Source organism: Actinoplanes sp. NPDC049548 (genome assembly GCF_040676695.1).
GTDB lineage: Bacteria > Actinomycetota > Actinomycetes > Mycobacteriales > Micromonosporaceae > Actinoplanes.
The window spans coordinates 1-226,874 of sequence record NZ_JBFAPM010000009.1; the positions used below are offsets into that span (position 1 = coordinate 1).

208 protein-coding genes (1 of these 208 running past the window's edge) are annotated in these 226,874 nt (G+C 71.5%); 117 read left to right on the forward strand and 91 right to left on the reverse strand.

Annotation, left to right across the window (positions count from 1 at the left end; translation table 11 throughout):
* Positions 1-142 precede the first annotated feature (142 nt).
* Positions 143-781 carry a helix-turn-helix domain-containing protein gene (locus AB0J80_RS19025; protein WP_364706325.1) on the reverse strand — a complete coding sequence of 213 codons (639 nt, stop codon included), beginning with the start codon at positions 779-781 and terminating at the stop codon, positions 143-145.
* Positions 782-835: 54 nt separating this feature from the next.
* Between AB0J80_RS19025 and AB0J80_RS19030 the strand changes: the two genes are divergently transcribed.
* Positions 836-1,927, forward strand: a complete 1,092-nt coding sequence (locus AB0J80_RS19030; RefSeq protein WP_364706328.1) for an SDR family oxidoreductase — start codon at positions 836-838, stop codon at positions 1,925-1,927.
* 30 nt (positions 1,928-1,957) lie between these two features.
* Here the strand turns inward: AB0J80_RS19030 and pgl are convergent, their stop codons facing one another.
* From pgl to tkt, 6 genes are all read right to left on the reverse strand, one after another.
* Positions 1,958-2,686 (reverse strand): 6-phosphogluconolactonase, encoded by a 729-nt coding sequence (gene pgl / locus AB0J80_RS19035; RefSeq protein ID WP_364706330.1) that lies wholly within the window; start codon positions 2,684-2,686, stop codon positions 1,958-1,960.
* 69 nt (positions 2,687-2,755) lie between these two features.
* Positions 2,756-3,772: a glucose-6-phosphate dehydrogenase assembly protein OpcA gene (locus AB0J80_RS19040; protein WP_364706333.1), complete on the reverse strand. Its 1,017-nt coding sequence runs from the start codon at positions 3,770-3,772 to the stop codon at positions 2,756-2,758.
* The gene (gene zwf / locus AB0J80_RS19045; protein WP_364706334.1) at positions 3,769-5,286 is read right to left on the reverse strand and encodes a glucose-6-phosphate dehydrogenase; all 1,518 of its coding nucleotides are present in this window, start codon (positions 5,284-5,286) and stop codon (positions 3,769-3,771) included. The genes AB0J80_RS19040 and zwf overlap by 4 nt, the downstream gene beginning before the upstream one ends.
* Positions 5,217-6,665, reverse strand: a complete 1,449-nt coding sequence (locus AB0J80_RS19050; protein WP_364706337.1) for a hypothetical protein — start codon at positions 6,663-6,665, stop codon at positions 5,217-5,219. The genes zwf and AB0J80_RS19050 overlap by 70 nt, the downstream gene beginning before the upstream one ends.
* Complete coding sequence (tal, locus tag AB0J80_RS19055; protein WP_364706340.1) at positions 6,662-7,804, reverse strand: transaldolase; 1,143 nt, start codon at positions 7,802-7,804, stop codon at positions 6,662-6,664. The genes AB0J80_RS19050 and tal overlap by 4 nt, the downstream gene beginning before the upstream one ends.
* Before the next feature lie 11 nt (positions 7,805-7,815).
* Entirely contained in the window at positions 7,816-10,032 is a 2,217-nt protein-coding gene (tkt, locus tag AB0J80_RS19060) for a transketolase (RefSeq protein ID WP_364706961.1), read from the reverse strand.
* 180 nt (positions 10,033-10,212) lie between these two features.
* Here tkt and AB0J80_RS19065 point away from each other — a divergent pair, with 180 nt between their 5' ends.
* From AB0J80_RS19065 to AB0J80_RS19075, 3 genes are all read left to right on the forward strand, one after another.
* Positions 10,213-11,166: a heme o synthase gene (locus AB0J80_RS19065; RefSeq protein ID WP_364706963.1), complete on the forward strand. Its 954-nt coding sequence runs from the start codon at positions 10,213-10,215 to the stop codon at positions 11,164-11,166.
* A gap of 248 nt (positions 11,167-11,414) precedes the next feature.
* Positions 11,415-11,711, forward strand: a complete 297-nt coding sequence (locus AB0J80_RS19070) for a hypothetical protein (protein WP_364706342.1) — start codon at positions 11,415-11,417, stop codon at positions 11,709-11,711.
* A 223-nt stretch (positions 11,712-11,934) separates the two neighbouring features.
* Positions 11,935-12,450, forward strand: coding sequence for a hypothetical protein (locus tag AB0J80_RS19075; protein ID WP_364706345.1), 516 nt, complete (start codon positions 11,935-11,937; stop codon positions 12,448-12,450).
* A gap of 12 nt (positions 12,451-12,462) precedes the next feature.
* Here AB0J80_RS19075 and AB0J80_RS19080 read toward each other — a convergent pair whose 3' ends face one another.
* Positions 12,463-13,407 carry a COX15/CtaA family protein gene (locus tag AB0J80_RS19080; protein ID WP_364706348.1) on the reverse strand — a complete coding sequence of 315 codons (945 nt, stop codon included), beginning with the start codon at positions 13,405-13,407 and terminating at the stop codon, positions 12,463-12,465.
* A 250-nt stretch (positions 13,408-13,657) separates the two neighbouring features.
* On the opposite strand from AB0J80_RS19080, the gene AB0J80_RS19085 reads away from it, so the two are divergent.
* The 9 genes from AB0J80_RS19085 (at position 13,658) to AB0J80_RS19125 (ending at position 21,107) form a co-directional block, all read left to right on the forward strand.
* The gene (locus tag AB0J80_RS19085; RefSeq protein ID WP_364706965.1) at positions 13,658-14,338 is read left to right on the forward strand and encodes a transcriptional regulator; all 681 of its coding nucleotides are present in this window, start codon (positions 13,658-13,660) and stop codon (positions 14,336-14,338) included.
* On the forward strand, positions 14,338-15,759 hold the full coding sequence (gene sufB, locus AB0J80_RS19090) for a Fe-S cluster assembly protein SufB (RefSeq protein WP_364706350.1): 1,422 nt from the start codon (positions 14,338-14,340) through the stop codon (positions 15,757-15,759). The genes AB0J80_RS19085 and sufB overlap by 1 nt, the downstream gene beginning before the upstream one ends.
* Before the next feature lie 47 nt (positions 15,760-15,806).
* On the forward strand, positions 15,807-16,940 hold the full coding sequence (sufD, locus tag AB0J80_RS19095; protein ID WP_364706353.1) for a Fe-S cluster assembly protein SufD: 1,134 nt from the start codon (positions 15,807-15,809) through the stop codon (positions 16,938-16,940).
* A 3-nt stretch (positions 16,941-16,943) separates the two neighbouring features.
* A complete protein-coding gene (locus AB0J80_RS19100; RefSeq protein ID WP_364706356.1) occupies positions 16,944-17,276 on the forward strand; it encodes a non-heme iron oxygenase ferredoxin subunit in 333 nt (110 codons plus the stop codon).
* Complete coding sequence (sufC, locus tag AB0J80_RS19105; protein ID WP_364706357.1) at positions 17,273-18,037, forward strand: Fe-S cluster assembly ATPase SufC; 765 nt, start codon at positions 17,273-17,275, stop codon at positions 18,035-18,037. The genes AB0J80_RS19100 and sufC overlap by 4 nt, the downstream gene beginning before the upstream one ends.
* Positions 18,038-18,053: 16 nt before the next feature.
* On the forward strand, positions 18,054-19,283 hold the full coding sequence (locus AB0J80_RS19110) for a cysteine desulfurase (RefSeq protein ID WP_364706358.1): 1,230 nt from the start codon (positions 18,054-18,056) through the stop codon (positions 19,281-19,283).
* Entirely contained in the window at positions 19,280-19,729 is a 450-nt protein-coding gene (gene sufU / locus AB0J80_RS19115; protein WP_364706968.1) for a Fe-S cluster assembly sulfur transfer protein SufU, read from the forward strand. Before AB0J80_RS19110 ends, sufU begins: the two co-directional genes overlap by 4 nt.
* Entirely contained in the window at positions 19,726-20,211 is a 486-nt protein-coding gene (locus AB0J80_RS19120) for a metal-sulfur cluster assembly factor (RefSeq protein WP_364706361.1), read from the forward strand. Before sufU ends, AB0J80_RS19120 begins: the two co-directional genes overlap by 4 nt.
* A gap of 89 nt (positions 20,212-20,300) precedes the next feature.
* Positions 20,301-21,107, forward strand: coding sequence for a maleylpyruvate isomerase family mycothiol-dependent enzyme (locus tag AB0J80_RS19125; RefSeq protein ID WP_364706363.1), 807 nt, complete (start codon positions 20,301-20,303; stop codon positions 21,105-21,107).
* Positions 21,108-21,110: 3 nt separating this feature from the next.
* Here AB0J80_RS19125 and AB0J80_RS19130 read toward each other — a convergent pair whose 3' ends face one another.
* Complete coding sequence (locus tag AB0J80_RS19130) at positions 21,111-21,794, reverse strand: DNA alkylation repair protein (RefSeq protein ID WP_364706364.1); 684 nt, start codon at positions 21,792-21,794, stop codon at positions 21,111-21,113.
* 182 nt (positions 21,795-21,976) lie between these two features.
* Between AB0J80_RS19130 and AB0J80_RS19135 the strand changes: the two genes are divergently transcribed.
* The 3 genes from AB0J80_RS19135 to AB0J80_RS19145 all read left to right on the forward strand — a co-directional run bounded on the left by AB0J80_RS19135 (position 21,977) and on the right by AB0J80_RS19145 (position 23,852).
* Complete coding sequence (locus AB0J80_RS19135; RefSeq protein WP_364706366.1) at positions 21,977-22,609, forward strand: acVLRF1 family peptidyl-tRNA hydrolase; 633 nt, start codon at positions 21,977-21,979, stop codon at positions 22,607-22,609.
* Positions 22,610-22,804: 195 nt separating this feature from the next.
* The gene (locus AB0J80_RS19140) at positions 22,805-23,494 is read left to right on the forward strand and encodes a histidine phosphatase family protein (RefSeq protein WP_364706369.1); all 690 of its coding nucleotides are present in this window, start codon (positions 22,805-22,807) and stop codon (positions 23,492-23,494) included.
* Between the two features lie 145 nt (positions 23,495-23,639).
* Positions 23,640-23,852 (forward strand): hypothetical protein, encoded by a 213-nt coding sequence (locus AB0J80_RS19145; protein ID WP_364706372.1) that lies wholly within the window; start codon positions 23,640-23,642, stop codon positions 23,850-23,852.
* A gap of 62 nt (positions 23,853-23,914) precedes the next feature.
* Here the strand turns inward: AB0J80_RS19145 and AB0J80_RS19150 are convergent, their stop codons facing one another.
* The gene (locus tag AB0J80_RS19150) at positions 23,915-24,508 is read right to left on the reverse strand and encodes a LysE family transporter (RefSeq protein WP_364706375.1); all 594 of its coding nucleotides are present in this window, start codon (positions 24,506-24,508) and stop codon (positions 23,915-23,917) included.
* A gap of 164 nt (positions 24,509-24,672) precedes the next feature.
* On the reverse strand, positions 24,673-25,590 hold the full coding sequence (locus AB0J80_RS19155; protein WP_364706376.1) for a neutral zinc metallopeptidase: 918 nt from the start codon (positions 25,588-25,590) through the stop codon (positions 24,673-24,675).
* 223 nt (positions 25,591-25,813) lie between these two features.
* Here AB0J80_RS19155 and AB0J80_RS19160 point away from each other — a divergent pair, with 223 nt between their 5' ends.
* From AB0J80_RS19160 to AB0J80_RS19190, 7 genes are all read left to right on the forward strand, one after another.
* Positions 25,814-27,418: an ABC-F family ATP-binding cassette domain-containing protein gene (locus tag AB0J80_RS19160; RefSeq protein WP_364706379.1), complete on the forward strand. Its 1,605-nt coding sequence runs from the start codon at positions 25,814-25,816 to the stop codon at positions 27,416-27,418.
* A 768-nt stretch (positions 27,419-28,186) separates the two neighbouring features.
* On the forward strand, positions 28,187-28,414 hold the full coding sequence (locus AB0J80_RS19165) for a helix-turn-helix domain-containing protein (protein ID WP_015620263.1): 228 nt from the start codon (positions 28,187-28,189) through the stop codon (positions 28,412-28,414).
* Positions 28,411-29,190 (forward strand): enoyl-CoA hydratase/isomerase family protein, encoded by a 780-nt coding sequence (locus tag AB0J80_RS19170; protein ID WP_364706382.1) that lies wholly within the window; start codon positions 28,411-28,413, stop codon positions 29,188-29,190. The genes AB0J80_RS19165 and AB0J80_RS19170 overlap by 4 nt, the downstream gene beginning before the upstream one ends.
* A 108-nt stretch (positions 29,191-29,298) precedes the next feature.
* The gene (locus tag AB0J80_RS19175) at positions 29,299-31,227 is read left to right on the forward strand and encodes an ABC transporter ATP-binding protein (protein WP_364706971.1); all 1,929 of its coding nucleotides are present in this window, start codon (positions 29,299-29,301) and stop codon (positions 31,225-31,227) included.
* A gap of 1,489 nt (positions 31,228-32,716) precedes the next feature.
* Positions 32,717-33,049: a MerR family transcriptional regulator gene (locus AB0J80_RS19180; RefSeq protein WP_364706384.1), complete on the forward strand. Its 333-nt coding sequence runs from the start codon at positions 32,717-32,719 to the stop codon at positions 33,047-33,049.
* A 47-nt stretch (positions 33,050-33,096) separates the two neighbouring features.
* Positions 33,097-33,495 carry a hypothetical protein gene (locus AB0J80_RS19185; protein ID WP_364706387.1) on the forward strand — a complete coding sequence of 133 codons (399 nt, stop codon included), beginning with the start codon at positions 33,097-33,099 and terminating at the stop codon, positions 33,493-33,495.
* A gap of 22 nt (positions 33,496-33,517) precedes the next feature.
* The gene (locus AB0J80_RS19190) at positions 33,518-33,805 is read left to right on the forward strand and encodes a DUF1905 domain-containing protein (RefSeq protein ID WP_364706389.1); all 288 of its coding nucleotides are present in this window, start codon (positions 33,518-33,520) and stop codon (positions 33,803-33,805) included.
* A 22-nt stretch (positions 33,806-33,827) separates the two neighbouring features.
* Here the strand turns inward: AB0J80_RS19190 and mug are convergent, their stop codons facing one another.
* Positions 33,828-34,469 (reverse strand): G/U mismatch-specific DNA glycosylase, encoded by a 642-nt coding sequence (gene mug, locus AB0J80_RS19195; protein WP_364706391.1) that lies wholly within the window; start codon positions 34,467-34,469, stop codon positions 33,828-33,830.
* Between the two features lie 234 nt (positions 34,470-34,703).
* Here mug and AB0J80_RS19200 point away from each other — a divergent pair, with 234 nt between their 5' ends.
* Together AB0J80_RS19200 and murF are read left to right on the forward strand one after the other, a co-directional pair.
* The gene (locus AB0J80_RS19200) at positions 34,704-35,345 is read left to right on the forward strand and encodes a M15 family metallopeptidase (protein WP_364706393.1); all 642 of its coding nucleotides are present in this window, start codon (positions 34,704-34,706) and stop codon (positions 35,343-35,345) included.
* Between the two features lie 5 nt (positions 35,346-35,350).
* Positions 35,351-36,733, forward strand: a complete 1,383-nt coding sequence (gene murF, locus AB0J80_RS19205; protein WP_364706973.1) for a UDP-N-acetylmuramoyl-tripeptide--D-alanyl-D-alanine ligase — start codon at positions 35,351-35,353, stop codon at positions 36,731-36,733.
* Here the strand turns inward: murF and AB0J80_RS19210 are convergent.
* Both AB0J80_RS19210 and AB0J80_RS19215 read right to left on the reverse strand, forming a co-directional pair.
* Positions 36,679-37,434 carry an SDR family oxidoreductase gene (locus AB0J80_RS19210; protein WP_364706396.1) on the reverse strand — a complete coding sequence of 252 codons (756 nt, stop codon included), beginning with the start codon at positions 37,432-37,434 and terminating at the stop codon, positions 36,679-36,681. The two genes, murF and AB0J80_RS19210, sit on opposite strands and share 55 nt — an antisense overlap.
* Positions 37,435-37,450: 16 nt before the next feature.
* Positions 37,451-38,209, reverse strand: coding sequence for a helix-turn-helix transcriptional regulator (locus AB0J80_RS19215; RefSeq protein WP_364706398.1), 759 nt, complete (start codon positions 38,207-38,209; stop codon positions 37,451-37,453).
* Positions 38,210-38,332: 123 nt separating this feature from the next.
* On the opposite strand from AB0J80_RS19215, the gene AB0J80_RS19220 reads away from it, so the two are divergent.
* Positions 38,333-38,695: a nuclear transport factor 2 family protein gene (locus AB0J80_RS19220; RefSeq protein WP_364706401.1), complete on the forward strand. Its 363-nt coding sequence runs from the start codon at positions 38,333-38,335 to the stop codon at positions 38,693-38,695.
* 18 nt (positions 38,696-38,713) lie between these two features.
* Positions 38,714-40,129 carry a HEAT repeat domain-containing protein gene (locus tag AB0J80_RS19225; RefSeq protein ID WP_364706403.1) on the forward strand — a complete coding sequence of 472 codons (1,416 nt, stop codon included), beginning with the start codon at positions 38,714-38,716 and terminating at the stop codon, positions 40,127-40,129.
* On the opposite strand, the gene AB0J80_RS19230 is transcribed toward AB0J80_RS19225, so the two are convergent.
* From AB0J80_RS19230 to AB0J80_RS19250, 5 genes are read right to left on the reverse strand one after another with little or no spacing between them, the layout of a single operon-like run.
* A complete protein-coding gene (locus AB0J80_RS19230; RefSeq protein WP_364706406.1) occupies positions 40,119-40,859 on the reverse strand; it encodes an SDR family oxidoreductase in 741 nt (246 codons plus the stop codon). The genes AB0J80_RS19225 and AB0J80_RS19230 overlap by 11 nt on opposite strands.
* 11 nt (positions 40,860-40,870) lie before the next feature.
* On the reverse strand, positions 40,871-41,305 hold the full coding sequence (locus AB0J80_RS19235; RefSeq protein ID WP_364706409.1) for a hypothetical protein: 435 nt from the start codon (positions 41,303-41,305) through the stop codon (positions 40,871-40,873).
* Complete coding sequence (locus AB0J80_RS19240) at positions 41,302-42,117, reverse strand: DUF692 domain-containing protein (RefSeq protein ID WP_364706411.1); 816 nt, start codon at positions 42,115-42,117, stop codon at positions 41,302-41,304. Before AB0J80_RS19240 ends, AB0J80_RS19235 begins: the two co-directional genes overlap by 4 nt.
* Positions 42,114-43,028 carry a TIGR04222 domain-containing membrane protein gene (locus AB0J80_RS19245; RefSeq protein WP_364706413.1) on the reverse strand — a complete coding sequence of 305 codons (915 nt, stop codon included), beginning with the start codon at positions 43,026-43,028 and terminating at the stop codon, positions 42,114-42,116. The genes AB0J80_RS19240 and AB0J80_RS19245 overlap by 4 nt, the downstream gene beginning before the upstream one ends.
* Positions 43,029-43,088: 60 nt before the next feature.
* Complete coding sequence (locus tag AB0J80_RS19250; RefSeq protein ID WP_364706416.1) at positions 43,089-43,664, reverse strand: helix-turn-helix domain-containing protein; 576 nt, start codon at positions 43,662-43,664, stop codon at positions 43,089-43,091.
* A gap of 162 nt (positions 43,665-43,826) precedes the next feature.
* On the opposite strand from AB0J80_RS19250, the gene AB0J80_RS19255 reads away from it, so the two are divergent.
* Both AB0J80_RS19255 and AB0J80_RS19260 read left to right on the forward strand, forming a co-directional pair.
* Positions 43,827-44,477, forward strand: a complete 651-nt coding sequence (locus AB0J80_RS19255) for an HAD family hydrolase (RefSeq protein ID WP_364706419.1) — start codon at positions 43,827-43,829, stop codon at positions 44,475-44,477.
* A gap of 183 nt (positions 44,478-44,660) precedes the next feature.
* Entirely contained in the window at positions 44,661-45,545 is an 885-nt protein-coding gene (locus tag AB0J80_RS19260; protein WP_364706976.1) for an RIO1 family regulatory kinase/ATPase, read from the forward strand.
* Between the two features lie 47 nt (positions 45,546-45,592).
* Here AB0J80_RS19260 and AB0J80_RS19265 read toward each other — a convergent pair whose 3' ends face one another.
* The 9 genes from AB0J80_RS19265 to acnA all read right to left on the reverse strand — a co-directional run bounded on the left by AB0J80_RS19265 (position 45,593) and on the right by acnA (position 54,093).
* Entirely contained in the window at positions 45,593-45,838 is a 246-nt protein-coding gene (locus AB0J80_RS19265) for a DUF2630 family protein (RefSeq protein ID WP_364706421.1), read from the reverse strand.
* A 303-nt stretch (positions 45,839-46,141) separates the two neighbouring features.
* Positions 46,142-46,930, reverse strand: coding sequence for an ABC-2 family transporter protein (locus AB0J80_RS19270; protein WP_364706424.1), 789 nt, complete (start codon positions 46,928-46,930; stop codon positions 46,142-46,144).
* A gap of 1 nt (position 46,931) precedes the next feature.
* Positions 46,932-47,717: an ABC-2 family transporter protein gene (locus tag AB0J80_RS19275; protein WP_364706427.1), complete on the reverse strand. Its 786-nt coding sequence runs from the start codon at positions 47,715-47,717 to the stop codon at positions 46,932-46,934.
* Positions 47,714-48,715 (reverse strand): ATP-binding cassette domain-containing protein, encoded by a 1,002-nt coding sequence (locus tag AB0J80_RS19280; protein WP_364706430.1) that lies wholly within the window; start codon positions 48,713-48,715, stop codon positions 47,714-47,716. The genes AB0J80_RS19275 and AB0J80_RS19280 overlap by 4 nt, the downstream gene beginning before the upstream one ends.
* A gap of 100 nt (positions 48,716-48,815) precedes the next feature.
* Positions 48,816-48,956, reverse strand: coding sequence for a hypothetical protein (locus AB0J80_RS19285; protein WP_364706432.1), 141 nt, complete (start codon positions 48,954-48,956; stop codon positions 48,816-48,818).
* A gap of 190 nt (positions 48,957-49,146) precedes the next feature.
* Positions 49,147-49,893: a hypothetical protein gene (locus AB0J80_RS19290; RefSeq protein WP_364706434.1), complete on the reverse strand. Its 747-nt coding sequence runs from the start codon at positions 49,891-49,893 to the stop codon at positions 49,147-49,149.
* Positions 49,894-49,905: 12 nt separating this feature from the next.
* Positions 49,906-50,634 carry a hypothetical protein gene (locus AB0J80_RS19295; protein ID WP_364706437.1) on the reverse strand — a complete coding sequence of 243 codons (729 nt, stop codon included), beginning with the start codon at positions 50,632-50,634 and terminating at the stop codon, positions 49,906-49,908.
* A gap of 130 nt (positions 50,635-50,764) precedes the next feature.
* A complete protein-coding gene (locus AB0J80_RS19300; protein WP_364706439.1) occupies positions 50,765-51,190 on the reverse strand; it encodes a hypothetical protein in 426 nt (141 codons plus the stop codon).
* A 131-nt stretch (positions 51,191-51,321) separates the two neighbouring features.
* Complete coding sequence (gene acnA / locus AB0J80_RS19305; RefSeq protein WP_364706441.1) at positions 51,322-54,093, reverse strand: aconitate hydratase AcnA; 2,772 nt, start codon at positions 54,091-54,093, stop codon at positions 51,322-51,324.
* 188 nt (positions 54,094-54,281) lie between these two features.
* Here acnA and AB0J80_RS19310 point away from each other — a divergent pair, with 188 nt between their 5' ends.
* From AB0J80_RS19310 to AB0J80_RS19320, 3 genes are all read left to right on the forward strand, one after another.
* On the forward strand, positions 54,282-54,671 hold the full coding sequence (locus AB0J80_RS19310) for a hypothetical protein (RefSeq protein WP_364706443.1): 390 nt from the start codon (positions 54,282-54,284) through the stop codon (positions 54,669-54,671).
* 33 nt (positions 54,672-54,704) lie between these two features.
* Positions 54,705-57,977: a pullulanase-type alpha-1,6-glucosidase gene (gene pulA / locus AB0J80_RS19315; protein WP_364706446.1), complete on the forward strand. Its 3,273-nt coding sequence runs from the start codon at positions 54,705-54,707 to the stop codon at positions 57,975-57,977.
* 87 nt (positions 57,978-58,064) lie between these two features.
* Positions 58,065-58,517, forward strand: a complete 453-nt coding sequence (locus tag AB0J80_RS19320; protein WP_364706448.1) for a hypothetical protein — start codon at positions 58,065-58,067, stop codon at positions 58,515-58,517.
* Between the two features lie 87 nt (positions 58,518-58,604).
* On the opposite strand, the gene AB0J80_RS19325 is transcribed toward AB0J80_RS19320, so the two are convergent.
* The 4 genes from AB0J80_RS19325 to AB0J80_RS19340 all read right to left on the reverse strand — a co-directional run bounded on the left by AB0J80_RS19325 (position 58,605) and on the right by AB0J80_RS19340 (position 63,654).
* The gene (locus tag AB0J80_RS19325; RefSeq protein ID WP_364706450.1) at positions 58,605-61,088 is read right to left on the reverse strand and encodes a S8 family serine peptidase; all 2,484 of its coding nucleotides are present in this window, start codon (positions 61,086-61,088) and stop codon (positions 58,605-58,607) included.
* Positions 61,089-61,235: 147 nt separating this feature from the next.
* Entirely contained in the window at positions 61,236-62,243 is a 1,008-nt protein-coding gene (gene gap / locus AB0J80_RS19330; protein ID WP_364706453.1) for a type I glyceraldehyde-3-phosphate dehydrogenase, read from the reverse strand.
* Between the two features lie 73 nt (positions 62,244-62,316).
* A complete protein-coding gene (locus AB0J80_RS19335; protein WP_364706455.1) occupies positions 62,317-63,273 on the reverse strand; it encodes a helix-turn-helix domain-containing protein in 957 nt (318 codons plus the stop codon).
* Positions 63,274-63,465: 192 nt separating this feature from the next.
* Complete coding sequence (locus tag AB0J80_RS19340; RefSeq protein ID WP_364706457.1) at positions 63,466-63,654, reverse strand: hypothetical protein; 189 nt, start codon at positions 63,652-63,654, stop codon at positions 63,466-63,468.
* Between the two features lie 635 nt (positions 63,655-64,289).
* Here AB0J80_RS19340 and AB0J80_RS19345 point away from each other — a divergent pair.
* Positions 64,290-66,407 carry an ATP-binding protein gene (locus AB0J80_RS19345; RefSeq protein WP_364706459.1) on the forward strand — a complete coding sequence of 706 codons (2,118 nt, stop codon included), beginning with the start codon at positions 64,290-64,292 and terminating at the stop codon, positions 66,405-66,407.
* 132 nt (positions 66,408-66,539) lie between these two features.
* Here the strand turns inward: AB0J80_RS19345 and AB0J80_RS19350 are convergent, their stop codons facing one another.
* The 4 genes from AB0J80_RS19350 to AB0J80_RS19365 form a co-directional block, all read right to left on the reverse strand.
* On the reverse strand, positions 66,540-67,235 hold the full coding sequence (locus AB0J80_RS19350; protein ID WP_364706462.1) for a hypothetical protein: 696 nt from the start codon (positions 67,233-67,235) through the stop codon (positions 66,540-66,542).
* Positions 67,236-67,339: 104 nt separating this feature from the next.
* Positions 67,340-68,830, reverse strand: a complete 1,491-nt coding sequence (locus AB0J80_RS19355; protein WP_364706465.1) for a GGDEF domain-containing protein — start codon at positions 68,828-68,830, stop codon at positions 67,340-67,342.
* Between the two features lie 205 nt (positions 68,831-69,035).
* On the reverse strand, positions 69,036-70,502 hold the full coding sequence (locus AB0J80_RS19360; protein ID WP_364706468.1) for an aminopeptidase P family protein: 1,467 nt from the start codon (positions 70,500-70,502) through the stop codon (positions 69,036-69,038).
* Between the two features lie 153 nt (positions 70,503-70,655).
* The gene (locus AB0J80_RS19365; protein WP_364706470.1) at positions 70,656-71,330 is read right to left on the reverse strand and encodes a superoxide dismutase; all 675 of its coding nucleotides are present in this window, start codon (positions 71,328-71,330) and stop codon (positions 70,656-70,658) included.
* A gap of 117 nt (positions 71,331-71,447) precedes the next feature.
* On the opposite strand from AB0J80_RS19365, the gene AB0J80_RS19370 reads away from it, so the two are divergent.
* A complete protein-coding gene (locus tag AB0J80_RS19370) occupies positions 71,448-72,386 on the forward strand; it encodes a carbohydrate kinase (RefSeq protein WP_364706472.1) in 939 nt (312 codons plus the stop codon).
* A 9-nt stretch (positions 72,387-72,395) separates the two neighbouring features.
* Here AB0J80_RS19370 and AB0J80_RS19375 read toward each other — a convergent pair whose 3' ends face one another.
* From AB0J80_RS19375 to AB0J80_RS19390, 4 genes are all read right to left on the reverse strand, one after another.
* Entirely contained in the window at positions 72,396-72,791 is a 396-nt protein-coding gene (locus tag AB0J80_RS19375; protein ID WP_364706475.1) for a hotdog domain-containing protein, read from the reverse strand.
* Between the two features lie 10 nt (positions 72,792-72,801).
* The gene (locus AB0J80_RS19380) at positions 72,802-74,100 is read right to left on the reverse strand and encodes a PH domain-containing protein (RefSeq protein ID WP_364706979.1); all 1,299 of its coding nucleotides are present in this window, start codon (positions 74,098-74,100) and stop codon (positions 72,802-72,804) included.
* A 95-nt stretch (positions 74,101-74,195) separates the two neighbouring features.
* Positions 74,196-74,675, reverse strand: coding sequence for a PH domain-containing protein (locus AB0J80_RS19385; RefSeq protein ID WP_364706981.1), 480 nt, complete (start codon positions 74,673-74,675; stop codon positions 74,196-74,198).
* A 97-nt stretch (positions 74,676-74,772) separates the two neighbouring features.
* On the reverse strand, positions 74,773-74,979 hold the full coding sequence (locus AB0J80_RS19390) for a hypothetical protein (RefSeq protein WP_364706478.1): 207 nt from the start codon (positions 74,977-74,979) through the stop codon (positions 74,773-74,775).
* A 311-nt stretch (positions 74,980-75,290) separates the two neighbouring features.
* On the opposite strand from AB0J80_RS19390, the gene AB0J80_RS19395 reads away from it, so the two are divergent.
* From AB0J80_RS19395 to nhaA, 4 genes are all read left to right on the forward strand, one after another.
* Positions 75,291-76,550 carry a MoxR family ATPase gene (locus AB0J80_RS19395; protein WP_364706481.1) on the forward strand — a complete coding sequence of 420 codons (1,260 nt, stop codon included), beginning with the start codon at positions 75,291-75,293 and terminating at the stop codon, positions 76,548-76,550.
* A gap of 10 nt (positions 76,551-76,560) precedes the next feature.
* A complete protein-coding gene (locus AB0J80_RS19400; RefSeq protein WP_364706483.1) occupies positions 76,561-77,577 on the forward strand; it encodes a DUF58 domain-containing protein in 1,017 nt (338 codons plus the stop codon).
* Complete coding sequence (locus tag AB0J80_RS19405) at positions 77,574-78,524, forward strand: VWA domain-containing protein (protein WP_364706486.1); 951 nt, start codon at positions 77,574-77,576, stop codon at positions 78,522-78,524. Before AB0J80_RS19400 ends, AB0J80_RS19405 begins: the two co-directional genes overlap by 4 nt.
* A gap of 65 nt (positions 78,525-78,589) precedes the next feature.
* Positions 78,590-79,888 carry a Na+/H+ antiporter NhaA gene (nhaA, locus tag AB0J80_RS19410; RefSeq protein WP_364706489.1) on the forward strand — a complete coding sequence of 433 codons (1,299 nt, stop codon included), beginning with the start codon at positions 78,590-78,592 and terminating at the stop codon, positions 79,886-79,888.
* 2 nt (positions 79,889-79,890) lie between these two features.
* Here nhaA and AB0J80_RS19415 read toward each other — a convergent pair whose 3' ends face one another.
* Positions 79,891-80,178: an STAS domain-containing protein gene (locus AB0J80_RS19415; protein ID WP_364706492.1), complete on the reverse strand. Its 288-nt coding sequence runs from the start codon at positions 80,176-80,178 to the stop codon at positions 79,891-79,893.
* A complete protein-coding gene (locus AB0J80_RS19420; RefSeq protein ID WP_364706495.1) occupies positions 80,175-80,603 on the reverse strand; it encodes an ATP-binding protein in 429 nt (142 codons plus the stop codon). Before AB0J80_RS19420 ends, AB0J80_RS19415 begins: the two co-directional genes overlap by 4 nt.
* Positions 80,604-80,802: 199 nt before the next feature.
* On the opposite strand from AB0J80_RS19420, the gene AB0J80_RS19425 reads away from it, so the two are divergent.
* From AB0J80_RS19425 to AB0J80_RS19450, 6 genes are all read left to right on the forward strand, one after another.
* The gene (locus tag AB0J80_RS19425) at positions 80,803-83,811 is read left to right on the forward strand and encodes a PAS domain S-box protein (protein ID WP_364706497.1); all 3,009 of its coding nucleotides are present in this window, start codon (positions 80,803-80,805) and stop codon (positions 83,809-83,811) included.
* Positions 83,812-83,967: 156 nt separating this feature from the next.
* A complete protein-coding gene (locus AB0J80_RS19430; protein WP_364706500.1) occupies positions 83,968-84,957 on the forward strand; it encodes a multicopper oxidase domain-containing protein in 990 nt (329 codons plus the stop codon).
* Positions 84,954-88,874 carry a ThuA domain-containing protein gene (locus tag AB0J80_RS19435; protein ID WP_364706502.1) on the forward strand — a complete coding sequence of 1,307 codons (3,921 nt, stop codon included), beginning with the start codon at positions 84,954-84,956 and terminating at the stop codon, positions 88,872-88,874. The genes AB0J80_RS19430 and AB0J80_RS19435 overlap by 4 nt, the downstream gene beginning before the upstream one ends.
* A 2-nt stretch (positions 88,875-88,876) precedes the next feature.
* On the forward strand, positions 88,877-90,406 hold the full coding sequence (locus tag AB0J80_RS19440; protein WP_364706505.1) for a copper-binding protein: 1,530 nt from the start codon (positions 88,877-88,879) through the stop codon (positions 90,404-90,406).
* Complete coding sequence (locus AB0J80_RS19445; protein WP_364706507.1) at positions 90,403-91,377, forward strand: hypothetical protein; 975 nt, start codon at positions 90,403-90,405, stop codon at positions 91,375-91,377. Before AB0J80_RS19440 ends, AB0J80_RS19445 begins: the two co-directional genes overlap by 4 nt.
* Positions 91,378-91,420: 43 nt before the next feature.
* Positions 91,421-92,731, forward strand: a complete 1,311-nt coding sequence (locus AB0J80_RS19450; protein ID WP_364706509.1) for a neutral zinc metallopeptidase — start codon at positions 91,421-91,423, stop codon at positions 92,729-92,731.
* A gap of 5 nt (positions 92,732-92,736) precedes the next feature.
* Here the strand turns inward: AB0J80_RS19450 and AB0J80_RS19455 are convergent, their stop codons facing one another.
* The gene (locus AB0J80_RS19455; protein ID WP_364706512.1) at positions 92,737-93,807 is read right to left on the reverse strand and encodes a neprosin family prolyl endopeptidase; all 1,071 of its coding nucleotides are present in this window, start codon (positions 93,805-93,807) and stop codon (positions 92,737-92,739) included.
* Positions 93,808-94,071: 264 nt separating this feature from the next.
* On the opposite strand from AB0J80_RS19455, the gene AB0J80_RS19460 reads away from it, so the two are divergent.
* The 3 genes from AB0J80_RS19460 (at position 94,072) to AB0J80_RS19470 (ending at position 97,674) form a co-directional block, all read left to right on the forward strand.
* Entirely contained in the window at positions 94,072-95,190 is a 1,119-nt protein-coding gene (locus tag AB0J80_RS19460) for a HAMP domain-containing sensor histidine kinase (RefSeq protein WP_364706515.1), read from the forward strand.
* Positions 95,187-95,510, forward strand: a complete 324-nt coding sequence (locus AB0J80_RS19465; RefSeq protein ID WP_364706517.1) for a hypothetical protein — start codon at positions 95,187-95,189, stop codon at positions 95,508-95,510. The genes AB0J80_RS19460 and AB0J80_RS19465 overlap by 4 nt, the downstream gene beginning before the upstream one ends.
* Positions 95,511-95,616: 106 nt before the next feature.
* Entirely contained in the window at positions 95,617-97,674 is a 2,058-nt protein-coding gene (locus AB0J80_RS19470; protein WP_364706520.1) for a GGDEF domain-containing protein, read from the forward strand.
* On the opposite strand, the gene AB0J80_RS19475 is transcribed toward AB0J80_RS19470, so the two are convergent.
* Complete coding sequence (locus AB0J80_RS19475) at positions 97,671-97,841, reverse strand: hypothetical protein (RefSeq protein WP_364706522.1); 171 nt, start codon at positions 97,839-97,841, stop codon at positions 97,671-97,673. The two genes, AB0J80_RS19470 and AB0J80_RS19475, sit on opposite strands and share 4 nt — an antisense overlap.
* A 229-nt stretch (positions 97,842-98,070) precedes the next feature.
* A complete protein-coding gene (locus AB0J80_RS19480) occupies positions 98,071-99,009 on the reverse strand; it encodes a LysR family transcriptional regulator (protein ID WP_364706525.1) in 939 nt (312 codons plus the stop codon).
* Between the two features lie 50 nt (positions 99,010-99,059).
* On the opposite strand from AB0J80_RS19480, the gene AB0J80_RS19485 reads away from it, so the two are divergent.
* Positions 99,060-99,728, forward strand: coding sequence for a type 1 glutamine amidotransferase domain-containing protein (locus tag AB0J80_RS19485; RefSeq protein ID WP_364706528.1), 669 nt, complete (start codon positions 99,060-99,062; stop codon positions 99,726-99,728).
* A gap of 6 nt (positions 99,729-99,734) precedes the next feature.
* Here AB0J80_RS19485 and AB0J80_RS19490 read toward each other — a convergent pair whose 3' ends face one another.
* The 3 genes from AB0J80_RS19490 to AB0J80_RS19500 form a co-directional block, all read right to left on the reverse strand.
* Complete coding sequence (locus tag AB0J80_RS19490; protein ID WP_364706530.1) at positions 99,735-100,064, reverse strand: STAS domain-containing protein; 330 nt, start codon at positions 100,062-100,064, stop codon at positions 99,735-99,737.
* A 117-nt stretch (positions 100,065-100,181) separates the two neighbouring features.
* Positions 100,182-101,528: a cytochrome P450 gene (locus tag AB0J80_RS19495; RefSeq protein ID WP_364706532.1), complete on the reverse strand. Its 1,347-nt coding sequence runs from the start codon at positions 101,526-101,528 to the stop codon at positions 100,182-100,184.
* Positions 101,529-101,601: 73 nt separating this feature from the next.
* Positions 101,602-102,954: an AI-2E family transporter gene (locus tag AB0J80_RS19500; protein WP_364706535.1), complete on the reverse strand. Its 1,353-nt coding sequence runs from the start codon at positions 102,952-102,954 to the stop codon at positions 101,602-101,604.
* A 98-nt stretch (positions 102,955-103,052) separates the two neighbouring features.
* Between AB0J80_RS19500 and AB0J80_RS19505 the strand changes: the two genes are divergently transcribed.
* From AB0J80_RS19505 to AB0J80_RS19550, 10 genes are all read left to right on the forward strand, one after another.
* Entirely contained in the window at positions 103,053-104,399 is a 1,347-nt protein-coding gene (locus AB0J80_RS19505) for a ferredoxin reductase family protein (RefSeq protein ID WP_364706536.1), read from the forward strand.
* Between the two features lie 14 nt (positions 104,400-104,413).
* Positions 104,414-104,914 (forward strand): FMN-binding protein, encoded by a 501-nt coding sequence (locus AB0J80_RS19510; protein ID WP_364706539.1) that lies wholly within the window; start codon positions 104,414-104,416, stop codon positions 104,912-104,914.
* A gap of 108 nt (positions 104,915-105,022) precedes the next feature.
* On the forward strand, positions 105,023-105,361 hold the full coding sequence (locus AB0J80_RS19515) for a hypothetical protein (RefSeq protein ID WP_364706542.1): 339 nt from the start codon (positions 105,023-105,025) through the stop codon (positions 105,359-105,361).
* A 490-nt stretch (positions 105,362-105,851) separates the two neighbouring features.
* Positions 105,852-109,148: a LamG-like jellyroll fold domain-containing protein gene (locus AB0J80_RS19520; RefSeq protein ID WP_364706545.1), complete on the forward strand. Its 3,297-nt coding sequence runs from the start codon at positions 105,852-105,854 to the stop codon at positions 109,146-109,148.
* Positions 109,145-116,140 carry a polymorphic toxin-type HINT domain-containing protein gene (locus tag AB0J80_RS19525; protein ID WP_364706548.1) on the forward strand — a complete coding sequence of 2,332 codons (6,996 nt, stop codon included), beginning with the start codon at positions 109,145-109,147 and terminating at the stop codon, positions 116,138-116,140. Before AB0J80_RS19520 ends, AB0J80_RS19525 begins: the two co-directional genes overlap by 4 nt.
* A complete protein-coding gene (locus tag AB0J80_RS19530) occupies positions 116,134-116,727 on the forward strand; it encodes a hypothetical protein (protein ID WP_364706550.1) in 594 nt (197 codons plus the stop codon). The genes AB0J80_RS19525 and AB0J80_RS19530 overlap by 7 nt, the downstream gene beginning before the upstream one ends.
* Positions 116,728-117,152: 425 nt before the next feature.
* Positions 117,153-117,416, forward strand: coding sequence for a hypothetical protein (locus AB0J80_RS19535; protein ID WP_364706552.1), 264 nt, complete (start codon positions 117,153-117,155; stop codon positions 117,414-117,416).
* A gap of 897 nt (positions 117,417-118,313) precedes the next feature.
* A complete protein-coding gene (locus tag AB0J80_RS19540) occupies positions 118,314-119,321 on the forward strand; it encodes a nitronate monooxygenase (RefSeq protein WP_364706555.1) in 1,008 nt (335 codons plus the stop codon).
* A gap of 38 nt (positions 119,322-119,359) precedes the next feature.
* Complete coding sequence (locus AB0J80_RS19545; RefSeq protein ID WP_364706557.1) at positions 119,360-120,148, forward strand: trypsin-like serine protease; 789 nt, start codon at positions 119,360-119,362, stop codon at positions 120,146-120,148.
* Positions 120,149-120,201: 53 nt separating this feature from the next.
* Positions 120,202-120,936 carry a VOC family protein gene (locus AB0J80_RS19550; RefSeq protein WP_364706559.1) on the forward strand — a complete coding sequence of 245 codons (735 nt, stop codon included), beginning with the start codon at positions 120,202-120,204 and terminating at the stop codon, positions 120,934-120,936.
* Between the two features lie 371 nt (positions 120,937-121,307).
* Here AB0J80_RS19550 and AB0J80_RS19555 read toward each other — a convergent pair whose 3' ends face one another.
* From AB0J80_RS19555 to AB0J80_RS19570, 4 genes are all read right to left on the reverse strand, one after another.
* Positions 121,308-122,384: an acyltransferase family protein gene (locus AB0J80_RS19555; RefSeq protein ID WP_364706561.1), complete on the reverse strand. Its 1,077-nt coding sequence runs from the start codon at positions 122,382-122,384 to the stop codon at positions 121,308-121,310.
* A complete protein-coding gene (locus AB0J80_RS19560) occupies positions 122,381-123,250 on the reverse strand; it encodes an alpha/beta hydrolase (protein WP_364706564.1) in 870 nt (289 codons plus the stop codon). Before AB0J80_RS19560 ends, AB0J80_RS19555 begins: the two co-directional genes overlap by 4 nt.
* Positions 123,251-123,324: 74 nt before the next feature.
* The gene (locus tag AB0J80_RS19565) at positions 123,325-123,984 is read right to left on the reverse strand and encodes a response regulator transcription factor (protein ID WP_364706566.1); all 660 of its coding nucleotides are present in this window, start codon (positions 123,982-123,984) and stop codon (positions 123,325-123,327) included.
* Complete coding sequence (locus tag AB0J80_RS19570; protein ID WP_364706569.1) at positions 123,981-125,201, reverse strand: histidine kinase; 1,221 nt, start codon at positions 125,199-125,201, stop codon at positions 123,981-123,983. Before AB0J80_RS19570 ends, AB0J80_RS19565 begins: the two co-directional genes overlap by 4 nt.
* Before the next feature lie 162 nt (positions 125,202-125,363).
* Between AB0J80_RS19570 and AB0J80_RS19575 the strand changes: the two genes are divergently transcribed.
* From AB0J80_RS19575 to AB0J80_RS19595, 5 genes are all read left to right on the forward strand, one after another.
* Positions 125,364-126,068, forward strand: a complete 705-nt coding sequence (locus AB0J80_RS19575) for a beta-ketoacyl-ACP reductase (protein WP_364706572.1) — start codon at positions 125,364-125,366, stop codon at positions 126,066-126,068.
* 44 nt (positions 126,069-126,112) lie between these two features.
* On the forward strand, positions 126,113-126,880 hold the full coding sequence (gene fabI, locus AB0J80_RS19580; protein WP_364706575.1) for an enoyl-ACP reductase FabI: 768 nt from the start codon (positions 126,113-126,115) through the stop codon (positions 126,878-126,880).
* 394 nt (positions 126,881-127,274) lie between these two features.
* On the forward strand, positions 127,275-128,318 hold the full coding sequence (locus AB0J80_RS19585) for an Ig-like domain-containing protein (protein ID WP_364706578.1): 1,044 nt from the start codon (positions 127,275-127,277) through the stop codon (positions 128,316-128,318).
* Positions 128,319-128,447: 129 nt separating this feature from the next.
* On the forward strand, positions 128,448-129,002 hold the full coding sequence (locus AB0J80_RS19590; protein WP_364706581.1) for a PadR family transcriptional regulator: 555 nt from the start codon (positions 128,448-128,450) through the stop codon (positions 129,000-129,002).
* Between the two features lie 14 nt (positions 129,003-129,016).
* Positions 129,017-130,729 carry an acyl-CoA dehydrogenase family protein gene (locus AB0J80_RS19595; RefSeq protein ID WP_364706584.1) on the forward strand — a complete coding sequence of 571 codons (1,713 nt, stop codon included), beginning with the start codon at positions 129,017-129,019 and terminating at the stop codon, positions 130,727-130,729.
* Here AB0J80_RS19595 and AB0J80_RS19600 read toward each other — a convergent pair.
* Positions 130,711-131,595 carry an aminoglycoside phosphotransferase family protein gene (locus AB0J80_RS19600; protein WP_364706587.1) on the reverse strand — a complete coding sequence of 295 codons (885 nt, stop codon included), beginning with the start codon at positions 131,593-131,595 and terminating at the stop codon, positions 130,711-130,713. The two genes, AB0J80_RS19595 and AB0J80_RS19600, sit on opposite strands and share 19 nt — an antisense overlap.
* 85 nt (positions 131,596-131,680) lie before the next feature.
* On the opposite strand from AB0J80_RS19600, the gene AB0J80_RS19605 reads away from it, so the two are divergent.
* Genes AB0J80_RS19605 through AB0J80_RS19615 form a run of 3 tightly spaced genes read left to right on the forward strand, consistent with a single transcriptional unit; the run spans position 131,681 to position 134,095 of the window.
* Positions 131,681-132,709: a ferrochelatase gene (locus tag AB0J80_RS19605; RefSeq protein ID WP_364706588.1), complete on the forward strand. Its 1,029-nt coding sequence runs from the start codon at positions 131,681-131,683 to the stop codon at positions 132,707-132,709.
* Positions 132,706-133,485, forward strand: a complete 780-nt coding sequence (locus AB0J80_RS19610; protein WP_364706591.1) for an HAD-IIA family hydrolase — start codon at positions 132,706-132,708, stop codon at positions 133,483-133,485. Before AB0J80_RS19605 ends, AB0J80_RS19610 begins: the two co-directional genes overlap by 4 nt.
* Before the next feature lies 1 nt (position 133,486).
* A complete protein-coding gene (locus tag AB0J80_RS19615; protein ID WP_364706594.1) occupies positions 133,487-134,095 on the forward strand; it encodes an SAM-dependent methyltransferase in 609 nt (202 codons plus the stop codon).
* Here the strand turns inward: AB0J80_RS19615 and AB0J80_RS19620 are convergent.
* Complete coding sequence (locus tag AB0J80_RS19620) at positions 134,092-134,652, reverse strand: hypothetical protein (protein WP_364706596.1); 561 nt, start codon at positions 134,650-134,652, stop codon at positions 134,092-134,094. The genes AB0J80_RS19615 and AB0J80_RS19620 overlap by 4 nt on opposite strands.
* Before the next feature lie 83 nt (positions 134,653-134,735).
* Here AB0J80_RS19620 and AB0J80_RS19625 point away from each other — a divergent pair, with 83 nt between their 5' ends.
* The gene (locus AB0J80_RS19625; protein WP_364706598.1) at positions 134,736-136,262 is read left to right on the forward strand and encodes a SpoIIE family protein phosphatase; all 1,527 of its coding nucleotides are present in this window, start codon (positions 134,736-134,738) and stop codon (positions 136,260-136,262) included.
* 10 nt (positions 136,263-136,272) lie between these two features.
* On the opposite strand, the gene AB0J80_RS19630 is transcribed toward AB0J80_RS19625, so the two are convergent.
* From AB0J80_RS19630 to AB0J80_RS19645, 4 genes are all read right to left on the reverse strand, one after another.
* Positions 136,273-136,659 carry an ATP-binding protein gene (locus AB0J80_RS19630; RefSeq protein ID WP_364706600.1) on the reverse strand — a complete coding sequence of 129 codons (387 nt, stop codon included), beginning with the start codon at positions 136,657-136,659 and terminating at the stop codon, positions 136,273-136,275.
* The gene (locus AB0J80_RS19635) at positions 136,652-136,981 is read right to left on the reverse strand and encodes an STAS domain-containing protein (RefSeq protein WP_364706603.1); all 330 of its coding nucleotides are present in this window, start codon (positions 136,979-136,981) and stop codon (positions 136,652-136,654) included. The genes AB0J80_RS19630 and AB0J80_RS19635 overlap by 8 nt, the downstream gene beginning before the upstream one ends.
* 90 nt (positions 136,982-137,071) lie before the next feature.
* Positions 137,072-137,752, reverse strand: coding sequence for a class F sortase (locus AB0J80_RS19640; RefSeq protein ID WP_364706606.1), 681 nt, complete (start codon positions 137,750-137,752; stop codon positions 137,072-137,074).
* Entirely contained in the window at positions 137,749-138,588 is an 840-nt protein-coding gene (locus AB0J80_RS19645; protein ID WP_364706608.1) for a DUF4397 domain-containing protein, read from the reverse strand. Before AB0J80_RS19645 ends, AB0J80_RS19640 begins: the two co-directional genes overlap by 4 nt.
* A gap of 160 nt (positions 138,589-138,748) precedes the next feature.
* Here AB0J80_RS19645 and AB0J80_RS19650 point away from each other — a divergent pair, with 160 nt between their 5' ends.
* From AB0J80_RS19650 to AB0J80_RS19670, 5 genes are all read left to right on the forward strand, one after another.
* Complete coding sequence (locus AB0J80_RS19650) at positions 138,749-139,327, forward strand: sigma-70 family RNA polymerase sigma factor (protein WP_364706611.1); 579 nt, start codon at positions 138,749-138,751, stop codon at positions 139,325-139,327.
* Positions 139,281-140,000, forward strand: coding sequence for an anti-sigma factor (locus AB0J80_RS19655; protein ID WP_364706614.1), 720 nt, complete (start codon positions 139,281-139,283; stop codon positions 139,998-140,000). The genes AB0J80_RS19650 and AB0J80_RS19655 overlap by 47 nt, the downstream gene beginning before the upstream one ends.
* Before the next feature lie 12 nt (positions 140,001-140,012).
* Positions 140,013-140,753: an alpha/beta hydrolase gene (locus AB0J80_RS19660; protein WP_364706617.1), complete on the forward strand. Its 741-nt coding sequence runs from the start codon at positions 140,013-140,015 to the stop codon at positions 140,751-140,753.
* A gap of 85 nt (positions 140,754-140,838) precedes the next feature.
* Positions 140,839-141,255: a MarR family transcriptional regulator gene (locus AB0J80_RS19665; protein ID WP_364706620.1), complete on the forward strand. Its 417-nt coding sequence runs from the start codon at positions 140,839-140,841 to the stop codon at positions 141,253-141,255.
* Between the two features lie 64 nt (positions 141,256-141,319).
* The gene (locus tag AB0J80_RS19670; RefSeq protein ID WP_364706623.1) at positions 141,320-142,504 is read left to right on the forward strand and encodes a methyl-accepting chemotaxis protein; all 1,185 of its coding nucleotides are present in this window, start codon (positions 141,320-141,322) and stop codon (positions 142,502-142,504) included.
* Positions 142,505-142,513: 9 nt separating this feature from the next.
* Here AB0J80_RS19670 and AB0J80_RS19675 read toward each other — a convergent pair whose 3' ends face one another.
* A complete protein-coding gene (locus AB0J80_RS19675; RefSeq protein WP_364706626.1) occupies positions 142,514-143,017 on the reverse strand; it encodes an NUDIX domain-containing protein in 504 nt (167 codons plus the stop codon).
* Positions 143,010-143,792 (reverse strand): hypothetical protein, encoded by a 783-nt coding sequence (locus tag AB0J80_RS19680; protein ID WP_364706629.1) that lies wholly within the window; start codon positions 143,790-143,792, stop codon positions 143,010-143,012. Before AB0J80_RS19680 ends, AB0J80_RS19675 begins: the two co-directional genes overlap by 8 nt.
* An 89-nt stretch (positions 143,793-143,881) precedes the next feature.
* Between AB0J80_RS19680 and AB0J80_RS19685 the strand changes: the two genes are divergently transcribed.
* Positions 143,882-144,688, forward strand: coding sequence for a DUF3097 domain-containing protein (locus AB0J80_RS19685; RefSeq protein ID WP_364706632.1), 807 nt, complete (start codon positions 143,882-143,884; stop codon positions 144,686-144,688).
* Here the strand turns inward: AB0J80_RS19685 and AB0J80_RS19690 are convergent.
* The gene (locus AB0J80_RS19690) at positions 144,685-145,998 is read right to left on the reverse strand and encodes a serine hydrolase domain-containing protein (RefSeq protein ID WP_364706634.1); all 1,314 of its coding nucleotides are present in this window, start codon (positions 145,996-145,998) and stop codon (positions 144,685-144,687) included. The two genes, AB0J80_RS19685 and AB0J80_RS19690, sit on opposite strands and share 4 nt — an antisense overlap.
* Positions 145,999-146,114: 116 nt before the next feature.
* Here AB0J80_RS19690 and AB0J80_RS19695 point away from each other — a divergent pair, with 116 nt between their 5' ends.
* The 3 genes from AB0J80_RS19695 to AB0J80_RS19705 all read left to right on the forward strand — a co-directional run bounded on the left by AB0J80_RS19695 (position 146,115) and on the right by AB0J80_RS19705 (position 148,611).
* Positions 146,115-146,564, forward strand: a complete 450-nt coding sequence (locus AB0J80_RS19695) for an NfeD family protein (protein ID WP_364706637.1) — start codon at positions 146,115-146,117, stop codon at positions 146,562-146,564.
* A gap of 10 nt (positions 146,565-146,574) precedes the next feature.
* Positions 146,575-147,693, forward strand: a complete 1,119-nt coding sequence (locus AB0J80_RS19700; RefSeq protein ID WP_364706640.1) for an SPFH domain-containing protein — start codon at positions 146,575-146,577, stop codon at positions 147,691-147,693.
* Between the two features lie 180 nt (positions 147,694-147,873).
* Positions 147,874-148,611, forward strand: a complete 738-nt coding sequence (locus tag AB0J80_RS19705) for a hypothetical protein (RefSeq protein ID WP_364706643.1) — start codon at positions 147,874-147,876, stop codon at positions 148,609-148,611.
* Between the two features lie 252 nt (positions 148,612-148,863).
* On the opposite strand, the gene AB0J80_RS19710 is transcribed toward AB0J80_RS19705, so the two are convergent.
* The 3 genes from AB0J80_RS19710 to AB0J80_RS19720 form a co-directional block, all read right to left on the reverse strand.
* The gene (locus tag AB0J80_RS19710; protein ID WP_364706646.1) at positions 148,864-149,409 is read right to left on the reverse strand and encodes a GNAT family N-acetyltransferase; all 546 of its coding nucleotides are present in this window, start codon (positions 149,407-149,409) and stop codon (positions 148,864-148,866) included.
* A gap of 278 nt (positions 149,410-149,687) precedes the next feature.
* Positions 149,688-150,494, reverse strand: a complete 807-nt coding sequence (locus AB0J80_RS19715) for an RNA methyltransferase (protein WP_364706648.1) — start codon at positions 150,492-150,494, stop codon at positions 149,688-149,690.
* A 2-nt stretch (positions 150,495-150,496) separates the two neighbouring features.
* Positions 150,497-151,084, reverse strand: a complete 588-nt coding sequence (locus tag AB0J80_RS19720; RefSeq protein ID WP_364706651.1) for a dihydrofolate reductase family protein — start codon at positions 151,082-151,084, stop codon at positions 150,497-150,499.
* A gap of 223 nt (positions 151,085-151,307) precedes the next feature.
* On the opposite strand from AB0J80_RS19720, the gene AB0J80_RS19725 reads away from it, so the two are divergent.
* The gene (locus AB0J80_RS19725) at positions 151,308-154,127 is read left to right on the forward strand and encodes an FAD-binding oxidoreductase (RefSeq protein WP_364706654.1); all 2,820 of its coding nucleotides are present in this window, start codon (positions 151,308-151,310) and stop codon (positions 154,125-154,127) included.
* Here the strand turns inward: AB0J80_RS19725 and AB0J80_RS19730 are convergent, their stop codons facing one another.
* A complete protein-coding gene (locus AB0J80_RS19730) occupies positions 154,128-155,429 on the reverse strand; it encodes a hypothetical protein (protein ID WP_364706984.1) in 1,302 nt (433 codons plus the stop codon).
* A gap of 78 nt (positions 155,430-155,507) precedes the next feature.
* On the opposite strand from AB0J80_RS19730, the gene murD reads away from it, so the two are divergent.
* The 8 genes from murD (at position 155,508) to AB0J80_RS19770 (ending at position 164,874) form a co-directional block, all read left to right on the forward strand.
* Positions 155,508-156,860, forward strand: a complete 1,353-nt coding sequence (murD, locus tag AB0J80_RS19735) for a UDP-N-acetylmuramoyl-L-alanine--D-glutamate ligase (protein WP_364706657.1) — start codon at positions 155,508-155,510, stop codon at positions 156,858-156,860.
* A 351-nt stretch (positions 156,861-157,211) separates the two neighbouring features.
* Positions 157,212-158,186, forward strand: coding sequence for a MurR/RpiR family transcriptional regulator (locus AB0J80_RS19740; protein ID WP_364706660.1), 975 nt, complete (start codon positions 157,212-157,214; stop codon positions 158,184-158,186).
* A gap of 61 nt (positions 158,187-158,247) precedes the next feature.
* On the forward strand, positions 158,248-159,555 hold the full coding sequence (locus tag AB0J80_RS19745) for an extracellular solute-binding protein (RefSeq protein WP_364706663.1): 1,308 nt from the start codon (positions 158,248-158,250) through the stop codon (positions 159,553-159,555).
* 55 nt (positions 159,556-159,610) lie between these two features.
* Entirely contained in the window at positions 159,611-160,591 is a 981-nt protein-coding gene (locus tag AB0J80_RS19750) for a sugar ABC transporter permease (RefSeq protein ID WP_364706666.1), read from the forward strand.
* A complete protein-coding gene (locus tag AB0J80_RS19755) occupies positions 160,591-161,490 on the forward strand; it encodes a carbohydrate ABC transporter permease (RefSeq protein WP_364706669.1) in 900 nt (299 codons plus the stop codon). Before AB0J80_RS19750 ends, AB0J80_RS19755 begins: the two co-directional genes overlap by 1 nt.
* Before the next feature lie 36 nt (positions 161,491-161,526).
* Positions 161,527-162,960 (forward strand): N-acetylglucosamine/diacetylchitobiose ABC transporter substrate-binding protein, encoded by a 1,434-nt coding sequence (ngcE, locus tag AB0J80_RS19760; protein WP_364706671.1) that lies wholly within the window; start codon positions 161,527-161,529, stop codon positions 162,958-162,960.
* A gap of 50 nt (positions 162,961-163,010) precedes the next feature.
* Entirely contained in the window at positions 163,011-163,922 is a 912-nt protein-coding gene (locus AB0J80_RS19765) for a sugar ABC transporter permease (RefSeq protein ID WP_364706674.1), read from the forward strand.
* Positions 163,923-163,941: 19 nt separating this feature from the next.
* Complete coding sequence (locus AB0J80_RS19770) at positions 163,942-164,874, forward strand: carbohydrate ABC transporter permease (RefSeq protein WP_364706677.1); 933 nt, start codon at positions 163,942-163,944, stop codon at positions 164,872-164,874.
* 7 nt (positions 164,875-164,881) lie between these two features.
* Here the strand turns inward: AB0J80_RS19770 and AB0J80_RS19775 are convergent, their stop codons facing one another.
* Together AB0J80_RS19775 and AB0J80_RS19780 are read right to left on the reverse strand one after the other, a co-directional pair.
* Positions 164,882-165,256: a response regulator gene (locus AB0J80_RS19775; RefSeq protein WP_364706680.1), complete on the reverse strand. Its 375-nt coding sequence runs from the start codon at positions 165,254-165,256 to the stop codon at positions 164,882-164,884.
* A 98-nt stretch (positions 165,257-165,354) separates the two neighbouring features.
* Positions 165,355-165,957: a hypothetical protein gene (locus AB0J80_RS19780; protein ID WP_364706682.1), complete on the reverse strand. Its 603-nt coding sequence runs from the start codon at positions 165,955-165,957 to the stop codon at positions 165,355-165,357.
* A gap of 58 nt (positions 165,958-166,015) precedes the next feature.
* Here AB0J80_RS19780 and AB0J80_RS19785 point away from each other — a divergent pair, with 58 nt between their 5' ends.
* From AB0J80_RS19785 to AB0J80_RS19800, 4 genes are all read left to right on the forward strand, one after another.
* Positions 166,016-167,710 carry a bifunctional 3'-5' exonuclease/DNA polymerase gene (locus AB0J80_RS19785; protein ID WP_364706685.1) on the forward strand — a complete coding sequence of 565 codons (1,695 nt, stop codon included), beginning with the start codon at positions 166,016-166,018 and terminating at the stop codon, positions 167,708-167,710.
* Between the two features lie 169 nt (positions 167,711-167,879).
* Positions 167,880-168,389, forward strand: a complete 510-nt coding sequence (locus tag AB0J80_RS19790) for a GtrA family protein (protein WP_364706688.1) — start codon at positions 167,880-167,882, stop codon at positions 168,387-168,389.
* 60 nt (positions 168,390-168,449) lie between these two features.
* Positions 168,450-170,363 (forward strand): amylo-alpha-1,6-glucosidase, encoded by a 1,914-nt coding sequence (locus tag AB0J80_RS19795; RefSeq protein WP_364706690.1) that lies wholly within the window; start codon positions 168,450-168,452, stop codon positions 170,361-170,363.
* A gap of 10 nt (positions 170,364-170,373) precedes the next feature.
* Complete coding sequence (locus tag AB0J80_RS19800) at positions 170,374-170,901, forward strand: NUDIX domain-containing protein (RefSeq protein WP_364706692.1); 528 nt, start codon at positions 170,374-170,376, stop codon at positions 170,899-170,901.
* Here the strand turns inward: AB0J80_RS19800 and AB0J80_RS19805 are convergent.
* Positions 170,862-171,548 carry a response regulator transcription factor gene (locus tag AB0J80_RS19805; protein WP_364706694.1) on the reverse strand — a complete coding sequence of 229 codons (687 nt, stop codon included), beginning with the start codon at positions 171,546-171,548 and terminating at the stop codon, positions 170,862-170,864. The genes AB0J80_RS19800 and AB0J80_RS19805 overlap by 40 nt on opposite strands.
* Complete coding sequence (locus AB0J80_RS19810; RefSeq protein WP_364706697.1) at positions 171,545-172,741, reverse strand: sensor histidine kinase; 1,197 nt, start codon at positions 172,739-172,741, stop codon at positions 171,545-171,547. The genes AB0J80_RS19805 and AB0J80_RS19810 overlap by 4 nt, the downstream gene beginning before the upstream one ends.
* Before the next feature lie 226 nt (positions 172,742-172,967).
* Between AB0J80_RS19810 and AB0J80_RS19815 the strand changes: the two genes are divergently transcribed.
* The 12 genes from AB0J80_RS19815 (at position 172,968) to AB0J80_RS19870 (ending at position 187,680) form a co-directional block, all read left to right on the forward strand.
* Positions 172,968-173,417, forward strand: a complete 450-nt coding sequence (locus AB0J80_RS19815) for a DUF1707 domain-containing protein (RefSeq protein WP_364706699.1) — start codon at positions 172,968-172,970, stop codon at positions 173,415-173,417.
* 92 nt (positions 173,418-173,509) lie between these two features.
* Positions 173,510-174,331, forward strand: coding sequence for a metal-dependent hydrolase (locus tag AB0J80_RS19820; protein WP_364706701.1), 822 nt, complete (start codon positions 173,510-173,512; stop codon positions 174,329-174,331).
* 87 nt (positions 174,332-174,418) lie between these two features.
* Positions 174,419-175,564: an acyltransferase gene (locus AB0J80_RS19825; protein ID WP_364706702.1), complete on the forward strand. Its 1,146-nt coding sequence runs from the start codon at positions 174,419-174,421 to the stop codon at positions 175,562-175,564.
* Between the two features lie 31 nt (positions 175,565-175,595).
* On the forward strand, positions 175,596-176,165 hold the full coding sequence (locus AB0J80_RS19830; protein ID WP_364706704.1) for a sigma-70 family RNA polymerase sigma factor: 570 nt from the start codon (positions 175,596-175,598) through the stop codon (positions 176,163-176,165).
* Positions 176,162-176,980: a hypothetical protein gene (locus tag AB0J80_RS19835; RefSeq protein ID WP_364706707.1), complete on the forward strand. Its 819-nt coding sequence runs from the start codon at positions 176,162-176,164 to the stop codon at positions 176,978-176,980. Before AB0J80_RS19830 ends, AB0J80_RS19835 begins: the two co-directional genes overlap by 4 nt.
* A gap of 136 nt (positions 176,981-177,116) precedes the next feature.
* Positions 177,117-179,747, forward strand: a complete 2,631-nt coding sequence (locus AB0J80_RS19840) for a glucosidase (RefSeq protein WP_364706709.1) — start codon at positions 177,117-177,119, stop codon at positions 179,745-179,747.
* A 106-nt stretch (positions 179,748-179,853) separates the two neighbouring features.
* On the forward strand, positions 179,854-181,233 hold the full coding sequence (gene leuC, locus AB0J80_RS19845; RefSeq protein ID WP_364706712.1) for a 3-isopropylmalate dehydratase large subunit: 1,380 nt from the start codon (positions 179,854-179,856) through the stop codon (positions 181,231-181,233).
* 8 nt (positions 181,234-181,241) lie between these two features.
* Complete coding sequence (gene leuD / locus AB0J80_RS19850) at positions 181,242-181,847, forward strand: 3-isopropylmalate dehydratase small subunit (RefSeq protein WP_364706715.1); 606 nt, start codon at positions 181,242-181,244, stop codon at positions 181,845-181,847.
* Positions 181,848-181,982: 135 nt separating this feature from the next.
* A complete protein-coding gene (locus AB0J80_RS19855; RefSeq protein WP_364706717.1) occupies positions 181,983-183,224 on the forward strand; it encodes a hypothetical protein in 1,242 nt (413 codons plus the stop codon).
* Positions 183,221-183,868 (forward strand): hypothetical protein, encoded by a 648-nt coding sequence (locus AB0J80_RS19860; protein ID WP_364706720.1) that lies wholly within the window; start codon positions 183,221-183,223, stop codon positions 183,866-183,868. Before AB0J80_RS19855 ends, AB0J80_RS19860 begins: the two co-directional genes overlap by 4 nt.
* A 161-nt stretch (positions 183,869-184,029) precedes the next feature.
* Positions 184,030-184,416, forward strand: coding sequence for a TIGR03668 family PPOX class F420-dependent oxidoreductase (locus AB0J80_RS19865; RefSeq protein WP_364706721.1), 387 nt, complete (start codon positions 184,030-184,032; stop codon positions 184,414-184,416).
* 57 nt (positions 184,417-184,473) lie between these two features.
* The gene (locus AB0J80_RS19870) at positions 184,474-187,680 is read left to right on the forward strand and encodes a hypothetical protein (protein ID WP_364706723.1); all 3,207 of its coding nucleotides are present in this window, start codon (positions 184,474-184,476) and stop codon (positions 187,678-187,680) included.
* A gap of 6 nt (positions 187,681-187,686) precedes the next feature.
* On the opposite strand, the gene AB0J80_RS19875 is transcribed toward AB0J80_RS19870, so the two are convergent.
* The 9 genes from AB0J80_RS19875 to AB0J80_RS19915 all read right to left on the reverse strand — a co-directional run bounded on the left by AB0J80_RS19875 (position 187,687) and on the right by AB0J80_RS19915 (position 197,681).
* Positions 187,687-188,982 (reverse strand): carbohydrate-binding protein, encoded by a 1,296-nt coding sequence (locus AB0J80_RS19875; protein ID WP_364706725.1) that lies wholly within the window; start codon positions 188,980-188,982, stop codon positions 187,687-187,689.
* 85 nt (positions 188,983-189,067) lie between these two features.
* Positions 189,068-191,431, reverse strand: a complete 2,364-nt coding sequence (locus AB0J80_RS19880; protein WP_364706728.1) for an excinuclease ABC subunit UvrA — start codon at positions 191,429-191,431, stop codon at positions 189,068-189,070.
* Positions 191,432-191,501: 70 nt separating this feature from the next.
* The gene (locus AB0J80_RS19885; RefSeq protein ID WP_364706730.1) at positions 191,502-191,771 is read right to left on the reverse strand and encodes a hypothetical protein; all 270 of its coding nucleotides are present in this window, start codon (positions 191,769-191,771) and stop codon (positions 191,502-191,504) included.
* 77 nt (positions 191,772-191,848) lie between these two features.
* Positions 191,849-192,427, reverse strand: coding sequence for a DsbA family protein (locus tag AB0J80_RS19890; protein WP_364706733.1), 579 nt, complete (start codon positions 192,425-192,427; stop codon positions 191,849-191,851).
* A 20-nt stretch (positions 192,428-192,447) separates the two neighbouring features.
* Positions 192,448-193,470: an aldo/keto reductase gene (locus AB0J80_RS19895; protein WP_364706734.1), complete on the reverse strand. Its 1,023-nt coding sequence runs from the start codon at positions 193,468-193,470 to the stop codon at positions 192,448-192,450.
* Complete coding sequence (locus AB0J80_RS19900; RefSeq protein ID WP_364706736.1) at positions 193,470-195,056, reverse strand: DHA2 family efflux MFS transporter permease subunit; 1,587 nt, start codon at positions 195,054-195,056, stop codon at positions 193,470-193,472. The genes AB0J80_RS19895 and AB0J80_RS19900 overlap by 1 nt, the downstream gene beginning before the upstream one ends.
* A 243-nt stretch (positions 195,057-195,299) precedes the next feature.
* Entirely contained in the window at positions 195,300-195,626 is a 327-nt protein-coding gene (locus tag AB0J80_RS19905) for a TraR/DksA C4-type zinc finger protein (protein ID WP_364706738.1), read from the reverse strand.
* 20 nt (positions 195,627-195,646) lie between these two features.
* Positions 195,647-196,387: a cell shape-determining protein MreB gene (locus tag AB0J80_RS19910; RefSeq protein WP_364706741.1), complete on the reverse strand. Its 741-nt coding sequence runs from the start codon at positions 196,385-196,387 to the stop codon at positions 195,647-195,649.
* 79 nt (positions 196,388-196,466) lie between these two features.
* Positions 196,467-197,681, reverse strand: a complete 1,215-nt coding sequence (locus AB0J80_RS19915; protein ID WP_364706744.1) for a helix-turn-helix domain-containing protein — start codon at positions 197,679-197,681, stop codon at positions 196,467-196,469.
* A 234-nt stretch (positions 197,682-197,915) separates the two neighbouring features.
* On the opposite strand from AB0J80_RS19915, the gene AB0J80_RS19920 reads away from it, so the two are divergent.
* A complete protein-coding gene (locus tag AB0J80_RS19920) occupies positions 197,916-198,470 on the forward strand; it encodes a Uma2 family endonuclease (RefSeq protein WP_364706747.1) in 555 nt (184 codons plus the stop codon).
* A gap of 8 nt (positions 198,471-198,478) precedes the next feature.
* Here the strand turns inward: AB0J80_RS19920 and AB0J80_RS19925 are convergent, their stop codons facing one another.
* The 4 genes from AB0J80_RS19925 to AB0J80_RS19940 all read right to left on the reverse strand — a co-directional run bounded on the left by AB0J80_RS19925 (position 198,479) and on the right by AB0J80_RS19940 (position 202,786).
* Positions 198,479-198,661 carry a hypothetical protein gene (locus tag AB0J80_RS19925; RefSeq protein ID WP_364706749.1) on the reverse strand — a complete coding sequence of 61 codons (183 nt, stop codon included), beginning with the start codon at positions 198,659-198,661 and terminating at the stop codon, positions 198,479-198,481.
* A 34-nt stretch (positions 198,662-198,695) separates the two neighbouring features.
* Complete coding sequence (locus AB0J80_RS19930) at positions 198,696-199,964, reverse strand: reverse transcriptase family protein (RefSeq protein WP_364706751.1); 1,269 nt, start codon at positions 199,962-199,964, stop codon at positions 198,696-198,698.
* A 244-nt stretch (positions 199,965-200,208) separates the two neighbouring features.
* Positions 200,209-202,014, reverse strand: a complete 1,806-nt coding sequence (locus tag AB0J80_RS19935) for an anthranilate synthase family protein (protein WP_364706754.1) — start codon at positions 202,012-202,014, stop codon at positions 200,209-200,211.
* Between the two features lie 157 nt (positions 202,015-202,171).
* On the reverse strand, positions 202,172-202,786 hold the full coding sequence (locus AB0J80_RS19940) for a hypothetical protein (RefSeq protein ID WP_364706756.1): 615 nt from the start codon (positions 202,784-202,786) through the stop codon (positions 202,172-202,174).
* A 225-nt stretch (positions 202,787-203,011) separates the two neighbouring features.
* Here AB0J80_RS19940 and yiaA point away from each other — a divergent pair, with 225 nt between their 5' ends.
* Positions 203,012-203,467, forward strand: coding sequence for an inner membrane protein YiaA (gene yiaA, locus AB0J80_RS19945; protein ID WP_364706758.1), 456 nt, complete (start codon positions 203,012-203,014; stop codon positions 203,465-203,467).
* A 5-nt stretch (positions 203,468-203,472) separates the two neighbouring features.
* Here yiaA and AB0J80_RS19950 read toward each other — a convergent pair whose 3' ends face one another.
* Entirely contained in the window at positions 203,473-203,712 is a 240-nt protein-coding gene (locus tag AB0J80_RS19950) for a hypothetical protein (RefSeq protein ID WP_364706760.1), read from the reverse strand.
* A gap of 170 nt (positions 203,713-203,882) precedes the next feature.
* Here AB0J80_RS19950 and AB0J80_RS19955 point away from each other — a divergent pair, with 170 nt between their 5' ends.
* The 5 genes from AB0J80_RS19955 to AB0J80_RS19975 all read left to right on the forward strand — a co-directional run bounded on the left by AB0J80_RS19955 (position 203,883) and on the right by AB0J80_RS19975 (position 209,517).
* A complete protein-coding gene (locus AB0J80_RS19955; RefSeq protein ID WP_364706986.1) occupies positions 203,883-204,257 on the forward strand; it encodes a response regulator in 375 nt (124 codons plus the stop codon).
* Between the two features lie 16 nt (positions 204,258-204,273).
* Positions 204,274-206,265, forward strand: a complete 1,992-nt coding sequence (locus AB0J80_RS19960) for an ATP-binding protein (RefSeq protein ID WP_364706762.1) — start codon at positions 204,274-204,276, stop codon at positions 206,263-206,265.
* A gap of 47 nt (positions 206,266-206,312) precedes the next feature.
* Positions 206,313-207,353 (forward strand): LacI family DNA-binding transcriptional regulator, encoded by a 1,041-nt coding sequence (locus AB0J80_RS19965; RefSeq protein ID WP_364706765.1) that lies wholly within the window; start codon positions 206,313-206,315, stop codon positions 207,351-207,353.
* A 30-nt stretch (positions 207,354-207,383) separates the two neighbouring features.
* Entirely contained in the window at positions 207,384-209,063 is a 1,680-nt protein-coding gene (locus AB0J80_RS19970) for a glycoside hydrolase family 13 protein (RefSeq protein WP_364706766.1), read from the forward strand.
* 181 nt (positions 209,064-209,244) lie between these two features.
* Positions 209,245-209,517, forward strand: a complete 273-nt coding sequence (locus AB0J80_RS19975) for a hypothetical protein (RefSeq protein WP_364706769.1) — start codon at positions 209,245-209,247, stop codon at positions 209,515-209,517.
* 2 nt (positions 209,518-209,519) lie between these two features.
* On the opposite strand, the gene AB0J80_RS19980 is transcribed toward AB0J80_RS19975, so the two are convergent.
* Complete coding sequence (locus AB0J80_RS19980; RefSeq protein WP_364706772.1) at positions 209,520-210,728, reverse strand: pyridoxal phosphate-dependent aminotransferase; 1,209 nt, start codon at positions 210,726-210,728, stop codon at positions 209,520-209,522.
* A 91-nt stretch (positions 210,729-210,819) separates the two neighbouring features.
* On the opposite strand from AB0J80_RS19980, the gene AB0J80_RS19985 reads away from it, so the two are divergent.
* Complete coding sequence (locus AB0J80_RS19985) at positions 210,820-212,526, forward strand: methyl-accepting chemotaxis protein (RefSeq protein ID WP_364706774.1); 1,707 nt, start codon at positions 210,820-210,822, stop codon at positions 212,524-212,526.
* Positions 212,527-212,608: 82 nt separating this feature from the next.
* Here the strand turns inward: AB0J80_RS19985 and AB0J80_RS19990 are convergent, their stop codons facing one another.
* Positions 212,609-214,294 carry an ATP-binding protein gene (locus AB0J80_RS19990; RefSeq protein ID WP_364706777.1) on the reverse strand — a complete coding sequence of 562 codons (1,686 nt, stop codon included), beginning with the start codon at positions 214,292-214,294 and terminating at the stop codon, positions 212,609-212,611.
* Between the two features lie 143 nt (positions 214,295-214,437).
* On the opposite strand from AB0J80_RS19990, the gene AB0J80_RS19995 reads away from it, so the two are divergent.
* Genes AB0J80_RS19995 through AB0J80_RS20005 form a run of 3 tightly spaced genes read left to right on the forward strand, consistent with a single transcriptional unit; the run spans position 214,438 to position 217,381 of the window.
* Positions 214,438-214,812: a response regulator gene (locus tag AB0J80_RS19995; protein WP_364706781.1), complete on the forward strand. Its 375-nt coding sequence runs from the start codon at positions 214,438-214,440 to the stop codon at positions 214,810-214,812.
* Entirely contained in the window at positions 214,812-215,927 is a 1,116-nt protein-coding gene (locus AB0J80_RS20000) for a HEAT repeat domain-containing protein (RefSeq protein WP_364706988.1), read from the forward strand. Before AB0J80_RS19995 ends, AB0J80_RS20000 begins: the two co-directional genes overlap by 1 nt.
* Positions 215,924-217,381 carry a glycosyltransferase gene (locus AB0J80_RS20005; protein ID WP_364706784.1) on the forward strand — a complete coding sequence of 486 codons (1,458 nt, stop codon included), beginning with the start codon at positions 215,924-215,926 and terminating at the stop codon, positions 217,379-217,381. Before AB0J80_RS20000 ends, AB0J80_RS20005 begins: the two co-directional genes overlap by 4 nt.
* Here the strand turns inward: AB0J80_RS20005 and AB0J80_RS20010 are convergent.
* Positions 217,349-218,014: a DUF3159 domain-containing protein gene (locus tag AB0J80_RS20010; RefSeq protein ID WP_364706786.1), complete on the reverse strand. Its 666-nt coding sequence runs from the start codon at positions 218,012-218,014 to the stop codon at positions 217,349-217,351. The genes AB0J80_RS20005 and AB0J80_RS20010 overlap by 33 nt on opposite strands.
* A 95-nt stretch (positions 218,015-218,109) precedes the next feature.
* Between AB0J80_RS20010 and AB0J80_RS20015 the strand changes: the two genes are divergently transcribed.
* Entirely contained in the window at positions 218,110-219,255 is a 1,146-nt protein-coding gene (locus AB0J80_RS20015; RefSeq protein ID WP_364706789.1) for a PP2C family protein-serine/threonine phosphatase, read from the forward strand.
* On the opposite strand, the gene AB0J80_RS20020 is transcribed toward AB0J80_RS20015, so the two are convergent.
* Positions 219,252-219,872 (reverse strand): hypothetical protein, encoded by a 621-nt coding sequence (locus AB0J80_RS20020; RefSeq protein ID WP_364706790.1) that lies wholly within the window; start codon positions 219,870-219,872, stop codon positions 219,252-219,254. The two genes, AB0J80_RS20015 and AB0J80_RS20020, sit on opposite strands and share 4 nt — an antisense overlap.
* 23 nt (positions 219,873-219,895) lie before the next feature.
* Between AB0J80_RS20020 and AB0J80_RS20025 the strand changes: the two genes are divergently transcribed.
* The 4 genes from AB0J80_RS20025 to AB0J80_RS20040 all read left to right on the forward strand — a co-directional run bounded on the left by AB0J80_RS20025 (position 219,896) and on the right by AB0J80_RS20040 (position 223,152).
* The gene (locus AB0J80_RS20025) at positions 219,896-220,654 is read left to right on the forward strand and encodes a prolipoprotein diacylglyceryl transferase family protein (RefSeq protein WP_364706793.1); all 759 of its coding nucleotides are present in this window, start codon (positions 219,896-219,898) and stop codon (positions 220,652-220,654) included.
* Positions 220,651-222,192 carry a radical SAM protein gene (locus AB0J80_RS20030; protein ID WP_364706795.1) on the forward strand — a complete coding sequence of 514 codons (1,542 nt, stop codon included), beginning with the start codon at positions 220,651-220,653 and terminating at the stop codon, positions 222,190-222,192. Before AB0J80_RS20025 ends, AB0J80_RS20030 begins: the two co-directional genes overlap by 4 nt.
* Entirely contained in the window at positions 222,189-222,428 is a 240-nt protein-coding gene (locus AB0J80_RS20035) for a hypothetical protein (RefSeq protein WP_364706798.1), read from the forward strand. The genes AB0J80_RS20030 and AB0J80_RS20035 overlap by 4 nt, the downstream gene beginning before the upstream one ends.
* Positions 222,429-222,840: 412 nt before the next feature.
* On the forward strand, positions 222,841-223,152 hold the full coding sequence (locus tag AB0J80_RS20040) for a hypothetical protein (protein ID WP_364706799.1): 312 nt from the start codon (positions 222,841-222,843) through the stop codon (positions 223,150-223,152).
* On the opposite strand, the gene AB0J80_RS20045 is transcribed toward AB0J80_RS20040, so the two are convergent.
* The 4 genes in view from AB0J80_RS20045 to AB0J80_RS20060 are tightly spaced (at most 34 nt apart) and all read right to left on the reverse strand, a layout consistent with a single transcriptional unit that may run on beyond the window.
* A complete protein-coding gene (locus AB0J80_RS20045) occupies positions 223,149-223,838 on the reverse strand; it encodes a phosphatase PAP2 family protein (RefSeq protein WP_364706802.1) in 690 nt (229 codons plus the stop codon). The two genes, AB0J80_RS20040 and AB0J80_RS20045, sit on opposite strands and share 4 nt — an antisense overlap.
* Positions 223,839-223,868: 30 nt before the next feature.
* Positions 223,869-224,582 carry a phosphatase PAP2 family protein gene (locus AB0J80_RS20050; RefSeq protein ID WP_364706804.1) on the reverse strand — a complete coding sequence of 238 codons (714 nt, stop codon included), beginning with the start codon at positions 224,580-224,582 and terminating at the stop codon, positions 223,869-223,871.
* Between the two features lie 34 nt (positions 224,583-224,616).
* Positions 224,617-226,860 (reverse strand): DUF3488 and transglutaminase-like domain-containing protein, encoded by a 2,244-nt coding sequence (locus tag AB0J80_RS20055; RefSeq protein WP_364706807.1) that lies wholly within the window; start codon positions 226,858-226,860, stop codon positions 224,617-224,619.
* Positions 226,854-226,874, reverse strand: partial view of a DUF58 domain-containing protein gene (locus AB0J80_RS20060; RefSeq protein ID WP_364706809.1) — the end only. 1,083 nt of this gene lie beyond the right edge of the window; 21 of the gene's 1,104 nt are visible here — the last part of the coding sequence; its start codon lies beyond the right edge, outside the window; its stop codon occupies positions 226,854-226,856. The genes AB0J80_RS20055 and AB0J80_RS20060 overlap by 7 nt, the downstream gene beginning before the upstream one ends.

A 226,874-nucleotide genomic window follows, 5' to 3' on the forward strand; every position in this document is an offset into this window, starting at 1 on the left:
TACACGACGCAGCTGTTCGAGAAGATCCCGACGCTGCTCGGCTGATCCCCGAAGCACCGGAGGCCGCCCCTTGCGAGGGGCGGCCTTTTTCGTGCCCTGAGAGCCGGACGGTCGCGGTCATGATCGTCAAGTCGGTCCAGGGTCAGCCGTTGGCGGTCGTGCATGCCTCGGTGGTGGGCCAGCGTCGCCTGGTGAAGGCGTGCGGGGTCGTACCCATGACGCGGTGGAACTCGGCGGTCATGTGTGACTGGTCGTAGTAGCCCGCCCCACCGGCCGCCTCGGGCAGCTTCTGCCGGATGCGGGCCAGCACCGCCCGGACGCGGTCGAGGCGTACGAACTGGCTGGGCGTCAGCCCGACTCCGTCGACGAACATCGTGCGAAGGTGCCGCTCGCTCACGTTCAGGCGCCGGGCGACGCGATGGACGGGTTCGCGTGCCGACCCGTCGCCGACGGACAGCAACCTCGTCGCCTCGGCGACAATGTGCCGGCGTAGAGCCGCGCGGTCGCTGTGCGCCGACGGGGCATCCGGCAACGCCGCGGCCAGCGAGCGCAGCCGGGCCGCGTGCGACTGCGAAGTGACCGGTGACCCGCCGGCGGCGATCGTCCGGACGAACGCTGTCATGGACGTGCTGTCCAGATCCCCGGCGGCGAAGGCCTGGTCGGCGAGCTCGCGCAGGGAGAGGCCCAGGAACTCCGCCGCCCGTTCCGGCCGGAAACGGAGGTGGAGGCAGTCTCGGCCGGGCCGTTCGACGTAGTACCTGGCTCGCGTTCGAGGACCCATGATCACGATGTCATGCGGGTCGCCGGAGCTCACTCGCCAGGTGAGTGTCACGGCATGGTCGGGCTGCTCCAGCACCGCTGGGGCGTCGTGAATGACAGGTCGCGCTCCTACGGTGACGCCGGAGAACCAGGGCCGAAGCAGGCCGGCCACCTCCGGAGTTGCCAGTTCTTCCCGCTGCACAGTTCAGCACCGTACTGCGTGGCGCAGGGCTACATCGGGCGCCCGCGTCGGACTGTGCCGATTGTTCCTAGGTTCGGCTGCGGCTGCCCTGCAACGGTGGTACTCATGATCCTCGTTACCGGTGCCTCCGGCACGATCGGAAGCCACGTCCTGCGGCTGCTCGCGCAGAGCGGGCACCCTGCCCGCGCCATGATGAGGAGCCGACCCGGCCGCACCGTCCCGCCGGACGTCGATGTGGTGCAGGCCGACTTCGAAGACCATGCTTCTCTGCACCGGGCGGTGGCCGGCGTACGTGCCGTGTTCCTGCTGACCGCTCCGGCCACACCGACGCCAGATCATGACTTGGCGTTGCTGGCGGTCGCCCGTACGGCGGGGGTCAGCTCGGTGGTGAAGCTCTCCGCGATCGGCACAGGCGAACGATTCGGCGCCGCAACCGTCGGCGCGTGGCACCAGACGGCCGAGGACGCGGTCCGCGCCAGTGGCCTGACCTGGACTATCCTGCGGCCGTCCAGCTTCGCCTCGAACTGCCTGCACTGGGCAGGCGCCATCCGAGCTGGAGAACCGGTGCACAACGTGACCGGCGACGGCGAGCAGGGCGTCATCGATCCCGGTGACATCGCCGCGGTCGCGGTTGCCGCCCTCACCGATCCCGCCCATGCCGGCAAGATCTACACCCTCACCGGTCCCGAACTGCTCAGCGTGCCCGACCAGGCGAGCCATCTCTCGGAGGTTGTCGGTCGCCCCGTCGTCACCGTAGACGTCCCCCCGGCGACCGCATCCCGGCAACTACTCGCCTCGGGGATGCCCCCAGCAGCCGTCAGAGCCACCGTCATCGGAACCGCCTGGGCGCGCGCCGGGCACAACCGCATCCTCACCGACGACGTCGCGAGGGTACTGGGACGACCCCCTGCCACCTTCCGGGACTGGGCACGGCGTCATCGGGAGGCCTTCGCCGGAGTCCCATGAAGACCCAGCCGGACGGCTGCGACCAGGGGCTCAGCGCTTGGCGGCGGCCGCCGTGTCCAGCAGCCAGACGGTCTTGCCGGTGCCGATCGCCCGGGCCGCCGGCAGCGACGTGTCGCCGCCGAGCGCAGCCCCGACCGACTCCGCCTTGTCCGGGCCCGCCGCGACCAGCCAGACCTCCGCCGCCGACCGGATCGCCGACATCGTGAGCGAGATGCGGGTGGGCGGGGGCTTCGGGCTGTCGTGCACGGCGGTGGCCGTACCCTCGGCGGTGGCGTCCGGGTGTCCCGGGAAGAGGGAGGCCACGTGCCCGTCCTCGCCGACGCCCAGCATGAGCACGTCGAAGTGGGGGAGCGTCTCGCCGCCGGCGGCCAGCTCGTCGCGGTAGCGGGCCGCCGCCGCAGCGGCATCGTCGCCGTCCGGGCCGTCCGACGCGGGCATCGGGTGGACGTGGGCCGCGTCGAGGTTCAGTGCGTCCAGCAGAGCCTCGCGGGCCTGCGTCTCGTTGCGGTCCGGGTCGCCGGCCGGCAGGAAGCGTTCGTCGCCCCACCACAGGTCGACCCGGGACCAGTCGACGGCGGCCGTGGCCGGGAGGTCCTTGACCGCGCGCAGGACCTTCGCGGCGACCCGGCCGCCGGTGAGGACCACGTCCGCGCGGCCGCGGACGGCCTGGGCCTCGATGATCGTGGTGACCAGCCGGGCCGCCACGGCCGACGCCAGGATGTCGGCGTCCGGCACCACCACCACAACGGTCTCGCTCATCGGACTCCTTGCGTCGTCAGGAAAGGGGCCGTCCGCCGACTGGCGAAGCGGCCCCATGATCCTAGTGATTCAGGCGGCGGACCCGCCCGGGCCCGCCATGGCGCCGGACGCGTCGCCGGCGCGGGCGGCCAGGGCCGGGTCCTTCCACACGTGGACGCGCATCGGCGGCTTGGCGTCGAGGTCCGGGATGCCGGCCATCGCGCCCAGCGCCTCGCCGTAGATCTGGTCCGGGTCGAGCCGGCGGAGCTCCTCGGCCAGCTCGTCGCCGACCGGGCGCTTGGGCAGCGGCATGTAGCGCGGCTCCTGGCCCGTACGGCTGAACAGCGCCGTGCCCTCCTCGCGGGTGACCGAGACGCAGTCGCCGTTGGCGCACTCGAGCTGCACGGAGTGCATGCGCGGCGCGCGGTCGGTGATCTCCCACCTCGGCTCGATGCCCAGGCGGGACTTGAGCCAGCCGCACATCAGCGCGGCCGTCGGGTCCTTGTCCGGCGCGGTGACGGTCGCGCCGGTGACGCGCTCCTCCGTCGTGTCGAACGCACCCGCCACGAGCGTGCGCCACAGGGTGATCCGGGTCCAGGTCAGGTCGGTGTCGCCGGGGGCGTAGTCGATGGCCCGCTGCTTGAGGGCGGCGACCGGGTCCGGCGCGAGCTTGCTGTCGGTGATGCGCCGGTCGGCGACGACGCCGAGGAAGTCGTTGGCGATGACGTCCGGCGGCTCGCCGTGCCACCAGGTGACGACGGGTACGTCCGGGGCGAGCAGCGGCATGACCACCGACTCGGCGTGCAGCGCGAGGCGGCCGTACATGCGCATGACGACGGCCTCGGCCGGGCCCAGCCGGCCGCCCACGACGATCTCCGCGTCGAGGCGGCTGCGGCCCTCGAGGTCGGAGCGGACGACGATGAGCAGGCGGCAGGGGTGGGCGGCCGCCGCGATGGTCGCTGCGGCCTCGGCCTCGCGGACCTTCTTCTCCTCCACGACGGCGACCAGTGTCAGGGCGAGGCCGGAGGCCACCCCGCCCGCGCTGCGCCGCTCGGCGGCGAGGGCCTTGACGACCTCGTTGCCGGTGGTGTCCCACAAGCCGATCATGCACGCCTCCAGGAACGGCCCTCGCGGGCCAGCATCTCGTCCGAGGCCCGCGGGCCCCATTCGCCGGCGCGGTACGGCTCCGGCTTGGTGCCCGCCCACGCCTCCTCGAGCGGGTCGATGACGCGCCAGCTCTGCTCCACCTCGGCGGCGTCGGGGAACAGCGTCCGGTCGCCGACGAGCACGTCGAGCACGAGCCGCTCGTACGCCTCGGGGCTGGACTCGGTGAACGCCTCGCCGTACTGGAAGTCCATGGCGATGTCGCGGACCTCCATGGTGGTGCCGGGCACCTTGGAACCGAACTTGAGCACCACGCCCTCGTCCGGCTGCACGCGGATGACGAGCTGGTTGTTGCCCAGCATCTCCACATCGGCCGGGTCGAAGGGCAGGTGCGGCGCGCGCTTGAACAGGATGGCGATCTCGGTCACCCGGCGCGGCATCCGCTTGCCCACCCGGACGAAGAACGGTACGCCCGCCCAGCGGCGGTTCTGGATCCCGAGGCGTACGGCCACATAGGTCTCCGTGCGGGAGTCCTCGGGCACGCCCTTCTCCTCGAGGTAGCCGACCGCGCGTTCGCCGGCCACCCAGCCCTGCAGGTACTGACCTCGGACCGAGCCGGCGGCGATGTCCTTGGGCAGGCTGATCGCCTTGAGCACCTTGAGCTTCTCGGCGCGGATCTCGTTGGGGTCGAAGCTGGTCGGCTCCTCCATGCCCACCAGGGCGAGCAGCTGGAGCAGGTGGTTCTGCAGGACGTCGCGGGCGGCGCCGGCGGAGTCGTAGAACGCGGCCCGGGTGCCGATGCCGACGTCCTCGGCCATCGTGATCTGCACCGAGTCGACGTACTTGGAATTCCACACCGGCTCGAAGAGGCTGTTGGCGAAGCGCAGCGCCAGGATGTTCTGGACCGTCTCCTTGCCGAGGTAGTGGTCGATGCGGAAGACGTCCTCGGGGGTGAAGACCTCGTCGACGAGCTGGTTGAGCGCCATGGCGGTCTTCAGGTCGTTGCCGAACGGCTTCTCGACCACGACCCGGCGCCAGCCGCCGGACTTGGCGTTGTCGGCCATCCCGGTGCGGTTGAGCTGGTTGAGCACCAGCGGGAACGCGGCCGGGGGGATGGAGAAGTAGAAGGCGGCGTTGCCCGCGATGCCGTTGCGCTCGCGCAGCTCGTCGAGGGTGCTCGCCAGGTGGTCGAAGGCGGCGTCGTCATCGAAGGAGCCGGGCACGAACTGGAACTGGCTGGCCAGCCGCTGCCAGACGTCCTCCCGCCACGGTGTCCGGGCGCCCTTCTTGGCCGCCTCGTAGGCCAGCGACTCGAAGTCCCCGTCGCCCCAGTCGCGGCGGGCGAAGCCGAGGACCACGAAGCCCGGCGGCAGCAGACCCCGGTTGGCGAGGTCGTAGACGGCCGGGATCAGTTTCTTCCGGGACAGGTCACCGGTGACGCCGAAGATCACCAGAGCGCACGGCTCCGGGATCCGGGGGAGCCGTCGGTCCTGTGCGGTGCGCAGCGGATTACCCACGTGACCCATCCTGCCAGCTTTTCGTCGTCCCGCAGGGTTACCAGGAGGGTCAGGCCTGCAACATGTGCACAGCGGCAAGCAGTTGTCGGATGCCCTGCTCCCGGTCGGTCAGGTGCAACCACAGCACCGGGCGTCCGGCCCGGATCAGGGCCTCCCGGGCGGCGGCGGCCCGGGCGGCCCGGGCACCGCCCACCGTGTACGGCCGGCCCGGCACCGCGACGTCCTCCGCGTCCGCGCCGGTGATCAGCAGAAACGAGCCGGAGCGCGGGCCGCCGACCTGGCGCGGATGCCGGCCCAGCGCGACCGGCCGGCCGGTGACGGCGGCGAGCGGCGAGCAGAGCCCGGCCGTCGCGGCGTCGTTCCGCGGGTCCAGAACGGCCACGATGGAGAGATGGTCGTGGATGCCGTCCGTGAACTCCCGGAGCGCGGAAAGGAGATTCCCCCCGGCCCCGCCAGTGGCGAAGATCTCCACCGAGCCGTCGACGGAGGATGAAGGAAGGTGCCCGGACGGGCAGCCGGGTGACGGTGTGCGGCGCAGGCGCCCGGCCACGGCGGCCGCCCACCACCAGGCGAGCAGCTGCGCGCCGAGTGGACCGTTGACGGCCACCCCGGGCGCCGGGGGGGGGGCGGCTGCCGCCGTACGAGATGGTCAGCACGCCCGGGCCCTCCACAGCGGCCGGCAGCACGCCGGCGCGGGAGAGCAGCGGCGCGGCCCAGTCGCCGAGCCCCTCGAAGGCCGAGCCGTCCGGGACCAGGGCGACGGCGTCGGCGCCGGCCAGGGCCAGCCCCAGAGCCAGCGCAGGGTTGTCGCCGTCGCCGGTGAGGGACGGCAGGAGGCGTCCGGCCTGATCGAGCAGCTCGCTGACGTCGATGCCGGCGAGCGCCGCCGCGGCCACCAGCTCCAGGCCCTCGCCGGCCGTCAGCGCGTCGTCGCCCGTGAACGTCAGGAAATGCCGGTCGGTCTCCGCCTCGGTGAGGCCGAAACCGAGGTACGCGCCGCGCAGCACCCGGCGCAGGTCGTCGGAGTCCGGGCCGAGGACCGTCACGCTGCGGCACAGCAGCCCGCGGTCGGCCAGCAGGGCGGCCAGCGGCGCCGGATCCGGATCGTCGAGGACCGTCAGCTGGCGGCCCAGCGTGCGGGCGACGGACTCGGCCACGCGCCCCGGGCCGGCGAGCACGACGTGGTCGAGGTCGCCGAGCTCCTCGTGCAGCTCGGCGAGCAGGGGAAGCAGCGCGCGGGCGCTGCGCAGCCACGCGGCTCCGTCGTCCAGGCCGGCGAGCCGCGCGGCGACCTGCCCGCGCCGGGAGGCCGTCGCCGGGGCGCCGTACACGGCGAGCCCGGCGGCGGTCTCCGCGGCCGCGAGCAGGTCGGCGGTCACTGCGCCGCGGCGTCGCTCGGGTTGTCGTGGCCCTTGGCGGCGGCGTCGAGGGACTTCTTCACGTCCTCGAGCAGCTCGGCCCAGCTGGCCTCGAACTTCTCGACGCCCTCGTCCTCGAGCACCTTGAAGACGTCCTGGAGGTCCACACCGACCGCCGCGACGTCGTCCATGACCTTCTGGGCGGCCGCGTACGAGCCGGTCACCGTGTCGCCCCGGGTCTCGCCGTGGTCCGCGTACGCCTTGATGACCGACTCCGGCATGGTGTTGACCGTGCCGGGCGCGACGAGCTCCTCGACGTAGATGGTGTCCTTGTAGTCGGGGTTCTTCGTGCCCGTGGACGCCCACAGCGGCCGCTGCGGCAGAGCGCCCGCGTCGGCCAGCGCCTTCCAGCGGTCCGAGGCGAAGACCTCCTCGTACGCCTGGTAGGCCAGCTGCGCGTTCGCGACGGCCGCCTTGCCCCGCAGCGCCTTGGCCTCGTCGCTGCCGATCTTGTCGAGCCGCTTGTCGATCTCGGTGTCCACCCGGGACACGAAGAACGAGGCGACCGAGCCGATCTTGCTCAGGTCGTGGCCGTTGGCCTTGGCCTGCTCCATGCCCGCCAGGAACGCGTCCATGACGGCCTTGTAGCGCTCGAGCGAGAAGATCAGCGTGACGTTGACGCTGATGCCCGCGGCCAGCGTCGAGGTGATCGCCGGCAGGCCCGCCTGGGTCGCCGGGATCTTGATGAAGAGGTTCGGGCGGTCGACGAGCCACCACAGCGTCTTCGCCTCGGACGCGGTCTTCTCGGTCTCGTGCGCGCTGCGCGGGTCGACCTCGATGGACACCCGGCCGTCGACGCCGTTCGACGCGTCGTACGCGGGCCGCATGACGTCACACGCCCAGCGCACGTCGTACGACGTCAGCAGCCGCACCGCCTCCTCGACGGTGACCTGCTGCGCGGCCAGGTCCTTGAGCTGCTCGTCGTACGCGTCGGCGTCGGCGAGCGCCTTGGCGAAGATGGTCGGGTTGGTGGTCACGCCGACCACGTGCTGCTCGGTGCGCATCTTGTCCAGCGAGCCGCTCTGCAGGCGTACCCGGGAGAGGTCGTCGAGCCACACCGCCACGCCCTGGGCGGACAGCTCTGCCAGTCTGTCGGTCATCGCGTACTCCCTCAGTTGCCGGTCGTGTGACCGGTGATTTCGCCGACCTTGGCGAGGGCGGCGTTGGCCTTGGCCACCACGTTGTCCGCGGTGAAGCCGAACTGCTCGAACAGGATCTTCGCCGGGGCGCTGGCGCCGTAGTGCTCGATGCTGACCGCCTCGCCCGCGTCGCCGATGAGCCGGTCCCAGCTCATCCGGATGCCGGCCTCGACGGCCACGCGCGCCTTCACGCCGCGCGGAAGCACCTGCTGCTGGTACGCGGTGTCCTGCTCGAAGAACCACTCCTGACACGGCATCGACACGACCCGGGTCGGGGTGCCCTCGGCCTCGAGGCGCTCCTGCGCGGTGAGGCAGTACTGCACCTCGGAGCCGGTGCCGATGAGGATCACCTTGGGCTCGCCGTTGGACGCCTCGGAGAGGATGTAGCCGCCCTTGAGGACGCCCTCGGCCGACGCGTACTTGCTGCGGTCGATCGTCGGCAGGTTCTGCCGCGACAGCGCCAGGGCGGTCGGGCGGTCGGTGTGCTCGAGCGCGCCGCGCCAGGCCCAGGCGGTCTCGTTGGCGTCGGCCGGGCGGACCACGTCGAGGCCCACGATGGCGCGCAGCGCGGACAGCGTCTCGATCGGCTGGTGCGTCGGGCCGTCCTCGCCGAGGCCGATCGAGTCGTGCGTCCACACGTAGATCACCGGGAGCTTCATCAGCGCCGACAGCCGGACCGCGCCGCGCATGTAGTCGCTGAAGACCAGGAACGTGCCGCCGTACGGGCGGGTGAAGCCGTGCGCGGTGATGCCGTTGAGGATCGAGCCCATGCCGTGCTCGCGGATGCCGAAGTGCAGCGTGCGGCCGTACTCGTGGCCGGGGAACGCCTTGGTCGCATACTCGCTCGGGATGAACGAGGGCTCGCCCTTCATCGTGGTGTTGTTGCTCTCGGCCAGGTCGGCCGAGCCGCCCCACAGCTCGGGCAGCACCGGCGCGAGGGCGTCGAGCACCTTGCCGGAGGCGGCGCGGGAGGCCAGGCCCTTGTCGTCGGCCGGGAACTCGGGCAGGGCGTTGGTCCAGCCCTCCGGCAGCGAGCGGGTGGCGAGGCGGTCGTACAGCTTCTTGCCCTCCTCGTTGCCGGCGGCCCAGGCCGCGAAGGCCTTGTCCCACTCGGCGTGCGCCTCCCGGCCGCGGGCCGCGACCTGGCGGGCGTGCTGCAGAACCTCGTCGGCGACGGCGAACGTCTCGTTCGGGTCGAAGCCGAGGACCTCCTTGGTGGCCGCGACCTCGTCGGCGCCCAGCGCGGAACCGTGGATCTTGCCGGTGTTCTGCTTGTTCGGCGCGGGCCAGCCGATGATCGTCCGGAGCACGATGAACGACGGCTTGTCGGTCACCTCCTTGGCGGCCTGAATCGCCGCCCACAGGGCCTCGACGTCCTCGTTGTAGTCGCCCTTGTCCGGGTCGCCCTTGCGCCAGTCGACGGTCTGGACGTGCCAGCCGTACGCCGCGTAGCGCGCGCCGACGTCCTCGTTCTTGGCGATCCGGGTGTCGTCCTCGATGGAGATCTCGTTGTCGTCGTAGATCAGCGTGAGGTTGCCGAGCTTCTGCACGGCCGCGACGGCGCTCGACTCGTGGCTGACGCCCTCCTCGATGTCCCCGTCGGAGCAGAGCGCGTACACGTGGTGGTCGAAGACCGAGGCGCCGTCGGCCGCGTCCGGGTCGAACAGGCCGCGCTCGCGGCGGGCCGCCATCGCCATACCGACCGCGTTGCCGATGCCCTGACCGAGCGGGCCGGTGGTGACCTCGACGCCCGGGGTGTGTCCGTACTCAGGGTGACCGGGAGTGAGGGAGCCCCACTGACGCAGCGAAGCCAGGTCGTCCAGTGCCAGCCCGTAACCGGAGAGGTAGAGCTGGATGTAAAGGGTGAGGCTGGAGTGGCCACAGGAGAGCACGAACCGGTCCCGGCCGGCCCAGAGCGGGTCCGTCGGGTCGTGCCGCATGACACGGTTGAACAGCAGGTAGGCGGCCGGCGCGAGGCTCATCGCCGTACCGGGGTGGCCGTTGCCGGATTTCTCGACCGCGTCCATGGCCAGCACCCGGACGGTGTCGACCGCCCGGCGGTCGAGGTCGGACCAGTTCAAATCGTCTTTGGCAGCCACGTCGGTCGTTCTCCTCGGGGCATGGTGTGGGAACCCTTGTGAGTTGACCCTATCCAGTCCCGGTAAACCCCCGCCCTGGGAACGCCGCAGGCCCATACGCTGAGAGCGGACACGGGGGACGTGGCCTGTGACGCCCTGCACCCCCGCCGGGTCGACCGAGCAGCGCCCCGGGCTGCGCGTAGGCTGTCCGAACGCGCCAGCCCGGGGTCCACTCCGGCGTTCGGCGCCGAACTCGCCCTCGCCGATGCCGGAAGGTGGCTGTCCGTGAGCATGATCACCGAGCGTCCCGCCCAGGGGCGGTCGCCGGGTCTTGAGGCGGCGCCGCGGACGGCGGCCGCTTCCGGTTCCCGTCGCGACGTCCGCGCCGTCCTGAGGGCGTACGTCTCGCTGACCAAGCCGCAGATCGTCGAGCTCCTCCTGGTGACCACCATCCCGGCGATGATGTTCGCCGCCGGAGGCTGGCCCGACCTGGGCCTGATGGCCGTCGTGCTGGTCGGGGGCTCGCTGGCGGCCGGCGCGGCCAGCGCCCTGAACTGCTACATCGACCGCGACATCGACCAGCTGATGCGCCGCACCAAGCGCCGCCCGCTGCCCTCGCACAGCCTCACCCCGCGCTCGGTGCTGGTGTTCGGGCTGAGCCTCGCGGTCGTCTCGCTCGTGCTGATGGCGGCGTTCACCAACTGGCTGGCGACCGCTCTGACCGCCGCCGCGATCGTCTACTACGACGTCGTCTACACGCTCTGGCTCAAGCGGCGAACCCCGCAGAACACGTTCTGGGGCGGCATCTGCGGGGCGGCCCCGGTGCTGATCGCCTGGGCGGCGGTCACCGGCACGGTGGCCCCCATCGGATGGGCGCTTTTTGCGGTTGTCTTCTTTTGGCAGATGCCGCACTTCTACCCGCTCGCCATCAAGTACAAGGACGACTACGCCCGCGCCGGCATCCCGATGCTGCCCGTGGTGCGCTCCGCCCGCCGGGTGAACAACGAGATCCTGATCTTCACCGCGCTGACCGTGGTGGCCTCGCTCGCGGCCTGGCCGCTCGGCATGGGCCCGGTCTACGGCGTCACGGCGGTCGTTGCGGGCGGGCTCTTCCTCGCCGAGGCGGTGCGTCTGGTGGGCCGGTCCCGCCGGGGAGAGCCGCTGAAGGCGATGCGGCTCTTCCACTGGTCCATCTCGTACCTGACGATTCTCTTCATCGCTGTGGCCATCGACGCACTCATCTGACGTACCGTGCGCACACAGAGTGCGATCGCATTGAGTGACGCCATTGTGTCTCGTCGCACACAATGCCCGTTTCCGGCGCCCCTTTAGTGACGCTCGGTCACTCGATCGATGGAATACGTAGCCGGGGATAAAACGGACGTTATCGGGTCGAAACGAGGCCGGTAACCGATAAACCTGCAGGTAATTGGCATCACAAAAACAGGCCGTAGTTACTTGCTCCCGGAGAAAGTCTGCCTAGGCTTCCCCCCATGGCAGAAGGTTCCGATACGACACTGACCGCGGACATCCGGTCCTTCGCCGTCGGTCACGGCGGCGCCAAGGCGGTCATCGAGTACGTCGGCAAGCGCGGCGCCCGCATCGTCCTGGTGGGCGAGGACGGTGAGTGGACGGACCAGTTCGCCGCCGCCGGCACGGACGTGGCCCGCAAGGCCTGCGAGACCGCGGGCGTCGAAGTGGAGAACGAGTGGGAGCGCGAGCTCATGGAGCAGATGCGGCCCAGCAACGACTTGTGGCGGTCCATGTCCCGCCGCAGCATGGCGCGATAACCCAGTCTTCGTAGGTGCGGCCCGGGCGATGTCCGGGCCGCCTTCTTGTGGTCTGCATCGAGGTCAAAGGCTTCATGTCGTGCCTGGGTGGGTGGTGCTGACCGTCACTCCCGTCGAGGCCGGGCCCGCGGCGCCAGTCGCCTGGCGGCTCCTGAACGGCCCCGCGGACCCTTCATTCTGCGTAAGTGGCTGAGCTTTCAACCTTGTCGGGCAGAATGCCTCCGTGGAGGCGGACCAAGTCGTGAAGCGCATGCGGCTGATCGCCGCGGATGACGCGGCGGGCCTCATGACCGGCTCGGACCGGCTCATCCGGCTCGGGCTCGACGCGCTTCTGGCCGGAGTCGACTCGCCCTCGCTCCCGCTGCTCGCCGGGTTGACCCGCGCGGAGGAACCCGAGGCGCAAGGCCTGTTCCACCAGGTCCTCGACGAACTGGGGATCGAGGTCCGGCTGCCGGACGATCCCGTGCAACGGCAGTGGGCGCTGGTGCGGTGCTGGGCCGGCATGGTCGTCGACGGCGTGCTGGAGCCCGCCGAGGGCGGCGGCCGCATCTGCTGGGCCGAGTGGTGGCACGGCTGGCCCGCGGTCGTGCGGCCTATCGTCGACGCCGTCGTCCGTTATGAGGACCTCGCGACCTGCCCCGACAGTGCGGAGCGGCAGCACGAGATCCGGGAGCTGGAGGACCGGCTCAGGAATGAGGCGCGGGCGTTGCTGGCTGTGGAGCCGTGGCCTCCGGTCTGACGAGTCGGTGGGTCAGGCGACGGAAGCAGGGACCGGCTCGTCGGCGGGCGGCGAGACAGCGGGAAGTTCCTCGCCGGGCGTGGCGGGTGAGGGCCGGTCGCGGAGGCGCCAGAGGACGTTCAGAGTCCCGACCCAGACCAGGCAGGCGCCGAGCATGTGGGCTGCCACCAGGGCCACCGGCAGGTGGGTGAAGTACTGGACGAAGCCGATCAGGCCCTGCGACAGCTCCACGGCGACGAAAAGGGCGGCCGCGCGGACCGCGGGAGCCGGAGCGCCGACCGCTCGTAACGCGAACCACAGCGCCACCGAGAGGCCGATCAGCAGGAAGACCAGGTCGGCGTGGGCCTGGGAGATGGTGGTGGGGTCGAGGCCGTTGCGCTTGGCGTTCTCGTCGCCCGCGTGCGGGCCGCTGCCCGTCACGATCACGCCCACGACGATCACCGCGGCGCTGGCTGCGGCGGTGAGGGCGGCCAGCTGGCGCAGGGGGGTGGTGACCAGCCGACGCACGGGTGCGTCGCCCTCCCGGGTGCGCTGCCAGAGGGCCCAGGTGGCGGTGATCAGGGCCATCGAGAGCAGGAAGTGCAGGCCGACCACCCACGGGTTGAGGCCGGTGCGCACGGTGATGCCGCCGAGCACGACCTGCCCGGGGATGCCGAGGCCGGCCGCCAGCGACAGCAGCACCAGGGAGCGGCGCCGGGGCTTCTGCAGCAGGGCCGCGATGAACGTGGCGAGGGCGATGAGAGCGAGCACGACGCCGAGCAGCCGGTTGCCGAACTCGATGACGCCGTGGACGCCCATCTCGCGCGTCGTCGTGTAGGACGCGTCGGTGCACTTGGGCCACGTCGGGCAACCGAGGCCCGAGCCGGTCAGCCGGACCGCCGCACCCGTCACGACCAGGCCGACGTTGGCGACCAGGGAGGCGAGGGCCAGCCGGCGCAGCAGGGTGCTCTTGCTCACCTCCGGGATCGTACGCCCGATTTCGAACCTCGAATCCGGCGCCGTGCACCCCGGTGTCCTGGATCACCGGACCGCCGGTTTGCAGGCGCGGAACGAAATACGTAACGTTGCCGTAGTGAAAAACGGAGTGCTGTCGCGGAGCAGTCAGGTGGCCGGTGCGGCCGCCGGTTCCCGCGCGTCCTCCGGACCCCGCAAGCCCCCCGCGGACGGCAAGGCCGCTGACGGGCGTACCCGTGACCGGGTTGCGCAGTTGCTCCTCGAACGAGGGGCCGCGACCGCGGCCGAGCTCGGTGCGCAGCTCGGCCTGAGCCCCGCCGCGATCCGCAAGCACCTCGACGCGATGCTCGCCGACAACCTGGTCGAGGCGCGCGAGACGCCGCAGCGCGGACCGCGCGGCCGGGGCCGTCCCGCGAAGGCCTTCGTGCTCACCGCCGAGGCCAGGGAGGGTTTCCCGCACTTCTACGACGGCATCGCCACCGCCGCCCTGCGCTGGATCGCCGAGCACGGCGGTCCGGAGGCGGTCGAGGCCTTCGCCAGCTCCCAGGTGACCGCGCTCGAGGAGCGCTGCCGGGCGGCGATGCTCGAGGCCGGCGACGACCCGATCGCCCGGGCGGAGGCGCTCGCCGAGGCGCTGACGGCCGAGGGCTACGCTGCCAACGCGACCACGATCGCGTCCGGCGGGCAGCTGTGCCAGCACCACTGCCCGGTGGCTCACGTGGCCGCCGAGTTCCCCCAGCTGTGCGACGCCGAGACCGCGGTCATCTCGCGGCTCATCGGCACCCACGTGCAGCGCCTCGCCACCATCGCGCACGGCGACGGGGTGTGCACCACGCACATCCCGGCACCGCAGTGTGTCCATCCGACCGCCCCGCCCGCCACCCACCACCGGACTGAAGACCTCGCAGTCGCAACCACGGTTAGGAACGGATAATGACCGACCAGATCGTCACTCAGGAAGAGCACCTGGCCGCTCTTGGCAAGTACGAGTACGGCTGGGCCGACGCCGACGTGGCGGGCGCTGCCGCGCAGCGAGGCCTGTCCGAGGCCGTGGTGCGCGACATCTCCGCGAAGAAGAACGAGCCGCAGTGGATGCTTGACCTGCGGCTCAAGGGCCTGCGCCTGTTCGACCGCAAGCCCATGCCGAACTGGGGCGCCGACCTCACCGGCATCGACTTCCAGAACATCAAGTACTTCGTGCGCTCCACCGAGAAGCAGGCCCAGAGCTGGGAGGACCTGCCCGAGGACATCAAGGCGACCTACGACAAGCTGGGCATTCCCGAGGCGGAGAAGCAGCGCCTCGTGGCCGGCGTCGCCGCGCAGTACGAGTCCGAGGTCGTCTACCACAAGATCCGTGAGGACCTCGAGGAGCAGGGTGTCGTCTTCCTCGACACCGACACGGCCCTCAAGGAGCACGAGGACATCTTCAAGGAGTACTTCGGCACGGTGATCCCGGTCGGCGACAACAAGTTCGCCGCGCTGAACACGTCCGTGTGGTCCGGCGGCTCGTTCATCTACGTGCCGAAGGGCGTGCACGTGGAGATCCCGCTGCAGGCGTACTTCCGGATCAACACCGAGAACATGGGCCAGTTCGAGCGGACGCTGATCATCGTCGACGAGGGTGCGTACGTGCACTACGTCGAGGGCTGCACCGCGCCGATCTACTCGTCCGACTCGCTGCACAGCGCAGTCGTCGAGATCATCGTCAAGAAGAACGCCCGCTGCCGGTACACGACCATCCAGAACTGGTCGAACAACGTCTACAACCTGGTCACCAAGCGCGCCACCTGCGAGGAGGGCGCGACCATGGAGTGGATCGACGGCAACATCGGCTCCAAGGTGACGATGAAGTACCCGGCCGTCTACATGACCGGCCCGCACGCCAAGGGCGAGGTCCTGAGCGTCGCGATGGCCGGCGAGGGCCAGCACCAGGACGCCGGCGCCAAGATGGTGCACGCCGCGCCGTACACGTCGTCGACGATCGTCAGCAAGTCGATCGCGCGCGGCGGCGGCCGCACCTCCTACCGCGGCCTGGTGCAGGTCATGGACGGTTCGCACCACAGCGCCAGCACGGTCAAGTGCGACGCGCTGCTGGTCGACACGATCTCGCGCTCGGACACGTACCCGTACGTCGACATCCGCGAGGACGACGTCAACATGGGCCACGAGGCGACCGTCTCCAAGGTCAGCGAGGACCAGCTCTTCTACCTGATGAGCCGGGGCCTGACCGAGGACGAGGCCATGGCGATGATCGTGCGCGGCTTCATCGAGCCGATCGCCAAGGAGCTCCCGATGGAGTACGCGCTCGAGCTCAACCGCCTCATCGAGCTCCAGATGGAGGGCGCGGTCGGCTGACCGCGGCCCTGCCCCCGACGTTTCCCGCTGCGAAGAACTAGGACGAGATGACTACCGAGGCCATGGCCCCGCCGAGCACCAAGTCGCAGGTGCTGCGCTCCTTCGACGTCACCGACTTCCCGGCCGTCAACGGCCTGGAGGAGGAGTGGCGCTTCACCCCGGTCAAGCGGCTGGGCTCGCTGATCACGGCGACCGCGCTCACCGGTGCGGCCCCCGGGTACGCCCCGGGCGACCTGCCGGCGGGCGTCTCGGTGACCCAGGTGGACGCCGGCAAGGTCGACGCCGTGCTCACCCCGTTCGACCGGATCAGCGCCCTGGCGTACGGCTCGGCCGCGGCGGTGACGCTGATCGACGTCGCGGCGGAGACCGTCACCGACACCCCGGCCGTCATCCGGGTCGTGGGGCAGGGCACCGAGGCCGCAGCCGCGCGGACGTACGTGAAGGTCGGCAACTTCGCCAAGGTCACGATCGTGCTGGAGCAGACCGGCACGGCGACCCTCGCGGACAACGTCGAGGTCGTGCTCGGCGACAGCGCCCAGCTCACCTTCGTCACGCTCGCCGAGTGGGAGGCCGGCTCGGTACAGGCCCAGCACGTCAAGTTCAAGGTCGGCAAGGACTCCCGGGTCCAGCACGTGCAGGTCGCCCTCGGCGGCGACCTGGTCCGGCAGTTCACCTCCGTCGAGTACGCGGGCCGCGGCGGCGACGCCGAGCTCTGGGGCCTGTACTTCGCCGACGCCGGCCAGCACCTCGAGCACCGTCAGCTCGTCGACCACAGCGTGCCGGACTGCCGCAGCTACGTCGGCTACCGCGGGGCGCTGCAGGGCGCGTCCGCGCACACCGTCTGGGTCGGCGACGTGCTCATCCGCGCCGCGGCGACCGGCACGGAGACGTACGAGATCAACCGCAACCTGGTGCTGACCGACGGCGCCCGGGCCGACTCGGTGCCCAACCTGGAGATCGAGACCGGCGAGGTCGCCGGGGCGGGCCACGCGAGCGCGACCGGCCGCTTCGACGACGAGCAGCTGTTCTACCTGATGGCGCGCGGCATCCCCGAGTTCGAGGCCCGCAAGCTGGTGGTCCGCGGCTTCTTCGCCGAGCTGGTCAACAAGATCCCGGTCGAGGAGCTCCGCGAGCGCCTGGGCGACGCCATCGAGGCCCGGCTGGCGAAGGCGGGGGCCTGAACCATGGCGTTCGAGCTTGTCGGTCCCGCCGCCGACGTGGCGAAGGGCACGGCCATCTCCGTCGAGGTGGACGGCGTCGACGTCGCGGTCGTGCATGCGGACGACGACAACTTCTACGCCGTACGCGACGAGTGCAGCCACGCCTCTGTGGCCCTGTCCGAGGGCGAGGTCGAGGGCTGCCTGCTCGAGTGCTGGCTGCACGGCTCGCGCTTCGACGTGCGTACCGGTGAACCCACCGGCCTGCCCGCCACCGAGCCGGTGGCGACCTTCCCCGTCGAGATCCGCGACGGCGACATCTACGTTTCGACGACACCGAGTAATGGAGTAATGCCGTGAGCACCCTGGAGATCCGCGACCTGCAGGTGTCGGTCAAGCTGCCCGAGGGCGAGCTGAAGCCGATCCTGGCCGGGGTCGACCTCACCGTCCGAGCGGGCGAGACCCACGCCATCATGGGCCCCAACGGCTCCGGCAAGTCCACCCTGGCGTACTCCATCGCGGGCCACCCCAAGTACGAGATCACCGGCGGCACGGTGACGCTCGACGGCGAGGACGTCCTGGCGATGAGCGTGGACGAGCGCGCGCGTGCCGGCCTCTTCCTGGCGATGCAGTACCCCGTCGAGGTGCCCGGCGTGTCGGTGGCGAACTTCCTGCGTACCGCCAAGACCGCGATCGACGGCGAGGCGCCGAAGCTGCGGACCTGGGCCGGCGAGCTGCGCGGCGCCATGGAGAAGCTGCAGATGGACCCGTCGTTCGCGCAGCGCAACGTCAACGAGGGCTTCTCCGGCGGCGAGAAGAAGCGCCACGAGATCATGCAGCTCGAGCTGCTCAAGCCGAAGGTCGCCATCCTCGACGAGACCGACTCCGGCCTCGACATCGACGCGCTGCGGATCGTCAGCGAGGGCGTCAACCGGGTGCGTGAGACCGGCGAGACCGGCCTGCTGCTGATCACCCACTACACCCGCATCCTGCGCTACATCAAGCCGGACTTCGTGCACGTCTTCGTCGCCGGCAAGATCGTTCAGGAGGGTGGCCCCGAGCTCGCCGAGCAGCTCGAAGCCGAGGGGTACGAGCGGTACGTGGCCGGCGCCCGCGCCTGATCCTCAGGAGAACGAGATGACCTTCGACGTGGCCCGGGTTCGAGCCGACTTCCCGATCCTGGGCCGGGAGATCAACGGGCACCCGTTGGTCTACCTGGACAGCGCCAACACCTCGCAGAAGCCGCGCCAGGTGATCGACGCCATGCGCGACCACCAGGAACGGCACAACGGCAACGTGTCGCGCTCGGTGCACACCCTGGGCACCGAGTCCACGACGGCGTACGAGGCGGCGCGCGCGAAGGTCGCCGCGTTCATCGGCGCACCCTCGCCGGACGAGGTGGTCTTCACCAAGAACTCCACCGAGGCGATCAACCTGGTCGCCTGGACGGCGGGGGACTTCCTCCAGCTGGGCCCCGGCGACGAGATCGTCGTCTCCGAGATGGAGCACCACTCCAACCTGGTCCCGTGGCAGCTGCTGTGTCAGCGCACGGGGGCCACGCTGCGCTGGTTCGGCGTCACCGACGAGGGCCGCCTCGACGAGTCTCAGCTCTCTTCTCTGGTGAACGAGCGGACGAAGCTCGTCTCGGTCGTCCACATGTCGAACATCCTGGGCACGATCAACGACCCGTCGCGGATCGTGGCCCGGGCGCACGAGGTCGGCGCCCTGGTCATGCTCGACTGCTCCCAGTCGGTGCCGCACTTCCCGGTGAACGTGACGGACCTCGGCGCCGACTTCATCGCGTTCACCGGCCACAAGATGCTCGGCCCGACCGGCATCGGCGTCCTCTGGGGCCGCATGTCGCTGCTCGAGTCGATGCCACCGTTCCTGGCCGGCGGTTCCACCATCGAGACGGTCACGCTGGGCGGCACGACGTTCGCCCCGCCGCCCGCGCGCTTCGAGGGTGGCACCCCGCCGATCACGGAGGCCATCGGGCTGGGCGCGGCCGTGGACTACCTGACCGCGCTCGGCATGGAGAACGTGCACCGCCACGAGCAGGAGATCACCGCGTACGCGTTGAAGGCGCTCGCGGACGTCCCCGGCGTGCGCATCTTCGGCCCCGCCACGCCGGAAGGCCGCGGTGGCACGGTGTCGTTCGAGGTCGACGGGGTACATCCGCACGACGTCGGGCAGATCCTCGACAGCCTCGGCGTCGAGGTGCGGGTGGGCCACCACTGCGCCCGCCCGGTGTGCACGCGGTTCGGGGTGCCGGCGATGACCCGCGCCTCGTTCTACCTGTACACGACGACGGACGAGATCGACGCCCTCGCGCGCGGTCTGGAGCAGGTGCGGAAGGTGTTCGCCTGATGATCGACCAGCTCTACCAGGACATCATCCTGGACCACTACAAGCACCCGCACGGGCGCGGCCTGCGTGACCCGTACCAGGGCGAGGCCCACCACGTGAACCCCACCTGCGGCGACGAGATCACCATCCGGGTCACCAGCGACCTCTCGGACATCTCGTACGACGGCATGGGGTGCTCGATCAGCCAGGCGTCGGCCTCGGTGCTGCACGAGCTGCTCAAGGGCCGCCCGGCGGCGGAGGCCTTCGCGGTGCACGAGGCGTTCCTCGAGTTGATGCACGGCCGCGGCCAGGTCGAGCCGGACGAGGACGTGCTCGGCGACGGCATCGCCTTCGCGGGCGTGGCCCAATACCCGGCCCGGGTGAAATGCGCACTACTGCCGTGGATGGCATTCAAGGACGCCGCGGCGCGCGCCGGCGTGGGCGTCAGCCCGGAGGTGAAGGCATGACGGATAGAACTGTGGAAGAGATCGCCTCGGACGCGGCGGAGACGGCGGGCCCGGACGACGCGACGTCGCCCGTGGTCGCGGCGGACACCGAGCCGGCTTCGCCCGGCGCGGACGCTGCGGCTTCGGCCGGTGGTGTTTCCGCCGGCGGGGCGGGTGCCAAGGCGAGCGTCGCCGACATCGAGGAGGCGATGAAGGACGTCGTCGACCCCGAGCTCGGGATCAACGTGGTCGACCTCGGCCTCGTCTACGACACCCACGTCGACGACGACAACGTGGCCACCCTCGACATGACCCTGACGTCGGCGGCCTGTCCGCTGACCGACGTGATCGAGGACCAGACCCGCCAGGCCCTCACCACGGGCCCGGGCGGCGGTCTCGTCAAGGACTTCCGCATCAACTGGGTGTGGCTCCCGCCGTGGGGACCGGACAAGATCACGGACGACGGCCGGGAGCAGCTCCGCGCGCTCGGCTTCAACGTCTGACCTCCTGCACACCGCACAGCCGCCAGGTTCACTCTGGCGGCTTCTGCGTATGCCCGAAAGTGTCAGTGGGCGGTGGTAGACCAGGGGGCATGACCCGAATGCCGCCGTACCAGGATCTGCTGACCCTGATCGAGGAGCGGGCGACCGCTTTCCGCGAGGCCGTCGCTGTCGCCGACCCGGTGGCTCGCATTCCCGGCTGCCCGGACTGGACGGTCCGCGACCTGGTCACCCACCTCGGCGGCGTGCACCGCTTCTGGGCGGCCACGGTGGCGGCAGGCCCGGCCGACGGCTCCCCTCCCGCCGAGGCGGTCGACGGCTCCCCACCCGCCGAGGCGGTCGGTGGAGCTCCTTCCGCCGAGGCGGTCGGCGGCGGGGACCCGCACGGCGACCTGCTCGAGTGGTCGGCCGAGTCCACCCGGCTCCTGCTGGACGCGCTGCGGGTAGCCCCGCCGGATCAGGGCTGCTGGACGTGGTGGGAGGCGTCCGGTGCGCCCATGACCGCGGGGGCGGTGGCGCGCCACCAGGTGCAGGAGGCGGCGGTTCACGCGTACGACGCGCAGGAGGCCGCCGGTAAGGCAGAGCCCGTGCCGGCCGCGATCGCCGTCGACGCGATAGCGGAGTTCCTCGAGGTCGGCCTCGGCAGCGTGGGTGCCTGGCCGCACCGGCCCGCCCGAATCGCCTTGTCCGCGGTGGAGGGTCCGACCTGGCTGCTCGACCTGACCCCGGCGGGAGCGAAGGCGAACCCCGCGCCGAGCGGGGAGCCGGTCGCCACCATTCGGGCCTCGGCCAGCGACCTGCTGCTGTTCCTCTACCGGCGGATCGGCGCCGAGGCGGTGACCGTCACCGGGGACCGCTCGGTGGTCGACGACCTGATCGCCTGGCCCCACTCGAGCTGACCCTCACAGATGCTTGGAAGCCTCGCGGACCGACAGAGGGGAGAGCACGTCACGGTGGCGGGACAGGTAGCCGCGCACCGCCTCGGGATCCGTCCGGGCATAGTGGCGCAGCGCCCACCCGATGGCCTTACGGACGAAGAAGTCCGGATGGCCCGCCTGCTGCGTGCAGTATCCGAACAGCCGCTCGACGTCCGTCTCCCGGCCGTAGTGCAGCTGGTGCAGGATCGCCGTACGGACGAGCCAGAGGTTCTCGTCCCGCGCCCAGGCGTCCATCTCGGTCCTGAGCCCGGGATGGCGGGTGACGAGCCCGCCGACGAACCGGGTCGCCAGCGCGTCCACCGTGTCCCACCACGACTTCGTGACGATCAGGGTGCGGGCCGTGGCGAGGAAGCCGGCCCCGGGGACCTTGACGTGCTTCCGCAGCCAGTCGCACGCGAAGTACTGGTACTCGCGCTCCTCGAGCTCCCAGCACCCGAGAACCACGGCCCGCAGGTCGTCCTCGGAGGGAGCGGGCAGTCCGGCGAGCACGGCCCGGCCGAGGGCTCGCTGGGTCGCGGTGGAGAAGCCGAGGAACGGGAACTGGTCCCGCATGTAGGCCGCCGCGTGCACAGCGCGCTCCGGTTCGCGGGCGGCGCTGTAGGTTCGCACCAGCCTCGCGAGGATCTCGTCGGCGAGCGGTCGGGTCATGAGGCGGATCATGCCACCGTTCGCAGGCACACCGTCCGCAACCGGCGGGCTGCCGTTCATCGTCGTGGCCGTCGTCTGCTTCGGCGGTCTGGCTGTCGTCCACTTGGGCGGTCTGGCTGTCGGCTGCTCCGGCGGCATCGGGCGGCTGGTCCGAGGCGGTATGGCGACGAAAGGGAGGCAGGATGAGCGCGCGACCGGCGGCGGGTGGCGGACGATGGGTCGACGTGCCGCCGGAGCGGCTCACCCGCTGGCTGGAGAACTTCGCGTCCCGGCACGGCGGCCACACGGTCCAGGGCCTGGTGCTGACGGGTACGGACGGCGCCACCGCCGAGCTGTTCCCGCCCCCGGGGCTCCCGCCGGTGACCGACCTCGCCGACCTCCACGAGCAGGCCGCCGCGCCGCGCCGGATCGGGCTGCTGCTGGCCCGCAAAGGCGCTGTGGCAGCCGGGGTGGCACACGGGCGGAAGCTGCTCTCCTCGAAGGTCGACACCCACTACGTCCAGGGCCGGACCGCGGCCGGCGGCTGGTCCCAGCAGCGTTTCGCCCGCCGCAGGGACAACCAGGCGAAGGCCGCCGCCGCCGACGCGGTCGGCATCGCGGCGCGGATCCTGCTGCCCGAAGCGCGCTCCCTGAGCGCTCTGGTCACGGGCGGCGACCGTACGGCGGTGGACACCGTCCTGGCCGCCCCGCAACTGGCCGCGCTCGCGGCACTGCGGCACGACCGCTTCCTCGACGTGCCCGAACCACGCCGGACGGTCCTGGAGGAAGCCGTGGACCAGGCCCGCGCCGTCCGGATCCTGGTCCGTGACCCGTGACCCGTGAGCTCCGGGTCTGCGCCCGGCGGTAGTGGGGAGGCGCGGATCACGCGCGCCGTGCGGATCCCGGTGCGTGACAGGTGAGCTTCGGGCATCTCGCCGGCGGTGGTGAAGGAGGCCGTGGGCCTGGCTCGCGCCGTCCGGTCCTGAGGCGTGACGCGTGGGCTCCGGGCGTACCGGATAGGGTTCTTGATCGTGGGTGTCGTCGCGGAGCTGATCCTGATCCGGCATGGGCAGAGCGCCTCCAACGTGGCGTTTCCCGAGGCGGATGCGGCGGGCCTGCTGGAGTCCGGGCTCACCGGCCGGGACGCCGACGTGCCGCTGACCGGCCTCGGGGCCGAGCAGGCGCGCGCCGTGGGACGCTGGCTGGCCGCGCGACCTGCGGACGAGGTGCCCGAGGTGGTCATCACGTCGCCGTATGTGCGGGCCAGGGAGACCTGGCGGATCGCCGCGGAGACCTCCGGCCTCGACCTGCCCGCCCCGGCCACCGACGACCGGCTCGTCGACCGGCTGCTCGGCGACCTGGAGATGCTGACCAGGGCCGCCATCGCGCAGCGGTTCCCCGACGAGCCGGGCCGCCTGGCGGAGGCGGGCGAATACCAGTACCGCCCGCCGAACGGTGAGGCCTTCGAGGACGTGGCGGCCCGGCTGTCGTCCTTCCTGGACGACCTGAACCGTGACCACGCCGGCGAACGCGTGCTCGTGGTCGCCCACGACTCCGTGGTGCTGATGACCCGGTCCGTGATCGAGGGCCTGGACTGGGCCGGCGTGGAGGCGGTGGCCGGCGCCGGGCAGGTCCGCAACGCGTCGATCACCCGGTTCGACGGGTCGAGCGGCAGGCTCGTCCTCGACGGCTACAACGCGGTGGAGCACCTCGGCGCCTAGGCATCCACGTGCCCTCAGCACCGGCCGCGCCGAAGGGGTTCAAGCACCTGGCGAGTTGCCGGCTCTCCCTGCCAAGACGCATGGGCGACGAAGCAGAAGGCCTGTGACCAGGCAATTCGCCTATGGTCTCGCCTAAGATTCGCTCATGACGTGGCTGTGGGCGCTACTCGGGATCATGGTTGTTCTCATCGTGGCATCGCTGACGTACGTGGGCATCCGTGACCGGCGTCGCACGAAGTCCGGAGACGCCGGCTCCGCAGCCCGCCAGGCGCTCTCCGAAGCGGAGCGCTACGCCGCCGAACGGCACGCCGCTCAGGGTCGCGACCCGAGAAGCTTCGGGTCCGGCGAGCACGGCTAGCCGGCGTGCGTCGGGTTCGGTGGTGGATGTGGCCGTCGCCGGTTCGAGACCCACCAGCGGCGTCAGATGACGAGGCCGACCGCCAGCACCGCGATCACGGCGCTGGACACCAGCGCGGTGATGATGCGGGCGCGGGCCCCGGTCAGGAACCGGCCCACCAGTGAGCCGCTGCCCGCGACGAGCAGCTGCCAGCTCGCCGAGGCGAGGAACGCCCCCACGACGAACCAGCCTCCGCCGCCCTCGCCGCCGCGGCCCAGCACCAGTGCCGCGAAGTAGACGACCGTGGCCGGGTTGAGCAGGGTCAGGCCGAGGATGCCCAGGTACGCCGCCGCCGGAGTGGTCCGGTCCGTCTCCCGGACGGCCGCCGGGCCGGCCAGCGCGGACCAGGCGGTGTGCGCGGCGAGCGTCAGCAGGACCGCCGCCGCGGCCCAGCGCAGGGGAGTGGCGATCGGGCTGATGGCTCCGGCCAGGGCCGCGCCGCCGAGGACGGCGACCAGGGCGTAGATGCCGTCGGCGGTGGCCGCTCCCAGGCCGGCGGCGGCACCGACGCGCAGGGACGTGCGGGCGCTCAGCCCGGCGATGAGGACGGCGATGGCCCCCACGGGCACGGCGACGCCGTAGCCGGCGATCACGCCGGCCAGGAACGCGCCCGTCATGACACGGGTACGGGGACCGCCGGGTCGCCGGGGACACGCTGCTGTCGCGCTACCCGGACGGGAGCGGCGGCAGCGGTCTTCTTCGGCAGGATCACAGCAGTCACCCGGCCATGGTGGGGCGGGTCACCATGGCCGGGCAACGGCTTTTCCGGTACGCCTGTGGCTCAGCTCACCGCGCCCGCGGCGAACGTGTCGCAGCTCTTCGGGGAGCCGCTGTCGTAGCCCACGCTGAACCAGTGCTGCCGCTGGGCGCTGGTGCCGTGGGTGAACTCCGCCGGGTTGATCGAGCCGCCGCTGCGCTGCTGGAGGGTGTCGTCGCCGATCTTGCTGGCGGTGTCGAGGCCCTCCTGGATGTCCTGCTGGGTGATGCTCTTGAAGATCTTCTGGCCGCCGGCGTCGTCGGTGCCGGTCGCATTCTTCGCCCACACGCCCGCGTAGCAGTCCGCCTGCAGCTCCAGCTTCACCGACAGCTTGTTCGCGTCGCCAGGGTTGCGCTCCTGCTCGCGCCGCATCGCTGCCTCGGTTCCGGAGAGGTCCTGGATGTGGTGGCCGTACTCGTGGGCCAGGACGTACGGCTGCGCGAACTCGCCCGGCGCGCCGAGCTGGTCGGCCAGGAGGCGGTAGAACGTGAGATCGATGTAGACGCGGTCGTCGGCCGGGCAGTAGAACGGGCCCGTGCCGGAGTCCGCCGCGCCACAGCCGGTCCGCACGCTCTTGGCGAAGAACACCGTCTTCGACGCCTTGTACGCCCCGTCGAAGTTCTGCGGGTAGGCGTCGACCCAGTAGTCCTGGATCGAGTTCACGAAGAGTGCGTTGCGGCAGTCGAGCTGCTTGACGGCGTCGGACTGCGAACATTCCTGCTGCAGAGAGGTGTTGTCGCCCGACTGTGGCGCGCCGCCGCCACCGCTCAGGCCGTTGATGCCGAAGTAACCGCCCACGAGGGCGATGAGCACGGTGACGACGATGCCCGTGAGGCCGCCTCCACCGATGGGCAGGCCGCCGATGCCGCCACCGCCGCCACCTGAGGAACGCTGGTCGTCGATCTGGCTCGTGTCGATCCTGGCGTTCTCGTTGAGTTCCATATCGTCCTCCCGGGCACGGGGCCCGCGCGCTCGGCACGTGTGCTGGGGCGTGTACCCGATGATCTTGCCGGTTAATCGGGTGGGAGCTCGCGCGGGGCGCCCGGTACACTTGCCCGGTGCTGCTCTGCGAAGGCTGACTGCCCCGCGCCGACCGCGTGACCCACCGGCCGGCGCTTCCGTGTGCCCTGAGCCAGCCTTTCCCTCGAGAGCGAGAAGCCTCCTCATGATTACCGCCACCGGACTCGAACTTCGCGCCGGCGCCCGGATCCTGCTGTCGCCGACCACCCTGCGCGTGCAGCCCGGCGACCGGATCGGCCTGGTCGGCCGCAACGGCGCGGGCAAGACCACGACGCTCAAGGTCCTGGCCGGCGAGGGCCAGCCGTACGCGGGTGAGGTGAGCCGTACCAGTGAAGTGGGTTATCTGCCTCAGGACCCGCGCACCGGCGACCTGAACGTCACCGCGCGCGACCGGGTGCTGTCGGCCCGCGGGCTGGACACGATCCTCGCCGAGATGCAGAAGCTCGAGGTCGAGCTCGAGGAGAGCACCGACGAGAAGCTGATCCGGCGCTACGGCCAGCTCGAGGACCAGTTCGCCAGCCTCGGCGGATATGCGGCTGAGGCCGAAGCCGCGCGGATCTGCGCCAACCTGGGCCTGCCCGACCGCGCCCTGGCCCAGACCATCGGTACGCTCTCCGGCGGCCAGCGCCGCCGCATCGAGCTCGCCCGCATCCTGTTCGCCAACTCCGGCCAGAACGGCAAGGGCATTCTGCTGCTCGACGAGCCGACCAACCACCTCGACGCCGACTCCATCACCTGGCTGCGCGGCTACATGGCCCAGCACAAGGGCGGCCTCGTCGTGATCAGCCACGACGTGTCGCTGCTCGAGGCGGCCGTGAACAAGGTCTGGTATCTCGACGCCAACCGGTCGGTCATCGACATCTACAACGTCGGCTGGAAGACGTACCTCGAGCAGCGCGAGACCGACGAGCGCCGCCGCCGTCGCGAGCGCGCCAACGCGGAGAAGAAGGCGGGCGCCCTGATGGCGCAGGCCGACAAGATGCGCGCCAAGGCGACCAAGACGGTCGCCGCGCAGAACATGGCCCGCCGCGCCGAGAAGCTGCTCAGCGGCCTCGAGGAGAGCCGCGTCGCCGACAAGGTCGCCAAGGTGCGGTTCCCCAGCCCGGCACCGTGCGGCAAGACGCCCCTGACGGCGGTGGGCCTGTCGAAGTCGTACGGGTCGCTGGAGATCTTCACCGACGTCAACGTGGCGGTCGACCGCGGCTCCCGGGTGGCGATCCTCGGCCTCAACGGCGCCGGCAAGACCACCCTGCTGCGCATCCTCGGCGGCCTGCTCGAGTCCGACACCGGCGAGGTACGCCCGGGACACGGCCTGCGGCTCGGCTACTACGCCCAGGAGCACGAGACCCTCGACGTGGACCGCACGATCCTCGAGCACATGCGCAGCGCCGCCGCCGAGCAGACCGACACGGAGCTGCGCAAGATCCTCGGCGCGTTCCTGTTCTCGGGCGACGACGTGGACAAGCCGGCGGGCGTCCTCTCCGGCGGCGAGAAGACCCGCCTGGCGCTGGCCACCCTGGTGTGCTCGGGCGCCAACGTGCTGCTGCTCGACGAGCCGACGAACAACCTCGACCCGGTCAGCCGCGAGCAGGTCCTGGACGCGATCGCGAACTACCCCGGCGCGATCGTGCTGGTGACGCATGATGCGGGTGCGGTGCAGGCGCTGAAGCCGGACCGGGCGATCCTGCTGCCGGACGGCGACGAGGACGCGTGGAGCGACGACCTGCTGGAGCTGGTCGAGCTGGCATGACGGCCGGGGTGCTGCCGGTCGCCTCGGCCCTTCCGGTCGCCTTAGTCTCGCCGGCCACCTCGGCGGCCTGCCCGGGTCGCTCCCTCGCGAGCCTCGAGGCCGATTCGGCCCTCGCGGTCCCCTACGCCGCAGTCACTGCGGTCGCCGGTCGCTGCAGTCGCCGATCGCCGGTCGCCGGTCGGCGGTCGCTGCAGCCGCCGGTCGGCGGTCGCCGGTCGCCGGTCGCTGCGGTCGCCGGTTACTCCGGTCGCCGGCTTCCTTGGCCGCCGTCGGCGCGGGCCGAGGCTCGCTTGATCGGGGATCATGGGCATCGTCAGTTGTCAACTGGTGCCCACACAGACAGTGCGACATATGCACGCACCCCGGGACTCCTCCCACCCTCCCGGAGCCTGCTGGACCGGTCCGCGATGCCCGTTCGGGCACGGGATCATGCCCCACGGTGAACGCTCGGTAGACGCTCAGTGACATCGTTGTCTGCCTTCCGGCCAGATGATGTTTATGCAGGTCAACTAGCCTTGATCGACGCGGAGGGCCGGTCGCCGGCGTGATGGCAGGGACCCGTGGAAAAGGCCGCCCGGGTCGTTCTGCGGCGCCCGATCGGGCCCGTACCCCATCTGTCTGACATTGATGGACGTAGGGACGGTCAAGTTCCTGACACTGATAAATGGGCACGCTCGCGGAGCTGAGATACCTAGCGCATGATCGTTGGAGGCGGTCTAATAGGTGGGACCGTATCGAACCGCACAGTCTGGGACGTGAGGATTCAACATGGCAGCCACGGGCACAGCCACCAGCACTGAGAAGGGTCGTCGAATCGTCGGAAGCGAGCGCCAGACGCTCGCCAAGGACCTGGTGAAGCGCTACACCTCGGGCGAGAGCATTCGCGCGCTCGCCGCATCCACCGGACGGTCGTACGGATTCGTGCACCGGGTGCTCACCGAGTCGGGCGTGCAGCTGCGCCAGCGGGGCGGCGCCCGTCGTCGCAAGAAGGCGTGACGACCAGCGAAGCCTCCGGATCTGAGGCCGGTGTTCGGTATGAGCAGGACGGGCCGGTCGCGACGGTGACGTTGGACCGGCCCGATGTGCTCAATGCGCAGACGCCGGCCATGTGGTCCGAGCTCGCCGACATTTCCCGGAAAATGCCGGGGGACGTGCGAGTCGTCATTGTCCGAGGAGCGGGACGCGCTTTTTCCGCCGGACTCGACTTGTCGGTGGCGCGCGGAGAGGGCGATTCTTCGTTGCCCGTCCTGGCCCGCTTGTCGCCCGAAGAGTGCGCGGATCGGATTGCCGGCTTCCAGGACGCCTTCACATGGTTACGGCGGCCGTCGCTGCTCACCATCGCGGCGGTCCAGGGCCACGCGATCGGTGCCGGATTCCAACTTGCGCTCAACTGCGACATGCGCGTACTCGCCGACGACGCCCGGTTCTCGATGGCCGAGGTGACTCTCGGGCTGGTCCCGGATCTCGGTGGCACGAAGCGGCTGACCGAGCTGGTCGGGCCGTCCCGGGCGCTGGAGATCTGCGTCACCGGTCGCCGGATAGCGGCTGACGAGGCCGAGCGCATCGGCCTGGCCACCGCCGTCGTGCCCCGCGATGACCTGGACGGAGCCGTCGCTGACCTTGCCGCGGCGGTCCTGGCCGCCGACCCCGGTGCGGTCGCCGAGATCAAGGCGCTGGTCTCCGGTGCGACCGGCCGGTCGTACGAGGAGCAGGACCGGGCCGAGCGTGAGGCGCAGACCCGCCGCATGCGTGACCTGGCGAAGCTGGAGTAAGCAGTAAGGACCGCACCGGAACAAGCCGGTTACCTCTCAAGTTGTCATACCCAGCGGGCACACTAGGCCCTGCTGAAGCGACGACCCGGGAGGTGGCGCGTGGGACCCATGTCCGGCGGATCGAGCTGGACGATGCTCCGCTCGATCCAGAACTCCGAGCGGGTCACCCAGCACCGGCTCAGCCGTGGCACCACCCGGCGCATCCTGCGGTTCGCCCGGCCCTACCGGGGGGACATCGCCGTCTTCCTGGTCACCGTCGTGCTCGCCGCCGGCATCGGCGTCGCCACGCCGGTGCTGGCCGGCCACGTCGTCAACGCGATCACGACCGGCGGGTCGGGGGCCGGCTCCGCGGTCATCCGGCTCGCCCTGACCATCGCCGCGCTGGCGGTGGTCGACGCGTTCCTGTCCCTGGCCCAGCGGTGGTATTCGGCGCGCATCGGCGAGGGCATCATCCTCGACCTGCGTACCCGGGTCTACGACCACGTGCAGCGGATGCCGCTGCAGTTCTTCACCCGCACGCAGACCGGCGCGCTGGTCAGCCGACTCAACAACGACGTCACAGGCGCGCAGCGCGCCTTCACCTCGACGCTCTCCGGCGTGGTGAGCAACGTGATCCAGCTTGTGCTGACCGCGGCCGTGATGTTCAGCCTGTCCTGGCAGATCACCGTGCTCTCGCTCGTGCTGCTGCCGCTCTTCATCATCCCGGCGCGACGCGTCGGCAAGCGCCTCGCCGAGATCACCCGCGAGTCGTACAACCTCGACGCCAAGATGAACGCGACGATGACCGAGCGCTTCAACGTCTCCGGCGCGCTGCTCGTCAAGCTCTTCGGCCGGCCCGAGGCCGAGGCCGCCCGCTTCGGCGAGCGCGCCCAGCGGGTTCGCGACATCGGCGTTCAGCAGGCCATGTATTCGCGCACCTTCTTCGTCGCCATGCTGCTGGTCGCATCCCTCGCCCAGGCTTTGACGTACGGGCTGGGCGGCTGGCTCGCGGTCACCGGCAGCGTGACCGCCGGCACCGTGGTGACGCTGGCACTGCTCCTGACCCGTCTCTACGGGCCGCTCACCGCCCTGAGCAACGTGCGGGTCGACGTGATGAGCGCCCTCGTCAGCTTCGACCGGGTCTTCGAGGTGCTCGACCTCAAGCCCGGCATCGAGGAGAAGCCCGACGCGGTCGCCATCCCGCCCGGCGCCGGCCGGCTCGAGTTCCGCGACGTCCACTTCCGTTACCCGAGCGCCGACGAGGTTTCGCTGGCCACCCTGGAAGACGTCTCAGCCCTCGACCGTACGGAGAACGCCCCCGTCCTGCGCGGCGTCGATTTCACGGTCGAGCCCGGACAGATGGTGGCGCTCGTCGGCCCGTCCGGAGCCGGCAAGTCGACAACGTCCATGCTGGTGTCCCGCGTCTACGACGCCACCGAAGGCTCGGTGCGCGTGGGTGACATCGACGTGCGCGACGCCACCCTCGACTCCTTGCGCGACACCATCGGCGTGGTCACCCAGGACTCCCACCTCTTCCACGAGACCATCGCCGAGAACCTGCGCTACGCCCGCCCCGGCGCCACCGAGGAGCAGATGTGGGAGGCGCTGCGCGGCGCCCAGGTCGCCGACCTCGTCCGCTCCCTGCCGGACGGCCTCGACACGGTGGTCGGCGAACGCGGCTACCGCTTCTCGGGCGGCGAGAAGCAGCGCATCGCGATCGCCCGCCTCCTCCTCAAACAACCGTCGATCGTCATCCTCGACGAGGCGACCGCCCACCTCGACAGCGAATCCGAGGCGGCCGTCCAGCGAGCCCTGTCGGCTGCCCTCACCGGCCGTACCGCCCTGGTCATCGCCCACCGCCTCTCCACCGTCCGCGACGCGGACCTCATCCTCGTCCTCGACGACGGCCGCGTCGTCGAACGCGGCCGCCACCAGGACCTGGTCGCGGCCGGAGGCCTGTACGCAGAGCTGTACAAGACCCAGTTCGCGGACAGCGCCCCCCTCACCCCCGACGTGGAACCCGTCATCATCCCGGTCCCGACGCCGATCGAACCCTGATCCCCGTCGCCGGTCCCGCGCTCGAGACCTGACCCAGGCGGTGCTCAGCTGCACCGGGGCGGGTCGGTAACCCGTCGCGATAGTGCGGTGCTGGGCTGCGCCGGGGCGGGTCGGTAACCCGCCGCGATAGTGCGGTGCTGGGCTGCGCCGGGGCGGGTCGGTAACCCGCCGCGATAGTGCGGTGCTGGGCTGCGCCGGGGCGGGTCGGCAACCCGCCGCGATACGGCGGCGCTGGGCTGCACCGGGGGCGGGTCGGTAACGCACCGCGATACGGCGGCGCTCAGCCGCATGTCGCGCTCTGATGACGCCGGCATCGGATGGCCGGCGTCCGCTTCGACGCAGGTCAGCCCGTAGCCGAACGTCTGAGCGCAAGCCTGCCTCCGCGATCCCGCGGTCAGCCCCGACGCTGCGGTGGTCGCCTCGCGCGCGGTGGGTAGGGGCCTTTCGTGTCGGCGTGGCTTCGGGTTGGGCCGTGCGGTGTGGGCGCCCCGCGCTCAGCGCGAGAACAGGGGGAGGCGGAGTCGATCGTGTTCGAGTGGCGCTGAGATGCGGCGTGTCTTCTTCGTGCGACGGCGGTGCGGCGTGGTGTTGGGGGTGCGGCGTGGTCGGTTCATGTGGGGAAGACGCGGCCAGGCGTGTTTCGGGGTGGCGCCGGGGCGCAGCGCATCGGGAAGGCGGTCGCTGGCGGGTGCTGTCACTCGCGCCTGGTTCTGGACGGGGATCGCCTTCCTGGCGTGTCGACGGCATCCCAGCACCGGCGGCATGTGCGCTTTCCAGGCCGATCGGAGTGCGGCCGGGCGAGAAGCCGATGGGCTTGCCGTTGCCGAAGCGGCCTCCGGTGATCCTGGGACCCCCGGGGGAGTGACGGATCCAAGAGCTCGGCGGGGCTCCGAAAAAATCTATGACGGAGGTACTAGACATTCTCGCCATGCCTGCCTAGCATTCTCGGTGTTGCAGAAAGATCAAGCGAAGACGCAGACGAGTCGGCCGAGCGTCAAGCAGGGCCCGAATCCCTTCGAGGCTCGCTCGGCCCAGCGGTGGCAGCGCTTGACACCGCACGCAGCAAGGTAAGGCACGTGGAAAGTAAGACCCTGACGTAACTCCAGGTCGGGGCAGGTCGGGTGGTTGTTCGGGCCCGACCGGCAAGGCAAGTCCGCCGCACGTGTGCGGGGCCATGAAGTTGCGTGGGGCTTCCACACCGGCGGGCAGCACGACAGCACCAAGGAATGAGAAGCAGAGGAAAGGGAGGGCTCAACACCGTTGGATCGCCCGCCTGCAGACGGAGTTCCAGATCTGAGGCGGCTACCGCAGTCTCCATCGAACGAGAGGTGGTCTTCGGTCACGCTTACGCGATCCTCGCACCCTGAGCCGCCGACGGCGGCTGGTGCGGAAACGACAATCCGGCGAACCTGCCGGTAGATGGTGTTCTGACCCGTAGTCCCGGGCCCCGGCGCTTCCGCGCCGGGGCCCTCGTCCTGGAGGAATGTGCATGGCCCAACCCGACGACATGTTCGGCGACGACGACTATCCCGCCTACACGATGGGCCGCGCCGCGGAGATCACCGGGGCTTCGCAGGACTTTCTTCGCCGGCTCGGTGAGGCGAAGCTGATCACCCCTTCCCGGTCTACCGGTGGGCACCGCCGGTACTCCCGCTACCAGTTGCGCCTTGCCGCTCGGGCTCGCGAGATGGTCGACCAGGGGACGCCGCTGGAGGCCGCCTGCCGGATCATCATCCTCGAGGACCAGCTCGAGGAGGCTCTCCGGTTGAACGAGCAGTACCAGCGTCAGCACCAGTCTCAGGTCTCGGACGTGGACAGTTGAGGTTGCGTACTCAGGGCTGTTGATGTCTGCCGCGACACGATGTCGGGGTGAAGATCTTCAAGCGGCGTGGTGCCGCCATCGCTGTCGCCCTCGGGCTTGTCGCGTTTCTGGTCGGGACCTCTCTGGTCATGCTCCGTGACGGAGGCTGGCCCTGGCACGCCAGCATCGGCGGTGATCTCAGCGCCGGGGTGATGACCGCCGAGGTCGTCGACGATGACGGTGCGGCGTACCGGTTCACCGGGGCGCCGGCTGACGCTCAGCGGTGGTTGGACGACAAGCAGGTCGAGCTGAAGGAAGCGCACGGCATCCCCGGGAAGATTGCCGTCGGGGAGGTCCTGCAACCTGCCGGTGTGGTGCTTGTTCTCATCGGGCTCGCAGGCCTGCTCTGGCGGTCGGTGACGTTCCGCCGGGCGCGGCGGGCCGGCGGACTGCCATGGACAACGTGAGCGCGGTTCCTATCCTGGCCCCATGCACCTGGAGTTCAACGGCGAGATGTGGTTCTGGAAGGGTCCCGCGCCCTGGCACTTCGTGACCGTTCCCCACGAGGCCTGCCGGGCGCTGCAGTCGACCTCGGCGGTCGTGAGCTACGGGTGGGGGATGATCCCCGTCGGTGCGCGGATCGGCGAAACCGGGTGGACGACGTCGCTGTGGCCGAAGGACGGGCGCTACATCGTGCCGGTGAAGGCGGGAGTGCGCCGGGCCGAGGGGCTCGAGGTCGGCGACATGGTGACGGTACGGCTGACCGTCGACGTCTGACACCGCGGCAGGCGGTCGGCGCTCACGCCGCGGCCTTCCGGAGCTGCGCGAAGGCTTCGCCCAGGGTTTCGACGGTGTAGTGGGCGTTCAGGCCGCTCGGGTTGGGCAGGACCCAGACCGGCACGCCGGCTATCCGGTCCGGCTGCGGGCCCATGGTGGCTTTGGGGCGGGCGAAGGCTGTCCGGTACGCCGTGACGCCCAGCACCGCCAGGTAGCGAGGCCGCCAGCGGTCGACCAGCGCAGTGAGGATCTCGCCTCCAGCCACGAGTTCCGCGGGCGAGAGCTCGTCGGCGCGGGCCGTCGCACGGGCCACCACGTTGGTGATGCCGAGCCCGGCGTGGGGTAGCTCCCACTGCTCCGACGGGTGCAGGAGCCGCGTGGTGAAGCCGGAGCGGTGCAGGGCCGGCCAGAAGCGGTTGCCCGGCCGGGCGAAGTGGTGGCCGGTCGCCGCGGAGTACAGGCTGGGGTTGATGCCGGAGAACAGGACTCGCAGATCCGGGCCCACCAGGTCGGGAATGGTACGGCCCGCCGCGGCCGCGACCTCCGCCCGCGACGGCCGGAACGGAGGGGGCGTCGTCCGGGAAGATCGGGCGCCGCTCGAGGGACCAACGGGCACATCGGCGTCGAGCTGCGGCCTGGCGGGCCGGCCGGGCCGGTTGGTCATCCGACGAGCTTATCCATCGAAAGTCGCACCGCTCTCCGAGCATGATCCGTCCCCGAGCCGACGCGGCCACTGGACACCCGCTGTGACACTCGATCTTCGAGCGAAGGACGCGGCCGGACCGGCGAGGAGGCAGGCTTTGAGGGACCCGTACGTGTGGTCCGAGGCGCGTACCCGGCGACAGGCCGTGGCAGCGGGGAAGCTGATCGGGCACCGCCTGGAGCTGGAGCCGCCGCGATGATCCTGCTGTCCGACCCGCGTGTCGCCGCCGTGCCCAGCCGGGACGACGGTGACCCCCTGCTGGATCTTCGCGACGTCGCCGAGCTGCGGCTCGACGGCCGTGCCGCCGATCCCGACGGTGCCTATGCGCGGTTGCGCGCCGAGGTCGTGTCGCGGTTGGTCGATGCGCAGCGCAAGCTGCCGGACGGGTTGCGGCTGCTGGTGGTCGAGGGTTACCGGCCGTACGCGGCGCAGCAGGCGATCTTCTCCCGCTATCAGGACGAGCTGCGGCGGCTGCACCCGTCCTGGTCGGCGCGGCGGTTGCTGGTGGAGACGAGCAAGTTCGTGTCGCCGGTCGAGGTGGCGCCGCACAGCACCGGTGGCGCGGTCGATTTGACACTGTGCACGGCTGACGGCGTCGAGGTGGACATGGGTACGCCCATCGACGCGACGCCCGTCGAGAGTGACGACGCCTGCTTCACGGGTGCTCGCAACATCCCGGCCGGGGCGGGCGAGAACAGGCGCCTGCTGATCGACGCGTTGAGCGCCGTGGGGCTGGTGAACTACCCGACCGAGTGGTGGCACTGGTCCTACGGGGACCGGTACTGGGCTCTGATGACGGGAGCCCCGCATGCACCGTACGGGCCGGTGTCGTCGTGATCGCGATGACGCTCGCCGACATTGCTGCGGTCGTACACGGGACTGTCTGTGACGGTGACCCGGCGACGACCGTGACCGCTCCCGTACGGTACGAGACCGCCCGGGTGGAGCCCGGCGGGATGTTCGCCGCCTTCGCCGGGGCGCGCCGCGACGGGCACGACTTCGCCGCACGCGTGGTCGCGGACGGTGCGGCCGCGGTGCTGGCCTCGCGGGCCGTCGGCGTTCCGGCCGTGGTGGTCGGTGATGTGCGGGCCGCCTTCCAGGCGCTGGCCGCCGAGCTCGTCACCCGCCTGCCGGACGTGCACCGCATCGGGGTGACGGGTTCGTCCGGGAAGACCTCGACCAAGGATCTGCTCGGGCAGGTGCTGGGCCGGCTGGGGCCGACCGTCGCGCCGCCCGGCAACCGCAACAACGAGCTCGGTGTGCCGGAGACGGTGCTGCTCACCACCGCGGACACCCGGTTCCTGGTCACCGAGCTGGGTGCGCGGCACGTCGGCGACATCGCCGCGCTGATGCCGGTCGTGCGGCCGCACACCGGCGTGGTGGTCGGGGTCGGGAGCGCCCACATCGGCGAGTTCGGCGGCCGGGAGGCGATCGCGCGGGCCAAGGCGGAGCTGGTCGAGGCCCTGCCGGCCGTGGGGCTGGCGGTGCTCAACGCGGACGATCCCGTGGTGGCGGCGATGGCCGGGCGTACGCAGGCGCGGGTGGTGACGTTCGGCCGGGATCCCTCGGCCCGGGTGCGCGCCGAACGGGTGGTGCTCGACGAGGCAGCGCGGGCCCGGTTCGAGCTGCGGACGCCGGCCGGCGCGGCCGAGGTGGCGCTGCGCCTGCACGGGGAGCACTTCGTGACGGTCGCGCTGGCCGCGGCGGCGGTCGCGCTGGATCACACCGATGACATCGGGCTCGTCGCCGAGGCGCTCAGCTCGGCGAGGCCGCGGTCGGCGGGGCGGATGCGGGTCACGGAGCGGCCGGACGGCGTGACCGTGGTCGACGACGCGTACAACGCCAACCCGGAGTCGATGGTCGCGGGGCTGCGCACGCTGGTGGGCATGGCGGCCGGGCGGCGGACGGTCGCCGTGCTGGGGCAGATGAACGAGCTGGGGGAGGGGTCAGCGGCAGCGCACGCCGAGGTCGGGCAGGCCGCCGTACGGCTCGGCGTGGATGTCGTGGTGGCGGTCGGCAACCGGGACGCGGCGGGCTACGGCGGCATGTACGTCCCCGACCGGGAGGGCGCCGCCGACCTCCTGCGCGAGCTGGTCCGGCCCGGCGACGTGGTGCTGGTCAAGGCGTCGAACGGCCTCGGCCTGTCGGACCTCGCCGAGCGGATGGCCGGTCAGAGCGTGCGCAGCGCCCCGCCGTCGACCGGCACCGAGATGCCCGTCAGGTAGCTCGCCGCCGGGGACAGCAGGAACGCCGCCACCCGGCCGAACTCCGCCGGTTCACCCAGCCGGCGCAGCGGGACGCTCGCCGCGGCGTCGGCCGCCGCCCGTTCCGGGTCGCCGGTGGCGGCGAACAGCTCCCGGTTGCGGTCGGTCATGACCCGGCCGGGCAGGAGGCTGAGCACGCGGACGCCGCGGGGACCGTACTCGTCGGCCATGTCCTTGGCGACGCCGGCCAGGCCCGGGCGCAGGCCGTTGGACAGGCCCAGCCCGGGAACCGGCGAGCGGGTGGAGGTGGACAGCACGAGGGCGATCGCGCCACCCTCGCCCAGCGCTGCGGCGAACGTGCGGGCCGCGCGTACCGAACCCAGGAAGACCGTCTCGAACGCCTGCCGCCACTGCTCGTCGGTCTGGGCCGCGGCCGTGCCGTGGCCCGGGCCGCCCACGGAGATCAGCGCGCCGTCGAAGCGGCCGAACCGCTCGGTCGCGGTCCGCAGCAGCAGCTCCGGCGTGCCCGGATCGGTCAGGTCGGCGGCCACGCCCGCCGCGTTCGCGCCCAGTGCGGCCGTGGCCTGGTCGACCCCCGACTGCGAGCGGGACGAGACGACCACCCGGGCGCCGTCGGCCACGAGAGCCTGCGCGGTGGCGAAGCCGAGGCCCCTGGAGGCTCCGGTGAGGACGTAGACGCGGTCGGCGAGGCCCAGATCCATGCCGTTGATCCTGCCACTACCGCGACTTCAGGAACCACGCCGTCTGCTCGTCGGCGGGCAGGAACGACTCCACCGCCAGCTCCGACAGCGTCACGTCGAGCGGTGTGCCGAGCACGGAGGTGACGCTGAAGAAGGCGAGCTCCCGGCCGCCGGCGTCGAAGCGCAGCGGCACCACCAGGCCGTCCGGCGTACCCGCGGCCAGGCCACCGGGCAGCCGCACCAGCTCGTCGTGCAGCTCGCGCAGGGCCGGATCGCCCGTCGCGAGGGCCTGGCGGTCGAGGCGGTGCAGGACGTGCGTACGCCACTGGGCGAGGTTGCGGATGCGCGGCGCCATGCCGTCGGGGTGCAGCGACAGCCGCAGCACGTTCACCGGCGGTTCCAGCAGCTCGGCGGCCGACCCCTCGGTGAGCAGCGCGACCGCGGCGTTGCCGTCCACCATCGTCCAATGCCGGTCGACCAGGACCGCCGGATACGGGTCGTGCCCGGCCAGTACGTCGCGCAGCGACGCCAGCACCGCGGCCAGGTCCGGGCCGCCGAGCTCATGCTCGGGAAAGGCCGGTGCGAAACCGCCGGCGAGCAGCAACGCATTCCGGGCGCGCAACGGTACGCCCAGCTCCTCCGCCAACCGCAGGATCATCTCCCGGGTCGGCCGGGCCCGTCCGGTCTCCACGAAGGACAAATGGCGCGCCGACACCCCCGCCCGGCCGGCGAGCTGGAGCTGGCTCAGCCGCCGGTTGCCGCGCCACTCGCGCAGGAGCACCCCCACGTCGCTCATGGCCCCGATCGTAGGGAGCGCCGGGAACGATCCCCATTACCTGCGAGGTAATCGACCGCCTTACCGGTGCCGGGGCACGGTGGACGCCGTCAGCAACTCCAACGACCCACGGAGGATCCCGCCATGAGCGACTTCGACACCCTCGTCACCCGCTACCTGCACGCGTGGAACCAGACCGACCCGGCGGAGCGCCGCGCGACGATCGACGAGGTCTTCGCCGCGGACGTCCGCTACGTCGACCCGCTGGCCGCGGTCGAGGGCCGCGAAGCCCTGGACGGGCTGATCGGGGCGGTGCAGCAGCAGTTCCCCGGCCTCACGTTCAGCCCGGGTGCGACGGCGGACGCGCACCACGACCAGGGGCGGTTCACCTGGCACCTGGGACCGGACGGCGCCGACCCGATCGTGGTCGGCTTCGACGTGGTGGAGCTCGACGCCGACGGAAGGATCCGCACGGTGCTGGGTTTCCTCGACAAGATCCCGGCGTAGCCCGGGTAGGGTGCCCCGGTGCTCGACGAACTGGACCGGGTGGACTGGGCGGCGCCCGGCCACGGCCACGGCCCCGCGGAGGACGTGTCCGAGCTGGTTCCGCTGCTCACCCACCCGGATGCCGACACGCGCGCGGCGGCTGCCCAGACGCTCGCCCGGTGCATCATCGACCCGGCGTTGCTCACCCGTCTGCTCGGCTCGTCGTCGGCGGACCTCCGGCGGGCGGCGGTACGGGCGCTGACCCTGCGCTGTCAGGCGTCGCGGTCTGCGCCGGCTGTGCTCGTACCGTTGCTCGGGCCGGCGTTGCACGATCCGGAGGTGCGCGACGAGGCCGTGTCCGCGCTGCGCCGCTGCGGCCGGGCCGCCGCCCGGCACGCCGACGTCCTCAGCGAGGTGGCCGCCGGTTACCCGGCCGGGGCCGCGCGCGAGGCCGTCGAGACGCTCATGCTCCTCGGCGATCCCCGGTGGGTCGGCCCGGTGGTGCAGGCCGCGCTCGACGGCGCTCCGCGGGCGCCGCGCACCCTCACGCCACCGCCGTGCCCACCGGCGGTGCTCGACGCGGTCCGCGCACAGCTCACCTGGCTCGCCGCCGCCCCTGGTGCCACGGCGGCGGTGGAGCTGCTCTGCGAGGTCGTCGCCCGGTGGGAGACAGGCGCCGCCGCGGCTGTACCGGAACTGCTTGCTGCTCTTCCGCAGGCGCCGGTAGCGGCGACGCGGGCCCTGCTCGCCGTCGGCCATGCCGCCGCGCCGATGATCCCGGGCCTGCGCGCGGCCGCCACCCGGCCCGGCGGGCTCCTCGCCGCCACGGCGCTGTTCCGGCTGACCGGCGACCCGGCGCCCGCCCTGCGCGCCCTGCTCACCGCCCGGCCGCCGGTCCCGCCGGGCGTCGTGGCGCTGCTCGGTCCGCTGGCCCAGCCGCTCGTGCCGGAGCTCGAGCTGCTCCTCACCGGCGCGGCCGCCGCCACCCAGCCGCAGTGCGCCGCCCAGGTGCTGGCCGCGCAGATCGTCATCGCGGCCACCGGCGACACGACCGCGGCCCTGCCGACCCTGTACGCCGTCCTGACCGCCGGTGGGCCGCGCGCGGCGCTGGCGACGACCGTCGTGACCGACCTCGCCGGGGGAACGGGTGGGTGGCGCGGCGAGATGCGCGTCTGGGAACCGGACCTGCGGGCACTGCTCGGCGACGCGTCAGCCGGTGTGGGCGCGGCGGGCGCGCTGTGGCGGCTCGGCGTGCCGGCTGGTGAGCTGGTCCCGGCCCTGGTGGGTGCGATCGAGCGGGGACGTCGTGTCGCCGCGGCGATCGAGCTGCTGCGCGAGATGGGGGCCGACGCCGAGCTGACGGACCTGGCCGGGCGGGACGTGCGCCTGGCCGGCGCGGGAGCGGACCTCGTCAGCACCGACGAGCTGCTGCGCGCCCGCATGCTCAGTCCATGACGTGGCCGCCGTTGACCGTGATGCGTTCCCCGGTGATGAAGCGGGCGGCGTCGGAGGCGAGGAAGGCGACCACGTCGGCGATCTCGGCGGGCGTACCCATCCGGCCCAGCGGCACCTCGCGGCGGTATGCCTCGACGTAGCGGGGGTCCATCGAGGCGTGCCGCTCCACCGGGATCCAGCCCGGTGCCACCACGTTCACGGTGATGTTCCACGGCCCGAGCTCCCGCGCCCACGTCCGGGTCAGGGAGAGCTGAGCGCCCTTGGCCGCGCTGTACGCCGACATCCCCGGCGCCGACCGCTCGAACAGGTCGGACCCGATCTGCACGATCCGGCCGCCGCCGCGTGAGCGCATCCCCGGCACCACCGCCTGCATGAGCAGCGTCGGGCTCTTCACGAAGAAGGTCAGCTGGTCGAGATGGTCCTGCCAGGTCACGTCGACCGCGTCGATGACCGGCTGCGGGCCGGTCGCGTTGGGCACGAGGACGTCGACGGGCCCCAGCTCGGCCTCCACGGCGGCGACCAGTGCCGTCACGTCGTCCTCGTCGGTGACGTCGGCGTGGAACGCTGCGGCGCGGCCACCGGCGCGCGTGATGTCGGCGACGACGCGTTCGGCGTCCTCGCGGTCGGGAAGATAGTTCACCGCCACGGGCCGCCCGTCCGCCGCCAGCCGCCGGGCGATGTGGGCGCCCAGGCCCCGGGAGGCGCCGGTGACCAGTGCAGCTCCGTCCATGGACGCCGACGTTACCGGCGCAGGACGCGTACCCGCCCGCCGGCCTGCACGGCGACGGCGCCGGCCGCGCGGCGCAGGGCCGGCAACCGTCGTGGCCGCGGCGCGGTCCGGCCGTCGTAGTGCATCGCCGCCTCCCGGACGGCCAGCTCCGCTCCGGCCCTGGGCGGCAGAGCGCCGCTCGCGGTGAGGTCGCGCGCCAGATCCCAGCCGTCGCGCAGGGAACCGTTGGTCGGCCGGGCCGCTGCCCATGCCGTCCACTCCGGCAGCCATCGCGGTCCCAGCGCGGCCGCCAGCTCCGGCCACTGCCGGGCGACCTCCCCGGCCCGCTTGCGCAGCAGCGCGACGCGGGCGGTCTCGACCAGCCGTGCGTCGAAACCCGGGGGTACGGGCGCGCCCGAGGTGAGCGCCGCCACCAGCGCCGCCTGCCGCTCGGCGAGCGACGTCACGTGATCACCGGGTATCCGGACGCGGCGGCGATCGCGTCCAGCTCCGCGGCGAGCTCGGCCGCGGGCGGGTACGCCCCGTCGCGTTCCAGCATGAGCGCGGGCGGCCGGTGCCGTCCGCACAGCTCGGTGACCAGCTCCAGCACCTCCCGCGGCACCGCGTCGGTGTGGGTGTCGTGGTAGACGCCGTCGTGCGCGGCGCCGCCGGCCACGTGACAGTACGCGATCCGCTCGAGCGGCAGCCGGTCGAACAGCGCCGCCGGATCGGTGCCGCGGTTGCGGGCGTTGGCGTACACGTTGGCCACGTCGAGCAGCAGGAGAGCGTCGGTCTGCTCGAGGATCTCGGTCAGGAAGGCGCCCTCGTCGAGCTCGTCGTCGGGCCAGTCGAAGAGAGCGGCGATGGGCTCGAGCGCCAGCGGGACGTCCAGCTCTGCTTGGGTACGGCGAACGTTGCCGACGACCGCGGCGACGGCCTCCCGGCTGCGCGGCACCGGCAGCAGGTGCCCCGCCTCCACCCCGCCCGCCCGGACGAACGCGATGTGCTCACTCACCAGGGGAGCGCCGAGGCGCTGCGCCACGGCCGCCAGGTGGGCGACGCGGGCCGACTCGACCGGCTCCGCGCCGCCGAGGGAGAGCTTCACGCCGTGCGGCACCACGGCGACGCCGCGATCGCGCAGGTCGGTGAGGCCGATGGGCAGGTCGCCGTGCGCGTGCACCGACTCCGCGACGACCTCGGCGAAGCGCAGGCCGGGAAGCTGCGCGACGAACCCGGCGATCTCGGGGCGCCAGCCGATGCCCACCCCGTACGCCGTCATCCGCCGCACCCACCGCCGCCGCAGCCCCCGCCACCTCCGCAGGAGCTGCCGCCGCCGCAGGAGCTGCCGCTGCTGCAGGAGCTGCCGCTGCTGCAGCTGGAGCCGCCTGCGCTGCTCGCGGCGCCGGCGGCGTTGATGCGCTGGATCTCGGCTTCCTCGGCGAAGGCCGGGTCCATCGTGTAGAGCGACGCCGCCCCGAACAGGGCCACGCCCATCGCCGCGCCGCCGGCGCCGTAGGTCGCGTACGAGGGGGACTGCCGGGGGGACAGGTAGTCGTGCCGCCGCCGCAGCTCCGTCATGCCCCTGAGGGCCGCGCCCGTCGCCCACCGCGTCGACTGCCACAGCTTGACGGTCACGATGATGGCGAACACGAGGGCGAAGACCAGGAAGAGGACCGGCTTGCCGTTAACCAACCCGGCCATCAGCCGCGCAATGCCGAGCAGCACCAGCGCGACGCCGGCGACCACCCACAGCCGGGCCGCCTGCAGCTGAGCCGCGGTGACCGCCAGGCCGTTCTGCTCCAGGCCGGCGCGGAGCTGGTCGAGCGCGGAACGCACCCACTGGTCGGCGAAGACCTCGCGAGCCCGGATGCGGCGCCCGGCCGCGTTGTACACGGCGGTGTCCAGCGGAGTGACGCCGCTGGGCAGCGGGCCGCTCTGCCACAGGGTCTTGTCGGGCGCGCTGCCGATGGCGTCCGCGCCGCGGAGCCCGCCGAGTGAGGCGTAGACCGCGAGCCGGTCGCCGCCGTTCAGGTAGGCGAGCTGCTGCGGTCCCAGCTTGTCGACGTGGGCGCCGCGCGTACCGGCGAACAGGGAGCGGCGGTGCACGGCGGCGAGCACGGCCACCGCCACGACGGCGGCGAGATACCAGAGGAGGAAGGTCGGACCGGATACGCCCCACGTGTCGTTCATGTGACCTCCCGTGTTCGCAGTGTCGCTGGCCTCATTGTGCAGGCCGATGCAACGGTGGAATCACGGTCGCCTGACAGCTTCCTCCACGACATCGAGCACTCGGCTGAGCTCGCCCGCCGGACGGCCGGTGGCGAGGTGCAGGACGAGCCCGTCGTACGCCAGCTCCAGGAACTGGGTCAGCACGTCGACCGGCACGTCCTCGCGCAGCACCCCGGCCTCGCGCTGGCGCTGGAGGCGGTCCCGGGTGGCCGTCGCGACCGCCGCCGACCGTTCGGTCCAGCGCTTGGCGAACTCCGGGTCGGTGCGCAGGCGCCGGGACACCTCCAGCTGGGTGCCGAGCCAGCCGGCGGTGTCACCGCTCCCGCCGGCCCGTTCCAGCAGGTCCCGCATCACCTGGACGAGGCCGTTGCGGGCCACCGTCTCGACCATCGCGGCGGCGTCGTCCTCGGCCACCGCGAGGAACAGCGAGTCCTTGTCGCGAAAATGGTGGAAAATCGCGCCCCGGGACAGGCCGGTGGCCTCCTCGAGGCGGCGCACGGTGGCGCCCTCGTAGCCGTACCGCGCGAAGCACCCGCGGGCCGCCGCGAGGATCTCGTGGCGGCGGGCTTCTAGCTGGTCCTGGCTTACCCTGGGCACGGAAGCGATGGTGTCACGCGGCCGTGGGCGCTTGCAATCCGTACGTACGGCTTGCCACCCTCGGCACCGGCTTCCTGATGATGCGAAAACAGCCGACCGGACGGCCCACAGTTAACACACTTGGGGTGTTCGCTCCCGTATTCACTCACGTAGAGTGCGCGGGTGCCTCTCGTCTTCCTCGCCTTGGACGACACCCTGCTCGACCGCAGCGGTGCCTTCAAGTTGTGGGCGAAGGGCTTTCTCGACGAGATCGGAGCACCACAGGAAGATCTCGACTGGTTACTCTCCGTGGATGCCGACGGGCTCACCTCGCGGTGGGACCTCGCCGACCTGGTCCGCGACCGCTACCAGCTCGACGTGCCCTCCATCGACCTGCTGGAGGAGCTGCACGAGGGGCCCCTGGCGTACGAGCGGCTGGATCCCCTGGTGGCCTGCGCGCTGCAGATCGCCGGCGACGCCGGCTGGGTGCCGGTCGTGGTCACCAACGGCCCGCACGAGCAGCAGGAATCGCGGATCCGCCGGACCGGGCTGGACCGCTACATCGCCGACTGGGTGATCTCCGAGCAGGCAGGGGTGAGCAAGCCCAACCCGCGGATCTTCGCGCTGGCCGCCCAGCGCGTCCGGATGCGGCTCAGCGGCGCCTGGATCGTGGGCGACAGCCCCGAGGCCGACATCGGCGGGGCGGCCGCCATGGGACTACCGAGCGTGTGGCTGCACCGGGGCCGGGAGTGGATCGACAACCGGTTCGCGCCGACCCGCGTCGTGGGCAACGTCATCCAGGGCCTGTCGGCCATCATGGCGACCGGAAAATAGGTTGCACGCCCGGGCGTCCCCCGGGAGAGTGCTCCCGTACGTGTTCCGCAGGAATTCTCGAGAGAAGGGGGTGGACCCCATGGCTGTCGTTGTCCTTCGCCGTGCCCAGGTTCAGAAACTTCCTTCTTCCTTCTCCGAGGAGACCATCCAGTGCGAGAGCACGACTCTTTCGGCCCGGCCACCATGCGCCGCGGCCGCCGCAAGTTCGACGACGACGAGCCCGACTTCGTAAAGCGCGGCCGCCTCGAGCCGCAGCTCACCGAGGACCCCGACCTTCCCGACACCGGTGACCGCTGGTCGACCTGGGACGGTGCGCTGCACGGCCCCGAGCCCCGCCCCGACTGGGTCCGCACCGAGTACGGCGCGGTCGACACCGAGCTGGGCATGCTCAAGACCGGCAAGGAAGCCGACGTCTACCTGGTCCGGCGGGGCATCCCGGACACCGACAAGACCAGCATGCTGGCCGCCAAGCGCTACCGCGACGGCGACCACCGCCTCTTCCACCGCGACGCCGGCTACCTCGAAGGCCGCCGTGTACGCCGCTCCCGCGAGATGCGCGCCATGACCAACCGCACGTCGTTCGGCAAGGAGCTCATCGCCGGACAGTGGGCGGCCGCCGAGTTCGGCGCGCTGTCCCGGCTCTGGCAGGTCGGCCAGGAGGGCGGCACGATCACGGTGCCGTACCCGGTCCAGCTGATCGGCACGGAACTCCTGCTCGAGTTCATCGGCGACTGGGAGACCGGCGAGGCGGCGCCCCGGCTCGCCCAGGTCCGCCCCGACCGCGACGGCCTCGAGGACCTGTGGCAGCAGATGGTGGAGGCGCTCAGCGTGCTCGCCCGGGCCCAGATCGCGCACGGGGACCTGTCGCCGTACAACACGCTCGTCCACCAGGGGCGGCTGGTGCTCATCGACCTGCCGCAGGTGGTCGACGTGATCGCCAACCCGCAGGGCGGCGAGTTCATGGCCCGGGACGTGCGCAACGTGGCGGCCTGGTTCAGCTCGCGCGGGCTCAAGGTGGACACCGAGGAGCTGATCGAACGGCTCTCGTACGAGGCCGGCCTGCTCTGACAACCGGGCCGCGGCCGCCGGTCACCCCGGCGGTCGCGGACCGCAGGTCACTGGAGGTAGTTCTCGACCTCGCCGGTGGTGTGCGCCTGCTCGGCGTCCGGGTCGTGTCCCGCGTCCCGGGCGGCCCGGCGCCGGCGGAGCAGATCCCAGCACTGGTCCAGCGCCTCCTCGAGCTCCGCGAGCCGGGCGCGCTCCTCGTCGCCGCTGATCTCGCCCCGGCGCAGCTGCTCGCGCAGCTTGTGCTCCTCGTCGACCAGGCCGTGGATCCGGCCCAGCACAGTCTTGTCATCCATGGGCCGAGCCTAGCCCTCCCGCTGCCGCAAGATCGGTGGTCAGGGCGGCATCGGCCGGCGTTCCTCGGGCGCGCTCGAGATGGAGCTGCGCAGCCCACCGACGGTGGCGCCGAGGTGACCCGGCTGCGAGTGGGTTCACCGGCCCTCGCCGGCCGCCCGGCCCCGAGCCCTCCGGACGAGGCCGGCTGCGCGGAGCGATCCGGGTATCGGTAGCGGGCGGCGGCTCGGCCGAGCCGGTGGTACCGGCATCCGGGTACCAAGGTATTCAATGTGACAGCGCCGGAATCGGCGTACGGAAATCCTTCAGTTGCCCGCGCTCTCGTAGCGGCGGAGGCCGCGCTTGAAGATGAAGGCCGCCGCGCCGGCGCAGTACGCGGCGACCAGCGGCGTCAGCAGTCCGAGCCATCGGGACTGGCCTGTGTCCAGCAGATACGCGGCCGGGAAGAAGCTGATGAACGCGAACGGCAGCACCGCGCCGAGCACCGCCTTCAGCGCCACCGGGTAGATGGACAACGGGAAACGGGCCAGGTCGCCGACCTGGTGCATGGCGAAGGCGAACAGCGGCGTGGGGCTGGACAGCCAGAACGACGCCGCGTTCGTGGCCAGGTTGATCGAGAGCTTGATGACGATCGAGCTGATCAGCAGCAGGATGCCGAGCAGCACCCGCCACGGCGTCCAGGTGACGTCCACGTGCGCGAGGCCGGTGCCGATCATGATGCCGCCCATGACGATGTTGCTCAGCCCGTTGATGCCGATCGCGGCGCTGCTCGACTGCAGGGCCACCGGGTACGGGCGGACGAGGAAGTAGTCGAGGTCGCCGCGGTTGATCTGCCAGGCCAGGCTCCACATGCCGTCGAAGAACAGGGAGCCGACGCCCTCGGCCAGGGCGACCGCGCCGAACATCATGAGGACCGACCAGAAGGTCCAGCCGTGGATCGCCGGGACCTTCGCGAACAGGGCCGACAGGAAGACGATGTTCACCACCTGCATCAGGACGGTGGCGACCGCCAGGATGAGGAAGTCGGCCTCGTACTCCAGCAGCGAGCGGAAGTGGGCGCCGAGCAGCCGCAGGTAGAGCCGTGCCGTACGCATGTCAGCCTCCGTTGACCGTGAGCCGGCGCAGGCCCGCCCGCCACACCAGGCGGGCGGCGAACCAGAGGACGACGACCCAGCCGAGCTGCACCGCCACCAGCTGCAGCCCGTGCCAGGTGTCGACCCGGCCCAGGAAGATCAGCGCCGGGGTGGAGGTGAGCCCGGCGAAGGGCGACCACTGGGCCGCCGTCGCCAGCCAGCCCGGCAGGTACGCCAGCGGGATGAGCGCACCGGAGAACAGGTTGATGACGGCGATGCGCGCCCACTGCACACCGATGAAGTTCTGCGTCCAGAAGCAGGTCAGCGTGCTCACATAGACGATCAGGAACTTCAACGGTACGAGCAGCAGCATGCTGGCCGTGAACAGGGCGAGTGCCGGCCCGGCCGGGGTGTCCACGCCGCCGGTCACGGCCAGCGTGGCGCCGACGACCACCCCGATCAGGACGATCTCGATCCAGAGGCCGCCGATCGCCTCGGCGAACCGGGCCATCTGGTAGTCCACCGGTTTGACCAGGTCCAGCGCGACGTCCCCGTCGAGGATGCGGAACGCCATCCGGAAGTCGCCCAGCACCGAGATCACCGTGCCGGCGGCGAACGCGACCAGCAGGTACGCCCGCATCTGCGGCCACGTGAACCCGTTCACCGGCGCCTGCTCGAGGATCACCCGCCACACCGCGAGCAACGCGACCAGCTGGACGAGCACGGCGCCGAGACCGAGCAGCAGGTTGAACCTGTACGCGAGCGCGGCCCGCGCGGTGGCCCGAATCAGGGCCCGGTAGCGCCTCATCCGAGCACCAGCTCGCCCGAGTACACCCGGCGGATGACGTCCTCGATGCTCGGCTCGTCCACCCGGAAGTCCACCAGCTCGGTGAGCCCCGCCAGCGCCGTCACCGCCTGCCCCGCCGTCATGTCGAAGCGGTCGAAGCGTACGGCGTACCGGACGGGACTGTCCTCGACCGTGACCTCCGCGCCGGGCAGCGACGCCCGCAGGCTCTCGAGCGGCGCGGGCCGCGCCGTCTCGATGTGCAGGATCCGCTCACGGGCGAACCGGTCCTTCACCGCCTCCAGGTCGCCGTCGAAGATGATCCGGCCCTCGTCGATGATGACCAGCCGGCGGCAGAAGCCCTCGATGTCGGCGAGGTCGTGGCTGGTGAGCATGACCGTGGTGCCCTCGTCGCGGATGCTGCGGAAGAACTCGCGGACCCGGTCCTTGACCGCCAGGTCCAGCCCGATGGTCGGCTCATCCAGGTAGACGACCTGCGGGTTGTGCAGCAGCGCCGCCGCGAGGTCCGCGCGCATCCGCTGGCCGAGAGACAGCTTGCGGCCCATGACGGGCAGGATCTCGCCGAGCTCCAGCACCTCGTCGAAGCGGGCCAGCCGCTTGCGGTAGGTGCCGTGGTCGATGCCGTACAGGTCGCGGAGGACGGCCAGCGACTCGGCGACCGGCAGGTCCCACCAGAGCTGCGTGCGCTGCCCGAACAGCACGCCGATGCGGTGCGCCACCGTCATCCGGTCGCGCTGCGGGTGCAGCCCGTCGATGCTCACGTCGCCCGCCGTCGGCACCAGGATGCCGCTGAGCAGCTTCACGGTGGTGGACTTGCCGGCGCCGTTGGGCCCGACGTACGCGACCGCCTCGCCGGCCTCGATGGACAGGTCGACGTGGTCGACCGCGACCTTCTCCTGGTAACGGCGGGCGAACAGATGCTTGACGGAGCCGGCCAGGCCGGGACCCTTGTCCGGGCGGCGGAACACTTTGGTCAGGGCTCTCGCCTCGACGATGGGCATGTGGCAGCAACCCCCGTATGGATGCCTTCATTGATCGCCACCACAGTACGGAACCGGTTTCGGGGCGCAAGTCAATTCCCGCGCCCCGCACCGGACGTCGTCACTGCTCGACCTCGCAGTAGCCGCCCTGCTCCTTCGTGCCGCCCTGGGTGGCTTTGAACTGGGTCAGCGTGCCGTTGAAGTCCTCCTCGGCCGTGGGCTGCTCCGCGGACGCGGGCACGACCCACAGCCACCGGCTCACGTCGCAGCTGCCCTGCCGCCGCGAAGGCCGCGCCGGTGACCAGCACGGCAACCGCGAGGGTGCCCATCAGACGTTTCGCCATGATCTCCCGTTCTCGCATCCACAATGGATCCTCGTGGTCGCCGACGGTTCGCGGCGGTGCCATCGGCCGGTCGGCCCCATCCGCAACCGCCCGCGACCAGGCGCAGGCTCAGGAGCCGGGCGACGGCACCCAGCGGTCACCGAGGGAACCGTGCAGGAAAAACAGCAGAATGCTGATCACGAGCGACGCCAGCATCCCGATACACAGGCCGAGAACGCCGCGGTCCCGCCGGTCCCGGTCGCCGGGCGGGTCGGCCGGTCTCGCCGAGCGTGTCCACGGGTGGTCCCGGAACAGCCAGAAGAGCAGGCCGAGCCCGAAGGGTGCGGTGGAGACCAGCCAGAACCAGTACCACCGGGTACCGAGGCGGGGAGCCGGCCCGGCGATGACGACGCCGAGGAAGACGAGGCCGAGAAGGGCGCCGGCCGCGACGAGCAGCGGACCGGGGGAGTCCACGTCGCGGTTCGAGCCTTCCCGCCCCGCGGCGCGAATGGTCTGCGCGAGACCGACGGCACCGGGCCCGGCATAGTCCGTAGCACTGACCGCGCCCGTCTCGTGGACCTCCTCGAAGTCGGAGGTGTCGGTCCAGTGCACCCGACCGTCAGCGGTCCGCCAGGCGAACAGCGGCCCCAGGGTGCCGGACGACTCCAGCGTGGCGCTGCCGAACCAGCGCCGGGACCGGTCGACGTCCCAGTGGTCCCCCCACTGGTACGCAGTCACCCGGCCCGCGGTCAGGTCCGCCTGGGCCTGCGCGTAGTCCTGCTGCCGCGGCGTCGTCCACCAGGTGACCGTTGCGGCGACCAGCCACACCAGGACGAGCGCTAGCCGCAGCACGCCCCACCATCGCCAGGTCCGCACGATCGGATTGTGTCAGCGAGGAGGCGTCACGGTCCCGGCCACTCCAGAATGCCGGGCGACGCTCGCCGCGAACGCCGCGTAGCCCGGGTGATCCGGTCCGATGATCCATCGCCCCTCGGGAGTCGGCTCAGCTGACAACTCGCGATACGCCTCCGCGGCCCGCGCCCCGCGGTCCCAGAGCACGCAGGGGCCGGGCACCCGGATCGAGAGCGCCCGGTCTCGCGCCGTGACGACGACGTGAAAGTCCTCCTCGACGTCGAGCAGGCACAGCGGCGCTCCGACCGACATCGCCAGATCGGCGAAGGTCCTCCGGATCGACGGCGAGCGGAGGAAGAGTTGCGACTGACCGGTGGTCGCCGGCGTGAAGTCGAAGATTGAATGCTCGGGCAGCAGCTCCGAGCCGTCGAAGACCATGAGATACGTGTACGCCACCGAGTAGCGAACCGTGCCGTCCGGCCAAGGGTGCGCGGTGCCGCCGTACATCGCGTCGAACTCGCGTAGCGGGGCGTCGGCGGGAAAGCATGGCGACAGGTCGAAGCTGGAAGCCGCGATGACGTCGGCCCACTCGACCGTCCGGCCTGCCTCGAAGCCGTAGGTGCCGGGCAGCAGCACCTCCGTTCCATCCGGCAGGAGCACCGTCGTCCCGGTTCCGTCGTTGCGGCTGAGCGCCGCGACGTTCCGGAGGAAGCGGCCCACGGCACGGTGCGGCACGTACACCTGATAGCTGTAGTCGACTCCCATGCCGCTCCCATGGTCGGTTGCGGCGGTGAGCGTAGCGGACCGGTCCGCCGGCGGGTCGCCCCCGCCGGCGCGGGCCGGCGGGGCACTCCGAGACCTGGCTTTCGGTCCGTCCGGAAATGGTCGGACGGGGTCAGGCGGCGGTGCGGGCCTGCCGGCAGGGGAACGGCGGGTGGAACTCCCAGGAGGCGGTGTAGCTCGGGCCGTCGCCCCAGGTGGTGGCGACGGCCAGGGTGGCGATCTGCCCGGTGGCGCCGGCCACCTGCTGGGTGGCGTGGATGGTGCTCAGGCCGTCGATGGTTCCCGGGAGCGGGGAGGCGGGACTGTCCTGCGGGGTCGAGGTGACCTGCACGATGGTCGCCGGGGCGGCCGAGAGGTTCTCGATCGACCAGTCGACGGCCCACTTGCCGGTCGTCTCGTCGCAATGGCTGTCGTTGTGGATCACCACGAGGTTGATGGGGGCGGCTGCCTGCGCGGCGCCGGGGGAGAGGCTGACGGCGCCGGCCAGAGCCGCCGCGGCGGACAGGGCGAGGATGGTCGGTTTCTGGATCTTCATCATGCTGCCGAGCGTAGAAGTCGAAAAAGAACGATCTACAAAGAAACAGAACAGATCGGCGCGAGCTGGGTCACACAACGCGGAACGCCCCGCCGTCCACAGGGGACGACGGGGCGTTTCTGCGTGCGTACGCGTCAGCTGGTGAGCATCTTGCGCAGGACGTACTGGAGGATGCCGCCGTGGCGGTAGTAGTCCGCCTCGCCGGGGGTGTCGATGCGCACGTCGGCGTCGAACTCCACGCCCGTGTCGGTGCGGACCTTCACCGTGGAGGGGATGCCGCCCTCGTTCAGCTCCGTCACGCCGGTGATGGTGAACGTCTCGGTGCCGGTCAGGCCGAGCGACTCCGCGTCGGTCTTGGGCGGGAACTGCAGCGGCAGGACGCCCATGCCGATGAGGTTGGAGCGGTGGATGCGCTCGTACGACTGGGCGATGACCGCGCGGACGCCCAGCAGCATCGTGCCCTTGGCCGCCCAGTCGCGCGACGAGCCCGAGCCGTACTCCTTGCCGGCGAGGATGACCAGCGGGACGCCGGCCTCCTTGTACGCCACCGAGGCGTCGTAGATGGTGGTCTGGTCGCCGGTCAGGTGGTTCACCGTGAAGCCGCCCTCGACGCCGGGCACCAGCTGGTTGCGGAGCCGGATGTTGGCGAACGTGCCGCGGATCATCACCTCGTGGTTGCCGCGTCGGGAACCGTACGAGTTGAACTCGTGCCGGGGGACGCCGTGCTCCGCGAGGTACCTGCCCGCGGGGGAGTCCGGCTTGATCGAGCTGGCCGGCGAGATGTGGTCGGTGGTGACCGAGTCGCCGAGCTTCGCCAGCACGCGCGCGCCGGTGATGTCGGTGACCGGCGCCGGCGTGGCTTCCATGCCCTCGAAGTACGGGGGCTTGCGCACGTAGGTCGACTCCTCGGCCCACTCGAAGGTCTTGCCCTCCGGCGTGGGCAGCGACTGCCACTGCTCGTCGCCGGCGAAGACGTCCGAGTAGGCCGCGCTGAAGCCCTCGGCGCCGATCGCGGAGGCGATGACGTCGTCGATCTCCTTGGAGCTCGGCCAGATGTCGGCCAGGAAGACCGGCTTGCCGTCCGAGCCGATGCCGAGCGGCTCCGTGGTGATGTCGATGTCCATGGAGCCGGCCAGCGCGTACGCGACGACCAGCGGCGGGGACGCCAGGTAGTTCATCTTGATGTCGGGGTTGATCCGGCCCTCGAAGTTGCGGTTGCCGGAGAGCACGCTCACCGCGGTGAGGTCGGCCTCGTTGACCGCCGCCGAGATGGCCTCGGGCAGCGGGCCGGAGTTGCCGATGCAGGTGGTGCAGCCGTAGCCGACCAGGTTGAAGCCGATCTTGTCCAGGTACGGCGTGAGGCCGGCCCGGTCGTAGTAGTCCATGACGACCTTGGAACCGGGCGCCAGGGTGGTCTTGACCCACGGCTTGCGGGTGAGGCCGCGCTCGACGGCGTTCTTGGCCAGCAGCGCCGCGCCGATCATGACCTGCGGGTTGGAGGTGTTGGTGCAGGACGTGATGGCCGCGATGCCGACGAAGCCGTGGTCCAGCTCGAACTCGGTGCCGTCCTCGCCGACCACCCGGGTGGGCTTCGACGGGCGTCCGTTCGCGCCGGCCGCCGCGCTGAAGATGTGCGGCTTGTCCGCCTCGTCGTCGACCGCGTTGGCCGGCGGGTCGCTGGCCGGGAACGACTCGGCGCTGGCCTCGTCGGCGTGGCCCTCGGCCTGCACGTAGTTGGTGAGCGCGTCGCGGAACATCGACTTGGCGGCGTTCAGCGGCACGCGGTCCTGCGGGCGCTTCGGGCCGGCCAGCGAGGGCACGATCGTCGACAGGTCGAGCTCGAGGCGCTCGGAGTAGTTCGGCTCGGCGTTCGGGTCGAGCCACAGGCCCTGGCGCTTCGCGTACGCCTCGACGAGCTTGACCTGCGCCTCGGAGCGGCCGGTGAGCTTGAGGTACTTGATGGTCTCGTCGTCGATCGGGAAGATCGCGACCGTGGAGCCGTACTCCGGCGACATGTTGCCGATGGTCGCGCGGTTGGCGAGCGGCACGGCGCTGACGCCGGGGCCGTAGAACTCGACGAACTTGCTGACCACGCCGTGCTCGCGGAGCATCTCGGTGATCGTGAGCACGAGGTCGGTCGCGGTGGTGCCGGCCGGCATCTCGCCGGAGAGCTTGAAGCCGACGACGCGCGGGATGAGCATGCTCACCGGCTGGCCGAGCATGGCCGCCTCGGCCTCGATGCCGCCGACGCCCCAGCCCAGCACGCCCAGGCCGTTGACCATGGTGGTGTGCGAGTCGGTGCCGACGACGGTGTCCGGGTACGCCTGGCCGTTGCGCTCCATGATCGTACGGGCCAGGTACTCGATGTTGACCTGGTGCACGATGCCGGTGCCGGGCGGGACGACCTTGAACTCGTTGAACGCCGTCTGGCCCCAGCGCAGGAACTGGTAGCGCTCGCGGTTGCGCTGGTACTCCAGCTCGACGTTGCGGGCGAACGCGTCCTCGCGGCCGAACAGGTCGGCGATGACCGAGTGGTCGATGACCAGCTCGGCGGGGGCCAGCGGGTTGACCTTGGTGGGGTCGCCGCCGAGGTCGTTGACGGCCTCGCGCATGGTGGCCAGGTCGACGACGCAGGGGACGCCGGTGAAGTCCTGCATGAGGACCCGCGCCGGGGTGAACTGGATCTCCACGCTCGGGTCGGCGGTGGGGTCCCAGCCGCCGAGGGCCCGGATGTGGTCGGCGGTGATGTTCGCGCCGTCCTCCGTGCGGAGCAGGTTCTCCAGCAGGATCTTCAGGGAGTAGGGCAGTCGCTCATGGCCCTCCACCTTGTCGATCGTGAAAATCTCGTAGCTCGCGTCATCGACGCGCAGCTCGCTCTTCGCACCAAAGGTGTCGAGGCTGGCCACGTCATCTCCTTCACACCCAGCGACCGTGAGTAGTCCTCATCAGTCTTCCGCACCGGTGACGGCCGCCCGCCGGTTAGGGCTACCTAACTGAGGGTTCACGTCTTCGGTAAACCGTACGTCCGTCTTGTTATTTGCTGCAACCCGCCCCCGAGGTTTACCACCGGTGATCATGGGGAACACGGAGTTCCGTGAAGGCGACCACGGACCTCGACGACCTCACCGAATTCTTCGACCGCTACGGCTCCGCGCTGACCCGGGGCGACGTCGCCGCGGTCGCCGGCTGCTACGCGCTGCCCGGGATGGTGGTGGCCGACTCGTACAGCTTCACCTTCACCTCCCCGGCGGCGGTGGCGCTGTCCTTCCTCGGCGCCGCCCCGGCGTACAGGGAACAGCAGATCGTTGCCGCCCACGCCCAGCTGCACGACGTCCAGTGGCTCAGCGAGGTGCTGGCGATGGTGGCGGTCGAGTGGGAATACCTGGACAGCCTGGGCAATGCGGTCCCGGGCGAGCGCTACCGCTACCTGCTGCGGGCCGACGTCGCCGGACCGCGAATCACCACAGTGATCGCAACGCACTGAAAAAGTGACGTACCCCGGTGCCATCATGGCCAGGTGACCACGATCGAGATGGCCCCGCCCGAGGCACTGACCGCACCTCACCGGCCGCAATGGCTGGTCGTGCACTATCGGCGCGACGACGCGGGCTACGGCGACTGGTCATTGCACGCGTGGGGTGACATCGACCCCGACGCGGTCACCGGATTCCCGGACGGTCACACCTTCGCCGGTGAGGACGCGTACGGGCGGTTCGCCTGGGTGCGGCTCACCGACGACGCCCGGCAGGTGGGGTTCCTGGTCGTCGACCGCTCGGGCGCCAAGGACGTCGCGGAGGACCGGCACGTCGATCCGGCGGCCACCCCCGAGATCTGGCTGCGGCCCGGCGACCTGGAGGTCTACCCGAGCGCCGAGGCGGCCGGCTTCACCCCGCCCCCGGCGCCCGACGACGGCCTCGCGGTCATCCACTACCGCCGTGCCGACGGTGACTATTCGGGGTGGGGCGTGCACGCCTGGGAGGGCACGCCTTCGAAACCGCGGTGGCACGAGCCGGTGACACCCTCGGCGTTCGACGGGTTCGGTGCCGTCTTCACGGTGCCCGTGCGCCACGATGCGGCGGGCCTGCGCTTCGTGATCCACCGCGGCGACCACAAGGACCTGCCCGACGACCAGCGCCTCGACTTCTCCCGGGGGCGTGAGGTGTGGCTGCTGTCGGGTGAGCCCGCGCCCGTACATCCTGATCTTCGGTCTCTGGGTCCGGAGCTGGACCCGGCACGGGCCCTGGCGGTCTTCGTCGACCGCACCACCATCGCCCTGCCCGCCCGGATCGCCGAGCTCGCCGAGGGCTTCACCCTGGTCGCCGCGACCACGGGCGCGCTGCGCCGCGACGGCGACGAGCTCTCCGGCGAGCGCACGATGCTGCCGCTGACGCCCCGGCCGGGCGGGCTGTTCCAGGCCCAGAGCCGCCGCTTCCCGCACCTGCGCGCCTACCGGGCGTTCGCCGTGCCCGAGCTGGGCGACGCCGCCCTCGGCCATCTGCTGCGCGGGCAGCTCCTCGTGGTCGGCCGCGACCACGGCGGCCACGTCGTCGCGACGACCGCGGTCCAGCTGCCCGGCGTCCTCGACGACCTCTACGCGGACGCCGCCGACGCCGAGCTCGGTGTGATCTTCGACGACGAGAAGCCGACGCTCGCGGTCTGGGCGCCGACCGCTCGCCACGTGTCCCTGGAGCTGTCGCGCACCCCCGAGGACGAGCCCAAGGTCCTGCCGATGGAGCGCGACGCGGTGACCGGCGTCTGGAGCATCACCGGCAAGCGCAAGTGGGTCGGCCGCTACTACCGCTACCGCGTGGAGGTCTGGCATCCCGCGGCGCAGCGGGTGGTCACCACCAGCGTCACCGATCCGTACGCGGTGTCGCTCTCGGCCGACTCGACCCACAGCCAGATCGTCGACCTGGACGACCCGGAGCTGAAGCCGTCCGGCTGGGACACGGCGCCCCGCCCGCCGGCCGTGCCGCCCGCCCGGATGCAGATCTCCGAGCTGCACGTCCGCGACTTCTCGATCTTCGACGACACGGTCCCGCCCGCCCACCGCGGCACCTATCTCGCCTTCACCGACGAGGAGAGCGCGGGCATGCGGCACCTGCGCATGCTCGCCGACGCCGGGCTGACCCACGTGCACCTGCTGCCGGCCTTCGACTTCGCCACCGTCCCCGACCGGCGCGCCGACCAGGCCGTGCCCGCCTGCGACCTGGCGTCCTTCCCGCCGGACTCGCCGGAGCAGCAGCGCGCGATCGCCGAGATCGCCGACCGGGACGGGTTCAACTGGGGGTACGACCCGCTGCACTACACCACGCCGGAGGGCAGCTACTCGACCGATCCCACCGGCAGCGCGCGCATCCTGGAGTTCCGGCGGATGGTGGCGGCCCTGCACGCGGCCGGGCTGCGGGTCGTCATGGACGTGGTCTACAACCACACGATGGCCGACGGGCTGGCGCCGTTCAGCGTCCTCGACCGCGTCGTGCCCGGCTACTACCACCGGCTGCTGGACGACGGCACGGTCGCCGAGTCCACCTGCTGCGCCAACACCGCGCCCGAGCACGCGATGATGGGCCGGCTCGTCATCGACTCCATCGTGACCTGGGCGCGGCACTACCACGTGGACGGCTTCCGCTTCGACCTCATGGGCCACCACCCGCGCGCCAACATCCTCGAGACCAGGGTCACCCTCGACCATCTCGAGGGCGGTCAGGACATCTATCTCTACGGCGAGGGCTGGAACTTCGGCGAGGTCGCGTACGACGCCCGGTTCGCCCAGGCCACCCAGGTCAACATGGCCGGGACCGGCATCGGCACCTTCAACGACCGGCTGCGCGACGCGGTCCGCGGCGGCGGCTCGTTCGGCGACGACCCGAGCGTGCGCGGCTTCGCCACCGGGCTCGGCTCGGCGACGCCGCTGGCCCTGCACGACCGGATCAAGGTGGGGCTGTCGGGGGCGCTGGCGACGTACAGGTTCGTCACCCACACCGGGGCGGAGCAGAGCGGCGCCCAGATCGACTACAACGGCTCGCCGAGCGGGTATGCGGCCACGCCGGGGGAGTGCGTCAACTACGTCGACGCCCACGACAACGAGATCCTCTACGACGCCATGGCGTTCAAGCTCCCCGCCGGCCTGCCCATGATCGACCGCAGCCGGATGCAGATCCTCGCCCTGTCCATCGTCGTGCTGGGGCAGGGCGTCGGCTTCGTGGCGCTGGGCACCGAACGGCTGCGGTCCAAGTCGCTCGACCGCAACTCCTACAACTCCGGCGACTGGTTCAACCAGATCCGCTGGAACGGCGCGGACGGCAACGGCTTCGGGCTGGGCCTGCCACCGGCCGAGGACAACGAGGACAAGTGGCCGTGGGCGCGCCCGCTGCTCGCCGACCCGTCGCTGGTCCCGTCCGCCGAGATCATGGACCTGACCGCGGCCCGGTACGCGGAGCTGCTGCGCATCCGCCGCTCGTCGCCGGTCTTCGGTCTGCCGACGGCCGAGGAGGTGGAACGCCGCCTGACGTTCCCGCTCGGCGGCCCGCACGAGACGCCGGGCGTGATCGTGATGTGCCTCGACGGCACCGGCCTCGACCCGCGGTGGAGCACCGTGGTGACGGTCTTCAACGCCACCGAGGCGCCGGCGGTCGAGCAGGTGCCGGAGCTGGCCGGGGTCGAGCTGGCGCTGCACCCGGAGCTGGTCGCGTCGGCGGACCCGGTGCTGCGCACGGCCTTCGCCGAGGGCGGGACGCTGACGGTCCCGGCCCGATCCGTCGCCGTCTTCGTCGCGGCCCTTCCCTGAACCGTCGTCCCCCGGGTTGAGCGGGCGCGGCGGTATCCGGAATCATGTGCTGCCGGCCGTTCCGCCGATCCAGGGAGAGTGTGCGAAGTGCGACCGTTGCCGCTGGTCGGCGTCCTCGTGGTGCTCGTGCTCGCCGGTGGCTGCACCTCGTCGCCGGACGAACCGGAGCCGCGTCCCGCCCCGTCGACCGCCGCGTCGCCGCCGGCATGGACCGAGCCCGCGTCGTACGGGTTCGTGCTCGAGCGCCGGTGCGAGGGCCGTCCGTCGCTCGGCGTCTACCGGGTCACCGTCGAGAACGGCAAGGTCGCCTCGGCCGCACGCGTGGACGGCCGCCCGATGACCGGAGAGGAGGAGATCGACGTGCCGACGCTGGGCGGCCTGCTGGAGCTGGCCCGCAGCGCGTCCGAGGACGGCGGCCACATGTCCACCAGCGCCGACCCGGCCGACGGACACCCGGTCGCGGTCTCCTTCGACGTCTCGGAGACGGGCGACAACGCCGAGAACACCTGCTTCCACATCTCCGAGTACACCCCGAGCTGACGCCGGGCACCCCGCCCCCTTCGCTTCGCCCGGGCCGGGCCGTACGGACCGGCCCGGGCTTGTTCCGAAGTGACTCGAGCGGTGGGGCTACGGGACGCTCGGCGGGCGGAACGTGACCCCGCCGCCGTCGGTCAGGGCGCTCGCCCCGAACGTGTACTGCAGGCCGTCCGTGCCGTCGACGTTCTCGATGCCGATGGTGGCGCTGCCTCCACTGGCGAGGGCCCCCTGCAGACCCCGGTAGTGCAGCGCGATCGTGCCGTCGCGGGAGATCTCCGCGCTGATCGAGAGGCGTTGCGACGCGTCGGCGTAGAACCGGATGTTGCGCCACTCGACGACGAAGCGGTCGCCCACCGTGGCGGTGTAGATGCCGGCCTCCTCGTCGACGTAGAGGTCGTCCCAGAACGCCGAGATCGCGTTGTTCGGCGGCAGCGGGTCCGGGATGGCGACGTTGTTGTAGGCGGTCTCCGGACCGCTGAACGTGATCTGCCCGTTGCTGGAGACCCACGCCTGCTGCTGGTACCGGCCGTAGAACCACACCGGGAACGGCAGCTGCAGCTCGGCGGACGCGTCGTCGCTGTTGGACAGCTCGACGCGGTCGGTGCCTTCGACGTAGCCGCCGGTGGTGCGGGCGCAGGAGTATCCGTACGCGTCCCAGCGGCGGGCCAGGCGGATGTTCAGCGTCGTGTCCTCGCTCAGGTCCACCGTGCGGGTCTGGACGGCGTCGCACCCGCCGGGCGGTGTGATCGTCAGCTCGTAGCGGCCCACCGGCGCGGTGAGCCGGAACCTGCCCTCGCTGTCCGTGCTGGTGGTGGCGGGGGTATTCGTCAGCGCCACGGTCGCGTCGGAGACCGGGCCCTGCGCATCTGTGATCGTGCCCGAGAGAGTCGCCGTGGGTGCCTGCTCGAGGGCGATGTCGAAGCGCTCGCTCTCGCCGGCCTTCACCTCGACGGTTCCGGTGGCGTTGCGGAAACCGTACTTGGTCGCGGTGATCTGGTAGGTGCCGGGAGGCAGCAGGGCCAGCCGGTACGCGCCGTCCGCGCCGGTGGTGCTCTGGCGGCTGACCGGGCCGGACACGGCGACCGTGACTCCCGCCGCCGGGGTGCCCTCCGCCGTCACGGTGCCGGCGAGGGTGCCTGACGGCTGCCGGGCCCCGGCCACCGCCGCGTACGCGTCGAGCCGGCCTTCGCCGTACACGTTGTTGTCGGCCGCCGTCCCGCCGCACGAGGTGTCGTCGACGTCCTCGGCGGTGACGTCCAGGACCTGGCGGGTGGTCGCGACGTCGCGGCGCAGTGCCGGGACCGCCGACCAGAGCAGCGCCACGGTGGCGGCGGTGTGCGGCGAGGCCATCGACGTACCGCTGAGGCTGGCATACCCGCCGCCGGGGACGCTGGACAGTACGTCGACACCCGGCGCGGCGATGTTCGGCTTGATGGTGCCGTCCTGCCCGGAGCCGCGGCTGGAGAAGGACGCCACGGTGCCGGCGGAGTCGTAGGCGCCGCTGGCGTACGCGGCGGTGTAGTTCCCGGGTGAGCCCGCGCTGGCGCAACCGGGGCCGGCGTTGCCGTTCGAGAACGCCGGGAAGATGCCGGCCGCCACCCAGGCGTCGACGATCTGCGAGTACCAGGGGTCGAAGCCCCAGCCACCCCACGAGTTGTTCACCACGTCCGGGGCCAGATCGGGCCGCGGGTTGTTGCCGGCCCGGTCGGTCGGGGCGACGATCCACTGCCCGGCGGCCAGCAGCGAGGCGGTGGAGCAGCCGTTGGTCTCGCAGCCCTTGGCCGCGATCCACTTCGCACCCGGCGCGACCCCGTACGCGTGGTCGCCGTCGAGGCCGACCATCGTGCCCATGGTGTGGGTGCCGTGGCCGGCGTTGTCGCACGGCACGCCGTCGGCGCAGAGGCCGGTCGGGTCGAACCACGAGTAGTCATGGTTCACCGTGCCGTCCGCCGCCCGGCCGCGGTAGCCGGCGGCGAGGGCCGGGTGGTCCCACTGAACCCCGGTGTCGACGTTGGCCACGACGATGCCCTCGCCGCGGTCGGCGAACTCGTCCCACACCCGGGGAGTGTGGATCTTGTCGAGGTTCCACTCGAGGGTCTGGGTGCCGTTGCGGACGGCCGGCAGGGCCGATGCCGGAATCGCCTTGGGCAGCGGCACCACCTTGTCGGCGAGCACCCGGCTCACCTCGGGACGCGCGGCGACGGCGGCAGCGAGGTCCGCGTCGCCGGTGACGCGGACGGTGTTGGCGATCCAGTAGGGCGTGAAGCTCGCCTTGCGGGCCTTGAGCATGGCACGCAGGCCGGCCTGGCTGCGCGCCGCGAGCTCGGTCTTGGCCCGGTAGACCCGGGCATTGCGCTCCTTGCCGGCGGCGCGCCGGGCCGGACCGAGGTCAGCCTTGTCGCGCAGCACGGCCCAGAACGTCGTCGTACGGCCGGACGTCAGCTGCGCGCGCAGATCGGGCGCCACTTTGCCGCCGGGGTCGGCGGGCGCCGCCTGGGCGGGCGCGGCGATGCTGAGCAGGGCCAGGGCGAGCGCCGCGGTGAGCGCACGCCCCGACCATCCGTGGACAGACACGATCTCCCCCATCTCTTCAGCCGAGGTTGCCTCGACCGCAGGGGAGTGTCGCGACGCAGCGTTAAGTGACGATTACCTATGCCGCAAAACTGTAAATTCTTCCACCTGGCGAAAGAACTTGCTCTTTGTGACCCGCGACCTTGACCGCTACCCGAGCGGAGCTGCGGCGAGCAGTTCCAGCGTGTCGATGACGCGGTTCGAGAAACCCCACTCGTTGTCGTACCAGGCGACCACCTTGACGTGCCGGCCGTCGACCCGCGTGAGAGCCGAGTCGAAGATGGACGAAGCCGGGTTGCCGACGATGTCGGCGGACACGAGGGCGTCGTCCGAGTACTCGAGGATGCCGGCGAGCGGACCGTCCGCGGCCACCCGGTACGCCGTCAGTACCTCGTCGCGCGTCACGTCACGGGCGACGGTCGTGTTGAGCTCGACGATCGAGCCCACCGGCACCGGCACCCGGATGGAGTCGCCGGACAGCTTGCCGTCGAGGCGCGGCAGCACCTTGCCGATCGCCTTGGCGGCGCCGGTCGTCGTCGGCACGATGTTGACCGCGGCGGCGCGAGCCCGGCGGGCGTCGCGGTGCGGGCCGTCCTGCAGATTCTGCTCCTGCGTGTACGCGTGCACGGTGGTCATGAAGCCGTGCTCGATGCCGGCGAGCCCGTCGAGCACCGCGGCCAGGGGTGCCAGCGCGTTGGTCGTGCACGAGGCGTTCGAGATGATCGTGTGCGCTGCCGGGTCGTACGCGTCGTTGTTGATGCCGGGAGCCAGGGTGACGTCGGCGCCGTCCGAGGGAGCACCCACCAGGACCTTCTTCGCCCCGGCGGCGAGATGGGCACGGGCGGCGGCGGCCGAGGTGAAACGACCGGTCGCCTCGAGCACGATGTCGACGCCGAGCTGCCCCCAGGGCAGCCGGGCCGGCTCCCGCTCGGCGAGCACCGTGATGCGGCGGCCGTCGACCACCAGGGCGTCTCCGTCGACGGTCACCGGGCGGCCGAGCCGTCCGGCCGTGCTGTCGAAGGCGAGCAGGCGGGCCAGCGCGGCCGGATCGGTGAGATCGTTGACGGCGACGACGTCGAGCTTGCTGTCGCGTTCCAGCAGGGCGCGCAGCACGTTGCGGCCGATACGGCCGAAACCGTTGATGGCGATGCGTGTCATGCCTCCAGGCTCGCGGGCGGCCACCGGCCGAACCAGCGGCGCCAGCGACACGGTCCGCAAGGATCGCGCCACGCTACTCGAGGCGCGCGAACGTGCGGCGGTAGTCGCTCGGGGTGGTGCCGAGAACGCGCTGGAAATGCAGCCGAAGGTTGGCGCCGGTGCCGAGCCCCACGTCGGCGGCGATCTGCTCGACGCTGCGCTGCGACCGTTCGAGCAGCTCGCGAGCCATGTCGATGCGCGCGCGCAGCACCCACTGCATCGGCGTATACCCGGTGTCCTCAACGAACCGCCGCGAGAACGTACGCGGTGACACCGCCGCGTGCCGCGCGAGAATCTCCAGGGTGAGCGGCTTGTCGAGCCGGCGCAGCGCCCACTCGCGGGTGGCGGCGAACCGTTCACCGAGCGGCTCGGGCACGCTGCGCGGCACGTACTGCGCCTGGCCGCCACTGCGGTACGGCGCCGCGACGAGCCGCCGGGCCGCGTGGTTCGACGCCGCCACCCCGAGATCGCCGCGCAGGATGTGCAGGCACAGGTCGATCCCCGAGGCGGCCCCCGCCGACGTCAGCACACTGCCCTCATCGACGAAGAGCACGTTCTCGTCGACCCGGACGCCCGGGTGCTTCTCGGCGAGCGCCCGCGTGTAGTGCCAGTGCGTAGTGGCCCGCCGGCCGTCGAGCAGGCCGGTCGCCGCCAGCGCGAAAGCACCGGTCGAGATGGCGGCCAGCCGCGCACCCCGCCGGTGGGCGGCGATCAACGCCTCGACGACGACCGGCGGCGGGTCGTCCCTGTCCGGGAACCGGTATCCGGGAATGAAGACGATGTCGGCCCACCCGAGCGCGTCAAGCCCGCCGGCAACGTGGTACGACAGGCCGTCGCCGCCCGTCACCAACCCGGGCGCCGCCCCGCACACCCGCACCTCGTACGGCATGCTCGCGCGGGTTGTGAACACCTGCGCCGGAATGCCGACATCGAGCGGCTTGGCACCCTCGAGCACCAGCACGGCGACGCGATGAAGACGACCGGCAGACACGGCCCACAGCGTAAACGGGGACGCGAACGAGCAGTCCTCAAGCCACGAACCGGAAGACCCGGCCGCCGGCGGCCGGGCGGCTGCGGGGCGAAGCGGTGAACACCGACGGTGAACAGCACGTCGTCGGGTGCGGTGAAGGCCTCCTCGGTGAACCCCGCGTCGGCGAACCACGTCCGCACCGCCGGTGTCAGATCAGGCGCCCGCCGCGTCCTGGTCCAGATGACCGAGGCACCTGCGGCGCAGAGATGAGGAAGCGCGAGGATGGTCGCGGGCGTCGGCGTCGCTGATGTTGCTCAGGACCCCGGCCATGATGACGAGGTCGGCCGGCACCGCGCCCCGATACGAGGCAAGGTCGCTTGCGTCGGCATGAATTACGGTCACCGAATCGAGGTTCCCGGCGAGCCCGGGCCGCGGTGATGTTGCGCGGGTCGTACGCGATGTGCGTCGCGCTGACTCGCCCCGCGTCCGGGCGGAAGCCGCAGCACAGTCAGCAAATCGAGACCCGACCGGCGCACATGCTGACAACCGACTACGGTTCGCGCGGTCTCCCGTCGAGCCACTCCGCGATGTAATGTGCCCCAGCCCTGGCCGGCGCGCCAACGGCGAGGCGGGATCGGCGTACGGGCTGTGCCAGAGCGTAAAAGGCTTTGCCGTCGCCCATAGAAGCCGAGCCTGCCATCTCACCCGGCACCGCCGGTTCGTGTCGAGTCTCGCCGCCAGTTTGGATACAGCGCCTACTTACAACGCTGGAACCTGCGTTCGTTTGACGCACAGTGACGACTGGAGGCGGAAAGCCGCAGCATAGAACGGCGCCCGCTATTGCGATGCACCCGTTGCAAGGCACTGGCTGATTCGATTCGTGAATTGCCCGTTCGTCTGATTGGCACTCGCCGAACGCCCTATGGCCAAGCGATGCGAGCCTTGCGTCGCAGAATTACTGGCCGCGGCCCTGCGCCATCTGAAATCTGGCGTGTCAAAGATGCTCGCGACCTGGGAATCTTCGGTAGCATCTGTCCATGCCGCCCAACCTGGACAGATTTCGCCAAGCCTTCTTCGGTCGGTTTCCCGAAGCTGCAAAGCTTGATAAGGCACTCAGAACCTCCAGCAACAGAACGCCTTTGTTCTTTTTCCACGAGTCCAAAGATCCTGACCTCAAGAAATGTTGGTTGGTCCTCGGCCGACTGGGGCAGGAGATGGAGGCTAGTTTTTCCATCAACGGGGAGGTCCTTCTGCTCTTCAGCCCTTATGACGATTTTCAAAGGCGCACGTTCAACAAACTCGTCACCGAGGCGCGACAAGAGGTGGAGGCGGCGCAGCGAGCAATCTATGGAACGGTGCGTTTCACGCCTGACTCCCATGTCGCTCTAATATCCTCCAAAGACTCCGCGCTCGACAAACATATCAAGGCATGGAACGCGGAACGATCTGCCTCGCTAGTTGCGAGCATTCCGGCTCTAGACAGCGAGAGTGAAATCGATACAATCGTGCCACTCCTGCGGAAGTCAATCGCAAGCGTTCTGGCTTCGCGCAATCTGTATGGCGGGAAAGACCCAGTCTCTGGGGGCGACTTCTTTGGCCGCATCGATACGATACAAGCGGTTTCAGCTGACCTCAGGAGCGGTCGTTCGGTTGGACTCTTCGGCCTTCGGCGATCGGGGAAGACGTCGTTGCTGCGAGAGCTCCAGTACAGGGAGGAGTCAGCAGGCCTGGCCCTCGTCCTCACAGACCTCGAGTCTGTCGATTCGATCGACGAAATTCCTAAGCAGATGTCGCGGGACTTGGTAGATGCTCTTCGCATATTTCGCAATTCGCGTCCAGATACCTGGATCGGTCCCGAAGGTGATCACGAGGTCTCTACTTTTGGTACACTATCCGCACGACTGACCCGAGTTGCCAAACGTAATCCTGACCTTCACTTCGTCGCGGCAATCGACGAAATTGAAAATCTCCGGCGCTTGGCGCGGGAGTCGCCCGACAAAGTACGACTTTTCCTGGGTGCTTTGCGGCGGGCGGCGCAGTCCACGGACAACATGTCGCTCTTCTTCACGGGCTTGACGACGGAGTTCTTTGACCACAGCATGATCAGCAACGACGTTGATAATCCTTTGTTCGGTTTCGTCGACTCCCACTTTCTTCCGCCCTTCACGAGTTCAGAGTCGGCCGAGCTAGTCAGAGATCTGGGTAACCTGATGATGCTGGACTGGTCTCTCGATGCGCTCGCCCTCGTTCATAGGTTCACCGGAGGTTTTCCATACTTCGTTCGAGATCTTTCGTCGGCGGTGCGTAAGCTTGTGCTCGACGAGCGTCCCCCGGATGCTGGTTTTGCTGAGCGTATCCCGATTTGCGAGGATCACGTCGAACGAGCTTTCTCCCTTTGGACGGATGAAGCCGGTAAGAAGTGGTCGGAAATTCTGCGGTCTCTTGCGTCTTATCACCCTGTCATGAATGAAATGCTTCGCGCCAAGACAGAACACCAGATGAACGAGTGGCGAAGTATCGGCGTGGAGGGGGACGCTGCAGCATCGGCGCTGACGCGTCTGGGTTTTGTATACGCTGACGATGAGAAGCGGCTCCACTGGTCTGATAGTCTAGTAGCGTTAAATTCCCTGGGGGCGAAGGAAGACGTCACTCTCGCAGAGGTGCAAGCCAAAATTAGCCTTCGCGAGCTATTGTCGCGGCCTGAAAGCGCTCATCTAGAATTTAAATCGACTTCGCGGTGGAATATCCGGAGCGGCAAGAAGGATAATGCGATAGAGGATGCAGTGCTCAAGACGGTCGCGGCGTTCCTGAACACGGAGGGAGGCACGCTTGCGATCGGTGTGGAGGATGATGGAACGGTTCGTGGGATCGCTGAAGATCTTCAACTGTGTCGTAACAGTGTGGATCAATATGAAAGATGGTTGATGGGCAATCTTCTTTCCGACCGTATAGGTGCCGACATAGTGTCACGGTGCGTGCGATTTAGGACCGCCAATCTGGACGACTGTCTCATCGTTGTGCTTGATGTAGCGAGGTCGGACGCCATTGTGTGGGTTTCTGTCGGAGATGACGATCTGCTTTACGTCAGGAATGGAAATGAAACGAGAAGGCTGACAGGCAAAAGCGTGGTGGAATTCGCCAAGTCGCGTCAATGATTCTCGCCCATTTGTTAAGATTTGATGACCGCGGCGCCGTACCTGCGGGCTCGTACACGTCACCGGATCAGGTGCGCGCCGGGCGGGCGGTTCGTATAGCGGGGTCCAGCGCTGACAGGGTGATCAGGTTACTCAAACAGCGAACTCGGCTGCGACGAGCACCGCCGTTAGCCCCACTGTTGCCACGACGGCGACTCGTTCTCGGCGACCTAACCAGCCGGCTGCAGCCAAACCCGCTCCCCACGGCAACGAGTACGTCAATGCGAACTGCCCGACCATGGTCACCGCTGTGTATCCGAAGCCGAGTGCCAGAGCGATCGGGAGACCCACTACCACGACCAGGCCCGCCACGACGTAGCCGGGCCTCTTCGGCCGGAGACTGCGCCAGCCGGAGACCGGCTCGCGCCACAGGACGGCGGTGCTGACGCAGGTGGCCACCGCCGCGCAGACTGCCACCACCGCGGCGAAGCCCACGACCAGGGCCAGCTGGCTCTGTCGCATGCCACCGCTGGCTCCGGCCGTGTTGAACCAGTCGCGTACCGCCACGATGCCGTGGCCGCAGATCTGTGCTGCCAGCAGCGCCGAGACGACTGCTGCGGGACGGCCCCATCGCGGCCGGGCTGCCAGCATGGCTCCGGCTACGGCCAGGCCGAGCACCAACGGCCAGAAGACCCAGAGGTAGTTCCACTCCAGCTGCAACCGGCCGCCGGCGCCGAACAACCAGCCCGGTACCGCCGCCACGGATCCCGCCACGAACGCGCATCCCGAGACCACCACGCCTGCGACGGCCGCCGTCACCGGTCGCGCCGTCAGCGCATCACCGCGCACTACCACTGCTACCCCCGCCATCGGACCGGCATCTGCCTGTCAAACGGCGGTTCCTCCGCGCGAGACTCGGGCCGTCGAGGTCACGAGACCGTGACAGAACCTGCTCAGGAGCCCACGGCGGCGAGGCTGACCCGGTTCTTGCCGCCTCGCTTGGCGGCGTACATGGCGGCGTCGGCGTCGATCATCAGGGCGTCGGCGTCGCGGTGGCCGTGCCAGACGGCGACTCCGATACTCGCTCCCACCTCGACGGTCAGGTCACCCAGATCGATCGGTGCGGAGATCACCCGGAGGATGCGGTCGGCGTACGTGGCCGGGTCCATGTCCGGCGCGACGTCCAGGACGATGGCGAACTCGTCGCCGCCGAGGCGTGCGGGCAGGTCGTCGGCACGTGCGCTCGCGTTCAACCGCTCGGCGACGGCCCTGAGCACCGCGTCGCCGGCCGCGTGCCCGTGCTGGTCGTTGATGGGCTTGAACCCGTCGAGGTCGATCATCACCAGCGCCGTCGCGGTGCCCTCGGTGCGAGCCCGGTCGACGGCGATCTCAGTCCGCTGGAGGAAGAGGTCCCGGTTGGCCAGCCCGGTCAGCGCGTCGTGGAACGCCCGGTGCTGCAGGTCCTCGGTCAGTTCGAGCGTCCGCAGCGCCAGTGCGCAGGTCGCGGCCAGGCTCTCGATCGGGTGCTGGATGTCTGCCGGCATCGGGCGGCGGGTGACGACGACGACCTTGCCGTAGGCGTCGCCGTGCCCGGCGATCGACGCCTCGAACGTGTGCTGCTTGCGGTCCGCGCGCGCCGAGCCGAGCAGGCGGCGTCCGTTCTGCTCGCTCGGGGCGTCCTGGCGTCGTTCGGGCCCGTCGTAGGCTGCCATGACGGCGTCGTCGATGCTGACCTCCACGAGCTCGTCCTTGCCGACCAGGTTCGCGACGGTCTCCAGGCACGCGACCCGGATCTCCTCCCGGCGCTTGGCGGTGGCCAGTCGCAGGGCGGCCGTGTTCAGCGCGGCCTCGCGGGCGACGACGATCTCGAAGCGACCGGCCGCATACGACACCCAGTGCATGAGGGCACCCAGCAGCCCGGCCGAGATCAGGCTGTTCGGCACCAACGGCAAGCTCGAGGCGGCCTCCGCGGGGTCTTGGAAGCCGACCTGCGGTGAGATCACCAGGCCGCCGAGAATCGCCACGCTCAGGCCGAGCCATACGCCGATCAAGTCATAGCTGCGGCCGTACATGCTGCGGAGCAGCAGCCAGGACACGCCGAGAGGGTTCACCAGCGGGTTCGCCCCACCAAAGCAGAAGACGACGCCGCACAGCACGATGCTTTCGAGCAGAATGCCGGCCGTCGGGAACTTCTGCCGGCGGTAACCTCGCACGCACCACCAAGCCAGGAAGGCCAGGCCGGCGGCGACGACGACGCGGCGTACGACGCCGTACTCGGGCGCCGTCAGGAACGAGGCCGCCACCATTGCGACGCAGAGCAGGTTCAGCACCAGCCCGACGTAGCGAATCCTCGACCGCAGGCCGTTCGGGAACCTCGTGAACCGCCGGATGCGACCGACGGGCCGCCCGCCCAGCTCGTCGGCCGTCACTGACGCAGTAGTCATGGTCGCCGTGCCTCCTCCTGCGCGCTGCCGCACCGCCGTCGCCGGAGCTGACAGCCGCACACCAGGTGATCGAATCGCTCGTGACCTGTGTTCCCATCGACACCCGGACCAGGGAACTGAGCAGCGCACTCAGCCGCGTAGGTAGCGAATGAGTTGTCGGAGCGACATCGAAACCGGCAGGCGAAAAGTCGGACTGGGCCGGCGGTCAGTCCGGGAGGCGGGGACCTGCCTCACGCTGCGAGGCGAGCCAGTCCTCGACCTCGGCGGAGGAGCGAGGGAGGCCGGCCGACAGGTTGCGGCAGCCGTCGGCGGTGACCAGGACGTCGTCCTCGATGCGGACGCCGACGCCGCGGAGCTCCTCGGGGACCAGGTCGTCTTCCGGCTGGAAGTAGAGACCCGGCTCGACGGTGAGCACGTAGCCCTCCTGCAACGGCCCGTCCCGGTAGCTCTCCTTGCGGGCCGCGGAGCAGTCGTGGACGTCGATGCCCAGCATGTGGCCGAAGCCGTGCAGGGTCCAGCGGCGGTACACCGTGGACTGCTCGGTCATGGCCTCGTCGACGCTCACCGGGAGCAGGCCCAGGTCGTGGAGACCTTCGGCGAGGACGCGCATGCAGGTCAGGTGGATGTCGTGGAACTTGACGCCGGGCTTGATCGCGTCCATTCCGGCCTGCTGGGAGGCATGGACGATGTCGTAGACCTGGCGCTGGAGCGGGGTGAATGCGCCCGAGACCGGGACCGTGCGGGTCACGTCGGCGGTGTAGAACGAGCGTGCCTCGACGCCCATGTCCATGAGCAGGAGCTCGCCGGGCCTGGTGACGCCGGTGTTGCGGACCCAGTGCAGGATCGTCGCGTGGGCGCCGGCGCCCACGATGCTGCCGTAGCCCACGTCGTTGCCGTCGGTGCGCGCGCGCAGGGCGAAGACGCCCTCGAGGAGCCTCTCCTTGACGCCGCGGTCGGCGGGCAGCACGCGGGCGACGTCCTCGAAGCCGCGCACCGTCGCGTCGATCGCCTCCTGGAGCTGGGCGATCTCCCACTCGTCCTTGACCAGCTTCAGCTCGGAGATCGTGCTCGCCAGGGCACGGTCGCGGCGCACGGCCGGGTCGGGCTCGTAGGCGAGCACCGCCCGGTCGACCGCCGGGTCCAGGCCGCGCAGCACCCGGGTGCGCGCCGGGGCGCAGTCGGCCAGCGCGCGGCCGAGCTCCTCGTAGGGCGCCGTCTCCAGGCCCAGCTCCGCCGACTTCTCGCCGAGCGTGTGCCGGCGGCCGACCCACAGCTCGCCGTTGCGGCTGCGGAAGAAGGCGTCGGTCTCCCTGGAGTTGCGGTCGTGGGTGTAGAGGACCGCGTCGTGGCCGGAGCCGGTGGGGCGCAGGACCAGCACGCCGTCGGGGTCGCTGTCGCCGGTCAGGTAGACGAAGTCGCTGCCGGGCCGGAACGGGTAGTCGGTGTCGTTGGCGCGCACCTTCTCGTTGCCGGTCGGGATGACGAGGGTCTCGCCGGGGAAGGCGTCGGAGAGCGCGGCCCGGCGCTTGGCGTAGTTGGGCGCTTCCGGCCGGGTCGAGACGTCGAGCGCGTCCTCTCGCCAGCCGCTGCGCATGAAGCGCAGAAACGCCTCCGGGAAGTCCGGGTCGTGCGACTCCGTCTTCGCCGTCGTGCCGTCGCCCTGCTCGGCCATCGTTGGCCCTCCCGTCTGACGCTTGCCCGTCCCTGACGTTACCGCCTACCCCCGACGGAAATCGCGTCCGGGAGGCGGCCGGCTCCGGGCGGCCGGGTGACCAGCGCCACGCTCGACCGCACGGGGCAGGGCGGAAGGCAGGCAGCGCGGCGCTCAGCCGCGCAAGGTCAGGCACGCGACTCGCGGCCCGGCGGTGCCGGCCTTTCCCGCATCGGTACGGGTGAGCTGCGAATGCACCACCAGCGACCGCGGAGCCCGCACCGGGTCGAACGCCCACGCCTGCTCCGATGCCACGGTGGCCGCCCCCTGCGTGTCGGTCGTGAAGTCGAGCCACACCTCGTTGCGCGGGTTCGCGTACTCCGGATCGACCGACGGTTTCGAGGGATCGGCGCGGTGCTGGTAGTGCGGGCCGGCGTCGTCGGGTACCGAGGTGCAGGACATGGTGTGCAGGTGCGCCCCGTACGCCCGCCGCGCCACCATTCCCGTGACTGCCAGCCGTACGCGTACCCCTTGCGCGGTGGTGGCGACGGTGACCTGGGCCGTCGCGCCTGCCGGGACCACCGCGGTGTCGTAGGTGATGGCCTGGGTGCCGTCGGGCGGGGGCAGGAAGGTGCCGGACGCGGTGCCGACGGTGAGGGGCGCCTGGCCCGATCGGCTCGCGGCGATGGTGCGGGAGGCGTCGGGGTCGGGGATGCCGCTGGCGACGATCCACGGCGTGGCGGCGGGTGGGAGCTGGGGGGTGGCTCGGGTCGCCCCGATGTCGCCCGAACCGGCGCAGCCGGCGAGTGCTGCCACGGCGACGGTCAGGGCGGGGAGCAAGGGACGCATGGACGAAAGTATGCCAAAACCTCTTATAACGGGCGAGCATCCGAGAGGTGCTAGCTTTCTCCGGCTTCGAGCGGAAGGCTGAACACGATGACGGCGGCGGCACCTGGAGGGGTCGGAATGAGCTACGCGGTAGTGCTCGGGGAAGCTCTCGTGGATCTTCTGGAGACCGAGCGTGACGGCGAGCTGATCTACCGCCAGGCGATCGGCGGCGCGCCCCTCAACGTGGCCGTGGGCGCGACCCGGCTCGGCGCCGAGGTGCGGTACGTCGGCTCGCTCGGCAACGACACCCTCGGCGACCGGATCGCGGCGTTCCTGCGCCAGACCGGGGTCAGCACCACGTCGACGACCCGTGTCCCGGTGCCCACCACGCTGGCGGTGACCACCTTCGAGGGCGCGGAACCCACCTTCCAGTTCTACGGCGAGCCCCCGTCGTACTCGCTCGTCGAGCCCGGCGACATCGACCGGGACGTGGTGGCGGGAGCCTCGGTCCTCTACGCCGGCTCGATCGCGCTGATGCGCGAGCCCTTCCTGTCGGCGGCCCGCGCGGCATGGTCGGTGCCGGGTCCGCTGCGGGTCTTCGATCCCAACGTACGCCCGAAGCTGCTGCCCGACGCCGCCGCGGTGACCGCCCTGCGGACCCTCGTCGAGGAGTTCTTCGCCACGGCGGACCTCGTCAAGCTGAGCTCCGCCGACGCCGAGGTGCTCTGGGACGGCGCGGCCCCGGCGGCGGCCGCCGAGCGGATCCTCAAGCTGGGCGCGCGTGCCGTGGTGGTCACCTGCGGTTCGCGCGGCGCCTATGTGGCGGCGGCGGACGGCACGGCGATGCTGCCGGCTCCGTCGGTGAAGGCGGTCGACGCGACCGGGGCGGGGGACTCGGTCATGGGGGCGCTGGTGCGCCGGCTGCTCGGCGACGGGCTGCCCGCGGACCTGGCCGGCTGGCAGAAGTACGTGACGTTCGCCCTGGCCGTGGCGGGCCTGGTGTGCGAACGCCGGGGCGGCGCGGTGGCGATGCCGACCCAGGACGAGCTGACCGCCCGCTGGGGTGCGCTGGTCTGACCCGCCTCGTCAGGCGTCGCCCAGGGCCTTGGCGATGAACCGCTGGCGGTCGAGGATGACGCGCTCGACGCGGACCTCGGCCACCAGCTCCTCGCCGTCGCGGACCACGACGTCGAACAGGAGCTTGCGCCCGTCCACCTTGGCCAGCGTGGCGAGCGCGGTGACCCGGCGCCCGACCGCGGTGGGCGCCCGGTGCTCCACCTCCGCCCGGGTGCCGACCGTGGTCACGCCGCCGGGCATCTGCCGGGCCGTGGCCGCGACCGTGGCGGTCTCGGCGAGGGCGAGCACCCGCGGCGTGCCGAGCACGGGGACATCGCCGGAGCCGAGCGACTGGGCGGTGTCCGCATCGGTGACGGTCAACTCCACCCGGGCGCTGAGACCGGGGGCGAACTCCGGAATCTCCATGGCTCCCACCCTACGGCTGTGCGGGGCCGCGGGCCGCTCGGGCGCGCACGGACAGCTGCTCAGCGAGCCACCACGCCTCGTTGACGTCCCGGTCCTCCGCCACGCCGGAACGCCCGCCGGCCGTGTCCGCGTAGACGCTCGCCAGCCTCAGGAACCGCTGGACCGGCCCCTGGACGACGCGGACGCTCTGCAGCCGTGCGTACGGCACGAGGGTCATCTCGCGGGTGAGCAGGCCGGAACGGGAGACGAAGACCTCGGCGGTGAGACCCACGCCCATGGCCCGCAACGCGAACGGGTGCAGCCAGCGCGCGCGTGCGGGCGGCGGCACGGTGGCCAGGGTGGCCAGGTCGACGCCCGGCAGCACCTCCCAGACCAGCAGCCGGCCGGCCGCGAAGACGCCGACGGGCAGCAGCCGGTCCGAGCGCCGGGCGTCGCCGGACTGCGGGCCCGCGTACCCGGCGACGTCCAGGCGCAGATGCAGCCAGGCCTGGACGCGCCACAGCACCGGCCACGTCACGCCGACCGTCTGCACCCGGTTGAGGGGCACGATCTGGCTGCGCGTCTCCACCAGCCCGAAGCGGACCGCGAGCCTGCCGTCGGGGTCGTGCGCCACGCGGAAGTCCCAGTCCTGCAGCACCCGCCGGACCGGCTGGAGGATCACGCCGGCCATCGCGGTCACCGTGCTGGCGATGCCGACGAAGGTCCACGATCCCTCGACGACGAACTGCATGATCACGAACGCGACGCCGACCGGCAGGAAGAACGCCTGCGGGGTGAGCAGCTGGCTGATCAGCAGGTCCCGGTTGGCGACGCGGAACAGCGGGCGTTCGAGGCCGGGCACGCCGGGTGCGTCCGCCGCCGGGCCGGCGCTTCCCCGGTCCGCGACCCCGGGGGTACGCCCGGCGAGCGCGAGCAGCCGCTCCCGCAGCGTGGCGGCCTCCCGCACGGTGAGGTACGCCAGGGGAGCCTCGGTCTTGCTGCCGCCGACCACCTCCAGGCGCAGCTCCGCGAGCCCGGTGAGCTGGGCGAGCAGGGTCCGGCGCAGCTCCACGGCCTGCAGGCGGTCCAGCGGGATCGCCCGGTTGCGCCGCCAGACCAGCCCGTCCTGGATCCGCAGCTCCCGTCCGACGACGTGGTAGCCGGTGTTCAGCCAGCCGACGACGGAGAACACCACCACCGCGGCGGCGAGCACGGCCACCACCAGGACGAACCGCTGGACGCCGACCTGCGAGAGGGTCTGCCAGCTCAGCGCGGCGACGATGACCGCGATGGACTTGGCGCCGTGCAGCAGCGGGCTGAGCGGATGCAGCCGCCTGCGCGGCTCGGGATGGCCGGGGTCCCCGGCTTCCGGGGCCGGGCCCGCAGCGGACCCGCCCGCAGGGTCCGGTGCTGTGTCGGCGGCGGTCACAGGCCCTCGGCCCGGTCCTCGCCCAGCGCCGTCAGGCGGTCGCGCAGCCGGGCCGCCTCGTCCGGCGGCAGGCCCGGGATCTTCGCGTCGCTCGCGGCCGAGGCGGTGTGCAGCTGCACGGTGGCCAGGCGGAAGGCGCGCTCCAGGGGGCCGGCGGTCACGTCGACGAACTGCATCCGGGCGTACGGGACGATGGACAGCCGGCGGACGACCAGGCCGTGGCGGACCAGCAGGTCGTTGTCGCGTTCGGCGTAGCCCCACGCCTTGACGGCGCGGACGGTCACGACGGAACGCCAGACCGCGAAGAGCAGGATCGCCGCCATGGCCGTGGGCCACGCCCAGAAGTCGGTGATGACCCATCCCACCGTGCAGCCGGCGAGCAGGACGACCACCCAGGCGGCCCGGCCGATCAGCTCCACAGTGATCAGACTGCGGGACACCGGCCGCCAGTCGACCGTGTGCGGCCACGGCTCCAGCGCGCTCGGGGCGTCCGGCGCGCCGGGGGCGGCCGACGTGGTCGGCCCGCTCGCGGGCGGGTCCACCGGTGCGCTGGGCTCGGTCACGCAGCAAAGCCTAGGCGGTGGTGTGAAACTCGGTCACCTCACGCAGAAAACCCCGCACGCCGAGGAACTCGCCCAAGGTCTCCCGGTGCACGTCGCACGCGAGCCACGTCTTGCGGTACGCCGGGTCGTGCAGCTTGGGGTTGTTCCATTGCAGCGCCCACTCGGCGGCCGCGCGGCAACCCTTGGCGGAACACTGGGGGGCTAGTTCCTCGACCACTCCGGCAGCCTATCCACGGAGGGGAGATGAGCGCCGGGCGACCACGGGGGAAGTCGCCCGGCGACGAGCTGAATGTTACACGCCTGGTCCGGCCCGCTGTCTATCCGCTGAGCGTGCCCGTCCGTGCGTATCGCGCAGAAAGATCGACATGGTCGTACCCTTGCGCCTGCATTCCGTCTGTGGGTGGTGGTGGGGTGGTTGGATGGGGCGTAATGCGGCTCCGCCCGACCGCTCCCAGCATGGTCGTGTAAGTCTTGAGGGTCGGCACCCGTGCCGGCGCGACCGCGAAGTGCGACATCCCTGGAGGACCGGTGGCCGAGCCGACCACACCCGAGGGCACGAGCAGCGCCGATCCCGGCGCGCCGGTGCCACCCGCGCAGGACGCGACCCAGCTCGAGCGCGCGATGTTCGAGGTGAAGCGGGTGATCGTCGGGCAGGACCGGATGGTCGAGCGGATGTTCGTCGCGCTGCTCGCCCGGGGACACTGCCTGCTCGAGGGCGTGCCCGGCGTGGCCAAGACCCTCGCGGTCGAGACCCTGGCCCGGGTGGTCGGCGGCACCTTCTCCCGCGTGCAGTTCACCCCCGACCTGGTGCCCGCCGACATCGTGGGCACCCGGATCTACCGGCAGTCCAGCGAGAAGTTCGACGTCGAGCTCGGCCCGGTGTTCGTCAACTTCCTGCTGGCAGACGAGATCAACCGGGCTCCGGCCAAGGTGCAGTCCGCCCTGCTCGAGGTGATGGCCGAGCATCAGGTGTCGATCGGCGGCGAGAGCCACGCGGTGCCGGACCCGTTCCTGGTCATGGCAACGCAGAACCCGATCGAGCAGGAAGGCGTCTACCCGCTGCCCGAGGCGCAACGGGACCGCTTCCTCATGAAGATCATCGTCGGTTACCCCACCGACGCCGAGGAGCGCGAGATCGTCTACCGGATGGGGGTGAGCGCGCCCGAGCCGAAGCAGATCTTCACCCCGGAGGACCTGCTCGCCCTGCAGCGCCGCGCCGACCAGGTCTTCGTCCACAACGCGCTCGTGGACTACACGGTACGGCTGGTGCTCGCCACCCGCGCCCCGGCGCAGCACGGCATGCCGGACGTGGCCCAGCTGATCCAGTACGGGGCGAGCCCGCGCGCCTCGCTGGGCATCGTGCGCGCCACCCGGGCCCTGGCCCTGCTGCGCGGCCGCGACTATGCGCTGCCGCAGGACGTGCAGGACATCGCGCCGGACATCCTTCGGCACCGGCTCGTGCTCAGCTACGACGCGCTCGCCGACGACATCCCGGCCGACCACATCGTCGCCCGGATCATGGGAAGCGTGCCGATGCCGTCGGTGGCCTCCCGCCAGGACGCGGCCGCGGGCAACGGCCACGTAGCCCCGGCGTCCGGCGTCCCCGCACCGGCGAGCGGCATGCCGGCCTTCGGCGCGCCGGTGCCGACCGCCCACGGACCGGGTGGTCACGGACCGACCGCCCACGGACCGGGTGGCCACGGACCGGGCGCCCACGCGCCGGCCGGCGGAGGCCCGGCGTTCGGCGGCGGCCAGCCGCAGCAACCGGCCTGGCCGGGACAGCAGTGACGGACCACCGGTGACCACACCCGACCTTCCCGCCCCGGCCGCCGGCTCCGGCACGGCCCGGGCCGAGGCGGTCCTCTCACGCCTGCAGCTGCTGGTCACCCGTAAGCTCGACGGCCTGCTCCAGGGCGACTACGCCGGGCTGCTTCCGGGCCCGGGCAGCGAGGCGGGGGAGTCCCGGGAGTACCGCCCGGGCGACGACGTGCGCCGCATGGACTGGCCGGTCACCGCCCGCACCACGATGCCGCACGTCCGGCGTACGGTCGCCGACCGCGAGCTGGAGACGTGGATGGCGATCGACCTGTCGGCGAGCCTCGACTTCGGCACGGCCCGCTACCTCAAGCGCGACCTCGTGCTGGCCGCCGCGACCGCGATGGCGCACCTGACCGTGCGGGGCGGCAACCGGATCGGCGCCGTGGTCGGCACCGGGGCGGGACGGGTGCCCGCCGAGAGCGGTGGCGGCTTCCCGTGGCGGCGCCGCCGGGTGCGTCCGGTCGCCGTCCCCGAGGTGCATCCGGTGGTGCGCATGCCGGCGCGTCCCGGCCGCAAGGAGGCGCAGGGGCTGCTGCGGGCGATCGCGCGTACGGAGATCCGCCCCGGCCGCGCCGACCTCGGTGAGCTGATCGACATGCTGAACCGGCCACCGCGCCGGCGGGGTGTCGCCGTGGTCATCTCCGACTTCCTGGCCCCGGCCGAGTCCTGGGCGCGGCCCGTGCGCAAGCTGGGCGTGCGCCACGACGTGCTGGCCATCGAGGTCGTCGACCCGCGCGAGCTGGAGCTGCCGGACGTCGGCGTGCTCACCCTCGCCGACCCGGAGACCGGGGCGCTGCACGAGGTGCAGACGGCCGATCCGGCGCTGCGGGCCCGTTACGCGGAGGCGGCGGGGCAGCAGCGCGGAGAGATCGCCCGGGCGTTGCGTGCGGCCGGCGCCGCACACCTGAGACTGCGTACCGACACCGACTGGCTGCTGGACATGGTCCGCTTCGTGGCGGCCCAACGACACGCTCGCACCCGGGGGACCACCCGATGATCCGTTTCCTGCAGCCGTGGTGGCTGCTCGCCCTGCTCCCCGTGCTGCTGGTGGTGGGCTTCTACGTCTGGCGCCAGTTCCGCAAGCGCCAGTACGCGATGAAGTTCACCAATGTCGACCTGCTGCGCTCGCTGGCGCCCAAAGGGCTGGGCTGGCGGCGGCACGCGGCGGCTGCCGCCTCCCTGCTCAGCCTGTTCGTGCTCGCGCTCGCGATGGCCCGCCCGTCGGTCGACCGGGAGGAGCCGCTGGAGCGCGCGACCGTGATGCTGGCCATCGACGTGTCGCTGTCGATGGAGGCCGACGACGTGGCCCCGAACCGCATCGAGGCGGCGCAGGAGGCGGCCAAGGCGTTCGTGCAGGAGCTGCCGCCGACGTACAACCTGGGGCTGGTGTCGTTCGCCAAGGCCGCCAACGTCCTGGTCTCGCCGACCAAGGACCGGGCCGCGGTGATCACCGCCATCGAAGGGCTGACGCTGGCCGAGGCGACGGCGACCGGTGAGGCCGTCTTCACCTCGCTGGACGCGATCCGGTCGGTGCCGGCGGACGGCGCGGACGGGGCACCCCCGGCGCGGATCGTGCTGCTGTCCGACGGATACCGCACGTCGGGCCGCTCGGTGGAGGACGCGGGTGCCGCTGCCGCCGCGGCGAACGTCCCGGTCTCGACGATCGCGTTCGGCACCGACACCGGCATCGTCGACATCCGGGGCGTGCTCCAGCGCGTACCGGTGGACCGGCTGTCGCTGCAGCAGCTGGCGGAGAAGACGAAGGGCTATTTCTACGAGGCCGCCTCGGTCAGCGAGCTCAAGCAGGTCTACGAGGACATGGGCAGCTCGATCGGGCACCGGGTGCAACCCCAGGAGATCACCCAGTGGTACGCCGGAGCCGCCCTGCTGTTCGGGCTGGCGGCGGCGGCGATGAGCCTGCTGTGGACCTCTCGGCTGCCGTGATCGCAGCGGGAGACGGCCGCTGCCGGTAGGGTTGGCAGCGGTGCGCCGGGAAGTCTGGTCGGCAAATGGATCGACCGACCCCGGAAATCGGAGCATCTGTGCCGTACAACGTTCTGAGCCGCGGCTCGTGGCCCGAGGCCCGGCGGATCGCCGACGTGCTGCGCAAGGAGACGATCGGCGGGGCGCTGCTGCTCGCCGGCGCCGCGATCGCGCTCGTCTGGGCCAACTCGCCGTGGGTGGGCGGATACCGTTCCCTGCTCGCCTACACGGTCGGGCCGGCTGCGCTGCACCTCGACCTGTCGCTGGCCACGTGGGCGGCGGACGGCCTGCTCGCGATCTTCTTCTTCGTGGCCGGCCTCGAGCTCAAGCGCGAGTTCGTCGCCGGTGACCTGCGCGATCCGCGCCGGGCGGCGATCCCGGTCCTCGCCGCGGCCGGCGGTGTCGTCGTTCCGGCCCTCATCTACGCCGGGGTGAACCTGGGCGGGGAGGCGCAGGGGTGGGCGATCCCGACCGCCACCGACATCGCCTTCGCCCTCGCGGTGCTCGCGGTCGTGGGCCGCTGCCTGCCGTCGGCCCTGCGGACGTTCCTGCTCACGCTGGCGGTGGTCGACGACCTGATCGCCATCGTGATCATCGCGCTGTTCTACACCGCCGGGCTGGCGGTGCTGCCGCTGCTCGCGGCGCTGCTGCCGCTGGGCCTGTTCACCGTGCTGGTGCAGCGCCGGGTCCGGTCGTTCTGGCTGCTGCTGCCGCTCGCGTTCGCCACCTGGGCGCTGGTCCACGCTTCCGGCGTGCACGCCACGGTCGCCGGGGTGCTGCTCGGCTTCGCCGTGCCGGTGCTGCGCCGGGACCGCGGCGAGGGGCCGGGGCTCGCCGAGCATTTCGAGCACCGCTTCCGTCCGTTGTCCGCCGGTGTCGCGGTGCCGATCTTCGCGCTGATGTCGGCGGGGGTGACGATCGGCGGGTTCGGCGGGCTGCGCTCGGCGCTGACCGATCCGGTGGCCGTGGGGATCATGCTCGGGCTGGTCCTGGGCAAGCCGGTCGGCATCACGCTGGCCACGTGGCTGACCGCGCGGTTCACCCGGGCCGAGGTGGACTCCGGCCTGGCCTGGGTCGACGTCGTCGGCCTGGGGGTGCTGGGCGGGATCGGTTTCACCGTGTCCCTGCTGATCGGCGAGCTGGCGTTCGGCGCGGGCTCCGAACTCGACGAGCATGCCAAGGTCGCGGTCCTGACCGGTTCGCTGACCGCCGCGGTGCTGGCGGCCGTGGTCCTGCGCCTGCGCAGTCGCACCTACCGGCGGCTCTACGAGGCGGAGAACGTCGACGCCGACCGCGACGACATCCCGGACGTCTACCAGGGCTGAGGTCAGGCGGCGGCCGGGGTCAGCAGGCCGAGGACTCCGGTGATCTCCAGCGAGCGCCGGATCGCGGGACGTGCGGCGGTGGCGTGCAGCGGTACGCCCGCCGAGGCGGCGATCGCCTGGGCGTCCATGAGCGCCCCGATCCCCGAGGAGTCGCAGAAGGTGACCCCCGCGAGGTCGACGACGATCGCGGCGGGCTGCTCCACGAGGGCCGTGCGTACCTGGTCGAGCAGGGTCTCGGCGGTGGCGATGTCCAGCTCCGCGGGTGGCTGGACCCGGAGGGTCGCTGTCACCGGTCCTCCTCCCGGGTGCGGCCGCTGCTGCCCGTCGTGGCGTCTGCCAGGCAATGCGGTAGCTCGGCCCAGACCTGCTTGCCGCCCTCGTGGTCGCGGACGCCCCAGCGGATGGTCATCGCGTCGATGAGCTCGAGCCCTCGTCCGCCGGTGGCATCGGGCTCACGACGGCGCGGCACCACGGAGGACCCGTCGGCCACGAAGATCGTCACCTCTCCGTCGTAGCACTCCAGGCTCAGCTCGACGCATCCGCCACCGTGGCGCACCGCGTTCGTGACCAGCTCGCTGACCACGACGGCGGCCCGGTCGAGCCAGATCTCATCCCGGTATCCCCAGCCCTGCAGTACGGCCGTCACCGCATGCCGCGCGCTGCGCGGAGCGGTCGTCCCCAGCGGGACGTCGAAACGGGCGGTCAATGCACTCATGATCGGTTTCGGTCTTTCTCCCCGCCGCCGGTTACGCGTGCCGTCGGTACCCGCACGGAGCCCGCGGCCAAACCTGAGCCTGGGCATCATCGCACACACGGGCCACCGCACGCATCGACGCTTATCGGCTGATTGGTGTAAAAGCAATGAGACGGGTAATAGGCTCGAAGTCGCACAGAAGCCGGGAACGGGGGTTCCGATGGCGGTCGTGGGGATCACCGCGCTCTACCTGCTGATATTCGTCTGGGTGGCGGGCAGCTACCTGCGGCGGCGGGACCCCCTCCTGCGGTACGTGATGCCGATCTTCGCCGTCGTGGGAATGCTCTTCGGGCTGGGCGTGCTGCGCTGGCTCGCGGGCGAGGCACCCGTCGTCATCGAGCGCACGGTGCAGGCCCTCGTCCTGGCGCAGCCGTTCTTCACCATGCGCCTCGTCAGCAAGATCCGGCGAGTGGCGCCCTGGATGCTGTGGGGCGCCGCGGCCGTGTGGCTGGCCGGCGCCGCGGCCATCGTCCTGCTGCGGCCCCCGTTCCCCGCCTGGGTCGGCTGGCTGATCGTGGCCGGGCTCTTCACCGTGGAAGCCGCCGCGGCCACGCTGCTCTCGAGCGAGGCTCGCCGCCGGGGCGGTGCAGCTCGGATCCGGCTGTGGTGCGCGGCCGTGGGCACCGCGCTGTTCGGCGTGGCGTTGCTGGCTGCCGGAGCCGGTTCCGCGGCGGCCACCGTGTCCCGCACGCTGGCCATGGTGTCCGCGGTGATGTACATGCTGGCGTTCGCCCCGCCGCGACGGCTGCGCCGGGCCTGGTCGTGGGGCGCCGCGTACGCTGTCATGCGCCGCCTGGTCGCCGCGCCGGCCGACGAGCCCGCGGAACAGGTGTGGCGCAACTACTGCCTGGACGTCCGCGGGGTCCTCGGTGCGGACGCGGTGGCGGTGCTGCTGCCGGACGCGGACGGCTCGGTACGCCCGATCAGCGACCGGTGCCTGGAGCTGGCCGACGGGCCGTACAGCGGTGCGGACGTCCAGCGGTTGCTGCAAGCCACGAGCACGGTGGACGCGCTCGCCGGCTGGACGGATCCGCCCCGGGTCGCCGCCGACCTGGCCAGAAGCAGCGGGACCCGGTTCGTCAGCGCCGCCCCGCTCAGCATCGCCGGGGGCGGACTGGTGCTGCTGCACCGCTACCGCGCCCTGTTCGCCGAGGACGACCTCGCCCTCTTCGCCGAGCTGGCCGGTCAGGCGGCGGCCGTGGCGCACCGCGCGGACGTGCTCCAGGAGCGGCAGCGGCTGGCGGTCATCGTCGAGTCCTCCGACGACGCGATCGTCGGCAAGGATCTCGAGGGCGCGATCACCAGCTGGAACGCCGGGGCGCGGCGCCTCTACGGGTACGCCGACGACGAGGTCATCGGCCGGCACGCTGCCATGCTCTTTCCCGACGGCCTGAAGCACATCGAGACCGAGATCCTCGAGCGGGTGCTGCGCGGCGAGCGGGTCAACCAGTTCGAGGTCGACCAGCGCCGCAGGGACGGTGCCACGGTCACGGCCTCGCTGACCGCCTCGCTGATCGCGGACTCCGCCGGGCAGCCGGTCGGCGTGGCCTGCGTGGCGCGGGACATCAGCGAGCGGCGGCGCGCCGAGGCCAGGTTCCGCGGGCTGCTGGAAGCCGCGCCGGACGCGATCGTCGGGGTGACCGAGGACGGGCGGATCACGCTGCTCAACGCCCAGGCCGAGAAGCTGTTCCAGCACCCCCGCGACGACCTGCTCGGCCAGTCGATCGAGCTGCTCGTGCCGAAGTACCGCCAGGGGTACTTCGCCGATCCGCAGCGCCGGCAGGTGGGTGCCGGCGAGGCGCTGTGCGTCCGCAAGGACGGCACCGAGTTCCCGGCCGAGATCAGCCTGTCGACGCTCGAGACCGACCAGGGCGTCATCGTCTCCGCGGCCATCCGGGACGTGACCGAGCGGCTGAACGCGCAGGCCGAGCGGGAGCGCCTCGTCGCCCAGGCCGAGCGCGACGCGGCCGAGCGCCGGTTGCAGCACACCCGGCGGCTGGAGAGTCTCGGCCAGCTCGCCGGCGGGGTGGCGCACGACTTCAACAACCTCCTCGCGGTGATCGCCAGCTACACCGAGCTGCTCAGCGAGACCCTCGCCGACGCCGAGCCGCGGCCGGACGACCTGGCCGCGGCCCGCTCCGACCTGGCGCAGATCGGCCGGGCGACCGAGCGGGCCACCCGGCTGACCAAGCAGCTGCTCGCCTTCGGCCGCCGGGAGATCACCCAGGCGCAGGTGCTGAGCCTCAACGACGTGGTCGGCGACGTCGAGCAGATGCTGCGGCGCACGCTCGGCGAGCACATCCACCTCATCACGCACCTCGACCGCGACCTGTGGCCGGTGTGCGTCGACCCGAGCCAGGTCGAGCAGATCCTGGTGAACCTGGCTGTGAACGCCCGCGACGCGATGCCGGCGGGCGGCACGCTCTCCATCGACACCGGCAACACCGAGCTCGGCGGCGACGACGTGGCCGACCAGCCCAGCCTGGCCCCCGGCCGGTACGTGCGGGTCCGGGTCAGCGACACCGGCAGCGGCATGCCGCCGGAGGTCGCCGAGCGGGCGTTCGAGCCGTTCTACACGACCAAGCCGCAGGGAGCCGGTACGGGCCTGGGTCTGGCCACGGTCTACGGCATCGCCACCGCGGCCGGCGGCCACGTCCGGATCTCGTCGGAGGCCGGGATCGGCACCACGGTCAGCATCGTGCTGCCGGCCAGCGACGACGGCCCACCCCCTGAGCAGGCCGGCGCGCCGGGGGAGGCCAACCCGTCGCCGGCCGGGGAGGCGCCGGAGGAGACGATCCTGCTGGTCGAGGACGAGCATGCGCTGCGGGAGTCCACGAGCCGGACGCTGGTCCGGGCCGGGTACCACGTGCTGGTGGCCGACGATGGTGCCGCGGCCGTGCGCATCGCCCGGGAGACGCCCGGCCCGATCCATCTGCTGCTGACCGACGTCATCATGCCCGAGATGATGGGCAACGAGGTGGCCGCCCGGGTGCGGGAGCTGCGCCCGGACGTCCCGGTGCTGTACATGTCCGGCTACGCCCAGCCGGTGCTGACCGAGAACGGCACGCTGCCACCGGGCGTGGAGATCGTCGAGAAGCCCTTCACCCGTACGGTGCTGCTCGAGCGCGTCCAGGCCCGCCTGCACAAGGACCGCTCGAAGACCTCATGACCCGGCCCGTCCGGGCGCTTCCGTGGTCCCACGTCACGCGGACCGTGCCCCCGTCCTGACTGTCCACTGACCAGCACTTTCAGGGATGAGACCTTTACTTTCGTCGATGCGCATGCATAGATTGCTGTGAATCGAAGAAAGTTCGGGGGGATTTGAGTGGACGACAACGTTGTCGGCCGGGTCGTGTCCCGCCGTCGCCTGCTGGCCGCCGGGGCGGCCGGACTGGCCACCCCCGTGGCCGTGGCGGCCGCGAACCGCGCGAGCGCCGCGACCGGGGCGACCCGCAGGATCACCCTCTACGCCGAGGCCCTTCCCGGCGGCCGCTTCGGCTACGGGCTCGCGCCGGGCGAGGCCACCGTGCCCGGGCCCGTGCTCGAGATGTGGGAGGGCGACACCCTCGAGATCACCCTGGTCAACCGCACCGACCAGCGGCTGTCCATCCACCCGCACGGCGTGGACTACAGCACGGACTCCGACGGCAGCCCGCTCAACGCCTCCTTCAACGCTCCCGGCGAGACCCGCACGTACGTCTGGCGCTCGCACGAGATGATCGCGACCGAGGGGCGGCGGTTCCTGCCGGGCAGCGCGGGCTACTGGCACTACCACGACCACGCCATGGGCACCGATCACGGCACCGCCGGCCTGGCGAAGGGGCTCTACGGCGCGCTGGTCGTCCGGCGCCGCGGCGACATGCTGCCGGAGAAGCAGTTCACCGTGGTCTTCAACGACATGATGATCAACAACCGGATGGCGCCGGACACCCCGATGTTCGAGGCGAACCTGGGTCAGCGCGTCGAATGGATCGCCATCGGCCACGGTGGCACGTTCCACACCTTCCACCTGCACGCGCATCGCTGGGCGGACAACCGCACCGGCATGCTCGAGGGGCCGGCAGACCCCAGCCAGATCATCGACAACAAGGACCTCAACCCGGGCAGCTCGTTCGGGTTCCAGGTGCTGGCCGGCCAGGGCGTCGGGCCGGGCGCCTGGATGTACCACTGCCACGTCCAGTTCCACTCCGACGGCGGCATGGCCGGGCTCTTCCTCGTCCGCAACGCCGACGGCAGCATGCCGCCCGGCGCCGAGGAGGCCATCCACCGGTTCCACGGTCACGCTCAGCACCACGACGAGGGGGTCCAGGGATGAGACGTCGATCCGTACTCGCCGCGGCGGCGGTCGTCACGCTGCTCGTCGGCACCGCGCCGGCCGTGGCGGGTGCCGCGCCCGCCGTCGCCGAGCCGGAACCGTTGCGGGTGCTCGTCTTCCACGGGCCCGCGGCGGACCAGCAGGACCCGGTGGAGCGCGCGGCTCGCACGATCGAGGAGCTCGGCCGCTCGGACGCCGTCACCGTCACGGCGTCGAGCGATCCTGCCGTGTTCTCCGCGGCCGGTCTCGCGCGCTACCGCGCGGTGGTGTTCCTGTCGGCGTCCGGTGCCGCGCTCACCCGCGAGCAGGAGGGCGCGCTGCAGGCGTACGTCCGGTCCGGTGGCGGCTTCCTCGGCATAGCCGACGCCGCCAAGGCGCAGGTCGACTCCGCCTGGTTCACCGGGTTGATCGGCACCCGGCCCGCCGGTGCCATCCCGGTGGCCGAGCCGGTATCCAAGGTCGACGCCAACGCCGAGAACCCGCCGAACGAGACGAAGGAGAAGCTGACCGACGGCGACGCGAACACCAAGTGGCTCGCCCGCACGCCGACCGGCTGGATCACGTACGAGCTGAGCAAGCCCACCACCGTCACCGGCTACGCCCTCACCTCGGCCAACGACGCCCCCGGCCGCGACCCGAAGGGCTGGACGCTGCAGGGCTCCACCGACGGTACGACGTGGACGGACGTCGACCGGCGTACCGCCCAGACGTTCCCGGAGCGCTACCAGACCCGCCGGTTCGAGGTGGCCACCCCGCGCGAGTTCCCGATCTACCGGCTGTCGATCACCGCGAACAGCGGCGAACCGCTCACCCAGCTCGCCGACCTGCGGCTGTTCACCGGCACGATGGCCGAACCCGCGCCGCCGGCGGTCAGCCGGGCGGTCGTCGACGTCCTCGACCGCCGGCATCCGGCCACCCGCTCCCTGCCGATGACCGTGGAACGCTCCGACCGCTGGGTCAACTGGGACCCCAACCCGGTCGGCACGGTGCACACCGTGGCCCAGGTCGAGGAACGCTTCTACGACCCGGGTCCCGGCGCCAACGGCCCGTTCCACCCGGTGTCGTGGTGCCGTGACTACGACGGTGGCCGGTCCTTCTACACCGGGATGGGGCACACCGAGGGCAGCTACGCCGAGGACGCGTTCCGCCGGCACCTGTCCGGTGCTCTGCGCTGGACCACCGGCATCCAGCGGGGTGACTGCCAGGCCACCATCGCCGCCAACTACAGGACCGAGCGGCTCACGGCGGCCAACAAGCCCGGCGAGCTCGACCAGATCGGCGAGCCGCACGGCCTCACCATCGCGCCGGACGGCACGGTCTTCTACGTCGGCAAGGCGGCCTGCCCGACCGGCCCGGTCGTCGACTGGGCGGACCCGAACGTGGGCCTGGGCTGCGGGACGATCCACTCGTACGACCCGCGGAGCAAGCAGGTCAAGCTGCTCACCACGCTGCGCGTCATGGGTAACCGGGGCAGCGGCTCCGAGCTGGTGAAGAACGAGGAGGGCCTGCTCGGCATCGTGCCCGACCCGGCCTTCGCCACCAACGGCTGGCTCTACGTCTACTGGATGCCGCACGAGTCGATCGACCGGGACAAGCGCATCGGGCAGCGGACCATCTCACGGTTCACCTACGACCGGGCGACCGCGACGATCGACCAGGCCACCCGCAAGGACCTGCTGCAGTTCCCCGTGCAGATCCACAGCTGCTGCCACGCCGGCGGCGGCATGGCCTTCGACGACAAGGGCAACCTCTACGTCGGCTCCGGTGACAACAACTCCTCCGAGGGCTCCAGCGGCTACTCCGGCAACAACTGGACGGCCGAGTACAAGGGCGTCTCGTTCCAGGACGCGCGGCGTACCTCGGGCAACACGAACGACCTCGCCGGGAAGATCATCCGGATCCACCCGGAGCCCGACGGCACGTACACGATCCCGCAGGGCAATCTCTTCCCGCCGGGAACCGAGAAGGCGCGGCCGGAGATCTACGTGATGGGCGTGCGCAACATCGCCCGGCTCTCGATCGATCCCGTGCACAAGTGGCTGACCGCAGGCTGGGTCGGCCCGGACGCCTCGGCGCCCAGTCCCACCCTCGGCCCGGCCAAGTACGAGACCGCCACGATCATCACGTCGGCGGGCAACCAGGGCTGGCCCTACTGCATGGGCAACCGGCAGCCGTACCGCGACCGCAGCAACACCGACGCCACCGTCCTCACCGGCTGGTACGACTGCGACGACCTGAAGAACACCTCGCCGCGCAACACCGGCCTGACCGACATCCCGCCGGCCCGCGACAACATGATCTGGTACTCGCCGGGTGGCGGCGGCCCGGTCTTCCCCGCCCGTCCGGACAGCAGTGGCGTGCCGACCTACAACGCCGCGGACGCCGTCTACACCCAGCCGTACCTGCGTGGCGGGGGACAGGCCATCATGTCCGGTCCCACCTACCACCGGGAGCTGGTGGACACGGGCAGCGGGGTGGCGTGGCCGGCGTACTGGGACGACAAGTGGTTCATCGGCGACGAGTCGAACGCGCAGAACCGGGTGGCGGTCACCGTCGACCCGGCCGGGGTGCCGCGCCAGGCCCCGCCGGTGTTCGGCGAGTCCCTGCGCGCCATCATCCCGGGCGGCAACGGCGACACCCGGCTGCAGAGCTGGATGGACGCGAAGTTCGGCCCGGACGGCGCGCTCTACCTGCTCGACTACGGCGGCGGCTTCTTCAGCCTGCACGCCAACCAGAAGCTGGTCCGGGTCACGTACCAGGGCGGCCCGGCCACGCCCGCCCCGGCGGCGTCGTCGGTGGCGGTGCAGAACAAGCCGCTGGCCATCGCGTTCTCCGGTTCCCGCTCCGGCGGGGTTTCCTACCGCTGGGAGTTCGGCGACGGTGGCACGTCGACCGAGGCGAACCCCCGGCACACGTACGCCCGGACCGGCACCTACACGGCGAAGCTGACCGTCACGTACGCCGACGGTGAGACCGCGACGGTCCAGACCACCGTGACGGTCGGCTGTGCAGTGCCCGACGACCGCGGCACGGTGTGGATCGGCGACGCCGACACCGCGGTGCCCAACCGGCAGGCCGGCGGCGGCTGCACGATCAACGACCTCATCGACGACGAGAGCACCTGGCCCGACCACGACAGCTTCGTCCGCCACGTCACCGCGGTCGCCGACACGCTGCAGCGCGACGGCGTGCTCAGCGGCCGGGAAGCCGGGACGCTCACCCGTACGGCCGCCGGTTCGCCGATCGGCCGCCCGGGCCACAAGGGTTACGAGCCGCTCTTCGACGGCACCGCCGAGTCCCTGCGGGCCTGGGAACAGGCCGGACCCGGCGCGTTCACGATCCAGCCGGACGGTTCCCTGCGCACCGGCGGCGGTCTGGGCATGCTCTGGTACGCCCAGCGCCCGTTCGCCGACTTCTCCCTGAAGCTGCAGTTCCGTGACGTGGCACCGGGCACCGCCCGCGCCAACAGCGGCGTCTTCGCGCGCTTCCCCGACCCGCGCATCCCGCTCGACCAGCGCCCGCCGGGAAGCTGCGGCACGGTCGGGTCGGCGCGCACCTCGCAGGCCTGGGTGGCGATCTACTGCGGCCACGAGATCCAGCTCTACGACGGCGAGACCGGTGAGCCGCAGAAGACGGGCTCGCTCTACAACTTCGGCCCGGTCGCGCTCGCCGGCTCGGGCGCCACACCCAAGAACCAGTGGAACGACTACGAGATCCGGGTGACCGGCCAGCACTACACGATCGTCCGCAACGGCGTGGTGATCAACGAGTTCGACAACACGCCGGGCAAGCAGTCCTCGCGCGCCGGTGACCCGCCGACCGACCTGCGGCAGTTCGCCAGCGGCTTCCTCGGCCTGCAGAACCACAGCGACACCGACCTCATGGAGTTCCGCGACATCCGCGTCCGGGAGTTGTAGGCATGATCCTTCGAGCGCTGCTCACCCTCGCCCTCGTGACCGCGGGCCTGGTCGCGCCGGCCCCGGCGGTCGCGGCCCAGACCCTCACCTGGACCGCGGACGACGACATCACCCGCTACAGGTCGACGCCGGCGCAGGCCGTCGCCGGGGCTACCACGATCGTCTTCGAGAACAGCACGGCGACCGGCAACACCACCGGGATGCCGCACACGCTGACCTTCGACACCACCACCGAGGGCTACAACCACGACGTCACCCTCAACATCCTGGCCAGCCCGTTCGACACCGACAACGGCCGCCACCAGCAGGCCGTGACCCTGACCCCGGGCAGGTACCGCTTCTTCTGCTCGATCCCGGGTCACAGCACCATGGTCGGCGAGCTCGTGGTGACCGGCGGCGGTGGGCAGGACACGACACCGCCGTCCGTCTCCGCGGCGGTCACGGGGGAGCGGAACGCGGCGGGCGACTACCTCGGTTCCGCCACCGTGACGGTCACCGCCTCGGACGCCGGCTCGAGACCGGACACAGTGGAGTACCAGGTCGACGACACCGGGTTTCTGCCGTACACGCGGCCGGTGACCGTCACCGCGATCGGCGACCACGCCGTGCAGTTCCGCGCCACCGACCGGGCCGGCAACGTCAGCGAGACCGGCTCGGTCGCGTTCCGGATCGTCGGGCCCGGCGACGACGACACCACACCCCCGGTGGTCACGGCCCAGGTGTCCGGCTCCCGCGATCCGTCCGGCGACTACACCGGTACGGCCACCGTCACGCTGACCGCCACGGACGCCGGGTCCGGCGTGTCCAGAGTGGAGTACAGCGTTGACGGCGGTGCGTGGACCAGCTATTCGGCCCCGGTGGCGGTAACGGCCGTCGGTGCGCACATGGTGCACTACCGCGCCACCGACGCTGCCGGAAACACGTCGGCGGAACAGATGGTGAGCTTGACGGTCGTCGCACCTCCCGCCGAGGACACGACCGCGCCGGAGACCTCCGCCACGGTGACCGGGGAACGGGACCCGGCCGGCGCGTACCGGGGGACGGCGACCGTGACCGTCACGGCCACCGACACCGGCTCCGGGGTCGCCACCGTCCAGTACGCCCTCGATGCGGGCGCCTGGACGACGTACTCGGCCCCGGTGGTCGTGTCGGCGGCGGGCGAGCACACGGTCCGCTACCGGGCCACCGACGTCGCGGGCAACACGGCCGCGGAGAAGTCGGTCGCCTTCACGGTGGTGCCGCCGGGAACGGACGTCTGCCCCGGCTCCGACACCCGCGCCACGGTGGTCATCGGCACCGAGGACACCGGCGTCGCCAACGGGGACACCGGGAACGGGTGCACCATCAACGACCTGATCGCCGAGCACGCCGCGTACCCCGATCACGGCAGTTTCGTCCGCCACGTCGAGACGGTCACCGCTCCGCTCGTCGTCGGCGGCATGCTGACCCCCCGCCAGCAGGGCGTCATCGTCCGGGCGGCCGCCCGCTCGGACGTCGGGAACCACTCTCACCTCCAAGGAGTAGCGCGATGAGACGTACCGTCGCCACGCTGGCCCTCGTGAGCACCGCCGTCGCCGTCTCGACGCTGGCGGCCGCTCCCGGTGCCCGCGCCGACCTGGTCACCCACTGCGTCGGCACCGGCGGCGCGGTGACCGTGCCCAACGACCTGTACGTGCCGCCGGGCCAGTCCTGCGCCCTGACCGGCACCGTCGTCACCGGCAACGTCAGCGTCGCCGCCGGGGCGAACCTGGTGGTGACCGGTGGCCGGCTCAGCGGCGAGATCCAGGTCGCCGCCGACGGCTATCTCGACGCCACCGACACGACCGTCGGCGGCGGCATCGAGCTCGCCTCGGGTGGCTACGGGATCTTCCTGAAGAACGCCCGCAGCGGTGCGGTGACCGTGCGGGCGAAGGGCTCGGCCACCATCGACAGCTTCCTGTTCGTGGAGCAGAGCACGGTGGAAGGCACCGTGACGGCGAACGCGGGCGAGGTGCGCCTCGACCGCACGACACAGGTCACGGGGAACGTGAGCAGCACGGGCACCTACTACACCGACGTGCACGACTCGTTCGTGGACGGCACGCTTTCGGTGCTCAACAGCGCCACCGGCAGCGTCGTCTGCGGCAGTGCGGTCCGCGGCCGGGCGACCTTCGCGGGCAATCTCGGCGGGGTGCAGCTCGGACCGAACGGCAACCTCGACGGCTGCGCGTCCGGCGGGTACTGGGGCCGCGACGTGGGCATCACGAACACCACGGGCGGCGTGACGGTCGACGACAACATCATCGACGGTCAGCTCAGCCTGTCCGCCAACAACCCGGCCGCGCGGGTCGCGGCGAACAACCGGATCCGCGGCGGCGTGGTGGGTGAGCGGGCGCCGGCGGTCGCAGCCCCCACCCGTTCGAAGGTCGCAGGGACCCGTGACGACGCCGTCGACCAGCGAGCCGGGCAGCGCCGGACGTCGGCCGTGGCGGAGGCTCGGGCCGCCGGGGACGCCGGCCTCTGAGGTGTCGGACATAAGGGGACGCTGATCGGGGTACGCCTGCGGCATGGCCGCCAACCGGATCAGCAGGATGGTGCTCGTTGCCGGGCTCCTCGTCGCGGGCTGCGCGGTGGGGTGGGAGTCGCCGCAGAGCGATTCCCCCGCGCCGCGCGGCTCGGCCTCCGACGTCGTCACGAAGGGGCTGCACGACGTCGAGCGCTTCTGGACGGCCGCCTACCCAGGGCTCGCAGACGGCCGCGACTTCGAGCCCGTGACCGGTGGCTACCACCCGTACACCCGCGACGATCCGCCGCCGCCGTGCGGCGGGGAGGCGGCCGGATACCAGCCCAACGCGTTCTACTGCCCGGCCGGCGACTTCATCGCCTGGGACGCCGAGACGCTGATCCCGCAGCTCGAGTCCGAGTACGGGCCGCTGCTGGTGGGCGTCGTCATCGCCCACGAGTACGGCCACGCCGTGCAGAGCCGGCTGCGCCTCACCGAGCAGCCCACCGTCGTCCTCGAGCAGCAGGCCGACTGCTTCGCCGGCGCCTGGACGGCTGACGTGCTCGAGGGCCGCTCGACCGCCTTCACCGGTGTCACACCCGAGCAGCTGGACAACACGGTCGCGGGCGTGCTGCAGCTGCGCGACCAGCCCGGCACGTCCGCGCGCAACCCGCAGGCGCACGGCAACGCCTTCGACCGCATCCGGGCGCTGCAGGACGGCGTCCAGAAGGGCGTGAAGGTCTGCGCCGGCTACCGGGCCGGGACCGTGCCGGTGACGGAGGTGCCGTTCAGCACGCGGGCGGAGGCGGCCAGCGGCGGCGACCTGCCGTACGACCAGGCCGTGAGCTCCCTCGCCCAGGACGCGCAGAGCTACTGGGGCAAGGCGTACCCGCAGCTCACCGGGCAGCCGTGGCAGACGCTGCGGATCGAGCCGTTCCGCGCCGGTTCGCCGCCGGAGTGCCCGCGGCCGGACGCCTCGGCCGGGGGAGCGGCCTTCTACTGCCCCGGCGAGGACTTCATCGCGTTCGACACCGCCGAGCTGGCCCCTGCGCTGTACCAGCGGATCGGTGACAACGCCGTCGGCATGCTGCTCGGCGACCTGTTCGCCCGGGCGGTCCAGTCCCGGCGCGGCGAGCCCACCCAGGACCGGGCGGGTCAGCTCGCGGTGGACTGCCTCGCCGGCTCCTGGACCTCCGACCTGCTCACCCGCGATCCGGGCGCCGGCATCCGGCTGTCACCGGGCGACCTCGACGAGGCGGTGGCCGCCCTGCTGGCCTTCGGCCGGGCCGGTGACAGGTCCGGGACCAGCGCCTTCGACCGCATCGGCGCCTACCGCGACGGTGTGCTCGAGGGTCTGGACGGCTGCTCCGGCTGAGCGGCTCAGGCCGGCGGGCAGGGGCCGGTGCCGGGCCCGCCGTACCGGATGGTGGTGGGGCTGAGGATCTTGGAGTCGTACGAGGCCGGGGTGGTGCTGTCGAACTTCTCGGCGCTGACCGGGTCGGGACCGTTGGTCATCGAGATCGTGCCGATGCGTGAGGCCGTGCCGTCCGTGACCGCCAGGCCCTTGCCCATGTCGGTGCAGGTCGTCGCGGTGGCCGCCGCGACTTCGCCGAACCACTGCGTCAGGCCGGCCCGGGTGTAGGTGCCGCCCCAGAGGCTGTCGGGGAAGGAACCCACCCACTCCGAGTCGTACGCGATCCACCAGGCCCCGCCGGAGTGCTTGACGCCGAACCGCTTCTGCACGCCGATCGGCAGGGTGTCGCCGGGCTTGATGCTCGCCTCGCTGTACGGCTCGAAGCCGCAGGAGTTGTAGCAGCTCTTCTTCTTGTCTTTCCAGTAGTAGACGAACAGGTGCGGGTCGTCGTCGCCGTTGACCTTGCGGTCCACGTTCCAGCCGACCTCCACGATCTGCTTGCTGTCCGCCGACTGCAGCGCGATCTCGGTGAGCGTGTGCGCGTCCGCCGTGGCCAGCTCGGGCTTGGCGATGCTGAGGTTGGCCCAGCTTCCGTCGGTGTCGCCGATCTGGCGGCCGCCCGCGTAGTGGTAGAAGTCGTCCGACTTCGGGGTGACGCCGGGCGGGGCGGGCGGGGCGGCGCCGTCCTCGTCCGGGGCGAAGCCCTTCGGCGCGTACACCGGCACTGGGATCTTCGACCCGCTCGTGTCGGCCGGGGCGGCGTCCGCGCCGGCGGCCGTGACGGCGGCGCTGCTCGCACCGGCCCGGGCGCGCTTCAGCCTCGACGGGCGCTCACCCCAGGGCAGCAGCGCCGGGGGCTTGCGCTGCGCGGTGACCGCCGGGGCCTGGTCCGCCGCGTCCGCGTCCGCCGGTGCGGCCACGGCGGGTGCGGCGGGCACCTCCTCGGCGGCGGCGTTGAGGGTCCAGGCGGCTCCGAGGGATCCGACCACGGCTGCGGTGAGGCCCGCGGCCAACAGGCTGCGGCGGGGGTTCGACACGTGTCCGTCCTCGTTCTCGGGAGCTGACGAGCCTTCGGAAATCGTCGGTGACCATACAACGTGCTGGATGTCCTTGGCTCGGGCCGAGCCCGCATTCCAACTGAACGGCTGAGGCCTAATGGTGCCGGTTCCCGCGAGGCGGCCTACCTGAGTAATTGTCCGATATAACCTCTCTTTATCGGCCGTATCCGGGTTCTGCCCCTTCTCGGAGCCGGGCCGCGCATAGCGGCCCGGCAGGCCGCTGCGCTTTTCGCCCTGGCCGGGGTGCTGGCCCTGGTCGCCATCGGCAACGATCCGGCCCGCGCGAGCGACCTGCTGCTGATCGCCGCGGCCGACGTCCTTCTGGCCGCGGTCGGTTGGCTGCTGCCGTGGCGCCGGTGGCCACCCCAGCGGCCCGCCGTGCTGGCGCTGCCGGGCTTCGCCGTCCTCGGCTTCTCCACCTGGGCCTTCGGCGGAGTCGCCACCGGCACCGGGCCGTTCCTCGTCCTGCTCTACACCTGGGCCGCCCTGCACTTCTCCCGGCGCGTCCTGCTCGGCCTGCTCGTGCCCGCCGCGACCGCCTACGTCGCCCCGCTGCTCGTGACCGGCCAGCCGCCGATGGTGCTCAGCAGTGCGCTCATCCTGTTGCCGGTCGCGCTCGCCGTCGCGCTGCTCGTCGAGGCGCAGGCCCGGCACCTGCGCGACGACCGGGAACGGCTGGCCCGGATCGAGCGCTGGCGGGCCGCCATGATCGGGACGCTGGCGCACGACATCCGGTCCCCGCTGGCCACCGTGCAGATGACGCTCGAGGAGCTCCTCGACGGCGCCACCGGGCACACCGACCGCATGCTCAACGCGGCGCTGCGGCAGACCTCGCGCATCGACCGGCTCGCCACCGGACTGCTCGACATCAACCGCATCGACACCAGCGGCCATCTGCACCTCGACCGCCGCCCCGCGCCCGCCCTCCCGGCCGTCCGCGCGGCGCTGTCGTACGTGAGCTCGGCGGACGTCCGGATCGAGATCGACGACCACCTGACCCTGTGCGTGGACCCGGAGCGTTTCGAGCAGATCATCATCAACCTGGTCGGCAACGCGCTGCGGTACGGACGCCCACCGGTGGTCGTCAGCGTCACCTCCGCCGACGGCGTCGACCGGCTGGAGGTCCGCGACCACGGCCCGGGCGTACCCGAGGAGGTGCGCCCGCGCCTGTTCACCCGCTTCGGCGTCGGCGACCCCCGCGGCGTGGGCCTCGGGCTGTGGATCGTGCGCGAGCTCGCCCAGGCACACGGCGGTGACGCCTCCTACGAGCCCGCCCACCCCGGCGCCCGCATGATCGTGACCTTCCCGGCCCTGCACGCCGTGCTCAACCCGTCGGCCGCGACAACCTCGGCGCGCCGATGACGGCACGGACCGGCCCCGCGCGTGGCCGACTGACCCGGATGCCGCTCGTGCTGCGGGCGATCATCGCAGGCGTCGCGATGGTCATCTTCCCCTGGCTCGGGATCGTGTGCGGAGTCCTGGCGCTGTTCCAATACAACGGCGGGTTGTTCGCCGAAGACCCGTGGCAGCTGTGGTTCAGCCTGGCCGCCGCAGGGGTGGGCGTCTGCCTCGCGGCGCCGGTCATCCTGTGGTGGTTCATGCTGCCCGGAGCCCGCCCCATGGGGTTCGTCGCCCTGGTGTCGGCCCTGGTCCTGGAGGGGTTCCTCACAGCCCTCGGCTAGCCGGCCGGGACTACCACCGCCCTGCCACCGGTGTACTCCTCAAGCACACCGCCGCGCGGGCGATGGTGGGTGAAGCGGTTCCCTGCCACGGACGGATGTCACCTTCATGCCCGCTGAGACGACGGCTCGCACGCCGCAGACCCGGTCCGGCCGGGTGCCGGCCGTACGGTCGAGCTCGCTGCGCGCCATGATCGTCCCCGGCATGGTGGGGCCCTACCTGGCGGCGACCTGGCAAGCCGGCAACCGTCCGGTGATGCTCGCCGTGGCGGTCGCCATGATCGCCGTCGCGGGCCTCAACTGGTGGCAGGCCCCGGTGATCGCGCGGTCGGCGTACCGGTCCCTGATCCGCGGCGGCGCGATGCTCGTCACCGTCGCCGGCGGCGCCACGCTCACCCTCCTCGACGGCGGGGTCGGCAGCCCGCTCGGCAGCGTGCTGCCGTTCTCCCTGCTCTTCTACGCGGTCCGGGTGCCGGCCCGGATGTTCCTGGCCGCCTGTGTGTTCATCAGCGTGGCCTACTGGACCATCGTCGTACTGGGAGACCCCGTCCCGTCGGGCTACGCGGCGGTCTACACGCTCGGCGTCGGCGGCGTCGCCGCCATCTGCTTCCGGCACGCCGCGGCCCTGCGGTCCCTGCGCCGGCGGCTCGCCCGGATGTCCGTGTCCGACCCGCTCACCCGCTGCCTGAACCGGCGCGGCTTCGACGAGCGTCTGGAGGCCGCGTACGCCGACGCGGTCCGCACCGGCCGGCCGGTCTCGGTCGTGGTCGTCGACCTGGACCGTTTCAAGGAGGTCAACGACGAGTACGGCCACCAGGCCGGCGACGACCTGCTGGCCTGGACCGCGAACACGATGACGGCCGAGCTGCGCCAGGAGGACGTGGTCGGGCGGCTCGGCGGCGACGAGTTCGCGGTCGTCCTGGCCGGTTCCGGCCCCGAGGAGGCCGATGCCGTCGTGGAACGGCTGCGGGCCGCGCTCGACGGGGTGGCACCGGCCAGCTTCGGTCGCGCGTCGTACCCGGCCGAGGCGTCGGACCTGGACGACCTGCGCCGCCGCGCCGACCACTCCGCGTACGCCGACAAAGCCGGCAGCGACCGCCGCGAGCCCACCGCCGAGGGTGTCGCCCGGGCCCGCCGCGAAGCCGGCCGCCGCGCCGCCACGAAGGTGTCCCGGCGTGAGCGCCGCCGCCGCTCGATCGCCGACATGGGCCGGCTCACGGCGTCCGACTGCACGGTCGGGGTGGTGTACGCCGCGCTCTTCGCCCACGGCGAGCCGCACCGGGTGCTCATGGGCGTGCTCTGCGGCCTCGGGCTGCTGTACGGCCTCGCCGTGGTGGCCACGGCCGGCCGGCTCAGCCGGTCCCCGGTCGTCGGACCCCTGATGCTGGTCAACGGCCTTCTGCTGTGCGCGCTGGCGGTGGCCGTACCGGTGCTCAACGGCGGCGTCGGCTCCGCGACCGGGGTGGCGATGCTGGCACCCATGCCGCTGATCGCCCTCGGCGCGCCGTTGCGCGTCGCGGTGCCCGCGCTCGCCCTCGGCGTCGGCGCGTACCTCACCGTGGCCGTCGCCCTGGGCGCGCCGAGCCCCTGGTACGTCGCCATGCACCTGGCCGGCATCCTCGCGGTCGCCGCCGCCTGTGCCTTCCAGGGCCACTCGGCCGCCCGGCAGCGCCTGCTGCTCACCCGCCTGTCGAAGGTCGACCCGCTCACCGACGTCCTCAACCGGCGCGGCTTCGAGGAACGGTTCCTCGCGGAGCTGGAGGACGCCCGCCGCACCGGCCGGAGCCTCGGCCTGCTGATCTTCGACCTCGACGGGTTCAAGCTGCTCAACGACACGGCCGGACACGCGGCCGGCGACGAGCTGCTGCGCTGGGTCGCCGGCACCCTCCGGGCCGGCCTGCCCGAGCAGGACGTCGTCGGCCGGCTCGGCGGCGACGAGTTCGTCGTCGTGCTGCGTTCCGCGACGGAGGTCGCCGCGGCGGCGGAACGCCTGCGCCGGGCGCTGGCCGAGCGCACGCCGGCCAGCCTGGGCACGGCGGTGCTGAACCGCGACGGCACCGACTTCGAGGCGCTGTACCTGCACGCCGACGCCGAGCTGTACGCCGAGAAGGCGTCGCGCACCCGTGCCCCCCGCCGCAACCGCCCGGTGCGATCGCCGGTTTCCTAGTCGTCGTCGCAGGTCATGTCGGGCAGCGACTGTCCGAGCGGCTGCGCGCCGGCGACCTGCTGCACGAGGCCCTCGCCGAGGACCAGATCGTGCTGCACTACCAGCCCAAGCTCGATCTGCGCGACGGCGCCGTCCGCGGAGTGGAGGCGCGCGTGCGGTGGGCCCACGAGGCCTGCTCTACCCGGACGCGTTCCTGCCCACTGCCGCCGACGCAGGTCTCGGCCTGCGCATGGTCGCGGGGGGCGTCGAGGACGACACGACGCTCGGGCATCTGCGCCGCGAGGGCTGCGACCAGGCCCAGGGGTACGGCATCTGCCGCCCGGCCCCCGGCCGAGGCGCTGACCGAGTGGCTGCTGGACACCGACCGCCCACCGCTGCACGCCGCCGCCTGAGCCTTCACCAGTCCGGGGCCCGCCGCTGGAGCTCGCGCCGGACGAGCTCGACGTGGGGAAGGGCCGGGGCTCCCGCGCGGCGGGCCAGGAAAGCGGTGTTGATCGGCGGGTCGTCGGGCTCCAGCAGCGGCACCAGCTCACCGGCGGCCAGCTCACGGACGCAGAGGTAGCGCGGCAGCACGGTGACACCGGCGCCCGCCGCCACCACCGCGAGGACGGCGCGCAGGTCGGGGACCACCACCGCCGCGCGGGCCGCGAGGCGGCGGCGGAACACGTGGCGCCAGTAGCGGCGCAGGATGGGCAGATCCTCCGCGTAGCTGACCAGCGGCAGCTCGTCCAGCGCCCGGGAGTCGTCCGGATCCACGGCGCCGATGCGATGTGCCCAGACAGGGGCGGCCACGAGGACGAACTCCTCGTCCATCAGCGGGACGGCCACGACGGCACGGCTGCGCGGGCGTACGGCGGACAGCACCAGGTCGAAGCGGCCGGCCCGGAGCCCTTCGAGGAGGTCGTCGGCGAGGCCGTGGGTGACGCGCAGGCGTACGCCCTGACCGACGAGCGGCACGAGGGCGGGCAGGGCGCGGACGGCGAGGAGCTCCGCCGGGCCGGCCAGGTGCACCGGCTCCTCGGCGACCGCCCGGGCCTGGTCGAGTGCCGGTTCGGCGACGGCCGCGAGGCGGTCCAGCGGGTCGGCGATCTCCGCCGCCAGCGCCAGCGCCACCGAGGTCGGGGCGACGCCGTGCGGCAGGCGTTCGAACAGCTGCCGCCCCAGGTGCTGTTCGAGGGCCCGGAGCTGGCTCGTGACCGTCGGCTGGGACAGGCCCAGGAGCCGGGCGGCGGCGGTGAGCGAGCCCGCCCGGTGGACGGCCAGGAAGGTGCGGAGCTGCATGAGGTCGAGCGGGCGGCCGGCGCGTCTCGCCTCATCAGATTTCTGATCGGCCATCACATGAATCCTATTGGCTTACCGGCATACCGGAACCGTACCTTCGGGTCATGGCGAAAATCTTGTTCGTGATGACCGGTGCCGACCGCCTGACCCTCGCGGACGGCACGCAGCACCCGACCGGGTTCTGGGCCGAGGAGTTCCTGGCGCCGTACCGGGCGCTGACCGCCGAGGGTCACGAGATCGTCGTGGCCACGCCGGGCGGGACCGTGCCGCCCGCCGACCGGGCGAGCCTCACCCCCGAGCCGGTGGAGGCCGAGCTCGCCGGGATCGCCGCCCTCAAGGATCCGGTACGCCTGGAGGACGTCAGCCTCGCCGACTACGCCGCGGTGTACTACCCGGGCGGGCACGGCCCGATGGAGGACCTGGCCACGAGCCGCCCGTCCGCCGAGCTGATCCGGGCCACCCTGGCAGCCGGCAAGCCGCTGGCCGTCGTGTGCCACGGAGTCGCCGCGCTGCTGGCCACCGCCGACGACAGCGGTGCCTGGCCGTTCGCGGGATACCGGCTCACCGCCTTCAGTAACGCCGAGGAGCGCGCCGCCGGGCTGGCCGACAAGATGTCCTGGCTGCTCGAGGACCGGCTGACCGGCCTCGGCGCGGAGTTCTCCGCGGGTGAGCCGTGGGCGTCGCACGTGGTCGTCGACCGAAACGTCTACAGCGGACAGAATCCCGGTTCGTCGGAGGAACTCGCCGCGAAGGTGGTCGCCGCGCTGCGCTGATCCGCCCTACGCCGCGCCGATGTCCCGCAGCCGGTGGTGTGGGACACCGGCCGCGGCGAGCTGGCCGGCCACCAGAGCCGACGAGTTGTCGAGGAAGACCGTCACCTGATGGTCGTCGCCGATGTGGCACGCCGCCGCGAGAGCACCGAGATTGATCGGATCCAGACCGCGAACGTCCTTGAGATCGAGGATGAGTCGCAACGGGCGCACGTGGCGCACGGCGTTGACCAGCACCCGCCGCAGGTCGACCGCGTCCTCCGCGTCGAGGACACCGTGGGGCTGGATGATGAGACTGCCGTCGGGCCTGGTTTCGACGTCGACCGTAGCGTCGGCCATCGTGCTACCTTCCGTTACCCGCTGTTCTCCGGGTGGTCAGAGTAGAGCCCCGCGGAGCCCCGGGTCGATGGGCCGCCGAAGAATTCATCCGATCACGGCACGGTCACGAAAGTGCAGCTACCCGGCCGTGACGCGGCGTGGTTGGATGCGGGCCGGGACGCTGCCGACCGGGCGCAGCGTGATGGCGTTGGTGTAGCGCGGCACGCCGGTGTCCGTCGTGAACTCGAAGGCCCGGATCAGACCGGCGAGCACGATCGCCGACTCCAGCATCGAGAAGTGCTGGCCGATGCAGGCCCGCGGGCCGCCGCCGAACGGGAACCAGGCGTAGCGGTGCCGGGCCCGCTCCCGGTCGGGGGTGAAACGTTCCGGGTCGAAGCGTTCCGGATCGTCCCAGTACGCCGGGTGGCGGTGGGTCACCCAGGGGACCACGACCACGTCGGCGCCGGCCGGGACGGCGAAGCCACCGATCTCGTCGTCCGCGACGCTGCGCCGGCCGGTCAGCGGCGCCGAGGGGAACAGGCGCATCGCCTCCTTGAGCACCATCGTGGTGTAGGGGAGGGCCGCCGTCGGCGTGCCGCCGGCGGCGTCCACCTCGTCGCGGACCTTCGCCTGGACGTCCGGGTGGCGGCCGAGCAGGTCCAATGTGTACGCCAGGGCGGTCGAGGTCGTCTCGTGGCCGGCGAGCAGGAAGATCAGCACCTGGTCGCGGATCTCGATGTCGCTCAGCGCGGCGTCGCCGTCCCGGGCGTCGAGCAGCATGCCGAGCAGGTCGGTCCCCCGTCCGGCCACCGCGCCGCTGCGGCGGGCGGCGATAATGTCGTCGCACACGCCGAAGAGCTCGCGGCGCGCCCGGTGCAGTCGCCGGTTCGTCGGGGTCGGCCAGCTTGCGGGTACGCGTACCGGTGCCATCGAGCGCGCCCGGACCGCCTCGCCGAGCGGGCCGAACCGGTGCTGGACCACCGGCAGAGCCTGCTCGATGTCGTTGCCGAACAGCACGCGGCAGACGATGCGCAGGGTCAGCCGGGTCATCTCGTCGTGCAGGTCGCGGACGGCCGCCGGTTCGGCCCGCCAGCGCCGGACGACGGCGTCGACCTGGTCGGCCATCGTCGTGGCGTACCCGATGACCCGCCGCGCCGTGAACAGCGGTTGCAGGAACCGCTTCTGCCGTTGCCAGTCGTCGTCCTGGCTCGTCAGCAGGCCGTCGCCGAAGGCGTCGCGGACCTCACCGTAGAAGACGTTGTCCTTGCGGTAGTTGCCGGCGTGGCCCGCCAGGATGTGCTGGACGCCGTCGGGGTGGTAGACGAACGTCATCTCGCGGCCGGCCCCGCGCGGGCCGAGCCGCATCCGGACCACGTCACCATGCTCCCGGAACGCCCGCTCGATCGTGCCGAGCATGTCCGCCCGCAGCTCGAGCGCGGAACCCACCAGCGGCGAGCCCGGCAGAAGCGGTGCCTGTCCCGTCACGGCCGTCACCTCCCCCTCCCGGTCTACCAGCGCCGGGAGGGGCGGCGGGAGGCTGCTGTCGGAAAGCAGCAGCTCAGGTGGTGCGGACGGCCGGCTCGCCCACCGACGTGTCGGGCGGCGGCGGCGCGACGGGATCGGTACGCCGCTCGGCCTCCTCACGCTGGTCGTCCGCCTCGGCCGCGGCGTCGTCGGTGGGCTCCGTGCCGGGCGGCTCCCGGTCGGGGGTGGGCGAACCCTCCGGATGCCGCACGAGATAGCGGATGGCCGTGTTGAGCACCGCCAGCAGCGGGACCGCGATGAGACCGCCGACGATGCCCGCGACCACGATGCCGGCCGCGATGGCCAGGATGACGGCGAGCGGGTGCAGCGCCACCGCACGGCCCATGATCAGCGGCTGCAGCACGTGCCCCTCGAGCTGCTGCACGGCGATCACGATGCCCAGCACGATGAGCGCGCTCACCGGCCCCTGCGTGACCAGGGCGACCAGGACGGCGACGGCACCGGTCACCGTGGCACCGACGACCGGGATGAAGGCGCCGAGGAACACCAGCGCCGCCAGCGGGATCGCCAGCGGTACGCGCAGGATCAGCAGCCCGATCCCGATGCCCACCGCGTCCACGAAGGCCACCAGCACGGTGGCGTGCACGTACGAGACGAGGGTGTGCCACGAGTAGTGCCCGGCGCGGGCGGTCGGCACGCGCGCCTCCCGGGGCAGCAGCCGGCACAGGAAGGACCAGATCTGACCGCCGTCACGCAGGAAGAAGAAGAGCGTGAACAGCACGAGGAAGAAGCCGGTGACGACCTCGCCGAGCGTCGTGGCGGTGCTCAGGGCGCCGGAGGTGAGCTTCCCCTGGTTCTGGGTGACGGCGTCGCGGAGACGGTCGACGTACTGGTTGAGCTGAGCGTCGGTCAGATGCAGCGGGCCCTGCGAGAGCCATCTCTGCACCTCGGCGATGCCGTCACCGACCTGCGTCGACAGGGTGTCGATCTGCGAGATGAAGGTGCGGATGATCAGGCCGAGCCCGCCGAAGACCAGCAGCAACGCGGCGACGAGCACCACGCCGGCGGCGAGCGAGCGCTTCACGCCCCGCCGGGTCAGGGCGGCGGCCGCCGGCTGGAACAGGGCGGCCAGCAGCACCGCGATCACCACCGGGATGATGACGACCCGCAGCAGGGCCACGACCCGCAGGAAAAGGTACGCGGCCGCGACGAACAGGATGAACCGCCAGGCCCAGGCGCCCGCGGTACGGATGCCCCGCGGCAGCACGTCGTCGTTGCTCGCCGGCCGCTGCACGACGACGACGGGCGTACCCGGGTCCTGCAGCTCCGGCCCCACGGTGAAGGGCGGTGGATCACTGCGCCGAGCCGCCGCCGCCAGCCGCTGACGGGCGCGTTCCCGCACGGACTGGGCCCAAGAGTTCGCCATGGCGTCTAGGTGCCCCGATCGGCCCGGCTTCATACCCGCACAGCTTTCTCACAGCCGCGGCAAAGACTCCCCGTAGCCGCGCGCCCGAAGGTGGGATCATGACCACGACACCCCGCTGGTGGGCGGACGCCGGCCGCATCGGCGCCGCACTGAGCCTGCTGATCGTCACCGCCCTGTGGGTGAGCAACGGCGGCGTCCAGCAGACCCTGGACGGCGGCGCCGAACCGCTCGGCCGCCTCACCGGCCTGTGGGCCTCGGACCTGATGCTGCTGCAGGTGCTGCTGATGGCCCGGATCCCCCTGGTCGAGCGCGCGTTCGGCCAGGACCGGCTCGCCCGCTGGCACCGCTGGACCGGCTTCGCGTCCTTTCACCTGATGCTGGCCCACATCGTGCTGATCACCGTCGGCTACGCCGCGACGGCCCACACCGGCGTCCCGGCCCAGCTCTGGGACTTCCTGGTCTCCTACCCGGGCATGCTGCTGGCAGCCGCCGGCACCGTCCTCCTGGTCATGGTCGTGATCACCTCGATGCGCGCGGCCCGCCGCCGGCTGCGCTACGAGTCCTGGCACCTGCTGCACCTGTACGCGTACCTGGGCGTAGGACTCGCCCTGCCGCACCAGCTGTGGACCGGCGCCGACTTCATCGCCTCCCCGTGGTCAGCCGCCTACTGGTGGACGCTGTACGCGGTCTCGGCCGGCGCAGTCCTCAGCTACCGGCTCGGCCTGCCGCTGTGGCGCACCTGGCGGCACCGCCTGGTGGTGAACCGGGTGGTGCCAGAAGGCCCCGGCCTGACATCCGTCTACCTGTCGGGCCGCGACCTCGACCGCCTCCCGGCCCGCGCCGGCCAGTTCTTCCAGTGGCGCTTCCTCGACGGCCCCGGCTGGAGCCGCGCACACCCGTACTCACTGTCGGCGACACCGCACGGCCACCAGCTCCGCATCACGGTCAAGGACCTCGGCGACGGCAGCGCCCGCGTCGCCACCCTGCGCCCCGGCACCCGGGCGGTCATCGAAGGCCCGTACGGCCGGCTGACCGGCGAGACGTACACCGGCGGCCCGGTGGTCCTGCTGGCCTGCGGCATCGGCGTCACCCCGCTGCTGGCCCTGCTCGGCGAGCTCCCGTACGCCCCCGGCGAGGCCACCCTGGTGTACCGCGCCCGCAACGAGTCCGAGCTGGCCTTCCGCAGCGAGCTCGAATGGTTCGCCCGCCACCGCGGCGTCCGTGTCGTCCCGCTGCTGGGTGCGCGCGCCGATCGCCCGTCCTGGCTGCCGCGCGCGTACGCCGACGACACGGACGCGGACGTCCTGCGGCAGATCGCGCCGGGGATCGCGCAGTCCCACGTCTACGTCTGCGGTCCGGAGGAGTGGACCGAGGCGGCCCGCGCAGCCGCCCGTGACGCCGGGGTGCCGGCGGACCGCCTGCACACCGAGCTGTTCTCCTGGTGACTGGAAGGAACGAGATGCGACGGATAACGATGTGGCTGCTGTCGACGGTGGCGGCGCTGGTGCTGCTGTTCAGCTACCGGACCAGCACCAACAGCCTGCAGGCCGCGACCGTGGCCTCAACCCCGGCGACCGGCTCGGCCGGCTCCTCCGGCTCGTCGGACGCCGGCTCGACGGACACGTCGGACGCCGGCTCGGCCGGCTCGTCCAGCTCCTCGGACTCCTCCGGCTCCTCCGGCGGCAAGACCTACACGGGGTCGGTGGCACAGACCCGATGGGGACCGGTACAGGTCAGCATCACCGTCAGCGGAGGCAAGGTCACCGAGGTGACCGTCCCCGTCTACCCGACGGACAACCACCGGGACCAGGAGATCAACGAGTACGCCCTGCCGATCCTCCGCCAGGAGGCCCTGGCCGCCCAGAGCGCAGACATCGACGCGGTCTCCGGTGCGACCGTCACCAGCGACGGCTACAAGCAGTCCCTGCAAGCAGCCCTGGACGCCGCCCACTTGTCCTGACGGCCCATGAACAAGTCCACCTGGCGTGTGCCCGACCGCTTCCTGCATCGTTTGATCTTGGTCTGACCTAGCTGCGACCTAGCTGTCGATCGTCGGAGGGTGTGGAACATGGGTGTCGTCGGTCTGCCCTCATGGCTACCGGACTGGGCAGGGGCGGAGGAGGAAACGCGGAGGGCTGATATTCCGACGCTTCGCCTGCGCGCTCAAGAACTCGTAGACCTGGTCTTCACCGACGACACCGACTACCTCGACGCGCTGCCCGAAAGCATCGAAGCCTCCGTCGTCACGTCCGTGGTCGTCCTGTCTGATGCCCTCCGGGACGGGACCGATGTCGAGGTAGTCGTGGCGTCGCGATTGGTGCGGCGGTCCGTTGACTCACTTCTCGCAGGAGCTCCGGAGGAGCTGCGTCGTCTCATTCGCCACCTACCTCGTCCCACACGTGCGTGAGATGTTTGCGCTCGTGGAAATTGGCAGGGTGTCCGGACTCGGTCGGAAAGGAAAAGGCCTGACGTTGCCGGGGTCCTGGCGTGATCACTTCGATCGTCGGGCCGACGACTACAAGCAGTTGCCTGGAAGCAGCCCTTGATGCCTTCCGCCGCTCGCGGCGGCCTGGAGGACTTCTGCTCGATCCGCACGCGGCACTTCCACCAAGCTGCCTTGTGCGTGCGATCGCCGATCGGTTACGGTCCCCTCGCATCGATCCGCATCGTCGCGACCTCTTTCGATGCATCGATATCACGGGGATCTCATGAGTAAGCGCGTTCGGCGTGCGTCGATACTGTCTGTCCTGGCAGCCTCCGGTCTGCTGACCACCGCATTGGCCGGGGTCGCGCCGCCTGCGCGGGCGCAGGCCGCGGAGCCCGCGGACCCGCCTTCGGCCCTGACGGCCGAACAGGAGGCATCCCGTCAAGCTCGCGAAACCGGCGAACCGGTTCCGGTGCCCTCGCTGCTCAGCGAGACCACCGAGGTGGTCGCGAACCCGGACGGGACCTACACCGCCGAGGTGCATGCCGGGCCGACTCGTTACCAGGACGAGAACGGCGAGTGGCGGCCCGTGGATCTCACGCTGACCAAGCGCTCCGACGGAACCGTGGCGCCGAAGGGGCACCCACGCGGACTGGTCATCTCGGGTGCGGCGGAAGCGGGCGACCATGACCTGGCAAAGCTCGCCAGCGGCGGTTCCAAGCTCACTCTCGGCTGGACGGGCAAACTGCCGGAGCCCGACCTGCTCGGCACGACGGCCACCTACCGGGAGGTCCGGCCCGGCGTCGATCTGGTCGTCGACGCCACGCGTACCGGCTTCGAGCAGCTCCTCGTGATCAAGACGCGCGCTGCGGCATCCGAGATCAAGAGCGTTGCGATGCCGTGGCGTACCGCCGGTGTCGTCCCGTCGTCGGACGCGAACGGCGGGCTGACGCTGCGGGGCAAGGATGGCAAGTACGTGGGGCATGTTCCCCCGGCCGTCATGTGGGACGCGTCGGTGGGCGCCGAGTCCGGGGACCACCTGCGGCGGGTGCCGGTACCGATGACGGTCAAGGCCGGCGCCAAGTCGGGTAGCAAGGCTCTGGCCCTGACCCCGGAGCAGGACTTCTTCAGCGATCCTGCGACGACATACCCGGTGACGATCGACCCGAACCCGACGCTCAAGCCCGGCTTCGACACCTTGGTGCAGGACAACATCGGATCCGATTTGTCGACGTCCAAGGAGCTGAAGCTCGGATCCGTCACGGATCACGGCACCTACCGGGCCCGGTCCTTCATCCGCTGGCCCACGAAGGTCCTGGCGGACAAGCGCATCACCGCCGCCACGCTGTATCTCTGGAACACCCACTCGTGGAACTGCGACGACCATGAGTGGCAGGTCTGGATCACCGAGGCGGTCGGTACGTCGACGCGGTGGAGCAAGCAGCCCCGCTGGCGCAGCGATTATCCGGTCGCCAAGTCGTCGGTGACCAAGGGCTACAGCGGTTGCACGGCCGGCTACATCACCGCCAACGTGCAGCCCCTGTTCGCCACCGCTGCCGATCATGGCTGGCAGACCTTGACCACCGGACTGCGGGCGAAGAGCTCGGACGAGGCCGACCCCGGCACGCACAGCTGGAAGAAGTTCCAATCGTCGGAGGACTCCAAGGACCCGTATGTGTCGTTGACGTACAACACCCAGCCGTCAGCGCCCAAGAGTCTGACCATCGGCGCCAAGAAGTGCGGCAGCAGCGACCCGGCGGCATTCGTCTCCAAGGCCAACGGTTATCCGTCGGCGCAGGCCAAAGCGTCGGATCCGGACGGAACAGAACGGAGCCTGACGGTCAAGTTCTTCGTCGCGAAGAAGGGTGCGGCACTTCCGGACAAGCCCACCATGACGAAGGCGGCAACCTCCGGAGCAAGCGCTACGGTCGCGATCCCGAAGAGTTTCGGTCTGGTCGAGAACCAGGCATACACGATGTACGCCAGGACGTACGACGGCCTGGACGACTCGCCCTTGTCCGTGGCTTGCACCTTCACCATCGACAGCACGGGGCCACAGTCGCCGCCGACGGTCACGTCAGCCGACTACCCCGAATGCACCGCGACAGCCTGCGAGTCTGCGGGCGGGGTCGGTAAGAGCGGTCTGTTCACACTGGGCGCGCACGGTGTCGCGGACATCATGCAGTACAGGTACTGGTTCGACGGCGGGCCCAAGGTCACCACTGCGGCCGTCACCAAGGGAGGCGGAGCCACGGTCCGCATCGACCCACCGCCGCTGGAGGAGACGCTCCACCTCGAGGACCTGACTCGTGGTGGTCCGCGCACGTTGCACGTCGTGAGCGTCGACCAGGCGGGCCGGGAGAGTGGCGAGTACACCTCGGGCACCGGCGACGACAGCGTCGGTGGGTACAAGATTCTCGCCGGTTCTGCCCCCACGGCAGAGGCGTGGTGGAAGCTCGACGAGCCGACCGGCAGTGCAGGAGTGGCGGACTCCACCTCGCATGCTCACGACCTGACCACGGCAGGCACGGTGAGCAGCACCGAGGGCGGCGGCGACGGCGGTAGCGCCTACGCGTTCGGCCTGTCCGGCACCGCGCAGGGACCGCTGGCGGTCGACCTTCGAGGCAGCCGTACGACGGCCGCCACGGTTCGGCTCTCCACTGCCGCCGGCGAGTCGACCATCGTCCGCCATACCAAGAACGGCGACCCGTTCCTGCAGGACGAGCTGTATTTCGACGGAGCGACCAAGAAGGTCTGCTACCGCGTACAGGCCGGGGCCGCGACGACGGCCAACCCGCCGCCGCGCGGCGAGTGGAAGGCATGCGCCGCGGCCCCCTCGACGCTGGGAGTGTGGCTTCGGGTGGCCGGCGGCTTCGACGCGATGCGGCGCGAAGCTTTCGTGTCGGTCGACGGAGTACGGACGGCGAGCTCTGCTGTAGCGGCCTACACGGCTCCGGCGACCGGCACCGGCGGCCTGACCGCGATCGGCGACAAAGAGTTGGTGGGCGCGGTCGACGACGTCCGGGTGTGGAACCGGCTGCTGGGGCAGGACGAGATCGGTGCCCTCGCGGTGGCCGACGCCGGACGGTGGGATCTCGACTCGAGCGTCGAGGACGCCACCGAGAACCGTGTGAAGCACCCCCTGGGTGAGAGCGAACTGTCCGACGATCAGTGGAACGACTTCGGGCACGTCGAAGGCGACCTGGGTTCTGCCTACTTCGCCGGCACGTCGTCCCTCTCGACCTCCGGCAAGGTGCTGCGTACGGATCAGTCGTTCTCGGTGTCGGCGTGGGTGAGTCTCAACAAGGTGCCCGCGACGAACATGACGGTGCTCGCTCAGGACGGATCGCTGCAGTCCGTGTTCTACCTGGGGGTGCGGCAGTGGGGTTCCACACCGAGATGGGCGTTCTCCATGCAGAATGCGGACTCGGCCAGCACGGTCGCATTCACCCACGCCATCAGCAGCACTGACGCTGTCACCGATGACGACGTCGGTGGGTGGGTGCACCTGGTCGGCGTCTACGACGCGTCGTCCCAGACGCAAACGCTGTACGTCAACGGCGTGCCGACCCAGCCCACGGCTCGCACCGCACGGTGGCAGGCCAACGGGCCGCTCGCGATCGGAAGGGCCCTGTACACGCCGGCGAACGGCACCACCGCGCAGGTGGACAAGATCGAGGGAAGTGTGGACGCGGTGCGTGCGTACGCGGGTGTGCTGACACCCGACATGGTCGAACGCCTCTACGAGACCAAGGACGGTCAACTGTGATCGGCACGTTCCACCGGCGGGTCGCAGCCGTCACCGCTGTCGTCGTGGCCGGTGCGCTGCTTCAGGCAAGCCCGGCACAGGCGCAGGAGGCCAAGCCCGAGCCGCTGAAGCCGCACGCCGGCCAGTCGATCGGCGGCAAGCCGGTCAAGGCGATGCCGAGCAAGGTCCCGACCATGAAGACGGCGCCCGCGCGAGCTCCCAAGTGGCCGGCCGCCGCGACCTCGGTCATCGACCTCGCTGCTACCGGCAGCATGAAAGCGTTGGCGGAGAAGGCTGACTCGGCCCCGATCTCCGTACGCAGCGCCGACAAGAAGCCCAAGAAACTCTCGGTGGACGTGCTCGGCAGGGCCGACGTCGCCAAAGCCCACCGCGACGTGGTCGTACGGGTCAAACCGAACGACGGTGGGTCCGTCGGCAAGGTCGCCGTCAAGGTCGACTACACCGACTTCGCCGACGCCTACGGTGCGGACTGGTCCGGCCGTCTGCGCCTGGTATCCCTGCCACCCTGCGCCTTGAGCACGCCCGACGCCGCCGGTTGTGCCGCTACGCCGCTGGCCTCGACCAATGACGGCAAGTCCGTCTCGGCGGCGGTCTCGGTCAGCACCACCGGTTCCGTGGTGGCGCTGGATGCCGCGCCTGCCGGAGGATCCGGGGACTACGCGGCGACAACCCTGGCATCGTCCGCCACCTGGAATGCCGGGGGCTCCAGTGGCGCCTTCACCTGGTCGTACCCATTGGCGGTGCCGCCCTCCCTCGGCGGCCCTGCGCCGAGGCTGTCGCTCGGATACTCGTCGCAAGCGGTCGACGGCCGCACCGCCGTCACCAACAACCAGCCGTCCTGGGTCGGGGAGGGCTTCGGACTCGAGCCCGGGTTCATCGAACGGCGCTACGTCGGCTGTGCCGACGACAACGACGATGAGGACCACAAGGGCAACAACACCACCGACACCGGCGACCAATGCTGGGGTACGGACAATGCCACGCTCTCCCTCGACGGCGTGGCCGGCGGCGAGCTGATCTACAACTCCACCGAGAAGCGCTGGCACAGCCGTACCGACGACGGCACCCGCATCGAGCGCCTTTACAACGCCACGAACGGGGACAAGGGCGAGAGCGGCGAGAAGGCCGGCGCCCTGGGGGAGTACTGGCTGGTCACCGCCACCAACGGCACCAAGTACTACTTCGGCCTCAACCGGCTGCCGGGCTGGACAGCGTCGGCCGCCGAAACCAAGTCGGTGTTCACCGTGCCGGTGGCGGGTAACCAGACCGGCGAGCCGTGCAACAAGACGGCCTTCAAGGACTCGTTCTGCGACCAAGCTTGGCGCTGGAACCTCGACTGGGTCGTCGACCCGAACGGCAACGCCGAGTCCTTCTGGTACTCGCCCGAGACGAACAAGTACGCGCGTAACTCCAACACCGATGTTCACTCGTACGTTCGCGGTGGGAACGTCACCCGCATCGACTACGGCCAGGTGTCCTCGAACGCGTACGCCAAGGCGCCGATGAGCGTCGCACTCGTGACCGCTGACCGATGCCTGACCTCCTGCACGGACAAGGCGAACTGGCAGGACACCCCCCTCGATCAGGAATGCACCGGCACCACCTGTACGCAGCACGGCCCCACGTTCTTCACCAAGCGACGGCTCGCGAGCGTTACGACCCAGGTACTCAAGCCCGGCACCACCACCTACCGCAACGTCCAGCGATGGACGCTGACCCACACGTGGCCCGACCCGGGTGACGGAACCCGTAGAGGTATGTGGCTGTCCACGATCAGCCACACCGGCTGGGACGCGGACAACGTCGCCACCTCGGTACCGGACATCACGCTGGTCGGGACGCCGATGGACAACCGCGTCGACACCGCGCTCAGCAACGGCTTGCGACCGATGCGCTGGTACCGGATGAAGACGATCTACACCGAGACCCGGTCGACGATCGACATCAACTACCTGCCCAAGGACTGCACCGCAGGTTCCACCCCCGACCCGGCGACCAACACCAAGCGGTGCTTTCCCGTACGGTGGGCGCCGCCGGACCTCGGTGACACGCCCGGCAAGGAGATCACTGACTGGTTCCACAAGTATGTGGTCGACAACGTGCGGGAGAACGACACCAAGAGCCCGCTGGAAGGCTATCCGCTCAGCGTTCTGACCAGCTACAAGTACGACAAGCCCGCCTGGCGTTACGCCGACGACGACGGTCTGACCAAGGACAAGTACCGGACCTGGTCGCAGTGGCGCGGCTACGGCCTGGTCAGCGTCATCAAGGGAGAGGGCGACGACCGGACTCGCGTCGACACCCGCTACTTCCGTGGTATGGACGGTGACAAGTCGAGCCGGACGGACAACGTCGGCACCAAACGAGCCGACGTCACCGACTCCAAGGGCAAAGCCACCATCGCCGACGCCGACGATCTGAACGGGCAGGTCCGCGAGACGATCGTGTACAACGGCCCGGACGGTCCTCCCATCAGCGGCACCATCTCCGATCCCTGGCTGGGAACCATCACCGCCACCCACAAGATCGGCGACGTGTCGGTCAACGCGCGCTACGTGGACACCGCGGGCGTGTGGAACTGGACCGCGCGGGACCAGAACCGCCCGGACACGTGGACGCACAGCACCACCTCGTACGACAAGTACGGCATGCCCACGGCGGTGTCCGACTCCGGGGACACGAGCAAGCCGGGTGACGAGCGGTGTGTGCTCACCGACTACAGCCGCGACGACGGTGCCGCCTGGATGATCGCGTTTCCCTACCAGGTCCGTACGTTCGCGCTGCCGTGCAGTGAGGCCACCAAGTCCGGCCGGGTCATCGCCCGTGACGAGGTGCTCGGGGCGACTCGCACCAGCTTCGACGGCAAAGACCCGGGCGAGGCGCCCACCAAGGGCCTGACCACGACGACGGAGTCCCTGGAGGACTGGAAGAACAACGAGCCGGTCTACTTCAGGACCGGCAGGACGCAGTACGACGTTCACGGACGTCCCCGGTTCTCGTGGGACGCCGAGGACCACAAGACCGAGACCAAGTACACCCCGGCGACCGGGGGGCCGCTGACCCGCGTCGACGCGGTGAATCCGCTCGGCTGGACCTCGTACACCACGATCGACCCGGCGACCGGAGCGACCACCCTGTCGCACGACGCCAACGGCCGGGACACGGAAACCCTGTATGACGGCCAGGGCCGCCTGGTCAGCGTCTGGAAGCCCGGTCGCAGCCGTGCGGGTCAGGATGTTCCCGACCTGCACTACACGTACGCGCTGAACACCGACAAGGCCAGCGTCGTCCAGACGGACACCCTGAACGCGGCCGGCAAGATCACCACGACGTACATGTTCTTCGACTCGCTGCTGCGCCCGGTCCAGCAGCAGATGCCGGCAGCGACGACGGGCATGCTCGTCAGCGACACCTTCTACGACACCGCGGGCCGGGCGAACGTCAGCTACGGCCCCTACTGGGTCGACAACAAGGCGGCTTCCAACGTTCGCTGGCAGCCTCCGATGCCGGCGGGACGGGACAACGTCCTGTCCTGGTCGAAGACGCTCTACGACGGCGCCGGTCGCGAGACGAACAAGATCCTGTTCTCCAAACTGACCGAGAAGTGGCGCGCCACCACCGTCTACGGCGGCGACCACGTGGACACCACGCCTCCCGAAGGCGGCACCACGGAGTCCAAGTACGTCGACCCGCTGGGCCGCACGACGGAGATCCGGCAGTACAAGGGACGTGACGTCGGCGGCGCCTACGACCGGACGAAGTACGAGTACAACGCCAAGGGCCAGCTCACCCGGGTCATCAACCCGATGAACACGGTCTGGGAGTACGGCTACGACATTCAGGGCCGGCAGAACTACACCAAGGACCCCGACAAGGGGGAGACCACCACCGCCTTCGACAAGCTCGGCCGGGTCCTGACCACGACCGACGCCAAGAAGCAGGTCCTGGCTTACGAGTACGACACCCTCGGCCGCAAGACCGGGCTGTACAAGGACTCGTTGCAGGGCACCAAGCTCGCGGACTGGAAGTACGACACCCTCGCCGGCGGTCTCGGAGTGCTGGCCGCCAGCAACCGCTACGTCGACGGCAAGCTGGACAAGCCGTACACCACCGCGACGCTGACCCTGGACGCGACCACCGGGCTGCCGACGAAGACCGCGGTCACCATCCCCGACACGGAGAAGGGCCTCGCCGGCACCTACAGCTACCAGGCGCGGTACGCAGTCGACGGCACGCCCAAGGTCAGCCAGCTGCCCGCCATCGGTGGCACCGCCGGCGTCGGCATCGAAACCCTCACCACGGGCTTCAACGACCTCGGAGCGGCCACGACGCTGAGCACCACGATCGGCGGCTCCCTCGTCCCGGCGGTCCAGTTCACCGAGTTCGGCGAGCGGTCCACCACTGTATTCGGCGCCAGCGGCGGCAAGTCGCTGCAGGTCATCAACGACTACGACCCCAGCACCCGCCGGCTCAAGGCGACCCAGGCATTCCGCGAAGTGAACCCGTCGGTCGTCTCGTGGAAGGAGTACTCGTACGACAACGCCGGCAACATCACCCGTACCGCGGAGAAGGCAGCCGTCGCGGGTACGGAGACGCAGTGCTGGCGGATGGATCACCTCCAGCGGCTCACCGACGCCTGGACGCCCAAGGACGGCAACTGTGACGCCGATCCGTCGCTCGACCGGCTCGGTGACAGCACAGCCACCCCGGCTCCGTACTGGACGTCATGGTCGTTCAACGACGCCGGCAACCGCACTCAGCAGGTAGAGCACAAGACAGCGGTCGGCGAGCGCACGACGACGTACCAGTACCCGGCGCCGACCGAGGCCCACCCGCACTTCGCCACGGGAACCACGACGGTGGGCAGCGCGGGCACCAGCAGCACCGCCACCTACCAAACTGACGAAGCGGGCAACACCAAGCAACGTCCTACGGAGAAGAACGGCCAGCAGACGCTTGTCTGGGACATCGAGGGCCACCTCGCATCCGCAACGGACTCGACAGGCACGACGGCATATGTGTACGACGCCGACGGCAACCGGCTCATCACCAAGAAACCGGCTTCCAAGACGCTGTACCTGCCGGGCCAGGAACTCGAGGTCGACAACAGCGGCGCGGTGAAGTCCTGTACCCGCTACTACTCGTACGGCGGCAAGACGGTCGCCCAGCGGACCAACGCGGGGCTGACCTGGCTGGTCAGCGACATGCAGAACACGGCCTCGATCAGCGTCGACGCGGTCACCCAGCAGGCCACCGTCCGGCACCTCACCGCCTACGGCGAAGAACGCGACGGCCAGGCCGGCTGGGTGAACGACAAGGGCTTCCTCGGCAAGACACTCGACAGCACCGGCCTGACTCATCTAGGCGCCCGCGAATACGACGCGGGGATCGGTCGGTTCATCTCCGTCGACCCGGTCATGGACGTCACCGACCCGCAGATGATGCAGGGCTACAGCTACGCCAACAACTCACCGGTCAGCTTCGCCGACCCGTCCGGAATGACTCTCGGCCCCGTCGACTGCACGACAGGCGGCGGGTACGGGTGCACCGGAAATGAGGGAACCGGCAGCTCCAACGGCGCCAGCGCGGGCTTCGGCGGCAGCCAAGTCGACGGCAACGGCGATTCCGGCGGCAACGGCGATTCAGGCGGAACCGGCGGATCCAGCGGCAACGGCGATTCCGGCGGCAACTCGTCGTCCGGCACCGCCAAGCCGAAGAAGTGCAACTGGTGGTGCAAGTCCACCAACTGGGTCTCGGACCACAAGGCCGACATCGCCGGCGTCGTGGTGGGAGCGGTCGTCGGCGTCGGCTGCGGCGCTGCCATCGGCTGGACCGGCGTAGGTGCCGTCGGCTGCGGCGCCCTGGCCGGTGTCGCCGGATCCATCACGCACGACCTGGTCGAAGGTGGCCACAGTGTCGGTGAGATGGCCGGCAACGCCCTGCTCTCCGGTGCCATCGGCGGTGTCACGGGCGGACTCATGTCGGTCGGCGGACAGGCTTTGAGCGCTGGCGTACGAAGTCTCGTCGCCGGCGAGGGATCACAGATCGCGCGACAAGCGGCTTCAAGCGCGGCCAAAGCGGAAGTCCGGAACATCGCCAGCGGCATCACCAAGGGAGTGAGCAACGGCGGCAAGGCCGTGAAGTCTCTCTTCACGAGAGGCTGTCACAGCTTCGCTCCCACGACGCCGGTACTGATGGCGGATGGCTCGGTCAAGCCGATCGCTGAGGTGGCCGAGGGTGATGTCGTCGTCTCCACGGACCCCGAGACCGGCGAGACTGCCGACGAACCGGTCGTCGAACTGCACATCAACCACGACACCGAGCTCAGCAACCTGACAGTGTGGTCCTCGGATTCCGGGCGGACCACGCTGCACACCACGCAGAACCACCCCTTCTGGAGCGTCAACCGCCAGGATTGGGTCGACGCGAAGGACCTGCTTCCTCGCGAACGCCTGCAGACGAGCGACGGCTCGGTCGTCGTGGTTCTGCGAGTACACAGCTTCGTCGGCGCGCGAATCATGCGCGACCTCACGGTCGACCGCATCCACACGTACTATGTGCTCGCCGGCAACACTCCCGTGCTCGTCCATAACTGCGGATTCTCGGATCGGGCGAGCCAAATTCATGCAGCGGAACCCGACGAATACATCCGAAATAACATCAGCACGGTAGCTGTGGTCCGGGCGCGGACACCTCACGGAGATATTGATGTGATCGCCGGTTCTGGAGATGGTCTAACTCCGGCGCAGATGTCTGTTCCACTCCGGCGCGGCGAGATGCATGCTCCGAACATTCCAGGCACGCATGCCGAACAGAATGCTTTCCTGTTTATCAATGAGCGCGGGTGGACGCCGGTCGCGGGCGGAACGTCGAGAAACGTGTGTCTGTCGGTTTGCGCTCCATGGGTTCGGGGCAGCGGGGGAAGAATGATGGGCAACGTATATCCTGGCAGCGGAGTTACTACGACGCGTCAGAGGAGCTTCGAATGGTAGTTGACGAAGAGACCGCTCGCGCGCTTCGCGAGGGCGACGGACATTTGGCGCGAGTCTTCGCAGCGAGTTGTGCGGAGCGGCTGATACAGGTCTTCTGTGCTCTTAGGGCAGACGACCCCAGTCGATCTGTTGATATCGCCTTCGTCGTCGATACTCTCGAGGGCTTGTGGGATTTGGCAAATTCGACTGGCTCCTTCGATGAGCGGCGTGAGCATTTGCTGTCTTTCCCCGAACTCCAGCCGAACGAACTGGGTTTCACGCAAGTCGCCGACATTTACTCTTTCTATGGATGTCTTGTCCTTATGTACGCGACGAAGTGTGCTGCGGCCGGAGGTGACGCTGAAGCTGCTGTTAGTTGCGCACACGCATCGCTGACTGCCATGGGGCAGCTTGACGGGAACGCGGCTGACTCGACGAATTTCCTGAGGGAGAAGGCCCGACAGAGAGCGGTGATCGTAGGGGTTGCGAACGGAATTCCCCTAGCCCGGATTCGCGATGATGACCGCATTGCGGCGCAGCATTTGGTTGAAGCAATTTTAGATAGGGTGCGCGGGAATTCAGGACGCCAGCGCGATTCCGGAGCGTAACCGGAGGGCTGCGGTGTGTGTCAAAGCCTGCGGGTGTTCGCTGGGGTTGCCGTCAGCGTTGCCGTCAGATCAGGGCTCGCATCGGGTCTATGTCGATGCTGTACTTCCGGGCGACGGGCTCGTCCTGTGTTGACTCGGCCAGGTGCGAAACGAGGTCTGAAGTGACGCTGATCCGTGCCTCCAGAGATCAAGTTGTCGTGGGTGCGGTCACTCCACTTGGCGGGGTGCCTCGGATGATGACAGGCGTGCGCGCGGGGCCGCAGGCCATAGCGCGTGCGCGCGGCCCCGGCTTCGGCCGGGGCCGTTCTTGATTGAACGAGACTGATCTTTGCCTCGCAATGCTGATCAACATCGACTCAGCAGATCGTGTAAGGAGCTCGCGGAACGCGGGGACGGCGATGCTTCGTAGCTCGAGGATCCTGGGCGTGCTCGACGAAATACTGCACGCTCGCCATAAGACTGAGGGCTCCAGCGGAGACGTCGAAACGTCGGTCCGGCAGGCTGTCTTGTACAGCGAGCGGTTGATGGCGCTTGGTGCGATCGAGGGCGACCTCGCTGAGCTTTGGCGTACTCGGCTGAGAAGCGGCTGCGACGATGCCGCGTTCGAGCAGGCGCTGGCCGAGATCGTCGTCCGTTTGGACGATTGGCCAGTGGGACGGCTGCGGGACAGCCACCGTCATGGCGGATGAGGTGACCGTCGCAACCCGACGCTTGGTCAAGCCGAACTTGACGTCAGGCGCGCACGGAGGAGGATTCGATGGCTTTCGAGGCCGAGCTCATGGTCGACCGATACGGCTACCTCTTCGGTGGGAGGAGGCCTTTCCCGTCGACGTCATCGATCACGACTGGCGTGAGCCGTATCCCCTGATGAGCAAGGAGGCCGCCTTCGCCTGGGATCCCGGCGACAGCGCCGTCCCGCCCGATGTGTTCAGGCACCCCGAGATTCGGGACTGGGTATGTGACGTGAACGCTTGGTCGGTTCTCTCGGCTACAGCGGGCTCGGACCTCAGGCTGCTCGGTGAGGGGTGCGTCGACGGTCGGCGGATGTTCATCGTTCAGGTGGTGACGACGCCGGACGTGGTCGATCGGGACCCGTCGATCATCGCGGAATACGGGTCCTACGGGGTGGTGCAGTTCCCCGCGTTCCACCGGCCGCCGAGGCGGCAGTCGGCTCCCGCATCTTTCGGATCCCAGGATCGGTCACGGCCTTGTTCATGGGTGGCGCGGTGAAGAAGTCGCTGGATGAGGCGGGCATCAAAGGCCTGTCATACACTCCCGTGACTTTCACCGGCTGAACCACCAGCGCAGGGCGGTGACGACGGTGGGGGGTTTCGTATGTGGCGGACCAGGCGGTTGCCGCTTCGCTGGCCGATGCCGGCCCGTCACAACGGCGGCTTTTCGTCGCGGGTTGTGCGGAGAGGATGGCGCAGACATCGTTGCTGCGCTCAGCGCTGTTCCGGAGCCGCGCACGCTGCGGGAAGTTGACGCGAGGCTCAGCAGGGAGCGTGCTGACGTCGTGCTCGGCAGGATGCGACAGCAGGCATCGGAGTGGACAGGGTCCGTGGCCGCCGGGGCAGTATGGCGTCATGGCCTGGGAGTTTGAGAGTCCTCTGATCGTCGCTCCGATGGCGGGCGGCCCCTCCACGACAGCCCTCGTCCGTGCCGCCGCTGCTGCCGGGGCCGTCGGGTTCCTCGCCGCCGGCTACAAGACCCCGGATGCCGTCGCCCGCGAGGTTGCCGATCTTCGCGGGAGCGGTCTCCCGTACGGCCTCAACATCTTCCTGCCCACCGCCCCCGCCGACCAGGCAGCGGTCGACGAGTACCGGCGTCTGCTCCAACCCGAAGCCGACCGGTACGGCGTCGAGCTCCCACACCCGCCCCTCTTCGACGACGACCACTTCCCGGCGAAGGTCCGCCTAGCCGTGGACGCCCGGATACCCCTCGTCAGCTTCACCTTCGGCGTGCCAGACCGGGAGGTCGTCGCCGACCTTCACCGTGCCGGGTCCACCGTGATCGTCACGGTGACCAGTGCTGTCGAGGCCAGGAGCTCAGCGACCGTCGGACCCGATTTCCTCGTCGTGCAAGCAGGCACCGCGGGCGCCCACTCCGCCACGACCGAACCCGAGGGCTACGACGGCTCGTCAACCGCGCCCGAGCTGCTGCGGGAGGTCGCCGCCTCGGTCGATCTTCCGCTCATCGCCGCTGGCGGCACCGGGACCGCTGACGATGTGCGGGGGCTGATCTCCGCGGGCGCGGTGGCCGTACAAGCCGGCACCGCCTTCCTGCTCGCCGACGAGGCCGGCACCCGGCCGGTGCAGCGCGCCGCCATGCTCTCCGGGCGCTTCACCGAGACCGTCGTGACCCGGGCTTTCACCGGCCGCCCCGCCCGCGGCCTGCGCAACCGCTTCATCGACGCCTACTCCGCCGCCGCCCCGGTCGCCTACCCTGCCGTGCACCACCTCACCACCCCGATCCGAGCCGCGGCGGCCGCGCGTGAGGATCCCGAGGCGGTCAACCTCTGGGCCGGTACGGGATTCGCCGAGGCCAGGCCGGGACCGACGGCCGAGATCATCGCCCGATTGACCAAGATCTGACCTTCACTGTGGACAGTGCCGGCTGGCACTCTGGGCGGATGCGACGACGCACGAAGTCTTTCATCGCCGCCGGGTTGTTGGTGCCCGCGGTCGTCACCGCTCTCGCGATCAACAACGTCGGCACGGCGAACGCCATCGCGAACGGCGAGCTGGTGCCTCAAGGCAAGTACGGCTTCTCGGTCAAGCTCACCATGACGGGTATCCCGACCGCTAACGGTGGTAAGCGCAACAGTGGCTGCTCGGGTGCGCTGATCGCGCCCCAATGGGTGATCACCGCTGGTCACTGTTTCCGGGACGAGAACAATGTGCGGGTCGAGCGGCCCGTTGCCGATCTCACCACCGCCACCGTCGGACGCGCGGACGTGGACGACACCGCGCACGGGCATGTGGCGACGGTGGTGGCGGTGCGGCAGTCGCCCACCGCCGATGTCTCCCTGGCCAAGCTGGACACCCCCATCACCGACGTGCGGCCGATCCGGCTCAGCCGGCGGGCGCCCGAGGTGGGCGCGGTGGTGCGGCTCACCGGGTACGGGTCGGTGACCAGTGTCAACCCCGTACCGGAGAAGCATCTGCGGACCGGCCAGCTGACGGTGGTCTCGGTGGGTGACTCGGTCACCGGCATGCGGGGGTACGCGCCCCAGCCGGACACGACGCCGTGCCCGTACGACTCGGGTGGGCCGTTCTTCGTGGAGGGCCGGCGTGGGCCCGCGCTGGTGGCGGTCGTGAGCAATGGGCCGTCGTGTCCGCACAGCCAGACCGAGAATGCCGCCCGGACCGACAACATCACCCGGTGGATCTACGAGAGCATGTGGTCCACGAAAGCCTGACTTTCACCGTCGGCTCTTGGAGCCGTGCCGGGACGGCAGGTATCGAAGTACGCATGTCTCGACCCGCCCTCACCGCCGAGCTGTCCCGGTATGTTCTTCCTCCCGTCCACTTCGACGGGCTGCTTCTGCAGGCCCGGGATCCGCGCGGGGTCGCAGCCTTCTGGCGGGTGGTGCTGGGCGGGACGCTGCGCGAGAGGGACGCCGGCGGGTGGCGGGTCGATCCGGGGCCGGGGCGGCCGGTCAACGAGATCGTCCGGGTGGGGCCGGTGACCGGGCCGTTGGGCCGGGGCAGCCGGGTGCACCTCGACGTGCGGCTGGCCGGCGCCGGGCCGGACGACCTCGTCGCCGCCGGTGGCCGGGTGGTGCGGCGGCCCGGAGCTGAGCCCTGGTACGTGCTCGCCGACCCGGAGGGCAACGAGTTCTGTGCCTACCCGGCGGTCGACGACCGGCCGCCGGGCATCTTCGAGCTGGTGGTCAAGTGCCGGGACGCCGTGGCGCAGGCGCGGTGGTGGGCCGGCCTGCTCGGCGGGGACGTGGCCCTGGAGGGCGAGGCCGCGGTGGTGCGGGCCGCGCCCGACTTCCCGTGGGAGTACTGGCTGTTCGACCCGGTGCCGGAGGCGAAGGACGGGCCGAACCGCCTGCACTGGCACGTCACCCTGCGGGACCGCGAACCGTCCGAGCTGATCGCCCGGGGTGCGACGGTACGCCGCCCGCCCGCAGCCGAAGGCGCCGCTTGGGTGCTGGCCGATCCCGAGGGGAACGAGTTCTGTGCGGCGCCGGCGGGCTGACGGCTCAGGGGGTGTTGTGGACGAGGACGAAGACCACCACGACCCAGGCGGCGGCGATGGTGAAGCTGAGCGGAGCGACAAAACGGTTCATGTCCATGACTTTCCGGCGAGTAGCGACAGGGAAAGTGCGCACACGAAGCGTCGCGACCGGCACCCTGCTCTGGTCGCGGCGCGGCACGACGGCAGGGAGCGGGGTGGGTTTCGGAGTCAGCGGGCCGGAACGGGCCTCCGGGCACAGTGCACCCGGGGCGGCTCAGAGCGGCTGACAAGCGGCCCGGCCACGACTGGGAGGATCGCTATCTCGCACAGCGATCACCTCCATCAGTAGTGCGGGCGTCGAACCGTCGAAGAGCGTACCTCTTAAGGGCAACTTAAGAAACGCGGCCCCGGGCGTGTCGGCGGCCACGGATCAGCACGGCCAGCCCGAGGGCGAGAACCGGCAGCCACGCCAGCCGGGCCGCCACCCACGCCGTACCGTCCGGCTGCCCGACCAGACCGGGGATCCGCGTGCCGACCAGGGCCGCGGCCGTCAGGAGCAGGCTCTGATGCCACAGGTAGACGGGCACCGCGACGCGGTTCAGGCCGGTCACCGCCCGGGCCGCCGCCGGCCGTCGCAGCAGCCTGCCGATCGCTCCGCGGAGGAGCAGAAAACCACCGATCTGGGTGACGGCGAGAGCTACGGCGACCAGCGACGGCGGCGAGAGATTCGACCGGCCTTCCCCGGGTACGCCCACAGCACTCAGCGGATAGTCGCCCACCGTCATCAGCAGCGCGAGCACCGCGGCGCCGCCGATCAGGAGGAGCACCGGTACCCGGCGGCCACCCCACCGGCCGAGCGCCACAGCCGTGCCGAGCAGCCACGGCACCGTCCACGCCGCGGGTACGGCCAGCCATCCGGGCAGCCACCCCACGTCGGCACCGGCGACGATCGCGGCGGGAAGAATCGCCACCGCGGGCCCGTACCGTCGCACCGCGTGGCACAACGGCCGCGCGGCGATCCGCAGCGCGAGGTAGGGCAGCAGGAACCACAGAGGACTGACGACCAGCTTCGCCGTGGTCTCCAGCGTCCCGGCCGGCGCGCCGAGCGCCGCGCCGGCACCGAGCGCGAGCGCCCACCCGGCGAGCAGCGGCAGCAGGGACGCCAGCAGCTTGTCCCGGGTACGCCGCCCGCCGCCGCCCCGGGCCCGCGCGGCCGCGAACCCGCCCGCGAAGAAGAAGAGTCCGAGCGTCTGGAACAGCCAGGTGGCCGGCGCCAGCGAGGGCATCGCGGCCAGCGGGCTGGCGGTGTGCCACCCGTCGGGCCCGGACACCAGGCCGGTGACGAGCCAATGCCCGCCCACCACGCCACAGATCGCGAAGGCCCGCACCGCGTCGACGGTCCGGTCCCGCCCGCCCGAAGATGCCGTCTCCGCGGAGGTGGGGGAGGGGGAGACGATGGTTGCGGTCATGCCGCCACCGATCCTTCCGTGACGCCGAGCACGACGCCGGCCACCGCCGACAGCGTCGCCGAGCCCGGGCACAGATACCCGTCGTGCCCCGTCACGCCCGCGGTCGGCAGCGTCCGGGCGCCGAACTCCGCCGCCGACGGCCGCCGGCCGTGCCCGAGGTGCAGGAGCCGCAGCTGCGGCACCCGCCGGATCCAGTCGTCCGCCGCCAGAGCCGACCACACCCGCGCCCCGCCCAGCTCCGACGCGTGCTCCGCGCCGATGCCCGGGGCCCCGAGCGCGACGACATCCGCCACCCGGGGCAGCTCCTGCGCGGCCAGGCCGACGACGATCGCCCCGTAGCTGTGACCGACGAGCGTGACCGCCGCGCCGGCCGGCAACGCCTGGACGAACCTCACCAGGGCCGTGGCTCCCGCGCGCGCCCGCACGTCCCGGGCGGCCTCCAGCGACAGCCCTTCCGGCGGGTCGTATCCGAGCCACGCCACCACCGCCACGCGGCTTCCCCGATCCGCCGCCCTCATCGCGTCGTACAGGGCGCGGGCCTGGACGGCCGGGGCTCGCCGGGCCACCCCGCCGAGGCCGCGGTCGAAGTCGCGCAGGGTGGTGTCCACGCCGGGGACCAGCACCGCGATCCGGTCGGCGGTGGCGAGGTCGCCGACGACCTCGACGGCCTGGCCGTCGCCGCGGGTGTCGAACGAGACGAAGTGCCGTCCGGCGCGCGCCCATCCCGCGTACGGCTCACCGGCCGCCATCATCGCGGCGTGCACCGCGTACGGGGGTGCAGGGTCGGGCAGTGGTGTGGCCGTACCCGTCGCCGGCAGGTCGATGGCCGCCAGCGCCAGCACGAGGAGAACCGTGGAGATCCGCATGCCGTGGAGCGTGCGGCCCCGTCCACCGGAGTTTCGTCACCCTGCGGTGCTCACCCGGGAGTGCTACCGGAGGGTCAGGCGCCGGCTTCGACCAGCCCCGACTCGTACGCGAAGACCACCGCCTGCGCCCGGTCCCGCAGCCCCAGCTTCGCCAGGATGCGGCCCACGTGGGTCTTCACCGTCTGCTCCGCGACGACGAGGTCCGCCGCGATCTCCTGGTTGGACAGCCCCCGGGCGATGAGCCGCAGCACCTCGGTCTCGCGCGGGGTCAGGCCGTTCAGGGCGGTCGGCCGCGGCCGCTGCGCGCGGGGGCGGGAAGCGAACTCGGCGATCAGTCGCCGGGTGACCGACGGTGCGAGCAGGCCGTCGCCGGCGGCGACCACGCGGACCGCCTGGACCAGGTCGGCGGCGGGCGCGTCTTTGAGCAGGAAGCCGCTGGCGCCGGCTCGTAGCGCCTCGTACACGTAGTCGTCCAGGTCGAACGTGGTCAGGATGAGCACCCGGGGGCCGGTGCCGGGGGTGCCCGTCAGCTGCCGGGTCGCCTCGAGGCCGTCCATCACCGGCATGCGGACGTCCATCAGCACCACGTCGGGGTCGAGCCGGCGGGCCTGGCTGACCGCGGCGGCGCCGTCCGCGGCGTCGCCGACCACGAGCAGGTCGGGCTGGGCGGCCAGCAGTGCGCCGAAGCCCTGCCGGACCATGGCCTGGTCGTCGGCGATCAGGATGCGGATCATGAGTCCTCCGAGGTGAGCGGCAGCCGCGCCGCGACCAGGTAACCCCCGCCGGGCTGTGGACCGGCGTGCAGTGTGCCACCCAGCAGCACGGCCCGTTCGCGCATCCCGACCAGCCCGTGCCCGCCCTCGCCCGCGGGCCCTTCCGCCGGTCCGGTCGCGGCCGGGCCGTTGCCGACCTCGACCAGCAGCATTTCCCGGGCGGCGCGGACCGAGACCCGCACCGGGCTGCCCGGCGCGTGCCGGGCCGCGTTGGCGAGAGCTTCCTGAATGATCCGGTACGCCGCCAGCCCGACCGGCCCGGGCACGCTCGACCACGGCTGCCTGCCGTGGTCGAGAGAGACCGCGAGCCCGGCCCGCGAAGCGTTCTCCACGAGCGTCGCCACGTCGGCGAGGCCGGGCTGGGGCTCCCGGGGGCTCTGCTCGAGATCGGAGCGCAGCACGCCCAGCAGGCGGCGCATGTCGTTCAGGGCCGTACGCGCAGCACCCGCGATCGACGCGAACTCGGCCTGCGCCGGCTCCGGCAGCCCGCTCACCCGGTACGGCACGGTCTCGGCCTGGACGGCGATCATCGACATGTGGTGCGCGACGACGTCGTGCATCTCCCGGGCGATCCGGGCCCTCTCCTCGAGAACCGCCCGCCGTTCCTGTTCGACCCGGGTCAGCTCGGCCTGCTCGGCGAGCTCGTCGCGGGCCCGCCGGCGCCGCGACACGAGGTCGCCCGCGAGCGCGATCGCGACCAGCAGCGTGGCGATGCCCCAGGCGCTGGTCAGCGGCGTGAAGGCGAAGACCGGGACGACGGTGAGCGCGGTCGCCCAGCCGATCACGCCGGACTCCTCGCGGAAGGCCAGCACGGTGAAGACCATGAGGAAGGCGAAGGTCTGCAGCACACTCCACGGCCACTCCATACCGCCGCTGTCCGCGCCCACGGCGCCGAGGAACAGCACGGGATAGGCGATGCGCCAGGCCACCAACGGCCGGCCGGCGGCGGCCAGGGCGACCGGCAGCACTGTGACGAAGGTCAACAGGGCGGCGAGCACCTCGGCCAGGTTCCGGTCGGCCACCAGGTACGCGGCGTTGGCCGTGCCCAGACCCAGGAGCGCCACGATGCCCAGCGGTGCACCGTACAGTCGGATCCTGCGCCGGCGACGTGACCTGGCCGGCGGCCGCCGGCGGTCCGGACCGGTGACAAGCCGGCGCAGCGGACCGATCATCTCCATGAGAGGCAGGCTACGGGCCGTGCGCACCGCCGGTCGTGCCTTCCGAGTCGGATCTTCGACCCCCTACCCAGGTATGACACCGGGACCGGGTTCCGCCTACCAGCTGGTAACGCCTAGTCTGCGAGCGGTCCGTTTCATGCATGCGAGAGAAGGAGCACCGCGTTGGCCCGCACCGTGTTGGTGACCGGAGGTAACCGCGGCATCGGCCTGGCGATCGCGCGGGCGTTCGCCGAGCAGGGCGACCGGGTGGCCGTCACGCACCGGGGCAGCGGCGCCCCCGAGGGGCTGTTCGGCGTGAAGTGCGACATCACCGACGGCGAGGCCGTCGACGCCGCGTTCACGACCGTCGAGAAGGAGCTCGGCCCGGTCGAGGTGCTCGTGGCCAACGCCGGCATCACCGACGACACGCTGCTGATGCGGATGTCCGAGGAGCAGTTCACCCGGGTGCTCGACACCAACCTGACGGGCGCGTTCCGGTGCGCCAAGCGCGCCAGCACCAAGATGCTGCGCGCCCGCTGGGGCCGGATCATCTTCATCTCGTCGGTCGTCGGCCTCTACGGCGGACCGGGCCAGGTGAACTACGCGGCGAGCAAGGCCGGCCTGGTCGGCATGGCCCGCTCGATCACCCGGGAGCTGGGCAGCCGTAACATCACGGCGAACGTGGTCGCGCCGGGCTTCATCGACACCGAGATGACCGACGTGCTGAGCGACGCCCGCCGCGAGGAGATCCTCAAGGCGATCCCGGCGGGCCGGCTCGCGGCTCCCGCGGAGGTGGCGCAGGCGGTCACGTTCCTCGCCGGTGACGGGGCGGCGTACATCTCGGGTGCGGTCGTGCCGGTCGACGGCGGCCTCGGCATGGGTCACTGACCCCCGCCTCCATGGTTCACTGACCCTCGACATCAGGAGAGAGCGTGTCTGGACTGCTGGCCGGTAAGCGGCTGCTCATCACCGGCATCATCACCGACGCGTCGATCGCGTTCTCGGTGGCGAAACTGGCCCAGGAGAACGGCGCGACGGTCGTGCTGACCGGGTACGGCCGGCTGTCGCTGGTGGAGCGGATCGCCAAGCGCCTGCCCGAGCCGGCCCCGGTGATCGAGCTCGACGTGACGAACGCGGAGCAGCTCGCCGGCATCGCCGACAAGGTCCGCGAGCACGTCGACGGGCTCGACGGCATCGTGCACTCGATCGGGTTCGCGCCGCAGAGCTGCCTCGGCGGCGGCTTCCTCGACGCGCCGTGGGAGGACGTGGCCACGGCGGTGCAGGTGTCGACGTACTCGTACAAGTCCCTGGCGACCGCCTGCCTGCCGCTGATGGGCCGCGGCGGCAGCATCGTGGGCCTGACCTTCGACGCGACCAAGGCCTGGCCGGTGTACGACTGGATGGGCGTCGCCAAGGCGGGGCTGGAGTCGGCGTCCCGCTACCTCGCCCTGCACCTGGGCAAGCAGGGCATCCGCAGCAACCTGGTGTCGGCGGGCCCGCTGCGCACGATGGCGGCCAAGTCGATCCCGGGCTTCGAGCAGTTCGAGACGGCGTGGTCCGAGCGGGCGCCGCTGGGCTGGGACCTGGTCGACCAGGAGCCGGCAGCGCGCGCGGTCTGTGCCCTTCTGTCGGACTGGTTCCCGGCCACGACCGGGGAGATCGTGCACGTCGACGGCGGATACCACGCCCTCGGCGCTTGAGGCGAAGTAAGCCACCGGCGCCGCAGCGCGACCAAAGTCGCGCTGCGGCCGCCGATATCGAGGGCGTCGAACCGGACCCGGGACGTACTCGGTGCACCGGGACCAGGGTGACACCCGGGTCGCCGGAGGCTCCTCGGAGCGAACCGGGTCGGCGGGTAGGGCCAGCGGCGCGTGAAGCTTCGCGACCAGGCGGCAGCGCGGCATGGTCCCGCAGAGCCACGACCTGTCGTGAACCACAGGGCGCCAGCACCCAAGGTCATCATGTTGCAACTATGCGTAGGAGATTTCGAAGCTCGAGCGTTCCGTTGCCGATCACTCAGTCCGCTGACACGTCACCTGCGAGCCGACGGCTCGAGCCGGGAGATCTCAGCACGAGCGACAGGAGGAACGATTCGTGGCCCTGCCCCCCAACCGCCGTGATCGCCGAATTCTCGCGATGCTCTGCGGCGTGGTCGCGCTCGGCACGACTCCCACTCCTGCACACGCGGCAACCGACCGGACACCACCGCTGGCCGCGTTCACCACCCCCGCCGCCGGCGCACTCGTCGGCAGGAACGCGACCAGCACCGTCACCGTCACCGACAACCGCAAGGTGAGCCGCGCCGAGCTGTGGGTCGCCGGCACGTTCCAGGGGCGCCGCACCTCGGCGCCCTGGCGCCTCACCGCCGACCTGCATGGCCGCAGCGGCGCCACGACACTGCAGTGGCGCGTGTTCGACGCCGCCGGCAACCGCCGACTCGTCAACCGTGTCGTGACCGTGGACTCGACCGCCCCGACCGTACGCATCATCAAAGATCTTCCCGCGGGCTCCGTGGCCGGCAAGCAGCCCTTCCAGGTGGCAGTGTCCGACGACCACCGGGTCCGCGCCGTGCAGCTCCTGTTGAACGGCAAGGTCGCGGCCACCGACACCACCGCCCCGTACCGGTTCACCGTCGACGGTTCACGCAACCTGACCATCAGGTACGCGGTCCGCGCCATCGACACGGTCGGCAACGCCCGAACCACAGCCGCGCGGTACCGCTCCGGACAGTTGGCAAAACCGCCTACCTACGTGGCACCAACGTCCTGGAAGCCCGTCCTGGTCGGCTGCACCCACAGCGGTCCGGACGAGAACGGCGCCTACATGATCAACGCGGATTACGACATGGTCATCACCGGCGGTCGGTACAGCTTCCTCGGATCCGGGCCCGATCTCGGGCGCGGCATGGTCGACATCGGTTGGAACGGCGGCCCGCACTCGTGGGTCCGTCACTACGGCGGAGGCCAATGGGTCTGGGACCGCGCCACGTACGAGTCCCGCGAGAAGACCGCCACGATCGCCTTCCCCGGCTTCGCCATCGGCGTCCCGGGCTCCTACGAGAGTGTCTACACTCCCGGATCTCCTCTCTATCCCGACCTCACCTACACCATCGACCTGGACACCTGCCAGATCGTGTAGGCGCCCGTCTGCCGTGGTTCGCTTCGGCGCGCTCGACATCGCTCCTTGGGGCGCACTGCCTGCCGCAGCAAAGCGGAGGTCATGAGACAGCGCTTGCTATGCAACTAATTGCATAGCAAGATGCTGCGCGTGGCGTTGGAACATGCGATCCTGGTCTCGCTGCTGGAGCAGCCGGGGTCCGGATACGAGCTGGCCCGGCGCTTCGAGCGGTCCATCGGCCGATTCTGGACCGCGACGCACCAGCAGATCTACCGCGTCCTGCGGCGCATGGAGGACGACGGCTGGGTCACCGCGGAGGAGATCGGCCAGGGCGGGCGCCCGGACAAACGCTCCCACTCCGTGACCGACGCCGGCCGGGAGGTCCTCACCACCTGGCTGCGGGATCCGGTGCAACCCGAAGCGGTCCGGCACGAGCTGGCCGTCAAGGTCCGCGGCGCCGCGTTCGCCGACGCCGCCGGGCGCACCGCGCTGCTGGCCGAGGTCGAGCGCTACCGCAAGACCCATGAGGACACCCTGGACCGCTATCTCACGGGGGAGCGCCGCGACTTCCCCGAATCCGAGGCCCTCGACGAGGGGCAACGTCTGCAACACGTGGTGCTGCGCGGCGGTATCGCGTACGAGCGGATGGTCCTCGCCTGGCTCGACGACGTCCTCGACACGCTGCGCGGCCTCGGCCGCACCTGACGAAGGAGGCGGCAATGCTGCTGCTCAACCCGCACACGTACGACCCGCAGCACCTCGACCCCGAGTCGCGCCGGCTGCTGCGCGCCACGATCGACTTCTTCGAGACCCGCGGCAAGAAGGCGCTGATCGACAGCTACGTGGACCGCGAGTGGTACGCCGACTTCCTCGAGTTCGCCGCGAAGGAGGGCCTGTTCGCGACCTTCCTCACGCCGGCGGCCGACGGCGGCGGCGACCCCGCCAAGCGCTGGGACACGGCCCGTAACGCCGCCCTCAGCGAGATCCTCGGCTTCTACGGCCTCGGCTACTGGTACACCTGGCAGGTGACCGTCCTCGGCCTGGGACCGGTCTGGCAGAGCGCCAACCAGGCGGTGCGCGAGCACACGGCCGAGCTGCTCGCCGACGGGCACGTCATGGCGTTCGGCCTGTCCGAGCGCGGCCACGGCGCCGACATCTACGCCACCGACATGGTGCTCACCCCGGACGGCTCGGGCGGGTTCCGGGCCGACGGCACCAAGTACTACATCGGCAACGGCAACGTCGCCGGCCTCGTGTCGGTCTTCGGCCGGCGCGCCGACGTCGAGGGGCCGGACGGCTACGTCTTCTTCGCCGCGGACAGCCGGCACCCGGCGTACCACCTGGTGCGCAACGTCGTGAACGCGCAGATGTTCGTCAGCGAGTTCCGGCTCGAGGACTACCCGGTACGCGAGCAGGACCTGCTGCACACCGGCCGGGCCGCGTTCGACGCCGCGCTCAACACCGTCAACGTCGGCAAGTTCAACCTGTGCACCGCCGCCATCGGCATCTGCGAGCACGCCATGTACGAGGCCGTCACCCACGCCCACCGCCGGGTGCTCTACGGCAGGCCGGTGACCGCCTTCCCGCACGTACGCCGGGAGCTCACCGACGCGTACGCCCGGCTGGTGGCCATGAAGCTCTTCAGCGACCGGGCCGTCGACTACTTCCGCTCGGCCGGCCCCGACGACCGCCGGTACCTGCTGTTCAACCCGATGACGAAGATGAAGGTCACCACCGAGGGCGAGAAGGTCATCGACCTGATGTGGGACGTGATCGCCGCCAAGGGCTTCGAGGCGGACACCTACTTCGACAAGGCGGCCAAGGACATCCGCGGCCTGCCCAAGCTCGAGGGCACCGTGCACGTCAACCTGGCGCTGATCCTCAAGTTCATGCCGAACTACCTGTTCCGGCCGGCCGGGTTCGCCCCGGTGCCGGCCCGCCACGACCCGGCCGACGACGAGTTCCTGTTCCGGCAGGGTCCCGCCCGGGGCCTGGGCGCGATCCGGTTCCACGACTGGCGTGCGGCTTACGACGCGCACGCCGACCTGGCCAACGTCGCGCGCTTCCGGGAGCAGGCCGACGGACTGTGCGCGCTGCTGCGCGACCACGCCCCGGACGAGCAGCAGCAGAGCGACCTGGACTTCCTGCTTTCGCTCGGGCAGCTGTTCGCGCTGGTGGTCTACGGCCACCTCATCCTGGAGCAGGCCGAGCTCACGGGGCTGGACAGGCAGCTGCTCGACGAGATCTTCGCGGTGCTCGTCCAGGACTTCTCCGCGTACGCCACCGAGCTGCACGGCAAGGCGGCCACCACAAAGGAGCAGGCCGCCTGGGCGCTGGCCCACGTACGCCGGCCGGTCATCGACCCGGACCGGACCGCCGCGGTCTGGGAGCAGGTCGTGGCGCTCTGCGGCGCCTACGAGATGCAGCCGTAGTCGGCGACGATCTCGTCGAGGACGCGGGTGCCGTCCGGGCTCACGAGCGCCTTCCACAGGGCCCAGCCGCGCCCGCGTGCCCAGGACGCCTCGTCGACGGACAACCGCTCGCGGAACGCCTGCCGGCCGTCGGCGGTCAGCAGCGTCCAGGCGATCGCCAGGTCGCAGGCCGGATCGCCGACGCCGCAGGTCCCGAAGTCGATGACGGCGGCCAGCTTCCCGTCCCTGACCAGCAGGTTCCCCTCGGCGACGTCGCCGTGGAACCAGGTGCGCACGCCGTCCCAGGGCGCGTCCAGCGCCCTCTGCCAGACCTTGCGGGCCAGGTCCGTGTCGATACGGCCTGCAGGTTCCGTGAGCACGTCCTGGACCAGCCTGTCGAAGGTGCGCAGCCCGCCGCCCCGGAACCAGTTGTGCGTTCCGGGGCGGGGTCCGCCGGCCGGGTCGACGCTTCGCAGGGCGGCCAGGAAACCGGCCAGATCCAGCGCGAACCGCACCGGATCGGCGATGCGGTCGGCGCTCGCCGTCTCGCCGTCGAGCCACGGGTAGACCGACCAGGAGAACGGGTAGCCGGCGCCGGGCTCGCCTCTCCCCAGGGGTACGGAGACGGGCAGCGGGAGGCGGGGCGCGAGCGCGGGGAGCCACCGGTGTTCCTTCTCCACCGCCAGGGCGTACTCGGCGGCGCTGGGCAGCCGCACGGACATGTCCCGGCCGAGGTGGAACGTCCAGTTGTCCCAGCCGCCGTCGGCGACCGGCCGGACCGGGAGCTCGGCCCACTGCGGGAACTGGTCGGCGACGAGCCGGCGTACCTGACCGGCATCGACGGCGATACGGTGCGGCGGGGAGCCGAGCTCGAAGGCGTCACTCACGCGGACATCATCGCGGGGTGTGTTTCACGCCAAGTCCCCGGAGGGTGAGTCGGCACCGCGGTGGCGGGCGGGGCAGGATGGTCGCGTGGCGTATGACGCGTTTCTGCTGCTGTCCTTCGGCGGCCCGGAGCATCCCGACGACGTGATGCCCTTCCTGCGCAATGTGACTCGCGGGCGGGGCGTTCCCGAGGAGCGGCTGGCCGAGGTCGCCGAGCACTACTACCACTTCGGCGGGGTGTCGCCGATCAACCAGCAGTGCCGCGACCTGCTCGCCGCGGTGCAGGCCGACTTCGCCGCGAACGGGGTGGGGCTGCCGGCGTACTGGGGGAACCGGAACTGGCAGCCGATGCTGGCCGACACCGTGGCGCAGATGCGCGACGACGGCATCACGTCCGCGCTGGGCTTCGCGACGAGCGCGTACGGCGGCTACTCGTCCTGCAAGCAGTACTGGGAGGACATCGCCCAGGCGCGGGCGAAGGTCGGTCCCGGCGCGCCCGCGATCACCAAGCTGCGGCAGTTCCACGACCATCCGGGGTTCGTCCGGCCGCACGCGGATGCGGTCCGGGCGGCACTGTCGACGCTGGATGCCGGGCGCCGCGCGACCACGCGCATCGTGTTCACCGCGCACTCCATCCCGGTGTCGATGGCGACCACGGCCGGTCCCACGGGCGGGCGCTACGAGGCGCAGCTGCAGGAGACGGCCGCGCTGGTGCACGCCGCGGCCGCCCCCGAGCTGCCCTGGGACCTGGTCTGGCAGAGCCGGTCCGGGCCGCCGCAGGTGCCGTGGCTGGAGCCTGACGTCAACGACCACCTCGCGGCGCTCGCCGAGAAGGGCGTCACCGACGTCGTGGTCAGCCCGATCGGTTTCGTCTCCGATCACCTGGAGGTCCTCTGGGACCTCGACAACGAGGCCCGGGAGACCGCGGCAGGGCTCGGCCTCGGGTTCGCCCGCGCCGCCACCCCCGGCACCGACCCGCGGTTCGTCACCATGATCCGCGAGCTGGTGCAGGAGCGGACCGCGGACGGCGGGCGCGAGCGGCTCGGTACGCTCCCGGTCTGGGACGTGTGCCCGGCCGACTGCTGCCCCGCACCGCAGAGACGAGGAGCGCCATGACCGAGCGCAAAGCCATCGAGAGCTGGCTCACCGACATGGACGGCGTGCTCGTCCACGAGGGTGAGCCGGTCCCCGGCGCGCCCGAGTTCGTCAACCGGATGAAGGCGTCGGGCAAGCCGTTCCTCATCCTCACCAACAACTCCATCTACACGCCGCGAGACCTGCAGGCCCGGCTCGCGCGGATGGGCTTCGACGTACCGGAGGAGTCGATCTGGACGGCGGCGCTGGCGACCGCCCAGTTCCTCGCCGACCAGCGCCCGGGCGGCACGGCCTACGTGATCGGCGAGGCCGGCCTGACCACCGCGATGCACGCGGCCGGCTACGTCCTCACGGAGTTCTCGCCGGACTACGTCGTGCTGGGGGAGACCCGCACCTACAGCTTCGAGGCGATCACCAAGGCGGTGCGCCTGATCAACGACGGCGCCCGGTTCATCTGCACCAACCCCGACGCGACCGGGCCGTCCAACGAGGGCGCCCTGCCGGCGGCGGGCTCGGTGGCCGCCATGATCTCCAAGGCCACCGGCGTCGAGCCGTACTTCGTGGGCAAGCCCAACCCGATGATGATGCGCTCGGCGCTGAACGTCATCGGCGGGCACAGCGAGAGCACCGCCATGATCGGCGACCGGATGGACACCGACGTGCTGTGCGGCCTGGAGGCCGGGCTGGAGACGATCCTGGTCCTCACCGGCATCAGCACCCGCGCGGAGAGCGAGCGGTACCCGTACCGACCGTCGCGCATCGTGGACAGTGTCGCCGACCTCATCGGCGAGATCTGACGTGGCACGGGCAGCGGGCGACGCCGAGGCGCCGCGGGCGACGGTCTCCGACGAGCACTTCCTCGGGATGTACCTGGCCAAGGACGACCCGTGGGACGTCGCGACGAAGTGGCACGACCAGCGCAAGTACGCGGTCACGATGGCCAGCCTGCCGCGGGAGCACTACCGCTCGTGCTACGAACCCGGCGCGTCGATCGGCCTGCTGACCCGCATGCTGGCGCCGCGCTGCGACGCGGTCCTGGCGGTCGACTGCGTGGACTCGGCCGTCGACCAGGCCCGCGAGGCGGTGCGCGACCTTCCCCACGTACGCGTGGAGCGGGCCATGCTCCCGGCCGAGCTGCCGGACGCCACCTTCGACCTGATCGTGATCGGGGACCTGCTCTACTACCTCTCCGCCGCGGACCTGGACGCTCTGCTCGGCGGCCTGGTGGCGCGGCTGGAGCCGGAGGGGGACATCGTGGCCGTCCACTTCCGCGACCGTCAGCAGGGCGGCAACTACGACGGGTTCAACGTGCACGCCGCTCTCGCCGCGCGTCCCGGCCTCGACCGGATCGTGCACCACGAGGACGAGTGGTTCCTCCTCGACGTCCTGCGGAAACTGCCGGACTAGGTGTCGTAGATCCCGCTGTCCCAGGGCGCGGTGAAGGCCATGTAGTCGCCCGGCTGCACCGACACCCACCACAGGTCGTCGTCGGGCTCCTCGCCGGGAGGGTTGACGACCAGGCCGAAGGTGATGCCGTACCGGCGTACCTCGAAGGGCTGGACGACGATCCGGCCGTAGGTGACCGCGCCGAGCTCGCGGATCCGGTTCTCGACCTCGGCGTCGGTGGCCGACTGGTCCAGGCCGTCGCCGGCGTCGGTCTGCTCGATCTGGGCCTCGAGGAAACGGCCGTCGGCGGCGAACAGGTACGTCGCGACGAAGATCCGGCCCTCCTCGGCCGTTTCGAACGGGGTGGTCACGAAGAACTGGCGGCCGTCGGCGGTGTGCCCGACGTAGCGTGCGTCCCAGTCGTCGTGGTCGATCGCCAGGCGCTCCGGAGGGCCGTCACCGGCCGTCACCGCCGGCAAGGTGCTTGTCCACCCGGGCGCGGCGGTGCATCCTCCCAGCAGGAGGGCGGTCGTGACCAGCACGGAGGCGGCGAGACGGCGCGGTGAGCAACGGAGCATGATCGCGGAGTGTAGGGGCGGGATGCCTCGCGCGCTACCACCGGCCGGGCACGATGCGGCCGGTGGCCCGATAGGCTGCGCGCATGGCTGACTGCGGCATCCCGGCCGAGCCGCCCATCGCGCTCGTGCAGGAGGTTCTCTCCGCCATTCCGTCCGGGTGCACCTGGCTGCTGCCGGTGACCGGCGACACCGGCGAGGTCGTCGACTTCACCGTCGCGGCCACCAGCGACAAGGTCCAGGACGTCCCGCGCCGGGGCGCACGCCGCCGGCACGCCCGGCTCAGCGAGCTGTATCCCAGCATGGTCGGCGGCCCGCTGTGGTCGCTGTACCGCCGGGTGATCGCCGACGGGATGCCGGGCGAGATCAGCGACTTCGACTACGAGGACCGCAGCGCAGGCGTCGTCGCGCACTCGCGGTTCGTCGTCTCGGTGCACCGTGTGCTCGGCGGCCTGCTGGTGTGGTGGCAGCGGTCGGACGAGAACGAGCGCCGGCTGGAGCGCACCGAGCAGCTCGGCAGCCTCGGGTGGGTCGAGACCGACCTGGTCACCGGCCGCAACGAGTGGTCGCCCGGGATGTACCGGATCTTCGAGCAGGATCCCGCGCTCGGGCCGATGACCCGCGGCCAGCAGGCCGCCGCCATGCTGGCCGAGGACCGGGGGATCGCGGAGACGGCGTGGCAGACCCTGGACAGCGGCGCGGCCTCGGACGTCACCGTCCGCTTCCGCATCGGTACGGGGATCAAGCACCTGCGGATCCTGTCCGAGGCCGCACGCGACGCCGACGGCCGCGCGGTGAAGATCTACGCCGTGGTGCAGGACGTCACCGCCCGCGAGGACTCCCGCTCGGCGATCGAACGGCTGGCCGACCAGCTGCGCACCCGCGAGACCACCGCGCTCGCCGAGCACCGCCTCGCCGCGCAGCTCCAGCACCTGATCCAGCCCGTACCGGCCGAACCGCTGCTGCTGCACGGCCTGCAGGCGACGGTCGGCTACCTGCCCGCGGAGAAGGCGGTCCGCGTCGGCGGCGACTGGTACCACGCCCAGACGCTGCCCGACGGGCAGGTGCTGCTCGCGGTCGGGGACGTGGCCGGGCACGGGCTCGAGGCGGCCAGCGGCATGGCCCATCTGCGGTTCGCCCTGGTGGCGTGGCTTTCGATCGGCATCCACGACCCGGGCACGCTGCTCGCGCACATGAACCGCCTGTGCGTCCAGCTCGGGATCACCGGCACGGCGGTGGTGGCCCGGCACGACCCTGCGACCGGAGTCCTGTCGTGGGCGCGCGCCGGGCATCTCCCGCCGCTGCTCTCCCGGGCCGGGGCTACCGCGGAGCTGCCGCGACCGCAGGGGCTGCTGCTGGGCGCCGAAGCGGCTGCCGAATACCCGGTGGTGGAAGCGCCACTCGAGCGCGACGATCTGGTGCTGCTCTACACCGATGGGCTGACCGAGCGGAGGGGCGCCGGCGCCGAGGACTCGCTGGAGCAGGTCAAGGCGCGGCTGTCGGCGGTGTCCGCGGGCCCCGGCGAGGACGCCCTGGCCCGGCTGCGGGGGCTGCTGCACTCGGCCAACCCTGACGACGACACGTGTCTGCTCGCCGTACGCGTGCTGCCCTGACCTGAACGGCTCAGAGCCGCAGCCGGATCCGGACCCGGGTGCCCTCCGCCACCGCGGCGGTCTCCACCTCGTCGCAGACGCGTTCGACGATGGCGAGCCCCCGGCCGCCCGTCGCGCCCGCCGCCGGCATGCTGCGCCCCATCTGCCGCATCGCCCCCTGGTCGACGACGTCGCAGACGAGCGAACCCGCCTGGGCGAAGACCCGCACGACGCCGCCGCCGTCGGTGTGCTGCAGGGTGTTGGTCGCCAGCTCGCTGACGGCCAGCACCAGCAGCTCGATCCGCCCCTGGGGGAGGCCGAGCGCCGCGGCGCGGGCCGCCACGAAGGCGCGGACGTCGGCGAGCTCACCGGGTGCGTCGTAGCGGAGCGACTCGTTGTTCAAGCTGGGGTCACTCACGGCCGGCGTCCTCCGTGCGGGCACCGAGCAGCCGGTCCACCCCGGTGAGCTCCAGAACGGTGGCGACCGCTCCCGAGGCGTTGACCAGCTGCACCCGCCCGCCCGAGCGCTGGGCGGCGTGATGAGCGGTGACCAGCCCGTGGATTCCGCTGGAGTCGATGAAGGTCAGCCCTCCGAGGTCCACGACCACGAGCGCGGCGGTGTCCACCGCGCTGAGCAGCACGGCGGCCAGCCGGTCGCGACCCTCGAGGTCGCATTCCCCCGTCAACGCCACGACCACCCGCCCGGGTCCGGTGGAGGTCGCGGCCTCGAAGTGCGCCATCGGAGGAGAAGCACCCTTCGCTCGGCATCGCAGACTGCGCACATCATGCCACTGACCCGGGGCGGATGGGGCGTCTGCGTCGATCGGGTGTCAGCCGGGCGTCGCTGTCACCACCACGTTGTCCCGATAGTGGCCGATCCTGCGGTCGAAGGGGCCGCCACAGGTAATCAGCGTCAGCCGGGGGCGCCCGTCGCGGGCGAAGTATCTGTCGAGGGGTACGGCCGTCTTGGCGTACCGCTCGCGGGCGACGACCTCGAAGGTACGGGTGCCGCCCCGGGGGCCGGTCAGGGTCACGCTGTCGCCGGGCCGGAGCTTGCCCAGCCGGAAGAAGGCCCCCGGTCCCTGCTCGGCGCTGTCGACGTGGCCGGCGATGACGATCGACCCGGCGTCGGCCGTCATCCCGGGCCCGTACCGGTACCAGCCCACCCGGTCCACGCTGGGTGGCACGTCGAGCTCGCCGGTCGCCGCGTTCACGCCGACCGCCGTGACGGTGGCGGTGATGCCGAGCGCCGGGATGCGCAGGCTCGACGGGCTGTCCGGGACCCCGGCGGCCGGCGGCCTGCCGTCGCTGACGGGGACGCCCGGGCCGGTCGTCGTGGGCGCCGGTGCGCTCTGCAGCGCCGACACGGTGGGTCCCCCCACGTCAGGAGCGGTCCGCGCGCGGCACGCGGCGATGCCGAAGAGGCTCAGCAGCACGACTCCTGTGGCCAGAGCCAGGGCGGCGCGCCCCCGGTCCCGATGGGGCGCGCCGCTGTCCGGTCCGCCGGTCAACGCCGCGCCGGCGCGGCCGGCCGACCGGTGCGCAGCCGCACCAGGCCGGCGATCAGCAGGACCAGGCCGGTGCCGCCGAGGGCGTACCAGGGCAGGCTCAGGCCGCGGTCGGCGAGGCCGCCGCTGCCGCCGGGTACGCCGCCGGGAGCCGAGTGCAGGCCGCTGATCGTCTGCGCGACCACGTCGAGCGTCTTGTCGTCGGCGGAGCCGATCGCGTACACGATCGTGGCCGTGCCCTCCTTGAGGGAGAGGTCCGTCGGTCCCAGCACGACGGTGTCGGTGCCGGCGAGCACGACATCGGCCGTGACGTCACCGGCGGGCAGGTCCGCCTTGGCCTCCTTCGGGTTCGTCAGGTCCTCGAACACCGGCTTGCCGCCGGCCCGCACGTCGACAGCGGGCGCCGCGGCGGTGTGCCGGACGGCCAGCCGGGCCTGGCCGGCGCCGACCTTGGCGGTGTCGTTGACGAACGGCGTCAGGACGGGCTTGCCGTCGGCGCCCAGGTGCGCGACGAGGCTGATGTCGGCGCCGCCCGGGACCTTCGCGTCCTCGACCGTCAGCAGCGCCTGGTCCAGGTCGTCGCCGGGCTTGGTCAGGGCGATGTCGTACGAGCCCTCCTCCAGGGCCAGCGGACCGGCGACCTTGCCCGGCTGGAACCCGGGCACCGTCTTCTTCCCGTTGACGTAGACGTCGACGGGCTGGCCGGGGATGCCGTGCACGACGGAGACGCGGGAGGAGGCGGCCGCGGCGGGACCGGTGGTGAACGCGCTGAGGCCCGCGAAGGCGGTGAGGGCGACGGCGCCCGCCGCGGCGGCGCGGCGCAGGGGCAGGATGGGCATCGGAACTCCCTGTCGGATCGAAGCTCGTGATCGGGTCGGATCACCGGTGGTTTCGCCGGGGGAGTCGCCGGTGGATGCAGGAGGCGGCGGAAAAAGAAACTGCATCCGAACGATGCCGTGCGGACGTAAAGGGAATGGACGATGCGGCGGAGGGAGGTCGATGGATCCCGGGGAGGAGCTCGCCGAGCGGTTCCGCGACGGCGACGACAGAGCCTTGCGTACGGCGTACGAGCAGTACGGCGGCGCCGTGCTGGTGCTCGCCCAGCGGGTGCTCGGCAACCGCGCCGACGCCGAGGACGTCACCCAGGCGACGTTCGTGGCGGCCTGGATGGGCCGGGAGACGTTCGACCCGGAGCGCGGCTCGATGCTGGCCTGGCTGCTGGGCATCGCCCGGCGCAAGGCCGTGGACCGGATCCGGTCCGCCGCCCGCGACGAGCGGATCAGCGACTCCGTACGGTCACTCCCGCCGCCCGCCGCGCCGGAGGAGGCGCCGGAGCGGGTGGTCGACCGGCTCGTGGTCGCCGACGAGCTGAACCGCCTGCCGACCGAGCAGCGGCGCACGCTGGAGCTGGCGTTCTTCGACGACCTGACGCATCCGCAGATCGCGGCGGTGACGGGCTTGCCGTTGGGCACCGTGAAGAGTCACATTCGCCGGGGGATGGCGAACCTGCGACGTCGATGGGAGGTGGACGGTGCAGCATCTGGATTCCGATCGGCTGGTCCTTCTCGCGCTCTCTGAGGACGCGGCGAATCCCGACGAGTCCGTCCACCTGGCCGCCTGCGCGGGCTGCCGGGAGGAGCTGCAGGCCCTGCACTACGTCGCCGAGCTCGGTGCGGAGTCGGGCGACCTGCGGGCCCTGCCGCCCCCGCCCGAGCATGTGTGGGCCGGCATCCAGGCCGACATCGCGCGGGTGGTGGCCGAGCCGGCGCCGGCCGCCGTCGTGCCGGTGACCCGTCGTGCGGCGGGCCGCAGGCGCCCGCGGTGGCTCGCTCCCGTGCTGTCCGCGGCGGCCGCGGCGGTGATCGCGGTGGCCGGGACCGCGGTGGTGCTGAGAGGGTTCGACCGCCCGCCGGCGGCCGAGGTCACCGCCCGGGCGACCCTGGCGCCGCTGCCGACCGCGCCGGCGGCCGCGCGCGGAAGCGTCCGGGTGCTCAGCGACGGTGAGATGGTGGTGGACGTCCGCAACCTGCCGCTGACCACGGGCTTCCACGAGGTCTGGCTGATCGACCCGGACGACACCTCCAAGATGGTGTCGCTGGGCAACCTGTCCGGCCGTGCGGAGGTCGTGCTGCCGGTGCCGCCGGGTACCGATCTCAACCGCTACCGGCTGGTGGACGTCTCCGACGAGGCGCACGACGGCGACGCCGCCCACTCCGGGAGGAGCCTGTTGCGGGGGACGCTGACGTACTGATCCAATGCGGGCATGGTGACGACTGTAGGTAATGGACCGGTCTACGTTCTGGCGTTGCACGGCTGGTTCGGCTCGGCGCGCGGCTGGGGACACCTGCCGCACCTCATCGACGGGGAGCGCTACACCTGGGCCTTCATGGACTACCGCGGGTACGGCGAGCGCCGGGACGTGCCGGGCGAGTACAACATCGCCGAGATCAGCCGGGACGCACTCGAGCTGGCCGACGGCCTCGGCTGGGAGCGGTTCGCGGTCGTCGGCCACTCGATGGGCGGCAGCGCGGCACAGCACCTGCTCGCCGACGCGCCGGACCGGGTCACCCACCTGGTCGGGATCAGCCCGGTCCCGGCCTCCGGCGTGCCGTTCGACGAGCAGGGCTGGGCGCTGTTCGACGGGGCCGCCCGCGATCCCGGCAACCGCAAGGCGATCATCGACCTGACGACGGGCAACCGGCTGTCGTCGTACTGGCTGGACACCATGGTGCGCAGCAGCCTCGAGGAGTCCACCGTGGAGGCGTTCGGGGCGTATCTGCCGGCGTGGGCGCGTACCGACTTCTCGGAGCGCGTCAAGGGCAACCCGGTGCCGGCGTTGGCGGTGGTGGGCGAGCACGATCCGGCCCTGGGCGCGGCGACCGCGACGGCGACGTGGATGGCGACCTACCCGAACGCCCGGCTCGAGGTCATCGCCGAAGCCGGGCACTACGCGATGGACGAGACCCCGGTCCGCCTCGCGACGATCCTGGAGCAATTCCTCTGACGGTGTTTGGCGCCGCCGATTCTGGCCACCCTTCGCGCGGGCGGGCATCGCCGGTCGCTCGCCGCTCGAGGGGATGGGATTTTCGATGGGTCGTACGGCGCCCGAGGTTGCGCTGCTGGTGAAGCGGTTGCAACACACCCACCATCGCGCGCTCAGTGCCGCCCTCGCCGATCTGGGCGTGTCCCTCGTGCAGTGGGACACGCTGCGGCACCTCGACCAGCACCCCGGCGCGTCGCTGCACGAGCTGGCCCAGCTGACCTTCCAGACCGACCAGTCGTTCGGGTCGCTGGCGGCCCGCATGGTCGACCGGGGCCTGCTCGAGCGCCTCCCCGGGCCCGGCCGGGTGGTGCGGCACCGGCTCACCGAGCTGGGTGAGCGGCTGCGCCGGGAGGGGCAGGGCCGTGCCGAGCGCGTCTTCGTGGAGACCTTCGCGCCGCTCGGCCAGGCCCAGCTCGACCTGCTGGGCGACCTGCTGGAGGCACTGGTCGCGGCCCGCGTCTGACGCTCCCGCAACCGGATGGTGACCAGTGGCTCAACTCCACCGTGCCCCCGCCGATCAGTCTGACATGAAGCTCCTGGAGCGGCTGCCCGTCAAGATGCGCACCTCCCTCGCGCTGCTGTGCCTGGTCGGAGGCCTGATCGGTCTGGGACTGTTCACCCGGTCGGTGGCTCTCTCGGTGGCGGAGACGCTGCCTGCCGGCTCCGAGGGCCGCGCCGACCTGGAACGGCTGGCCGGCATCGTCACGTGGATGTCGCTGATCCTGGCGCCGCTGGGGCTGATGTTCCAGATGTCGACGTGGATCAGCATCGTGAAGGTGCTGCGCATCGACGCCGGGGTCATCAAGACCGCCGCCGGGGGCGACCTGAGCCCGCGGATGCCGGTGGTCGGCAAGGACGAGCTCGGTCAGATGGCGCTCGCGTACAACGCGATGATGGACCGCTTCCAGCAGACGGTGGACGGCATCCGCCGCGCCGTCGACGAGCTCAACGCCTCGGCCGGGTCCCTGCAGCAGGTGAGCACCACCATGACGAGCGCGGCGGACGCGGCGGCCGGGGAGCTGGAGACCGTGGCGCTGTCGGCGCGCCGGACCAGCGACGAGGTCGGTGCGATCGCCGAGGGCACCCACCAGATGCGCGCGGCGATCGAGGAGATCAGCACCAACACCTCGGACGTCTCCCGCATGACGGACGAGGCGGTGACCGGCGTCTCCGTCGCGAGCGGCAACGTCACCCGGCTGCGCGACTCCAGCCAGGAGATCAACGACGTGCTGCGGACGATCAACGCGATCGCCGCGCAGACCAACCTGCTCGCCCTGAACGCCACCATCGAGGCCGCCCGGGCCGGCGATGCGGGCCGCGGCTTCGCCATCGTCGCGGGCGAGGTCAAGGAGCTGGCGCAGGCCACCGCGCAGGCCACCGAGGAGATCGCCCGCCGCATCGAGGGCATCCAGAACGACACCGGCGAGGCCGTCGAGGCGGTCAGCGGCTTCTCGTCGATCATCAGCGCCATCGCCCAGCACCAGGTCACGATCGCCGCCGCGGTCGAGGAGCAGTCGGCGACGACCGGCACCATGGTCCACGGTGCGAGCCTGGTCAGCAGCGGCAGCGAGCAGATCAGCCAGGCGATCGGCGCGGTCAGCACCGCGGCCGGCGAGGTACGCGGCGCGGCCGAGGAGACCTACCGCGCGGTCGGCGAGCTGACCGGCACGGCGGCACGCCTGCACGAGCTGGCGGCGGTCTTCCGCTCCTGAGGGCCTGTCCTACAGCCCGGCCGCCACCTGGGCGAACCAGTGGTCGGCCACCCGGGTGTGCAGCTCGAAGCCGAGCGGTTGCGGTTCGTGCAGCACCAGCCGCTCCCGGGTCTCGCCGGTCGCGGCGGGCGCCGGGAGCTCCGCCTCGGTGGCCAGCGCCGGGAAGAGGCCGAAGACCAGCAGGGTGCCGTCGGGGGCGCTGAGCGTGTCGAAGAGGCGTACCGAATCCGGGTCGCCCCGCAGCCCGGCCTCCTCCCACAGCTCGCGGGCCGCGGCCTCCTGCCAGGTCTCACCGAGCTCGATGAAGCCGCCCGGCAGGGCGAGCCGGTCCTCCGCGGGCGGGATCCCCCGCCGGATCGCCAGCAGACCGCCGCCGACCGGCTGGAGCGCGACAGCGACCGGCGTCGGGTTGCGATAGCTGGTCTCGCCGCAGGCTGCGCAGCGCCGCGGCCACTGTCGTCCCGGCGTGAAGCGGGCACCGCAGAACGTGCAGTGCGCGAACCGGTCAGGCATGCAACGGGGAGTTGCAGGCCGCGACGAGCGCCTGCCGGCAGGCCGTCGTCAACGGACGCAGAGCCGCATCGCGCTGCTGCGCCTCGTAGTTGTTCACCGCACCGCCGGGTGCGTTGTGCTCGGCGAGCACGAGGACCTGGTCGAGGATGCTGGCACGGGCGAAGAGCCGCCGCGACCGCGGGTCGAAGCCGGGCGGCAGCGTCGCCGTGCTCTCCGGACGGCGCAGCGCCTGCAGCGCCCCCGCCAGCTCCGGGCGCCACCGGGCGACGTCGAGGCGGGTCAGCTGGGTGGTCGCCTCGGCCAGCGCGTGGGTGAGCTCGGCCTCGGCCTCCGCGGAGCCCATCTGGAAGACCGGCCGGTAGTCGGCGACGGGGAAGAACCGCCACAGCACCGTCTCGAAGGTGACGCCCGAGCCCGACGTGTGCCTGCGGACCTCCGGGACGACACCGAACGCAGGCGTCATCACGGCCTCGCCGGCCAGCAGCGCGGCACCGGTCAGGTCGCCCGGCCCCGGCAGCCCCCGTGGGTCGCCCGGCACCGGCAGCACCAGGCGGATCTCGTCGGGGTGCAGCTTCGCGAACGCGGGCAGCGCCTGCCCCAGCGGCACATCGGTCCAGGTGCCGGGGCTGTCGGCGACGAGGTGCTCCTCGTCGCCGGCGATCTCGTCGGCCAGCTCGTCGAACGGGACGAGACCGGCGCGCCAGGCGCGCACCCACGCGACGAACCGGGTGGACCGGCGCGCTGTGAGGGTCGCCGCATCTGCTGCGGGGGACATGCGAGCAAGGGTACGTGGCGGGCGCCGAGGTTGTCTCGCGCCGGAGCGTCGACACCGGCGTGTCCGCGCCGGCGGGTTACCGTGCGGACATGTATGGGGAGGACGTACTCGCGGGCAACTGGCGGCGCCGCAAGGTGATACCCGAGGTGGACGCCGAGCCCGGCCTGGTGGTCGAGGACGCGGACGCCGGCTTCTGCGGTGCCGTCGTCGGGTTCGAGTACGGCGCCGTCGTGCTCGAGGACCGGCACGGCCGCCGCCGCAACTTCCCGCTGGAACCGGCCGCCTTCCTGCTCGACGGCCAGGTCGTGACGTTGCGCAGGCCCGCACCGGCCGCCGCCGCGCCGAAGCAGAAGCGCACGGCCTCCGGCTCCGTCGCGGTCGAGGGCGTACGCGCCCAGGTCGCCAAGGCGAGCCGCATCTGGGTCGAGGGCATCCACGACGCCGCCCTCGTCGAGCGCATCTGGGGCGACGACCTGCGCATCGAGGGCGTGGTGGTGGAGCCGCTCGACGGCATCGACGACCTGGCCGGGGCGGTCCGCGACTTCCAGCCGGCCCGCCACCGCCGCGTCGGTGTGCTCGTCGACCACCTCATCCCGGGATCCAAGGAGAGCCGCATCGTCGCCGCGGTGACCGACCCGAACGTGCTGGTCACCGGCCACCCGTACGTGGACGTGTGGCAGGCGGTGAAGCCGCAGCGGGTCGGCCTGCGCGAGTGGCCCGTCATCCCGCCCGGCCGCCCCTGGAAGGAGGGGGTCTGCCAGGCGGTGGGCGTGGCGGAACCGGCCGAGATGTGGCGCCGCATCCTCGGCAGCGTGACCAGCTACAAGGACGTCGAGACGCCCCTGATCAACGCGATGGAACGGCTCATCGACTTCGTCACGGAACCCAACCCCTAGGCCAGGTGGTGGGGGTCGCGGCTGAAGACGAAGGTTGCGATGTCCAGCTTCTCCACCGTGCCGTCCGCCGCCCGCAGGACCGCGAGCACCTCGCCGGCGTTCGCGCCCGCGGTGCCGCGCCAGCGGTCCGGGGCCTCCCGGACGAACCGCCACGGCGCCCGGGCCGCGAAGCCGACCGGGGCCATCACCAGATCCTCGCCCTCGGCGGTCACCTCGAACTCGCCGCCCATCCACCACCAGCGCCCGCACAGCTCCGCGGCCTCGCCCTGCGGGGCGGGTGCGGGGCGCCACGGCTGCGGCGGTGCCGGCTCGGCGTCCAGCACCGCGGTCAGCGCCTCCAGCGCCACCGCGCGGATGCTGGTGCCGCGCAGGCCGTACGAGTTGGCGAAGGCGATCACCCCGGTGCGGCTGGGGCGGTGGACGAGCAGCTGGGAGACGTACCCGGGCATCGAGCCGCCGTGGCCCACGTACACGCGCTCGCCCACCCGGTTGAGCTCCGGGCCGAGACCGTGCCCGGCGGTCCAGGTCTCGTCCTGCATCACCACCGGCGTGCACATCTCGTCGACCGTCTCGCGACTCAGCACCGTGGGCGCCGGGTCGGCCAGGAACGCCGCCCACTTCGCCATGTCCGTCACCGTCGACCACAGCTGCCCGGCCGGAGCCATCGCACCCGAGTCCGGCCGGGGCTCCTCGTGCAGGCTGCCGTCGAGGGCGTGGACGACGTACCCGCGGGCGAACGGCTCCACCGGCGCGTAGGTGGTCCGCTTCATCCCGAGCGGGTCGAGCACGCGCTTGGCGACGAGATCGGCCCAGGACTCCCCGGTGACGCGGTGCAGCACCGCCCCCAGCAGCCCGTACGCGAGGTTGGAGTAGTGGTAGGTCCGGAACGGCGGCCCGGCGATCTTGTCGAACGCCAGGTCGGTCAGGAGCCGGTCCAGGCTGACCCCCGCGTTGCGCTCCCACCACGGACCGTCCGGCTCACGCTGCAGGCCGGAGACGTGCCCCAGCAGCTGACGCAGCGTGATGCCGCCGACCGGGGTGCCGGGAAGATGCCGGTACAGCAGGTCGTCGAGGGCGAAGAAGCCCTCGTCGCGCAGCTGCATGACCATCGTCGCGGTCAGCGTCTTGGTGATCGAGCCGAGCCGGTACTGCGTCTTCGGATCCGGCGGCGGGGTCTCCCCGGCGCCGGTGAAGTGCAGCAGCGAGCGGTCGCGGACCACCGCCAGCGCCAGTGACGGCGCCCGGCCCGCGGACTGTGCGCGGGCGGCGATCTCGGTGACGCGTCGGCCGGTTTCCGGCAGCAAAGACACGGTGAGCCTTCCTGGCAGGGGGTCATGGGTACAACTGCGCAAGGCGGATATGGCTACGCGCGAACGGCTGCGGACGCGATGTCGCTGCGCGTGCGCGAACGTGTCACGATCAGGGAGTGGAAGCAGTCCTCTGGTTGGTCCTCGCCATCGCGCTCGCGATCGCCGAGGCCTTCACCGCGACCTTCCTCATCATCTTCTTCGCGGCCGGCGCCCTCGCGGCGGCCGGCGCGGCCGCGCTCGGCGCCCCCGTGCTGCTGCAGGCCATCGTCTTCGCCATCGTGTCCGGCCTCTCGGTGGGAGCGCTGCGCCCCATCATCATGCGGCACCAGCGGCCGGCCGCCGAGACGGGCGAGACCCCCTTCGGCATCGAGGCGATCGAGGGCTCCCAGGCGATGGTGCTGGAGGAGGTCGACGCCGACCACGGCCTCGTGAAGATCGATGGTGAGCTCTGGACCGCCCGCTCCTTCGACGGAGCCGAGAAGTATCTGCCGGGCGAGCGCGTCCGGGTCATCAAAGTCAGAGGCGCCACCGCCATAGTGTGGCGCGACGACATGCCCAACATATAGAGAGGCACCCATGGAAGCGGTTGTCGGTGTACTCATCTTCGTGATCGCCCTCTTCGCGGTGATCACCCTCATCCGGTCCGTCCGGATCGTCCCGCAGCAGCGCATGGACGTCGTGGAGCGGCTCGGCAAGTACAAGCGCACCCTCTCCCCGGGCCTGAACCTGCTGGTCCCGTTCATCGACGCGGTTCGCACCAAGGTCGACATGCGCGAACAGGTCGTCAGCTTCCCGCCGCAGCCGGTCATCACCTCGGACAACCTCGTGGTGAGCATCGACACAGTCCTCTACTTCAAGGTCGTCGACCCGGTCCGCGCCACGTACGAGATCTCCAACTTCCTCCAGGCCATCGAGCAGCTGACGGTGACCACGCTGCGCAACGTCATCGGCTCCCTCGACCTCGAACGGGCCCTGACCAGCCGCGAGGAGATCAACCGCCACCTCTCCGGCGTCCTCGACGAGACCACCGGCCGCTGGGGCATCAAGGTCACCCGCGTCGAGATCAAGGCCATCGAGCCGCCCCCGAGCATCCGCGACTCCATGGAGAAGCAGATGCGCGCCGAACGCGACCGCCGCGCGGCCATCCTCAACGCCGAAGGCCACAAGCAGGCCCAGATCCTCACGGCCGAGGGCGAGAAGCAGGCCGCGGTCCTGCGGGCCGACGGTGACCGCCAGGCCCGCATCCTGCAGGCCGAAGGGCAGGCCAAGGCCATCCGTACGGTCTTCGACGCGATCCACACCGCGAACCCGTCACAGAAGGTCCTCGCGTACCAGTACCTGCAGTCGCTTCCGCAGATCGCCCAGGGCTCGGCCAACAAGGTCTGGATCGTGCCGACCGAGCTGACCAAGGCCCTCGACGGCCTCGGCGGCGCCCTCGGCGGCCTGGCCAACATGGTCGGCGACAAGCCGTCGGAGTCGGTCGACTCGGATGCCGTCGAGCGCGAGGCCGCGGCGGCAGCCCAGGCGGCGGCGGCCGAGGCGGAGGCCGTCAACGCCCAGGTGCGGGCGGCGGAAGCCCAGGTCTCCGGCGACAACGGGGCGACCAGGAGCCTGCCGGCACCGGAGACCATCCCGCCGTCGGCAGCGCTCGGATCGGCGGACTACAACGGAGCCGGCGAGCCCGAACGGGCCTAGTGCCACCACGCGGGGCGGTCTCCGGCCGCCCCGCGTCTGGTCGCCCCGGACCCGGTCGGGTGCGGGATCGTAGCGAATCTGGCAAAACGCCGCGCACTCCCGCGACTTTTTGCCATGGTGGACCCAGGATTCCCGACCGGTGCCCCCGGCCGCTCGGCTTGAGCCCATCAAGGCGGAGCCATGAGCATCAGTCAGCACCAGACGGCAAGCGGCCGCCCGCTGCGAGTCGCCCCGGCATGGGTCGGCGCCGCCCGCCCCGCGGCCGTCGACGACCACCTGCTGCCGGTCCGGGAAGCGGTCTGGATCTATTCGGTACGCCGGTACGCCCGCATCGCCCTCTGGGCCCTCCCGCTCGGCGCCGCCCTCTACGGCTGGTCCACCCTCGGCGTGCCCAGCCCGGCCGGCCGGCTCATGGTCCAGGTCGTCGCGGGCTGGCTGTGCACCATCGCGATGATCGCGCTGGCGGGGCTGCTGGCGGGCTCACGTACCCGCCGGCCGGCCGTCGCGGGCCTGCTGATCGGCCTGGCCGGCGCCCTCCTGTGGCTGCCGCTGCTCACCCTGCCGGGCGGTGGCGTGGCCGCCTCGCCGGGCGCCTCGGCCGGGTCGCCGTCGCTGGAGGTCGGCGGTCCGGCAGGTGCCGGCGGGCTGCCGGAGCTGAGTCTCACGGCCGCGCAGGTGCACACGGCGTCCGTCCTCGCGGCGGCCGTGATGGGGGCGGGGTGGCTGCTGCTGGGCTGGGCGGTGCTGCGGTCCAAACTGGTCAATCCGGCGGACGGGGTGCTGCTGATTCTCGCGGCCGTGTCGATCGGGGCAGGATCGTTCGCCGTCAAGCCTTTGCCGACGGTCGGGGCCCTGATCCTGCTGGCGGCCGGCATGGGTCTCGCGTGGACCGGCTCCCGCCTGATCCCGTCCGCCTGATCCCGTCCGCCTGATCGGCTTCCACGGCTGGTCCCGTTTGTCCTCACAGGCTTGCACGGCTGGTCCCGTTTGTCCCGACCGGCCCTTGCCGCTGGTTCCGCTTGTCGTGACCGGCTCTCACGACTGGTTCCGCTTGTCCTGACCGGCTTTGATGGCTGGTCCCGCTTGTCCTTTCGGCTCGGGAACCGCGGGCTGAATGCGCCGGATTCCTCGACGTCGCCCACCCGGCGCCGCTGCCGGTTCGAAGGACCGTCAGTGGGGGCGCGAGCGTTTGATGCGGTACACCACCGAGCGGCGCAGGGGGCCCGGCGGGATGGTCGGGTCGTCGAAGTCGTCGGCCGGGTCGTGGGTCATGCCGAGCCGGTGCATCACGGCCTGGGAGCGTTGGTTGCCGGCGGCGGTGATGGCCAGGATCTCGGGGAGCCGCAGGACGTCGAAGCCGAAGTCCAGGCAGGCGTGGCCGGCTTCGGTGGCGTAGCCGTGGCCCCAGGCCGACCGGGCCAGGCGCCAGCCGACCTCGACGCCCTGGAACGGCATGGAGTCCTCGACCGGGTCGAGGCCGGCCATGCCGATGAACTCGCCCGTAGCCGCCACCTCGAGAGCCCACCAGCCCCAGCCGCGCTGCTCCAGATCGGACCGGAAGGCGCTGATCGAGCCGGCGCTCTGCTCGTACGTGAGGATGGCCGGGAAGTGCTCCCGGACCAGAGGATCGGCGTTCATCGCGGCCCAGGGGAGCGTGTCCTCCTCGCGCCATTGGCGGAGCAGGAGCCGTGCGGTCTTCAGCTCGGTGATCGTCATATCAGCCCAGATCCTTCGAGGGGCACGGCGGCCACGCCCGGGGGGCATTCGCCTGAAGATGTCGTCATGGCGTCCGAGTGTGCCTGTCCGCCGCCAGTCGCGGTGCCGGGTGGGCCCGACCCGGCGAGGTTGTCGCGCCTGGAGTGTTCGCGGGCTGGCGGTCGCGGTGCAGGGTAGGCCTGACTTGACGAGGTTGTCGCGCCCGCAGGGTTCGTGGCTTGCCGGTCGCGGTGCCGGGTGGTCCTTGCAACGGGAAGGCGTTTGGTCGTGGCGGGGCGTCACAGGTCGTCATCGCGGCCCAGTTCCCAGAAGGCTACGGCTGCTGCCGCTGCGACGTTGAGGGAGTCGACGCCGCGGCGCATGGGGAGGCGGATCGGGGTGTCGCTTGCGGAGAGGGCCTGGTGGGAGAGGCCGGGGCCCTCGGCGCCGAGGAGGAGGGCGGGGCGGGTTCGCTGGGTGGGGGTGAGGCGCTGCATCGGGAGGGCTTCGGGGGACGGGGTCAGGGCCAGGATGGTGAAGCCTGCTTCGCGGACCCGTTTCAGGCCGTCGGGCCAGGGCTCCAGGCGGGCGTACGGGATGGCGAAGACCTCGCCCATGCTCACTCGGACGCTGCGGCGGTAGAGCGGGTCCGCGCACGACGGTGACAAGAGGACGGCGTCGATGCCCAGGGCGGCCGCGCCGCGGAAGACGGCGCCGATGTTGGTGTGGTTGTTGACGTCCTCGAGGATGGCGACGCGGCGGGCGGTGGTGAGGACGTCGCCGGCATCGCGCAGGGGGAGGCGGTGGAAGGAGGCGAGCACCCCTCGGTGGACGTGGAAGCCGGTCGCCTTCTCGAGCACTGCCGGCGTCGCCGCGTAGACCGGGGCGTCGCCGAGGTCGTCGAGCTGGTCGATCCGTTTGGCGTCGACCAGGTAGGACCGGGGCCGGTAGCCGGCGCGGCGGGCGCGGCGCAGCACCAGCTCGCCCTCGGCGATGAAGAGGCCGTTGGGGGGCTCCCACTTGGTGCGCAGCTCCAGGTCGGTGAGCGCGCGGTAGTCGCCGAGCCGGTCGTCGTCGGGGTCGGTGATCAGGTGGACGTCCGGCACGGTCAGCCGAGCCGGTAGGTGAGGTGGGTGGCGTGGCCGGAGACGCGCCCGTGGATCTGGCGCAGCTGCCGGGGTGCCGCCCCGGTGAAGAGGGGAGTGCCGGAGCCGAGCAGGACCGGTGCCAGGTGCAGCCGCAGCTCGTCGGTGAGGCCGGCGTCGACCGCCCCCCGGACGGTCTCGCCGCCGCCCATGATGACGACGTCGCGTTCCTCGGCCATCGCGCGCGCCTTGGCGACGGCGCTGTGCAGGCCGTCGACGACGAAGGTGACCCGGTCGCCGAGCCGGGCGTGGTCCGGCGGGTTGCGGGTCACGACCAGGATGGGCGGCGGGGCGGCCAGGTCGGCGCCGTAGCCGATCTCGTCGTTCCAGCCGTGCGGCCCGTCGATGATGTCGAACAGGCGGCGGCCCATGACGACCACGCCGGTCGCGTCGGTGGCGGCGGTCAGCACCTCGCGGTCGACCGCGTCGCCCTCGAACACCCAGGTGTGCAGCCCCTCGCCGCCGTGGCCGAGGCCGTGAGCCAGGTCGGGGTCGGGACCGGTCACGAACCCGTCGAGCGACACGGAGATGTCGGCGACCACCTTGCCCATGCGGAGACTCCTCGGCTTGTTCGCTTGCAGAGCCGAGCATGCCATCCGGGTACGACAGAAGGAGCCGCCGGGCGGCCGGGGTGGGGGAGGAATCGTGTCTTCGCTGGCCGGACGGGGTGGGTGGCCGCCGATGCGGCTCGGGCCACGGGGTAGCGCGGCGGACTGCGCCCGGCGGCAGTACGGTTGTACTGTACGCGTCGTTCGGCGGTCGGGGGGTGTGCTGGTGTCATCCGGTTCCGGGTCCGACCCCCACATGCTCGCGTTGCTCAGGGCCATGCGTCTGCGCTCGGCCGCACCGGATGCGGTCGCGGCCGGAGAAGCGGACGCTGACGCCGCCCTCGCCGGCCAGGCAGCAGCGGGCGACAACCGGGAAGGCGCCGAGCCGGTGCATCCGGAGTCGCTGCTCCACCCGCACTGGCCCTCGGCCCGCACGGAGAACCACCCGTCCGTGGAACCGCCGGGGGAGCAGCACGCCCTTCCGCCGGCCGGACAGCCGGCGTTGCCGGCGGCACATCCGTTCCACGAGGTGGCGGGCCGGGACGTTCCGAGGCCCGAGCGCGAGCGGACAGCCGCAGAGGCGGCCGGGGACTTCCGGGCCGCCCTCGGCTCGGTGCCGTCCAGCCCACGCCCGAGCCAGCCGGCCGTCCCGCCCGCGGCCCCGGCCCCCAGCACACCGGCCCCGGCGACCGGCACGCCCGGCGGAAGCAGCAGCACCTCCGGCACCAGCAGCAGCACATCAGGCACCAGCAGCACCACCGGCACCAGCAGCACCAGCACGCCGAGCGTAAGCAGCACGCCAAGCACGCCGAGCACAGCGAGCACGCCCAGCACAAGCGGCACGCCGAGCACGTCCCCCGGCACTCCGGCGACCGGCTCCGAGATCATCGGCTCGGTGTCCGATGCCGAGGTCACCGCCTCGACGGCGAGCGCCGCGACGGGAGTTCAGGCGCCCACCTCCGGTGTCTCCACCACGAGAGCGACCGGAGGCGTCACCGGGCCGGGGACCGGTTCCGGGAGCCTGCCGGGTCACCCCGCTTCGATCCCGTCGGAGACCGAGTCCGGCGCGTCCCTTCCGGCGTCGATGACCCAGCCGATCATCGACGGGCCCGTCCGCCCGGCGGCACCGTCCCAGGTTCCGGCGCGCGGTCCGGCGGGTTCGCCGCCACCGCCCACGGATGTCGACCCCGGCCATCTCCTGGATCTACTGCCGGAGCACCTCACCCGTGCGACGCCGCCGACCCCGGGTACGAGCGCCCCGGCGCCCCAGCTCCCGGGCTCCCCGCCGCCCGCACCGGGCAGACCGAATGTGATCATCCCGCCGGCGGCAGGCGGCCCGGGAACGCCCACCCCGGCGACGCCGCGGCTCCCGCTCACTCCACCCGTCCCCGGCATGCCGCCCACACCAGGTGGTCCGACACCGGGCACTGCGGTTCCCGCAGGAGCGATCCCGGGAACCCCCGCGCCGGCCACTCCTCAACTGCCACCCAGCGGCCCTGTCCCGGGCGGGCCCTCGACCCCCGGCACCCTTGTCCCGCGCCCGGGCGCGTCGACGCCCGCGCTGCCCGGGACCCCGACGCCGGCGCTGCCCGGGACCCCGGCGCCGGCGCTGCCCGGAAACCCGACGCCCACGTTGCCGGGGACACCGACATCCACCACGCCGGCGCCCGCGTTCCCGACGACGCCGGCCACTCGTACGGGCGTACCGATCAACCGCCCGACCATCCCGTACCCGCCGGGCCCGGGACCGTGGACGGCCGCCTCGACCCAGCCGATCGAGGGGATTTCCGGTCTCGGCGGTCCGCGGCCGGTCGGCGCGCCCTGGCCGGGTGATCCGGTTCAGCCGCTGAACCCCGCGGCCCCGCTGCGCCCGCCGGTTCCCGTTCCGCCGGCGCGGACCCTTGCCCCGGTCGACGGCATGAACCCGGCCGACGACGCGATGCTGCACGAGGTGCGGCGCCTGCTCGGCAACAGTTTGTCGCTCGCCGGGGGGCCGCAGGAGGTGGCCGATCGGCTGCGGGCCGCGCTGGTCCAGGCGGAGCCCGCGCTGTTCCGCACGATTCCGGGCAGTCCGGGCTCGCAGGCGGAGCAGCTGGCCGACGGGCTGACGTGGCTGGTGCACACGTTCGATCAGCCGCCGGCGCTCGTCGCTGGTTTCGGTCGGCTCGGTGCCGCGCTCGCCGAGTGCGGGGTGGCGCCGCAGCAGTTGCAGCTGGCCGGGGCGGCGCTGGCCGAGGCGATGCGGGCCGGCATGGCGGCGAACGGGTGGCGGCAGGACTTCGACCAGGCGTGGCGGTCGACGTGGCAGCACGCGTACGAGTGGATCGTGCACGGCATGGCCACGGCCCGGTACGAGCCGACGACCTGGACCGCCGTGGTCGTGTCGCACGACCTGCGGCGGGAGGATCTGGCGGTGGTGCGGCTGCGGCCTTACCTGCCGATGCCTTACCGGCCGGGGCAGTACGCGCGGATCGAGGTGCCGGAGCTGCCCGGCGTGTGGCGGCCGTACTCGCTGGCCGGGGCGCCGCGCCGGGACAACGTCGTGGAGCTGCACGTGCGCGCGAAGTCGGTGAACGGCGTCAGTGGCACGCTGGTGCACCGGCTGACCGCGGGGGACAAGGTGCGGATCTCGCGGGCCGAGGGCGCGATGGGCCTGCCCGAGTCGGGCCGGCCCCTGCTGATGATCGCCGGGGACACCGGGGTGGCGCCGCTGAAGGCGCTGCTGACGGAGCTGGCCGCGACCGGTGATGCGCGGTCGGCGGTGCTGTTCTGGGGTGCCCGCACCCTCGATGAGCTCTACGACATCGAGGACGTCGCGGCGATCGCCCGGTCCGCGCGGCGGGCCACGGTCGTGCCGGTGATCTCCGAGGGGCCCTCCGGACCGTACGCGTCCGGGCTGGTGACCGATGCCGTGGCGGCCTACGGGGAGTGGTCGGAGCACGAGGTCTATCTGGCCGGGCCGCCGCTCATGCTGGCCGCCACCAGCGCCGCACTCCATCAGCTGGGCGTCGCCCCGGAGCGGATCCATCACGACGCCCCCGAGTGATCACACGAAGGACGACAGTGCTTTGGCGTACGCCGGAGGCACGAACGTCTGCCCCCCCGGAGTGAGCACCGCGTCGCGGGAGGCCTCGGCCCACGCCCCGGCCGGCACCGCCTCGCGCAGCGCCACCACAACCGGCGCGTCGCGCCACTGCGGGTCGTCGGCGAGCATGGTCAGGGCGACCAGGGACTCCTCGACCTCGCCGACGCACTCGAACGGCTTGTGCGCGTCGATGCCGAGCAGCTCCAGGTAGCCGGGAACCTGCGCGGGGTCGGCGAACAGGTCGCGGCCGAAGATGCGGGTGAGCCGGTCGCGCGGCATCGACGGCGCCATGGCGAGCGCGACGAAGCGGCACTTGGGGCAGTCGCCGCACCAGCGCGCCGTGGGGTCGTGCAGCTTGAACGCCTTGTTGCAGCTCGTGACCACGTCGTCGTACGCGGTGAACCGGGCGAAGAGCTGGGCGATGTGCAGTTCGGACAGCGACCGCAGGAGCGAGAAGTACGGCTCGGTGAGCCCGGCGTGCGCGGTGACCGCGGCCCGGAGCAGCCCCTCCGCCTCGACCCCCTTCGACCACTGGTGGTTGATCGGGTGACCGTTCCAGATCAGGTTGGGGTCGGACGCGGAGCGCTCGTTGGACATCACCACCGGGCCGAGGCCGTGCAGCGTGGCGGTGGCGATCGCGATGAGCGAGTTGATCGCGGTGACCGGGATGTGACCGTTGCGGGCGCCCGCCTTGTTGAGCTCGAACAGGCGCGGGTCGAGCTTGCGGCGGGCGGCCAGCGCGGGCAGGCCGGACGCGGCGTTGACGTTGACGATGACCGGGTTGGGGTTGACCGAGAACGGCACCGGGTCGAGGCCGGCGGCGCGCAGGATCTCGAGGGTGACGATGGAGTCCTTGCCGCCGCCGACGGCCGACAGGGGACGGCCGCCCGAGTTGTCGACGGGCGCCGACGGTCCGGTCACGCCCGGCACGTCGACGGTCATGTCGAGGACGTACGGCAGCTGGTTCACGTACGCGTATTCGCCGAGGCCCTTGCTGTAGACGGCGTCGAACAGGGCCTTCGCCTCGGCCGGCACGGCCGTGGGCGCCTCGATGCGCTCGGGCGCGCCGACCTTGTAGTAGCTCACCCCGGCGACGACGTGGAGCAGGTCGAGCACCCGGAGGAAGGTGTCCGGCACGGCCGCGCCCTCGGGCAGCGGGAACGTGATCGTCTCGGTGAAGGATTCGGGGGCGGGGCCGTCGAGCAGATAGTCGAACGTCGCGACCCCGGTGGCGGGGTCGTATGCGTACGAGGGGAAGCGCATGACGTCGAACTGCACCCGCGAACTCCTGTCACTCGACCGACGGGCAATACTAGTGCGACCGACCGAGGGAGTGTTCCTGTGCGCCTGGCAGACCTGCGCGGACGATCCGTAGCCGTCTGGGGTACCGGCCGTGAGGGCCGGGCCGCCGTGACCGCGATCGCCGCGCACGGCCCGTCCCGCCTGATGGCGGTGGACGACAGCGCGAACTTCCTGTCCGTGCCGTGGGAGGGCGAGCTGGCCGCGCGGGCGCCGCTGGCCGGCGGTGACCACGCCTTTCCCGCCCTGGTCTCCGCCGACGTCGTGGTGCGCTCGCCCGGCGTGCCGCAGACCCATCCGTGGATGGCCGAGCTGCGCGCGCGGGGTGTGACGGTCACGGGCGGCAGCGCGCTGTGGATGGCCGATCATGCCCGGCAGACCGTGGGGGTCACCGGCAGCAAGGGCAAGAGCACCACGTCCGCGCTGATCAGCCATCTGCTCGCGGCGGCGGGCCGGCCCAACGTCTTCGGCGGCAACATCGGCGTGCCGCTGCTCGACCTGCCTCCGGCCGAGCTGTACGTGCTGGAGCTTTCCAGCTACCAGTGCAGCGACCTGACCGACTCGCCTCGCGTCGCGGTGGTCACGTCGCTCTTCCCGGAGCATCTTGACGCGCACGGCGGCGAGCGCGAGTACTACCGCGACAAGCTGAACCTGCTGGCGCACGGGCCGGAGCTGATCGTCGTCAACGGCGCCGACCAGCGGCTGGTCCACGAGACGATCGCGGTGCGCGACGTGAACGGCTTCCCGGCGATCCCGGCCGGTTCCGGCGACTCGCGGTTCCGCATCGACGACGACGATCTCGTCTACTGCAGCGACGAGCCGCTGTTCCCGCGGGATACGCTGCGGCTGCGGGGCGGACACAACGGGCGGAACCTCTGTGTGGCTCTGGCCGTCCTGGACGGGATGGGCATCGATGTGCCGGGGCTGCGCGAGGAGCTGCGCGCGGCGGTCGCGTCGTTCGAAGGGCTGCCGCATCGCCTCGCCGAGATCGAGGATCCGTCGGGGCTGACGTTCGTGGATGACACGTTGTCCACGAGTCCGTACTCGGCCATGCATGCGATCGATGCGTACGAGGGCCGCCCCCTGACGGTTCTGGTCGGTGGCACGGACCGGGGCCTGGACTACGCGCCGCTGCGGGAGCATCTGCGGGGGCGGGAGATCACGGTGATCGGGCTGCCGGACAGCGGGCCGCGGATTCTCGCGGAGCTGGCCGGGCTGCCCGGCGTGCGTACGGAGGCGGCCGAGGATCTGCCCGCGGCGGTACGCCTGGCGCGCAAGGTGACGCCGGCCGGTGGGGTCGTGCTGCTGTCGCCGGCCGCTCCCAGCTACGGGCGGTTCCGCAACTTCGAGCACCGCTCCGAGGTCTTCGCTCAGGCCGTCCGGGACAGCGCTTAACCGGTTCTGGGCATAATTTTCGCCAAGTTTCCAAACGCCCCCGCATATTGCGAGGGCGTTTCACGTTGCGTGACAAATCAACCGTTCGGTGGATGCTGCCCTGTGTTCGGTTGACAGGGCAATAGCGGTTTGGCCGATGTATAAAACGGCCCAAATTGCCACGTGTGATGGCGGTCACGCCGTAACGGTCATATAGGGATCGACGTGCGTCAGCCGACCGTCACGTAACACGCCCTCAACAGGGTGCTCAAGGTAACGGTTTGAAAACTTCACCCGCAGGCTTGACACAGAGGGGTCCGCAGTAAGAACTTTTACCGCGACAGTTAACACTCCTTGACGAGAGGACGGCCCATGGTCGAGCCGGACGCGGACGGCACCGCCTTCACCGTGGTGGCCGACCCGCTGGTGCGCGATCAGGCGCCCGCCCCGGCGCTCCCCGACGCCAGCCACGGCGTGCTCGTACGGGTACGCACCCTGCTGCCGGAGTTCACCGGGGCCCTGCAGCGCGTCGCCGAGCAGGTCCTCACCGACCCGGCGGCCGCTTCCCGGGCCACGATCGTCGAGCTCGCCGAGCGTTCCGGCACCTCACCGGCGACGGTCACCCGCTTCTGCCGGGCACTGGGCTTCGACGGCTACTCGGACCTGCGGCTGGGCATCGCCGCCGAGACCGGCCGGGCGCGCTCGGCCGGCTGGACGGTCGACATCGGGCGCGAGATCCAGCCGAGCGACCCGCTCGAGCGCGTCCTCGCCCAGATCATGGCCGCCGACACGCGGGCCATGCACGACACCGCCGCTCTGCTCGACCTCGCGGAGGTGGAGCGGGCCGCGGTGGCGATAGCGGCAGCACCGCGGGTCAACATCTTCGGCGCCAGCGGCAGCGCGCTGGTCGGCGAGGAGATGCAGTTCAGCCTCCACCGCATCGGCGTCGCGGCCTGGGCCTGGACCGATGTGCACAACGGCCTGGCCAGCGCCGCGCTGTCGCGCGCCGGCGACGTCGCGCTCGGCATCTCGCACTCCGGCGAGACCGGCGAGACCATCGAGCTGCTCGCGGAGGCGAGCAGCCACGGGGCCACCACCATCGCCCTGACCAGCTTCCCCCGCTCCCCGCTCGCCGAGCTGGCGGACATCGTCCTGCTCACCGCCACGCAGGCCACGACGTTCCGCCCGGACGCGCTCTCCGCGCGTCACCCTCAGCTGGTCGTCCTCGACCTGCTGTACGTCGCCGTCGCCCAGCGGACCCACGAACGTTCGCACGCGGCTTTCCAACGCACCGCCCAAGCCGTCAGCGGCCACAAAGCCGTCAAGGACGGCAGCTCCGCTCCCTGAAATGCCCGAGAACACAGCTCCCCTCACACCCCCAGATGTGAATTCTTTCCAGGAGGAAAGCGTGAAGCGCAGACTCGCGGTCACCGCGACGCTCGCCGCGACGCTGCTGGCCGCCGCCGCTTGCGGTTCGAGCAGCGACAGCAGCACCACCCCCAACGCCAACGCGTCCGTGAACGGCGCCGGCAAGACCATCAAGGTGTGGCTGATGGTCGACGCCCAGTCCGGCTGGCCCGACGTCGTCAAGCAGGCCAACGAACGCTTCACCCAGGCCACCGGCGCCCAGGTCCAGGTCGACTACCAGCAGTGGCAGGACCACCTGGCCAAGCTCGACACCACCCTGGCCGGCGCCGAGGTCCCCGACGTCGTCGAGCTGGGCAACACCGAGATGCCGAAGTACGTGTTCAACGGTGCCTTCGCCCCGCTGGACAAGGGCCAGTTCGAGAACTCCGGCCAGTGGCTGACCGGCCTCTCGGCCCCGTGCGAGCTCGACGGCAAGACCTACTGCGTGCCGTACTACGCGGGCGCTCGCGTCCTGCTCTACAACACCGACCTGTTCAGCAAGGCGGGCGTTTCCGCGCCGAAGACCTACGACGACGTCGTGGCCGCGGCGAAGAAGCTCAAGGAGAAGAACGGCAGCGACAAGCAGTTCTCCGCCTTCTACATGCCGGGCAAGTACTGGTACGCCGCGATGGCGTGGGTGCACGGCTCCGGCGGCGAGATCGCCAAGAAGGACGGCGACAAGTGGGTCAGCACCCTCTCGGAGCCGGCCGCGCAGGAGGGCCTGACCAAGTGGGCCGAGCTCGCCAAGACCTACTCCAGCGGTGACCCCACCAAGGACGAGGCCGACCAGGACCCGGTGTTCGCCCAGGGCAAGACCGGCATGCTGTACGCCAACGGCTGGGAGCTCGGCGCCGTGCAGGAGCAGCCGAAGGACCCCAACGACCCGGCCTCGGCCAAGGTCAAGACCAAGGTGAACGGCAAGGTCGCCTCGGCGCCGATGCCCGGCATCCCGTCCTTCCTCGGCGGCTCGGACATCGCCGTCACCGCCAAGAGCAAGAACGCCGACCTGGCCGCCAAGTGGGCGCAGATCTTCACCGACACCAAGTCGCAGGAGGGCCTGATCGCCAAGGGCGCCCTGCCCAACGCGACCAACCTGCTCGACAAGGCCGCCGCGGTGAAGGGCAACGAGGCGACCGCGCAGGCCGCCAAGGAGACCTGGTTCGTGCCGATGGCCCCGAAGTGGTCCGAGGTCGAGTCCGCCAACGTCCTGCAGAACATGCTGGTCAGCATCGCGACCGGTAAGTCCACGGTGGCCGACGCCACCAAGGCCGCCGACGCGAAGATCAACGAGATTCTGAACGCCGCCTGATGCACCGGTGCCGCCCGTCCGCGGGCGGGCGGCACCCCTCCCGCAGGGAAGAGAGGTGAAGAGACAGATGTCGGTCGTCGACTCCCCGCCGGCGCCGCCCGCCGCGGCCCCGGCCCCGGGGGCCACCGTGGGCAAGCGCCGCCGTACCACCGGTGGCAAGGCGCCGTACGTGCTGGTGGTGCCCAGCCTGCTCCTGCTGGCCGCGCTGCTCGGATACCCGCTGGTGCGGATGGGTGTGCTCTCCTTCCAGCAGATCGGCCTGCGGCAGCTGTTCGCCAACCTGCCGCCGGAGAACGTCGGGTTCGACAACTACACCCGGGTCCTCACCGACTCGGTCTTCTACGAGGTGCTTACCCGTACCGTCGCTTTCACCGTGGTCTCGGTGATCCTGACCGTGCTGCTGGGGCTGGGCGTCGCGCTGCTCATGCGCCGCGTCTGGGGGCCGGTGCGGATCGTCATGATCGTCGCCATGATGTTCGTCTGGGCGATCCCGCAGCTGGTCGCGACCCAGACCTTCCGCTGGCTCGTCGACTCCGACTTCGGCGTCCTGAACTGGCTGATCGACCGCATCCCGGGCGTCGACTTCGCCAACCACAGCTGGTTCGCCTCCCCGATCCAGGGTTGGACCGTCATCACCGCGATCGTGGTCTGGGCGGGCATCCCGTTCATCGCGATCACCCTGAACGCCGGCCTCACCCAGGTGCCCAAGGAGCTGCTGGAAGCGGCCATGATCGACGGTGCCTCCGCGTGGCAGGCGCTGCGCCGGGTCACGCTGCCGATCCTCAAGCCGCTGCTGGTGATCGTCACGACCCTCTCGGTGATCTGGAACTTCGGCCTCTTCACCCAGGTGTGGGCGGTGCGCAACGGCCGTCCCGAGGCCGAGTACCAGGTGCTGGCGACGTGGTCGTACAGCCTGGCGTTCAAGAACAACAACTACGGGCTCGGCTCCGCGATCGCGATCATCTCCGTCGTCCTGATGCTCGGCGTGATGGTGTTCTACATGCGCCAGATGTTCAAGATCGGAGATGTGGACTGATGGTTGCCGTAGCACCGCAGACCGCCGTCCGTACGCGGCGCCGCCAGACGCGTGACTCCGACACGCCCACCGTCGGCCGCAGCGTCGCCGGCACGATCTTCGCGAACCTGGGCGGCTTGATCTTCTCGCTGGTCATGTTCTTCCCGATCTACTGGGTGGTGAACACGGCCTTCAAGCCGGCGCCCGAGATCCTCCAGTACGACCCGACGTTCTACCCGCACGGGTTCACGCTCGACAACTTCAAGTCGGCGTTCAACGCGCCGTTCTTCCAGCGCGACCTGGTCAACGGCGTCCTGATCACCGTGGGTGCGGTGATCGGCGCGCTCCTCGTCGGGTTCCTGGCGGCGCTGGCCATCGCGCGGTTCCGGTTCTACGGCCGCAAGGCGATCATCCTCATCGTCCTGTCGGTCCAGATGGTCCCGCTCGTCGCGGTGCTGATCCCGCTGTTCCTGATGCTGCAGGACTACAACCTCACGAACAGCCTGCTCGGCGTCACGCTGGTCTACATCGTGCTGATCCTGCCGTACACGGTGTGGACGCTGCGCGGCTTCGTCCAGGGCGTTCCCCGCGAGCTCGACGAGGCGGCGGCGATCGACGGGGCCAGCCGCTTCCAGATCTTCTGGCGGATCATCCTGCCGCTCACCGGTCCCGGTTTGGTGGCGACTTCGGTCTACGGCTTCATTCAGGCGTGGAACGAGTTCATCATCATCAACACCCTCAACGACCAGGCGAACCAGAACCTCATGGCCTGGCTCATGCAGAACCAGACGAGCAAGGGCACCTTCTGGGGTCCGCTCATGGCTGGCTCGATCATGACCGCTCTCCCGGTGGTCGTGTTCTTCCTGATCGTCCAGCGCAACATCGCCACCGGCCTGACGGCGGGCGCCGTCAAGGGCTGAACCCGGCACCGCAACAACACCCTGAGGAGAAAGTGCATGACCGAGATTTTCAAGCCCGAGGTGGACCGCCGGACGCTGCTGCGCCGAGCGGCCGCCGTAGGCCTGCTGGCCACGCCCGCCGTCAGCATGCTCAGCGCGTGCGTCGGCGGTGGCAAGGATGACGACACCACCTCCGACAAGCCCAAGGGCACGGTCTCGGCGACCAACCCGCTGGGCATCAAGGAGGACGAGCCGCTGGAGATCATCATCTTCAACGGTGGTCTCGGCACCAAGTACGCGACGGACGTCCACATCCCGTCGTACAACAAGCTCTTCCCGAACTCCAAGGTCACGTTCAACCAGACCGAGGAGATCTCGACCGTGGTGCAGCCGCGGTTCACCGCCGGCAACCCGCCGGACATGATCAACAACTCCGGCTCCAAGCTGATGGACCAGGGCGCCCTCGTCCAGGCCGGCCAGGTGCAGGACCTGACCGACCTGTTCGCCGCGCCGTCGGTGGACATCGCGGGCAAGACCGTCAAGGACACCCTGATCCCCGGCACCGTGGAGCAGGGCACGTTCAACGACAAGCCGTACGTCCTCAACTACGCCTTCACCGTGTTCGGCCTGTGGTACTCGGGCAAGCTGTTCAAGGACAAGGGCTGGACCGTCCCGACGACCTGGGCGGACTTCACCGCTCTGCTCGACAAGATGAAGGCCGCCGGCATCACCCCCTACGGGTACGCGGGTGCCAACGCGCCCTACTACCAGTACACGGTGATCCTCACCAGCGCCGCCAAGATCGGTGGCGCGGACATCCTCAAGAACATCGACAACCTCGAGGACGGCGCCTGGACCAACGACGCCGTCAAGCAGGCCGCGGCCGCGTGGGCCGAGGTCGGCGCGAAGTACTCGGACAAGGCGTTCCTGGGCCAGAAGCACACCGAGGTTCAGCTCAAGCAGAACCAGTACAAGGTGGGCCTCTACCCGTCCGGCTCCTGGCTGGAGAACGAGCAGGCCAAGGACACCCCGGCCGGCTTCGACTACCAGCTCATGCCGCTGCCGAGCGTGACCACCGCCGACAAGCTGCCCGTCACCGCGCTCTACGCCGCGGCCGGCGAGCAGTACTTCGTCGCCAGCAAGGGCAAGAACCCGCGCGGCGGCATGGAGTACCTGCGCCACATGCTCTCCAAGGCCGGTGCGATCGGCTTCACCCAGCTCACCAAGACCCTGACCGTGGTCGCGGGCGCCACCGACGGCATGGAGATCAGCGCCGGTCTGACCTCGGGCAACAAGGCTCTCGGTGCCGCCGGTGCGGACACCTTCAGCTTCCGTTTCGACACGTGGTACAAGAAGCTCGACGACGAGGTTCGTGCCGCCACCAACGAGCTGATGTACCAGGGCGGGACCGCCGACAAGTTCTGCGAGCGCATCCAGAAGGTCGCCGACGCGGTCAAGAAGGACTCCTCCATCGAGAAGTTCCACCGCTGACCATCACACCCCTGACGACGTAGACGCGATCACGAACGGAGCACAGAACCATGAAGCACGGCAGGTACCCGTTCATCATCGGCTTCCTGATCGTGCCGGTGGCCATCTATGGGACGTTCGTGGTCGCGGCTTACCTTCAGGCGTTCCAGTTGTCGTTCACGAACTGGCGGGGCTTCTCGCCGGACGTGCACTACATCGGGTTCGAGAACTTCAACCGGCTCTTTCACGACAGCACCTTCTGGAAGGCGATCCAGCATCATGTGGTGCTGCTGATCTTCCTTCCGCTGCTGACGATCATCCTGGCGCTCTTCTTCGCCTTCCTGCTCAACGTGGGCGGCGGCTCGAAGGGTGGCCGGACCCGGGGGGTCTGGGGGTCGAAGGTCTACCGCGTGGTGTTCTTCTTCCCCCAGCTGCTCGCCCTCGCCCTGGTCGCCGTGATCTTCGCGCGGGTCTACTCGCCCGACGAGAGCGGCCTGATCAACGGCATGCTCAACCAGTTCGGCGCCGGCCCGATCCTGTTCCTCGCCGACAAGAACCTGGCCCTCTGGTCGATCCTGGCCGTGCTCGTCTGGCAGGCGGTCGGCTTCTACGTGGTGCTCTTCTCCGCGGGCATGGGCTCCATCCCCACGGAGATCTACGAGGCGGCGGCGCTGGACGGCGCCACCCGCGGCACGCTGTTCTTCAAGGTCACGCTGCCGCTGCTGTGGAACACCATGCAGGTCGCATGGGTCTACCTCGGCATCGCCGCCTTTGACGCGTTCGCCCTGGTCAACGTCATGTCGGTGGACCGGGGCGGCCCGGACGGGGCGACCACCGTGCTGGGCCTCGAGATCTTCCGCAACATGCAGGACTACGCACAATTCGGCTACGCCTCGGCGATGGGCGTCGTGCTCTTCTTCCTGACCATCACCTTCGCGGCGCTGACCCTGCGGGTCACCCGGCGCGACGCCGTCGAGCTCTGAGCCGTACCGGGAGCCTGAGATGACCAATCTGCGTACCGATATCTCCGCACCGCCGCCCGGCACCGTGCCCTACCCGGGAAGGCGGCACGCCGCCGCGGCGGCCCGCGACAAGGGCGACGCCAAGCTCTTCAGCGGTTTCGCCCATGTCGCCCTGGCGATCTGGGGCATCCTGGTGGTCGCCCCGCTGATCTGGGTGATCCTGGCGTCGTTCAAGAGCAACACCGAGATCTTCACCCACGCGCCGTTCAGCCTGCCGAGCAAGCTCTCGTTCGAGACCTACAAGACGGCCTGGACCGAGGCGCACATCGGCCGCTACTTCCTCAACAGCGTGTTCGTGGTGGCGCTCAGCACCGCCGGCACCATGATCTTCGGGTCGATGGCCGCCTACGTGCTCGCGCGCTACAAGTTCCCCGGCAACCGCTTCATCTACTACCTGTTCGTGTCCGGCCTGGCGTTCCCGGTCTTCATGGCGATCGTGCCGCTGTTCCTCATCCTGCAGAACCTCGGCCTGCTGAACACGTACACCGGTCTGATCCTGGTGTACATCGCCTACTCGCTGCCGTTCACGGTGTTCTTCATGACGGCGTTCTTCAAGACGCTGCCGAACCACGTGGCGGAGGCTGCGATCGTCGACGGCGCCTCGCACACCCGGCTGTTCTTCCAGGTCATGCTGCCGATGGCCCGGTCCGGCCTGGTCAGCATCACGATCTTCAACATCGTCGGCCAGTGGAACCAGTACCTGCTGCCGGTCGCGATCATGCAGGGCCAGGGCGCGGACCAGAAGTGGGTGCTCACGCAGGGCATCGCGAACATCTCGGTCTCGGCGGGCTACCAGGCCAACTGGGCCGCGCTGTTCGCGGCTCTCACTCTCTCGATCCTGCCGATGATCATCGTGTACGCGTTCTTCCAGCGGCAGATCCAGTCCGGCCTCACCGCCGGCGCGACGAAGTAACCCCTGCTCAGGGGGCGATCAGGCCCATATACGCGAGCTTCTGCTTGATGGTGTCGGGCGCGAACGGCTTGAGGACGTACTCGTGCGCCCCGGCCGCCAGCGCCCGCACCATCTGGCTGTGCTCGCCCTCGGTCGTGACCATCATCATGCACATGTCCCGCAGCGGCGGCATCTTGCGGATGTGACGGATCAGCTCGAGGCCGTCCATCACCGGCATGTTCCAGTCGATCAGCGCCACGTCCGGCACCGTCGGGATCTCGACCAGCAGGTCGAGGGCCTCCTGCCCGTTGCTGGCCTCGTACGCGGCGAAGCCCAGCTGACCCAGGACGCGCTGCAGGATACGGCGCATCGTGCTCGAGTCGTCGACCACCAAAGCAAGCATCAGGTCGCCTTTCGATGAGGGTGGGGCAACGGACTCCCATCGGCGGGCGTGACCGCTTCCTGAGCGGATCGCCGGCCGCTATCCGCGTGACGGCCGGCTCAGTCGGTGCAGCGCAGTGCTGCCGCCTCCGTTGCCATCTTCTCCCCGGCACGCGGCTTCTCGTCGCAGTCGAGCACGCCGGTGACGGTGGAAGTCCAGGACGTGACGGTGCCGGAAACGGTCAGGGCACCGCAGCGGTAGTCGAATGTCGCTTCGCGGGCGTACACGCCTTTGAACTCGACGATCCGGCCGGGGCCGTGGACGGTCGTGGCGCCGGCCCCACTGTGGGCCACCTCGCCCATGGACGGACTCACCGAGTCCGGGTTGATCCGGTGCAGGAAGGCGTTGTACACCAGCTGCCGCGGGATGTCGCCGGCTGTGACGACCTGGGCGACGTAGCGGGTCACGGGTTCGAACGTCGAGTCCAGGCGGCCACCCTTCGGGGACCTGATGGTGATCCGCTGGCCGACCTCGGTCAGGACCTCGCGCTTGCGGATCGGCCCGAAGTCGATGTCCGGGTCGTCGCACGCCGCGGCGATCGCGGGGGCCGACGATGCGGGGCTCGCGCCGGGGCGGCTCGGAGCCGGGTCGGAATCACAGCCGCTGAGGGCGCTCGCGCCCGCCAGCAGCGCCAACCCGGCGATCTTAGGGCGAATGTCCATCAAATGATCATGGACTATTGGAGGGGAGAATGTCGTACCCCTGTTCCAGAATGACGGGGTGCTGGTAGCGGCGGTCTCCGACGACGGGAGCTGGCACGGCCCCGGACATCTCCAGGTCGTGCACCCCGACGGCACGCCCGTGTCCGCGCCGCTGCCGGTGACCGATCTGCCGGCCGCGATCGCCGAGCGCGAGGCCGCCGAGCGCCCCCGCTGGGTGTGGGCGGCCACCGCCGACGGCTATCCCGCCCTGCTGCGAGCCGGGGTGCGCGTCGGCCGTTGTCACGACGTCGAGCTCACCGAGGCGCTGCTGCTCGGCCACGCCGGCCGGTGGGGCGAGCCGCGGTCGCTCGCCGCGGCCTTCGCGCGGCTCACCGGTGGTCCCGTGCCGCCGGACCCGCCGCCCCGGACACCGCAACCGCCCGGCTTCGCCCAGGGCGCCCTCTTCGAGACCGTCGCCGGTCCGCGGCCTGCCGCCGGCCCGGTGGTCCTCGACGCTTTGACCAAGGTGTACGCGGACCAGCAGCGGCGCACGGCCGCGACGGGGCAGCCGGCCCGCTTCGCGCTGCTCGTGGCGGCGGAGTCGGCGGGTGCGCTGACCGGCGCGGAGATGGGCCACACCGGCATCCCGTGGCGCGCGGACATCCACGACGAGCTGCTGCGCGACCTGCTCGGCCCGCCCCAGCCCGTCGGCCCGCCGCGCAAGCTCGCCGAGCTGGCCGCCGAGATCAACGCCGCGTTCGGGATGCGCGGCCTGCACCCCGACTCCCCGGCCGAGGTGCTCCGCGCGTTCGCCCGGGCCGGCATCGACATTCCGAACACCCGCGCCTGGGTGCTGCGCAAGGTCGAACACCCGGCGGTCAAGCCGCTCCTGGAGTACAAGGAGCTCTACCGCATCTGGACGGCGCACGGCTGGGCCTGGCGCGACGCGTGGGTGAGCGAGGGCCGCTTCCGCCCCGAGTACGTCCCCGGCGGCGTGGTCTCCGGCCGCTGGGCCACCCGCGGCGGCGGCGCCCTCCAGGTCCCCAAGGTGGTCCGGCGCGCCGTGGTGGCCGACCCCGGCTGGCGCTTCGTCGTGGCGGACGCGGGTCAGCTCGAGCCGCGTGTGCTGGCCGCAGTGTCGGGCGACACCCGGCTCGCCGCGGCCGGCGTCGCCGACGACCTGTACGCCGCCCTCGCCGCGGACGCCTTCGCGGGCGACCGGGCCCGCGCCAAGGTGGCCCTGCTCGGCGCCATGTACGGCCAGACCGGCGGCGCCGCCATCCCGGCCCTCGCGGTGCTGCGCCAGAACTACCCGATCGCCTTCGACTACGTGGAGGCGGCGGCGCGCACCGGCGAGGCCGGCGGGTTGGTCCGCTCCTGGCTGGGCCGCACCTGCCCACCCGCCTCGACCGCCTGGCGCGACTCGGGACTCGACCCGCCGGAGGAGGCGGGATCCGCGGAGGCGCCCCAGGGCGGAGCCTCCGGCCGCGCCCGAGGCCGCTTCACCCGCAACTTCGTCATCCAGGCGACGGCGGCGGAATGGGCCCTGGTGCTGCTCGCGACGCTGCGAACGGCGCTGGAGGGCCTGCGCGCGGAGATCGTGCTCTTCGTCCACGACGAGGTCGGGGTGCACTGCCCGCTCGACGAGACGGAGGCGGTGGTGGCGGCCGTCCGCGCAAGTGCGGCCCGGGCCGGGGAGCTGCTGTTCGGCCGGACGGAGGTACGGTTCCCGCTGGATGTGTCGGTGGTCGAGTGCTACGCGGACGCGGCGTGAGCGGCCCGGCGTGCGTTCCGCGACGTGCGTTCCGCGGCCAGCTCCGGCTCGCGTGCTGACGGCGAAGGCGGCCGGAGCGATCCGCTGTGTCGGCCGATGCGGTTACCCTCCGGCGGGGCGCGGGCGAATCGTCCTCATTACGACTGATCCGGGACCTAGGCTGTCGCGGATGTGGGTGACCGAGCTGGTGCGCAGACACCTCGAGGCGGCGAAGTTCGTGGTGGTCGGCGTGATCTGCTTCGTCGCGACAGCCGTCATCAACTACGCGCTCAAGCTCACCGTCCTGCACGCCAAACCGGTCACCGCCCTCGGCATCGCCACGATCGTCGCCACGATCCTCTCGTACGTGTTGAACCGGGAGTGGTCGTTCCGCAGCCGCGGCGGTCGCGAGCGGCATCACGAGGCCGCGCTGTTCTTCGCGGTCAGCGCGGTCGGCGTCGTGCTCACCGTGCTGCCGCTCGCTGCTTCCCGGTACGTCCTGCATCTGCGCGAGCCGAACGTCGGCCGGCCGGTGCAGGAGATCGCGGACTTCGTCAGCGGCATGCTCATCGGCACGCTCATCGCCATGTGCTTCCGGTTGTGGGCGTTCAAGCGGTTCGTGTTCCCGCAGCCGGAGGGCCGGGTCCACCGCGCCCGGCCGGTCACTGGCGAGCCCCGCGTCCCGGAACGGCGGGACTGACCGCGATAGCGTTTCGGCGTCAGGCGGGTGACCAGGCCGGTCACGAACAACAGGAGGACCATGCGCCGCATCGCGTTCGGATCGCAGGTGTGCGGCCGCCTCGACGAGGGGGCTGTGCGCGAGTGGCTCGTCACCGACGGCTGTGGCGGGTATGCCATGGGGACCGTCAGCGGGCTGCGGACGCGGCGCTATCACGGGCTGCTCGTCGTCGCGGGCCGGACGCCTGCCGCGCGGCAGCTGGGGCTGGTTTCGCTCGATCCGGTCGTCACGCTGGCGTCCGGGGCCGTGGTGCGGCTCGGCACTCACGAGTGGGCCGACGGGGCTGTCGCTCCCCGGGGGCATGAGCTTCTCTCCGGGTTCGAGCTGGTCGACGGGCTGCCTCGGTGGCGGTGGCGGATCGGTGACGTGGTGATCGAGCGGGAGATCGCGATGGCGTACGGCCGCAGCAGCCTGGCCGTCGTCCACCGGCTGCTCACCGGCGGGCCGGTCAGCCTGCGGCTGGAGGCGCTGTGCACGTGGCGGGACGTGCACGGGGAGCGGACCGCCGGGGGACCCGAGCCGGTGGTCGCCGAGGTCGACGGCGGGTGCGTGGTCGAGGACGCGTACCGGCTGCGGGGGCCGGGGTTCCGCGGCGCGGGGACGTGGTATCGCGGCGTGCGGCACCGCGAGGAGGCGGCGCGCGGGCTCACCGCCGTCGAGGATCTCTGGTACGCGGGGAGCTTTCACGCCGAGCTGCGCCAGGCCGGGGCGACCGCGTCGGTGTCGGCGTGGGCGGGTGACCTGGACGTCGCTCCGGAGCCGGCGGAGGAGGTCGTCGCGGGTGCGCGTACCCGTAACAGGGCCGTGGTGGCAGCGGCCGCGCCGGCCGACGATGCTCAGGCGACGCTGGCGCTGGCCGCCGACGCTTTCGTGGTGCAGACCGCGGCCGGGCCTGACGTGGTCGCCGGGTATCCGTGGTTCGGGGCGTGGTCGCGGGACACGATGATCAGCTACGAGGGGCTGTTCCTCGCGACCGGGCGGGAGGCGGTCGGGCGTTCGCTGCTGCAGAGCTACGCCGCGACGTTGTCCGAGGGCATGCTCGCGAACACCGCCGACAGCGGCAGCGTGGAGTACAACACAGTCGACGGCACCCTGTGGTTCCTGCACGCGGTGGGGCGGCACGTGGCGTTGACGGGTGACACGGATCTCGCCGCCGAGCTGCTGCCGGACCTGCGCTCGGTCGTCGACGCGCACCTGGACGGGACCCGGTACGGCATCGGTGTCGACCCGGCCGACGGGCTGCTCCGGCAGGGCGCCGACGGTGCGGCGCTGACGTGGATGGACGCCCGGGTCGACGGGGTGCCGGTGACGCCGCGGGTGGGCAAGCCCGTGGAGGTGAACGCGCTGTGGGTCAACGGGCTCGCGATGGTGATCAAGCTGGCCTGGCAGGCGCGGACCAATGCGGGCGCGGCGACCAGGGCGCATCCCGCGGCGCTGGCGTCGTTCGCGCGGCGGTTCCCGGCCGGTGGCGGGCTTCTGTACGACGTGGTCGACGGGCCCGGCGGGGACGATGCGACGTTGCGGCCCAACCAGCTGCTGGCCTGGTCGCTGCCGTACGCGCCGCTGCGGCCCGAGCCGGCCGCGCTGCAGACGATCGGGGCGGCGCTGATGACGCCGCTGGGCCCGCGCAGTCTCGCGGCCTCGGCGCCCGGTTACCTCGGCCGGCATCGCGGCACGCCGGCGCAGCGGGACACGGCCTACCACACGGGCACGGTGTGGCCCTGGCTGACCGGCCCGTACGTGGCGGCCTGGCACCGGCTCGGGGTGTCGGCGGAGCAGACCCTGTCCGACGCCGACGGTCACCTCGGCGAGTACGGGCTCGGGTCGGTGTCCGAGACGGCGGACGGGGACGCGCCGCACGGGGCCACCGGCTGCCCGTTCCAGGCGTGGTCGGTCGCGGAGGGCCTGCGGGCACGCCGGTTGGCGGGGCCGTAGGGTTCTGCGGGTGCCGGCATCCGAATACGTCAAGAAGCTCCGCGCCCGGGTGGGCAACGACCTGATCATGTTCCCGACCGTCACCGCCGTCGTGCTCAACGACCGCGGGGAGATCCTGCTCGGGCAGCGCAGCGACAACCACCGGTGGGCGCTCATCGCCGGGATGATGGACCCCGGCGAGCAGCCGGCCGACGCGGTCGTGCGGGAGGTGCTGGAGGAGACCGCCGTCCACGTCAAGGTGGAGCGCCTGGGCGGGGTGGCCCTGCACCAGGTCACCTACCCGAACGGCGACCGCTGCGACATGGTGAACACCTGGTTCAGGTGCCGGGCCACGGGCGGCGAGGCCCGGGTCAACGACTCGGAGTCGATCGCGGTCGGCTGGTTCGCGCCGGACGCCCTGCCGGAGCTCAGCCCCTTCGCTCACCAGCGCATCCGCACCGCCCTCGACGACGGCGCCCCCGCCTGGTTCGCCCAGCCCGGCGAGACCGTGGACGGCGGTCAGGCCAGCCAGCCGGGGCGGATCAGCCCGGCCTCGTAGGCGAGCACCACGAGCTGCGCCCGGTCGCGGGCGCCGAGCTTCACCATCGTGCGGCTCACGTGGGTCTTCGCTGTCGCCGGGCTGATCACCAGGCGGGCCGCGATCTCGTCGTTGGACAGTCCCTCGCCGACCAGCACCATCACCTCCCGTTCCCGCTCGGTGAGCTGCGCGAGCGTGCGTTCCACCGCTTCGGGCGGGGCGGCCGGGCGGCCCCGCCCGCCGGGGGCGGCGAACTCGCCGATGACCCGGCGGGTGACGCTGGGCGACAGCAGGGCGTCGCCCGCCGCGACCGCGCGGATGCCGCGGAGCAGCTCGACCGGCTCGGTGTCCTTCACCAGGAAGCCGGACGCGCCCGTGCGCAGCGCCTCGAACACGTACTCGTCGAGCTCGAACGTGGTGAGGATGACCACGCGGGTCGCGGCGAGGCCGGGGTCGGCGGCGATCCGGCGGGTCGCCTCGAGGCCGTCGACGCCGGGCATGCGGATGTCCATGAGCACCACGTCGGGGCGGGTCTCGGCGGTCAGGCGTACCGCCGCGAGGCCGTCGCCCGCCTCCGCGACCACCTCGATGTCCGGCTCGGCGTCGAGCAGGGCCCGGAAACCCGCCCGGACCAGGGCCTGGTCGTCGGCGAGCAGTACCTTGATCAACTCTTGTCCCCCCAGGCGGTCGGCAGGGTGGCGGCCACCAGGTACCCGCCCTCGGGCAGCGGGCCGGCGCTCAGCGTGCCGCCCAGGGTCTCGGCGCGGGCCCGCATGCCCGCGATCCCGGAGCCCGAGCCCGCGTCGTCCGGCTGAGGTGGGGCCGCCGGGCCGTCGTTGCGGATCCGCAGGCGCAGCTCGGCGGGCGCGTACTCGATCGCGACCTCGGCGGCTCCCGCGGCGGCGTGGCGGCGCACGTTCGTCAGGGCCTCCTGGACGATCCGGTACGCCGCCCGGTCCACCTCCGCCGGCAGCGGGCGCTTCGGGCCGGTCGTGATAGTGCTGACCGGCAGCCCGGCGTCCGCGGTCAGGTCGTCGAGCCGGTCCAGCCCCAACGCAGGCTGGCGGGGCGCCGCCTCCTCCTCCGGGCGCAGCACACCGAGCACCGCCCGGACCTCGCGCAACGCCTCGGCGCTCGCCGTCTTGATCGCCGTGAGCGCCTCGCGGGCCTGCTCCGGCCGGTTGTCCATCAGGTGCAGCCCCACCCCGGCTTGCACGTTGATCAGCGACAGGTGGTGGCCCAGCACGTCGTGCAGCTCCCGGGCGATGCGCAGCCGCTCGTCGGAGGCCTGCCGGCGTTCCTGCTCCTGCCGGGCCCGCGCCCGCTCGGCGTTCACCTTGGTCATCTCGGCGATGTACGCCGCCCGGGACCGCGACGCGCCGCCGAGGACCATGGCCATCCCGAGCCCCAGCGCGGCGAGCACGGCGTCGCGAATCCCCGGCCGCACCGCCGCGGAGACCCCGAGCGGGGCGGCGAAGACCCAGGTGACCGCCAGGTAGGCGGTGTACAGGGCGGCGGCCACGGCGAGGGCCGGGCGGCCGCGGCCCGTCCGGACGGCCGTGAACAGGGCGATGGCGGGCGCGACCGCGTACGTCCACGACGGCGGCAGCTGGGTCGCCACGGCGATGGTCGCCGCACCGGCAACCGCCAGGACGGCCAGTGGCTTCTTGTCACGGCCGAGCAGCGCCAGCGGCCCGGCCAGCAGCAGAGCGCGCGTCACGCCGTCGGCCGGGTGAGCGAGCGCCGCGGCATCGGGGAAGTTGGCGAAGACGTGGAAACACACCGCACCGATCACGGCGCCCATGCCGGCGCCGTGCCGAGGCGGCCGCCAGGAACGCTGGTAGCGGGGGTGGTGTCGCACGAGGACGACGCTACGGCACCCCGGCCCGGCCGGGCATCGGCGCGAGGATCGATACGCCCCTGCCACGCCGGGAGTAGCGGCGCGCGCCGGCGTACTCCTGAGGGCGTACGCCCCACGCAGACGGTGCGCCGCTGTGCCCGTACCGAATGCTCCGCAGGACCGACGCGGCCCGGCGCCGGCGCGCCCACCCTGGAATGCAGCACCCGCGACTCTCCAGGAGGAGACCATGTATCCCAACGACGCCGCCCGGCTCCGCACCTCCGACGCCGAGCGCGAGCAGGTCGCGGCCATCCTGCGGGCCGCGATGACCGAGGGGCGCCTCACCCTCGAGGAGGGTGAGGAAAGACTCGGACAGGTGTACGCGGCCAAGTACCGCGACGAGCTGGCGCCGCTCACCGCCGACCTGCCCGACGGCGGCCGCCGCGCGCTGGCCGAGACGCCGCAGGCCCGCGCCGCGACACGCCGGGGCGTGCGCCGCCACGCCGGCTTCGTGGCCGTCCTGGCAACGGTGCTGGTCGGGTTGTGGGCGCTCTCCGGCGCGCACTTCTTCTGGCCGGCGATCCCGCTCGCGTTCCTGGTCATCGGCCTGATGCGGCACGCCCGCTACGGCGCAGAGGCCCGCAACCACTACTACCGCCGGCACGTCGCCCCCTGGAACGCGCCCGACTATCGGTGATCATGCCCACTCCACTGTAGACGTGGCGGTCGTTGCCCACCCCCTCCCGCGATGCGACAGTAATCCGCCTACGGGGAGGGGTGGGCACGACCATGATGGGTCCGTCGCACGCACTGTCGGGCGCGTCGGTCTGGCTGGCCGGCAGCTGGGCCCTGGACCACTTCGCCGGGTACGCCCAGAGCCCCCTGGCCGTCGCGGTCGGCGCCACGGTCTGCGCGGGCGGCGCGCTGCTGCCCGACCTGGACCTGTCCGGCAAGGTGACCCGCAACCAGGGCGGCGCCACGGTGGCCCGCACCTTCGGCGTGTTCTCCCTGTTCGTCGCCGAGGTGGTCGAGAAGATCTCGCTGGGCGTGTACACGGCGACGAAGCTGAGCCGCGACCCCCGCAGGAACAACGGGCACCGCACGTTCACCCACACCCTGCCGTTCGCCGGCCTGGTCGGCTGGGGCACGACGACCGCCTGCGCCGCGTACGGGAAATGGGCGGTCGTCGCCATCGTCTTCTTCATGGCCGGCCTGGCGCTGCGCGGCCTCTTCGACGAGTGGGCGGAACGCGCCGGCTGGGTCATCGTCACCCTTGCCGCCGGCGTCATCGCCTGGGGCACGGGAGCGAACCTGCCGGGCGACCGCGGCTACCCGATGCTGGGCTTCGCGGTGGCGGTCGGCTGCGTGGTCCACCTCTTCGGCGACATGATCACCAAGAACGGCGTCCCGATCCTCTGGCCCATCCCCACCGGCCGCCGCATGTGGCGCATGGTCGGTGTTCCCAACGGGATGGCGGTCAAGGTGGGCGGCAAGGGCGAGACGCTGGTGCTGCGCTCTTTGTTCACGGTGGTGGCGGTGCTGGCGGTCCTGGGCATGTTCGCGCCGCACGTCCTTCAGAACCTCGACCTGGAGAAATGGGCGGACGGCTAGCGGGCTCCCGTTCCGGGTGGTAGTCGATGGATGGGTGCCGGACATGTACGTCCTGGATGCGTTCGCATCCGGAGACGGAGCATGCTCATGGCGCTGGCCACCGAAAACGTCCCGGTCGTAGCAAAGCCCACCGGCACCGCCACTAGCGGCGCCGGCTCGAGCCGGCCGCCGCGTCTGCTCGCGCTTGACGGGTTGCGGCTGGTGTGCGCGCTGGCGGTCGCCGGGTACCACTTCGGTGACTCGTGGCGGCTTGACGGTGTGCGTCCGCCCGCGCAGCACCTGCCGCACGCCGCGCCGGTGCTGATCTACGGTTTCCTCGGCGTCGAGGTCTTCTTCCTGATCAGCGGTTTCGTGATCTGCATGAGTGCCTGGGGGCGGTCGGTGCGCAGCTTCGCGGCGTCGCGGGTGGCGCGGTTGTATCCCGCGTTCTGGGTGGGTGTGGTCCTCACCGCTGTCGTCATCACGGTGCTGCCGGTGACCGTCGGGGTGCCTGTCTCCGGCACGCCGAGCCTGGGCGAAGTGGTGGTCAACCTGAGCATGCTGGCCGAGCCGCTCAACACGCCGCTGGTCGACACCGTGTACTGGACGCTGTGGGTGGAGTTGCGGTTCTACCTGATCATGATGTTCCTGGTCGGTACAGGGCTGACCGACCGGCGGGTGCGGGTGTTCGGTACGGCATGGCTCGCCGCGGCCGTCGTCCTGCCCCTGTTCCCGGGGGCGCCGTTGCGGGAGGTCGTCATGCCGGACTTCGCACCGTATTTCGTCGCCGGGATGACGATGCTCCTGCTGCGCCGCTCGCGTCACGACCGGTGGTCGTGGGTGCTGCTGGCCTGTTGCTGGCTGGTCAGTCTGCAGCACGTGGAGGTGCGGACGTTGGACCTCAAACCGGGCTTCGTGGTCCCGGTCTGGCCCGCGCTGGTGCTGATCACGGGCGCGTACGGGGTGCTGCTGGCGATCGCTCTGGGTGTCACGGACCGGCTCGACTGGCGGTGGCTGGGTACCGCCGGCGCGTTGACCTATCCGTTCTACCTGCTGCACCAGCGCATCGGTTACAGCCTCATCCGTACCGCGCAGGCCCACACCGAGCTGCCCGCGTGGGTGCTGATCGCCGGTGCCGTGGCGATCCTGCTGACGGCCGCGTGGCTGGTGCACCGCCTGGTCGAGCGCCCTCTGGCCCCGCTGCTGAGACGATGGATCGGCACCGGGCGTCTCGCCGGCAGGATCGGGGTGTAGCGGTGGGTGCCGTGCCGGACATGGGACGGGTATGAACAGCGCATCAGCAGATCCCGAGGCCGCCTTCCGCGAGCTGTATCAGGCGACCTACGACGATCTGCTCTGTTTCGTCGAGCGCCGGGTGCACCTCGCGGTCGCCGACGACGTCGTGGCCGAGGTCTTCGTCACCGCGTGGCGCCGCTTCGCCGACGTGCCCGCCCGGCACGACGACGCGCGAGCGTGGCTGTTCACGGTCGCCCACAACATGCTGCGCAACCGGCACCGCAGCGACAACCGGCAGCAGAGCCTGGCGCTGCGGATCCTGCGGGAGCCGGCCACACCCTCCGCCGGGGAGGCTGACGGTGTCGCGGCCCGGGTCGATCTGATCCGGGCCTGGCAGCGGCTGTCTCCCGATGACCAGCAGGTTCTCACCCTCACCGTCTTCGAGGACCTCACCGGGCCGCAGGCCGCCCGGGTGCTGGGCATCTCCCGCGCCGCGTTCAGCCTGCGGCTGCTGCGCGCCCGCCGGCGGCTGCGCCACCACCTGCAGCCCCACCCGCGGAACCCCGCTGTCCCCACCGCCCACCCCACCCCGGCCACCGAGATCGGAACCAGCAGATGAACATCGATGAAGTGCTCCGGGCCGCCGCCGAACCGGTGCCCGCACGCGTGGCGCAGCCGCCGGCGCAGGCCCTGCTCGACCGCATCGTCGCCGCGCCACCGCAGCACGCCCCCGCCGACACCGCCGCACGGCGGGCGGCCCGGCCGGCCACCCGGATTCTCACGCGGCCCCGTGCCGTGTTCGCCGCTCTGGCCGCTGCCGCTGCCGCCGTCGCCGCGCTCACCGTGCCGCACCTGGGAGACCGCGCCGCGTACGCGTCGTGGACCCCGCAGCCGAGCCCGCTCGCCGCGGCCGACCTCGACGGGCTCGCCGACCGCTGCGTCGCGCAGGTCAACACCGAATACGGGTACCCCGAGGCCGACCCCGCCGGCCGCGTCGTGCACGGCGAGAAGCGTGGCGACTACGCGTCCGTCAGCGTGGTGACCCCCGCGTGGACCGCCCTGTGTTTCCGCGACCACGACGGCGCGATGCGCGACGCCAGCTTCATGGCGGACCCGGTCACCGCCGCGGCGCTGGGCGCCACCGGCGTGGAGATGCAGAGCTGGCCGCAGCTGCGCACCCAGGAGGGCGATTGCCGGCTGATCGCCGGGCACGTCGGCTCCCAGGTCGTCGGCGTCGACATCACCGTGCGCGCCGCCGCCGGCGACCACAGCCGCACGGTGCACGCCACCGTGGAAGACGGCTACTTCCTGGCCTGGTATCCGGAACCGGCCGGGGACACCGACACCACAACGCTGACATTGCGCCTGGCCGGCGGCGGCACGGTCGCGGACCTGTCCGCCCGCGATCTGTACGAGGCCCCCCGGACCAACTGAGGCCGGCGACGCTCCCGTGCCCGGGAGGCCGGTTGCGGTAGTCGATCACCACAGCGACACCTTCGGTTAGTGTTCGTACCATCGGGCGCAACAGTCTCAGGAGAGGCCGGGCGGGGACGAAGGTCGAGGTGTGGGGGTGAGCGACGGCGTGGCGGCGGAGCGCGGGCGCCTGGCGCAGGCGGACTCCGGGGAGCAGCCGTGGCGAGCCTGGGGGCCCTACCTGGCCGAACGGGCGTGGGGCACCGTGCGGGAGGACTACAGCGAGCACGGCACCGCGTGGGACTACTTTCCGCACGATCATGCGCGGTCGCGGGCGTACCGGTGGAACGACGACGGGATGGCGGGGGTCTGCGACGACCGGCAGACGTTCTGTTTCGCGCTGGCGCTGTGGAACGGCGAGGATCCGATTCTCAAGGAGCGGATGTTCGGCCTCGGCGGTGACGGCGGCAACCACGGCGAGGACGTCAAGGAGTACTGGTGGTATCAGGACTCCACGCCCACGCATTCGTGGATGAGCTGGCGCTACCACTACCCTCAGGGCGCTTTCCCGTACGACCAGCTGGTCGCGGTCAACGGCCGGCGCTCGCGGGAGGAGCCCGAGTACGAGCTGGTCGACACCGGGGTCTTCGACGACGACCGGTTCTGGGCGGTGACCGTCGACTACGCCAAGGCCTCGCCGAGGGACCTGTGTGTCGTCATCACCGTCGCCAACCGCGGGCCCGATGAGGCGACCCTGCACGTGCTGCCCACGTTGTGGTTCCGCAACACCTGGTCGTGGGGGTTGCCCAACCGCGTCGTGCCGGTCCTGACCGGGGAGCCCGGGCGGATCACGGGGGAGCACCGCAGCCTCGGGCATCTGACGCTGGCCGGGGAGGGCGAACCGCCGGCGCTGATGTGCGACAACGAGACCAACTCGCAGCGGCTCTGGGGGCTGCCGGGGACCAGCATGTTCCCCAAGGACGGCATCAACGACTTCCTGGTGGCCGGCGCGCCCACCGTCAACCCGGCGGGGACCGGCACGAAGGGTTCCCTGCACTACCAGGTCACTCTCGGGCCGGGGGAGAGCCGGCAGATCCGGCTGCGGCTGACCGAGACCGACGGGCCCGTCGACCCCGACCTGGGGGAGGGCTTCGCGTCGGTGGTCGAGGCGCGCCGGGCCGAGGCGGATGCGTTCTTCGCCGACCTCATTCCCGCGGCGGCGTCCGCTGAGGAAGCGGCCGTCGCACGGCAGGGCATCGCCGGGCTGATGTGGGGCAAGCAGTTCTACCACTTCGACGTCAAGCAGTGGCTGCACGGCGATCCCGGGTCGGCGCCTCCGCCGCCGGGGCGGCGTTACGGGCGGAACAACGCCTGGTGGCACATGAACAGCTTCGACGTCATCTCCATGCCGGACCCTTGGGAGTATCCCTGGTACGCGGCGTGGGACCTGGCGTTCCACTGCGTCTCCATCGCCCGCGTCGATCCGGGGTTCGCCAAGGCCCAGCTGCTGCTGTTGCTCCGCGAGTGGTACATGCACCCCAACGGCCAGATTCCCGCGTACGAGTGGGCGTTCGGTGACGTGAACCCGCCGGTGCACGCGTGGGCGGCGCTGCGGGTCTTCGAGATCGACGGCGGGCGGGACCACGACTTCCTCGCGCGGGTCGTGCACAAGCTGCTGCTGAACTTCACGTGGTGGGTCAACCGCAAGGACGTCGGCGGCTACAACGTCTTCGAGGGCGGCTTCCTCGGCCTGGACAACGTCGGCCCGTTCGACCGCTCGGCGGCGTTGCCGGTGGCCGGTGTCCTCGAGCAGTCGGACGGCACCGGCTGGATGGCCATGTACGCGCTCAACCTGCTCGACATGTCGATCCGCCTCGCCCTGCACGACCGCACGTACGAGGACATGGCGACGAAGTTCTTCGAGCATTTCGCGTACATCGCGGAGGCGGCGTACCGGCAGGGGCTCTGGGACGACGAGGACTGCTTCTTCTACGACGTGCTGCGCCTGCCGGACGGCCACAAGATGCCGCTCAAGGCCCGCTCGATCGTCGGGCTGCTGCCGCTCGCGGCCACCACCCGGCTGACCGCCGCCACGATGAATCGCCTGCCGGACCTGGGCGCCCGGCTGCGCTGGCTGCTGGCCAACCAGCCCGACTACGCCGACGTGATCAGCGCCCGCCGGCTCTCGCCGGACGGCCGGCAGCAGCGCCTGCTGTCGATGGTGGGGCAGGACCAGCTGGTGCGTATTCTGGCCCGGATGCTCGATCCGGAGGAGTTCCTCTCCCCGTACGGGCTCAGAACGCTCTCGCGGGCGCACCTGGAGAAACCCTTCACGGTGTCGCTGGGCGGCTCCGACTTCACGGTCGGCTACGAGCCGGCGGAGAGCACGAGCGGGCTCTTCGGCGGCAACTCGAACTGGCGTGGCCCGGTCTGGATGCCGGTCAACTACCTGCTCATCGAGGCCCTGCGCGAGTTCGCGGCCTTCTTCGGCGACGACATGCTGGTCGAGTACCCGACCGGCGCGCAGACGAAGGTGCCGCTGAGCGCGGTGGCCGACGACCTGTCCCGCCGCCTGATCTCGCTGTTCGTCCCGGACTCGTGGGGCCGCCGCCCGATCTACGGCGCCAGCGAGCTCTTCCAGAACCACCCGGACTGGAAGGACCTCGTCGTGTTCCCGGAGTACTTCCACGGCGACAACGGCGCGGGCCTCGGCGCATGGCACCAGACGGGATGGACCGCGCTGGTGGTCGACCTGATCCTGGACCTGCACCGCCGCCCCGAGGAATGACCGCTGCCCTTCGAGGCTGGACCAGCCCTCGAAAGGCCGGTCACTCGGGCATTTCTCCCCGGAGAACAGTGCTTGGCATCGATGCCCCGCGTTAGCGTCCCTCGCCATGGCACACGGAACCCTGGCAGCCAAGGTCTGGCGGTCGCACGTGGTCCGAACGATTCCCGGCGGCGAGGACCTTCTCTACATCGACATGCACCTGCTGCACGAGGTCACCACCCCCCAGGCGTTCGACGGCCTGCGCGCCGCCGGCCGCACGGTACGGCGGCCCGAGCTCACCGTCGGCACCGAGGACCACAGCACCCCGACGCTGGCCGTCGACTGGTTCGACCCCGACCCGGCGCGCCGCCTGCAGCGTCGTCTGATGCGCGACAACTGCGCCGAGTTCGGCATCCCGTTCTACCGGCTCGGTCACCCGGGTCAGGGCATCTACACCGTCATCGCGCCGGAGCTGGGCTTGGTGCAGCCCGGAATGACGATCGTCTGCGCCGACTCGCACACCACGACGCTGGGCGCTTTCGGCACCCTCGCCTTCGGCATCGGCACCAGCCAGGTGGAGCACGTCCTGGCCACACAGACGCTGGTCAAGCGCCGCCCGCGGGACCTGGTGGTCACGGTGGACGGCACGCTGCCGCCCGGCGTCACGGCCAAGGACCTCGCCCTGGCACTGATCGCGCGCGAGGGCACGACCGGCGGCCAGGGGCACATCGTCGAGTACCGCGGTTCGGCCGTACGCGCCCTGTCCATGGAGGGCCGCATGACCCTCTGCAACATGTCCGTGGAGTTCGGTTCGCCGGCGGGCCTGGTGGCCCCGGACGAGGTGACGTTCGCCTATCTGGGACACGAACCGGCGGCGGAGCTCGATCACTGGCGGGACCTGCGCAGCGATGACGACGCCGTGTACGACAAGGAAGTCGTCGTGGACGCGGGCGCGCTGAGCCCGTACGTGTCCTGGGGGACCAATCCCGGCCAGAGCGTCCCGCTCGACGGCGAGGTGCCGGCGCCGGACGACTTCCCCGATCCGGCCCGGCGCCGCGCGGCCGAACGGGCGCTGCGGTACATGGGTCTGAAGCCCGGCACCCGGATGCGCGACCTCGAGGTGGATGTGGTGTTCGTCGGCTCGTGCACCAACGGGCGCATCGAGGATCTGCGCGCGGCGGCCCAGGTGCTGACCGGGCGCCGCGTCAGCCACGGCGTACGGATGGTGGTCGTGCCCGGGTCGATGCAGGTGCGCTCGCGGGCCGTCGAGGAGGGCCTGGATCGGATCTTCGAAGCTGCGGGCGCCGAGTTCCGCGCGGCGGCGGGCTGCTCCATGTGTGTCTCGTTGGGGGCGGACCGGCTCGACCCCGGCACCCGGTCCGCCTCGACCAGTAACCGGAACTTCGAGGGACGACAGGGGCCGGCCTCGCGGACCCACCTGGTCTCCCCGGCCGTGGCCGCCGCAAGCGCCGTGACCGGGCGCCTGACAGCTCCCGGGGACCTGTGAGGCATCCGATGCGGCAGTTCACTGTGCACACCGGCGTCGCGGCACCGCTGCGCCGCAGCGACGTCGACACCGACCAGATCATCCCGGCCCGGTTCTGCAGCGGTCACAGCCGCGAGGGCTACCGGGACGCCTTGTTCGCCGACTGGCGCGCCGACCCGCATTTCATCCTCAACCGTGAGCCGTGGACGCGTGCCACGATCCTGGTCGCGGGCGAGAACTTCGGCTGTGGCTCCTCCCGCGAGCACGCGGTCTGGGCTTTGCAGAGCTTCGGATTCCGGGCCGTGATCGCTCCGCGTTTCGGCGACATCTTCCGGGCCAACTCGCTGCTGGCCGGACTGCTCACCCTGACGCTGCCCGCGGACGTCGTCGAGGAGCTGTGCCGGCTCCTCGACGACCGGCCCACCCACCCGGTGAGCGTCGACCTGCAGGATCGTGAGGTGCGAACCGGCGATCGGCAATGGTCGTTCGACCTGGACGACGCCGTCCGGGAACGGCTGCTCGCCGGCGTGGACCAGATCGGCGTCACGCTGCGGTACGCCGACGACATCGCCGGCTACGAGCGCCGCCGCCGGGCATTGCTGCCCCGATCCGACCACGCCAGGATCACCCCGTGAGGCGCCGGACGGCGCGACAGTAATATCGCGCAGAAAATGGTTCCCGGTAGTTTCGTTAGCCTTTCGCCCTGTCCGTCCGTCACTACGATTACCGATGATCATCTATATCGGACGGTGAATTCGAGGGTGAGTATCGTGCAGACGCCGGACAGGATTCGGGAATCCGCCCGCCAGGGCCGGATCGTGCTGTGGGAGGAGTCGGCGCGCGACGGGGCGCAGGGCAAAACCCTGTTGAGCGCGGACTTCCGGGTACGGCTGGCACGGCAGCAGGGCGCGATGTTCGGCACCGAGGGCCCGGGCAGCGTGGTGTTCTCCGCCGGCTTCCCCGCGGTGTGCAAGGAGGAGTTCGAGGCCACCCGCCGCGTCGCGATGGAGGCGGCCGGATCGGTCAGCGCCGCCGCCGTCTGCCGCGCCACCCTCGAGGACGTCCGGCAGGCCTGCCGCGCTGTGCAGGGTGCTCCCGATGCCCGGGTCATGATCGTCGTGCCCGCGTCCGACGAGATCGCCGACGCGATGGTGCACCGACCGGCCGCCCAGGCGCTGGAGGAGGCGGTCAGCCTGGTGCACGCGGTCCGCGACAGCGGCAGCGGCCTCCATGTGGACGTCGGCTTCGCGGACGCTCCCCGCGGCGATGTGGCGCAGATGGCGGACGCCGCCAGCCGGCTGACCGCCGAGGGCGCCGGCACGATCATCGTCGCCGACACCACCGGCGACCTGCTGCATCCGCAGGCCGCGGAGCTGTTCGGCCGGCTGCAAGCCACCGTGAGCGACGACGTGGTCCTCGCCACCCACCTGCACAACGATCTGGGCTCGGGGCTGGCGAACACGCTCGAGGCCGTGCGGGCCGGTGTACGGGTGGTCTCCTCATCCTGGCTCGGCGTGGCCGAGCGGGCCGGCATGGTCGCCACCGAGCAGCTCTTGTTCGTGCTCACCCACCGTTCGCACAGTCTGCTGGGAACGCCGGCCGAGCTCTGGGGCACGGCCCCCGACCTGACCCGCCTTCCGGAGATCACCCGTACGTTCTCCGCGGAGACCGGCCTCCCGCTGACCGTGACCATGCCGATCGTGGGCACCGGCGTCGGCACGATCTCGACCGGGACGCCGTTCGTCCGGCCGGCAACCTTCCAGCCTTTCGAACCCTCGCTGGTCGGCGTCGAACCCAAGGTGCTGCTGACCCACCTGGCCAGCGGCCGGGTGGTGCGGACGGTCGCCGCGCAGCTCGGATATGAACTCGACCGGGCGGAGACGGCAGCCGTCCTGCGGTGGGTGAAGTCGGAGGCTTTCCGGCGCAACGAAGCCGTCATCCCGGACGACGATCTGGCGCTGTTCCTGAGAGGCATGCGAGCCGGTTCGGAAGCGGTGCCGGCAGCAGCATGATCACCGCACCGGCGCTGGCCGCGGCCGCCGAAGCCCTCCGCGGCGGCCGCGCCGTCGTCCTGCCCAGCCCGGCTCCCCTGACCAGCGCCGTCGCGGCCGTCTCCGCGGCCACGGTGAACGAGGCGAAGGGGCGTCCCGCGCACCAGCCGGTGGCTACCTGGACACCCACCGACGCCTTGTGGGCCCGGCTGGCGCCGAGCATCGCACTCGACGCGGCCGCGGTCGACCGCGCCCGGGTCCTGCTGGTGAGCGAGTTGGTGACCCTGCTCGTACCCGTCCGGCACGTGCCGCCCTGGATGGCACCGGCGGTGTGCGACGGCTACGCGATGCTGTTCGGCGGGTGCTGGGAGCCGTTGCTGCCGATGTTCGACGGCATCGACACCCTGCACGTCAGCAGCGCCAACCGCACCGGAGAAGCACCGGCCGCCTCGGCCGCCGAAGCGCGACGCATGTTCCCCGACGCCGTCCACGTCCTCGACGGCGACGACGGCCACCCTGCTCAGGGACGGGCCGCCACCACCACCCTGCGCTTGGCCGCCGACGGCACGCTCGCCCACACGCGGCGGGGCGTCCAGGACCGGGCGTACGGCGGTCCGGAGCAGTACCTCACGCACCTGCGTGCGACCTACGGCTTCCACTCCTGAGTCCGATATTCCTTACGACAGGGCCGGGCGGGCATACCCTCGCTGCAGCTCCTTGAAGAAGCCGAGAAGATCGAGCAGCGGCCGCTGAGCGTGGCCGCGCCCGGGAACGGCGGGTCCCTCTGAAGGTCAGGCCCGCCGTCTGCCGGCCGTAGACTCGCGGCATGGCGGAAGCACGCGATCGGTTCGCCACCGCCCGGGTCGCACGGCTCGCCACCGTCAGCCCCGACGGCGCGCCGCACCTGGTCCCGATCGTGTTCGCGCTGGTCGGCGACGTCATCCACACGGCCGTCGACGCGAAGCCGAAGCGGCACCGGCAGCTGCAGCGGCTCACGAACATCGCGCACGAGCCACGGGTGAGCGTCCTGGCCGACCACTACGACGAGGACTGGTCGGCGCTGTGGTGGGTCCGCGCGGACGGCGTGGCGACGGTCACCGACGTCTGCGAGCCCGCCCTCATCGACCGCTATCCCCAGTACGCCCGCACGCCGCCGCCGGGCCCGTACCTGCGGATCGCCGTGCATTCGTGGAAGTCCTGGCCGAGCACCTAGTACTCCTGAGTACGGCGACTCAGGAGGGGAGCACCCGGTCACCGCGAGGATCATCCGGTGACCGCGTACCCATGCCCGTTCTGCCGTACCGAAGCCTCTTCCGCCACCGGCTGCCCGGGGTGTGGTCGCGGCCCGGACGCCGACGCTGCCGAGGTCGTGCGCCTGGACGCGGAGATCCCGGTGCTGACCGCCCGGCTGGCCGTCGCCCGGGAGGCCGTGTCGGCCGCCGACAGCGCCCTGCGCCGCGCCTGGACCAGCCGGGAGGCCGCTGCGGCCCGGGTGCGGGCCGCCGTCGCCGCCGCCGCCAAGGCCGCGCCCCGGCCGGCGCACGCGCCCGCGATGACCGCGCCGGTGACCACGGCGACCGCCGAGGCCTCGACGCGGCTCCTGCAGAACACCCTGTTCACGCTCGGGGGCCTGCTGCTGGCCGTGGCCGCGATCGTGTTCACCGCCGTGGCCTGGTCGCAGTTCGGGGTGCGGGGCCGGGCCGGGCTGCTCGCGGTGCTCACCGTCGCGGCCTTGACCGCGCCGCTGGCTGCGCTGCGCCGGCGGCTCACCGCGACCGCCGAGACCTTCGCCGCGGTCGGGTTGCTGCTGGTGCTGCTCGACGGGTACGCGGCCTGGTACGTCAATCTCTTCGGCATCGCGAACTACTCGGCGTTCGGCTACGCGGGGGCGGTGTGCGCCGTGACCGCCGCGGTCGCCGCCGGATACGAGCACGTCACCGGGCTGGTGGGTCCGCGCTTCGCCGCCCTTGTCGTGGCCCAGCCGGTGCTGCCGCTGCTGGTGGCGCCGCTGCACCCGGACGCGGCGGGGTGGGCGTTCACGATGAGCGCCGTCGCCCTCGTCGACCTCGCGGTGATTCACCTGCGGCGGTCCTCGCTGGGGCCGGTCGGGCTCGCCGCGTACGCGCTCGGCAGTGTCGCCGTCTGCGTCTCCGGTGTCTTCGCGCTGGCCGGTCTGGCCGTCGCCGGCTCCACGATGCAGGCCGGTCTGGCGGCGTCGGCGCTCGTCGGCGCGGCGCTGGTGGTCCTGGCCGGGGCGTTCGGGTCGGGGGTCCGGGCCGCGCAGGATCCCGCCGGCGCGCTGGTCGTCGTCGCGCTCGCGATCGGGGGCGCCCGCTTCGCGGCGGTCGCCGGCGGCGGCCGCCTGGCTCCGGTGCTGGCCGCCGGGGTGCTGGCGACGGTGGCGGTGGGGGTCCGCCTGCTTCCCGCCCGGGTACGCCGGGGTCCGCGGATCGGGGCGCTGCTCGCCCTGGCGCCGGGGGTGCTCGTGGCCGCGCTCGAGACCGCCGAGGCGACGGTGTCGGGTGTCGCCGACTGGCGGCTGCCCGCCGCCATCGTCCTGCTCACCGTGGGCCTGGTCGCGTTGCTGCCGTACGCGGCGGCCGGGCTGGGCGGGGCCACGGTGCTGGCGCTCGCGGCCCCCGCCGGGCTGGGCCTGGCGTGGTGGACCGCGCCGGCGCTGGACCTGGTCGTGGTGGTCGCCGCGCTGGTCGTGGCCGCGCGCGGTGGCCGCTGGGCGGCAGGGGTCGCGGCGCTGCTGGCGGTGCATGCGGTCGTCGTGGCGTTCGCGGAGCCCGGGGTGGCCGCGGCGACCCTGGCGGCGGCGGCCGGCATCGCGTTGGTGACGGCGTGGCGAGGGCCGCGGTGGATCGGGGGTGCGGCCCTCGCCACCGGCCTCGCCGCGCTGCCCGCGGGTGCCTGGCAGACCGCGGCGGCGCTGCACTGGTCGCCGGTGGTGCAGAGCCGGGTGGTGCTCGCGGCCGCGGCGGCGCTGGTGGCGGTGCTGCACCTGATCCGGCGCGACCGGCGGTGGGCCACCGCCGCGATGCTGGTGGTCGTGCTGTCCACGCCGCTCGGTGCACTCGCCTCGGGGGACTCGCCGGCGATCTACGCGGCCGTCGCGCTGCTGCTGACCGCGGCGGCGGTGCCGGTCCTCGACCGGGAAACCGGGTGGTGGACGGCGGCCTCGTCCGGGCTGCTGGGCGCGGCCTGCCTGGCCGGGGTCGCGGGCGGCCTGCTGACCGTCTTCGCCGGCCCGTGGGTGCACGCCGGCAGCCGGTGGAGCGGGCCGGTGGTGTGGGCCGACGTCGCCGCCACGGCGACGGCCGCGGTCGCCGCCGCGGTCGGCGCACGGTTGCTGCGTGGGTGGATCACGGCGCTGTGGGTCGCGCTGCCCGTCGCGGCGGTCGCGGTGACCATGGGTACGGCGGCACTGCGGCTGCCCTGGCCCGGCGTTCCGGCGGTGGCGCTGACCACGGGGCTCGCCGGCCTCGTCGCGGCGGCGCTGTACGGAACGGGTCGCCGCTGGATGACCGCGGTGCCCGTGGGGGCCGGCCTGGTCGGCGCCGGACTCGCCGGGGCGCTCGCCACCGACGCGGTCACGCTGGCGGCCTTCGGCGCGACGGTGGTCGCCGGTGTGGTGGCGGGGATCGGCGGACGGGCTGCCGACGCTCGCATCGCCGGGTGGCTCGCCGCGGCCGGGTCGGCGTTCGTGACGGCGTACACGGCGGGACGGGCGGTCGCGCTGCCCGTCGAGGGTGCGGCCTTCGTCGTCCTGGCGGCGGCCGCGGTGGTCCTGGCCGGTGGGGTGCTGCTGCGGCGTCCCGCCGAGAGCCGGGTGCTGCAGGCCGCCGCGCACGGCGGGGCGCTGGTGGCACTGCTGCTCACCGCCGGTTCCGTCCGGTACGCGGCCGCCGTCTGCACCCTGTGGGGCATCGTGCTGGGTATGCGGGCCCTGGTCCGGGGCGCGGGCGGCCGGCGGGCGCACGTGGTCGCGGCTGCGGCGGCGGAGGTCGGGGGATGGTGGCTGCTGCTCGCCGCCGAGGAGGTGGCGGTCGTGGAGGCGTACACGATCCCGGCGGCCGGTGTGGCGCTGCTCGCCGGCGGGCTGACCCGCAGGTCGGTGCCGGGTGTCTCGAGCTGGGCCGCCTACGGCCCGGCGCTGGCCGCGGCGCTGCTGCCGACGCTGGCCTCGGTGCTGACCGGCGAGGGCGAGCCGCTGCGCCGGCTGCTGCTCGGGCTGGCGGCGCTCGCGGTCCTGCTGGCCGGGACGCACGCGCGGCTGCAGGCCCCGGTGGTGGCGGGCGGCACCGTCCTGGCGCTGGTGGCGCTGCACGAGGCCGTCCTGGTGTGGGACCTGCTGCCGCGGTGGATCCCGCTGGCCGCCGCGGGCCTGCTGCTGGTCGGGCTCGCGACGACCCTGGAACGGCGCCGCCGCGACGTCGCCCGGGTCAGGGCAGCCCTGACCCGGATGACGTAGTTGCCGCTACAGCGGCAGCCAGAGGGCCAGAGTGGTGTCCGGCTCCCAGCCGGGCAGCGAGGTGTGGGCCTGCCGGCACTGGTACCGCTTGCCCTTGTAGGTGACGACCTGGCCGACCGAGTACGCCGTGTCCGGCGCCCAGGCGTCCGCGGCCGGACTGGTCGGCGGGGTGGTCGTCGGCTCCGAGGTGGGCGGGGTCGAGCCCGGTGTGGTGGGGGTCGTGGTCGGCGGGGTCGTCGACGGCCCTCCCGAGGTGAAGCCCTGCATCAGCTTGCTGTACTGGTAGAGCGACTGGCTGACACCGGAGCAGTCCCGGTCACCCGGAGCCTGGTTCGGGCAGCTGCCGTTGTCGCGCTGCAGTGCCCAGAACGACAGTGCACCGAGGCCCTTGGACTTGGCCCAGTTGGTCACCGTGGTCGCGTCGGCCAGGGTGAACGTCTCGTAGTTGAGCTGTCCCGGGTGGTCGTTGCCCCAGTCGTCGACGCCGTTCATCTCGATGACGCCGACCATGCCCCAGTACTGGGCGTCGGTCTTGCCCGGCCAGAGGGTCTTGAGCTGGTTGAACAGACCGGTCGCGGCGGTCTGGGTGGACGCCGCCATGTCGTGCTGGACGTTGTCGTAGTAGTCGAACGTCATGATATTGACGATGTCGATGCGCGCGTTGTTCTGCTTCGCGTTCTGGAGGACGTGCAGCGCGTCGCTCGCGAGGCCGGTCGGCGTGGTCGGCAGGGTGTAGGTGAACTGCACGACCCGGCCGGTGGCGGCGGCCCAGTCCTCGACCTTCTTGATCGCCTTGTTGCGGCGGTCGATGCCGTCCAGGCGGGCGAGCGACCCGACCTCGACGTCCAGGTCGATCCGGGTCACGTCGTACGTGGTGATGACCTTCTTGAAGTCGGCGGCGATGCTGTCCACATCGGTGCAGGAGTCGGCCAGCTCGGTGCCGGTGTCGTCGGCCGTGAAGCCGCCGTACGACGGGATGACGTCGCCGCCGCGGGCCCGGAGGGCGCTGATCTCGGCGCCGTGGTTGGCGGAGCTGACGGCGCCCGTTCCGCCCCACAGCGACGTACAGGATCCGACGTTCGCGGTCTGCAGGAAGGCCAGGGTGAGGAAGTTGTTGCCGGACGCCTGGGACAGCGTGTTGATGTTGTTTCCGGTCCACTCCTCGAAGTACGGGGCGAACACGTGGGCGGGGATGCGGGAGGCCGTGGCGGCCTCGGCGTTCGGGGCAAGGGCGAAGAAGCCGCCGGCTCCGGCCGTCATGGCGGCCGCGGCGGCGAGGGTGGCAAGGCGAGATCGACGCATGGGGGATCGCCTCCAGGGGATGATTAATTAAGCTAACTAATAGAAAGCTTCACAGCCCCGGATGTCAATACGTCGATCTTTTACGTCAGGCCCCCACGTAGTCCGCGAGGTGCTCGGCCGTCAGGGTGGAGCGGGCGGCGACCAGCTCCGCGGGGGTGCCCTCGAAGACCAGCCGGCCGCCGTCGTGGCCGGCGCCCGGGCCCAGGTCGATGATCCAGTCGGCGTGGGCCATGACGGCCTGGTGGTGCTCGATGACGATGACCGACTTGCCGGCGTCGACGAGGCGGTCGAGCAGGCCGAGGAGCTGCTCCACGTCGGCGAGGTGCAGGCCGGTGGTGGGCTCGTCCAGGACGTAGATGCCGCCGCTGCCGGCCATGTTGGTGGCCAGCTTGAGGCGCTGCCGCTCGCCGCCGGAGAGGGTGGTGAGGGGCTGGCCCAGGCTGATGTAGCCGAGCCCGACGTCGGCAAGGCGGCGCAGGATCGTGTGGGCCGCCGGGGTGCGTGCGTCGCCGGCACCGAAGAACTCCTCGGCCTCGGTGACCGACATGGCCAGGACCTCGCTGATGTCGCGGCCGCCGAAGCGGTACTCCAGGACCGAGGCCTGGAACCGTTTGCCCTCGCACTCCTCGCAGACGGTGGCGACGCCGGCCATCATCGCCAGGTCGGTGTAGATGACGCCGGCGCCGTTGCAGGTGGGGCAGGCGCCCTCCGAGTTGGCGCTGAACAGGGCCGGCTTGACGCCGTTGGCCTTCGCGAACGCCTTGCGGATGGGGTCCAGCAGCCCCGTGTACGTCGCGGGGTTGCTGCGCCGCGAGCCCTTGATCGCGCCCTGGTCGACCGAGACCACGCCGTCGCGGCCCGAGACCGAGCCGTGGATCAGCGAGCTCTTGCCCGATCCCGCCACGCCCGTCACCACCACGAGGACGCCGAGCGGGATGTCGACGTCGACGTCGCGCAGGTTGTGGGTGGCGGCGCCGCGGACCTCGAGCTTGCCCGACGGGGGGCGTACCGACGGCTTGAGGGAGGCGCGGTCGTCCAGGTGCCGGCCGGTGAGAGTGCCGGCCGCCCGCAGGCCGTCGACGGTGCCCTCGAACACCACCTCGCCGCCCTTAGTGCCGGCGCCCGGGCCGAGGTCGACGACGTGGTCGGCGATCGCGATCGCCTCCGGCTTGTGCTCCACCACCAGGACGGTGTTGCCCTTGTCCCGCAGCTGCAGCAGCAGGTTGTTCATGCGCTGGATGTCATGCGGGTGCAGGCCGATCGTCGGCTCGTCGAAGACGTACGTGACGTCGGTGAGCGACGACCCGAGGTGGCGGATCATCTTGGTGCGCTGGGCCTCACCGCCCGACAGCGTGCCCGACGGCCGTTCCAGGCTCAGGTAGCCGAGACCGATCTCGACGAACGAGTCGAGGGTGTGCTGCAGCTTCTCCAGCAGCGGCGCGACGGACGGCTCCTTGAGCTTGCGCACCCAGGCGGCGAGGTCGCTGATCTGCATGGCGCAGGCGTCGGCGATGCTGATCCCCTTGATCTTGGAGGAGCGAGCCGCCTCGCTGAGCCGGGTGCCGTCGCACTCGGGGCAGACGGTGAAGGTCACGACGCGCTCGACGAAGGCGCGGACGTGCGGCTGCATCGCGTCGACGTCCTTGGACAGCATCGACTTCTGGATCTTCGGGATCAGGCCCTCGTACGTGAGGTTGATGCCCTCGACCTTGATCTTCGTCGGCTCCTTGTAGAGCAGGTCGTTCAGCTCGCGCTTGGTGAAGGCGCGGATCGGCTTGTCCATGTCGAACAGGCCGCTGAAGATCCGGCCGTACCAGCCGTCCATGCTGTAGCCGGGGATGGTCAGCGCGCCCTCGTTGAGGGACTTGCTGTCGTCGTACAGCTGGGAGAGGTCGATGTCGGAGACCCGGCCCATGCCCTCGCAGCGGGGGCACATGCCGCCCGTGATGCTGAACTCGCGGCGCTCCTTGACGGTGCGGCCCGCGCGCTCCGTGGTGACCGCACCGGCGCCGCTGATCGACGCCACGTTGAACGAGAACGCCTGGGAGGAGCCGATGTGCGGCTTGCCCAGCCGGCTGAACAGGATGCGCAGCATGGCGTTGGCGTCGGTGGCGGTGCCGACGGTCGAGCGGGGGTTGGCGCCCATCCGCTCCTGGTCGACGATGATCGCGGTGGTGAGCCCCTCGAGCACGTCGACGTCCGGCCGCGCGAGCGTCGGCATGAAGCCCTGCACGAACGCGCTGTAGGTCTCGTTGATCAGCCGCTGCGACTCCGCGGCGATCGTGCCGAACACCAGCGAGCTCTTGCCCGATCCGGAGACCCCCGTGAACACGGTGAGGCGCCGCTTCGGGAGCTCGACGCTGACGTCCTTGAGGTTGTTCTCGCGCGCGCCGTGCACCCGGATCAGATCGTGGCTGTCGGCGACGTGCGCCCCGCTCATCGTGTCCATGGCGCACACGCTAGCGGCGGTCCGGCGGTCCCCGCTTCTCGATTCGTGATCGGCACGCCGTGGCGCCGGCTCAGGACTCCCGGACGATCGCCTCCGCCACCCGGCGCAGCTCCCGCTGGTCCGGCACGAAACCGTCGGCGATGTCCCGGTGCAGTCCCGCCTTCGTCTCGTCGAGCAGCTCGGTGGCGACCTCGTCGACGGGCTCGCCCGCATACTCGTCGGAGACCCGGTCGGCCGCGGCCTGCAACGCCGAGGTGAGCTGCTCCTCCAACGGCCCGCGCAGCTTCTCCTCGACCGGGCCGAGGCTGTGCGGGTCCAGAGTGACGTGCGGCTCGACCATGACGGGCTCCCCCCGGTACGACTGCTGACGGCGCGACGCCCTTTACCCACGGGCGCCCCGCCGTCAAACACGTGGCGTCAGGACCTGCCCCGCTTCACTTCGAAGAACGTGGCGCTGCGGGCGAGCGGCACGACGGCGTCCCAGATCGCGAGCGCCTCCTCGGTGCCGGGGACCTCACCGATGATCGGGCCGTGGACGCCGCGCGCGGCACCCTCCACCATCAGCACGGGCGAGCCGATGTCCGGGCCCGCGGAGCCGAAGGCCAGCTCGTGCGACTCGCGGACGGCCTCGTCCCAGGACGCGTCGTCCAGGACCGTCTTCGGGTCGGCGATGCCGGCCGCCTCCGCCGCCTGCACGACGACGTCATCACTCAGCGGTACGCCGGCCTCGTGCGTCCGGGTCCCCAGCTCGGTGTAGAACGTCGCGATGTCGTCGTCGCGGTGGTCGGCGCGCAGCGCCTCGACCAGCCGCAGCGCCTTGCTGGACGCGGCCATCATCGGCTTGTACTGCTCGGGGACGTTGTCGCCGTTGAGGATCGACAGGCTGAACGCGCGCCAGCGCAGGGTCACGCCGCGCTCGGGTGCCACGCCGACCAGCCACCGCGAGGTGCGCCAGGTGAACGGGCAGGCGGGGTCGAAGAAGTAGGTGGCCTCCATGACCCCGATCCTATGCGCGCTCAGCCGATCTCGCGGCTGCGCTGGTCGACACCGAGCGTCCCGTACGGGTAGTCGGGCGCGTGCAGGTCGCTCGCCGCGTCCAGCGCCGCGGTCTCCGCCTCGTCGAGGTGCAGGCCCGCGGCCCGCAGGTTGGTCTCGAGCTGCTCGACCGTACGGGCACCGAGGATCGTCGACGTCACCCCGGGCCGGTCGGTGACCCAGGCGAGCGCCACCTCGGCCATCGAGACCCCGCGCGCCTCCGCCACCCGCTGGACGGCGTCGATGATCGCCCAGGTGCGGTCGGTGCCGCGCCGCTCCCACGCCTCCATGCCGCGGCCCGGGTCCTCGCCGAGCCGGGTGGCGCCGGACGGCCGCTGGTCCCGCCGGTACTTGCCGGACAGCCAGCCGCCGCCGAGCGGGCTCCACGGCAGCAGGCCCAGCCCGGCGTCCCGGGCGGCCGGGACGATCTCCCACTCGATCTCCCGCACCAGCAGGCTGTACTGCGGCTGCAGCGTGACCGGAGCGGCGAGCCGCAGCTCGCGGGCGAGGTGGACGGCCTTGGTGAGCTGCCAGCCGGTGAAGTTGGAGAACCCGTAGTAGCGGATCTTCCCGGCCTTCACGAACCCGTCGAGGGTCTGCAGGGTCTCCTCGAGCGGCGTGACGGGGTCCCACGAGTGCGCCTGGTACAGGTCCACACTGTCCAGGCCCAGCCGGGTGAGCGAGGCGTCGAGGGCCCGGGTGAGGTGCCGCGCGGACAGGCCGAGGCCGTTCGGGTCGCCGGCCATGGCGAAGCGGCCCTTGGTGGCCAGCACCATCCGGTCGGTCAGGTCGGCGGGGCGGTCGGCGAACCAGCGACCGATGATGCGCTCGGACTCGCCGGCGGCGTACACGTCGGCGGTGTCGATCAGCGTGCCGCCGGCCTCGGCGAAACGGTCGAGCTGAGCGTGGGAGACGTCCTCCGCGGCCTCGGCACCGAAGGTCATGGTGCCGAGGCAGAGGCTTGATACGGCGCAGCCGCTGCGCCCGAGGGTGCGGTACTCCATCAATGAAGTATGACCGGAGTGGCGGCGCGCTCGCCGTTCTGGTCGTCGAGCAGGTGCGACTGTTCGCGCTTGCGCGGCAGGAAGAACGCCGGGATGAAGGTCACCATCACCAGGGCGAAGCCGACCCAGAACGTGGTGCCGAACGAGTCGGCCACGAACTCCAGGCCGCGCTGCAGCAGGCCGGGCGGGGCCGGGAACTGCTGAGCCAGCTGGGGGTTCTGCTGCACGGCGATGGCCAGGCCCGCCTCGGTGACCGGCTTGTGCGTCTGCGGGTCGACGACGCCCGGGATGGCCGGGGACTCGTTGAGCTTGCTGGTCAGGATCACCGACATCAGCGCGGAGCCGACCGAGCCGGCGATCTGCTGCAGGATGTTCAGCAGCGTGGAGCCGCGCGCCACCTCGTGGTGGGTGAGGGTCTTCAGCGCGGACGTCATGATCGGCATCATCGTGCCGCCCATGCCGAGGCCCATCACGAACAGCGAGCCGCACAGCAGGACGTACGAGGTGTCCGTGCCGACCTGGGTGAACCCGAAGAAGCCGGCCGCGATGAGGACCAGCGCGAACGGCACCGTGCGGCCCACCGGGATGCGGTCGGCGAGCATGCCGGCGATCGGCATGGTGATCATGGCGCCGATGCCCTGCGGCGCCATGAGCAGGCCGGCGTCCAGGGTCGACTCGCCGCGCACCTGCAGGAAGTAGCTGGGGAACAGCAGCCCGGCGCCCATGAAAGCGATCATGAAGACGGCCATGGTGATGGAGGCCACTGAGAGGTTGCGGTTGCGCAGCAGGCGCAGATCGAGCAGCGGGTGCGCCGGCTTGAACGAGTACAGCACGAAGCCGATCACCAGCAGGGCGCCGGCGAGCATGGGCAGCCACACCCGGGTGGCGGTGATCGTCTCCTCCTGGGGCAGCGACGAGACGCCGAACAGGAAGAGGGCGAGGCCGGGGGAGAGCATGAGCATGCCGAGGAAGTCGAAGGACTCGGACGGCTCCGGGGCGTCCTTCGGCAGCGCCCACGCGGAGTAGAGGAGGGCGATCGCGCCGATCGGCAGGTTGATAAGGAAGATCCACTTCCAGCTCGCGATGTCGATGAGCCAGCCGCCGAGGATGGGACCGCCGATCGGGCCGAGCAGCATCGGGATGCCGAGCACCGCCATGAGCCGGCCGATCCGCTCCGGCCCGGCGGCCCGCGTCATGATCGTCATACCGAGCGGCATCAGCATGCCGCCGCCGAGACCCTGCAGCACCCGGTAGCCGATGAGCTCGCCGATCGAGTCCGCGGTCGCGCACAGACCGGAGCCGAGGGTGAACAGCAGCAGCGCGGTCATGTAGAGCCGCTTAGTGCCGAAGCGGTCGGCCGCCCAGCCGGTGAGCGGGATCACTGTGGCCAGCGCCAGCGTGTACCCCGTCATGGTCCAGGCGACCACGGCGTACGACGTCTGGAACGTCGTCTGGAACGTGGGGAGGGCGACACTCACGACGGTCACGTCGAGGATCGACATGATCGCGCCGAGGACGACCACGCCCGCGATCTTGAGGACGGCAGCGTCGAGCTTGCCCGGGGCTGCCTCGGGTTGACTGGTCACAGCGAGATCTCCTGGTGGGGCGGCACACGGGTCCCTGCCATTGTCAGGGCTGGAAGATCGGCTGTGGTCCGGGGGGCGAGAACTCGGCGCTGACGGCCGCGCTCGATCGTCTGTTTGCGACCACGGCGTCACCGCCGTCCCCCGTCGGCCACGATCACTTCCGCGGGCCACCCTGCCCGGTGTCCGGGGGGAAGGCAAATCCTTTTGCCGTACGCGCAAAGCCGCCTCGGAGAGACCCCCGGGCTACCGGCTCCGGTGGCACGGTGTGCAGTACCGGGCGTGCGGCTGGGCGCGCAGGCGGCCGAGGGGGATCGGCCGGCTGCACTCCTCGCACCTGCCGTAGGTGCCCTCCGACATCCGTCGCAGCGCGTGGGCGGTGTCGGCGATGCCCTGCCGGGCTGCCGCCGCGGACGCCTCGAGGGTCCGGTCGTCGTAGCCGCCGCGGCGGGGCAGCCGGGCGGACACGGTCAGCTCGGTGAGCCGGTGGGTGTGCAGCGTGAACTGCTCCTCGAGCATCGTCTGCAGCAGGGTCCACGACTCGCCGTCGCGTCGTTCCGTTGCGGTGGTCATCGATGTCCTCCGGGCGGGCTTCAGCGCAGGGCGGGATGGCGTGCCAGCGACATGGCGGCCAGGCCGGCGCCGTTGAGCGCGGCCGTGCGGGGGGACGCTGCGCGGTGCACGCGTACGCCCAGCGCCGCGGCGAGATCGTCGTGGGAAGCGCCGTCGCCGACCAGCAGGATGCCGCGGGCCAGTGCGGCGGTCACCTGCCGGGCGTGCGGACCGGCGCGCAGCTCGTCGATGTGGCGTACGACGATGTCGCTGATCAGATCGACGGTCGCGCCGCGGGTGAGGTCCCGGGTGCCGATGTCGGCGCGGCGGCCGGCGCTGAGCCGACCGTGCTCGAGCAGCGCGGTCTCGGTCAGTTGCGCCCCGACGTCGGCCACGAGCAGGGTGCCGGCCGCGGCGCCGGAGCCGATGGCGGCCGCTCGGACGGTGTCCATGAGGACCAGCCGGGCGGGCGCGAAGACGGTCTCCAGGACTCGGCGCATGACGAGCTGATCGGCTGTCTCGGCGAGCACCGGCCGGCACGCCACCACGACGCCCCCGGCGGGCACCGGCTCGGAGTAGCGGCGGACCAGGTGCATCAGCTGTGCTTCGCACCCCTCGGGGTCGACGATGCGGCCACGCCGTACCAGGGATCCGTCGCCGCAGTCACCGCTGACCGTGCCGCGGCGGGCCGCCCACAGGCCGATGGCGTTGCTCCCGAGATCGACGGCCACTGCCGGGTATGACGAGAACACGACGACCCCCTTCTTCGTGGGAGTTTCCATCGTGCTTCGGTGAGCAGCCGGGCCGCAGTGGCGGGGACCGGAGAAGAACTCGCGTCCTCCTTGCCGACGTCCGGCAACCTCACACCGAGGGCAGCGGCTGCCGGGGCCAGCTCAGCGCCCTGGCCCCCAGCGTGGCCGCATGCAGCGTGAACCGGTCGGTGGCGTCGGCCGGGTCGTAGCCGGTCAGCTTGCGGACGCGCGCCAGCCGATAGGTGACGGTGCGGACCGACACGTGCAGCCGCCGGGCCGTCTCGGTGGCCACCCCGCCGGTGTCGAAGTACGCCGCGAGCGTCTCCAGCAGCGGCTCGGCCCCGCCCCGGGAGCGGCTCAACGGCTGCAGGACCGCCTGCACCAGGTCCACCATGGCGGGCTGGTCCCGCAGCAGCACCCGGTAGACGAGCAGGTCGTGCGCGCCGACGACCTCCCGCTCGAACTGCAGCCGCTGCGCCATCGTCAGCGCCTCCCGCGCCTCCTCATAGGACCGCGCGATGCCGTACAGGCCCGGATGCGGCCGGCCCACCGAGACGCGCCACGGCCCGCCGCGACGCAGCCTGCTCAGCTCGGCGTGCATCAGCTCGCCCACCCGCACCAGCCGGTCCGGCGAGGCGCCCGCGGCCGGCTCGGCCGGCGCGATCACGACGAGCAGGCCCTCCTTGGTGGCGACGAGGACGTCCCGGTCGCCCAGCCGGTCGAAGATCACCGCCTCGAGCGCGCTGATCGCGGCACCGGCGTCCGGCAGGCGCCGGCTCGGCGCGGCCAGCGCCACCTGATGCCCGCGGGTCAGGTCCAGGCCGAACGGCTCGGCCCGCTGCACCAGCCCGCCGAGGTCCGAGTCACCCCGCAGCAGGTCGTCGACCAGCTCCCGGCGCAGTGTCTCCTCGCGGCGCACCAGCTCCCGGCGGGCGGCGGCGTAACCCTCCGCCAGCGTGGCCACGGCGTCGTCGATCACCTGCAGCACCGCGTCGGCGGCCCCGCGGACCACCTCGCTGTCGGGGGACCGCACCAGCAGCGGAAGCTGCTGCCACAGCCGCCGGGCGGCAGACAGGTACAGCTGCACGGCCTTTCCGGCCGACACCCCCTGCTCGGCGGCGTGCCGGCCCAGGCGGCTGACCGCCTCGAGCTCACTGCGCTTCGGCCGGCGCCCCGACACGGCGGCGTCGACGAGCAACGGCAGATAGTCACCCAGCAGCTCCACCGGCACACCACCGGCATCCTGACCGGCGGCCCGCGCCACCTCGGCCAGCCACTCGGCATCCGCCGCATGTCCGCGCCGGCGCGCGCCATCGTCAGCCACGCCGTACCCCTTCGTCGCCGAACCGTCAGGTTATCGGCCCGCCCGCCGGAAAGAGACGGTGCCGGACCGGCAGCGCTGCGGCGCCGACGGGCGACGGGGGCGCAGGGTCCGTCGGTGACGCTGCCGTCAGCCGGGGGCCGGCGCGGCGGACGGCCGGGGAGGGCAGGAAATCCCGGCCGCGGTCCGGCACCTGCGACATCCGTCATCACCCGCTGGGCCGGGTACGATGCCGTCATGAGCGCAGAGACGGTCGGCAGATCGATGCCATCGGTCGTGACGCTCGACGACCTCACCGCGATGATGGCGGCGGACGAACACCACCGGTACGAGATGAGCCCCGAGGGAGTCCTCTCCATCATGCCGCCGCCGGGGTACGCCCATGCGATCATCGCGACCCGCCTGATGGTCTGGCTGGCCACCGGCGGGCTCCCGGCGGACCGCATCGCACAGGCCGTCGGACTGCGTATCCCAGGGCCCGAGGGCGGAGTCGGCGGACGGATCCCCGATCTGGTCGTGTGGACGAAGGCCCAGACCGACGGTGTATGGCTCCCGGTCACCGACGTACTCCTCGTGGTCGAGATCATGTCGCCGGGTTCGGAAGGCACAGATCTCGTGACCAAGCGCCGTGAGTACGCCGGCGCGGGAATCCCGCAGTACTGGGTGGTCGACCAGGACTCGGCTCAGACGGTCACCATGCACCACCTGGACGGAGACCAGTACGCGGTGCGCGCCACCATGCCGCTCGCGTGGCTGCTCAACACCGCGCTGGAGGAGCACGGCCTCGTCTGACGGCTTCGTCAGGCCGGCTCGGGTTCGCCCGCCGGGACGGAGCCCGGGTCGTCCGGGCCCGGCATCGGCTCGACCGGCGCCGGCGGCAGCGTCTCCGGGGTGTCCGGGGACAGCTCGCCCGGGTCGTCGGGTACGGGCTCGCCGGGGTCGATCGGCGGGTACATGTCGGGGTCAGGTCCGGGTAGCACCATGGTCAGCACAGTGCCCGCCGCGGCACGTCGGCAATCATTCCGGCAGGTCGGCGGCGAGGGCCGCGGCCAGCAGGGTGTGGAGCCTGGCGGCCCGGCCGGGGTGGCGATGGGCGGTCCAGGCGACCCGGCCGCGCAGGTACGCGCCGAAGTCGTCGTGCCGTTCCCGGTTCGCCGCCTCCAGGCCCCGGCGCGCCGCGTCGTGCAGCATCGCTCGCAGGCGGTCGTACTCGCTGCGGGCCACGGCCGGGTGGTCGTTCACCACCAGGCCTGCCAGGCGCTGGCGGTCGCCGCGGCCGCGGATGCGCGTCTTGGCCGGGTTGACGCGGAAGCCCTCATCGGTGATCACGGCCGTTGCCGCGTCGATCAGGCGGCCGGCTTCGGCGCGGCGCAGGTCTCCCGAGAAGGCCAGGTCGTCGGCGTACCGGGTGTAGCGGGCGCCGAACCGGCCGGCCAGCCCGGTCAGCCGCCGGTCGAGGCGGTACGCGACCAGGTTCGCCAGCGCTGGTGACGTCGGCGCGCCCTGGGGCAGGTGGGGTTGGCGCAGCAGTGCGGCGCGGTGCGGGTCCGGTGATCGGCGCAACACCGCCGCCGGAGTGCGGGTCGTCATCAGCGCGGTGAGGGTGTGCGCGACGGGTTCGGGGAAGCCCGCGGTGCGGAGCAGGCCGTGGATGCGCCCCGCGGTGATCGAGCTGAAGAACGTGGCCAGGTCCATTCTGATCACCAGCCGCTGTCCGGCGTGCGGGGTGGCGAAGGTGTGCACGCCGTGGCCGGGGACGAAGCCGTGGGCGGCCGGGTGGACCGGGAGGCGGCCGAGGACGTCGTCGAGGAGGCGGCGCTGGAGGGCGCGGAGGCGGGGCTTCGGTGCCTCGATGAGCCGGTGGGGCAGCCAGGCGTACCGGTAATGGCGCAGGCGTTCGTCGCGGGCGTGGCGGTTGAGCTGGCGGCGGTCGGCGAACCAGTCGAGGTCGTCGCCGCTGAGGTCGAGGAAGGCGGCGAGCGCCGCCAGGTCGTCGATCGGCGGGGTGTCCCAGCGCATGCGCACGACCCGGACTCCGGTGGCGCGGCGCAGGAGGACGGCATGGCGCCGGACGCGCCGCACCCCGGCGGGCGTTTCGAGCGCTGCGAGGAAGGCGGCGAGCTCGCGGGGCCGGTCGGCCGGGGCATTCCGGTACGCCCTCAGCACCGCGGTCACCACCGGCCGCAGCCACTCGGGCCGGCTGCCGAGCACCGCGGTGCCCACGCGGACGAGGTGGCCGGGGCGCCAGCGGGTGGTGAGGAAGGCGTCGGCGAGGGCGGACGACACCCGTACCGGTGGAGCAGCGTGTCCCGACGATGCCCGGTCGTGCCTGCGCTGTCTCGCGCGGAGCGCGGCGGCGCGCCGGCGATGCGCTGCGTGGCTCACTCTCTCGCCCCCGGGGGTGCCCCGGAGAGACCATCGGCGTACCGGTGGTCGAGCTCGGGACACGCTGCCACCGGGAGCCGAATGTACAGGGTCGGTGGTCCAAGAGGAGGCTCTCGATCCGCTTGAACCACCGACGTCCTATGCGCTACCCGCTCACTGCCGGACTAATCACCCGGGAGAGAAGTGGTGGGAGAAGTTCCGCGAGGACGCTGAGGCCGTCCGCGCTGAGCACCGACTCCGGGTGGAACTGCACGCCCGCGAAGCCCGGCCCGCGCAGGGCGTGGACGCTGCCGTCCGGGTCGGCGGCGATCTCCACGCCCGGCAGCGGCGCCGCCAGGGCCGTGAAGCTGGAGTAGAAGCCGACCCGGCGCGTCGTGCCGAACAGGTCGATGTCGCGTGCCATGCCCTGGTAGGTGGCCTCGCGCCGGCGCAGCCGCAGGCCGAGGGTGGCGGCGAGGATCTGGTGGCCCAGGCACACGCCGAGCAGCGGTCGGCGGCGGGCGAGCAGGTCGGCCACCAGGCCGCGCAGCATGACCATCTTGGCGTCGTCGGAGGCCGGGTCGCCGGGGCCGGGGCCCGCGATGACCAGGTCGGCTTCGGGCACCGCGGTGACGGTCCACGGCACCACGGTGACGGCGAGGCCGAGCGCCCGCAGCTGGTGGGCCAGCATCGCGGTGAAGGTGTCCTCGCCGTCCACCACGACCGCCGTGCGGCCGTCGAGCGCCGGGACGGTCAGGGCGCCCGGGCGCCGCTGGTCGAGCCAGAAGCGGGCGAGGCCGTCGTTGCGGGCCGCCAGTGCCGCCCGGATCTCGGGGCTGTCGGGCTCCGGGCGTACCGTCGTCTTCCTGGACCGGGTGGCACCCAGCGCGGCCAGGACCCCCGCGGCCTTGGTGTGGGTCTCGGCGATCTCGCCGGCCGGGGTCGAGTGCCGCACGAGCGTCGCGCCGACCGGCACCCGCAGCCGGCCCTCGGGGGAGATCTCCGCGGTGCGGATCAGGATCGGCGCGTCGAGGGTCTGCCGGCCCTCGTCGTCGTGCCCGAGCAGGGCGAGCACCCCCGAGTAGTAGCCGCGCCCGCGGCGTTCGTGGCGGGCGATGACGCGGCAGGCGTTCTCCACCGGGCTGCCGGTCACGGTGGGCGCGAACATGGTGGCGCGCAGCACGTCGCGCACGTCGAGGGAGCCGCTCCCGGCGAGCAGGTACTCGGTGTGGGTGAGATGCGCCATCCGCTTCAGGTACGGGCCGACGACCTGCCCGCCGTGCTCGGCGACCGCGGCCATCATCTTGAGCTCCTCGTCGAGCACCATGTAGAGCTCGTCGGTCTCCTTGGGGTCGGCGAGGAAGTCGAGGAGGTCCCGCTCGCCGTCGTGGCGGAAGGTGCCGCTGATCGGGTTCATCATGGTCAGCCCGTCGGCGACGCTGACGTGCCGTTCCGGGGTGGCGCCGACGAGCGTACGGGTGCCGGTGTGCACCAGGAACGTCCAGTACGCCCCCTGCTCGCCGGTGAGCAGGTTGCGGAACGCCGCCCGCGCCGCGTCGACCGGGTCGCCGTCGACGCCGGCCTCGAAGACCCGGTGGATGACGAAGTTGGCGCCCTCGCCCTGCCCGATCTCGTCGCGCAGCACCGTCTCCACCACCGTGCCGTAGTCCTCGTCGGTGATGTCGAAACCCTGGCCCGTCAGGCGCAGCGGGGCGGTGGGCAGGGAGGCGATCATCTCGGCCAGCGGAGTCGTCCGCACCGACCCGATGCGCAGGCATTCCAGCGGCGTGCCGTCGTCGACGCAGGCGAAGCCGCGCTCGGCCACCTGCCGGTACGGGATCAGGGCGAGCGTCTGCGGTCCGGTGCCGCCGGGCAGGGGGATGTCGGCGAGCGAGGGCACGGTGACGACGTCGCCGTGGAGGATCTCGACGTGGTCGGCGCCGTCGCGGTGCAGCAGGGCGAAGGGTTGCATGGGGTCCTCGATCTCGGCTGGGGCCGCCGCCGAGACCGGGCCGAACGACAACGGCCGCCTCGTCGGAGGCGGCCGCGGTGTGGGTTACGCGCGGAAGGGTGTGGCCGCCGGTCTGGCGGGCCACCACATGCTCAAGCGCGCGTGCATGGCGGAGAGCTTACGGGCCGTCGCGGTAGCAGCGCCACCCCGTGGTCGCCGCGCCGTCCGGAAGGTCCGCCCACGCGGCGTCGCCGTAGCGCCAGCGGCACATCGCGTCCATGTCGATCCGCACCGGATCGCGGGCGAGGCGGCCGCACGCCCAGCCGTCCGGCGTCGAGACCGCGAGGGTGAACCGCCCGACGTTCGCGCGGCAGTAGTCGTTCAACAGCTGCGGCAGCCCGGCGTCGTCGGCGGGTCCGAGCAGCACGGGCGCGGCTTTCGTGGAGCGCGACGCGGACGGCGTCGCCGAGGGGCTGATCTTGCGCGCCTGGGCGACCGCGCGCAGGGGCCGGCGGGTCGCCGACGGTGTGGCGGCCGCGGTGGGCGGCGGCGGGATCGAGACGGCCGGCAACGGTACGGCGGCCTGCGGCGTACCGGGATCGTGCAGGAGCAGCGGCACCGTGGCACCCAGCGCGACGAAGGCCGCGACGACGATCGCCCACGGCCAGCGGCTCGCGCGAGGCTGGGCAACCGCGGTCGGGTCGGCGGCGGCGTGCCGGGGGATCGCTAAGCGTAGCGAGAGGTAGCGGCCTCGCCCGGTGGCGCGGTGCCGGCCGTTGACCTGCTCTGGCACGACTTCCGCTCCTCCCTGTGCGACTCCGGTACCAGCCGGAAGCCTCACCCACGGTAATCGTGGCGGGGGAGAGCGACGTCAGACGTTCAGGCGGCTGCGGGCCACCGTCCGTACCGTTCCGCGGCGCTGCCCATCAGGGTTGAGTACGACTACTCACGGTCACAGCCGGGATGCCGAAGCAGACTTTTGCTGGTCAGATCGCACCTACGTCGTTCGGAGAGCCCCGTGTCGTACCAACCGTCTTCCCCGGCCAAGCCCACCGCCGCCTTCGTGGGCGCCTCGTGGACCGTCCTGATCGTCGGCGTCGCGTCCTTCGGGATCGGGCTGTGGAACGCCACGATGACCGCGAGTGAGAAGGGGTTCTACGGCGCCGTGCTGGTCCTGGGCGTCTTCGCGGCCGTGTCGCTGCAGAAGTCGGTGCGCGACCGCGCCGAGGGGCTCCCGACGTCGGGGCTGTACCTGGGCCTGTCCTGGTCCGTCGTCGGGCTGGCGACCGTGATGCTGGCGGTCGGGCTCTGGAACAGCGACATGGCCCGCAGCGAGAAGGGCTTCTACGGCCTCGCGTTCGCGATGACGATGTTCGCGGCGGTCGCCGTGCAGAAGAACGTCCGGGACATGCTGCAGCACCGTGCGCCGTCGCACGCCGCGGCGCCGGCGGTCGTCCCGCCGATCATGCGCTGAGGCGCTCAGGCGGCCTTGTACGCGGACAGCACCGCCCGCCGGGCCCAGCGCATACGGCCGAGCGCACAGTCGGGGTGCTCGCCGAACTCCTGGGCCACGAGGGCGGCGCAGCCCTGCTCGCCGAGGCGGTCGACCGTCTCGGTGACGACGGCGCGGATCACCTCAGGGGTGGGGTGCTGCGAGCTCTGCAGGTCGGAGACGAACAACGCCTCGATGCGGACGTCGTCGGAGTCGAGAGCGGTCATCGGGTCCTCCTGCCGGGCGGTCGGGGGCTGGCGTCTGTGTCCAGGACACCCGCCCGCGGCTGCATCCGCGCTGCGTGCGAGTTGCCATGCGGTTGCGGCGAGCGGCATTCACAGAGCGGACCAAACGGATATCGTGCTGATAACGAGCGAAACGCATGGGGGGAACAACCGTGACGGTGGTTCTGGTCGCCGACGACGACGCCGACATCCGTGACCTGGTCGCGTTCAAGCTCGAGCAGGCCGGTCTCGAGGTGATCGCCGTCGAGGACGGGCAGGCGGCCGTGGAACAGGCCAAGGCGCGGCGCCCCACCCTCGCCGTCCTCGACGTGTCGATGCCCGGCCTGTCCGGGATCGACGTGTGCCGGATGCTGCGCGCCGACCCCGCCACCTCCGGAATGCTGATCATCATGCTGACCGCCCGGGTCCAGGAGCAGGACGTCGAGGGCGGTTTCAGCGCGGGCGCCGACGACTACGTCACCAAGCCGTTCAGCCCTCGCGAGCTGGTCACGCGGATCCAGGCTTTGCTGAGCCGAGCCCGGGCCTGACGGGGACCGGACGCCCATGCGCCGGGACCGGTCGGTCGGGAGCCTGCTCACCCGGGCGTTCGGCGTCCTCGTCGCGCTGATCGTCTGCTCCGGGGTCGCGCAGTCCACCGCCCTCGTGATGCAGCACCGGGTCGTGAACGAGCTGTCGACCCAGGTGCAGCCCCTCGAGCTGGCCAACGCCCAGCTGCGCGGTGTGCTGACGGACGCCCAGCGGGGGCTGCGCGGGTACCTGCTCACCGGCGACGGGCAGCTGCTCGACACGTACCACGTCGCCCGCAGCGGCTACCAGCTCGCCGGATCGCGGCTGCGCGACCTCGCCCATGACCGGGAGCGGGATGCGGTCGCGCGCCAGCTCGCCCACGCCGACGCCTGGTGGATCATCGCCGAGCAGCAGCGCCAGGCCCCGCCGCGCAGCACGGTCGCCGCCGACTACGTGAACCGGGGCAAGCCGCTGTTCCAGGCGTTCGTCGCCGAGAACCAGGCACTGCACGGAGATCTCGAGACCCGTGCCGCCGAACTGCACCGGCGCAGTGCCCGGCTGAGCATCGTGACGACGGTCGTCGTGATCGCGCTGACCGTGCTGGCGGCCGTGACGGCCCTGCTGGCCGCGGTCGTGATCCGGCGGCGGATCACCGGCCCGCTGGCCCGGGTCGTGTCGATCATCGACCGGCGCCGCTCCGGGGAGCTCGAGATCCGGGCGGACGCCTCCGAGGGTCCGACCGAGATCCGCGCGGTCGCCCAGGCGATCAACGACATGGCCGAGGAGGGCGACCGGATCCGGGGTGCCGAGAAGGACGTCGCCCGCCAGCGCGCCGAGGTCCGGCAGCTGGGGTACCGCATCCGGTCGCACCTGCGGGTCGAGGAGGCGATCCAGGAGGCGGTCCGGGGCCTGGCCGACACCATCGGCGCCGACCACGTGCTGGTCCGGATGGCCCCCGGGCAGACCGACGTCCCGCCGCTGGTGAGCCTGCGCGACGAGCACGTGGGCGGGGTCCTCAAGGAGCTCGCCGACTGCGACGTCTCCTGGCTGCGCAGCGGTGACATGTGGTCGTCGGAGGACATCGACCACGAGGGGCAGGGCGTACCGCCGGAGGACGAGCGCCGGGCCTGCGCCGCAGCCGGTGCCGGGCCGGTCCTGACCGTCGCGGTGAGCGGCAGCGACGAGTGCCTGGGTGCGCTCACCGTGATCCGCGACGACAAGCCGGCCTGGTCGCCGATGGAGGCACGGCTGGTCGAGTCCGTCGCCGCGGACCTCGGCCGCGGCGTGCACCACGCCCGGCTGTACGAGCGCGAGCAGCATCTGGTGGCCCGGCTGCAGGAGGTCGACACGGCGAAGACCGACTTCATGTCGACCGTCTCGCACGAGCTGCGCACGCCGCTGACGAGCATCGCCGGCTACGTCGAGCTGCTGCTGGACGCCGAGGCCGGGGAGCTGACCCCGCCGCAGCAGAAGATGCTCGAGGTGATCGGGCGCAACACCCGGCGGCTGCGCGAGCTGATCGAGGACATGCTCACCCTGTCCAAGATCGAGTCGGGCTCGCTGCGGCCCTCGCGCAAGCCGGTCGACCTCGTCAAGGTCGTCGAGCAGGCGATGGCGGCGATCGCGCCGGCCGCGGCCAAGGGCCAGGTGGTGCTGCGTACCGAGGTGGACGGCCCGCTGGAGCTGCACGCCGATCCCGAACAGCTGGACCGGGTCCTGATGAACCTGCTGTCCAACGCGGTGAAGTTCAGCCGGCCCGACGGTACGGTCACGGTCAGCGCCCGCCGCGAGGGCGACGAGGTGCACCTGTCCGTCGCGGACAACGGCATGGGTATCCCGCCGAGCGAGCAGCAGGCGCTGTTCGCCCGTTTCTTCCGGGCCAGCAACGCGATCCACAAGGCGATCCCCGGCACCGGCCTGGGACTGGCCATCGTGCGGACCATCGTGGACAACCACGGCGGCCGCATCGCGGTGAAGTCGACGGAGGGCGCGGGCACCACGGTCACCGTCCGCCTTCCGGTGCACTGACGCTGAGATATCGTGAGCGCCCAGCCACGACAGCGAGGTGTGAGCTCATGCCGTCGAGACGGCCCGGCGGCAAGCCGACGTCCAGCGATGTCGCGGCCGCGGCCGGCGTCTCCCGCTCGGCCGTGTCGTTCGCCTTCAACAATCCCCAGCGCATCTCCTCGGCCACCCGCGAGCGCATCCTGGCCGTCGCCGAGGAGATCGGGTACGCCCCCAACACACTGGCCCGGATGCTGCAGGCGGGCACGACCAACTCGCTGGGCGTACTGCTGCCGCAGCGGCTGGCGCGGGTGCTGGACAACCCCTACTACGCGCGTTTCCTCATGGGCGTCGGGCAGGTCTGTGACCAGGAGGGCTACACCCTGCTGCTGTCGCCGCCGCTGCAGGACTCGGTGCTCAAGGCCATTCCGTACGCGGCGGTCGACGGGTTCGTGGTCTGCGGGCTGGAGGTGGACCGCGGCGAGGTGGCCGAGCTGGAGCGGCGCGGCATCCCGTTCGTGCTGATCGACAGCGACCGGTACGAGAACGCGCCCAGCGTGGACGTCGACGACCACGGCGGCGCCCGCGACGTCACCCGTTATCTGCTGGATCTGGGGCATCGGCGGATCGCGGTGCTGTCGATGGATCCCGGGCCGGACACCGCGGTCCGCGGCTACCGGGGACCTCTCGCGCGGCGCATGGCCGGCATCGCCGAGGCGCTGGCCGGCGCCGGGCTGAGCATGGCCGACGTCAAGCTGGCCGAGGTGCCGGTGACGCGCACGGACGGGTACCGCGCGACCAAGCAGCTGATGGCGGAGGATCGCCCGACCGCCATCCTCGCGCTGTCCGACGTGCTCGCGTACGGCGCGGTGGACGCGCTGCGGGAGCTGGGGCTCGACGTGCCGGGGCAGGTCTCGGTGACCGGCTTCGACGACCTGGCGGAGTCGGCGTGGTTCCGGCCGCGGCTGACCACCGTACGCCAGCCGATCGTCACCAAGGGCCGCACGGCCGCCGATTTCCTCATCTCGGCGATCCGGGGCGAGGACCAGCATCCCCATCAATCGCTCAGCACGTCGCTCATCGTGCGCGACTCGGCGGCAGCCCCCATGTAACACGTGTTAGTAACGTGCTAGCGTCCCGCCATGACCGATCAACTGATCGCACGGCGGGACTCCGCCGTCGCCGCGCCGGCCTCCTGGTGGCGGGACGCGGTCATCTACCAGATCTACCCGCGCAGCTTCGCCGACTCGAACGGCGACGGCATCGGGGATCTGCCGGGCATCCGCAGCCGGCTGCCGTACCTGAAGGACCTCGGCATCGACGCCGTGTGGCTCTCACCCTTCTACGCCTCCCCGCAGGCCGACGCCGGCTACGACGTCGCCGACTACCGGACGGTCGACCCGGTCTTCGGCACCCTCGCCGACGCGCAGGGCCTCATCGCCGACGCTCACGACCTCGGCCTGCGGGTCATCGTCGACCTGGTCCCGAACCACTCCTCGGACCAGCACGAGTGGTTCCGGCGGGCCCTCGCCGAGGGGCCCGGCTCGCCGCTGCGCGAGCGCTACCACTTCCGTCCCGGCCGTGGCGCCGCCGGCGAGCTGCCGCCCAACGACTGGCCGTCGATCTTCGGCGGTCCCGCGTGGACCCGGACCACGAACCCGGACGGGACGCCGGGCGAGTGGTACCTGCACCTGTTCGCCCCCGAGCAGCCCGACTTCAACTGGGACCACCCGGCCGTCGCCGACGAGTTCCGCACGATCCTGCGCTTCTGGCTCGACCTCGGCGTCGACGGCTTCCGCATCGACGTCGCGCACGGCCTCGTCAAGGCACAGGGCCTGCCCGACCTCGGCGTCGAGACCGAGTGGCACCTGCTCGACGTCGGGGTCAGCCCCTGCTTCGACCGTGACGGCGTGCACGAGATCTACCGCAGCTGGCGGCGCATCCTCGACGAGTACCCCGGCGAGCGGATCGCGGTGGCCGAGGCGTGGGCGCCGACGCTCGAGCGGGTCGCCGCGTACGTGCGCCCGGACGAGCTGCACCAGGCGTTCAACTTCAGCTACATGGGCACCGCCTGGGACGTGGCGGAGCAGCGGCGGGTGATCGACGCCTCGCTGGACGCCATGCGCGCCGTCGGCGCCCCGGCGACGTGGACGCTGTCCAACCACGACGTCGTCCGGCACACCAACCGTCTCCTGCAGACCGGCGAGGGCGAGGTCGCCGGGCGCCGCCCCACGCGGGTCGACCCGGCCGCCGGGCTGCGCCGGGCCCGCGCCGCGTCGCTGCTGCTGCTGGCGCTGCCCGGGTCGGCGTACCTGTACCAGGGCGAGGAGCTGGGCCTGCCGGAGGTCGTGGACCTGCCGCCGGAGGTGCGCCAGGACCCGGCGTTCCACCGGGCCACCGGACAGGACGGCTACCGCGACGGCTGCCGGGTGCCGATCCCGTGGCACGGCGACCGGCCCCCGTACGGTTTCGGCCCGCCCGGCGGTCCCAGCTGGCTGCCGCAGCCCGACTCCTGGTCCGAGCTCAGCGTCGCCGCGCAGGAGAACGTGCCCGGCTCGACCCTGTCGCTGTACCGCGCGGCACTCGCCGTCCGCCGGGCCCACCCGGGCCTCGGCGCGGCCGACGACCTGCGCTGGGTGCGTACGGCGGACAAGGGCGTGCTCGCCTTCGACCGGCACGGCTTCCGCTGCACGACGAACATGGGCACCGAGCCGGTCCGGATCGCGCGGCCGGGCGAGGTGCTGCTGGCCAGCGGCCCGATCGAGGCGGACCCGGACACCGTGGTGCTGCCGCCCGACACGACCGTCTGGTGGAACGCCTGACCCTTCGGCCGGGGTGACCGTCGATGGACGGTCACCCCGTCAACCGTCCCATGTCGGGCAGCGCCCCGGCCAGGAGCGCCGCGTCGAGGTTGCCGGCGCGGAGGTCGGCACCTCGGGCGACAGGTGAGTATCCGTACCGATGGCAGCCTGACCCACGCCGGCAAGACTGACGGGCGTGCGTATGACGACAGCAATCATCACTGCGACCGCTCTGGTCACTGTGCTCCTGGCCGGCGGCTGCGGCTACCGGGAGGCGATGTGCTCCTCGGGGGAGTACCCGGCCAAGGCAATCCGCAGCTCGACCGGCGGCACCTGCGTCAAGGACGGCGAGGACCCGCCCGCCGGCTACGTGCGCTACCCGCAGGGCAAGGTGCCGAAGTACGTCGACGACGAGTGGGACCGCTACTGGAGCGAGCACCTGCTCGACGCCGACGGCAACGAGGTGCCCGCGTAGGTCTACTGCTCGTACGTCTCCAGGAAGCGGCGCAGCCGGTCGGTGGCGTCGTCGAGCACGTCCACCGGGGCGAGGAACACCATCCGGATGTGGTCCGGCGTCGGCAGGTTGAAGCCGGTGCCGTGGGAGAGCAGCATCAGCTGCTGCTCCAGCAGGTCGATGATGAGGCGCTGGTCGTCGCGGATCTTGTGGACCTCGGGGTCGAGGCGGGCGAAGAGGTAGAGCGCGCCCTCGGGCTTCACGCAGTCCACGCCGGGGATCTCGTTGATCTTCTCCCAGGCGTGGTTGCGCTGCTCGTAGAGGCGCCCACCCGGCCGGATGAGCGTGTTGATGCTCTGGAAGCCGCCCAGTGCCGTCTGCACCGCATGCTGGGCCGGCACGTTCGGGCACAGCCGCATGTTCGCCAGCAGCTGCAGCCCCTCCAGGTACTCGGCGGCGTGGGTCGTGGGCCCGCTGACCGCCATCCAGCCCGACCGGAAGCCCGCCGCCCGGTATGTCTTCGACAGCCCGCCCATGGTGAGCACGAGCAGGTCGGGGGCGAGCGACGCCGCGCAGATGTGCTTCGCTGCGTCGTACAGGATCTTGTCGTAGATCTCGTCGGCGAGCACGAGCAGATGGTGCCGCCGGGCCAGCTCGAGCAGGCCGAGCAGGGTCTCGCGTGAGTAGACGGCCCCGGTCGGGTTGTTCGGGTTGATGATCACGATGGCCCGGGTGTTCGAGGTGATCTGCGCCGCCACGTGCTCGAGGTCCGGCTGCCAGCCCTGCGTCTCCTCGCAGCGGTAGTGGACCGGCCGGCCGCCGCACAGCGTCACGGCGCCGGTCCACAGCGGGTAGTCCGGGCTCGGCACGAGCACCTCGTCGCCGGTGTTCAGCAGCGCCTGCAGGGACATGACGATCAGCTCGGACACCCCGTTGCCGAGGAAGACGTCGTCGGGCTGGACGTCCTCCACGCCGAGCGTCTGGTAGTACTGCGCCACCGCGACCCGGGCCGAGTAGATGCCGCGGGCGTCGCTGTAGCCCTCGGCCGACGGCAGGTTGTGCACCATGTCGGCGACGATCGGCTCCGGCGTGTTCAGGCCCCACGGTGCCGGGTTGCCCAGGTTGAGCTTGAGGATGCGGTGGCCCGCGTTCTCCAGCTCCTGCGCACGCCGCAGCACCGGGCCGCGGATGTCGTACCGGACGTTCTTCAGCCTGCTCGCCTGGGAGACCATACGATCGACCTTAGGCCGTCCGGGCCGTGAGCCGCGTCATGGGCGTGGGTTCGTCACTCAGCTCGTCCGCGAGCACGCCGACAGGTCTGCCGTGCGAGGAAAGCTCAGACGTCTTGTTCCGGCCGCCGCCGCCCTGCTCGGGTGCGGCGGGGCCTTCCTGTTCATGCAGCAGGTGACGACGGGGGCCTTCGACGGCCTCGAGGCCCGGCAGGTGGCTCAGGACGCCGACCGGATCCGCATGGGGCTGGACACCCAGGCCCGCCTGCTCACCGCCTTCGGCGCCACCAACGCCGTGTGGGACGACACGTACCAGGACATCGCCACCGCGGACGCCGAGGCCTTCGCGGAGGACTTCCCGCCGGACGCCGAGGAGAGCGCCGGCAACTTCGACGGCATCCTCGGCGTGGGCCCCGACGGACGGCTGCTGGTGGGCGGCATGACCGGTCCCGGCGCCACGACCTTCGCCGCGCCTCCCGCCGGGCTCACCGACGCCCGGGTGCTGGGCCGTCTGTACGACCCCGCCGCCGAGGCCGGAACCGCCCGCTGCGGCATCATCTCCGCCGACCAGATGTACGTCTTCTGCGGTCTGGGCGCCTTCCCGAACAGCGGCGAGGGCAGCCCCTCCGGCGGCCTGGTGCTGGTGCAGCGGCTGTCTCCGGAGCGGATGAAGCTGTTCAGCACCGACATCAACCTGCCCACCGCCGTCGTCGGGCAGCGGCGCGCCGCGGCCGACGCGCAGCAGCCGGTGACCAGCCTGGTGGGCGCCCTCGACGTGCGAACCGCCGTGCTGGGCGCGGACCGGATCGCCCTCGAGGCGAGCATCACCACCGTCGACGGCAAGCAACTCGTCCTCGAGTCGGTCCGCGGCCGTCCGATCCACGCGGCTGCCACGAGCACCGCCGGCAAGCTGTTCGCCTTCATCGCGGTCGCGACTCTGCTCATCATCGTGCTGATGACCTGGTCGGGGCGGCGGGCGGTGCGGCGCCGGGTACGGCCGCTGCGGCAGACGACCGAGCAGATCGTCGCCTCCGGCGACTACGAGCTGAGGGTGGGCGCCACCGGAGGGGACGACATCGCCGCGCTGGGCCGCACCATCGACGCCATGCTCGACACCATCAACAGCCGCGACCGCCTCCTCGAGACCGAGCAGGAGCAGCGCCGGCGCGAGCTGCAGGAGACCCACGACCGGCAGACCGCCGCCGAGCGCGAGACGCAGGAACGGGCCCGGCAGCTCGTCGACGAGACCTCGGCGTTCGTCGCCCGGCAGCTGGCCGGCGTCTCCGAGCAGGCCGCGGCGGTCGGCGCGGCGGCCGGCCGGATCGACGAGCGGGTCCGCGACGCGCGCGGCGCGGCGAGCCGGCTGCTGGACGACAACACCGAGGCCAGCCAGGCCGTCGGCACACTGCACGACAGCCTGCGCAAGGTCGACGAGGTGGCCCGGTTCATCGGCGGCATCGCCCGGCAGACCAACCTGCTCGCGCTCAACGCCACCATCGAGGCGGCCCGGGCCGGTGCCGCCGGTCAGGGCTTCGCGGTGGTGGCCAACGAGGTGAAGACGCTGGCCGGCACCACCGCCGAGTCGACCGAGACGATCAGCGCGACCCTGGACGAGCTCAACCGGCACGTGACGGCGGTGGTCGACATCATGACGGCGATGAGCGAGACCATCGCGGCGATCGACCACACCACGGCGAACGCCCAGGAGATGAGCACCCAGCAGGAGGCGGTCGTGGCCGACCTGACCTCCCGGGTGGCGGACGCCGGCGAGCGCCTGGATGCGTTGGTGTCCCGCCGCTGATCAGGCGGGACCGTCCTCGGGCAACGCACGGGCCCGGGGCCGGCACGACGGCCCCGGCGAGCAGCGCTCTTGGCGAGGGCGGTCAGATCAGGTCGGCGGCGAGCAGCTCGGTGCCCGGGTCCGGGGCCACCGCGCTCGCGGCGACGGTGAACCAGAAGATGCTTCCGCCGCCCGGGTTGGGCGTCACGCCGATCTCCCCGCCGTGCCGGGCGATGATCCGCCGGCACAGGGCCAGGCCGAGGCCCGAGCCCGGATAGGCAGCGGCGGACGGGGCCCGGTGGAACGGCGCGAAGATCCGGTCACGCTGGTCCTCCGGTACGCCGATGCCACGGTCCGCGACCTCGAACCGCCACCACCCCGGGGCGTGCTCGCGGGCGTCGACGGAGATCCGGGCGGCGCTGCCGGGTCGCACGAAGCGGGCGGCGTTGTCCACCATCTGCCCCAGCACCTCGCCGATCAGGTCCGCGTCGGCGAGCACCGGGGGCAGGTCGCCGACCTCGACGCCCGGCCGCGGCCCGTCGATGCGGTCGAGCCGGTCGGCGACCACGCCGAGGGCGAGGGTGGTCGCGTCGACCGCCTCGAGCTTGAGCGCGGCGTCGGCCACCGACGTGTACGCCAGCAGCTCGCCCACCAGCGCGAGCATCCGGTGCGTGTTGTGCCCGATGCGCTCGAGGAAGAGCTGCGAGTCCGCGTCGAGCTGCGGCGCGGCCTCCTCCAGCAGCAGGTCGGTGAAGCCGGCGATGCTGTGCAGCGGTGCTTGCAGCCGGTCCCCGGCGGCGGTGGCGAAGCCGCGCAGCTCGGTCTCCCGCTCGCGCAGGGTTTCCTCGGCGGCTCGCGCCCGGTCGAGCAGAGCCTGGTGGTCGGCGGACCCGTCGCGGGCGGCGGAGCGCCGGCGAGCGGACCCGGTGGCGAAGACCGCGGCGGCCAGGGCGGTGCTGAGGATCGTGGCACCGACCATCGTCACCGGCGCGGCGGCCGAGAGAGCCGGGCCGACCAGGGCGGTGGCCGGGCGGACCAGCACCTGCCAGGACGACCCGGCGAGGGCCAGGTCGACGGTCGCGCGGCGGTCGCCGAGCGGGTTTCCGCCCCAGCGGGTCACCTCGCGGGCGACGCCGTCGGGGGAGAGCACGGTCAGGACGGTGGCGACGCCGGTGACACCGGCCGTCCGCAACGACTGCCGCAGCAGCTCCGGTGCGCGTACGGCTACGACGACCCAGCCCTGGAACACGGTGCCGTACACCGGGGCGATGAGGTCGAACGCGAGCTGGCGCTGGGCCGGTGGGAGGTGGCCGTCGGCGGGGAGGACGTGCGTCGGTCCGGCGACCGTACGGCCGCTGGCGCGGGCGAGGTCCAGGGCGCCGGCGAGCTGAGGGTCGGGGTCGAGGGCCGTCCGCGGCGGGGGCGTGCTGCCGTCGACGGTGTGCTGGGCGAGGATCGTGCCTCCGGCGCCGACCACGACGACCTGGTGGGTGCCGGGGAGCCGGTCGCCCGCGATGCGCGCCACGGTGGGGGAGAGGCCGGCGGCGGGCAGGGTGGCGGCCGCAGCGGCGAGGTCGTGCAGGGTGTCGGCGTACCGCTGGAGGGTCGTGTCGAGGGCGGCGCGCACGCTCGCGGTCCGTGCGACCAGGGCCGCGGTGGCGGCCTCGTCCGCGGCGGCGGCGAGTCCGGCGGCGGCGGTGGCGCCGGTGGCGAGCCCGAGGGTGAGCGTGACGGCGGCAAGGGCCGCGCCGCGCCGGCCGGCCGCGCCGATCCACCTCGAGAGATCCACGCTGCCTCTATCGGATGCCGCGGCGACGCGCTTGAGGTGCCGAAGATCCGGTTGCAGCTTTGCTCCCCGTTCCCGGCGAGCGATGCTCACATAACGGATATGTTGGACAGGTTAGCGGCCGGTACGGTATCTCCGGGGGGACGATGAGCACCATTCTCCTCGTCGAGGACGACCCGGACATCCGGCATCTGGTGGCGTACAAGCTGGGCAAGGGCGGCATGGACGTGATCGGCGTCGCCGACGGGGTGGCGGCGCTCCGGGAGGCTCGCGAACGCCCGCCGGACCTGGTGCTGCTGGACGTCCGGATGCCGCACATGTCCGGCATCGAGGTCTGCCGGGAGCTGCGCGCCGGTCCGCTGGCTGCGGACGTACCGATCATCATGCTGACCGCCCGGGCCCGGCCGCAGGACCTGGAGCAGGGGTTCGCCGCCGGGGCGACCGACTACATCGTCAAACCGTTCAGCCCGCGCGAGCTGCTGGAGCGGGTGGAGGCAGTGCTGGCGCGGGTGGCTCGGTGATGCTGCACGTCTTCACGGTGGTCATCGCGGTCCTCGCCGGGATCGTCGTGGTGACCGCGGCGGGCATCATCGCCGTCCGGCTCGTGCGCCGCACCAGGGAGCGCAAACGGGCGGCGCTCGCGACCATGCCACGCCGCGCGCTGCTCTCCTTCGTGGCCGAGAACGGCGAGGAGGGCGGCGACGAGCTGGTCGCCATCCCGGACGAGGCCTGGCGCGCCGCCGAGCCACACGCGCTCGCCCTGCTCGGCAAGCTCCGCGGCGAGGCCCACCTCGGGCTGGTCTCGGTCTTCCTGCGCCGCGGCACCGCCCGCACGGCCCTGCGCCGCCTGCACTCCCGCAGCCCGGTCAAGCGCGCCCGGGCCGCCCAGGTGCTCGGCGACCTGGAGCTGCGCCAGGCGGTTCCCGAGCTGTGCCGGCTGCTCACCGACCGGCACGCCGACGTCCGCGTGGTCGCCGTACGCGCGCTCGGCCGCATCGGTGACCCGGCAGCGGCCTGGCGCATCATCTCCAGCCTGGACCGCTCCGACCCGATCCCGTCGCTGCTGGCCAGCCACACGCTCGCGCAGCTCGGCTCGGAGGCCGAGGTGACGCTGTCCGCCGCGCTGGACCATCCGCAGGCCCGGGTACGCGCGGTCTGCCTCGACGCGCTCGGCCTGCTCGGCGCGACCGGCTCCGTGAACCGCATCGCCCGCGTGCTGCGCGAGGACCCCAACCTCGACGTGCGGGTGGCCGCCGCGACGAACCTCGGCAAACTGGGTACGCGCAGCGCCCTCGACCCGCTCACCCTGGCGGTGCACAGCTCCCGTCCCACCACCCTGCGCGCCGCCGCGGCCCGGGCGCTCGGCGACATCGGCTCGCCGGCGGTGGTGCCGGCCCTGGCGGCGCTGCTCGGCGACGAGGCGTACCAGGTCGCCCACGAGGCCGCGCACGCCCTGCGCCGGCTGGGCACGCCGGGGCTCGACGCGCTGCGGGAGATGATCGAGCAGGAGCGGACGCGGGCGGAGGCCGCCGGCGCCGGGGCGCACGCCCAGCGGTCGACCGCCACCCTGCACGCCGAGGAGGCGCTCGCGCTGGCCGGGGTGCTGGGTGAGGAACGGGTCGGGGCCGCCCTGTGACCGACCTGGTGCGCGACCTGCTGCGTCTCACCGACTTCGCGATCTTCGCGTACTTCATCGCGCTCAACAGTGGCTACCTGGTGCTGATCGTGCTGGCCGGCCTCGAGTTCCGCCGGCACCTGCGGCGCGTGCCGTTCGCCGGCGCCGACGACATGTTCCGCAGCCCGCTGACCCTGCCCGTGTCGGTCATCGTCCCCGCCTACAACGAGGGGCCCGGCATCGTGGCCGCCGTGCAGGCGATGACCGCGCTGCGCTATCCCCGCTACGAGGTCGTGGTCGTCGACGACGGGTCCAGCGACGACACGTTCGAGCTGCTCCGGGAGCGGTTCGACCTGGTGCCCGTGCCGCGGGTGGTGCCGTCGGAGATCCCGTACCGGTCGCAGGTCCTCTCCGTGCACGTGGCCCGCGCCAACCCGCTGACGCTGACCGTGATCCGCAAGACCAACGGCGGCAAGGCGGACGCCCTCAACGTCGGCATCAACCTGGCCCGGCACCCCCTGGTCTGCATGGTCGACGCCGACTCCGTGCTGGACCCGGACTCGCTGCTGTCGGTCGCCAAGCCGTTCGGTGACGACCCGCTGCGCGTCGCCGCGTGCGGCGGGGTGGTCCGCATCGCCAACGGCTGCCGGGTCGTCGGCGGCCGCGTGGTCGACGTCCGCATGCCGAAGCCCTGGCTGCTGCGGATCCAGGTCGTCGAGTACCTGCGGGCCTTCCTCATGGGCCGCACCGGCTGGTCCCGGCTCGGCGGCCTGGTGGTGATCTCCGGAGCGTTCGGCATCTTCCGCCGCGACCTGGTCGTCCAGATCGGCGGCATGGACCCCGACACCATCGGCGAGGACGCCGAGCTGGTCGTACGCCTGCACCACCACCTGCGCAGGACCCGCGCCGACTACCGGATCATCTTCGTCGCCGAGCCGGTGAGCTGGAGCGAGGCGCCGTCGAGCCTGAAGGTGCTGGGCCGGCAACGGCGGCGCTGGCACCGCGGCATCGCCGAGATCCTCAGCAAACACCGCGGCATGATCCTCAACCCGCGGTACGGGCGCATCGGCCTGCTCGCGCTGCCGTACTACGTCCTGTTCGAGCTCCTCGCCCCGTTCGTCGAGCTGCTGGCGGTGGTGCTGCTGCCACTGGGCCTGTGGGTGGGCGCGGTCGACGTCGGCTTCGCGTGGCGGTTCGTGCTGGTCGCGTACGGCTACGGGCTCCTCGTCAGCCTGGTGTCGCTGTTCATCGAGGAGATCTCCTTCCACCGCTACCCGCGCTGGTCCGACATCGCCCGCGGGGTGGCCGCGGCGATCCTGGAGAACTTCGGCTACCGGCAGGTGCTCGCGGCGTGGCAGGCGGCGGGCGCGATCGGCGCGTGGCGGGGACGCAAGGCGGTATGGGGCGTCATGCAGCGAGAGGGCTTCGGCGGCGACATGGACTCACCCGAGATGGTCGGCGTCAGCCGGGGCTGAGACCTCCCGGGTGCGCGGATGACGCAGGCCGGGATGACCGACGGGCAGGCTGCGGCGGATCACCCACCAGCTGACGGCCAGGCACGCGGCCACCAGCGGCCAGGTCAGCACCGCCCGCGCCACGCCCAGCGCCACGACCGCGTGGGCCGTCCACAACGGCACGAACACCGCCAGCCGCAGCACATACTGCAGGACCCAGATCCAACTGCCTTTCCCGTACGCCCGCAGCAGCGCCGGATCGCGCCGCCACCGCGTCCGCTGCCCGAGCACCGTGCCCACGACGACGCCCAGCAGCGGCCACCGGATCACGATGCTCACCGCCCAGACCAGCGCGCTCAGCGCGTTACTGGCGATCTGCAGCAGGAAGAAGTCCTCGGCCCGCCCGGTGCGCAACGCGATCAGCGCCGCGATGCCCACACCCAGCAGCCCGATGAGCACGGCGCGGGGACGGTCGCCCTGCCGCAGCCGCAGCACCGCCACCACCAGCGCGGCCGCCAGCGCCGCCACGATGCCGGTACCCAGCGAGCGGCCGCCGGCCAGCCAGCCGGCCACGAAGACGACGGGCGGCGCAGTGGCGTCGAGCGCGGCCCGCCGCCCGCCCAGCACCTCGGCCAGCGACTCCGGTTCCGCCACGCCCCACCCCGTTCTCGAGTTAGGCCAGCCTACCTTTCGGGGGCGGGGGTTGCGGAGGCCGCTGTTGCGGGTAGAAGCCGGACATGGTCGATCCCATGGAAGCGGTGCGTCGCCTGCTCGATCTCCGCCACCGCAGCCGCCCCGAGGATCTGCCGCCCGCCCTCGCCGCCGTCGCCCCGCTGCTCGGCGCCGAGCGGGTCACCGCCCTCATCATCGACTACGAGCAGATCTCCCTGTGGCCGCTGCACGGCACCCCTGGCGACTTCGAACCGCGCAAAGTGGACGACACCCTCGCGGGCCGGGCGTACTCCACCGCCCGGACCACGCACGCCGACTCCTGCCTGTGGCTGCCCCTGCTGCACGGCGCCGAGCGGCTCGGCGTGCTCGAGGTCTGGCTGGAGGCCGACCTCGACGAGCGGCTGCGCCGGGACCTGCGCGTGATCGCCTCGCTGGTGGCCGAGCTGATCGCGAGCCGCCGCTTCTACGGCGACGCGGTCGAGCGCACCCGCCGCCGGCTCCCGATGCAGCTGGCCGCCGAGATCATCTGGAACCAGCTGCCCCCGCTCACCTTCGCGGCGAACGACGCGCTGGTCACCGCCGTCCTCGAACCCTGCTACGACGTGGGCGGGGACGCCTTCGACTACGCCGCGAACGGGGACGTGGTCCACGTGGCCCTCTTCGACACCGTCGGGCACGGCATCAGCGCGAGCGCGCTCACCACGCTGACGCTCAACACGTACCGCAACGCCCGGCGCTCCGGACTCGGGCTCGCCGACACGTACCGGTCGATCGACAAGTGGATCCGCGCCCAGTTCCCCGGCGCGTTCGTCACGGCCGTGCTGGCCGAGCTGGACACCACGACCGGTGCGTACCGCCGGATCGCGGCCGGTCACCCGGCGGAGCTGCACCTGCGGGGCGACCACACGATGGCGGCGCTGCCGACCCCGACGGCGCTCCCGCTGGGGCTGGGCCACATGCTGCCGCGCCCGCCGGGCGTCACCGAGCTGATGCTCGAACCGGGAGACACCCTGGTGCTGTACACCGACGGCATCACCGAGGCGCGCTCGGCGGACGGCGAGCTGTTCGGCCTGGAACGCCTGAGCGCCTTCATCGGCGAGGCGATGGGCCGACGCATCTCGCCGCCCGAGGTGATGCGGCGGCTGATCCACACGATCGTCTCGTACGAGAACGGCGAACTGCGCGACGACGCGACCGCGGCCCTGCTGCAGTGGCGCCCCTAGAGAGCGAGCAGTCCCGAGCACAGACCGCCGGAGATGATGCCGGTGGCAGCGGCGCCGATCAGCAGCCCCACGCCGAACGGCCGGGTGTCCGGCGAGATCGCCAGGGCGCCACCCAGCAACCCGAGAACCGGCACGAATCCCAGGAACGCCAGCTTGCCGTCGAGGACCTGGCCCAGTACCCCCAGCGACATGATGGGGCCGCATAGACCCATCACCCCGCCCACGACGAGGCCCCCGATGAGCGCTGCGTTGGTCCCGGAGGAGAGAAGCGGCGATACCACGTACAGCAGGACCTGCCCGCCGCGCTGCTGCAGGACCAGGAGGAACCCGCCCGGGTCGCAGCCCACGAGCGTCGGGCCCACAGGTGGCGTCCACGAGCGGAGCTCGAAGCCGGCCCGCTGCCATTCGTCGGCGAAGAGCCTGAACACGTCCACGCCCGGCGGGACCACGAGGTTCATCCCTCGGCACACGCGGATGCCCTTCTCGTCGGGAGGCAGCGCCGACCAGGGCAGCTGTGCCGAGGGGATCGGTGTGCCGGTGAGCGGGGGATCGCTGCGGGCCAGCAGGAGTGCGCCCATCCGCAGGTCGACGCCGCGGAGTGCCTGCTCCCTGTCCATGCCTTCTAGGTTAAGGTCAAAAGGTGTATATCGGGCGGACGGCGGCGATCCTGCACGGCGCCCTCGTGGGGGTCGGCCTGATCGTCGGCGGGCTGGTGCTGGCCGCTGAACTGCGGCGCCGGGGGCGTTCGGACTTCCGGTTCTGGTACCTGGTCGCCGGTGCGCTGGTCGGCGGCGCCCTCCTCGAACGGCTCGGCACCTGGCTGCGGCACCTCACGCCGGGCGCCAACCCCGGCCTGGCCGAGCAGTGGCTCTACGGCAGCCGCAGCATCCTCTCCGCGCTCGTCGGCGCCTACGCGGGAGTGCTCGTCGCCAAGCGCCTCTGCCGGTACGAGTCGCCCACCGGTGACCTGTTCGCCCCGGCGATCGCCGCCGGAATGGCGGTCGGACGGATCGGCTGCCTCCTCACCGAGCGACCCGGCACGCCGACCGGCGGCCGATGGGGCGTCACGCTCAGCACGGCCCAGGCCGCCGCCGTTCCCGGTGCGCCGGCGGGCGTCCCGCTGCACCCCTCCTTCGCGTACGAGATCCTCTTCCACCTGGTGGCGCTGGTCGTCCTGCTGTGCCTCCGCGATCGTGTGACGGTGCCTGATGCGCTGTTCACCGGATACCTCGCCGCGTACGCGATCTTCCGCTTCGGCGTGGAGTTCGTCCGCGGCAACGAGGTGGTCGCGGCGGGGCTCACCCGGCCGCAACTGTTCCTGCTCGCCTGCTCACCGCTGCTGGCCTGGCGGGTGTGGCGGGTTCGCGGTGAACGCCGGGTGCCGGCGGGTGTCGCATGACCACCGGCCTCGGCATGCCGCTGCGAGGCGACCGGATCCACCGCTACGTCAACGCCTTCTGCCCGCGCTGTGACCACACGGACGTCACCGCCGTCCAGCGTCTCTCCGGCCGGCTGATGGTCCGCGACGACGCGGTGTGGCTCGAGCGGGGCTGCCCCCGGCACGGGCTCGTCACCACCCTGTACGACGAGAACCCGGAAATCCTGCGCTACCTCGAACAGTGGACCGCACCCACCAAACAGCACAACCCGGACGTACGCGGGAACTTCGCCCCCGTCCCCGCCGCCTACCTCGACGGGCTGCCGGAGTTGCAGACGCAGCACACCTGCATCCTGCTCACCGACCTGACCGACTCGTGCAACCTGCGCTGCCCCACCTGCTTCGCCGGCTCGTCCCCGGCCATCGAGACCGTCGTCCCGCTCGCCGACGTGCTGGCCTCCGTCGACACCCGTCTCTCACGCGAGAACCAGCGCCTCGACGTGCTGATGCTCTCCGGCGGTGAGCCGACGCTGTACCCGTACCTCGCCGAGCTGCTCACCGAGGTCACCGCCCGACCCGTGGTGCGGACGCTGATCAACACCAACGGCGTACGGATAGCCCGCGACGACGCCCTGCTCGACCTGCTCGCCGAGCATCGCGAACGCGTCGAGGTCTACCTGCAGTACGACGGAGCCGGCGAACGCGCCCACCGCCACCATCGCGGCGCCGACCTGCGCCGGCTCAAGGACCAGGCGATCGACCGGCTCGCCGGGCGCGGCATCTTCACCACCCTCACCATGACCGCCGCCCTCGACGTCAACGACGACGAGATCGGCGCCGTGGTGAAGCGGGCGCTGGACACCCCGTACGTGGGCGGGGTCTCGATCCAGCCCCAGTTCGGCTCCGGCCGCTCCGCCCCCATCGACGAGAGCCGCCGGCTGACCCACACCGGCGTTCTCGCCCGCCTCGGCCCGCAGACCGGTGACCTGGTCACCTGGCGCGACCTGACCGCACTGCCCTGCTCCCACCCGCACTGCTGCTCGGTCGGCTACCTGCTGCGCGACGACGCCGGCACCTGGCGGTCGCTGACCGCCCTGATCGGACCGGACCGCCTGCTCGGCCTCCTCGACCTGGCGCCGGACCTGATCGCCAACCGGATCGCCGACACGGACCTGCCCGCCACGCTGCGCACGGCGGTCCGCGAGGCGTTGCTGGGCCTGATGTCCGAACAGTCGTCGCTGTCCCACCCCCGCATCGGCGACCTGTGGCGAGACATCTGCACCGCATGCGACCTCGGCATCGGCACGCTGGCCACGCTGGCGGCGTCGGGCCTGCCCGGCGGCCACGCCCGCATGCGCCGGATGCTCGCCGAACGCGTCAAGCGCATCACCGTCAAGCCCTTCATGGACCTGGCCACGATGATCGAGGAACGCCTCACCCAGTGCTGCGTCCACGTCGGCACCCGTAACGCCGACCGCGACCAGTGCGCGCCCTTCTGCGCGGTGCAGGCCTGGCCACAACTGTCGGACCAGAGGCTGTCGCGGGCGGCCGCACGATGAGACGCGACCCGCTGCCGCTGTGCATCTATGCGACGGTCGCCGCGCTCACCTGGTGGCTGGGCCCGGTCGCGGTGGCCGGCTTCGCCGCCCTGGCCTTCGCCGGCTACCTGCGAGCCTGGCGTGGCGGCCTGCGCCAGTCCGCCTGCAAGCTCCGAGATGTACGGCTGGTGCTCACGTACCTGGCTGCCCTTGCCGTCGCCGGAGTCGCCGGAGCGGTCTGGCGCGTCGTCACCTGACCGGTCGCCGTGGTGGGGATGGCCGGCTGCGATGACACTGCCACCTCGACGACGGCCCGTTCCTCTCCCGGATCCGCCGACCGCCCGGCATCGGCCGAGCAGGAAGCGACGCGGTCCGAGGAGCCCCGGCGGACGACGTCCCGAGAGCCGGCGGAGACATCGACTCGGCCTTCGAAGTCCCGCACCCCGGGCCGGCCGAAACCTCGACCGACCCGCGGGCCGGCCTGACCGATCTGGTGTCCCGCTGGGACGACCTGACCGCTCGGGCCGCCGGCGACCCGCGAAGGAACTGGTCGCTGGGCACCACCGTTCGGGCCCACATCGGTAAGCCGCTCGCAGAAAGCCGGCTCGACGGCCCTGTGCGTCGTCCGGGAATGTCAGCCGGGCGACCCGGTCACCGTAGACTGACCCGGTGATCGTGCGGATGTGGCGGGGCTGGGTCGCCAGCGAGCGAGCCGGCGAGTACGTCGACTACGTCACCCGGACCGGCCTGGCCGGATACCGGCAGACGCCCGGCAACCTCGGCGTCGAGATGTGGACCCGGGACCTCGGCGACGGCCGGGCCGAGGTGACGACCTTGAGCTGGTGGGAGTCCCTCGACCACATCCGGGGCTTCGCCGGCGACGACATCGGGCGCGCCGTCTTCTACCCGGAGGACGACGGATACCTGATCGACCGTGAGACGACGGTGACCCATCACGAGGTGGCCCGGCGGCTCGGCTAGCGGCGGGCCGCGGACGTTGCCGTCGCCTTGCGGATGTCGCTCACCCCGCGATCGAGGAAGGCGCGGGCCATCACCCACACGCACACCGCGCCGTTCAGGAACGAGGCTGTCACGTCGGTCGGGTGGTGCATGCCCCGGTACATCCGGCTCAGTGCCACGCTGATCGGCACGAGCAGCAGGAGCCAGCAGGCTCGGCGCAGGGCCGTGCGGTTCGTCAGCCGCACGAGGACGACCGCGAGCCCCAGGTACAGCGCCACCGCCGCCGACGTGTGGCCTGACGGGAAGCTCGACGTCGGCGGGGAGCTGTCCAAGTGGTCGACCCCTGGACGGGTCCGGTCGATCGCGAGGGTGGTCAGGAAGAAGACGATTGCCTGGGCGGTGACCGCCGCGCACAGGAACAGGGGTTCGCGCCACCGCTTGAGGGTCAGCCGGAGGACGAGGGCGGCCAGCGCGGTGACCGCGATGATCACCGGCGTGCTGGCCACGGTGCTGAAGAAGAACGAGACGGCGTTGCCTTCGGCGGTACGGTCGCGCTCCAGCTCGCGGTTCACGGAGTCCTCGACGGTGAGCGGCCACACGTGCATCAGGACCTTGGTGATCAGCAGGCCGAGGGCCACCATGACGCCGAGCAGCACGGCCACCGGGAGCAACACCCGCTTGAGAACCTGTACGGCGACGTCGGACATGGCCGCGCCTTTACCCGATGCGGCGTCCCGCTACGCATCGGCGGATCGGGATGCGGCGATATCAGGATCGGAACCGGTCAATCCGGGCTCTACGCCCTGCTCGACGACCCTGTCGAGGCGGCGGCGCGTGAACGCCGTCGCGGTGGCGGCCACCACCGCGACGCCGAGCAGCCAGCCGGCCACCACGTCGCTGGTCCAGTGGACGCCCAGGATGATGCGGCTGACGCCGGTCAGGACGGTCACCGCGGCCGCGCCGGTCCACAACGCCCAGCGGTGACGGACCACCGGGAGCAGCACGAGGACGAAGACGCCCGCGGTGAGGGCGGCGTTCAGGGCGTGCCCGGACGGGAACGAGTAGCCGGCCGCGCGGGCCACCGGGTCGAGCAGGTCCGGCCGGTGCCGGCCGACGAGCAGCTTCAGCAGCGCGCCGAGCACCCCGCCGACGACCATGGTGGTGACCACCCAGAGGGCGAGCCGCCGGGCCCGCCGGCGTACGAGCCAGACGACCAGCAGCAGGGCGGCCACCCGCAGCGGGTTCGGCGCGAACACGTTGGTGAGCCACACCGTCACGTCGCGCCAGCCCGGATGCGCCACCGCCCACGTGTGCAGCGCGTCGGTGACCGCGGCGTCCGCGTCGCGCAGCGGCGGCCAGCCGCCGACGACCAGGACGGCGAGCAGCGCGAACGGGACGAGCACGGCGATCGCGAGCACGGCCGCCGTGGTGAGCCGCAGACCGAGTCGCATGACCTTTCTCTACCCGCGTGACGGGCGGCTTACGCTAGCGCTTCTTCCCGTACGGGTGCCAGCGCAGCGGACCCGGGTGCAGGCTCCACCAGGCGCGCCGCCACCAGGACCGCTTCTCCCGGAGCGCGTCGGCGTACGCGACCGCCTGGGCGCCGGCGCGCTCGGCCTGCTCGTCGGTGGCGGCGCCCGGCGCGAAGCCCACCGTGTTGACCGCCGCCACGAGGTCGCCCAGCGGCGGCAGCTCGAAGCCCTCCGGCGGCGCGGCCCGGCGCAACGGCGGTGCGGTCGCCGCGAAGTCCGCCGCCTCGGTCGCCGCCAGATGGTCCGGCACCGGGCGGCCGGCCAGCCGCAACGCGTCGGTGAACTCGAACCAGGCTCCGGTGATCCGCTCGTCGGGACCGCCCGCGGTCAGCCGTCGCCGGCGCAGGCCCCGACGCATCAACACCAGCGTGGCCGCGACCGCGACCAGGAGCAGCAGCACCGAGCCGCCGGCCCCGGACGCCACCACGACCGTGCCCGGGCCGCCCTTGCCGGGTGCCGGCGCAGCGGCGACCGTGGGCGGTGCCGACGCACTCGGGGGATCCGAAGCCGGGGGAGGTTCGGATGTCGGCGGCGGCTTGGACGGCTTCGGCGTGAAGTCGTCCTCGACCGGGCGGGGCTGCTCGTCGCTCTTGGGCAGCGGGTCGAACGCCACCCAGCCCAGGTCGTCGAAGAGGACCTCGGGCCAGGCGATCGCGTCACCGCCGGTCACCGTGCCGCCGGACGCGGGCGCGTCGAAGCCGACGACCACCCGCGACGGCAGGCCGGTCAGCCGCGCCAGCAGCGCGAACGAGGCCGCGAACTGCTCGGAGGTGCCGCGCTGGCCGCCCTGGTCGCGCGGGCCGAAGAGAAAGAACGACAGATTCGGGTACGCGTGCCCGCTCGGCGCATCGGCCACTTTGCGGTAGTGCTCGGCGAGGAACTCCTCGATCGCGGCCGCCCGGTCGTACGCGGCGCCGTTGCCGTCCGCCAGCTGGTCGGCGAGGCGCTGGATCTCCTCCGGCACGTTCGCGCCGACGGTGAGGAAGCGGGCCACCGGATCGCCGGTCGGCGCGTCGGCGCCCGGCAGCAGGTTGTAGTCCGGCTCCTGCGTGTCCGACGTGACGGTGTAGCGCAGCCCCGGCCGCAGCTCCTCCGGCCGGATGACGGTGCCGGTGGCCGCGTCGTACGCGACGCGAGTGCCGTCCACCCCGGCCGGCGTGGGCACGACGGGCAGCAGTCGCCCGGTCAGCTCGTCGATGGTGATCTGCTGGGTGACCCGGGTGACCGGCACGTCCGGCAGCAGCGCGGGCGTCGGCAGCACCCGCCCGGCATTGCGGTACGTGGCCCCGACCCGCCAGGTGATCCCGTCGTAGTCGGGCAGCACCGCCAGCCGCAGCCGGACGTTCTTGCGTCCCTGCTCGGCCGGCCCGACCTCGAGCAGCCGCTGCTCGGGTGCCAGCGCCCAGCCCGAGATCCGGTTCAGGGGGCTCTCGTCGAGGCTGTCCACCTGCGGCGGCTCGACGTACCGCCGAGGGTCGACCGGGGTGGCGGAGACCCGGCCGCCGACCCACGGACCGACCGCCGCGACCAGGCCGACGAGGACCACCAGGCCGGCGGCGGAACCGGCGAGCGCGCGGCCGCGGACCGCCGCCCGCGTCTCCCGCGGTACGTCGGCAAGCGCGGGACCGCCGGGCGACCGTACGGTCACCGCCAGCGCCGCGACCACGGCGGCGGCGAAGGCGAGCGTGACCCACCCGGCGCTCCCGGCGTTCGGTCCCACGACGTAGAGGACGCCGCCGAACAGGGCCGTCGCGGGCAGGCAGCCGAGCAGCACCCGGCCGGCGCGCACGGCGATCTCCGTGCCGGCGAGCCCGGCCAACCAGGCACTGACCACCGGTACGACCACGGTGTCGGGCGTGGACTCCACCGGGATCATCGCGGTGAGCAGCCGCGGGATGCCGTTCTTGAGGGCGTCGATGACGATCTGTGGCAACGGATCGGTGAGTCCGGCCCGCCCCGCCGCGACCTTGAGCGCCAGCGCCGTGAACGCGCCCAGCAGCACCACCGAGATCGGCGCGACGGACCACGACGGCAACCGCCGCGCGGCGAGGCCCACCCCGACGGACCCCACGGCGGCGCCGGCCACCAGCTGCACCAGCAGATCGTCGGCATAGATCCGGCCCAGCGCCACCCCGGCCAGCGCGATCAGCACGATCAGCACCACAGGCACGACCGCAGCCCGCAGCCGCCTCACCATCCGCGCACCCCGTC

What these genes read in the sequence shown, in the direction of transcription:
- AB0J80_RS19680 (WP_364706629.1), bottom strand. Translation starts at nt 143,792, where the DNA reads ATGTCCCCCGCAGCAGATGCGGCGACCCTCACAGCGCGCCGGTCCACC.
- AB0J80_RS19950 (WP_364706760.1), bottom strand. Translation starts at nt 203,712, where the DNA reads ATGACCGCTCTCGACTCCGACGACGTCCGCATCGAGGCGTTGTTCGTC.
- AB0J80_RS19405 (WP_364706486.1), top strand. Translation starts at nt 77,574, where the DNA reads ATGATCCGTTTCCTGCAGCCGTGGTGGCTGCTCGCCCTGCTCCCCGTG.
- AB0J80_RS19730 (WP_364706984.1), bottom strand. Translation starts at nt 155,429, where the DNA reads ATGCGCTTCCCCTCGTACGCATACGACCCCGCCACCGGGGTCGCGACG.
- AB0J80_RS19180 (WP_364706384.1), top strand. Translation starts at nt 32,717, where the DNA reads ATGGCCCAACCCGACGACATGTTCGGCGACGACGACTATCCCGCCTAC.
- AB0J80_RS19220 (WP_364706401.1), top strand. Translation starts at nt 38,333, where the DNA reads ATGAGCGACTTCGACACCCTCGTCACCCGCTACCTGCACGCGTGGAAC.
- AB0J80_RS19970 (WP_364706766.1), top strand. Translation starts at nt 207,384, where the DNA reads ATGACCGATCAACTGATCGCACGGCGGGACTCCGCCGTCGCCGCGCCG.
- AB0J80_RS19875 (WP_364706725.1), bottom strand. Translation starts at nt 188,982, where the DNA reads ATGCGTCGATCTCGCCTTGCCACCCTCGCCGCCGCGGCCGCCATGACG.
- AB0J80_RS19230 (WP_364706406.1), bottom strand. Translation starts at nt 40,859, where the DNA reads ATGGACGGAGCTGCACTGGTCACCGGCGCCTCCCGGGGCCTGGGCGCC.
- AB0J80_RS19545 (WP_364706557.1), top strand. Translation starts at nt 119,360, where the DNA reads ATGCGACGACGCACGAAGTCTTTCATCGCCGCCGGGTTGTTGGTGCCC.
- AB0J80_RS19825 (WP_364706702.1), top strand. Translation starts at nt 174,419, where the DNA reads ATGGCGCTGGCCACCGAAAACGTCCCGGTCGTAGCAAAGCCCACCGGC.
- AB0J80_RS19165 (WP_015620263.1), top strand. Translation starts at nt 28,187, where the DNA reads ATGGCAGCCACGGGCACAGCCACCAGCACTGAGAAGGGTCGTCGAATC.
- AB0J80_RS19240 (WP_364706411.1), bottom strand. Translation starts at nt 42,117, where the DNA reads ATGACGGCGTACGGGGTGGGCATCGGCTGGCGCCCCGAGATCGCCGGG.
- AB0J80_RS19190 (WP_364706389.1), top strand. Translation starts at nt 33,518, where the DNA reads ATGCACCTGGAGTTCAACGGCGAGATGTGGTTCTGGAAGGGTCCCGCG.
- AB0J80_RS19065 (WP_364706963.1), top strand. Translation starts at nt 10,213, where the DNA reads ATGATCACCGAGCGTCCCGCCCAGGGGCGGTCGCCGGGTCTTGAGGCG.
- AB0J80_RS19505 (WP_364706536.1), top strand. Translation starts at nt 103,053, where the DNA reads ATGACCACGACACCCCGCTGGTGGGCGGACGCCGGCCGCATCGGCGCC.
- AB0J80_RS19490 (WP_364706530.1), bottom strand. Translation starts at nt 100,064, where the DNA reads ATGGCCGACGCTACGGTCGACGTCGAAACCAGGCCCGACGGCAGTCTC.
- AB0J80_RS19700 (WP_364706640.1), top strand. Translation starts at nt 146,575, where the DNA reads ATGGAAGCGGTTGTCGGTGTACTCATCTTCGTGATCGCCCTCTTCGCG.
- AB0J80_RS19570 (WP_364706569.1), bottom strand. Translation starts at nt 125,201, where the DNA reads ATGGAGATGATCGGTCCGCTGCGCCGGCTTGTCACCGGTCCGGACCGC.
- AB0J80_RS19040 (WP_364706333.1), bottom strand. Translation starts at nt 3,772, where the DNA reads ATGATCGGCTTGTGGGACACCACCGGCAACGAGGTCGTCAAGGCCCTC.
- sufD (WP_364706353.1), top strand. Translation starts at nt 15,807, where the DNA reads ATGACTACCGAGGCCATGGCCCCGCCGAGCACCAAGTCGCAGGTGCTG.
- AB0J80_RS19565 (WP_364706566.1), bottom strand. Translation starts at nt 123,984, where the DNA reads ATGATCCGCATCCTGATCGCCGACGACCAGGCCATGGTCCGGCAGGGC.
- AB0J80_RS19965 (WP_364706765.1), top strand. Translation starts at nt 206,313, where the DNA reads ATGCCGTCGAGACGGCCCGGCGGCAAGCCGACGTCCAGCGATGTCGCG.
- AB0J80_RS19560 (WP_364706564.1), bottom strand. Translation starts at nt 123,250, where the DNA reads ATGCGGATCTCCACGGTTCTCCTCGTGCTGGCGCTGGCGGCCATCGAC.
- AB0J80_RS19275 (WP_364706427.1), bottom strand. Translation starts at nt 47,717, where the DNA reads ATGAGGCGCTACCGGGCCCTGATTCGGGCCACCGCGCGGGCCGCGCTC.
- AB0J80_RS19270 (WP_364706424.1), bottom strand. Translation starts at nt 46,930, where the DNA reads ATGCGTACGGCACGGCTCTACCTGCGGCTGCTCGGCGCCCACTTCCGC.
- AB0J80_RS19765 (WP_364706674.1), top strand. Translation starts at nt 163,011, where the DNA reads ATGAAGCACGGCAGGTACCCGTTCATCATCGGCTTCCTGATCGTGCCG.
- AB0J80_RS19890 (WP_364706733.1), bottom strand. Translation starts at nt 192,427, where the DNA reads ATGGAGGCCACCTACTTCTTCGACCCCGCCTGCCCGTTCACCTGGCGC.
- AB0J80_RS19670 (WP_364706623.1), top strand. Translation starts at nt 141,320, where the DNA reads ATGAAGCTCCTGGAGCGGCTGCCCGTCAAGATGCGCACCTCCCTCGCG.
- AB0J80_RS19470 (WP_364706520.1), top strand. Translation starts at nt 95,617, where the DNA reads ATGCCCGCTGAGACGACGGCTCGCACGCCGCAGACCCGGTCCGGCCGG.
- AB0J80_RS19515 (WP_364706542.1), top strand. Translation starts at nt 105,023, where the DNA reads ATGGGTGTCGTCGGTCTGCCCTCATGGCTACCGGACTGGGCAGGGGCG.
- AB0J80_RS19905 (WP_364706738.1), bottom strand. Translation starts at nt 195,626, where the DNA reads ATGACCACCGCAACGGAACGACGCGACGGCGAGTCGTGGACCCTGCTG.
- AB0J80_RS19480 (WP_364706525.1), bottom strand. Translation starts at nt 99,009, where the DNA reads ATGGCCGATCAGAAATCTGATGAGGCGAGACGCGCCGGCCGCCCGCTC.
- AB0J80_RS19145 (WP_364706372.1), top strand. Translation starts at nt 23,640, where the DNA reads ATGACGTGGCTGTGGGCGCTACTCGGGATCATGGTTGTTCTCATCGTG.
- AB0J80_RS19450 (WP_364706509.1), top strand. Translation starts at nt 91,421, where the DNA reads ATGGCCGCCAACCGGATCAGCAGGATGGTGCTCGTTGCCGGGCTCCTC.
- AB0J80_RS19790 (WP_364706688.1), top strand. Translation starts at nt 167,880, where the DNA reads ATGTGGGTGACCGAGCTGGTGCGCAGACACCTCGAGGCGGCGAAGTTC.
- tal (WP_364706340.1), bottom strand. Translation starts at nt 7,804, where the DNA reads ATGACCGACAGACTGGCAGAGCTGTCCGCCCAGGGCGTGGCGGTGTGG.
- AB0J80_RS19280 (WP_364706430.1), bottom strand. Translation starts at nt 48,715, where the DNA reads ATGCCCATCGTCGAGGCGAGAGCCCTGACCAAAGTGTTCCGCCGCCCG.
- AB0J80_RS20020 (WP_364706790.1), bottom strand. Translation starts at nt 219,872, where the DNA reads ATGGACAGGGAGCAGGCACTCCGCGGCGTCGACCTGCGGATGGGCGCA.
- AB0J80_RS19860 (WP_364706720.1), top strand. Translation starts at nt 183,221, where the DNA reads ATGATCACCGCACCGGCGCTGGCCGCGGCCGCCGAAGCCCTCCGCGGC.
- AB0J80_RS19650 (WP_364706611.1), top strand. Translation starts at nt 138,749, where the DNA reads ATGGATCCCGGGGAGGAGCTCGCCGAGCGGTTCCGCGACGGCGACGAC.
- AB0J80_RS19925 (WP_364706749.1), bottom strand. Translation starts at nt 198,661, where the DNA reads ATGGTGCTACCCGGACCTGACCCCGACATGTACCCGCCGATCGACCCC.
- AB0J80_RS19635 (WP_364706603.1), bottom strand. Translation starts at nt 136,981, where the DNA reads ATGGCGCACTTCGAGGCCGCGACCTCCACCGGACCCGGGCGGGTGGTC.
- AB0J80_RS20045 (WP_364706802.1), bottom strand. Translation starts at nt 223,838, where the DNA reads ATGTCCGACGTCGCCGTACAGGTTCTCAAGCGGGTGTTGCTCCCGGTG.
- AB0J80_RS20035 (WP_364706798.1), top strand. Translation starts at nt 222,189, where the DNA reads ATGAGACGCGACCCGCTGCCGCTGTGCATCTATGCGACGGTCGCCGCG.
- AB0J80_RS19375 (WP_364706475.1), bottom strand. Translation starts at nt 72,791, where the DNA reads ATGGAGATTCCGGAGTTCGCCCCCGGTCTCAGCGCCCGGGTGGAGTTG.
- sufB (WP_364706350.1), top strand. Translation starts at nt 14,338, where the DNA reads ATGACCGACCAGATCGTCACTCAGGAAGAGCACCTGGCCGCTCTTGGC.
- AB0J80_RS19485 (WP_364706528.1), top strand. Translation starts at nt 99,060, where the DNA reads ATGGCGAAAATCTTGTTCGTGATGACCGGTGCCGACCGCCTGACCCTC.
- AB0J80_RS19555 (WP_364706561.1), bottom strand. Translation starts at nt 122,384, where the DNA reads ATGACCGCAACCATCGTCTCCCCCTCCCCCACCTCCGCGGAGACGGCA.
- AB0J80_RS19070 (WP_364706342.1), top strand. Translation starts at nt 11,415, where the DNA reads ATGGCAGAAGGTTCCGATACGACACTGACCGCGGACATCCGGTCCTTC.
- AB0J80_RS19935 (WP_364706754.1), bottom strand. Translation starts at nt 202,014, where the DNA reads ATGCAACCCTTCGCCCTGCTGCACCGCGACGGCGCCGACCACGTCGAG.
- AB0J80_RS19895 (WP_364706734.1), bottom strand. Translation starts at nt 193,470, where the DNA reads ATGGAGTACCGCACCCTCGGGCGCAGCGGCTGCGCCGTATCAAGCCTC.
- AB0J80_RS19540 (WP_364706555.1), top strand. Translation starts at nt 118,314, where the DNA reads ATGGCCTGGGAGTTTGAGAGTCCTCTGATCGTCGCTCCGATGGCGGGC.
- AB0J80_RS19295 (WP_364706437.1), bottom strand. Translation starts at nt 50,634, where the DNA reads ATGGGAGTCGACTACAGCTATCAGGTGTACGTGCCGCACCGTGCCGTG.
- AB0J80_RS19995 (WP_364706781.1), top strand. Translation starts at nt 214,438, where the DNA reads ATGAGCACCATTCTCCTCGTCGAGGACGACCCGGACATCCGGCATCTG.
- AB0J80_RS19425 (WP_364706497.1), top strand. Translation starts at nt 80,803, where the DNA reads ATGGCGGTCGTGGGGATCACCGCGCTCTACCTGCTGATATTCGTCTGG.
- AB0J80_RS19110 (WP_364706358.1), top strand. Translation starts at nt 18,054, where the DNA reads ATGACCTTCGACGTGGCCCGGGTTCGAGCCGACTTCCCGATCCTGGGC.
- AB0J80_RS19645 (WP_364706608.1), bottom strand. Translation starts at nt 138,588, where the DNA reads ATGCCCATCCTGCCCCTGCGCCGCGCCGCCGCGGCGGGCGCCGTCGCC.
- AB0J80_RS19705 (WP_364706643.1), top strand. Translation starts at nt 147,874, where the DNA reads ATGAGCATCAGTCAGCACCAGACGGCAAGCGGCCGCCCGCTGCGAGTC.
- AB0J80_RS19665 (WP_364706620.1), top strand. Translation starts at nt 140,839, where the DNA reads ATGGGTCGTACGGCGCCCGAGGTTGCGCTGCTGGTGAAGCGGTTGCAA.
- AB0J80_RS20015 (WP_364706789.1), top strand. Translation starts at nt 218,110, where the DNA reads ATGGAAGCGGTGCGTCGCCTGCTCGATCTCCGCCACCGCAGCCGCCCC.
- AB0J80_RS19815 (WP_364706699.1), top strand. Translation starts at nt 172,968, where the DNA reads ATGTATCCCAACGACGCCGCCCGGCTCCGCACCTCCGACGCCGAGCGC.
- AB0J80_RS19030 (WP_364706328.1), top strand. Translation starts at nt 836, where the DNA reads ATGGTCGGGCTGCTCCAGCACCGCTGGGGCGTCGTGAATGACAGGTCG.
- pgl (WP_364706330.1), bottom strand. Translation starts at nt 2,686, where the DNA reads ATGAGCGAGACCGTTGTGGTGGTGGTGCCGGACGCCGACATCCTGGCG.
- AB0J80_RS19420 (WP_364706495.1), bottom strand. Translation starts at nt 80,603, where the DNA reads ATGAGTGCATTGACCGCCCGTTTCGACGTCCCGCTGGGGACGACCGCT.
- AB0J80_RS19780 (WP_364706682.1), bottom strand. Translation starts at nt 165,957, where the DNA reads ATGGACATTCGCCCTAAGATCGCCGGGTTGGCGCTGCTGGCGGGCGCG.
- AB0J80_RS19980 (WP_364706772.1), bottom strand. Translation starts at nt 210,728, where the DNA reads ATGGTCTCCCAGGCGAGCAGGCTGAAGAACGTCCGGTACGACATCCGC.
- gap (WP_364706453.1), bottom strand. Translation starts at nt 62,243, where the DNA reads ATGACACGCATCGCCATCAACGGTTTCGGCCGTATCGGCCGCAACGTG.
- leuC (WP_364706712.1), top strand. Translation starts at nt 179,854, where the DNA reads ATGGCACACGGAACCCTGGCAGCCAAGGTCTGGCGGTCGCACGTGGTC.
- AB0J80_RS19175 (WP_364706971.1), top strand. Translation starts at nt 29,299, where the DNA reads ATGTCCGGCGGATCGAGCTGGACGATGCTCCGCTCGATCCAGAACTCC.
- AB0J80_RS19595 (WP_364706584.1), top strand. Translation starts at nt 129,017, where the DNA reads ATGCTGCTGCTCAACCCGCACACGTACGACCCGCAGCACCTCGACCCC.
- AB0J80_RS19775 (WP_364706680.1), bottom strand. Translation starts at nt 165,256, where the DNA reads ATGCTTGCTTTGGTGGTCGACGACTCGAGCACGATGCGCCGTATCCTG.
- AB0J80_RS19260 (WP_364706976.1), top strand. Translation starts at nt 44,661, where the DNA reads ATGCGCCGCGGCCGCCGCAAGTTCGACGACGACGAGCCCGACTTCGTA.
- AB0J80_RS20055 (WP_364706807.1), bottom strand. Translation starts at nt 226,860, where the DNA reads ATGGTGAGGCGGCTGCGGGCTGCGGTCGTGCCTGTGGTGCTGATCGTG.
- AB0J80_RS19795 (WP_364706690.1), top strand. Translation starts at nt 168,450, where the DNA reads ATGCGCCGCATCGCGTTCGGATCGCAGGTGTGCGGCCGCCTCGACGAG.
- AB0J80_RS19245 (WP_364706413.1), bottom strand. Translation starts at nt 43,028, where the DNA reads ATGAACGACACGTGGGGCGTATCCGGTCCGACCTTCCTCCTCTGGTAT.
- AB0J80_RS19135 (WP_364706366.1), top strand. Translation starts at nt 21,977, where the DNA reads ATGAGCGCGCGACCGGCGGCGGGTGGCGGACGATGGGTCGACGTGCCG.
- AB0J80_RS19510 (WP_364706539.1), top strand. Translation starts at nt 104,414, where the DNA reads ATGCGACGGATAACGATGTGGCTGCTGTCGACGGTGGCGGCGCTGGTG.
- AB0J80_RS19100 (WP_364706356.1), top strand. Translation starts at nt 16,944, where the DNA reads ATGGCGTTCGAGCTTGTCGGTCCCGCCGCCGACGTGGCGAAGGGCACG.
- AB0J80_RS19365 (WP_364706470.1), bottom strand. Translation starts at nt 71,330, where the DNA reads ATGCGTCCCTTGCTCCCCGCCCTGACCGTCGCCGTGGCAGCACTCGCC.
- AB0J80_RS20050 (WP_364706804.1), bottom strand. Translation starts at nt 224,582, where the DNA reads ATGCGACTCGGTCTGCGGCTCACCACGGCGGCCGTGCTCGCGATCGCC.
- AB0J80_RS19155 (WP_364706376.1), bottom strand. Translation starts at nt 25,590, where the DNA reads ATGGAACTCAACGAGAACGCCAGGATCGACACGAGCCAGATCGACGAC.
- AB0J80_RS19610 (WP_364706591.1), top strand. Translation starts at nt 132,706, where the DNA reads ATGACCGAGCGCAAAGCCATCGAGAGCTGGCTCACCGACATGGACGGC.
- AB0J80_RS19120 (WP_364706361.1), top strand. Translation starts at nt 19,726, where the DNA reads ATGACGGATAGAACTGTGGAAGAGATCGCCTCGGACGCGGCGGAGACG.
- murF (WP_364706973.1), top strand. Translation starts at nt 35,351, where the DNA reads ATGACGCTCGCCGACATTGCTGCGGTCGTACACGGGACTGTCTGTGAC.
- AB0J80_RS19440 (WP_364706505.1), top strand. Translation starts at nt 88,877, where the DNA reads ATGATCCTTCGAGCGCTGCTCACCCTCGCCCTCGTGACCGCGGGCCTG.
- AB0J80_RS19445 (WP_364706507.1), top strand. Translation starts at nt 90,403, where the DNA reads ATGAGACGTACCGTCGCCACGCTGGCCCTCGTGAGCACCGCCGTCGCC.
- AB0J80_RS19660 (WP_364706617.1), top strand. Translation starts at nt 140,013, where the DNA reads ATGGTGACGACTGTAGGTAATGGACCGGTCTACGTTCTGGCGTTGCAC.
- AB0J80_RS20000 (WP_364706988.1), top strand. Translation starts at nt 214,812, where the DNA reads ATGCTGCACGTCTTCACGGTGGTCATCGCGGTCCTCGCCGGGATCGTC.
- mug (WP_364706391.1), bottom strand. Translation starts at nt 34,469, where the DNA reads ATGACCAACCGGCCCGGCCGGCCCGCCAGGCCGCAGCTCGACGCCGAT.
- AB0J80_RS19910 (WP_364706741.1), bottom strand. Translation starts at nt 196,387, where the DNA reads ATGGAAACTCCCACGAAGAAGGGGGTCGTCGTGTTCTCGTCATACCCG.
- AB0J80_RS19710 (WP_364706646.1), bottom strand. Translation starts at nt 149,409, where the DNA reads ATGACGATCACCGAGCTGAAGACCGCACGGCTCCTGCTCCGCCAATGG.
- AB0J80_RS19835 (WP_364706707.1), top strand. Translation starts at nt 176,162, where the DNA reads ATGAACATCGATGAAGTGCTCCGGGCCGCCGCCGAACCGGTGCCCGCA.
- AB0J80_RS19435 (WP_364706502.1), top strand. Translation starts at nt 84,954, where the DNA reads ATGAGACGTCGATCCGTACTCGCCGCGGCGGCGGTCGTCACGCTGCTC.
- AB0J80_RS19210 (WP_364706396.1), bottom strand. Translation starts at nt 37,434, where the DNA reads ATGGATCTGGGCCTCGCCGACCGCGTCTACGTCCTCACCGGAGCCTCC.
- nhaA (WP_364706489.1), top strand. Translation starts at nt 78,590, where the DNA reads ATGGATCGACCGACCCCGGAAATCGGAGCATCTGTGCCGTACAACGTT.
- AB0J80_RS19345 (WP_364706459.1), top strand. Translation starts at nt 64,290, where the DNA reads ATGCCGCCCAACCTGGACAGATTTCGCCAAGCCTTCTTCGGTCGGTTT.
- AB0J80_RS19755 (WP_364706669.1), top strand. Translation starts at nt 160,591, where the DNA reads ATGGTTGCCGTAGCACCGCAGACCGCCGTCCGTACGCGGCGCCGCCAG.
- AB0J80_RS19685 (WP_364706632.1), top strand. Translation starts at nt 143,882, where the DNA reads ATGTATGGGGAGGACGTACTCGCGGGCAACTGGCGGCGCCGCAAGGTG.
- AB0J80_RS19355 (WP_364706465.1), bottom strand. Translation starts at nt 68,830, where the DNA reads ATGACTACTGCGTCAGTGACGGCCGACGAGCTGGGCGGGCGGCCCGTC.
- AB0J80_RS19025 (WP_364706325.1), bottom strand. Translation starts at nt 781, where the DNA reads ATGGGTCCTCGAACGCGAGCCAGGTACTACGTCGAACGGCCCGGCCGA.
- AB0J80_RS19265 (WP_364706421.1), bottom strand. Translation starts at nt 45,838, where the DNA reads ATGGATGACAAGACTGTGCTGGGCCGGATCCACGGCCTGGTCGACGAG.
- AB0J80_RS19675 (WP_364706626.1), bottom strand. Translation starts at nt 143,017, where the DNA reads ATGCCTGACCGGTTCGCGCACTGCACGTTCTGCGGTGCCCGCTTCACG.
- AB0J80_RS19500 (WP_364706535.1), bottom strand. Translation starts at nt 102,954, where the DNA reads ATGGCGAACTCTTGGGCCCAGTCCGTGCGGGAACGCGCCCGTCAGCGG.
- AB0J80_RS19130 (WP_364706364.1), bottom strand. Translation starts at nt 21,794, where the DNA reads ATGACCCGACCGCTCGCCGACGAGATCCTCGCGAGGCTGGTGCGAACC.
- AB0J80_RS19820 (WP_364706701.1), top strand. Translation starts at nt 173,510, where the DNA reads ATGATGGGTCCGTCGCACGCACTGTCGGGCGCGTCGGTCTGGCTGGCC.
- AB0J80_RS19885 (WP_364706730.1), bottom strand. Translation starts at nt 191,771, where the DNA reads ATGGTCGAGCCGCACGTCACTCTGGACCCGCACAGCCTCGGCCCGGTC.
- AB0J80_RS19975 (WP_364706769.1), top strand. Translation starts at nt 209,245, where the DNA reads ATGACGACAGCAATCATCACTGCGACCGCTCTGGTCACTGTGCTCCTG.
- AB0J80_RS19865 (WP_364706721.1), top strand. Translation starts at nt 184,030, where the DNA reads ATGGCGGAAGCACGCGATCGGTTCGCCACCGCCCGGGTCGCACGGCTC.
- AB0J80_RS19880 (WP_364706728.1), bottom strand. Translation starts at nt 191,431, where the DNA reads ATGGACACGATGAGCGGGGCGCACGTCGCCGACAGCCACGATCTGATC.
- AB0J80_RS19370 (WP_364706472.1), top strand. Translation starts at nt 71,448, where the DNA reads ATGAGCTACGCGGTAGTGCTCGGGGAAGCTCTCGTGGATCTTCTGGAG.
- AB0J80_RS19920 (WP_364706747.1), top strand. Translation starts at nt 197,916, where the DNA reads ATGAGCGCAGAGACGGTCGGCAGATCGATGCCATCGGTCGTGACGCTC.
- AB0J80_RS19150 (WP_364706375.1), bottom strand. Translation starts at nt 24,508, where the DNA reads ATGACGGGCGCGTTCCTGGCCGGCGTGATCGCCGGCTACGGCGTCGCC.
- AB0J80_RS19360 (WP_364706468.1), bottom strand. Translation starts at nt 70,502, where the DNA reads ATGGCCGAGCAGGGCGACGGCACGACGGCGAAGACGGAGTCGCACGAC.
- AB0J80_RS19200 (WP_364706393.1), top strand. Translation starts at nt 34,704, where the DNA reads ATGATCCTGCTGTCCGACCCGCGTGTCGCCGCCGTGCCCAGCCGGGAC.
- AB0J80_RS19465 (WP_364706517.1), top strand. Translation starts at nt 95,187, where the DNA reads ATGACGGCACGGACCGGCCCCGCGCGTGGCCGACTGACCCGGATGCCG.
- AB0J80_RS19550 (WP_364706559.1), top strand. Translation starts at nt 120,202, where the DNA reads ATGTCTCGACCCGCCCTCACCGCCGAGCTGTCCCGGTATGTTCTTCCT.
- AB0J80_RS19720 (WP_364706651.1), bottom strand. Translation starts at nt 151,084, where the DNA reads ATGGGCAAGGTGGTCGCCGACATCTCCGTGTCGCTCGACGGGTTCGTG.
- AB0J80_RS19770 (WP_364706677.1), top strand. Translation starts at nt 163,942, where the DNA reads ATGACCAATCTGCGTACCGATATCTCCGCACCGCCGCCCGGCACCGTG.
- AB0J80_RS19960 (WP_364706762.1), top strand. Translation starts at nt 204,274, where the DNA reads ATGCGCCGGGACCGGTCGGTCGGGAGCCTGCTCACCCGGGCGTTCGGC.
- leuD (WP_364706715.1), top strand. Translation starts at nt 181,242, where the DNA reads ATGCGGCAGTTCACTGTGCACACCGGCGTCGCGGCACCGCTGCGCCGC.
- AB0J80_RS19620 (WP_364706596.1), bottom strand. Translation starts at nt 134,652, where the DNA reads ATGCTCCGTTGCTCACCGCGCCGTCTCGCCGCCTCCGTGCTGGTCACG.
- AB0J80_RS19215 (WP_364706398.1), bottom strand. Translation starts at nt 38,209, where the DNA reads ATGAGCGACGTGGGGGTGCTCCTGCGCGAGTGGCGCGGCAACCGGCGG.
- AB0J80_RS20030 (WP_364706795.1), top strand. Translation starts at nt 220,651, where the DNA reads ATGACCACCGGCCTCGGCATGCCGCTGCGAGGCGACCGGATCCACCGC.
- AB0J80_RS19740 (WP_364706660.1), top strand. Translation starts at nt 157,212, where the DNA reads ATGGTCGAGCCGGACGCGGACGGCACCGCCTTCACCGTGGTGGCCGAC.
- AB0J80_RS19125 (WP_364706363.1), top strand. Translation starts at nt 20,301, where the DNA reads ATGACCCGAATGCCGCCGTACCAGGATCTGCTGACCCTGATCGAGGAG.
- ngcE (WP_364706671.1), top strand. Translation starts at nt 161,527, where the DNA reads ATGACCGAGATTTTCAAGCCCGAGGTGGACCGCCGGACGCTGCTGCGC.
- AB0J80_RS19830 (WP_364706704.1), top strand. Translation starts at nt 175,596, where the DNA reads ATGAACAGCGCATCAGCAGATCCCGAGGCCGCCTTCCGCGAGCTGTAT.
- AB0J80_RS19160 (WP_364706379.1), top strand. Translation starts at nt 25,814, where the DNA reads ATGATTACCGCCACCGGACTCGAACTTCGCGCCGGCGCCCGGATCCTG.
- AB0J80_RS19530 (WP_364706550.1), top strand. Translation starts at nt 116,134, where the DNA reads ATGGTAGTTGACGAAGAGACCGCTCGCGCGCTTCGCGAGGGCGACGGA.
- AB0J80_RS19625 (WP_364706598.1), top strand. Translation starts at nt 134,736, where the DNA reads ATGGCTGACTGCGGCATCCCGGCCGAGCCGCCCATCGCGCTCGTGCAG.
- AB0J80_RS19300 (WP_364706439.1), bottom strand. Translation starts at nt 51,190, where the DNA reads ATGATGAAGATCCAGAAACCGACCATCCTCGCCCTGTCCGCCGCGGCG.